Here is a 182,326-nt window from a genome sequence, read left to right on the forward strand (position 1 = left end):
TATCCATATATCCATCCCCATTGAAATTAAAATCTATACTATTCAATGGTGCATCAGAATAGTGCCGGTATCCTTAAAAAGATATAACTCAAAAAAGATTGGTGTTTTTTAGTGCGATAACGTTCCACGCATGTAGGCACCGTCGGGATGAATGAACGTGTTGATGATATAGTGTGCATTTGGAATGATTTTTATATGGTACTGAAAAACTTACACTACTATAGCATAGAAGATGCATGTGTCATATGGTCGACGCCGCCAAAGGAATAGCCTGATGAAGCTAATCAACACAGGTCCCTACATAGTTGTTCAATACTGTTTAATTAAGGGCTTGCATATGCTCGCAAGACCTGTCAATCATGCTTTTGCTTGGAGAGATTCTTGTATATAAAAAGGAAAAGCAACGAATGATCGTAGACAAATTAAGACCCGGTGATCACATCCAAATCATCGCCCCTGCACAGAGCTTAATGCCCAAATTAACGCAAGAGATGCGTATTCGGGGCGTGAAGAGGTTAGAGGAATTAGGTTTAACGGTAAGCTTTGGAGATCACGTCCATGAAATAGATGAGTTTGGATCAACAACCATAGACAATCGCTTAGCGGATCTACATCGAGCTTACGAAGATAAATCGGTGAAGGCAATTTTAGCGGTATCCGGAGGAACAACATCTAACCAGTTATTGCCCTATATAGATTATAAATTGTTAAAAGACAACCCTAAAATTCTTTGTGGTTTGTCAGATATCACGGCTCTAATAAACGCCGTCTATGCTAAAACCGATGTAGTGACCTACTACGGCCCTCATTTCAATATGTTGAGTGCGGGAGAAGATCTTGGTTTCTCTCTCGATTATTTTCGCGCATGTCTTTTTGACGATAAGCCGATAAGCCTTAGCCCTTCGCTATTTTACTATAATTCTATATGGGAACATGAACAGTTGGATAATCCCGGTTATTGGGTAATTAATGAAGGAGATGTGGAAGGGAAAATTCTGGGAGGGAATTTCTTAACTTTTAACTTTTTACAGGGCAGCGAGTATCTGCCTGATACAAGTGACAGTATCTTTTTTTTGGAAGACAACGGTCCGGAAGATTATAAAAACGTTCAAAACCAGTTGCAAGCGCTTCTCAATCAACCTAGCTTTAGTGGGGTAAAAGCGCTCGCTATTGGTCGGTTTAAACAGAACTCGATGATGACCAAAGAGATTCTTACGAAAATTATCAAGACAAAAAAGCAACTCGACGGTATTCCGGTTATTGCCAATATCGATTTTGGCCATACCCTTCCAATGATAACCATTCCAATTGGAGGGCGCGCTCGTGTCATAGCCGATCCAACGAATCCCGTGATTGAATTACTGATACATTAAGTTGTGATCGCCATTACACCGATTCAGGCGATTCGTATGCGAATACTAAAATTTAAAAGGCATCGCTATGGTAATTTTAGGACATAGAGAAAACCTTGCCGGGAAATGGGGTGACCGAATCGTATCAGGCTGGAATAGGATACGATACTGATTTCCGTATTATTCAATTAAACGATAAAAATGAAGATTCGAGGCATGGATCATGCGTATACTTCTGATATAAATAAAATTTGCCTATGAAAAAGTATTTGATTTTTGCGTTTGTGTATTTGACGATAAGCCATTTCGTCTTATCGTGCAGTGATGATGATGACACCAACCCGGTGATGATGGATAACCAAACTTTTGTTTCGACGGCTGCGAGCAGCAATCAGTTTGAAATTATGGCAGGAGCGCAGGCCGTTGAAAAAGGAAGTGCTGAAGCCGTGCGAAGTTACGGAGAGCATATGGTGAACGATCACGGGAAAGCGGGTGAAGAGTTAAAAGCAATAGCGGAGACGCAGGGCTTTACGGTGCCCATGGAACTTGCAGCGAAGGAAAAGGCGAACCTAGACCAGCTGACACCACTTACGGGAGAAGCTTTTGACAAAGCTTTTGCGCAGATCATGGTGAAATCGCACGAAGAGGCGGTTTTGTTATTTTCCGAGGCAGCGAGTCAGAGCGGTGTACCGAACAGTGCTTTGAGGACTTGGGCGAACGAAAAATTGCCAACCCTTGAAGCGCATTTGGAAGATGCGAAAGCTTTGAATACTCAAATTAATCCCTAATTTCTTTCTAATTCTTCAAGTCGGAGGAGCACCGCCAAGTGCTCCTTCTTCGCTTAAAAAAATTAAAGTACATGATGAAAAAGAGTAATGATGGTAAGTTTATACCGATGACATCGGTCAATAGCAATAGCGGACAAGAAGTCACCAAGGATGTTTTTTACTATACCAATCAAATTGTTAATATCGTCATGATTGGTGAGGTTGGAAAAGAAGGATGGGTTTTGGTGGATACCGGTATGCCGAAGTGTGCAGACGAAATGATAGCGGTGGCTCGATCTCGTTTTGACGAACATCCTCCGGCAGCTATCGTGTTGACCCATGGGCATTTTGATCATGTGGGAAATGTAGTCGACTTATTGACCCATTGGCCCGATGTGCCGGTTTTTGCGCATCCCTTGGAATTCCCTTACTTAACAGGGCTACAGGACTATCCAGAGCCGGATACTTCAGTGGAAGGGGGTATGTTGGCGAAATTGGCGGCCATTTATCCACATGAATCGATCGATATTAAGGAACGACTGTTCCCTTTACCGGAAGACGGCCAAGTACCTTTTTTATCGGATTGGCAATGGATACACGTACCGGGACACGCTCCGGGTCAAATAGCTTTGTTCCGAGAAGGAGATCGTCTTTTATTGTCTGCCGATGCCATTGTGACGGTAAGGCAAGATGCACTCTATAAGGTGTTGATGCAAAAAAAGGAGATTAATGGGCCACCGCGATATTTGACGACTAACTGGAAAGCAGCCTATGATTCAGCCGTAAAGCTACAACAGCTAAGGCCTGCTCTCTTAATTGCCGGACATGGTGAGGCAATGGAGGGAAAGGATTTAACCATGGGTTTGAGTCGTTTGATAACAGAATTTGATAAAATCGCCATATCAAAACATGGTAGATTTGTGGACTAAAACTAAGCGGGCAATGGCGCTGAAACCCATTCACAGGCTATTTGCTGATCTTCCAGTCGATATGTCCGGATTTCACCGTGTACCAAGGGGCTGAGTATATCGTAGATTTTGCGAACCCACTGCTGATCGGATACGATGGCCATTCGATTCCATTTGCTAAAGTGTTCAAAACTGACTTTAATATATTCTAAAAGGGCCTGAAGACTGTAATCTTCAAAACCCGTTTCTAGCAATACAATAAAATTGATTTGAGGATAAGCTTTCGCAACTTCGGCGATACGCTGCACTACAATTTCTTTGTATTCTTCGCCGTTAACTTTTCCTTGCGCCCGATAAGCCACCACATGTGGTGGAAAATTATCCATTAATGCTAACATTTCTTTTCCGTTGTTTTGCTGAAGTATATATATGTTGATCACCTGGTTTTGGCATAACAATCCGTTGCGACTCGCGAACGGTAATTAAACCGGAGATGCATAATCCGATACCCATCAGCAGATGAAAAGCATAGGTAGTTTCTGAAAATAAATATAACCACGGCGATAAGGCCAAGTAAGCACCACCAAAAATATCGGCATATAAATGTATATCCATTGGGATGGTTTTCCGTACACCTCCCTCATAATTCGTTAACAAGGACATACCCAAAATCATTACACCAAACAATATACACAACACAGTAGCCGGTCGCTCCTCGCTAAAATGGAAAAGAAAGGGGGCAACTATTAGCAGTAAGGCAGCGCCATAATCTAATACGGCGTGCAGTATTCGGGGGAAGATTCTTACTAGCATAATATTTCAATTTTTTGTTCACATGAGTGAATTTCGTAGATTCAAAAAGCAGGCTGCCTCCCATAAAAGGCAGCCTGCTAGTTTAACTTAAGACACCGCCCTGAGCCACGCCATGTTGACTGGCGGGCGCGGTACAGAGGCCGGCAATAATGGAGAATACACCGACGATGAGATGAGGCAAAAATACCTGATCACTGAAATTAAGCAGCCAAGGCGATAAGGCCAATAATATGCCCAAGATGACATCCATTACCAAATGCGTTGACATCGGAATAACCTTGGCAACTCCGCCTTCATGCCGGGTAAGTAAAGCCATACCCAATACTAAAACACCGGCAATAATAGCACTGTACTTTGCCCCCGGGATATGGGAAAAACCCAGTAAGGTGGGAGCAAGAATTAATAAGATTCCCACTATATAGTCTAACATAGCGTGAACGCGTCTACTGATAAATTTCATATATTATCTTTTTTGTTTATCATTTGTTCAGCTTGGGCATAACCTTCTCTAATGGGGGGAGCTAGCATAGGTTCCTCGCCCATGGGTGTGCCATGCTCGTAGGTAAAAACGCCTTTGCCGTCAATGGAGGTTCCATCGGTCCATCGAGCAATCGGTTTTTCGGGCATATTAATATTAGTAGAAATAAAGGAGTAGGCAACGGAGCTAACTTCTTCTTCCTGCGGAAAGCTATTCGGAATAGGATGCGCGCTTGGGCCACCTAATTCCTCGAGAACGGCTAGCCACTGATTTTGATGCATGGTATCACGCGCAATCAAAAAGGCTAGCATGTCTTTCATGCCTGGATCGGTAGTTGATTCCCATAAACGCGTGGCTAAGGTACGCCCGGTAGCTTCCGCCATCACATTTGCGTGCATGTCTGCTGCTAGGTTACCACTTGCTACCACCCAAGAGCCGTTAAACGGTACACCGTTGGCATCGGCAGCCATAGCCGCTAAACCGGCAGAAAGGTAGTGGCGAGGGTCCATCCCTCCCATGATCTGTTCAACCACCGGATTGGACGACACCACTTCGTCAATAATAGAACCTTTCGCTCCCTCCAAGTTTAAGGCAACGGCCGTACACAACATCTCGATGTGCGAAATTTCTTCCGTTCCCGTCTCCAAAAGCATGTTTCTGTATTTTGCCGGCCCCCGGTTGCCCCAAGCTTGGAAAAGATACTGTAGACATACTCTAATTTCTCCTTCGATACCGCCGATTGCCTGTTGTAACAAACGCGCGAATTGCGGGTTGGGCTTATCAACCCGAACCTTGTACTGTAATCTTCTGTCGTGAAAAAACATAGCTGATTCTCTTTTAGTTAAACTATTGGATTTAACTATGATAATATCATGCCGTATCGATAATGCCCCCGAAATGGACATTATGATTCCGCAATAGTGGGATCGGACGAGTGGATTATACTAGGATAATATCTGTTTATTAGGACGTAGAAAAAACCTTGCCAAAAAAATGCATGGGTATGAGGGTAACCGAGGCGTAGCTTCATACAACCAAATATGGATCTGTTAAAGGCCGAGGAGGGTTTAAGGTGTTTTCGGTAATGGAAGTGTAATAACGAATTCACTGCCTTTCCCGTATTCGCTAACAACGTTGATTCTACCATCGTGTCGTTCAATGATCTCCCGGGAAAGATAAAGCCCGATTCCTAACCCTGCTATACCCGAAGTATTATCGGCACGATAAAATCGGGTAAAGACTTGTTGTTGTTGAGAAGACGTCAATCCCATGCCTTCGTCTCGGATGCTGATGGTAGCAACGGTTTCTTTCTTTTCGCATTGAACAAAAACCTCATTGGCGTTCGGTGAATACTTAACGGCATTGCTTAAGAGGTTAATGATAACCTGTTCGATTCGTTGTTTATCGGCTTTAATGGTAATCGGGTATGCGGGGCGGTTCAACGAAATATCGTGGCTATTGACGGAAAAGCGAAAAGACTCTACGGTTTCTTGGACCAGCTCGCCGAGATCGAACAGTTCGGTATTAAACTGAAGCTTACCAGCTTCGATTTTGGAAATATCCAATAATTCGGACACCAATTTGTTTAGTTTGTCTAATTGTTTTACGCTTTTATCAACAAACAGAGACGCCATTTTACTGTCGGGTTTCTTTTCCAACAATTGCAGATAGCCGTAAACGCTTGTAAGTGGTGTTTTAAGCTCATGACTGGCTAATGCGATAAACTCATCTTTCTTTGCGCTTAAGGCCTTGACCTCTTCGAATAACCTGGAATTGTCGAGGGCGATGGCTGCTTGGGCTGTGATGTTACTGATCAAGCTTTCATGGTGTACATTGAACTTGCCGGGCTCCGGATGTCCTAAAAACAGTCCGCCCATTACGACCCCTTTGGCAGAAACAACGGGAGCCGCCAAATAACTCACGACGGGAAGATGACCATGCGGCATTCCGTAGTAAGGGTAATTTTGACCGTAACGGGAATCTTTTCTGATGTCGTCGGATCGTACAATCTCATTGCCGTTGAAGGTTGGGTGAAGCAGGGGTGTGTCGCGCGGCATTTCCAAATGCTTAAGTGCTTCGGCTGGATAACCCGATACGGTAAATCGGGTTTTTATTGTTCCATCTACCTCAACTAAATGGTAAAAAAATGCACCAAAGGCTGCGCCGGTCACTTCTTTACTCGCATCTGTCACTTGCTGTAAAGTGCTCTGTACATCCAATTTCGAAGAAATAGCCCGGCTGATAGAATTGAGGGTTTCCAAATCCCGCGTGTACTGATAGATAGCATTTTGTACCTTCACTTCTTCCGATATATCCCGGGCGATTTTGGATGCACCTATAATTTTGCCTTGCTTGTCCCTAATCGGGGACACGGTGAGCGATATAAGTATTTCCTTTCCGTATTTATTGAGTCGTACCGTTTGATAATGGTCAACTTTTTCTCCTTTACGGACCTGCCCTAAAATATAGTCTTCCTCACTTAAGCGCGGTTTGGGGATTAAAATGGTAATGGATTTCCCCATTACTTCTTCCGCTGTATAGCCGAAAAGTCGCTCGGCACCAATGTTCCAACTAGTAATAATACCCTGAAGGTCTTTACTGACAATAGCATCATCCGATGATTCGACAATGGATGAAAGGAAAGCTTGCCGCTCTTCCAAGGGGGTACGGTCACTGATGTCAACTAGTGTAGCGTGAGTGCCGGTAATTTCACCAGCGGCATTATAAAGCACCTTGGGAAACACCAAGAGTTTTCGGTTTGTCCCGTCAGGTCGTTCAATGATTACTTCGGATTGATCGGTGCGATTTAGACCCTTAGCCGTTAAAGCAGTCGGAAATTCTTCTTCAGCCAGTTTCTTCCCATCGGGGCTATAGACCTTGTAAGCACCACTCCAACGGTCTTTTTGCAGGTTGGGCGTTCGGCCCCAAAGGGTGGCTGCAGCAGTATTATAAAAAATAATGGTGCCTTCGGTATTACAGGCATAAATAGCCACCGCTGAGTCGTAAACCAAATTGTGCAACAAAAAGTCGGCATCATTCCCAAAAGGGTTGTACGCCGCATTTGTAAAGGAGTCTCCCATTATTTAACCTAATTTCTTTGAACTGGTTTGTAAATATAGACTATTTCTATAATAGCCCAAGAGCTGGATGCCGAAATCATTACAAATTAAATGCCGAAAATTTGTGAAGCGTAAGCACTGTTTTCTGAATTTGAATTAAAACAATTATGACTTTATGATTAGAATCAATCAGTCAATTATTACGTTATATAGAAAAATCCAACACCGAAGCTGCTTAAATTTGTTATAGTTCTAGCAAAAGCTGAACATACAAAGGTGGGTCCAAATTGAATGATCATAAAAAGTTATCCATGACTAAAGAAAACAGTAACCCCTTAGACGGACTGAGTGTTAACACCATCCGTTTCCTGGCGACCGATATGGTGCAACAGGCAAATTCGGGCCATCCCGGGCTTCCGCTGGGAGCCGCGCCCATGGCATATGTTTTATGGAATCGTTTTCTGCGGTTTAATCCGAAAGATCCTAAATGGCCGAATCGCGACCGCTTCATCCTTTCTGCCGGCCACGGCTCGGCATTATTGTACAGTTTATTGCATTTATACGGATATGATCTGCCGCTGACTGAACTGCAACACTTTCGGCAATTGGGATCAAAAACACCCGGCCATCCGGAATCGGTGTTGACTCCAGGAATTGAGGTGACTACCGGTCCGCTAGGGCAGGGGTTTGGAAATGGCGTGGGAATCGCTATTGCTGAGCGGTTTTTAGCGACGAAATACAATAAAGAGAGCTACGATTTAATAGATCATTATACCTATGCGATTGTTAGCGACGGCGATTTAATGGAAGGGGTCGCTTCAGAGGCGGCATCTTTAGCAGGACACCTCAAGTTGGGCAAGCTTATTTATTTATATGATGATAATGCGATTTCCCTCGATGGGCCGACCAGCTTGGCCTTTACAGAGGATGTGCCTGCACGCTTTAGGGCTTATGGCTGGCAAACCTTAACGGTAGAGGATGGCAATGATCTGGATGCCATTGAGCAGGCCATTTTAGCAGCGCAGGCTGAAACCGAAAAACCCTCTTTAATATCCGTTAAAACGATTATCGGTTATGGCAGTCCGCAACAGGGAACGAATAAGGTACATGGCAATCCACTGGGTATCGAAAATCTAAAGAAAACGAAGGAGTTTTTCGGATGGGACCCGGAGAAAAACTTTTTTATACCGGAAGAAGTGAGCGATTACCTTTTGGGCCGAGGACAAAAAGGAGCTGAATTGCAACAGGCATGGAACGAGCAATTTACATCTTATAAAGTAGTTTTTGAAGCAGAAGCGAAGGACCTTGAAATTAGCTTTGAAGGTGAATTGCCAGCGGGCTGGGATAATGGGATGCCTACTTTCAATGCCGCGGATGCGCTAGCAACCAGAGAGGCTTCGGGAAAGGTATTGGAAGTATTGCGCCAAAACATAAGCTGGTTGATTGGCGGCTCAGCGGATTTAGCAAGTTCGAACAATACGCCTGTTAAAGGAGATGAAAGTTTCCAGCCGGGACATTACGACTTACGCAACATTTGGTTTGGTGTCCGCGAACACGGTATGGGCGCAATATTAAATGGTATGGCCTCTTACGGGGGTACGCGTGTCTATGGCGGTACCTTTTTGACGTTTTCGGATTATATGCGAGGAGCCATTCGTTTGGCAGCCTTAACGAAAGCACCGGTCACCTATATATTTACGCATGATAGTGTTGCCTTAGGTGAGGATGGCCCTACGCATCAGTCGGTTGAACATGTTTCGGCTTTGCGGTTAATCCCCAACTTGACGGTCATACGGCCGGCAGACGCTTTTGAGACGATAGCAGCCTGGAAAGTTGCTATGAGTCGACTAAAGGGGCCGGTAGCACTCATCTTGTCGCGACAGAAGTTACCGGTTATCGATCAGCAGCGTTACGCTTCCGGCGATAATTTAAGCAAAGGCGGCTATGTCTTAAGTGACACCGATGGTACCCCTGATATTATTCTTATAGCCACGGGGTCGGAGGTGCAACTCGTTTTAGAAGCGCAAGAGCAACTGACGAAGGAAGGCATTGGCGCCAGGGTTGTCAGTATGCCTTCCTTTGAACTGTTTAATCAACAGGATCAGGCCTATCGTGAGCAGGTTCTGCCACCTCATGTGGCCAAACGGTTAGCCGTGGAAGCAGGTGTGACGCCACTATGGTATCAGTATGTTGGTGCAGACGGAGATGTAATAGGCATCGATACCTTCGGTGAATCGGGTGAAGGCAAAGCGGTGATGACACATTTTGGTTTTACTGCCAGGCATGTTTACGATCGAGCTCTTAAGTTGTTGAAACGTTAAGTAGTTGAGACGTTGAGTAGTTGAGTAGGGAATTAGTTTAGTAGTTAAAGTGATGAATTATAATTGATGAACGAATGAATGATGAGTGATCAGTTGTGAGTTGCCCGTTGTGAGTTGTGAGAAAGGTTCGAGCGACTGATAACCGAAAGCTGATAGCTGATTTCCGATGGCTTCTTGCCACCGAAGGCAGCATGCATACCTTTGGAAATAGACACAAATAAATAATTATTATAATGAAACCTGCATGAGCTACCGCTCAAAAAAGAGCGTGATTAACGCGGCTCATGCAAGCTGAATTGCCACTAAAAGTCTAATTTAATCAGATGAAACCATCATGATTTATTCAAACCACACAGGGGTATGAATGAATCTGATAGCTTCATCGCCACTAAAAGTCTAATTTAATCAGATGAAAAATCCATTAGCAAAGATCCCTGATTTCGGCCAAAGTATATGGTTGGATTATATCAAAAGATCGTTTATTCAATCCGGTGAATTGAAGAAATTGATAGACGAAGACAATTTAAGAGGAGTTACCTCAAATCCTGCAATTTTCGAAGAAGCGATTGCACGTAGTGAAGACTATAATGATACCATCAGTGAATTGGGAAAGACGGATATCTCGAATGAGGAAATTTTTCTCAAAATGGCTATTGAGGATGTTCAGCATGCCGCTGATGTTTTTAAGGGGGTTTACGAACAGACCAAAGGACTGGATGGCTACGTAAGTCTAGAGGTTTCACCCGGTTTGGCATTGGATACCGAAGGCTCTATTGCAGAGGCACGATCGTCCTGGAAAGCACTTGACCGTCCGAATGTGATGATTAAAATTCCCGGCACAAAGGAAGGCTTGCCGGCCATTAAACAGTTGATAAGCGAAGGCATTAATATCAACGTAACGCTACTTTTTGGTTTAGACCGATATCGCGAAGTAGCGGAAGCTTATATTGCAGGATTAGAAGAACGGGCAGAAAGAGGAGAACCCCTGGAAAAAGTAACCTCGGTAGCAAGTTTCTTTTTAAGTCGCATCGACACAATGGTAGATACGATGTTAGACGAGGTTGCTGAAAATGATCCGAGTAAAGCTACAGCGGCAAAGCAGATTAAAGGACAGGTCGCAATCGCAAGTGCTAAAGTGGCATATAGTATTTATAACGAACTTTTTATGTCTGATCGTTTTCTGGAATTGGAAGCCAAGGGTGCTAAACCACAGCGTTTGCTATGGGCCAGCACCAGTGTGAAAAACAAAGCCTATGATGATCTAATGTATGTTGAAGCACTTATCGGCCCACAAACGGTAGACACCTTGCCAAAAGAAACCTTGAATGCCTATCGCGATCATGGCAACCCCGCAGCACGCTTAAAAGATGACCTTGAGCACGCACGTTATACGCTGTACAAATTGGAAGATATTGTTGGCATTAAGCTTTCAGACGTTACGCAACACCTGGAAGAAGAAGGGATTCAGAAATTTATTAAACCTTTTGATAGCTTGATGGACGTGCTAGCACAGAAACGCAAGGAGGTGGTTTCCTAATGCCTGAACACAATAGCACCATTAAAGCACTCTTTCTGGATATAGGAGGAGTGTTTTTAACAAATGGCTGGGATACAGAAGCTCGTAAAGAAGCAGCAATCAAATTCGGACTTGATTTTGAGGAACTGAATGGAAGACATCGTATCATCTTTGACGCCTATGAGTCAGGTAAATCTACTTTGGACGAATATTTGACTTTGTTAATATTCTATAAACCACGCAATTTTACACGAGAGGATATTAAAGCATTTATGATGCAAAAGTCGCAACCTTATCCCGAGATGATCGAATTGATCCGTACCATAAAACGGAAGCATCATCTTCTCACCATCGCCGTGAATAATGAAGGCAGGGAATTGAACGACTACCGCATTCAGCAATTTGACCTAAAGAGTTTTATTGATGTTTTTGCCTCTTCTTGTTTTGTGCATATGCGAAAACCCGATATGGATATGTATCAACTTGCAATCGATCTGGCACAGGTAAAGCCTGAAGAAATCGTCTATTTAGACGATCGCCCGGTCTTTATTGAGGCGGCTTGCCAACTGGGTATACAGGGTGTTGAACATGTCGATGTAGCAACGACGAAATCAGCTTTGGCTCAGTACGGATTAATATAGTATTGTTAAGTGGTTGAGTAGGGCGATGGTTAAGTAGTTGTTAACGCACAACGCCCTACTCAATTCTTAATTGTTCGCTGTTGATTGTTAGCTATCAGTAATCAGCTGTCAGAAATCGGCTTTCGGCTATTCCGAGTTATAAGTTCTACGTTATAGGTTTTACGTAAGGGCATCTGCTAATGTGGTAACCATTATCACATTGGCTCATTCCCCAGCTGTCAGTAATCAGCTTTCAGTCGCACCAGCCCTTATCACATCATCACATTGGCCAATTGGCTCATCGGCTAACCGACCGCAGGAAGCTCATGAGTGCCGAAAAAGCAAGCACTTACGAATAATTGTCACACTGGCTAATTGGCTAATTGTCACATTGGCTAATCAAGCTATAAGCCATAGGCTTTAGGCATTAGCTTTTAGCTATCAGAAATCAGCTTTCAGCCACTAACCTGTTCATCATCACATTGGCTCATCGGCTAATTATTCACTATCTGTTTTTATTATTAAGGTGTTCATGAGCTCACTTTGTTCGGTTATCACATTGACCAATTAACGTCTCAACAACTTAACTATTTCCCTACTCAACAACCTACTATTCAACTATTTTTCTTTACTAAGGTTAATCGTGATCGAGTGTTCGTCCAAACCTTCAATGTGCTCATCGGTAAAAATGTCTTTTGATTTCTCCTGAATGGCAGTGAGTAAATCCTCTGCCGATCCTTCGTAGTCTACTAAGATCACAGAGCCGGATGGACTGAATTTCATCTTGGTACTTTCGACTCCCTTGCACGTCTCAACCTGCTCGTTTAGCTTTTTAAGATTCGTGAGGTTAATACCGGAAATATTAATGGTCGTAAAATCTTCTTCCGCACTTTCCTTTTTCTTAAAAAAGCCTAACACTTTATCACCGGTTCCTTTTGTTTTATCGGCTGTGTTAGATGCTTTTTCTACTTTGTTTAATGCTTGGTCTACTTTATCAAATAAACTTTGCGCTTTCACGCTGGCCACACACAAAAAAATCAGGGGGGCACAGCAAACAATTAACTTTTTCATAATCCAACTTGTTATTTAATACGTTTCAGTTTGTTCAGGTAAAGGGCTAATAAAATACTTTATGGACTCTTTCTGTAATACACATTAGCTTAACAAAATTGCTTGATTCCGTATGGTTCTACAATCCTCATAAATGAGTTATTTTTTCTACAGGTTTTCCGGTAGTTTTAGATCGTTTATTGCTCAAGAAAATGAACAAGATGAATAAGCGACTTTAGATCATGATTTTTCGACTTTCACTGCCGTTCCTTGTCAAAATATGCGTGATTCTCAGCTAAGTGATGAAAATCGTCATGATGAAACTTGAGGTTCTGAATTATAGGAAATAAACCGAATTAGATATTTTAGCCTTCTTTTAACTTAATTCGTTTAATAATTTTATGCGTATTTTAACAATTAACCGTAACTGCTTAATTTTATGTGTCTTGTTCATATTGATCTTCATTGGCGGATGTAAAAAGGATGATCCCGTCAACCCGACCCCGGAAGTTCCGTCACTTACAATGGCCCAACTTTATCAACACGCTATTTTGGATGCAATGGTAGCCGATAGTTCGGAAGTCATTGACACACTTTGGCAAATTTCGAAAGAGAACACGGCGCTGCAATGGAAAACAATCAATGGGAAAGACTATGTTTTATTAGCCAGCTTTATGCGCTATCCGAACAGCTACCCGGTAGGAGATTCCATTACGAACGTATGGGGCGAATCTTGGGTCTTTATTCCTCAACAAATGAAAGCGCGCATTGGCAAAGACTTACAGACTACCAGTGATACGACCATGCGTATCTGTCAGCTCTTAGGTCTGCCTCCAGCCAACGAAAGAAGCAACACACATATTGCGGAAATGTGGGTAAACCCCGAACGCCTGTATCGACCTGCCGGAGATCCGAGAGTTGCTACACGGACAGCGGGGGCAGTATTAAGTAATAACGTTTCAGAAACTTATAACACTTGGTTCAATAATTATATTCTTTTTGCTTATTATAGAACCCTCTCCGGTTCTGCTGATTTTCATTATCCTTGGACTCGCTTAGGTTATACGTATGATTGGGCTCCTGACAGCCCTGAAGTCGGTCTGAGTGAATACGTACTTCAGGCAAGCTCGGGGTCTTGGGTCGAACGTGTAGCTCCGGTCGGAAGCTATTTTTGATAGCCTTCGTAATACACCCGGAAATGTAAAAGAAGAGTTAACGGCTTTGCTCTTTGAATTAAAAAGAAAGCCTGTCTTCTTATACACGGAAAAAAATAATTATCTACGAATTAGTGTTTCTCGGTTAAAATCTGAACAAAATGAACAAAGGCCATGTGTGCACTTTTTTGTTCGTTTGTACCTGAATTGGTGGTGTTTTTTTAAGCCATAGTAATGGCCTAAACTCAAGTTATCAATTATATTATAAAGCAAGTACATTCATTTACCTGTGCTGTGAGAAATACCTTTTCGAGTATACTATTTTTTCTTTTTTTCTTTTCAGTTCCGGGGGCGATAGATGTTTTGGCCCGGCAAAAGCCGGCATTATCAACTAATAGAGATAGCACTAAGAATGTAAGTGATAGTACGGGAGTGCTTTATCCCATTAAGGACGAACCTTTCCTAAATTTATACCAACGAGATAATGGTATTCATCTTCGTAAGCCCGGGACTATCAAAAGGGAAATAGACTTTGATCCCATTGGTAGGCAATATATCATTCGAGATAATATTGGAAGCAGCATGTACCGTCCGCCACAGTACTTGAGTATTGACGAATATCAGCAATATGAAAACCAATCGTTGAAAGAACGTACTTGGCGAGAGCTGTCGGATGACTTTTCCAGACGTGCGCGGAAAGATGGATGGATTCCTAGTATTCAAGTGAATAGCCCTACTTTCGAGAAGATTTTTGGTGGAAATACGATTAATATTATACCTAGGGGAAGTGTGGATGCTACCATTATGGGACAATATAATAAAAACGATAATCCCATGTTCAATGAGCGCCAACGGAAGCAATTCGGATTTGATTTCGATCAGCGTATCCAGATGAACTTAACCGGTCAGATCGGTGATCGAATGCGCATCATTACCAATTATAATACGGAGGCGCAGTTCGACTTTGAAAATCAGATTAAGTTTGACTACGTGGGAAAAGATGACGCAATCATTCGTCGTATCGAAGTGGGTAATGTAAGTATGCCTTTAAATTCTACATTAATTTCAGGCACACAAGCTCTTTTCGGTGTAAAGACGCAATTGCAATTTGGTAAATTGGGGGTAACGAGTGTCTTTTCACAGCAACGATCGCAAAGCAAGGAGATCACTATTACCAATGGCGCGCAGCAAAATGAGTTTTCGTTGAAAGCTGACGAGTACGAACAGAACAAGCATTACTTCCTTGCGCAGTACTTTCGCGACAATTATAACAGAGCAATGTCCAACGCTCCTCTATTATTAACGAATGTTAATATTACGCAGATCGAAGTTTGGGTTACGAATAGGAGCAACTCGATCGAAAATAGCCGAGATGTATTGGCTTTTATGGACTTAGGAGAAAGTCGCCCCTGGAATCCGATGTTTAATCAGCCGGGAGGTTCTCAGTTACCGGCGGCGGGTGTGGTAGGCGACCCTGCCTTTCCTGAACAGTCGAACCGGCTCTTGCAGATTTTGCAACAGCAATACCCCGATGCCCGCTATAGCTCATCAAATGCTGTTGCCGCCCTTTTCCAAAGTAGTGGAGCTAACGACAACTATGCTCGCCTTTCCAATGCACGGAAATTAACGGAAAAGGAGTATACTGTGAATCGACGGTTGGGATATATTTCCTTAAATACACCATTAAATGCTGATCAGGTACTGGCGGTTGCTTATCGCTATACAGCCAACGGGAGGGAATACCAGGTAGGCGAATTTTCTACGGATATTCCTATTAGCCCATCTAATCCACAGGTGCTCTTTACCAAGTTGTTGAAAAATGAAGTATTGAAGCCTAATTTACCTGTTTGGGACCTAATGATGAAAAACATCTACTCGATCGGTGCTTATCGGGTAGGACGAAATAATTTTATTCTGAATGTCTTTAGACTGGAAGACGAAACGGGGGTTGAACGGCCGGTGATGTTTGAAGGGAAAAATACCACCAACAAATTATGGCTGCAGTTGACAGGCTTGGACCGACTTAATCCACAGAATGATCGACAGCCTGACGGGGTTTTTGACTTTTTGGAAGGCCTGACGATCGACCCGGAATATGGAAGGGTTGTATTCCCGGTAGTGGAACCTTTCGGAAAGGATTTGAAGAGCTTATTCGCCCCGGGAGAGGAGCAGTTGGCAGAGCGGTATGCGTTTCAAGAACTCTATGACTCAACCAAGGTGGTTGCACAGCAACTGTTTGCCAACAAAAATAGATACGCAATACGCGGCACCTATGAATCCGAAGCAGGATCGGAGTTCCAGCTAGGAGCGATTAACATCCCCCGAGGGTCGGTGCAGGTCTATGCAGGTGGGATTCCCTTGCAAGAAGGGGCAGACTTTACGGTGGATTACGAAATTGGAAGGGTACGCATCTTAAATGAGGCGCTACTAAGATCCGGGCAGGCCATTCGAATAAAGATGGAAAACAATGAACTCTTTGGCTTACAACAACGGACCTTATTTGGGTCCCGATTAGATTATATGGTGAACGACCAACTTCAACTGGGCGGTACCATTATGAATTTATCGGAACGACCGCTAACGCAAAAAGTCAATTTAGCGCAAGAACCAATCTCCAATACCATTTGGGGATTTGATGTGAACTATAACGCTCCTTCTCGATGGCTTACGCGTATGGTGGATAAAATTCCATTTATTAATACACGTGAGGAATCTACTATTTCCTTCTATGGCGAATTTGCTAATCTGATACCGGGACATTCGAAGGCAACCAATATCGCCGGATCCAGAAATGGCGCCAGCTATATTGATGATTTTGAAAACAGTCGGTCTATAATTGATTTAAAAGGCGCCTATAGCTGGCAAATTTCGGGTACGCCTCAATTGTTTCCCGAGTCACAGCTATCTAATGATTTACGCTATGGCTACAACAGGGCCCGACTAGCCTTCTATAATATTGATCCGGTTTTTTATCGGAATGATAATAGTCTTACACCTGCGAATATTAGGGGTAATTTAACGGAATTGTCGAACCATTACGTACGGGAGGTATTGGAACAGGAGGTGTTTCCGAATAAGCAAACGGTTACCGGACAGCCTTTGTTCATGTCTACACTTGACCTCAGTTTTTATCCTACAATAAGAGGTCCTTATAACTATACGCTTTCCGGTGTAAACAGTGATGGTACCTTAACCAATCCCAAATCCCGCTGGGGAGGTATGTTCCGACAAATTCAAACGCCTGATTTTGAAGCACAAAATATCGAATTTATCGAGCTTTGGATGATGGATCCGTTCATTTATAAACCACAGGATGAGGGTGGGGATCTTTATTTCAACTTGGGAAATATCTCGGAAGATATCTTAAAAGACGGACGTCGGGCCGTGGAAAACGCACTGCCTACGAATGGCAATTATGCAGAAATGGACCTAACCAATTGGGGAAGAGTTCCTAAACTGCAACCCATGGTGCAGGCCTTCGCGAATAATCCCGATCAACGCGCATTACAGGATGTCGGCTTAGATGCCTTGAACGATGCCGACGAACGAAATCATTTTTCGAACTTTCTGTCGCAAGCTAGTGCAACGTTAAACCCGCAACCTTTACAGGAGTTAAATAACGACCCCTCAAGCGATAACTTCAGCTATTTTAGAAGTGCCGAATTGGATGCGCAGAATGCCGGTATTCTAAAACGGTATGAGCGATTTAACGGGACGGAGGGTAATAGCAAAACTGCGGAGCAGGCCGGGGCAGGAGATGGAGTCAATACGTCGGCATCTACCTTATTACCCGATGGGGAGGATGTCAATCGGGATAATACCATGAACCAGATCGACGAGTATTATCAGTACCGTGTTTCTGTTCGTCCGCAGGATATGATGGTGGGTAAGAACTTTATTGTGGATATGATTGATGCACCCGTTACCTTGGCCAATGGTAAGAAGGAAAATGTGAAATGGTATCAACTACGCATTCCAATTACGCAATACGAATCCAAGGCAGGCGATCCCCAAGACTTTAAGTCTATTCGCTTTATACGGATGTTCATGACAAATTTCGCGGATACGTCTATCCTAAGAATGGCGAGATTACAATTGGTAAGGGGCGAATGGCGGCGATTCAATTCGGAACGATCGCCTACAAAAGTCATTGCAGATCCAACTTTAAATAATCCGGGTTTAGACAATTCTACCATTGAAGTAGCGGCGGTTAGTATTGAAGAAAACGGGAACAGGCAACCGATTCCGTACGTAGTTCCTCCGGGCATCGAACGACAGATCGATTATGGCAATTATAACACAAATGTACAATTGAATGAGCAGGCTTTGTCGGTCACCGTCAACCGGTTGCGAGATGGTTATGGACAAGCGGCCTATCGTACTTCCACCAATGACTTTCGAGCTTATAAACGCTTGCAGATGTTTGTTCACGCGGAAGGCGATGAGTTGCGAAGTGGAGATTTACATGGTTTTATAAGGGTGGGAACCGATGGCATCGAAAACTATTATGAGTACGAAATGCCACTCGAAGTAACGACGCCGGGAAGCCGGGATCCGGACGCCATTTGGCCGTCAAGTAATCGTATGAATGTCGAAATTAAGCTATTCCAGGAAGCAAAAGAAGCAAGAAATAAAGCTACCCTACCCGATGGTAGTCCTTGGCCGATCAATTTGCCCTATAGCTTTGTGGATGGCACAAATACCGTGACGATTAAAGGACAACCGGACATCAGTAAAATCAGATTCTATATGCTGGGTGTCAAAAATCCGTTGAAAGGACAAAATAATGCAAATGATGACGGGATGGAGAAATCAGGTGTTATTTGGTTCAATGAATTACGTTTGACCGATTATGAGGATAACGGGGGATGGGCCGCAACAGCTCGGTTAAATGCTAAATTGGCCGATTTCGCGGATGTGACGGTTTCTGGAAGTAAGAGTACCATTGGCTTTGGTGCAATCGACGCGCGAATCAATGAGCGAAATCGGACGGAAGATCGATTTTTTGACTTTACAAGTAGTGTGGAACTGGGTAAGTTCTTCCCCGAACGCACGGGCATCAGAATTCCTTTTTATTTTAATTATTCAAGTCAGGTGCGTACCCCACAATACAATCCCTTAATGCCGGACATTGAAATGAAATCGGCACTGGATGGACTGAATGATAATCAAAAAGATTCCCTTCTGCGCCTGACGCAGGATTATACGACGCGCAAAAGTATCAGCTTCATGAACGTGCGGAAGTTGCGTATGGATAACGAAAAACCGGTACGTTTGTGGGATATCGAGAACTTTAGCGTCTCCTATGCTTTCTCACAGTTTTACCATCGTGATTATTTGACAGAGAAATCCGTTCAAAACAATTATCGCGCTTCACTATCTTACGATTATGTGCAAAATAAAGATAAGTACATCGAACCGCTGAAGAAATTATTTAAGGGAAGATATACTCGTCTATTAAGTGATCTGAACTTTAATTTGATGCCTTCTTTTATTAATTTTCGGATTGATGTACAAAGACTTTACACCGAGAACACACTTCGTACCGGCAGTTCACCGGATAACTACCTGCCTGCCGGTAATATAGGTACCCTCTATAATAAGAATTTTACGATGACGCGGCTATATGGTATCAGCTGGAATCTTACCCGCTCACTAAAGCTGGATTTTAATGCTACTAACTATTCTATTATAGATGAACCGCAGGGACGTTTGGATGGCTTAAAGCGTGATACTTTATGGGAAAACTTCTGGAAGTTGGGGAGAACGACTGACTATAACCATATGATGAATTTAACCTATAATGTGCCGCTGGATAAAATTCCGGGACTTGATTGGATTAATGTAGCCGCTCGTTATGGAAGTCAGTTCGCTTGGCAGACCCAACCCTTATTGGCAATCAACGACCCGAACCTGAATATTGGAAATACGATTCAGAACTCGCGGACTTTGCAACTAAATCCGCGATTCAATCTTTTGGGGCTCTTTAATAAATTCCCCTTCTTTAGGGATGCGCGAAATGGACGAAGTCCGAACAAAGGAACTGAAATCCTGGCAAACTTTGTTTCCAGCATTAAGGATATTAACGCTGCTTACACGAGGGTTGATGGAACGTTCTTACCTGGATATCTGGGGAAAACAAATATGCTGGGTTTGGACTTCGATATGAATGCCCCGGGCTTCGGATTCATCTTTGGTGGACAAGGGGATATATTGGGAAAAGCGATTGCCAATGGATGGTTGAGTACCGATAGCCTGCAAACGCAACTTTATGCGAAGTCTTTACGCGAGGATTTGAGTATCCGCGCTACACTGGAGCCCTTTAAGGATCTACGGATCGACTTAACAGCTACGCGGATTGAAAATAGAAATTTTACCACGCAAGTGCTCTTTAACGAAGATACGCAAGGATTTGAGCGGGTAACACCGGTTACAGCAGGGGATTACAGTATATCGTATCTCTCTTTGAAAACGGCCTTTTCGAACAAAGATGAGCTTTTCAAAACTTTTGAAAGAAACAGAGGGACAATCTCACGAAGATTGGGACAATTAAATCCCAATTCGGAAGGAACGATCGGCGATTTTGCTGATGGATATGGAAATACGGCACAAGACGTAGTAGTTGGCGCTTTTCTGGCGGCTTATACAGGCAAAAGCCCGGAGAAGCAGAGCTTAGGTGTGTTCCCGCGTATACCGATACCTAACTGGCGTATTATGTATAATGGATTGGCGAAATATCCTTTCTTTAGCGAATATTTATCCTCGTTGGAACTGGTACATGGTTATCGAACACTCTATAATATTAATGGTTACACCACACTTATTCGATATGGTGAAACGAATGGCGCGTCTTCGGTGAGAGATGTCAATGGAAACTTTTTGCCACAATATCAATTCTCACAAATTACTTTACAAGAGCAATTTTTACCCTTGATTGGCTTCAACGCTCGTTTCAAGAATAACCTAACAGCCAATGCGGAATATAGGAAGGCTCGGACTTTAAGTCTTAGCCTGCAGAACAGTCAATTGGCACAGCTACTGGACGAAGGCTTCATTTTGGGGGCAGGCTATCGTGTTGCTAATTTTAGATTTCCCTTTGGTTGGTTTGCAGATAGAAAAGTTTCAAACGATTTGACCTTTAAACTGGATGTGGCTATCAATGATATGAAAACCTTGGTATACCGGTCCGATTCCGAGTTTTCTGAAATGGCCTCAGGAAATAAAAATATTACTTACCGACCGTCTATCGATTATATGTTCAATAATCGTTTTAATATCCGAATGTTCTTCGATAGCAATGCAGTGAAGCCTTATACTTCGCAAACCTATGCAACGGCCTATAGCAACTTCGGATTCAATTTGAGGATATTATTGCAGTAAGGAGTAGTTAATAGGGAAATAGTTGAGTAGGGAAATAGTTGAGTTGTTGAGACGTTAATTGGTCAATGTGATAACCGAACAAAGTGAGCTCATGAACACCTTAATAATAAAAACAGATAGTGAATAATTAGCCGATGAGCCAATGTGATGATGAGAGGCTAGCGCAACTGAAAGCTGAAAGCTGATTACTGAAAGCTCGTTGATTATTCGTAAGTGTTTGCTTTTTCGGCACTCATGAGCTTCCTACGGTCGGTTAGCCGATGTGATAATGAGCCAATTGGCCAATGTGATGATGTGATAAGGGCTGTGCGACTGAAAGCTGATTACTGACAACTGGTGAATGAGCCAATGTGATAATGGTTACCACATTAGCAGAAGCCCCTACTTAAAACCTATAACTTAGAACTTATAACCAAATAGCCGAAAGCTGATAGCTAAAAACTAATAGCTAAAAATCACTATTCCCTACTAACAAGTTCCCCATCCCGCTCAGGGGCTAAAGCATAGAGCCACGCAATGAAAATTGCATTTGAAAGCAATTTTATCTAAGTTTGGCAAAAAAACAACATGAATATACCGGTCTTCTTAACGAAGAAGGGTTACTAAAGCACTAAACAAAATAATAATGAATTTTCCAGCTGAATTAAAGTACACGAAAGACCACGAATGGATCCGTGTAGAGGGCGATGAAGCAACCATAGGAATTACTGAATTTGCTCAGCGTGAATTAGGCGATATCGTTTTTGTAGACATCAATACGGTGGGTGATGAGGTGGCTGTTAATGACGTATTTGGTACGGTGGAAGCAGTAAAAACCGTTTCTGATTTGTACATGCCGGTGACATCAACTGTGTTAAGTTTAAATGAAGCGTTGGATGGGTCGCCGGAATTGGTAAACAATGACCCTTATGGTGACGGTTGGATTATTAAAGTGAAAATCAGTAATAGTGCAGAGCTGGACGGATTACTTTCTGCTGAAGCATATCAAGCATTGGTAGGAGCTTAATACGCTGCTTTACCGAATTCGATTTTGTCATTAATATTACGTATTACGAGACAAGTGAAAGCGATAGATTGCTTCTTTTAATAGTAGTCTATCGCTTTAATTTTTTACTATTGGTTTATTTCTTGATCATTTTATAGAATGATACTTTTATTCTCCCCCTGCGCTAAGCTATGAAGCATTTTATATGGGCCATCTTGTGGGCCGTAGTTGTATTGTTACTTACTTGTTTGCCAATGGATAACACGACAGAAAAAGTACCGCACTTTGAAGGAATGGACAAATTGGTACATACTGGATTTTTCTTTGTTTTTTCGGTTTTGCTCTGTTTAGGTTACGCAAGAAAAAAGAAAACTCATCAGCCTCAATTCGGTATTTTTTTGAAAGCGCTCATTTTTTCGGCAATATTTGCTTTACTTACAGAATTTTTACAGTATCAGTTCTTTACCTATCGTAGCGGTGATTGGTGGGATGTTTTTGCCGACATGACTGGTACGGGTATGGGATTATTTTCGTACCTCGTGTTGCATAGAAGCTATAGGGCAGCAAAAATATAACGTGAAAAGTTAAAACAAGAAGTATCTGAGTTTTTTAACATAGAATGAAAATTTATATGAACAATAGGTATATCCTTTTCTTTTTAGTTGGCTTATGCCTCTTGCTTAGTTCTTGCGGACTTTTCAAAAAAGGATGTAATTGCCCGCCAATTAGTAAACACTATAGAACCGTGAACCGATAGCTATGAGTTTATGAAGCGCTGATTTAGTCGTGAATTTGTAAGAAGCTAATATCTTTTTTTGAATCATTCTAAATAAAGCTTACCTTTGGATTTGTTTGCGACAAGGCTCCTTGCCTTCTGTGGGTCGTCACTGTCGACGGATTGGAAAGGCACCTAGGGAAATGTCGCATTTCACGATGTCGGATGTTGAATCTGTATTCATAAACCTTTAGGTTTTGAATATAGCCTTGCCTACCGGCAGGTCGACCGTCGACTAGAGATAAAAAATATTTACGGATGAAACTGACAGCATTAAAAATCGGAAGTTCCGGTATTATTAAAGATTTTACTGACCTAAACCTTTCCATAAAGCTTATGGAAATGGGATGTTTACCGGGAGAACGGATTACTTTTGAACGGGTGGCTCCTTTGGGAGATCCCATTGCGGTGTCGATTGCCGGTTATCAGCTTAGTTTGCGAAAGGAAGAAGCGGCAACTATTATTGTTGAGGGATTGTAAAATATAGATAGATAAGTACAGATATTCATGAGAGTAGCGTTAGTAGGGAATCCGAATACGGGTAAATCAACTTTGTTCAATAGTCTGACCGGACTCAATCAAAAAGTTGGGAACTTTCCAGGTATTACCGTTGATAAAAAAACAGGAACCACTAAACTTCCAAACGGAAAGCATGTGGAAATCATCGATTTGCCGGGTTGTTATAGCCTTTATCCTAAAAGTCGGGATGAGGCAATTGTGCTGGAAGTATTGACGAATCCCAAAAATGCTTCTCATCCGGATCTGATCGTGGTGGTGGTGGACGCTACCAATCTTAAACGGAATCTGTTGTTGTTTACGCAAGTTGCGGATCTTAAAATTCCGATTATTTTGGCGCTGAATATGTCGGATGCCGCTCGGAAAGAAAAAATCCTGATCGATGTAGATAAAATGTCTCAAAAGTTGGGTGTTCAAGTGGTGCCTATCAGTGCCCGTAAAAATGAGAATATAGAATTATTAAAGCAGGCTATTGCAGACGCACCCGGCATTGCGCTGCAAAAGCAAAGTATTGAGGTTTGTGAAATTGCTCCGGCACTGATCTCGCAGATAAAGCAGGATATTCGTATAAAGGAAGATTATGTAGCGCTTTTACTTGCTCATCAACATGAGATACTCGATTATCTTACCGAAGAAGAGAGCAACCATATCGAATCGTTGGAACAGGCAAACGCATTCCAGCCTCAACATTCGCAAACCAAAGAAACGATTGCTCGATATGATTTTATTAGCACGGTTTTACAGGAATCGGTAAAGCAAATGCCTAAGAATATAGCGGAAACACCGACAGGTAAAATCGATCGCATTTTGACGCATCGGGTCTGGGGTTTTGTCTCTTTCCTGGCTATTCTTTTACTCATCTTTCAAGCGATATTTGCCTGGGCCGAGTATCCTATGGGTTTAATAGAAAGTTTTTTTGCCTGGCTGGATGAAATAGGAAGACAGTATATCCCCGAAGGAGTTTTAGCTGATCTCTTATTGGATGGCATCTTAGCAGGGCTGGGCGGGGTATTGGTGTTCATCCCCCAGATTGCCATTCTCTTTGGTTTTATTGCCATTTTGGAGGACACGGGTTATATGGCCAGAATCACCTTCTTGATGGATAAGATTATGCGAAAAGTTGGGTTGAACGGAAAGTCGGTCGTGCCAATGATCGGCGGTTTAGCCTGTGCCGTACCGTCTATTATGGCGACGAGAAATATTGAAAGCTGGAAAGATCGGATTATTACCATAATGGTAACGCCTCTCATTAGCTGTGCGGCACGTTTACCGGTATATACCTTACTAATTTCTTTGGTTGTGCCAAACGATAAGATTTGGGGTTTCTTTAATCTGCAAGGCTTGGCCCTGATGGGCATGTATTTAATAGGTACGATAGGAGCCATTGTAGTTGCCTGGGTTATGAAAAAAGTCATAAAAACCAAGGAGAAATCCTATTTTATCCTGGAATTGCCTGTGTATCGGGCACCGCGGTGGAAAAATGTCTTCTTAACTATGTACGAGAAAGTGAAGACTTTTGTTTTGCAGGTAGGGAAGGTAATTATTGCCATGTCCATTGTTTTGTGGGTGCTAGCAACTTACGGTCCTCCGGGACGAATGGAGGCTATCGAAGAAAAATATCAAACTGAAGATTACGTAAACAACTACTCGGAAGAGGAACGGCAATTTTTGGAATCAGCAGAGAAGCTGGAGAATTCGTACGTTGGTATCTTGGGAAAGACGATTGAACCGGCTATAAGACCCTTGGGTTTCGACTGGAAAATTGGTATAGCGCTGATTACTTCTTTTGCTGCACGTGAAGTTTTTGTGGGAACGATGGCTACCATTTATAGTGTAGAAGAACCTGAAGACGATACCTCAACAATTCGACAAAAGATGCTCAGCTCAAAGGATAGTATAACAGGGAAACCGATTTATACGGTAGCCTCGGCTTTTTCTCTTATGATATTTTATGCTTTTGCCATGCAATGTATCAGTACCATCGCGGTGGTACATCGGGAAACTAAAAGTTGGAAGTGGCCAATTATCCAGTTGACCTACATGACGGCTTTGGCTTATTTTTCCTCTCTATTGGTGTTCCAATTGTTAAAATAGACAAAAGTGTCTTCGTGTCAAGTCGAACTTATCCAGAGCGATAGTTAAAAATTGATTAAGAAAAACGTTCGTTTATTACAGGCATTATTCCAATGTAAATATTAGGTGTTCAGGAACTTGCCGTGAAAGCCTTGTTTATTCTGAATATCTTGCTATTTTTAGCGTCGTATTTAAAATGATTGAAAAAACAAGGTTAGCATTAGAAAAATATGTTCCGAAGCAGGCTGCCCCAATAATTGCCCGTTGGATTCATCAAGCACCCTGCCTTTTTAAGATCAGCAAAAGCCGGACATCTAAGTTTGGTGATTACAGATCGCCGTACAAAGACAAAGGACATCGTATCTCGGTCAACCATAACCTGAACCCCTATGCTTTTTTGGTAACAACAGTGCATGAATTCGCGCATCTGAAAACTTGGAATGAACACAGAACAAAGGCAAAACCTCATGGTATAGAATGGAAACAGAATTTTAAATTATTAATGAAACCTTTTTTTGAAATGGAGGTGTTCCCGGATGATGTGAGACAAGCGGTATTAAGTTACTTGGCAAATCCGGCTGCTTCCAGTTGCTCGGATCTAACGTTATATCGTATATTGAAACAATATGATCATCCTAAAAATGGGCATGTTAGGGTGGAAGAACTAGCATTGGGTAGTGCTTTTGCACTTCCCAATGGACGAATCTTTAAAAAAGGGGAAAAAAATCGAACCCGTTTTCGATGCGAAGAATTAGCGACCGGCAAAATTTATTTATTTAGTCCCGTAGCTGAAGTGTTCAAGCTGTAAGCTTTAGCTTAGTTAATAAGTGAACTTGTTACCCCAGCCAGTTATAAGTTTTAAGTTATAGGTTTTAAGTAAGAGCTTCTGCTACTATAAGGCCGTAAGCTATAGGCTCTAAGCTGTAGGCGTACCGAATTACCCTAGCCGGTTATAAGTTCTAAGTTATAGGTTTTAAGTAGGGGCTTCTGCTAATGTGGTAACCATTATCACATTGGCTCATTCGCCAGCTGTCAGTAATCAGCTTTCAGTCGCACCAGCCCTTATCACATCGTCACATTGGCTAACCGGCCGTAGGAAGCTCATGAGTGCCTAAAAAGCAAGCACTTACGAATAGTTGTCACATCTGCTAACCGACCGTAGGGAGCTCATGAGTGCCGAAAAAGCAAACACTTACGAATAATTGGCTAATTGTCACATTGGCTATTCACGATTTTCCTACTTAACAACTTAACTACTCCCTATTTAACTGCTCCCTAATAAAGCTCCTTCATTAACTTTTCAAATGCCTCTTTTAATTCTTCAAGTTCTTGTTCTACCTTGGCTAAGCGAGCTTCCAACATGCCTGTATCTTGGATGTTTATAGCAGACACTTCATTGAATTCACTGCTTTCAAAATCAGGCATGCCACCAAAAAGATGCATATAACGAACCTCTTTTTGTCCGGGTCTCTTGGGAACTTGAATAATCATGGCAGGCAGTTCCGCTTCTTTGCTCAGCTTATCTAGATACTCCTGAATTTCTGCCAATGATTCAAATTCGTAAAGCCGGCCGGAATTACTGTTGATCTCGCCAACGGTTAGCGGACCTCTTAAAAGCAGAAGACATAAAATAGCTACTTCGGCGGGTATAATCGGATATAGAACACTTAAGGTATGTCTGTATTTAATGGTGCGGCTGGTGCCTCCGGTAGCCGTAGCAACTAAACCTTTCTTCCGCAAAGAATCCAATGCCGCTATAACGGTGTCGTCGTCATATTGCACGACAGGCTTCCGCGATGATTTTTGATTGCAAGCCGCTGTCAAACTGTTTAATGTTAGCGGATAATATTCGGGTGTCGTTTTGCTTTTTTCCATTAAAGAACCCAATACCCGCTGTTCTTCATTAGTTAATATAGGTAAGGTAATCTGTTGTTCCATGGCTAAAGATAGGAAAATTACCTAACTTTGTGCAACACATACAGGTTATGGATTTAACGAAGAAATTAACGCTCCCCGGAAAATATTGTGAATCGTTGACGCATTATAAGCGTTGGCTTACACGAGAGGTACAAATCGGCGATGTTCCGATGGGAGGTACGCATCCAATCCGCATTCAAAGTATGACAACGGTGGATACGATGGATACCAAGGGCTCTGTTGAACAGACGTTACGAATGGTGGAGGCCGGTTGCGAGTATGTGCGGATCACGGCTCCCAGTATCAAGGAAGCGCAAAACTTAGCTGAGATAAAAAAAGAGCTACTCAAAAGAGGGTGCAAAGTCCCACTGGTCGCAGACATTCATTTTACGCCAAATGCGGCAGAAGTAGCAGCGCGTATTGTTGAAAAGGTACGGGTGAACCCCGGAAATTATGCTGATAAGAAGAAATTTGACCAGCTGACTTACACCGATGCAGCCTATCAGGCAGAGCTAGAGAGAATCTATACCAAGTTTGCTCCTTTGGTAAAAATCTGTAAGGAGTATGGTACCGCCATGCGAATCGGTACAAATCACGGTTCTTTATCGGATCGAATCATGAGTCATTATGGCGATACGCCCGAAGGTATGGTGGAGTCTGCACTCGAGTTTATCCGCATCTGTGAAGATCTTCATTATTACAACCTCGTCATTTCAATGAAATCAAGTAACCCGCAGGTGATGGTACAAGCGTATCGTTTGCTCGTGGAAAAGATGGTGGCCGAAGGGATGAACTATCCCTTACATTTAGGTGTCACAGAAGCGGGCGATGGAGAGGATGGGAGAATCAAATCGGCCGTAGGGATCGGTACCTTATTGGAAGATGGACTTGGAGACACGGTGAGGGTATCGTTAACAGAAGAGCCGGAATTGGAGGCACCGGTGGCTAGAGCATTAGTAAACCGTTACGTAAAACGTGCAGAACAAGTGTTGGAGATCAATTATTCACAAGAAATTGTAACTAATTCGAAACTTATCGTAGAAAACTTGGGCAGCCGACATGAAACGAAAGAGGTGAATGCCTTTATCGGCGGATCAATGGTCCCCCGTGTGGTGGCTGACTTATCTAACAAGCGATTGATAGACCCTATGGTATTAAAGGATATCGGATATATATACGACCCCCTGTTGGATAAATATCATATGGGTGATCAATCCGTTGATTTTGTTTTTTTTGGTGATAATTTGCCCTCCTTTACCATGCCGGGAAACTTAAAACAGGTTTACAACTTTGCCACCTGGTTGGGTTTAACGAATAAAGAGAATGCGCATCCATTATATACACTCCATGATTATATAAATGCTAGTGAACGTGATACCAATCTTAATTTGGTGCGCATTTTTCACGATGACTTAGAAAGCGAAGCGTTCGAAAATTTACCGATGGATCAAACCCTGGTTTTTGTTTTGGAGACAAGACAGCTGCATGGTATGGCCGATCAACGGGAATTTTTTGTAAAGCTAAGGAGTTGGGGACTGGAGATGCCGGTTATTGTGAAGCGATCTTATGATCCGGTAGAATTTAGCGGACCGGTAGGCGATATGATGAGTCCTGAAGAACCTATTTCTAAACTGCAATTATATGCTGCAACTGATTTAGGAGGGCTCTTGATAGATGGAATGGGCAATGGTATATGGATTGATGCAGCTTCCATTCCAACCGATAAGCTTGCATCCGCGTCGTTTGCTATCTTGCAGGCAACGCGTTCGAGAATTTCAAAAACTGAATATATTTCCTGTCCAAGTTGTGGTCGCACTTTATTCGATTTACAGGAAACCACGCAAATGATCAGGAGCCGAACGAATCATCTGAAAGGATTAAAGATAGCCATTATGGGCTGTATTGTAAATGGTCCGGGTGAAATGGCCGATGCAGACTACGGTTATGTGGGTGCAGGGCCCGATAGGGTGACACTCTATCGGGGAAAAGAGGTTGTGAAGAAAAACGTGCAGTCTGCAGATGCTTTGAATGAGCTGATAGAAATTATCCGAGCTGACGGCAATTGGGTTGAATTTGCTTAATTTTAATCGTCTATTATATACTCAGAACTATCGCTGCCCAAACTAATAAGCCAATGTGTTGTTATTACTAGATCTTACTAACAACCTTAAATTTTTTATCATGGCAAAAAAAGTGGCAGATCAGCTAGTTGAAACCCTTTGGGACGCAGGAGTTAAACGTATTTATGCAGTTACGGGCGACAGCCTAAATGAGGTAAATGATGCCGTACGAAGAAATGGCAAGATGCAATGGGTACATGTTCGCCACGAAGAAGCAGGAGCATATGCCGCAGCTGCGGAAGCTGAGTTGAATGGTGTCGCTTGTTGCGCGGGCAGCAGCGGTCCTGGACATGTACATCTCATCAATGGCCTATATGATGCCAATCGATCCGGGGCTCCTGTATTAGCGATTGCGTCAACTATGCATACCGACGAAATGGGTTCTGATTACTTTCAGGAAACAAATACAATTAAGCTATTCGACGATTGCAGTGTTTACAATCAGATAGCTACGACGCCGAAACAATTTCCGAGAATGCTTCAGGCAGCCTTACAACATGCCTATAGTAAAAAAGGTGTGGCGGTTATTGGTATGCCTGGTGATGTAGCCATGGAAGATGCTGCTGATATATTGACGGAAACTAGCTTGTTAAAACAAAGGCCCGTAGTACGTCCAAATGACGAAGAATTACAAAGTCTCGCGCAATTGTTGAATCAACATCAACGGATTACCCTTTTTTGTGGTATTGGTTGTAAAGAAGCCCATGACGAGGTAGTGGCTTTAGCAAAGAAATTAAACGCACCAGTTGGTTATTCGTTTCGAGGTAAGATGTATGTGCAATACGACAATCCGAATGAAGTCGGAATGACTGGACTTTTGGGGTTGCCGTCCGCCTACCATGCCATGCACGAATCAGATCTGCTTGTATTATTGGGAACTGATTTTCCGTATAAAGACTTTATGCCGGAAAGCTGCGGTATTATTCAAATTGATGAAAAGCCGGAACGGCTGGGACGTAGGGCTAAGCTCAAAATGGGACTAATGGGCGATATTAAACATACCTTGCAAGCACTGTTGCCACTGTTGGACCAAAATCAAGATGATAGTTTTTTACGAGCGCAATTGAAGCTTTATGAAAAAGTAAAAGAGACGCAGCAGACTTATGTGAACGACAGAGGGAAAAAGGATAATATATCACCCGAATATTTAGCTCATACGATTGATAAGTTAGCCACAGATGATGCAATATTCACGGTTGACACCGGCATGAGCTGTGTTTGGGGAGCACGATTTATACAAGCTACCGCTAACCGGGAATTACTTGGTTCATTTAATCACGGTTCGATGGCCAATGCTATGCCGCAGGCTATTGGTGCCGCCTTTGCCCGGCCTAATCAACAGGTGGTCGCATTTTGTGGTGACGGCGGACTATCAATGTTATTAGGTGATTTAGCTACGATTGTTCAGTATAATCTTCCAATAAAAGTAATTGTGTTCGACAATCGTTCACTGGGTATGGTAAAGTTGGAAATGGAAGTGGCTGGCTTGCCCGATTGGCAAACAGATATGTACAATCCGGATTTTGCAACGGTTGCCATGGCGATGGGTATGAAGGGAATATGCATCGATGAACCGGATAAGGTAGAGCAGGGCATTAAGGAGGCGTTGGCTTATCAAGGACCCGTATTGGTGCACGCAAAAACGAATCCGAACTCGTTGGCAATGCCGCCGAAGATAGAATTCTCTCAGATGAAGGGTTATGCCATTACAATGGGAAAAATGATACTCAATGGACGAATGGATGAAGTGCTTGATACCGTTAAGAGCAATTATAAGCATTTGAAGGAGCTTTATTAGGGAGCAGTTAATGGGGAATAGTTAAATAGGGAGTAGTTAAGTTGTTAAGTAGGAAAATCGTGAATAGCTAGTGTGATAACCGAACGAAGTCAGTTCATTAAAGCCTTGAAAGTAATTAGACAGTGAATAATAAGCCAATGTGATAATAGTTGCAGTAACACAGGCAGTAGCAGCGGTACGCCTACAGCTTAGAGCTTATAGCTTACGGCCTTATAGTAGCAGAAGCCCTACTTAAAACCTATAACTTAAAACTTATAACCAGCTAGGGTAATTCGGTACGCCTACAGCTTAGAGCTTAGAGCTTACCGCCTTATACCGGTATCTGCAACTCATAACCACGCTCAGCTCTACAGAATAAGTAGTTATTAGAATCATTCAAAATAAGTTTATTTTCCATTTAGTATTTTCATGCTTAATCATTAAGTTTGCATTTATTACAATTAGTGCAAATTTTGTCTTGAGTTTTTACATCATATATATTCTGGTTGCCATTCTGTTGTTTACTTTCTTAGCTGGGTTTACGCTTTTTGCCGTGTATGCCGAGCGCAAAGTAGCAGGCTTTGTGCAAGATCGACTGGGTCCTATGGAAACCGGTAAATTTGGCAGCTTGCAGACGATTGCCGATATTCTTAAACTTTTGCAAAAGGAGTTTATAACACCTGCTAGCGGCGATAAGGTGTTGTTTGCAGCTGCTCCGGTTATTGTATTCGTTGCGGTATACCTAGGTTTCGCAGCTATGCCTTGGGCGCCAAATGTGGCACCGGCAGCACTCAATTTGGGATTGTTTTATGTAATTGCGATCATATCGGTAGAGGCTATTGGGGTACTGATGGCGGGATGGGGTTCTAATAACAAGTTTTCTTTATTGGGATCGCTCCGCGCAGTTGCACAGATCGTTTCTTATGAAATACCGGCGGGTTTAGCCTTAATTGCTGCAGTAATGATAACGCAGACACTGGATATGCAGGAGATGACCATTAATCAAGGAATATTAACAAATGAACGTCTACTTTTCCTTGGTTTTTGGGATGTAAGTGAAATAGGTGGTTTTTTTGCGTGGAATATCTTTCAAGCACCTCATCTAATATTAGCTTACATCATTTATTTTGTCGCTTCGTTGGCTGAGTGTAATCGGGCCCCTTTCGATATTCCGGAAGCGGAATCGGAACTGGTATCGGGTTACCATACGGAATATGGAGGCTTACGCTTTGCCTTCTTCTTTCTGGCCGAATATTGTTTGATGTTTTTGGTATCCATGATTGGCGTAGTGCTTTTTTTGGGCGGATGGAACACACCACTGCCAAATATAGGAGCCTTGAAATTGGCAGCTTGGACAACGGGAATAGTATGGGGGATTGTTTGGGTGTTACTGAAAACCTTAACAATTGTTGGCATTCAGATTTTAATTAGATGGACGCTCCCCCGATTACGTGTGGATCAATTGATGAGTTTATCTTGGAAGGTATTAACACCGTTGGCCTTTTTATGTATGGCAATATCCGGTATCTGGCGAATTTTGGTTATGGTCGGTTAGTAGTTAAGTGGTTGAGTAGAGTTTTATTAGTATTGAATGATGCCTGCCTGCCGGTGGGCAGGAATTATAAATGATGAACGATGAATATGGTTGAATAGTTGATTAGTCAATTTGAGAATTAGCCGATTATTCGTAAGTGTTTGCTTTTTTCAGTACTCATGAGCTCCCTACGGTCGGTTAGTCAATGTGATGATGGGGATTGTGTAGCTTAAAGCTTATTGCATATAGCCTACAGCGTTATAAATTGCCAATTCGTGATAGGGGAAGAGCTTGTGCGACTGAAAGCCAATAGCTGAAAATGAGTGAATGATGAACGAACAGCTTAAAGCTTAGTGCTTATAGCTTACAGCTAAGAAGAAATATGTTAAAAAGAACTTTACATGCGTTTGGAACAGCACTTAAGGGGTTAAGTATTACTCTTAAGCATTTTTTTGCTGCGCGCAAGGCACGTAAAGAATTGGATATCAAACAGGAAAATTATTTTGAAAAACAAGAAGGGGTTACTACGATTCAATACCCTAAACAGGAAATACCGATACCGGAAGTTGCCCGATACCAATTAGATGTTGAGATTGATGATTGCATTGTCTGTGACCTTTGTGCCAAAGCTTGTCCGGTAGACTGCATCAGCATCGAAGCGATTAAGGCGACAGAGGCCATCGGAAAGACTTCTGACGGAAGTGTGAAGCGCTTATATGCGGCTAAATTCGATATCGATATGGCCAAGTGCATGTATTGTGGTTTGTGCACCGTCGTGTGTCCAACAGAATGTATCACCATGACTGATAATTACGATCGGAGCTTTTCAAATTTATCGGACCTGATTTATCAGTTTTCGGAGATGACGGACGAAGAAATCGAAGAAAAGCGGGCCGAATTGGCGCGTTTTCAAGCTGAAAAGGAGGCGGCAAAACGGAAGTCATGAATATAAATCTTCTTCTATTCTATGTGTTGGCGTTCACTGCCGTAGGATCTGCTATACTGATTGTTTCGATGAAGAATCTAGTACGAAGCCTGTTTCTTTTTTTTGTAACCCTGTTTGCCGTTGCGGGACTTTACGTGTTTGCGCTTGCTGATTTTGTGGCTGTTACACAGGTAATCGTGTATGTTGGCGGCGTACTGGTATTGATGCTCTTTGCTTTTATGCTATCAAATAAAGTGCTGTTAAATGATTTGCAGTCAGGGTTTAAGGGGGTATTTTCCATACCTTCCTGGCAGGCTGGAATGGTTTCTCTTGCGCTGTTTACAGTTCTGTTGACAGTAGTATGGCAAGTGGCGACTAACCAACCGCAATGGATAACGGATGCGAAGGAAAAGCAACTGCTAATACAACATCATGACAATACAATACATCATTTAGGAATCAATCTTATGACTCGCTTCATATTACCTTTTGAAGTAGTTTCGATATTTTTAATGATGGCATTAATGGGCGCTGCTCACCTGGCGAGGAAGGAGAAGCGACTACAGTGATAAGCCTAAGCCATTTCCTAATCGTCAGTGCCTTATTGTTTTCCACCGGAATGTATGCTGTTCTCGCAAAGAAGAATGCTATCTTGGTATTGGTTGGTATCGAATTGATGATCAATGCCGCGGTATTGAATTTAGTGGCATTTGGAAGGTATGATGGTACATTTTATGGGGGGCAAACTTTTGCTTTATTTGCCATTGTTTTGGCTGCTGCTGCCGTGGCTGTCGCGCTGGCAATTATATTGAATGTATATAAACACTATAAAAGCATTAACCCTGACGATATTAACGATTTAAAAGATTAATGGAGCAACTAAATCAGCTATCGATACCTGTTTTGGCGGCACTGATTGTGCTGTTAGCTCCGCTCTTTTCTTTTTTTGTTTCGGCTATTGCCGGCAAGCGGCTGCGAACCGGAGTGCCTGCTACCGTGGCTATCTCCGTCAGCTTGGTAGCCGCTGTTTTTGTATTTGTTAGGGTTTGGAATAGGGAACAAATCCATGAACAGCTTTCTTGGTTTCAAATTGGCAACAATACTTTTAGCGCAGGTATACTGTTAAATAACTTATCGGCCATCATGTTGTTGCTGGTTTGTGTTATTGCACTGCCGGTTCATATATATTCTATGAAGTATATGAAAGGTGACCCTGGTATTCATCGGTATTGGCTGTACTTAAGCCTCTTTTGCTTTGCCATGTTAGGACTGGTGATGGCGGATAGCTTGCTACTGATGTACATAGGATGGGAATTGGTTGGCTTTGCCTCATACTTGTTAATTGGTTTTTGGTTTACGAAACCGGCTGCCATTAAGGCTAATAAGAAGGCCTTTCTCATTAATAGGATTGGTGATTTAGGTTTTCTAGTAGGCATAGCGATTATTTATACCCAATTTCAAACACTGGATTTAGTCGCTCTTTTTGGAGATCGAGGAATGGTCAGGGAAGCTTTAAACAATGGGCTCCAATGGACATATGACGAACATACCATGCCAGCTATCTGGTTGACGGTCGCAGGAGGAGCGTTTTTTCTTGGAGCAATGGCTAAATCGGCCCAATTTCCATTTCATATTTGGTTGCCGGATGCCATGGAGGGCCCTACCTCCGTTTCTTCCCTAATCCATGCGGCTACCATGGTTGCTGCGGGTGTTTTCATGCTGGTGCGAATAGCTCCCCTTTTCGACGATCAAGTGCTTTTGCTGATTGGCTCGGTTGGTGCTTTTACTGCGCTAATGGCGGCCACAATTGCGTTGACCCAGCAGGACATAAAAAAAATCCTGGCTTTCTCAACCATTTCACAACTTGGTTTTATGATGGTGGCCATTGGTATTGGTCAATTTGGCGTCGCTATCTTTCATCTTGTGACACACGCTTTTTTTAAGTGCTTACTTTTCCTTTCTGCAGGAGCAGTCATACATGAGATGCAACATTTGAAGGCAAAACATAACCTTACGATAGACCCACAGGATATTCGGAATATGGGCGGATTAAAGAAATATATGCCGCAGACTTTTCGATTGACCTTGGTAGCTGCGCTTGCTTTGGCAGGTCTACCTTTGACGGCAGGTTATCTATCAAAAGACGCTATCCTGATATTTTCTTTTGAGTGGTCTGAGTGGCAAGTTGCTTGGTGGAAGCTGATACCAATATCGTTGTTAATTACCAGTGCGCTAACTGCTTTCTATATCGCTAGGTTGGTTTTCAAGGTCTTTTACGGTAAGCTGCGGCTTGAAGAAAATAATAAAAATGTATACCAGCCTCATGAAGCGCCTAAGGTTATGTTGTTTCCTATGTTGTTTCTGGGCTTGTGTTCGCTATTTCCACTGTTTTCATACAATCCGTTAATTTTTGAAGATACTTGGCTGATCAAAGGTTTTGAGTTGCCGGAAACGTTGGAAAGAGTCAATATATATCATACAGTAATTCCTGCAGCAGTTAACGGGCTGGCTATTGTAATGATTTTCATAGCTTGGAGATGGTATGCAAAAGGAAGATATCCAAAAGTAGGTCTTCAGGGGTCTTTGTACCGGTTTTCCTTTTCTCAATGGTATCTAAATCTAATCTATGAAAAAGGATTGGTGAAACCCCTGCTTGGTCTTTCAAAGATTTTATATGCGATAGATCGTGTCGTAATTGACGGCGTTGTAGGAGCGGCTACAGGCTTTATACGTTCGCTTGCCAATTTTGCACAATGGCTTGATCGCTACTTCGTGGACGCTATTGTTAATGGTTTGGGAAAAGGCGCTTTTTTAATGGGAGGAGTATTACGTGGCTCCAGAAAGGGGAAAATACAATACTATATATTTAGTATGTTTTTAGTTTTATTAATTGTGTTATTTGTTGGATTAAAAGTTTTTAATCCTTAACCTGAAAATATGAGCTTATTGTCTGTCTTAATCTTCTTGCCCCTATGTGCTGCTCTGTTTGTATTGCTGATACCTACGGCATATAAAACGATATATAAGTATATAGCGGTAAGCATAAGTGTAATACAGCTATTGCTTGCCGCTTATATGTACGCTTCCTTTGATGGGAAGTTACCTGGGGTTTCCGCTTTGGAGAGTTATCAGTTTGTGGAAAAACTTCCATGGATCAGGCTGGAGCTGGGTAGTTTAGGAAGCTTGGAGGTCGACTATTTCGTTGGCGTGGATGGCTTTTCCGTGCTGTTTTTGTTTCTTACCGCTCTGGTTATGCTGATAGCGGTAATCGCTTCATGGAAAATCGATAAGCAACTGAAGGGATTCTTCTCCCTCTTATTACTGCTAAATACCGCAGTTATGGGCGTTTTTGTTGCGCTCGACTTTTTCCTGTTTTACGTGTTTTACGAAGTCATGCTACTACCTCTGTATTTTCTTATCGGTATTTGGGGCGGGGTAAGGAGAGAATATGCGGCTATTAAGTTCTTTTTGTATACCTTATTTGGATCAGTTTTCATGTTGCTGGTCATGGTAGGCTTATATTTTTCGGTTACCGACCCCGTCACCGGCAATCATACCTTCAATTTGTTACACATGATGGATGGTAAGAACTACGTCGATGGCGCTCTATTCTCCTGGATCGGTAACTATCAGTTGTTCGGAATATCGGCTCGACTGCTCGGATTTATTATCCTCTTCATCGCTTTTGCAATTAAGGTTCCTATCGTGCCGCTGCATACGTGGTTGCCCGATGCGCACGTAGAGGCACCAACTCCAATATCTATTATACTGGCCGGCATATTGTTGAAGGTGGGAGGCTATGGCATCATCAGGATATGCTATAGTATATTTCCTGATATTGCGTTCAACGGTTCGTGGTGGATAGGTTTGATCGGTGTAGTCTCAATCATTTATGGGGCACTGAACGCGTTGGCGCAGCAAGACCTGAAAAGGTTGGTAGCCTATTCTTCCGTTTCTCATATGGGATTTGTACTCTTGGGACTTGCATCATTGACACCGGAAGGGATTAGTGGGGCAATGTTTCAAATGATCAGCCATGGATTTTTGTCCGCTATGTTATTTTTCCTCGTGGGGGTTTTGTATGATCGCGTGCACGATCGGATGATCTATAATTTTAGAGGTTTGGCCTCTATCATGCCAAAATACACGGCTTTCGTGGCGATCGCTTTTTTTGCATCATTAGGACTTCCCGGTTTTTCTGCTTTTATCGCTGAAGCTTTTACGATTATTGGCGCGTTTAACGCTGAGAGCGTTAATGGTCTTCTACCTAGGTGGATGGCTATTGGTGGAGCGGTAGGTATTCTATTAAGCGCCGCTTATTTTTTGTGGACTTTGCAACGTATGTTTTTTGGGCATACGCGTCTAAAGGGAGGAAGCCAATGGGAGGCTGCATTGACGGATGTTGGTCGGCGAGAAACGTGGGCACTGGTTCCAATGGTTCTATTAGCCTTGTTATTTGGCATTATGCCATCCCTTGTTTTTGACAAGATAAATGCTTCCGTACTTTCTTTAATCGAACTGGTCAGTCGCGTAAATCATTAGTGTTGTTTATGAGAGCGTATATTCCGCAAATCAGTAATTTGTTAAATGGCGTTTGGGAAGGGTTGCCTTTCCTTTTGCCCGAATTTATATTGACGATTACTTTTCTCATGACTATTTTCTCAGGCATTGCACAGAAGGAAAAATCCACGCTTACTTGGTGTTTTACTTTCATAGGTATAACCTTGGCTGGTATTACCGCAGTTATGCAGCGCTTTTCTCCTGCTGTTGAACCCGTTTTTTTCGGAATGATTCTACCGGATACGCATGGAGCAACACTCAAAGCACTTGTTAGTGTAGTTTGCTTACTGTTTTGTGTGTTCGTGTATTATAATCAGCCGCTGAGAAAGCACCCAAAGAAAATAGATGATTTACTGAGCGTACTGTTAGCGATTCATATTGGCTTAAATTTAATGGTTGTTGCGGTGAATTGGCTGATGGCTTATATAACAATAGAAATGGTATCCATAGGTTCCTATATTATGGTGGCTTATTTATCGAGGAATAATAAGCAGAGTGAGGCCGCCATGAAATATGTTTTGTTCGGCACGGTTTGCTCAGCGATTATGCTGTATGGACTTTCTTTTTTTTATGGATATACCGGAAGTCTCAATTTCGTTGACCCGAAACATTTAGCCAGCTTGACGAGCATGCCGCTCCCCGTGTTTATCGTTGCCGCACTTTTTGTATTAACGGGCATCGGGTTTAAACTATCCTTTGTTCCTTTTCACTTTTGGAGTCCGGATGTTTATCAGGGAGCAGCTACGCCGGTGACCGCTTTTTTGTCAACGGCTCCAAAAGTAGGTGCAATTATGCTTTTAGGACGCTTTGTTTTAGCTTGGTCTCAAAGCACAATAGCATTACCGATGCCGCTGTTTTACCTGTTGGCTGTCGTCGCTATAATTAGTATGCTTTTAGGGAATCTAGTGGCGATTAGACAAAGTAATATGAAGCGGATGATGGCTTATTCATCCATTGGACACACAGGTTTTCTGGTTATGATTATATTAACGGATGCTGAGCGTTCATTTCCGATTCTTTTTTTCTTTTTGGTTTCTTATGTGGTAATGAATATGGGCGTGTTTATGCTTGCCGATTATTTGGAAGAAAAGTTTGGTTTTACGGAAATTACGCAATACGAAGGACTTGGGAGATCAAATCCGTTAATTATGGGCGTGTTAACCTTATTTATGGTGTCACTCGTCGGCTTACCACCGACAGTAGGTTTCGTCGCTAAATTGCTTACCTTTTCGGCTGTACTTAATGCCTATGAAAGCAACGCAAATCCGGTTTGGCTATTTCTATTGATTACCGGGGCCATAACTACTGTTGTAGCCTTATTCTTTTATTTCAAAATTCCCCTACAAGCTTTTCTAAAAAATACAAACATGGAACCGAAGCAGTCCGGAACAATGAACGGCTTGCTTATTGTAGCCTTTCTTTTATGCTTGTTAACGCTTCTGTTTGGAATATTCCCCGCTTTTCTGCTTGATTTACTTTAAAACTAGCGTTTTTGATTAAATAAGTAGTTGGCAAGCATTCCGGTCCCTGCGTATGACTAGTTAATCGATTTTAAACCGCTCTCTTTTTTTATTGTTTTCTCCACTTTCTTTTTTGTTCTTTTTTGTTTGCTGTTTTTTACTCGAAAATCAATTCATTCTGTGTTGTTTTTGCTGTGGTTTTGTGTTTTTGTGTATGTTTTTCTTTTTATTTTGTGTTATTTCTAATTTATTTTGATTTTTTGTATTAAAAAAATACAAATATGTGTTTTGTTTTTGAAATATTGTATATATTTGGCCCAACTTATGTTAAAATATAATATGAATTCGAAAAAATCAACTGTTCCTTTTATTTTTCTTTTGCTTGTAGTGCTGTTAGCGCTAATTTTTCCATCAGTTCCTCTGTCTGGGGGTGGAGCTACTGCGGAATACGATGGTGCAGATGTGGCATGGATGCTAACGTCTACCGCTTTAGTATTGATCATGACTCCGGGATTGGCCTTTTTTTATGGGGGGATGGTGAAGAAAAAGAATGTAATTTCGACCATGCTGCAAAGTTTTATCTGTATGTGCATCGTGGCCGTTATTTGGGTCGTATTCGGTTTTAGTCTGGTATTTGGCGAATCATGGCACGGAATCGTCGGAAATCCCTGCACCTTTTTTATGTTTAAGGGCGTGTTGGACGGACCAAATTGGGTGGGAGCTCCTACTATTCCTTTGGCCGTCTTTGCTATGTATCAATTAAAATTCGCAATCATCACACCTGCGCTTATAACAGGAGCTTTCGCTGAACGTATTCGGTTTACTTCCTATATTTTATTTGTTTGTTTATTTTTCGTCTTTATATATGCTCCTTTAGCGCATGCCACCTGGCATCCCGAAGGTCTGCTGGCAAGCATGGGGGTGTTAGACTTTGCAGGGGGGACGGTGGTGCATATGTCGGCCGGTGTAACTGCATTCATGTCTGCCATTTTCTTGAAGAGGGGGAATAGCAATGGACATGATCCCGCCCGTGTTACTTATGTTTTAATTGGTATGGGGCTATTATGGTTCGGATGGTTTGGTTTTAATGCAGGTTCTGCTTTTGGAGCAAATCACCTGGCTGCTTCAGCCCTAGCCACAACCACTACAGCATCGGCTGCTGCGGCACTGGCTTGGATCTTTTTTGACGCGGCACGGGGGAAGAAGCCTTCCGCTTTGGGCGTTTCAATCGGCGTAGTAGTCGGTTTGGTTGCCATTACCCCAGCGGCGGGCTTTGTTACGGTTCCGCATTCGTTGATTATAGGGGTTGTGACGGCAATTATATGTAATTTACTGGTTGAATGGCGTACTACACGTTCGAATGTGGATGATACGTTGGATGTTTTTCCAAGTCATGGTGTTGGCGGAATGGTTGGTATGTTGCTAACAGGCGTTTTTGCTTCAAAGCACGTTAACCCAATAGTGGCCACCGATGGGTTGTTTTTTGGCGAAACCTCCTTGTTTTGGGCGCAACTTATAGGATTGATAGGGTCTGTAGCCTATACATTTATTGTAGCATTTGTTTTATTGCGTGTGACAAACGCGATCAGCAAGTTACGTGTTTCTCCTGAAGAGGAGGAAATGGGATTAGATATTAGTCAACATGGTGAGAAACTCTAATTAACCAAACCAATATCTTCAGACAGCAGTGTTTGAATCAGTGAGCCTCTTGATGGGAGAGGCTCCAATTTTTTTACATAGGGGTGTTTATTTTTAGGTCGCTTTCTTTTTGCAAAGTTGTTTAAATATGTAATTTTGCATGCTCAATTCCAACTATGAGTGACTCAATCAAACACGAGTGCGGCATCGCATTAATCCGCTTGCTAAAGCCTCTTTCTTATTATCAGGAGAAGTACGGTACCTCTCTGTACGGCATCAACAAACTTTATTTATTAATGGAGAAGCAGCATAACCGAGGCCAGGATGGAGCCGGTATTGCCACCATTAAGTTTGATATTAAGCCGGGTAATCGGTATATCAGCCGATATAGAGCAATGGGACCAAGTGCTGTTTCGGAAATTTTTGAATATGTTCAACGGAAGTTTGCGGCTATTCAACAAGCTGAACCCGAACTCTTTCAAGATTCCCATTGGTTAAAGGAGAACATGAGTTTTGTTGGCGAAGTCTTACTTGGACACTTGCGTTATGGAACCCATGGCAAAAATAGCATTGAAAATTGCCACCCCTTTTTGCGACAAAACAATTGGATGAGTCGTAATTTGGTAATAGCCGGTAATTTCAATATGACCAATGTCGACGAATTATTGGAACAATTGTTTGAATTGGGGCAACATCCAAAAGAACAGGCTGATACCGTGACGGTTTTGGAGAAGATAGGCCATTTTTTGGATACCGAGAACCAAGAGCTTTTCGATAAATTTAAAAAAGAAGGATATTCCAATGTTGAAATAAGTGCACTTATTGCAAAAAATCTTGACGTTGCCAATATTCTTCGGCGTTCTGCAAAAACGTGGGACGGTGGCTACACCATTAGTGGTATTTTCGGCCATGGAGATGCTTTCGTTATGCGTGATCCGGCAGGGATTAGACCGGCGTACTACTATTATGATGATGAAATAGCGGTGGTTACATCAGAACGCCCGGCTATTCAGACCGCTTTCAATATCAAATTTGAAAATATTCGCGAGATTAAACCGGGGCATGCGCTTATTATCAAAAAAGACGGAACAATTACCGAAGAAATGTTTCGGGAACCGGAAGAACAAAAGTCCTGTTCTTTTGAGCGTATCTATTTTTCAAGGGGTAGCGATGCCGAGATTTACCAGGAAAGGAAACAGTTGGGAAGGTTGTTATGTCCCAGTATCTTAGAAGCGATCAATCACGATATAAAAAATACTGTTTTCTCCTTTATTCCAAATACTGCTGAAGTAGCTTTTTATGGTGTGACGGATGGAATTAACGAGTATGTTCGTAAATTACAGAAAGATACCTTATTAAAACGGACCGATAAGATATCGGACACCGAGTTGGAGGATATGCTTAATATATCGCCTCGTTTTGAGAAACTGAGCATTAAAGATGCGAAGTTGCGAACTTTTATTACGCAGGATGCGGATAGGCAAGATATGGTGGCTCACGTATACGATACAACCTACGGTGTGGTGAAGAGCGGTGAGGATACCATTGTGGCCATTGATGATTCCATCGTACGTGGCACGACCTTAAAACAAAGTATCTTGAAAATTTTGGATCGCTTAAATCCGGTCAAGATTATCATTGTTTCATCTGCTCCGCAAATACGCTATCCTGATTGTTATGGTATTGATATGTCTAGAATGGGTGAATTTGTTGCTTTTGAGGCTGCCATTTCACTATTGCGAAAAAATGGCATGAATTACATCATTGATGACGTATATCAAAAGTGTGTGGAGTCATTGGATATGGATAAAACATTGGTCCCAAATCATGTCAAAGCTATTTATGAACCATTTACATATGAGGAAATATCAGCTGAGATTGCGCGTATCGTGACTCCGATTGATATCAGAGCAAAGGTAGAGGTGATTTACCAAAAGCTGGAAGATTTACATATCGCTTGTCCGAAGAATAAAGGCGACTGGTACTTTTCAGGGGATTACCCGACGCCTGGTGGGAACAAAGTAGTCAACCGCGCTTTTATGAATTGGGTGGAAGGTAAAAACGTACGTGCCTACTACTCGGCTTAGTACAGTTAAAAGCTAAATAGCAAAAGATGGAAAACAGGTGGGGTTTATCTCAGCCTGTTTTTTTAATAAAAAGTTTTCTTGAGCATATGAATGATGTAAGCTACCTGGATTTTTAGAATAAACGAATAGCTAATCCGTTGCTTATGGGCAGTCGACGAAAATGGTACCGTTAAAATAGGGGAGGTAAAAACCTTCCATACAGCTTCCCTACTAACTAAACTAACTACTTCCTTATTCCTTAGATAATCGTATGCGTAAACACCAACTCATACATCAATCGCAAAGCAAAAACGATAATGAGCGCACCGGCGAACTTATTGATTTTATTCAATGTGCATTCTTCGATTTTATGACTTAGCTTGTCGGCATAAAAAGCTTTCAACGAATCAATACCTAACTGAGTGAAAAGTACACAAGCAAAAAAAGGTACGATTCGCTTTAAATCAAAGGTATTACTGATAGAAACAACGCCACTTGTCACACTAATCCAATAAAGTAGCAGTGTTGGGTTGAAAATACACATGGCTAACCCCTTAATAAAGTACCCACTATGCTCTTTTTTAGATAGACACTTCGTGCGTTTGATGGTGACTTTTTTGCGAATATAATGAATGCCTACACCTAGTAATACAAAGCTGCCAATAATGCCAAGAGGTAAAAGAATCTCTTTTTCACGAGCAATGTAAGAAGATCCATATAGGGCAAGTGCTACGTACATGACATCGGCTACGAATACGCCAAATGCAAAAGAAAGACCACCATAGAAGCCTTTTTCTATACTTGTTTTCAGTAATGCGAAGAAAGCCGGGCCGGTCAGAAAAGATAAAATAATTCCTAAACCAACACCGGAAATGATTATTTCAATCATATTTTCATTACTTGGTTGAGCTGCAAGTATAAGAAAAAAATATTAAATGGAAGTTTCTGTTGAAAAAAGTCACAGGAATTTTGGGCTTTAATTCTATTTTTGTAACACTGTTAAGTAAAGTTATTTACGCTTGAGGCCCCTATTTTTTTATCATTAAGTGGCTCTGTAACAGTTTTGCAATGTAACAACCAGAAGAGATGACAAAACCTAGTTTTGATGAAATATTTATGAATTTGGCACTCGAGCTTGCCGAACGCTCTCATTGTGTAAAGGCGCATGTAGGGGCAGTATTGGCAAAGGATACCAGAATTATATCGATCGGATATAACGGACCTCCGTCCGGGACGCATAACTGCGATCAAGATTGGCCATTGGAAGGGTGTGCTCGCGATTCCAAAGGAAGTTGTTCATTGGCTTTACATGCCGAGGAGAATGCCATTTTATATGCGGTAAAAAATGGAGCGGGTTTACAAGGCGCAACCTTGTATACTACGCTATCACCTTGTTTACCCTGCGCTCGGTTAATTTACTCAGCAGGTATTGTCAAAGTGCTGTATAAATACTCTTATGCTGAATACAAAGGCTTAACATCGGATGAGGGTGTCGACTTTCTGAATAGATTTGGAGTAAATGCGGTTAAATTTTAGCTCTTCCTGCCAATCATGACTACAAAGTTGTGGTATCTGTAAATACAATCCACTTCATTAAAGCCGATCCGTTGCAACTCGTTTAATTGCCAGGATAGGGGAGCAAGCTTATCCATAGCAGTCCGTTTAAACGCATTTTGTATGGCTTCTTGACTCAGTCCTGATTCAATAACCGAACGACGCCATTGATCTTGGTAAAAATTGTCGATCGCCGGTGTACGACCTTTTACTTGGTCGGCATTAATAAACAAGCCGTCCGGCTTCAAAGCTTTAAAGATCCGTTGGTAAAGAATGGATTTTTCCTGATCCGTTAAATGATGGATTGAGAGCGAAGAAATAATGATATCATATTTTCCGGGAAGAGAACGTTCCCTGTAATCCATCTCCAGGTAAGAAAAGTGACTTAAACCGGTAAACCGTCTCTTCGCAACAGCAAGCATCTCAGGCGATATGTCGAGCAGCGTATACTTTAGCTTTGGATTAACTTGATAGACGAAGTAAGAAAATAAGCCGGTTCCCGCTCCGATATCCAACAGATTTTCTGCATGGTAATGGTTCTGTATCAGTGGAAGACTGATATGATAGAAGTCCTGAAAGCAGGGGATTAATTGTTCGCGCTCTTGGTCATATTTTTCTGATATCTCACCAAAGCGCCTTCGTATTTCATCCATAGAAATGCCTTAGATATAACGTGAAGCCTTTTATAGTACCCTTAAAAGTACGACGAAAGCAAATGACGACCTAAGAACGAAGATAACAAATATTCAAATTCGTAAAAAGACAAAGCAGTAACAATTGCTATGCATTAATGTGAATTTTGGCGAAACTGCGAAGGCCTCTATCTCTTTATACGGGCGTAGATGTTTCGCTGGCCTCGGTTATTTGCTCCGAAGCTATTACTGTGGCTTAAGATAAGGACTAAATATTTGTGAAAAAAGGGCTTTTTTGTCTATTTTGGCGCCAAGAGAAATGAAATTACATGGGATATAAAAGCTTAGCCGAATGTGTAAGAGATTTGGAACAAAATGGACACCTAGTGCGGATTAAAGAGGAAGTGGATCCGTATTTGGAAATGGCTGCGATTCATTTGCGCGTATATGAGCATCGTGGTCCCGCTCTTCTGTTTGAGCGAGTAAAAGGGAGCAAATTTCCTGCAGTGTCTAACCTATTTGGTACGCTCGAGCGGTCGCGCTTCATGTTTAGGGATACCCTTCATAAAATGAAATTGATGGTCGATCTTAAAATGGATCCCATGCGAGCGCTTAAAAACCCGTTAAAATATGCCGGCATTTCTTTAAATGCATTGTCGGCTCTACCCATGAAAGTTGGTAAGAATAGTCCGATAAACTATGGAAAGACGACGATCAGTGCATTACCGCAGGTTGTTAATTGGCCAATGGACGGGGGGGCTTTTGTTACCATGCCGCAGGTTTATACGGAAGATGTGACAAAGCCTGGGATTATGCAGGCCAATTTAGGCATGTACCGTATCCAACTTGGTGGAAATGATTATATAAAAGACAAGGAAGTAGGGCTTCATTACCAACTCCATAGGGGAATAGGTGTGCATCAGACAAAGGCCAACGAACTTGGAAAACCACTCAAGGTGAGCATCTTTGTTGGAGGGCCCCCTGCTCACCCTTTGGCAGCCGTAATGCCTTTACCGGAAGGGCTTTCAGAAATGATTTTTGCGGGTGCACTTGGTAACAGAAGGTTTCGCTATTTTTACGATAGTGAAGGATTTTGTATTTCCGCCGATGCCGATTTTGTTATTACAGGAACAGTGTATCCCAATGAAAATAAACCCGAAGGGCCTTTTGGTGATCATATTGGCTATTATAGCTTAGTACACCCGTTCCCACTGATGCACGTACATAACGTGTATTACCGCAAGCATGCTATTTGGTCTTTCACGGTAGTCGGTAGACCTCCACAAGAGGATACAAGCTTTGGCGAATTGATTCATGAAATTAGCGGCCCGGCTATTCCTAAGGAAATCAATGGTCTGCATGCTGTTCATGCCGTGGATGCGGCTGGCGTACACCCGCTGCTTTTTGCCATTGGTTCGGAACGATATACGCCTTATCTTAAAATCGATAGACCGCAGGAGATATTAACCATAGCCAATCAAGTATTGGGAAAAAATCAGTTAAGTTTAGCTAAATACTTGTTTATAGCGGCGAAAGAGGATAATCCTTCATTGAATATACATGATATTCCGGCTTTTCTTATGCATGTACTGTCACGAATGGATTTTGCAAGAGATCTTCACTTTCATACACGGACAACGATAGATACCCTCGATTATAGCGGCGAAGGACTTAATTCGGGATCAAAGGTAGTCTTTGCAGCTGCGGGGAATGTAAAGAGGATCTTGTGGCCGGAAATGCCTGCCGGCCTAGATTTTCCCAGGAACTTTGCACAAAAAAAAATAGTAGTCCCCGGTGTACTGGCTGTTCAGGCAGCTCCTTTCACTGCTTATCCGCAAGCGAAAGACGAACTGGAAGTGTTTGCAAAAGAGCTCACATCCATGGATTTAAGCGGCATTGCTTTAATTGTGCTTTGCGATGATCTGCAATTTACGGCTGAAAATATCAATAATTTCGTTTGGGTGTGCTTTACACGAAGCAATCCTTCGCATGATATTTATGGCGTCGATAGCTTTGTCGAGTATAAGCATTGGGGATGTAAGGGGCCACTGATTATTGACGCGCGTAACAAACCTCACCATGCACCACCTCTGGAAAAGGTGCCCGAAATCGAAAAACGGGTTGATCAACTAGCTAGTCGGGGAGGGTCTCTGTTCGGAATTATTTAGAAACGCTTCTCAATCAGCAAGAAATAGTGAAAAATAATATTCATTAATTTGGACTGATTATACATAATCACTATATTCGCATTGGTAAAATTAAAATGTTTGCAGAATATGCTTTGTGGTCTTGCAAGTTTAGAGGAGATTTTTAGAACAGAACATGGCGCTGTATTACAATGCAGCAATAAAAACTGCTACTGGTTGGAATTTGCAGGTGATTGTACACCTTTTAAAGTGGCCGATTTTATAAGTTTTAGAAAACAAGTGGATACCATAGCTGTCGATGAATTGTTATGTGCACCTACTTCAAGCTCTGATTTAACCATTTTGATGCCTTTTAGATCTCAACGTTGCTTTGTGTTGAATGTGACTGAAGTAGTGAGGTTAAAAGAACTGATGCAAGGGGCTAAATTTATGATGGAGTTACCCGGTGTCATTAAGGACTGTCTGAAAGTATCTTCCCTGCAAAGTTATTAGTTGTCAAGGTCTAGCGGTCGTAACCCCCTCATCCATTGAGCGCTTTATTGCATTCCCTCGTCTAGGAGACGGGCCGTCTTTGAATGTGTTAATGCGGTTTAGTAATTTAGACTGAATACGTATTGATTTTATTTTAAGCAACTTAAGTCTCGTTTCTGTTATCTTTGTATAAAGATTAACGGCATTTTATCGCCGCTAAGTATTAACGATTTTGAATATGAAAGATCTATTGAGATTAAAAACTTCATTAAATGAAGAAATAGAAAGAATATTAAATGAGCAGGTTAAAGTAGAAGCGCATTCCTCTGCTATTTATTTAGCTATGTCGTCTTGGTGTGATGATCAAGGCTTCGATTTCAGCGCCGGTTATTTTGCCAAACAGGCTGATGAAGAGCGCCACCATATGCTGAAACTGTTTAATTATATTAACGATCGTGGAGGAAAGGCCATTTCGCCGGAAATTGTTAACGTACCAAAGGATTTCGAATCTTTCAGAAGTGTTTTTGAATTGGCGTTGGAACAAGAAATGCATGTGACCGCTCAATTTAACAACATCGCTGAAAAATGCTTTAAACTGAAAGATTTTGTTACCTTTCAGTTTATTCAATGGTTCTTGGCGGAACAAATTGAAGAAGAATATGTAGCAAGAAGAATTTTAGAAATGTTTGATGTTATTGGAGAAGAGGGAACCGGCCGTTGGGAAATCGACAAACACATACCAAAAGTAAGTTATAACGCGGAATAAGCGCTGTTAATAATTTTTTAAAAGGAAAGCTTTAGTGATAAACTAAGGCTTTCCTTTTTTTATTGAATCATAAATACCATAATATAAATTACAGAGCCAATCGCTTTAAATATCCATCTTTAAATTTTATGACTAAGCAACAACTCTGTAAATTTTTTGACGGCTTATGTGCTAACGTGCGTCAGCTGGATCGGTATCATCGCCGATCAGACAGGCCCCAACCTATGGATAAAAAAAATATTTGCAGATGAAATAAGCATTAATTCAACTATATTAGAGTGTTTATAAGATTTAAAGTTATTTCTCGTTACTAATAAAGCATCGGTAGGATTAAAATATTATATGCACAGGGCATTGGTTTGCATAATTGTGATTTTTTCTTTTGTTACAATTGCAAAGGGACAGATACAGACAAGAGAGGTGCGCGGTGTAGTGCAAGATTCTACCGGCAGGCCGCTTGTGGGTGTGACTGTTCGGCTCTACGCAAAAAGTGATACAATGATGGCCAGCACAAACGAGCATGGACGTTTCATTTTTAACAAGGTAGCGGCCAATGATTTTAAACTAACCTTTAGCCTGATTGGCTTTCAATTATTCGAAAGGCATTATACTTCCAATGTATTACTGCCCATAACGGAGCTTGTAACCGTTAATTTGAAGGAGCAACCACATGAACTGCAGGAAATAGCCGTATATGGCGTTATTCCGGTTGTGATCAAGCAAGACACAATTCAATATAACGCAAAGGCTTATTCGGTTCGTAAGAACGCTCTATTAGAGGAAATGATCAAGCAGATGCCGGGTTTACAGGTAGACAGAAATGGGAATATTGACGCGCAGGGGCAGCGCGTTACCAGAGTGAAGGTAAATGGAAAGGATTTTTTTGATGGTGATGTGTTGACCGCGACACGCAACCTACCGGCGGAGATCGTAGAAAATGTGCAGATCATAGATGACTATGGCGATCAGGCTAACATAACCGGCATCAAAAATACAGAACCGGAAAAAGTGTTGAATGTCACCATTAAAGAAGATAAAAATTTTGGAACTTTCGGTCAGGTTACCGCCGGAGGCGGTGTGGATGCGAATGACAAGGCGCATAGCAGATATATCGGTAGTTTCTCGGCTAATAAGTTTAAAGGGAATAAGCAAGTATCTATTTTAGGATCCACTAATAATACGAATACCAGCTTATTTAGCTTTGGCGATATCAGTGGAGCCGGTAGCCGGGATGGCACTGATTTAAGTAGCATGATTGACGGAGGGGATGGTATCAATAGTGCAAGCTCCATAGGCATGAACTATCGGGACGAAGTGGCAAAAGGGGTATCTGTCTATGGTGGCTATACATTTACGAAGCGTAGAAATCAAACAATCGGAACAACTCGATTAACCAGTATTTATCAAAATCGGCAGATTAATTCCCTCGATGAAGTAAAATCACTTTCAGATAATATCAAGCATAAGCTTACATGGACAGTGGAAGCGAATATTGATACGGCAAATTACTTGAAAATCACGCCTACGGCCTCCTATATTACAAATGATTTATTAAGTGAGAGCCACAGCGCAATAACGGATAAAAGAGTGTTCACAGACAGGCTTTATAAAACTTCGGGCACGTATAGTGATCCGAACTTTGATATCGATTTATTTTATAATCATCGTTTTCCGACAAGAGGTAGAAACCTAAGTGTAATCGCGAAGTTTGAGTATTATAAGCGTACCAGGAGCGATGTGGCAAATGATTTTTCAACGAGTATTGATTCAGGTTATAATAATCCTCAGGTCGGATACCGGCAGTTTTTACAGCGAGTAGGCAACTTCAGCTATAATAGAAGTATGTTACTGGGCATGTCTTATATGGAGCCGGTAACCAAACGAAGTTATTTGGAGTTGAATTATCAATATGAATCTAACTCCATTGCAAATGCTAGAAATACCTTCGATATAGATTCTGTTACTGCTCGGGAGTCGTTGGTAGATTCTTTAAGTATTGATTACGATTACCTCTTCCAGACGCATCAATTCGGTATTAATTACCAGGGCAGTCTTGATCGACTGAAGTATACCGTTGGCTTTGCCTTGCAACCCACGAAGTTGGATGGGAAAACGCCTTCTAGAGACGTGGTAACGCATATAAATAATTTGAACTTTGTTCCCAGTGCCCGCTTGCAATATGCAATTAATAAGACCAGCAACCTCTCGTTAAATTATCGAGGGCAAAACAACCAGCCTGCATTTACACAAATTCAACCAATTAGGGATGTATCAAATCCACAGTATATTGTAGTTGGAAATGCTAATTTGAAACCGGAGTTTATGAATATGGTGAGTGTTCAGTACAGAAGCTTCAACATACAAAATGGGAGTTCGCTTTTTACCAATTTCTCCTTTACGCATATACAGGATAAGGTAGTGACAAATCGGATAAGTACACCTAATAGCACCATACAGGAAACAGCGTTTTTAAATGCAAATGGCTATTATGACTTAAGAGGCTTTTATCATTATAGTGCGCCGCTGGCAGGAAAGGTGCTGACGCTCAATTTGAATGGTTCAATGGATTACACCAATAATCTAACTTATATCAATAATGTGAGAAATGTTGGCCGAAACATGATATTTTCCCAAAATTTGCAGGTCAACTTTCAAATTGAAGATTTGTTGGAGGCTGATTTACGGAGCAGTTATACGATAAATAAGATAAGGTATAATATTCCATCTTTTATGGACGCGGGCGCTAATACATTTAGTCTTGGTTTTGGTGGGAAAGGCTATCTTCCTAAAAAATGGATTATCAGTGCCGATTTTTCGCAAAATTTTAACTCCGGGTATAGTAGTTCGATTAGCGCAAACCCAACGTTGCTCAATGTCTACATAGAGAAGTCTTTTCTACAAAATGATATGCTGGCGATCCGCTTACAGGGTTTTGACCTGTTTAATAAAAATACAGGTGTTAGGAGAGAAATTTTAGGTAATAGTATTATGGATATGCAAAATAATCGACTCGCACGGTACTTTTTAGTTTCGCTCAATATTCGCTTGCAGAAGTTTCCATCCGAAATTTAATAGCGAATGCTAAACGTTGTTTGACGTTAAGAATGCTTCGTCAGCCATCTGTTCCGGAAAGAGCATGCGGCTTCTAAGCAATTTATAGCTTTAACGTTTTAGCAATATTGAAAATTTTCTATATATTAGCTCCGTGAGCTTATTTTTCACTAACCAAAGTCAGCACTATATTGAATCAAGCAAAAACTAAAATCTAATGAAACGCATTATCCTTTTATTTTCTATGTACCTTGTTACTTCCACGCTTTGTGGGCAGGAAGTGAAAACTGTGTCGAATCCTGTCGATTATGTAAGTACGCTTGTGGGTACCCTGTCAAAACACAGCCTATCAACCGGCAATACTTATCCGGCGATAGCTCGCCCTTGGGGTATGAATTTTTGGTCGCCGCAAACCGGAAAAATGGGCGACGGTTGGATGTATACATACGATGCTGATAAAATCAGGGGATTCAAGCAAACCCACCAACCATCACCTTGGATGAATGATTATGGCCAGTTTGCGATTATGCCGGTTACCGGGGCAGCCCGTTTTAAAGAAGATGACCGTGCCAGCTGGTTTTCTCATAAAGCAGAAGTCGCAACTCCATACTACTATAGTGTTTATTTAGCTGATCATGATGTAACAACAGAGATCGTTCCGACGGAGAGAGCAGCGCGGTTTAGAATGAGCTTTCCGAAAACAGATAGTGCTTATGTCGTAATTGACGCTTTTGATAAAGGATCTTATATCAAAGTGATTCCGAATGAGAACAAAATTATTGGTTATTCTACTAAGAATAGTGGAGGAGTACCGGAAAATTTCAAGAATTATTTTGTGATGGAATTTGATCGGGACTTCGACGGTGTTGCTGTTTTTAACGGAGAAACACTTCGAAGTGGAATTTTAGAGTCTACCGGAGAACATGTTGGAGCGCTGATACACTTCAAAACTAGCAAAGCAGGTGAGCAGATCAACATCAAAGTCGCTTCCTCTTTTATAAGTCATGAGCAAGCGACATTAAATTTAAAGGAAATTGGGAATAAGAGTTTTGAAACCTTGAAACAGGAGGGTAAGGATGTTTGGAATGAGGCTTTAAGTAGGGTAGAAGTAGGAGGGGGCAGTATTGACCAGGTGCGTACTTTTTATTCAAATTTATATCGTACACTTTTATTCCCACGCATGTTTTTTGAATATGATGCGAATGGAAAGGTAGTGCATTATAGCCCTTATAATGGAAAAGTACTTCCGGGGTATATGTTCACAGACACAGGCTTTTGGGATACGTTTCGGTGTCTATTCCCATTCCTGAATCTCGTGTACCCCGAAATGAATACCAAAATGCAAGAAGGCTTGGTAAACGCGTATAAAGAAAGTGGGTGGCTTCCTGAATGGGCAAGTCCCGGCTTAAGAAATGTCATGGTTGGTAATAATTCGGCGTCTGTAGTGGCTGATGCTTATATTAAAGGTCTACGCGGCTACGATATTGAAACCTTATATGAAGCTTTGCTGCATGGGGCCAATCATGCCGGTCCGCTAACTGCGGTAGGTCGTGCAGGAGCTGATTTTTACAATAAACTGGGCTACGTGCCTTATGATGTAAACATCAATGAAAATGCAGCTCGGACTTTGGAATATGCCTATGATGATTTTGCCATATATCAGCTTGCTAAGAAATTGAATAAACCAAAAAAGGAAATTGAACTGTATAAAAAAAGAAGTTTAAATTATAAGAAGTTATTCGATCCTGAAACGGGTTTAATGCGGGGTAAAAATCAAGATGGAAATTTCCAAAAACCTTTTAATCCTTTCAAGTGGGGAGACGCTTTTACCGAAGGGAATAGTTGGCACTACACCTGGTCCGTATTTCATGATATACAAGGACTGATCGATTTAATGGGGGGTAAAGAAGCATTTGCTAATAAACTGGATTCCGTATTTACGTTGCCGCCTATTTACGATGATAGTTATTACGGGCAGGTAATTCATGAAATTCGAGAAATGCAGATTGCAAATATGGGTCAATATGCTCATGGGAATCAGCCAATTCAACACATGATTTATTTATACAACTATGCGAACGAGCCATGGAAAACACAGTATTGGGTTCGCGAAACCATGAATAGAATGTACTTGCCTACCCCTGATGGGTATTGCGGTGATGAAGATAATGGGCAGACCTCGGCTTGGTATGTGTTTTCAGCATTGGGCTTTTATCCGGTGGCGCCTGCAACCGACCAGTATGTTATCGGAGCGCCTTTATTTAAGCATGCTAAGATTAAATTGCCCACAGGGAAGGAAATTAGCTTGGATGCCCCTAATAATAGTTTAGACAACAGGTTTATTGATAAGCTTTTACTTAATGGCAAAGCCTATACTAAAAATTTCTTTTCGCATGAAGAACTGGTAAAAGGAGCAACCATTCAGTTTGAGATGGGCAGTCAACCGAACAAGACACGTGGTGTCGGAAACGAGGACGTGCCTTATTCGCTTTCGAGAGAACGAAAATAATTTAGAGATAAAGAGGTGTCAAAAAAGTGTTATTCGAACGTAGCACTTTTTTGACGCCATCTTATATTATTACCCTAACAAATTTCATTGAAAGAGTGGCAAGGCTTCTGCCACCACAAAGGTGCTTCCCCCGATAAAAATCAGATCTTCTTTTGACGCGATTTGTCCGGCAGTTTCTACAGCATGCTGTACACTATCATAGGCCTCCCCAACTAATCCATAATTAGCGGCTTGTGACTGCAAATCTATTGCCGGAAGAGCCCGTTGGAAAGCGGGGCTACAAAAGTAGAAATTGGCTTCCTTAGGAAGCAAGGTTAGCATGTGCTCAAGGTCCTTATCGCGCATTACTCCAATAACCATATGAAGTTTTTCAAAGGGTGTACGGGTAATATTTTTAATTACTTCTTTCCAGCCGTCCTCATTGTGTCCCGTATCGCATATCGTTAAGGGTTGTGCCGACAACCTCTGCCAGCGGCCCATCAAACCGGTAAGTTTTTGAACCCCTTCTAAACCATCGACTAGTTCGTTTTCGGAAACGGTGAAACCAATTTCCTTCAATATACGGATCGTGCTAAGAACACCAGGCAGATTTTTCTGTTGATAGCTTCCTCTTAAATCCAAACACAGCTCCAAGGTCTCAAACGGCTTTTCTTTTTCAGGTATTGCTTTTAGATATTGGAACTCGGTGTCCACTGCGATTTCATCTATTTTCCATTCATCACTGGCGAAGAAAATGGGTGCCACCAACTCTTGTGCTCGATTGATAAAAACGTGTTCTATAGCTTGTTGCCGCTCGCTGATAACAATGGGCGTATGACTTTTTATGATGCCGGCTTTTTCATAGGCAATTTCCGCTAGGCTATTCCCTAACATGTTCATATGATCATAACCGATGTTGGTAATCAAAGTAGCGATCGGGCTGATGATGTTTGTGGAATCTAACCGACCACCTAGGCCGGTTTCAATAACCGCAATATCAACATGCATATCAGCAAAATAACGAAAAGCCATGGCGACGGTAACCTCAAAAAAAGAAGGCTGTATCGTTTCGATCAACGATTGATTGTTTTTGACAAAATCGATTACGTAGGCCTGCGGTATCAATACCCCGTTAATTTTTATTCGCTCCCTGAAATCCAAAAGGTGAGGAGAGGTATATAAACCGGTTCTATATCCAGCTGTTTGTAAAACCGCTGCCAGCATATGTGAGCTGCTCCCTTTGCCATTAGTGCCTGCTATATGTACAGCTTTGAATGCTTTTTCCGGGTTTTCCAAGGCCGCACAAAGTGCGCGAATATTGGTTAGATCTTTCTTAAAAGCAGAAGAGCCGTCCCGTGTAAACATCGGAAGACGGCCGTATAGATAATCAATTACCTCAATATAGTTCATGATATGGAAAACGAGTGCTTACTTTACTTTAAAGTTGAACACTACAATACCCGATTGAAATTCAGGTCCTCCGTCGGTTGCATTTAACCGTGCATTTCTAACCGCCGCCTCACATTTTTCCCAAAGTGAAGCGTCTGACAAGGTGGTGCCCTTAGCACCTGCTCTCGCACGGGTTACTACGCCATTCCGATCTACTGTGATTTCTACCGCAATCCGACCGGAAAGCTGACCTTTATCTTCTATTTGCGGTCTTACTGCAAAAGATCTGTTGGGTAAGCCTACAAGGCCATTACCCGAGCCACCCTCACCGTAATTAGTGGCCATATTATTCCCTTGCAAACTACCTTGATTCCCAGGGGTCGATCCCGTACCATCGCCAACACCCACTCCTTTATTCTTCTTGCCGGTATAAAGGGCGTTGGGGTTAACGGTCGGTTTGCTTTCTTTCTTCTCCGGTGTAATGGTAGGTGTAGTAGAAGTCGGTTTTGCTTTCTCTTTAGTCACGACGGCGGGGGCATCCTCTACGTCTTGTGTAACCACTGTTTTATCATTGGTTTCTTGCGAGGCTACCGGTGTAGGTTCTTCATTTGGTACAACTTTATCAGGTTGTGTTTGATTAGCGTTGGGATCCATTGAAGGCTCATCCAAGCTCATATAATCATCGCCCATTCCTTCGTCGACGGTACCATAGTTCACAATTAACCCGCCGGTTCCAAACTCAACAGCTGGTTGGCTCAGCATCCAAAAAAAACTTAACAGCAGGAACGCAGCAAATACGCCTGCCGATATTGCGAAAGCTTTGGGGTAATTGTTGTCTTGTTTATGCTGATGATTCATCGCACACTCTCCGATTTAAATGCCTAACTCTTCTCTTTTGGTTCGGTGGCCAAAACAAGCTTTATTTTTAACTTATTGGCAATGTCCATCACCTGAATCACATCTTCAATTGCTACTGTTCTATCAACATATAAAAGCACGGTCAATTCCTGCCCTTCCTGTACATAACTTTGTAGGGTGGGCATCAATTGATCGAGCAATACTTGTTTTTTTTCTACAAAGTACTGCAAATCTTTATTAATTGACAAGCTTATGGTTCGTTTAGCTACCGACTGTTCTCCCGACTGTGACCTGGGCAACAAGAGTTTCACTACTTGAGGGTTGGCAACTGCCGAGGCCAATAAAAAGAATAGTAGCAAAAAGAACATGATATCGTTTAAGGCCGATGTGTGGACCTCTGCAGCTGGTCTATGGTGTCTTTTTCTTAAATTCATTGGAAATACATTTTTGAATTAATGGCCCTGAACATTACCGGTGCCTGAAAGTTTCAAATCTCAGTGGAAGTAATGCCAAAAACCAATTTAGCTGCCTGGTTCGTCCAATAGATCGATAAACTCAATGGCATCTGTTTCCATGCGAAGAATTAAACGGTCAACCATCATATTCAATATATGATACCCTACATAGGCAATAATACCGATAATGAGTCCGGATGCAGAAGTAATCATTTTTGTATATAAGCCTCCGGATACGGTGCCGATTTCAATTACTCCTTTTATGGAGACCTCATGGAAAATTGTAATCACCCCAATGATTGTACCAACAAAACCTAGCATTGGTGCAATACCTGCAATGATACCTAATATATTAATATTTTTCTCAAGTTTTGATACTTCCAGTTTACCGACGTTCTCAATCGCTCCTTCAATATCTTTAATGGGTCTACCGATACGGGTAAGCCCTTTTTGAAGCATGGCCCCTAAAGGTCCGTTACTATTCCTGCAAAGCGCCAATGCGGCCTCCAAACGGCCCGACATGATGTTCTGCTTGACCTGAATCATAAGATTCGAATCATAACGGGAAGCTTTTTTTATGGTCAAGTACCTTTCTATAAAAATTACCAAACCCAAGAAAGCGAGAATGGCGATAGGAATCATCACCCATCCTCCTTTAATAAGCAGGTCTAACAAACTTAAATCTTCAATCGGTGCAGTAGAAGGGCCCGGTGCGGTAAGCATCGAGTCCAATGTAGCGGGTGTGTCTGTAACTTGTAATAAAAACATGTTTTATAAATAATAATTTTGTTTTACACTGTTTGTTTAATATCGGTACCAAGATAAAATTTATTCCCGGCATTTATACACTAGGGATATATATATGCTTCTTTCGTTATCTCGTTCCTAACTTTTTCCAATTGCTCCTTTGCAGCCTCTTTAGTTGGATAGGACCCATAGCATATCTTTTTTCTATTATTGGGCATATTGCTTTCCAGGACAAATGCATTAATACCGATCGTTCTAAAATATTTTGCTTGTTCAATCGCTAATTTCATGGTTTTAAACGAGCCGATTACAATTGAAAACGGTTTTTCTTTTGATGCCTTTCGTACAAGCGGCTCTTTTTCCTCTTTAGATACACGCTGATTCAGCGAATCGGCTAAAGAGTCGGCCGGAAGGCCGGTTGTCGTTGTATCTGGTAGGTTAGTGGATGTGTCCTTTGCTGTGTTTGCTGAGCCATTCGTTGTATCTTTCAAGGCAACGTTAATTTCGTTTTGATGCGGCGGAATACCGGGCTCCTGACGCTTCCAGAATAAAAATGCAGCTAGCCCGATAGCGATAATGCCGGTTACTACCCAAAGCCAAACATTATTATTTGTTTCCCTTTGGTTCGCTACGGTCTCATAGCTAATTTCAGGCTGTTCCGGCTCAGTAGGAATCGCAGGTTCTTGTAGTATCGTATCGGGCTGTTCCTGTACAGCCGGTAATTCTTCCGGTAAAGACTCTTCTTTATAATCATCCACCGGCTGTAAGCCCCAAAACGATTGAAGTTCTTTTGAAACCAACGTATACGTTCCATCCATTTGCTTTAGATAACCTATTGGCTCTAACTTCGCTTCACCCTGTTCGTCAATATCAGTCAGCAAACGATTTACTGTTTTATCGACAACGTCAATTGCTTCCTCATTGGATAAGTGCATGGATTTAGCAACATAGTCAACTAGGTAATTATCGGTCGTTGCGTGAGGAATGAGCGAATAGCTGCTTGTAGGAGGCAAAAACTTTTCTAATTGCTCATCGTATCGAGCTGCAATGCGCGCTTTGGTGAAAACACCAATACCCGGTACCCCGACTTGTGGATGTATAAGTAAGAGTTGATGCAAGTATTGGCCTAAATTAAACATTCCTTCTTTCGTTTGAGTCGGCAAATTTAGAAAGCTTAACAATTAAAACGAAACGTTTACACCGCCTATTATATTAAAGCCTAAGCGTGGGTAGTATAAGAAGCGTTCGTAACCTTTGTTTAGTAAATTATTTCCCCTGACGTATACGCCAATCTGCTTTGTAGCGCGGTATTCCAATCCGGCACTAATATCAACAAACGATGGCATGGATACAGTAACAGGTGCATTTGGATCTGTACCGCTTACACCGGCATATTGCTGATAACTTTTAGCTTTCATCGCATCGTTGAAGAAAAGCTCGCCATCTATGTATACCTTTTTGCTGATATTGATCCGAGTATTAGCAGCGAGGCGCAATTTTGGAATATACCAAGCTTCAGCTTCATTTTCCAAATCATACTCGTTAAACAATAAATTACCGCCTAAGCTGACCGCTTCAGATACGCGGACGTTAATATCTCCTTCTAAACCAAAGACTTTATTCTTTTCTCCACGATCGTATATGATATCATATCTTGAAGGTGAATTAGGCTGAATAGCGTAAAAAGGCAGGTCGCTGATTTGTTTGTAAAAGACGCCAACTTTATAACCAAAGGTAGCGCCGGCATTGCCTTTTAATCCTCCAAAAACGTGCAGTTTTTCCAACATATTACGTACAACTAGGCTATTGCTTGTTGTGTCCAGGAAAGGGCTTTCCGTAAGAAAAGGGTTTTCATTAGCTAATGACCGGAATGAGGTTTTAACCACATCTCCCTTCACACCGGCATATATGCTCGCATATTCTGGCACTAAGGCGAAATCAAAGTCGACAGTTGGGAAAATATTGTTTCTATTCTCTTCCCCGCCAAATTCGCTCACTAAAGTAGCTCCCAAGGTCAATTTATAATTCTTTCCCTGAAAACGGATATAGGGATTCAAACGGGCGATATGATTTCCTAAGCTTAAGTCATTACTCTTGAGACTGGTAAAATCTCCCGAAACATTCGCCCCCACATTAAAAGCGTTAACTTTTTTGTTGATGTTGGCACTGAGGGCAAAGGAATTTTCTTTCGTTGAGAAAGCATTGCCGAACAGGTATCCATCTACTTTAAGCGAATAGCTTAACAACTCTTCGTTATCCTCATAATTACTATTCAATTCTCCTTTAAGGTAAAGGTCGTTATAATGCTGCTTCGTAGGGTCGGCGTTTAATTCCGGCTGAAGGGGAACAAAACCATAATATCGCGTTGCATAACGATTAAAGCCGATTTCTCCATTCAACGTTATTCTGTCTAAGATACTTCTTCCGAATAACCCGATTTTTTGCTCGCTAAAATTCTGCCCCTCGTAATCCGATCCTTTTTGACTGAGGTGTTTTGCAAAACCGCCTACTTGAAGTGCTTGATCTTCACCGTTACTAATGTAGACCTCCCCTAAGAGGGTGTTAAAGTTTCCGGCCCCTATTTTCGCGTAGTTATTGGTTAATATATCTGGTCGCATCGCAGGCAATTGTTGTATTTCTAAGCGATGTGTTCCCGTATTGATATCTAGTTTTCTGTCGAAAACGGAATAGTTAAGTTTAGATAGATATTTACGATTATTCGTGAGGTCGGGACTTTGTCTGATTTTTACCGCATCAGCCAAAATAGGTTTGTAGTCCCGAACAACTTCAATTTCCCCTAAATTTCCTTTGGCTTCCTCTTGCGGTACTTGCTCTTCTTCTTGCGCAAACGCAACGAAGGAACAAAAACCTAAGCCGATTAGTAATGTATATTTTAACATTGAAGAATTCAATATCATGGTATTTCGTTATTTAGATAGTATGAATGAACTTATTTATAAAGCTTGTTTCTCAACCGCGGATGAATCTAAAGTAGTACTGTCAGTTTCCGTACTGTCTACCGCAGTAGAATCGCTTTCTGTTTTTACACTATCTGTTACTTTCTTAGTATCTATTTTTTTTCCGGTTAATTTTTCTAAACGTTCTTTTGCTGTAGGAATGATATCATCTTTACCTTCGTAATTCTCGATAATACTCTGTAAAGTACTTTTCGCCTGGAATTCATCTTTTAGTTTTGTATAGCAGTCGGCTAATAAAATAAAGCTTTTCGCAACCCAGTAGTCATAAGACGGCATATTCTTAATTAAATCGAAAGCGGTTTCCTGAGCGGCTTTATATTCGCCAGCTTCATATTGTAACTTACCGATATTGTATTTTGCTTCTGCACCGACAATCGTTTGGCTGTTGGCTACCGCCTGATTTAATTCCTTTCGGGCAGTGCTTAAGTCGCCTTTTAACATATGCGCTTTTGCAGCATAAAGATCTGCTTTTGCCTTATCCTCAACAGAAGACTTTTCATATTCCTTCACATATCGCGCATACATAAGCGTATTGTCAAAGTCATGAATATTGAAATAGGCTACCATCAGGTTATTGATGGCAAAGTTATAGTGCGATTTATACTCAGCAGTAAGCTCTAATTTTTTCAGTGGTGCAATCGCCTCGTTATATTTCTTTTGATCAAGATATAAATTGGACACACTCAATAAGGTTCGTTCTGTGTAGGCACTTGTCCAATCGTTCAAAATAATGTTAAAGTCATGCAGAGCTTCTTGCGGATGCCCGGTTTTGTACAAACTTTCCGCGCGGATGAAACGTGCAAATTTTTCCTGTATCGGTTTCGGAAATTTATCGAAATAGGCATTCACTGCTTCAATAGCTGCTTGATAATCACCTCTGGAGAAGTAATTGTTTGCTACTTGAAAAGTAATATTGTCTTGTTCAGCCGTCGACAAATCACCAATGGCCGTTGTGCCGGCATAATCCAAGAATCCTTGCGCATCCCCTTTATCAATATAGATATTCTGTATCGACTTTAACGCCTGTTTTGCTTCTTCTGTTGTTGGATATTGTTCAACTACTCGTTGAAAGGTTCTGACCGCAGCGTCGTTGTTGTCACTATTGTACTGAACCAAACCAATGGTGACAAGTGCTCTCGGCACGTAGCTACTGCGTGGATATTTCTCAATCATATCCTGTAAACCTTGAATCGCTATTTCATTTTCTCCCTTAAGGAAAAAAGTATAGGGTATCTCAAAGTTTGCGTCGTCTGCATAGTTGGAATTGGGATATCGCGCCAATAAATCCGTCATAATACTGATCTTGCCATCGGCGTCGCCCTGTAGGCCCCTGATAATACCACTTTGAAACAAAGCATAATCCTGTGTTTTAGCTTTTGTACTCATGAGCTTATTGTACTGCTCCATCGCATTACCATAATCCTTCAACATAAAATATGAATCGCCTAAACGCGCAATGGCATCATTTCTTGTATTCAGCTCAATGGGCTCTCCACTATTTAGAAATTTAGCAAAATAGTTGGCAGAAGTACGATAATTATCGTTACGGAAGGCCGCATAAGCAAGTGCATAATTGGCGTAATTATAAACGTCTGTGTTTTTTGCTGCCGGATACTGCAGAAACTTGCTGAAATTTGTTGTGGCTTCACCGTATTTTCTGACTTCGTACATCGCTTCCGCTTTCCAATAGGTTGCTAAAGCTAGGAGTTCCGGATCGTATGGGTTCTGTTCAGAACGCATAAAGATCGAAATGGCATTTTCAAAAGCCCGCTCATTGTAATATTCCAAACCGCGGAAGTAAGTCACTTTTTGATAAGCGGCATTTGCCTCTTTGGTCCTTTTCGGAATGGATTCCAGGATATCCACTGCCGATCGATAATTCTTTGTACTCAATAAAACCTCTGCCAGCAACGTTTTCGCCTCGTCGAGGTTTTTAGAACGTGGGTAGGTTTTCAAGTACTCTTGGGTGGCGTCTAAGGCTACTTGGTGAAATTCCAGCTCATAAGACAACTTAGCGTAATTCAGCAGTCCCTGCTCTTTCATGGAAGGATCAAAATCAAGTTTCGATGCTCTGAAAAAAGCATTACGAGCACTCTCTTTGTTGCCTAATTTTAAAAAGGAATCCCCTAAAATGATCATTCCGCTTTGGAAATAAGCGTCCGGTTCCGTTAACTTTTCCAGTTCTTTAATAGCTTTCTCATAATTGCCATTCTTGTAGGCAATATATCCTATCTGATAATCATCTTGATTATTTTGGGTCTTCCCTTGATCTTGGGCTTGAAATTTGTCATAGTATTCTTTCGCCTTGGCTAAGTCGTTCTTGGCAAAGTAGGTGGCACCTACGATACGGAAGATCTCTGTTTCGTTCTCTTGTTTAGTTCTTTCTAAAATGGGCAGTATATAAGAAAGAACATCATCATAACGTTTGTCGAGGAAGTAGAGCGCCGCGATGTAGTATGGATAGCTGTTCTCGTATGCTTTTGATCCCTTTAAACGCTCAAATTCTTTTAATGCGATTTTATATTCCGCATCCAGGTAGGACAGATAAGCATAATAGTAGATGGAAGCCTCTTGATATTGGCCTCTTTCTTCCTTTAGGCGCTCAAATAAGGGTTTTGCTGCTTTATAATCTTCTGTCATAAAGAGCGAATAACCCAATTTGAAGCGATATTCGGTGTTTTCGGAACCGCTTAGATTTCCACCGTCTAATTTCTTGAACCATTCAATCGCTTTCGGATAATTCTTTTTTGCAAAATAGGATCGTCCTACCTGAAAGTAGGCCGCTTTCGTATTGGCACTTGTTGGATGATCTTTTATGAATTTTAGAAATAGGCCTTCGGCATCGTGATTGCCTAATTCAAGCGCACAAACCGCTTGATAAAAACGTGCATTTTCTTTCAGTAATGAAATTTGGTCACTTTCATCTTGTTGTATAGTCGTATTGGTACGAATGGTTTCAACTTTACCAAGCTGGTTATAAGCCGAAGCATATTTTCCCCTTTCGTACAGCTCCATACCTGTTTTATAAGCTTGGTTAAGAGATTGCCAAGCACTTTGTTGGGCGAGGGCACTGCTGGCGAAAAGACTAAGTGCTAGACTAATACGAGTGAATTTATTAAACATGTTGTTCAAATTCTTTTTATGCTAAATTAATGGGATGTTATGAAGTTTTGTACACTATTACTTAACAAATGTTAATAACCTCTTACTATAACGGCAATAATTGTGAAATAATGTGTACGATAAATATTTTTGATTGATGCTTCCTTAAACACGTTTTCCGGCAAGGAGGTACAATACAGCCATTCTCACTGCTACGCCATTTTGAACCTGATCCAGAATAATCGAATGTTGGCTGTCGGCCACATCACTTGTAATTTCTACACCACGATTAATCGGCCCGGGGTGCATGATGGTTATCTTTTTATCTAAGGATTCAAGTATCGTTTTATTCAAACCATACAGCATCGAATATTCTCTTAAAGAGGGGAAATAATTGATATCCTGACGCTCCAGCTGAATTCGTAACATATTGGCTACGTCGCACCAGTGAAGCGCCTTGAGCAGGTCATGCTCCACTTTAACGCCCAGCGAAGTAATATATTTAGGAATAAGCGTTGTAGGACCGCATACCAGTACTTCGGCCCCGAGCTTTTGTAAGCATAAAATATTGGAAAGGGCGACCCTTGAATGTAAGATATCGCCAATAATGGCTACTTTTTTTCCGGCAACATCGCCATATTGCTCTCTTATAGAAAACGCATCGAGCAAGGCTTGTGTTGGATGCTCGTGTGCTCCATCTCCTGCATTTATAATTTGGGCATCGACATGTTTACTTAAAAAAACGCCTGCACCGGGATAAGGGTGTCGCATAACAATCATATCTACCTTCATTGCCAAGATGTTATTTACCGTGTCAATGAGTGTTTCGCCTTTGCTGACTGAAGAAGAAGAAGCCGCAAAGTTGATGACATCTGCCGACAGACGTTTTTCGGCGAGCTCAAAGGACAGTCTGGTGCGTGTCGAGTTCTCAAAAAAGACATTGGCAATTGTAATATCACGTAATGAAGGTACCTTTTTGATTGGGCGGTTGATGACATCCTTAAAAGTGGCTGCTGTGTCCAATATCAGGTGGATATCTTCTGCGGACAAGTCTTTTATGCCTAATAAGTGTTTGGTGCTTAGCTGTTGTGCTGTTTCTGCCATTGTATATGCAATCAAAAATTTCTAATTGTTTTCTTCTGTTAGAAGGATGATTTGGTCTTGCGTGTCCGTTTCGTGCCAGTTAACAATGACCCGTTGCGAATTAATGGAATCCACTTGAATGCCAATATAGTCTGGCTGAATGGGCAGATGTCTTGAAAATCTGCGATCAACAAGTACCAGTAATTCCACCTTTTCAGGGCGGCCAAAAGCTTGTATGGCATCTAACGAAGATCGGATCGTCCGGCCTGTCCACAGTACATCGTCGATCAGGATGACTTTTTTGTTCTCGATCACAAAATTTATGTTTGTACTGTTAGGAACTAGCGGACCGTTTTCTTTGCGACGAAAATCATCCCGATAGAAAGTAATATCAAGCTCACCGAATAAAATGGAGTCGATCTGTAATATTCTTTGTAGTTCTTCCCGTATCCGTTTTGCCAAGTAAATGCCCCTCGGTTGGATACCGATGATCACTGAATTCTTGAAGTCATGATGATTTTCAATTAACTGTTGGCAAAGACGTTGAATGGTGATTTGAAACTTTAGACCACTTAATAATATAGATTGTTGCATTAGAAATCTGTTTGGTTGAGCGTATAAAACCTTGTTTTTTTCTTTTTCCCTGCTAATCCTCGTAATTGCCTCAAGCTAATGGAATTATTCTATTTTATTTGCAAAAATAGATAAAATTGGTCTCATATGCAATGACCGAAAGGCTGTTCGTCATTCAATGAACATAAAAACATAGTTGACGGTAAGGGAGAAATGAATGTGGATATGCGAATTGATTTATTGTGATGACCGATGCCGGAAAACAAAAGATATACTTAAATGGTTGTTCTTGTATTAGACAGGATATTATGAGAGCGTTATTTTATATTATTGCTATTATATTGTTGATTGGGTGGGCTTTGGGTACTTTTGTATATGCCGTGGGAAACTTGATTTACATACTATTGGTGCTTGCCATTGTCGCGCTTGTTTTAGGCTTGGCACGCAGGAATATTCGAAAAAGCCAATAGGTGCTGTTTTTTATGCAGGTGTCTGATCGTTTTTATTTCCTGATAAATCCGGTCTATATTTGAGCGTCGGATCTAACCAATACATTTGTATAATGCGCGAGTATCGATAGTTGAGAGGAGCCAAAAGCAAAATTCCCGGAATGATTATGCCAACATATAACCAGGGATTGTCGGATCCGCCGGATAAAATGAAAGTAGCTATTCCAAGCGTTACTATTTCTGCTACATTAAATACGTAGGTAACGTACATGGCTGTATAAAAGTAGCCTGGGTTGCGTTCAAAAGTTAAACCACAATGGCCGCATTCTTCATACATGGTATTGGAGAAAAAGCTCTTGAACATATTGCCCTGTCTACAACGTGGACATTTTCCTTTCAACATGGCAGGAAAGGCGGGAATAAACTTGCTTGAACGGCTATCTTGAGTCATGTAAATTGAACAATTTGATTTGCTGAATGTGTGATTTTAAATCGTAATTATCACCCTGACTGGTCGAGGCTATTCTCAAATGCGAGAAATATCCATGCGACCCTCCCGCAAACTTAGACAAATTTATTTTTATATGCATGAAAACGGTACGTATACAGGATAAATTTGCTTCTTACCTTCGCTGAGCTTGGTTCTCGTTGGCCACTAGTCTTTATAGAAGAAATAGATAGAATCAAAGTCCGACTTTAGTCTTAACCCCTTTTAAAAAAATGACATTTAGGGCGCGGGAAGCTCTACCGATCGTTATTAAAAGTATCTCCCTGGTTAACATCCCCTGTTTGATAACCTTTTTTAAACCAGTAAACTCTTTGCGCTGATGTCCCGTGTGTAAAAGCGTCGGGAACAATCTGACCCTGAGCCTGCATTTGAAGTTTATCATCTCCTATTGCATTGGCCGCTTGTAAGCCGGCCTCAATGTCACCTTCCTCGAGTAGCTGTTCTAACTTATTGGCATGATGTGCCCATACACCGGCTAAAAAATCCGCTTGTAGTTCTAGCTTAACGGATAATTTATTATACTCCTTCTCACTTAAACGGGTACGCATTTGTTGCACCTTATTCATTGTGCCATTCAAATGCTGTATATGATGGCCAACTTCATGGGCAATAACGTAGGCCATTGCAAATTCTCCCGGAGCACCGAACCGGTTTTTTAGTTCATCGTTGAAACTTAGGTCAATAAAGAGTTTTTGATCGGCAGGGCAGTAGAAAGGTCCCATGGCGGTCATGCCTGCGCCGCATTCAGTAGCAGTTTGGTCGCGGAACACGACTAAAGTAGGCGTTTGATAGGCAGCGCCTTCTTGCTCAAAAAGATGACTCCAGACATCTTCAGTGCTAGCTAAAACCGTCCTGACAAAGGATGTTAACTCTTTTTCTTCTTCACTGATTTCTACGGGTTGTTCCTGTTGCGGCGCAGCAGTTTGTAACTGTTGCAACACCTGTCCGGGATCACCTCCTAAAAAACTGACGATTAGCGCAATGACTATCGCCCCGATTCCGCCACCAACTGCTAAACCTCTTCCGGACATACCTCTTCGATCTTCGAAGTTGTCACTTTCTCTTCTGCCTTTCCAGCGCATAAATATATAAGATTAATGGTTATGCTTGGTAAACAAAAAAAGCCTCAAATGGTTGAGGCTCTTAATTGATTTTAGTCAATTAAGCAGTCTTTAGAACGAAAAATCGTCATCCTTTTTAGCGTCAGCTGTTATGCCATTTTCACTGAACTCATAACGTTTTTCAACTACTTCTTGATGGGCCTTAATATAGTCAACAGTTTCATTAAGTCCTTCGGCAAACTTTTCAAAGTCTTCTTTGTACAAGAAAATCTTATGTTTTACAAACACGCCGTCTTCCAGTCTTTTTTTACTTTCTGTAATGGTTACATAGTAATCATTCGATCTCGTGGCCTTCACGTCAAAAAAATAGGTGCGCTTTCCTGCTCTAACCTTTTTTGAAAAAACTTCTTCCCGTTCTTTGTTGTCAAAATCTCCCATTGTCAAATCTTTAAGTTTAAGTTCTCCGATTCGGTATAAATATAAATCAATATTTTCTAATAATGCAAATAGATTTTAACAATGGCTGAAAAAACTAGTTTATTAAAAGCTTCTTTTTTGAAAAAAAACGACCTGACAGCTCATTCTCGCTTTTTTTTCTCTTTTTTGGGGTCTAATAAAAAAATGAAAAAATATTATGCGTTTAAACGACTATTTATCCAATAAATAGTCAAAGCGATCGCCAAAGTCCTCATCATTTCGATGACTTTTAATCATGTCATCATCTAAATCTACACGGTAATTTCTAAATGGTATTTCCGCACCTAGACTTTTCAATAAAGTATAAAGCGAGTTTAGGTCAAATTCAGATCGCTGTAAACGTATCAAATATTGATTGTCAGTGATTTCAATTTTGAAGCTTTCCATGGTCATAAACGTGTTTTTACCAAAGTTTGGAATCACGTATGAGCTGTGGATTAATTTTATGTGAAATTTTAGTTAAAAGACGAGTCGTTAAGGAGGGAGCATGGGGAAGTGGTTGAGACGTTAAGTTGTTGAGTAGGAAAATAGTTAATTAGCCAATTAGCCGATAAGCCAATGTGATGTGGTTACCAGCAGCACTGGCAGTAGTAGATGCCCTACTTAAAACCTATAACTTAGAACTTATAACTTGGTAATAGCTGAAGCTTATTGCCTAGGGCTTACAGCTTGATAATTAGCCGATGAGCCAATTATTTGTAAGTGTTTGCTTTTTTCGGTACTCATGAGCATCCTACGGTCGGTTACCACTGAAAGCTGACAGCTGATATCCGAAAGCTAATCGCTTATAGCAAAAAAAATAAAGGTGCTCCCCAAAGAGCACCTTTATTTTTTTTAAGCCTGTTGAGCTTGATTCTTGCGAATAATATTCAAAGCACCACCGGCTTTGAACCACTCTATTTGCTGTGCATTGTACGTGTGATTCACCTGAATGCGATCCTCACTTCCGTCTGTATGATGCAATACAACAGTTAATTGTTTATCAGGTGTAAAATCAGTTAGACCGATAATATCAATCGTATCGTCCTCCTTGATTAAATCATAATCAGCAGGATTGTTGAAGGTTAATGCCAACATGCCCTGCTTTTTAAGATTTGTCTCATGAATACGGGCGAAGGATTTGACCAATATCACACGAACACCGAGATGACGAGGTTCCATGGCCGCGTGTTCTCTGGAAGAGCCTTCTCCATAGTTTTCGTCTCCTACAACGATTGTGTTTATTCCAGCCGCTTTGTAGGCACGTTGCGTCGCAGGAACTGGACCATATGACCCTGTTAACTGATTTTTAACATTATCAGCGGAGTCATTGAAATAGTTGATAGCCCCTATCAACATATTATTTGAAATATTGTCTAAGTGCCCACGGTATTTTAACCATGGTCCTGCCATTGAAATATGGTCCGTCGTACATTTACCTTTTGCTTTGATAAGCAGCTTTAAGCCGGTAAGGTCTGTACCTTCCCATGCTTTAAATGGTTCAAGCAGTTGTAAGCGATCTGATGTTGGACTTACGATTACCTGAACCTGGCTACCATCCTCGGCAGGGGCTTGATACCCGGCATCTTCAACAGCAAAACCTTTAACCGGTAGCTCAAGACCTTGTGGCTCGTCCAATTTAACTTGCTCACCTTTTTCGTTTGTCAGTGTGTCCGTTAAAGGATTGAACAATAGCGATCCTGATATGGCCAAAGCCGTCACAATTTCAGGGGAAGCTACAAAGGAATGCGTATTCGGATTCCCATCGGCGCGTTTCGCAAAGTTACGGTTGAAAGAAGTGATAATCGAGTTCCTTTCCTTCTTTTCGGCACCATGGCGAGCCCATTGACCAATACAAGGTCCGCAAGCGTTGGCCAAAACAACGCCGCCAATTTTATCGAAAGTTTCTAAGAAACCATCACGCTCAACGGTATAGCGAACTTGTTCCGAGCCTGGCGTAACCGTGTATTCTGATTTAGCAACTAAATTCTTCTCTACTGCTTGTTGTGCCAATGAAGCTGCGCGGCTGATGTCTTCGTAAGATGAGTTTGTACAAGAACCGATTAAGCCTACTTCCAATTTTTCGGGCCAACCGTTTTCTTTAACAGCAGTTGCAAATTTTGAAATAGGCCAAGCCAAATCAGGCGTGAAAGGACCGTTGATATGAGGCTCCAATTCGGAAAGGTTAATTTCAATTACCTGATCGAAATATTGTTCGGGATTTGCATACACCTCAGCGTCACCTGTAAGGTGTTCTTTAATGCCATTTGCTAAATCAGCTATATCGGCACGATCGGTACCACGTAAATAGGCCTCCGATTTTTCGTCATAACCAAAAATCGAGGTTGTAGCACCAATTTCTGCACCCATATTACAAATAGTGCCTTTACCCGTTGCCGATAAAGAACGCGCACCCTCTCCGAAATACTCCACAATGGCACCGGTTCCACCTTTTACAGTTAAAATGCCTGCAACTTTTAATATAACGTCTTTTGCTGCTGTCCAGCCACTTAATTTGCCGGTTAATTTTACACCGATCAGTTTAGGGAATTTTAGCTCCCAAGGGAGCCCGGCCATTACATCACAAGCATCAGCACCGCCGACGCCAATAGCAATCATACCTAAACCGCCCGCATTTGGTGTGTGTGAATCTGTTCCGATCATCATACCACCGGGAAACGCATAATTTTCTAATACGACCTGGTGAATGATACCTGCTCCCGGTTTCCAAAATCCGATACCATATTTATTTGACACCGAGGCTAAGAAATCATAAACCTCTTTGTTTTGATCGGTTGCTACTGCCAAATCAGTTTCTGCACCAACTTTGGCCTGGATTAAGTGATCACAATGTACAGTCGAAGGAACGGCTACTTGTGGCCGGCCAGCCTGCATAAATTGAAGTAAGGCCATCTGTGCTGTTGCATCCTGCATTGCTACACGATCCGGGGCAAAATCTACATAAGATTTTCCACGGCCATAAGCCTCATTTGCTTCACCATCCCAAAGATGGGCATATAAAATTTTCTCAGTTAAAGTAAGAGGTTTACCGACAACTTTGCGGGCTGCTGCTATACGGCTCTCGTAGCGTCCGTAAACCGCTTTGATCATTTCAATGTCAAATGCCATTTTATAAATGTTTTATTTGGATTTTACAATGCTTTAGGGGCTGTTGTGGAGCAACAAACCCAGCTAAATTGCTTTGCTGCACTCATTATCAGCTATTAAAGCGAGGCGAATTTACAAAAAAAAGAGATGAAATGCATATCTTTAGGACTTAAGGCCTTATTTGGAAATGTTCTAAACAGCGGTAAAGGTATAAGGTGTGAGGAGTAGGGTATAGGCTATAAACAATAAGCTGTAGCTATAGGTATGGGGTATCGGAAGTAAGGGGTAAAAGAGTGCTCCTGTCTTGATACCTGTGTCCTGATACTTATGTCTAAGCCAATGTGTGGGGTGGTTTTAAGTTCTAAGTAATAGGTTATAGGTATGGACTTAGGATAAACCAAAGAGGAGTAAGGGGTAAAAGAGTGCTCCTGTCTTGATACCTGTGTCCTGATACTTATGTCTAAGCGAAATACGTATGTCTAAGCCAAGGTGGGAGATAGTGACGAGAATAAAGCTGACCGCCGACTGCTGACCGCCTAATACCTAATACCTAATACCTAAAACCTAACAGCTAACACCTATTACCGCCCTACATTGAAAGAATTTTTAGGCTAATAAAAAAATATCCGTACCTTAGCAACCCCAAATTTTCTTTATGGAAACAACATTTGATTTTGAAAAGCCGATTGCTGATTTATTAATGCAAATTGAGAAGGTGAACCAAGTGGCTGAGAAGACAAAGGTGGATATGTCTGCCACGATCACCGAACTGCAAGGGAAATTAGAGGAAACCCGCAAGGAAATTTATAGCAATCTGAACGGCTGGCAAAAAGTGCAAATGGCACGTCATGCAGATCGACCGCAAACGCTTGATTATATTCAGATGATCTGTGAAGATTTTGTAGAATTACATGGTGACCGCAATGTGCGTGACGATAAGGCCATCGTTGGCGGCTTAGCGAAACTGGGCGGTCATTCCGTAATGATTATTGGTCATCAGAAAGGGAAAAACACCAAAGAACGTCAATTCCGTAACTTCGGTATGGCTAACCCGGAAGGATATCGGAAAGCTTTAAGGTTAATGCGCATGGCTGAAAAGTTTGGAAAACCAGTTATTACATTCGTTGATACCATGGGTGCCTATCCGGGTATTGAGGCCGAAGAGCGTGGGCAGGCTGAAGCGATTGCCAGAAACCTACTGGAAATGTCGGTTTTAAAGGTCCCTGTTATCTGTATTATTATAGGTGAAGGTGCTTCCGGTGGAGCGATCGGTATCGGTATAGGAGATAAAGTATATATGTTAGAGCACTCCTGGTATTCGGTTATATCGCCCGAGTCCTGCTCCTCCATATTGTGGCGAAGCTGGGATTATAAAGAAAAAGCTGCGGAGTGCTTAAAACTCACTGCGGAGAATATGTACAGCAATGGTCTTATTGACGGTATATTGCCTGAACCCTTAGGCGGTGCTCATCAAGACCCTGAGCAAATGGCAAACACAATAAAAGAACAGCTTATAAAAGATATCGTCGAACTAAATGATAGACAGATTGATACACTTGTGAATGACCGTATCGAGAAATTCTGTTCGATGGGAGTAATCGTAGAGTAATTTTGCCTTTTTACCAGCTAAACAACAGCCAGAGATTACCTTCGGTGAGCTTCCCGTTGGTCGGTTTCGCTTTAAAAGGAACATTTTTTTTAATGAACTTTTCTTGATAAAAGTTGAATAAACCGAAGAGTGGAACAATGAGCTCATGAACTCATCTGAAAACAAGCACGAGTGAATAAATCAAGGTAGTGTAGGCTACTTTGCAACTGATTGCAAAGCATCACTAGCGCGTATTGGAGGCGTTTCACTTCCTCAATCCGCTTAGATAGTGCAATATGAGCAGAAACTACACATGTTTTGCTGCTCGTTGCATGAGTATCCTCCAAGGCCGTTTTTCCCGTGCGCAAGGCTTATTAGGGCTAAAGAAATAATGCGTCCGGTTAAAAGCATCAACTGTTGGTTTCTGAAGATGTCGCCTAGGAAATTTGCGGTTTGCACGTTGATGCACTACCGTTGTAGCAAAGGTCCAAGCGACGAGTTTTTGCGTCACTTTTTGCGGAAACCACGAAGTAGCATGAGTACCTTTTAAAACAAACAATAACGAATAAAAGTGACTAAAAAAAACGTTCTTATAATATATACACCTTCATCCAAAGGTTAAAGGCGAATTCCTTAAGACTACAGCAAGCTTTTTGTTTTTTTGCCATAAAAAAGTAAACAAAATACCTAACTTTGGCCCATGCAAGAAAAAATTATTATTCTTGACTTTGGTTCGCAGTACACACAGTTGATCGCTCGCCGGGTCAGAGAGCTAAATGTATATTGTGAAATACATCCTTTCAACCATCTTCCAACATTTGACGAGTATGTAAAAGGTGTAATTTTGTCGGGCAGTCCTTCATCTGTTCGTCAGGATGATGCTCCACAAATCAACTTTAATCAATTTCACGGAAAAATTCCGCTATTAGGCGTTTGCTATGGAGCCCAGTATATCGCACAACATTCGGGAGGCGAAGTAACGCCTTCTGAAATCAGAGAATATGGGCGTGCAAACTTACTGTTCGTTAATCAAGAAAGTGCCCTGCTTAAAGGTATTCCTTTAGATTCTCAGGTATGGATGTCACACGGTGATACCATTAAATATGTGCCGGAGGGTTTCGAGATTATCGCGAGTACGGATAAAGTGCAGGTAGCGGCGTATCATATTAAGGATTCTAATACCTATGGTATTCAATTCCATCCCGAAGTGACCCATAGTTTAGACGGGAAAAAGTTGTTGGAGAATTTCGTGCTGAATATCTGTGGCTGCAGCCAGGACTGGACGCCGGATACTTTTATTGAAACAACAATTGCAGAGCTAAAAGATAAACTTCAAAATGACCATGTAATTTTAGCACTATCGGGAGGGGTAGACTCTTCCGTGGCAGCCGTGCTTTTACACCAGGCAATTGGAAAGAACCTGCACTGCATTTTTGTCGATAATGGTTTGCTTCGTAAAGACGAATTCGAACAAGTGCTCGATTCGTATAAACACATGGGATTAAACATCAAAGGTATCGATGCAAAAGCACTTTTCTATGATAAGTTGAAAGGGGTAACCGATCCCGAGAGAAAGCGAAAGATCATTGGCGGTGCCTTTATTGACGTGTTCGACAGTGCAGCGCACGAAGTGCAGCAAGAGCTGCCGGAAGGCGTGGAAGTGAAGTGGTTGGGGCAGGGAACTATTTATCCGGACGTCATTGAATCGGTATCCGTTAAAGGTCCTTCCGCCACCATTAAATCGCATCATAACGTAGGGGGCCTTCCCGATTTTATGAAACTGAAAGTGGTGGAGCCTTTAAATACCCTATTTAAGGATGAAGTGCGAAGGGTAGGAGCTGCCTTGGGAATCGATCCACTTATTTTAGGCCGCCATCCTTTTCCGGGACCTGGATTGGGCATACGAATCCTGGGCGAAATTACCGCCGAAAAAGTTAATATCTTACAGCAAGCCGATGCCATTTATATCAGAAACTTACGCGAGTCGGGCTGGTATAATAAAGTTTGGCAGGCTGGTGCTATCTTTTTGCCCGTGCAATCGGTAGGAGTAATGGGGGATGAGCGTACATATGAATACGTTATTGCGCTCAGAGCCGTTGGATCTTTGGATGGGATGACAGCAGACTGGATTCACCTTCCTTATGATCTTTTAGCAAAAATATCAAACGAAATTATTAATCACGTAAAAGGGATAAACCGAGTTGTTTATGATATTAGTTCAAAACCACCGGCTACCATTGAGTGGGAGTAAAATACTGGTTTTTGCACTGCTTTTGAGTGTGCTGGGAGCTTGTTCGCCTAAGGTCCTGAGACCGGGAGGCCGTAAGGAGACAAAAGAACCCACTAAGGAAACGCCGGACAAGAAAGTTAAAGATCGGGAGAAAGAGGCTGTGGAGAAGCGTGCACATTTCAATAATATTGCACTGTTACTACCTTTCCAGTTGGACAAAGTGATCGATTCTGTACCGAATAAACGGGATGTGGAGCGGTCTAGCTTAGCCTTGGATTTTTACCAGGGTTTCAAGTTAGGCTTGGATAACCTTACGTCAAGCGGCGATAATTTTAAACTTGATGTGTTGGACACGCGTGATAATGTTGCTGAGGTCAGAAAAATAGCGGTAGGGAAAAGCATAACAGAGGCCGCATTAGTTGTAGGCCCGGTCTTTCCAACTGAAATCAACGCTTTCAGTGATGTGGCGAATCTTAGCGGTAAATTGCAGATTTCACCCTTGGCGGCTCGTAGCCCCTCTCAATATCAGACAAACAAATTGGTAACGGTAACGCCTCCGATTGACATGCATGCGCAGACCTTGGCAAATTATATTGCCTCGGAATATGAAATCGGAGATCACGTAGTAATATTAAACAATATTGATGAGGATAGTGAAAAGCTCCTCGTTCCTCTTCGTGCAGCACTGGATAAAAAAGAGGTGAAATACAGCGAACTCAATGAATTAAGCGAGATAGAGGCTAGTTTAAATACCGTTGGAAAAAATATAGTTATAAATGCTTCGACTAACCAATTTTTTATTGCTCAGCTGTTGGCAAGTTTAAATAAGTTGAAAACGGAGAGTGCTTATGACATTTCACTTATCGGTCATCCCAACTGGAGTAAGCTGGATTTAAATCCGGAATATTTATCGGCACTTCGTACCTGTATAAGCTCTTCCTATTTTATTGATGAAAAAAAACCGGAAGTACAGCAGTTTAGAAAAGACTATTTTTCGCTCTTTAAAGTGATTCCTTCAGAATTTGCCTTTAAGGGATACGATACCGGCGTATTCTTCGGCCGCTTATTAGCTAAATATCCAACGGATTATGCCGAGAAGCTTGTCAAAGAGAAACATATGGGGGCCTCCATTGGCTTTGAATTCGTACATGATCCAGCGTTAGGTTACATCAATACCAGTGTACGTTTATTGCGCTTTAATGGCCAATTTTATAGACCCTTTTAGGAAAAATTAATGAATGAAAAACGTCTTTCACAGCAACTAAGAAGCTTTGAACGTCTTTTAGATACCTATGTAAAGGGTAAGGAGCCACTTTCCAGGTTTCTTACCCTTTTTTTTAAGGAAAACCGACAAATGGGATCGAATGATAGGCGTACGCTATCTCGATGGAGCTATAATTATTTTCGGTTAGGTGAGGGGCTACCGGCTTTGCCGGTATTGGAACGTCTAACTATTGCCGAATACCTGTGCTGCACGGAAAGCGATGTCGTGGCTCTGTTAGATCCTGCTTTGAGTCATACAATAACAGAGACGATTGATGGAAAATTACTTCTATTAGCCAATCGTTTTTCTTTTGATGTTCATGAGGTTTTTCCTTTGATAGCGCACGTCTCAGCAGATTTGGATACCGGTCTTTTCCTAAAGAGTCTGTTTCGACAGCCCAAGCTTTTTTTAAGGCTTCGTCCGGGAGCTGAAAGCATTGTCTTAAAGTGCTTAGAACGTAACCAAATCAATTATGAGCGAATCGGGCGGTCGTGCCTTGCGCTGGAAAATGGGACGAAGCTTGATCAGTATGAAGAACTTCGTGGGATGTATGAGGTGCAAGATCGATCGTCGCAGCAAACCGGCGACTATTTTGAGGCGAAAGCGGGTGAAAAATGGTGGGATGCATGTGCCGCTTCGGGAGGAAAATCGCTCTTGTTAATGCAAACTTACCCAGGGGTCAATTTATTAGTGAGCGATGTTCGATCCAGCATATTGAGAAATTTGGATGAACGTTTTGAGAAAGCAGCCATTAAGGATTATCGGAGAAAAATTATTGATCTTACCAAAGATCCGTCCATTATTCTTGGGAACGATACTTTCGATGGTATTATACTGGATGCGCCGTGCTCAGGGTCGGGAACTTGGGGTAGGACCCCGGAAATGATGCAACAGTTTAGCGAGGGGAAGTTGCGTTATTTTGTTGATTTGCAGCGGCGTATTTTGCAAAATGTTATACGACATTTGAAAGTGAATAAGCCCTTAATCTATATTACTTGTTCTGTATATGGAGCGGAAAATGAAGAACAAGTCGCTTTTGCAGAAAAATTAGGTTTGCGCCTTGAGCGGGCGACGCTCTTAAAAGGGTATGAAAACCGGGCGGATACCATGTTCGTTGCCCGGCTCATTAAAAATCCGTTGTAACTTACTAAACGTCTTCGGTTGCAATTTGCCGGGCCTTATTGGTTAGCTTACCAATTGTTAAACCCTGTACAAGGATGGAGAAAAGAACAACATAGTAAGTAATCGAAAGCAATAAATCTTTATTCAAATGGCTATCTATAGAGAGTGCCAACGCTACGGATACACCACCTCTTAGACCTCCCCATACAAGAATGGTAATCGTTGCCCTATTAAATTTAGTCTTCATCGGAATGATATTAACCGGCAGCCATATCGAAACAAAGCGAGCTAGCAAAACCATTGCGATGCTTATTATACCGATCAACCAATAGTCACCAATATTCGTTATAAGAATGAGTTCAAAGCCAATAATCAAGAATAATATGGCATTCATGATTTCATCGATTAATTCCCAGAACTTATCTAAATAATCTTTAGACACTTCGCTTAGCGCAAAGCTACGTCCGTAGTTTCCAACCACTAACCCGGAAGCTACCATAGCTAAGGGGCCGGACATATGTATCGCACTTGCCACCAGGTGGCCACCCATTACCACCGCAAGGGTAATCAGAACTTCCACTTTATAATTGTCGATTTTTCCTATTGTTTTAGAGGCGATATAACCTAGTAGTAATCCCAGTGCTACACCGCCAAGCGCTTCTTTCGCGAGCAACCAGGAGATGCTACCGAACGATAAATCTACATCTTCACCTTGCGCAAGCTGTAACATAATAATGAAAACTACAACAGCAATCCCATCATTGAAGAGGGATTCACCGGCAACTTTTGTCTCCAATGATTTGGGAACACCTGCTTGTTTTAAAATACCTAAAACGGCTATTGGATCAGTTGGTGAGATCAGTGCGCCAAAGAGTAAACATTGAATGAGCGGTATTCCCATGTGTAACCATTGCAAGATGTAAAATAGCATAAAGCCGACGGCAAAAGTAGAGATGATAACACTTACAGTAGAAAAGACCATTACCGGCGCCTTTTGCTCTTTCAAGTCACTTAACCGGATATGGATTGCCCCGGCAAATAATAAAAAATTTAACATCGCTCCCATGAGCACTTCTGTAAAATCAACGGAGGAGATAAAGGTGGAGAATTCCTGAAAGGTATGAGGGAAAATCTTGTCGGTCAGAATAAGACCCAATGATACCAAAAGGGCAATCACCATAACGCCAATAGTAGAAGGCAGTTTTAAAAACCGTTCGTTTATATAAGAGAAAACGGCTGAAAGGACGATAAGTACAGAGAATGAGTAGTATAATTCCATATAAAATTCGGTTTTCCCGTAAAATACGAATTTTTCCCCTGCTTAGCAAGTTGAAGTAGCTAGTAGTGAGTAGGGAATAGTTAGTAGTGAGCTAGTAGGGAGTAGGGGATAGTTAATAGTGAGGGTCGTGGCAGTCGGTTTGTAATAGTGGCAGTAGCAGTAACACTGGCGAAAGCCGATAGCCGAGCGCTGAAAACAAGTTGTAGAATCGCTACGGAGGCAGGCTTTTGACTTTTGACTTTTGACTTTTGGCTTTTTACTTTTGAATTTACAATCCTGTATTGCTTCTGAAAAGTTTGATAGCAATAGCCAGCAGGATTACTCCGAAAGCTTTTCTTAACACAGCTAATCCCGTACGCCCCAAAAGCTTTTCCAAGCGATATGTGTTTTTTAATACAATATAAATGATAGCTATGTTAATCAGTATGCCGACAATGATATTCTGTGTGGCGTATTCTGATTTAAGAGAGAGAATGGTGGTCATGGTTCCGGCTCCGGCGATCAGCGGGAAGGCTAAAGGCACGATGGAAGCCGTTTCAAAGCTGTCATCCTTAAAGAAAGTCATCCCTAAAACCATTTCCATAGCAATAAAGAAAATAACCAATGAGCCGGCAATTGCAAAAGAAGCAACATCAATTCCGATAAGCTTCAGCATACTTTCACCTATGAAGAGAAAAGCGATCATGAGTATCATGGCCACAATGCTTGCTTTTCCTGATTCAATTTTTCCTGCTTTTTGACGGAGATCAATAATAATCGGAATGGATCCTAATATATCGATGATCGCAAAAAGGATCATCGTAACAGACGCAATTTCCTTAATGTTGAAAAACATGTTTTTGGTTTTATAAATCAAACTTATATAAAACTTGGTTTATATCCAATGGCTATATTTTCCTGCCGTAATTGAATCGAATATTTAGCTGACCGGATTGTTAGAGAACGTTTAAGTTGCCCATTTGATGTACGGCGACGCAACACAAAAGCAGGCGTTGGCTATTTACGGTTTCCTTATTCACAATAAAAGGGCCGGCCGGCCCTTTTATTTATGGAGTGTTATCACGTTCAGCTGCCAGTCGTGCAAGGCTATGTGATTTACTATAACCGAAATAGATGATAATACCCAACGCCATCCAGATCGCTAAACGCTCCCAGCTTTCTATGGGAAGGCCAGCCATCATCGTAACACAAATAATAATACCCAAGATTGGAATGAGGGGTACAAGCGGCGTTTTAAAAGGCCGATCTAACTGCGGGTCTTTTTTTCTAAGTATAATTACACCAATGCAGACAAGCGTGAAAGCAAATAATGTCCCTATACTTACCATATGGCCTAAATCAGAAACAGGTACAAAACCGGCAAAAATACTGACGAAGACCATGAAAAGTAAATTAGATTTCCATGGTGTTTGGTTTTTAGAGAGATCAGAGAAGAACTTTGGCAATAAACCGTCTTTACTCATGCTATAAAATACGCGGCTCTGTCCCAGTAACATCACCAGAATAACGGAAGTATAGCCGGCCAGAATCGCTATCATTAACGCTAAATTCAAAAATGTATAACCGGTTTTAGCAAACGCTGTAGCTACAGGTTTTGCATCACCTTCAAAGGCGGTATAATGTTCCAATCCTGTCATCACATAAGAAAATGCCACATATAATAGTGTACAGACAAGTAATGAACCGATAATACCGATAGGCATTCCTTTTTGAGGATTTTTAGCTTCTTGTGCCGCAGTACTGACGGCATCGAATCCAATAAATGCGAAGAATACAACACCTGCACCTCTTAGCACACCGCTAATGCCAAAATGCCCAAAGTCGGGGCTACTAAAAAAGTCGAAGAAACCTATTTTGCCGGCTTTTAAAGCTTCCTCTCCGGCATTTGCAGGGATAAAAGGACTGTGGTTTGCCGGGTTGATAAACTTCCAGCCTAAGGCGATAAATATTAATACAACCGCTATTTTCACGATCACAAGAAGGTTGTTCACAAAAGAAGATTCCTGTGTTCCTCGCATCAATAAGAGCGATAAAAGACATACGATGACGATAGCCGGGATATTGATCATACCACCTTCCCACGGGCCATGTAAGAGAGAAGCAGGCAAGTGGATGCCGATTTCGGCTAAAAATTGAGAAAAATATTGCGACCAGCTTACCGATACGGTTGCTGCGGCCAAGGCATATTCCAGGACAAGGTCCCAACCGATAATCCAGGCAATAAACTCACCCATGGTGGCATAAGAATAGGTATAAGCGCTCCCGGCAACCGGGATCATAGATGCAAATTCAGCATAACATAAACCGGCAAAGCCGCACCCGATAGCTGCAATGATAAACGAAAGTATAACAGCCGGTCCGGCATTATCCGCAGCAGCAATGCCCGTCAGTGAAAAAAGTCCCGCACCGATGATAGCGCCAACTCCTAAAGCTACTAGATGATAACTTGATAAGGTTCGTTTTAAGGTGCCTTCTCCACTTTCTTGTGCTTCCTTAATCAGTGAGGGGATCGATTTTTTATAAAACATAAATGTGGTTTTTACTTTGTGGTTGTGTGAATTGTATTTATTGTTAAAATATGGTGTGATTTTGCTAAAATAATGTAATGTTTGGGTGATTTGATGTCTTTTTTACTTAAAATCATTATCTTTTATTAAAAGAAAGTCAAACCTACAACTTTTATTTGAGAAACAAAGAAGGCGCTAAGTTATTTTAGCGCCTTCGAAGGGTTATAGGTCGTATTTTTGTGTATTTGTTACATTCTGTCGGCTGGTTGCCGTCTGAAAGGCTTCTGTTTTTGGCTTTGCTTGTTTACTGCTAATCGTATGTTTGTTAACATTGATATGAGGAGCGATGATAAGTGACACAATTGACATCAATTTAATTAAAATATTCATTGACGGACCGGAAGTGTCTTTGAAAGGATCTCCCACTGTATCGCCCGTAACAGATGCTTTATGAGGTTCTGATTTTTTATAATAAATTTCGCCGTTAATATGAGCGCCTTTTTCGAAAGACTTTTTGGCATTGTCCCAGGCGCCACCTGCATTGGACTGAAACATTCCCATGAGGACACCTGAAACCGTGACGCCCGCTAACAAGCCTCCCAATACTTCCGGACCAAAACTGAAACCAACTACAATCGGCACAATAAGAGCAATGGCGCCGGGTAACATCATTTCCCGGATCGAGGCTTTGGTCGAAATTTCAACGCATCGGTTATACTCGGGTTTGGCCTTATATTCCATGATTCCAGGTATTTCCCTAAATTGCCTCCTAACCTCTTGTACCATATCCATGGCGGCCCTACCTACGGCTGAAATACATAAAGCGGAAAAGATAAAAGGAATCATACCGCCAACAAATAAGCCGGCAAGCACATCGGCTTTGTAAATATCTATCTGATCGATGCCGGCAATTCCAACGAAAGCTGCAAATAAAGCTAAAGAGGTTAGGGCGGCAGAGGCAATGGCGAAACCTTTACCGGTTGCTGCGGTGGTATTTCCGACGGCATCCAGGTTATCGGTCCTGCCGCGCACCTCCTCTGGGAGCTGGCTCATCTCAGCAATCCCCCCTGCATTGTCGGCGATGGGTCCGAAGGCATCGATAGCTAGTTGCATAGCTGTGGTCGCCATCATGCCCGCCGCTGCTATTGCAACCCCGTATAAGCCGGCAAAATGGTAAGATCCGTAAATACCTGAGGCTAAGACAAGAATAGGAAGAACAGTAGATTCCATCCCTACTGCTAAACCTGCAATAATATTGGTTGCATGACCGGTCGATGATTGTTGAACAATAGATCTTACCGGCCTTTTAGACATGGCTGTATAATATTCAGTGATAATACTCATGAGTGCCCCTACAATCAAACCAACAACGATGGCTAAATAAGTGTCGGTTTTGGTGAATTCAAATCCCCGGATAACCATTGTGTCCGGTAATAACCAGTTTACCGCGAAAAAAGATGCGATCGCTGTCAATACAATGGAGCTCCAGTTGCCCACATTTAGTGCCTTTTGTACATTTCCGTTTTCGTTGGAGATCTTTACCAAAGATGCACCGACGATAGAAAATAATAGGCCTAGGCCCGCAATGAGCATGGGTAGCAGAATTGGTGCAATGCCGCCGAAATTATCGTCGGAGACAATTTCTCTTCCTAAGACCATCGTAGCAAGGATGGTAGCCACAAAAAAACCAAATAAGTCGGCTCCCATGCCCGCCACATCGCCCACATTATCGCCTACATTATCGGCAATGGTTGCAGGGTTCCTTACGTCATCTTCCGGAATGCCCGCTTCTACTTTTCCGACAAGGTCTGCGCCCACATCAGCAGCTTTGGTATAGATGCCGCCTCCAACACGTGCAAATAGCGCAATGGATTCGGCCCCTAGAGAAAATCCTGCCAATACTTCCAATGCTCTCTCCATCTCTAGCCCATTGATGTCGCCATTTGTATTGATAACGTAAATGGTATAAAAGACAATAAATAGAGAACCAAGACCTAAGACGGCTAAACCGGCTACGCCGAGTCCCATAACCGTACCACCGGTAAAAGACACTTTCAAGGCTTTCGCCAAACTCGTGCGAGCCGCCTGGGTAGTCCGTACATTGGCTTTCGTTGCAATATTCATCCCGATGTAGCCGGCAAAGGCCGACGTAACCGCTCCAATCACAAATGAGACTGCGATAACCCAACTGGAATACGGACTTAAGGTGCCCGACCACGCTAATAATATACCTGCAATAACGACAAAATAAGACAATATCTTCCATTCGGCCTTTAAAAATGCCATGGCACCATTCGCAATATGACCAGCTAATTCCTGCATGGTTGAATCACCTGCATCCTGCCTGCTGACCCATCTTGATTTGCCGATCATGACCAAAATTCCTATAAGCCCTAACATCGGTATGATGTAAATTAAATTACTGTGTAGAAAATCCATAATTTCAATTGAGTTTATAATGTATCTAAAGGTTTTATCTAAATGGCTCCGTTACCCAACGTAAGGTAAAATAATTCGCTGAAACCGAGATGTAAATAATATTGACACAGATGGCAATCATTATTTACTCGAGCTCTCAGCAGCAAATACAAATAAAATAATTCGCTGAAAATAAACAGGGTTATCGAGATAATCAAATTTATTTTTTTAAAAAATCACAAAAATATTTTTCTACATTCGTTTTGAATAACCCGAAGCCACGATGAATCAAGCACAATCCGAAAATCATATGAAAAAAGAGTTAGGCCTATTAGATGCGACCATGTTGGTGGTTGGATCCATGATAGGCTCAGGCATATTTATTGTTAGCGCCGATATTGTACGTCAGGTTGGAAGTGCCGGATGGTTGATTATTATATGGCTGCTTACCGGTGCCATTACGCTTACGGCAGCCTTAAGCTATGGTGAACTTTCTGCCATGTTCCCCAAGGCCGGAGGACAATATGTTTATCTTCGGGAGGCCTATAATCGACTGATTGCTTTTCTGTACGGTTGGGCTTTGTTTGCCGTTGTTCAAACAGGGACTATTGCAGCGGTTGGTGTTGCGTTCGCTAAATTTACGGCTTACCTTTTTCCGGCAGTAAGTGATGAGCACATCTTATATCAGTATAATATATTTCAGTTAAATGCGGCCCAAATCACAGCAATTGCCGTGATTGTCTTGCTCACATGGCTTAATACAAGAGGCGTAAAAAATGGTAAGATTTTGCAAACAGTGCTTACCATCGTTAAGATACTCTCTTTAGGGGGATTGACTATCCTGGGATTGATAACTGCTTTTAAATCGGAAATATGGAATTTGAACTGGACAGATGCCTGGACGCCTAAAACATGGGATTTCAGTGGCGAGATGTTTGTCAATATCAGCGGAGCCGCACTTTTTGCAGCAATTGTATCAGCGATGGTGGGTTCTTTGTTTTCCAGTGATGCCTGGAACAATGTGACATTCATAGCAGGGGAAATAAGAAACCCTGAACGCAATATAGGGTTAAGCCTTTTTTTAGGCACATTGATCGTGACAGTTATTTATGTGTCTACCAATGTCATGTATTTAGCTACGGTTTCTTTACAGGATATCGCTTTTGCACCGGCTGATCGCGTCGCTGTTGTGGCTTCTCATGCCATTTTCGGCAATGTCGGTACCGTCGTAATCGCTGTTATGATTATGATTTCGACTTTTGGCTGCGACAACGGACTCATATTATCCGGAGCACGCGTTTACTATACCATGGCAAATGATGGTGTTTTTTTTAAACAAGCAGGAAAGCTGAACAGGTTCGAAGTACCTGGCTGGGGGCTATGGGCTCAATGCGTTTGGGCTTCGGCACTCTGCTTGACAGGTAAGTATGGCGACTTATTGAACTATGTGATTTTTGTCGTATTGATCTTCTATGCGTTAACGATCATCGGCGTATTTATTCTTCGTAAGAAACGACCTGATATACCCCGGACCTATAAAGCCTTTGGGTATCCGGTGCTTCCTGCTATTTACGTCATAGCTGCGTTCTCAATTTGTATCGGACTGCTAATTTACCAGCCTACCTTTACTTGGCCGGGACTGATTATTGTATTGATGGGCATTCCTGTATATTATTTAATTGGGAATAAAAACTAATCAAAAATGTTGAGAAGACTGCAAAGGCATTTTGGCTTTCACAGAAGAGAGTTGAACGGCATTTCCGGTTTACTTTTTTTAATCGTGGTTATATGGCTGATTCCGCTTCTGTACAGTATGTTTTATGAACCGGATAGTCCCCGTATCGAAGTCTTGGAAGCGGATTGGAAGGATGTGGAGATTGACCGCTCCGAAGAGCTTGGCGCACAAGCATCAAAGCAAGAGGCCGTCGCACATTATTTCAAATTCGATCCGAATGATCTACCAATAATCAAGTGGCAACAGCTGGGACTTAAAGAACGCCAAATTAAGAATATTAAGAATTTTGAGGCGAAGGGAGGCCGTTTTAGGAAAAAAGATGACCTACTTAAAATATATACAATTTCACAGGATGATTATAAACGTCTCGAACCCTATATAACTATCAAAAGCGTAGAGACAGCAACGCGATCTCAAAGTGATTTCCCTATTCGTCATCCTATAGAAAAAATACCTACATCCGGCAAGGCGCAGATCGTGCTTTCCGTATTGGATTTAAACAAGATAGACAGCCTTTCCTTGCTTCCCTTGCCTGGAATTGGACCGGTGTTCGCCTCGCGCATCATTCGTTACCGCGATTTATTAGGCGGTTTCTATTCAGTTTCGCAACTTCGGGAGGTATATGGAATGGATACGATAAGATACCAACAAATTGAACCCTATTTAAAAGTTGATAGTACCGATGTAAAACGCATCGCGATTAACAGCATAAGTCTTGACGAGTTACGGAAGCATCCTTATATCAAAGCGAAGTATGCACGGCTGATCGTCGCTTATAGAAATCAACACGGTAACTATAAAAACTTGGAAGATTTATCACGAATTCCTGTATTCGATGGGAAATATTTGCGTAAAATTGCACCCTATATAATATTTGATCAATGATTGACAATCTGCTGAAAGCTACTATTCGAGATATTGTAGATTTTCCCAAGCCCGGTATCGTATTCAAAGATATTACCCCAATACTAAAAAATGCCCATCTGTGTAATCTCGTGATTGAGGAGTTTGCAACACGCTTAAAAGAGGTACACTTCGATGTAGTCGCCGGCATTGAAAGTAGGGGCTTTTTGTTCGGTTTGATGTTGGCAAATCATCTAGGAATACCGTTCGTTCCGATAAGGAAGGAGGGGAAATTACCTGCTCAAACAACCAAGCAATCCTACGATCTGGAATACGGTTCAGCTACTATAGAGATGCATACCGATGCTTTTGAACCAGGCGCTCGCGTTTTGATTCATGACGATTTGCTGGCAACCGGGGGAACGGTAGTCGCTGCTAGTAAGCTGATTCAGCAACTTGGTGGAATAATAGCAGGATATAGTTTTGTAATAAGTTTAGATTTTTTAAACGGGAGACAACGTCTCTTGCCCTATAGCAATCAGCTTATCTCCCTTGTTAGTTATTAATTATTAGTTGAGTTGTTGAATAGTGAAGTCGTTGAATAGTAGTTACAGCTCGCTACTTAAAGACTTCCAAACTTATCTACTAGCAGCTTTCGAAGTTGGCTTTCGGCTTTCGGAAATCAGTTTTCGGTCGCACCGGCCCTTCCCACTATCACATCGGCTAACCGACCGTAGGAAGCTCATGAGTGCCGAAAAAGCAAACACTTACGAATAATTAACTACTTTCCTACTCAACTATTTCCCTATTTAACGACTTCCAAACTTAACTACTCAGCAACCCTACAACGCTTTTCCCGTTAATGTAATTTTAGAGGTAATCTTCATAGGAATCTTCATCCCCTGTGCGGAGATGTCACCACTGATTTGCTGATTTATTGTGCTCGAGTTGATAAGACCAGTGGAGCTGTCCACTTGAACCTTGCCATCCTGAGTCCCTGTAAGGTTGATTTGCATATTGCCCAAAGGGCTTTCAGAGTTGAGAGGGCTTAATTTAATCGTTGAATGTACCGAAATATCAGCTTGTTTTCCATTGATGGCGGTTAAGGTGTATTGGTTTTGCAGGTCCATCTCCATCATACCGGCCATTGGCATTTTGAAGTCTTTCTGCCAGCTTTCATTGGGTTGAATTTCTTTGTTTGGGTAGATATTTAATGAGACATTCATCATGTTCATGAAAGCCGAATCACTAAATTGCTGTTTCAACAACTGTTGCGTGCTTGCTTCTCCACCGATGGAATTCAAAACATCCTGCATGCCTTCGACTTTCGTCACTTCCCCTTCGGGACTTAAATACATAAAAAAGCTTTTGCCAACCATTTTTCCAACTGCTTTTAGCGGGCTTTCCGGATTGTCTGTACGCTTTGAGTCGAAATGAAAATTTCCTTGAGGTGTTTCCATGTTGATTGCCATCGTTTGATAAGTGCTCTTGATTTTCATACCCTGAGTATTGCTCTCAACCACTTCATAGATATAATCTACCTGCGTTTGTTGCTTGATGTCCATCTGATTTCCCATCACTTCCTGATTGACGAGTTGGTCAATGCTGGTGCTAAAAAGATAAGAAGCACCTTTTTTTAGGTTCATCTTTAATAGCACGGATTGTTTGCCTTGTTCTTCTGCCGTTTTATTATGGGCTTTTACAATGGTTAAGGCAGATAATAAGAGTAAGAATATGGAAATTTTCTTTATCATTTTGATTGCATTAAATGTGTTTAACGAATATAAGACACGTGTTTAGAAAGAATGTTACGAAAATCTCTCCTAAACGCTGATCAATTGTTAAGAGTGGATAGTAAAGTATTGCTGCACTACTAACCCTTACGTATCACACAAAACTTATAACTTACAACTTAATACGATTCTAAACGAATAGGCTTTGATTTTATACCAAATACTGTTTTGTTATTTTTAAATATTGATTTTATATTCTTTTTTAAGATATAATTTGGTTATTATTGTATATTACCATATTATAAATTATTATGCTTGAAAATAGAGAAACATCTTATTTCTCGTCGGACCATCAATCCATGATTCGGGAAATGGTACGTGACTTTGCACAAAAAAATATTCTTCCACATGTTATGGAATGGGACGAAGAGCAGATTTTTCCTCGCGAATTGTTTGGTCAAATGGGGGCTTTGGGACTAATGGGGGTATTGGTGCCTGAGCATTACGGCGGGGCTGGACTCGGTTATCACGAATATGTTGATGTAATAGTCGAAATTGCGCGTGTGTGTGGAGGGATCGGCCTTTCCCTGGCAGCGCATAATTCACTCTGCACCGGACACCTGCTTACTTTTGGAAATGAAGAGCAAAAGGCCCGCTGGTTGCCGAAGCTAGCTTCGGGGGAATGGATCGGTGCTTGGGGGCTCACTGAGGCGAATACAGGGTCTGATGCATTAAATATGCTTACAACTGCTGTTTTAGAGGGCGACCATTATGTTATCAATGGAACCAAAAATTGGATTACCCACGGAAAGAGCGGGGATATTGCGGTGGTGATGGCCCGTACGGGTAATAAAGGTGAGTCAGGTGGAATTTCTGCGTTCATGATCGAAAAGGGTACACCTGGCTTTACGCATGGAAAAAAAGAAAATAAGTTGGGGATGCGTGCATCCGAAACAACTGAACTTATTTTAGACAATGTTCGTGTACCAAAAAGCAATTTATTGGGCGTGGAGGGAGAAGGGTTTAAGCAAGCGATGAAGGTATTGGATGGCGGACGAATATCAATAGCGGCTCTAGCCTTGGGAATTGCCAAAGGGGCACTGGATGCAGCTATCACATATAGTCAGCAACGCCATCAATTCGGACAGCCAATAGCAAATTTCCAAGCGATATCGTTCAAAATAGCGGATATGGCTACTGAAGTAGAAGCGGCTGAACTCTTAATACAAAGAGCTGCAGAATGGAAGAACAAGGGAATCCCTGTAACGAAAGCTTCCGCTATGGCTAAATATTATGCCTCTGAAGTGGCTGTGAAGGTTGCTACAGAAGCCGTTCAGATTTTTGGTGGATATGGATACACCAAGGATTTTCCAGTGGAAAAGTTTTACCGGGACGCGAAACTTTGTACGATAGGAGAAGGTACTTCCGAAATACAAAAAATGGTCATTTCCAGAGAAGTGCTCCGAGCTGGAAAAAGCGATTAAAAATCATGATTGCTGTATTGGATAAAAAAATGGCGGTAACGAATAATTGCAAAACCATGACGGAAGTCACTTTGTATTATATATGTAAATAATTCTGTTCTTTTGTTATTTTTTTAAGAAAATGTAATCGGATGGTGTTATTTTTGCAAACCATAGATTGAAATGACTAAAAGTAACAAAAACACCATTCAAGAAAAGGATGCTGTATTGATAGGTGCGGGAATCATGAGCGCTACCTTGGGCATCATGTTAAACCAGATTCAGCCAGAAGCTAGTATAGAGGTTTTTGAACGTTTAGACGAAGTAGCAGCGGAAAGTTCAGATGCATGGAACAATGCAGGGACCGGACACTCTGCCCTGTGTGAATTAAACTATACGCCACAATTACCGGACGGTTCCGTCGAAATTAAAAAAGCCATTAATATTGCAGAACAATTTGAAGTCTCAAAAGAATTTTGGGCGCAATTGATAAGCAAGGGAGTTCTGAAGAATCCGGCTCAATTTATAAGAAGTGTGCCTCATATGAGTTTTGTTTGGGGAGATGCTAATGTCTCTTACCTTCGAAAGAGATATGAGACAATGAAGGATCATCATCTTTTTAGAGGAATGGAATATTCCGAGGATCAGCTTACCATCAAGGAATGGATTCCTTTGATTATGGAAGGTAGAAGCCCTGATCAACCGGTTGCAGCTACAAAAATGGATATTGGTACGGATGTCAATTTCGGAGCACTTACTCGTTGTCTATTTGAATATTTAAAGAAGCAGCCTAATTTTAAACTTCGTTTAGCTCATGAGGTGCGCGATTTAGAGCGTTTATCGGATGGTAGGTGGAAGATTGAAGTGAGGAATAGCACAACCAAGCGTAAACGCACGGTTATTGCAAAGTTTGTATTTATCGGTGCTGGTGGAGGTGCTTTGCCTTTACTCGAGAAATCAGATATTAAAGAAGGGAAAGGCTTCGGTGGCTTCCCGGTAAGCGGTCAATGGCTTCGATGCACCAACCCGGACGTCATCGCTCAACATGAAGCGAAAGTTTATGGAAAGGCAGCGGTTGGATCTCCACCGATGTCTGTTCCGCATCTTGATACACGTATCATCGATGGTAAGAAGGCCTTACTTTTCGGTCCTTACGCTGGCTTTTCCACAAAGTTCCTTAAAAATGGATCATGGTTGGATTTACCGGCTTCCATCAAGATTAATAATATTAGACCGATGTTGGCGGCAGGACTGGATAACCTGAAGCTGACTAAATATTTAATAGATCAGGTTAGACAATCACCGGACGATAGAATAGAGGCGCTGCGGGAATACGTGCCGACGGCTCGTAAAGAAGATTGGGAATTAGAAATAGCCGGACAGCGTGTACAGGTTATTAAAAAAGATCCGGTGCACGGCGGCGTGCTCGAATTCGGTACCGAGGTGGTAAGCAGTGCAGACGGTTCTATTTCTGCTCTACTTGGTGCTTCTCCCGGTGCATCAACTTCAGTTTCTATTAGGATCAAACTGTTGCAAAAATGCTTCCCCGAACAAGTCAAAACCTGGGAACATAAATTTAAAGAGATGATCCCATCTTACGGTAAATCGCTAGCTACTGATGCAAAATTGGCCGGTGAAACCCGGAGGAGAAGCAGTGAAATATTAGAGCTACAACAGCTAGTCGAAGAAAATATTTAGTATTATTTAATAAAAAGAAACGGGCCGAAAGATCTTTCGGCCCGTTTCTTTTTTATATTTGATTGTCCGTTAATGAACAATTAATGTTCATTAACGGACAACGTCTAAATGAAATAGTTGTTTGAGAGGGAGTAAGGTCGATTTCTGAATTTGGCAACGCTATTGCTGCATGGAGGATGATAAATGAACTGCTTGGCTGCCGCTCAAAAGGATATGGGTAAATAAGCGCAGTCGGCACAGGTAAGCAAACTTCATTACCTTTTAAAGACGGATTATTCGAATGAAAATCAATATTAGGACAATACGTGATTATTGTTTAATTTTAGATAATTATTAATACTAACCGGTTTGACAGCAAAAATACTAAAACAACAACACCTTAGAAAAGCTATTCTAAGGCAACTATATTATAATGGTGCCTTATCGCTGGCCGATTTATGTACGATGACATCTAAAAGTTTACCCGTTGTGTCATCGTCTGTATTAGCACTATTGGAAGAAAGATATATTGTTGAGTATGGATTAGCTCCTTCAACAGGAGGAAGGCGCCCAATTACCTATCTTTTGAACCGGGAAAAAAACAGCTTTATTTTAGCAGTAGCTGTTGATCAGCTTGAAACACGGATCTGTATATTTAATCTCGGAAATGAGCTTGTTCAACCCATAAAATCCTTTCGCTTAGAAATTTCGCAGAATCCGATCGCAATTGATAATCTTGTTGCCTGTATCAAGCAAGTTCTTACGGAAAGCAAGCTGCCGGCCGATCAGATTTTAGGTGTAGGAATTGCCATGCCCGGTGTATACAATATGAAGGAGGGGATTAATCATACGTTTTTCCCCGATCATCAGCATTTGCCAAAACATTTAAGCAGAAAGCTGGGACTCCCTGTTTATGTTGACAATGATTCACGTGCTATTGCGATGGCTGAATTAAACTTTGGCACGGCTAAAGGTTATAAAGATGTAATGGTAGTCAACATCGGCTGGGGTATCGGATTGGGCATGATTGTAGATGGCGCGCTTTTTAGTGGGCATAACGGTTACGCCGGGGAGTTTAGCCATATCCCTTTGGCAAATAGTAATAACCTATGTTCCTGCGGCAAACGCGGATGTTTGGAAGTGGATGCCTCCCTGTTGGTTTTAGTTGAAAAAGCGAAGAGAGAGATGATGATAGGCGCAAAGTCTAAATTGGAACAACTTTTTCAGGACGATCATAATCTTTCCGGCGAACATTTATTGAATGCAGCGAGATCGGGTGATCCCTTGGCGGTTTCTCTACTTGCTGAGGGCGGCTTTATGATTGGCAAAGGTCTGGCAACACTGATTCATATCATGAATCCGGAACGAATTGTGTTAAGTGGACGAGGGGCAGCGGCCGGTAAGATATGGTTGGCTCCGATTCATCAAGCAATTAACGAGTTCTGCATTCCCAGGTTATCGGAACAAACCACCATTGCCGTGTCTGACTTGTCTAAAGAAGTGCAGCTGCTGGGAGCAGCAGCCCTAGTTGTTGAGCAATGTGACTTTTAATACCAAAGCATATTCTCTTTCAAACCTATTTCAAAGTCAACTAAATCAGCTGAGATTCAGGGATTCGCATTTAATATTTTAAACTCGAAACCGACCAAATGACGAAGGTAATCGCCGCACTGGCCGAACTGAATCTGCGCATGTGAAAATCTGTGTATCTTTGGCAAGAAATTTGCTACAACAGGACAAAATACATCTGGTGGATGTAAAAAAATTAGTTTAAAAACAAAATTATTTATTATGAGAAATCGATTTTTATCTTTATTAACTGTTTTTTTATTTGTATTCTTAGCACAGGAATCCAAAGCGCAATACCGCAATGCCTTGGGTTTAGGTATTGATTTAGGGGATGGACGTACTTTGGTTGGACCGCAATTAAAGCATTTTTTTAACTCAAAAGATGCTGCTAATGTGCAAGTTTTATTTGCCGATAACCATGTGTTGCTTGGAGCGGATTATTCGTATAACCAAGCGATTAGCGGAGCGAGAGGGCTTAACTGGTATATCGGTGTAGGTCCGCAACTAAGCTTTATTGACCGTGGACCTTTTGGCAATAAAACGTATTTTGCAATCCGTCCAGCTTTAGGTTTGGAATATAAAGTGCCTTCCGCGCCTTTAGCTTTCCATTTTGATTGGAAACCTTGGTGGACCCTAACGGACGAGTCGGATTTTGAACCTTCCCGTTTCAGTATTGGGTTTAAGTATACTTTTAACTAAGCGAAAGAGAACATACTATAAAAAGTCCCCGTCATTTCCGGCGGGGATTTTTTTATAGTATTGCTAAAATTCATTGGCGTGAAATGATGTTTTAACCAAATTGCTTCACCTTGTTCATATGGCGTGCTTTAGCCTTCCAATGTGTTTACTGAAACACTGATATCTTAGAACAATATACTAGGGAAGATTATTGAGACAATGGCCGATAAGTGAAAAAGCGGATCAAAAGAGCATAAAAAATCCCGCCGGTTGCGGGATCATTTTAGTGGAGATTACCGGAGTCGAACCGGTGACCTCTTGCATGCCATGCAAGCGCTCTAGCCAGCTGAGCTAAACCCCCAAAAGAATTTGTGTCGGCAAAGATAGTAATTCACTTTATAACTGCAAATTATTTGTAAAACAAGAGAAAGTCTTCCCTCATGGTTTTTGTACATTGAAACAATTCAAAAATCCTGCTGTTACGTTATAAATCAAAACTTGTATCTTAATGAAAGCAATTACAATAACTGGCTTTTCAGTAATACTCTCTTTCTTTTTATTCGCAGCTTGCAATAACAATAAAACAACAGATCAGACTAATGAAACCGACGCTGCCGACATTGATAAATCAACCACCTCAGTGGCACCACTTGAGGACAATAGAGATTCCATTAATCTACAACTGATTAATGGGGAGGCGGCCCAAGAAGCCAAGATGGAAAAGGGAAAACATGTGGTATTTTCATTTAATGTAAAAACCCTTGGAAAGTTATCCGCTTCTGTTAAACCCAGCGAACCCAATGGAAATGTTCGTATTGCTCAGATCTTTCTTCCCAATAATGTAGCAGACGGGCCTTTTGGCCCAACCATGGAGTATAACATAAAAGAACCCGGAGTCTACCGTATCGTTGTTAGCGAAAATCAAATGGCAGGTGAACCCTATAATGGTCCTTTTACTTTTTTATTGAAAATAACGCCACGATAACTAATGCCGGTGTTGCGTCATATTGGTTAACTTTTCGACAATTGGTGTATTGTTACCCGATATGTCATATCGGCCGTCATTATAATCGATACGAGCAACCTCATTCTTTAGGTTGTCAAAGACAATGAACGATTGTTTGTCATAAGTGGTGGAATAGCCCGTCCATTCATGGTCTATTTCATGGGCCCATTTTGCAAATCTTTCTAACATAACAGTAATTTGATCAATAATTTTTACGTTTCGCCCCCTTTCACTATCTACTATTGTCTAAAACAAGAAGTAGCGCAAAAAGTTTAGCCTTCCATCGAATTGTTGTTGTAGGTGCAGGTGATTTTATCTATGTTTGAGCAAAAAGTTATAGTTTTTTTAATAGCTACTTATTGGCAAGCTAAACCTTTGTTTTATGACACTAGAGCCCATATTTGCACTTCTCCTGATTAGTTTCCTTAAAAAGAAGGTCAACTATCAAAAGGTAGATTACGATTTGGCTAAATATCTTCAGTTTGGCTTTTATGTGAGTATCGCATTGATCATCCTTGACGTTGTTTCAAGCACTTATTTGGTTACCTTGCTTGTACAGGTCTTCCTATTTGCTCTATTGTACCTTGTTTACCGGAGACAGGAATTACAGGCGGGAAGGCACATGATTTTTTCGATATTGCCTTATGCTATCCTTTCATTTATCAGCTCTTTTGTCCAGGAGTTTTTTCCATCATTTTACAAAAAAACGGATGATTTTTTCGAGAGTGCCGTGTTGTTTGGCGTTCTTTGGTACGGAGGCATGTGGCTCGTGAACAGAAATCAACGGAAAGCTTTAGAGAGGGAACGAGCTAGACGCGAAGCGGAAGAGGCGCAACATCGGATTATGGCGCAGCTGAAAGTCGATTTAGAACACGAAGTAGCACAACGCACGGCCGAGCTGGTTAAACAAAAAGAAGAGTTGCAAGTGACGCTCGACGAATTAAGAAATACCCAAGCCCAACTTATTCAATCGGAAAAAATGGCCTCTCTAGGAGAGCTCACGGCCGGTATTGCCCATGAGATACAGAATCCCCTGAATTTTGTGAACAATTTTTCGGAAGTGAGTATCGAGCTATTGGACGAATTGAAAGGAGGGCCTCTGAAGGCACTGGAAGGAGCTCGACAAGAGGAGGCAGAAGAAATTATAGCAGACCTAACGCAGAACTTAGACAAGATTAATTTTCATGGTAAAAGGGCTGACGGTATCGTCAAAAGTATGCTCCAACATTCTCGTAGCAGCAGTGGAAAAAAAGAAATGACCGATATTAATGCACTAGCGGATGAATATGTTAGATTGAGTTATCACGGCTTGAGAGCCAAGGATAAATCGTTCAATGCCACTATCGATACCCAATTTGACACCGCCTTGCCTTCCATTGAAGTGGTACCGCAGGATCTCGGCCGTGTGCTGCTTAATCTTTTCAATAATGCTTTTTATTCTGTCAACGAGAAGAGAAAACACATAGGTGGGAGTTTTATGCCAAGAGTAACCGTTATTACCGAACATATAGTTGATGATGCTCAAGAAGCATCGATTAAGATTACGGTGGCCGATAATGGCCTAGGCATACCAAGTGCCGTCTTAGAAAAAATATATCAGCCCTTCTTCACGACCAAGCCAACTGGTCAAGGCACCGGTTTGGGATTATCTATGAGCTATGATATTATTACAAAAATGCACGGAGGAGAGTTAAAAGTGGAAACAATAGAAGGAGAATACGCAAAATTTATTATTATCATACCCGACAAGCAATGAAAGTATTAGTTGTTGACGACGAGATCGATATACAGCCCTTATTCCGACAGCGATTTCGTAAGGAAATCAAAACGGGATCCATCATTTTTGAGTTCGCATTGTCTGGAGAAGAAGCTGTTCAGTATCTTCTTCACGATGGTTCCGAAGTTGTTCTTATCCTGTCCGACGTCAATATGCCAGGTATGAGTGGGTTGGACTTGTTATCGCATATCAGGCAGAAACACGGAGGGACACCACCTTTTGTGATGATGATTACGGCCTATGGAGACGAAGAAAACTATCGGCAATCGATGCAATTAGGTGCTGATGACTTTTTGACGAAACCACTTGATTTTAACTTGTTAAGGGAAAAATTAAAAAATTTAGAAGAGCATGGCTAAGATATTAGTTGTAGACGACGAGGCAGATCTCGAACTTTTGATCAGGCAAAAATTTAGAAAGAAAATCCGAGAGCAAATCTATTCATTTGTTTTTGCCAAGGATGGCTTGGAGGCGCTCCAATTGTTAAAAGAAGAAGAAGATATTGATATTATTTTGAGTGATATCAATATGCCTGGTATGGATGGATTGACCTTGCTTACTAAACTCCCGGAGGCCAATCCCGTAATCAAAGCCGTGATGGTTTCGGCCTATGGAGATATGGAAAATATCCGTACGGCAATGAATCGAGGTGCGTTTGATTTTGTCTGCAAACCGGTGAATTTTGATGATCTGGATGTAACAATAGAAAAAACACTGGGACATGTGGAACAGATCAAAAGCACATTAAAGGCCATTAAAGAGAATAATATCCTAAAGATGTATGTGGATGAGAATGTGCTCAATTTTATGACGCATCAGGAATTTGAAAAAAGCTTATTGATCAATGAGACCATTGAGGCAACAGTTGTGTTTATTGATATTTGTGGTTTTACGGCCATTACGGAAACTGTCGCCGCTGATGATGTCGTAAAACTGATTAACGACCTGTTCGATGTAATCGTGAAAGAAATTATCAGTTACAATGGACACATCGATAAATTTATGGGCGATGCGGTGATGGCTGTCTTTAAAGGGGAGTATCACTTGGACCGGGCAATTGATGCGGCGCTGGCAACGAAAGAAAAGATTGCAGCTATTGAGGCGATTCGATCCGGCGATCACACCTTTAAGCCCGACGTCTCTATAGGCATCAATACCGGCGAGGTAATTTCCGGTAATATTGGATCAGCTTCACTGAAACGCTTAGATTATACCGTTATAGGTGATGCCGTTAACTTAGCCCAACGCTTACAGTCCATAGCCAAAGCCGGTCAAATCGTTGTTGCTGAACATGTTTATGAACAGGCCAAGCAATCGTTCGGCTTTTCATCGCTTGGAACCGTAAACTTGAAAAACAAAGCGAATCCTGTCAATATTTATGAAGTGACTGCATAGTAAGGGATTAATGTTCCCTTGCTCTTCTCTTCAATATACCGCCCGCTGCTTCCTTAATGGTATTCGTATATACGAAGGCTTGCGGATCAACTTGATGTACCATATTCTTGAGCCTTCGTACTTCAAATCGAGTTACCACCGTAAAAACAATATCAACGGGGTGGCTCACATCAAAACTTTCTTTTAAGAAGCCGCGCTCACCTTTATAGACCGTAATGCCTTTTCCCATGTCTTTTACTAACCTTTCCTTAATCAGTTCGCTATGGGCTGATATAATATTAACCGCTGTATATTCTTCGAGCCCTTCAATTACGAAAGTAATAGCCCTTGATGCGGTATAATAAGTCAGAATGGAATAGAGTGCAGTCGGAAGTCCCAAATGAACCGCTGCAATCAAGAAAATAATAATGTTGATACCTAAAATAATCTCACTGATGGTAAAGCTGCTCCGTTTAAGGGTATAAAGGGCGAGCACCTCAATACCGTCCAAAGCGCAACCGCCTCGCATGGATAAACCGACGCCAATTCCCATAAAAACACCTCCAAAAATAGAAACCAGTAGTTTATCGGATGTGATAATCGGGTAAGGAACATATAGCAAACATATACCTAACAATATAACGCAGGCCAATGTTTTTAAAGCGAATTTCTTGCTTACCTGGAAGGCGCCCATTATAATGAGGGGTAGGTTGGCGAGTACGATGACATAAGCGATGTTAACATGGTAGATTTCGTGTATTAATAAAGATATTCCGGTGATACCACCATCAAAAAACTGATTAGGGACCAAAAAACCTTTTAAGGCAAAACCACAGAATAAAATACCCGTAACTACATAAATAATGTCACGGGCGATCGCCGTCGATTTTGAGTTCATATTGCTAAGATTCCGAATTTGTCTTTAATTTGGTTAAATTTTCTTCTTTTAATTTATTACGTAATGCTTTTGCGGTATTGCTAAAATATCGATGATTTGAGAGAAACTCCAATTGTAGCTGCATATACTCCTGATGAGAAGATACGGTGCCAAGCGCTAACATTTCACGATAGAGTTTTTCGCTTATCTCAAAAAAATCTGCTCGCCCCAAATAATCTAAATCTGCATCGCAGATAATTTCTTCCAGGTGATTTTTTGGTTGCTGTGGCACTTTCGTCGCCATGATTAAGTCGCTAATTTGGCTGATATCCTGCTCGCTATAGGAATAATGAGGGAGATACCTGCGCGCCATATGGCATGAGTGTAGTTCGTGATTTTTAGTAGATATTAAGAAACCCGTATCATGAAAAAGTGCCGCAGTCGATAACAGCTGTAATTCATTCTCGGTAATATGTTCCTGTGAGCCGATTTCTTTTACGGCATGCATAACATCTTGCGTATGGTCCACATTGTGATAGCTAAAAGAGGCAGTAAGCTCGTGCCTTAACTTATCTAAAATGAATGTAGTAACCCGTTCAAGTTGCATTTCTATTGTTATAGAAGGCTAAGATATTAAAATTTCTTAAATGGTGAGGAAATGCTCGTAAGATCGTGAAGCTCCTAGTTAGCGCCGGATTTGCTTTTTAAAGAGCTGATTGGGCTTGAAATGAGTGGCAGAAAGCTTCTTGCTATCCTATTAAAAAAACATAACAAAAAAGGAATAAAAAATTATAAAGACAATAGTTAAATATCCAATTTCATAGTTTTTTAATAGTTTTGTTATCGTAAAATGATCGTAAAATATACGATGAATTTACGATAACGAAACGATAACTTTACGATAAATCTGCACTTTTTATATATTTCTTTTTCTATTCAAACTTATTTTTTTCTACTTTTATTGTAAACGATAGGTATAAGTCCTATCAACAGAGAGAAAAGCGTTATTTAGCATTTAAATCTAAATTATGGGAACTTACAACAAAGGCATAAATGGACCTTTTAGTGGTAAAACAGGTAGCATTATTGGCAGTCGTTGGCGAGGTGTAAATTATATTAAAGGCTTTTCGCGGACTTACAAGAATAAAGGTAAACCAAGTGAAGAGCAAGTTTTGCATTATAAAAAATTCAAATTACTAAATGAGTTTTTTATTCCTATAAAAAAAGTGGTGGAGGTGGGTTTCGGAAATTACTTACGCAAAGCTACTGCGCGTAATATTGCTTTTCAGCAGAATTTTGATCATGCTTTTTCACTTGACGAAAATAACGAGCCGCATTTAAACTATAGTTTGATTCAATTCAGCAAGGGAACTTTATTTACCGCGGGGGCTGAAAAATTGGAGATAGTGAAGCCTGGGCAGATAAAAGTAACCTGGAATCCGAAAACCTATGGATTGGGTGGTTCCTTAGATGATCAGGTTCATATTTTATGTTATACAGCGAGTAGTGACCTATTTGATTCACCAGACACCACGCCTTTGCGCTATCAAGCGGAAGCTACGGTTAGATACGAGGCATTAGAAGGCGAGTGTATTCATGTATGGTTATTTCTTAGCGATAGCCAAAAAAAACGAGTATCTCCTACCAAATATCTTTCTATAACCAACAACCAATAACCAACAACCAACAACCAATAACTAATAACCAACAACCAATAACCAACAACCAATAACCAATAATATTAGCTTATGGAATTTTTCTTTGATGCAAATATACCGAAAAAGGAAAAAGAACCTTATGGAAAGCTTGCCAGCCAACAGCGCATGAGATTGGCAATGGCCTTTTTGAACCCTTTACGGCCTGTTATCAACGAGGGTTGGAGCCAATATGGCAATGGTAAAAAGAGTAAAGCCTTTGGGCAAGCATTAAAAAAAGTAATACAGGAGGCGGTTGCAGGCACCTATCCTGATCAAATGATTGTTCCTGAAAGGGTAATGATCAGCATGGGAGCTTTACCCCCGCCTGCCATAGCCGATGTGGTGCGATCGCCCGGTATATTGGAAGTCTTTTTTACGAACGAACCACATCCAATGGCAAGAGATAGCGATGAACTGGTATTAATTGTAATCAGTCCCGAGCTCGGCATAGGCGCCAAGAGTGATCAGGTTTGGTATCGTAAAGACGGACGTATCGAAGTAGAACTTCCACCACAATTTGAAGAAGGCTCTTTTCATGCTTATACCTACTGTCATAACCGAAAAAAAACCAGCTATTCAAAAAGTTATTATTTAGGTTATTTTGAGGCGCTTCTTGATCAAAAGAGGGGCGACGGAAATATTCATGCTCAGATAAAACATTAAGATTTATTCATGATTTATTAATAAAGGGACTTTAGTTTTGATGATTGGAAATATTCTGTTGGTAATTCAACGCTATGACGACCTCCTTTTCAACTGTGCTTGCCGAGAAAAAGCTTATAGATCAAATGAAAGCCGGTGATCCGGTAGCTTTCGGAAAAATTTATGATCATTACAGCCAGGCGATTTATGGTAAATTGCTGAAATTTGTGAAGATCAGTGCTGTTGCCGATGAAATGCTTCAGGACGTCTTCTTAAAAGTTTGGGAAAATCGCCATACATTGGATTCAAATTATTCGCTTAAGCCTTGGTTGTATAGGGTTACTGAAAACGAAATTTATAAGTTCTATCGAAAGGTGGCATTGGATGTCAAACTACAAACGCATATTCTACAGACCTTTGATGAACTTTACACCCATACTGAAGAGGACTATTACCTCAAAGAAAGCCGCAAACTATTACAGGATGCAATGACCGATATGCCACCACGTTGTCGCGAGGTTTTTGAGTTATGCCGTTTGCAAGGAAAAAGCTATGAAGAAGCGGCATTACAATTAGATATATCGATATCAACCGTTAGCAATCATCTTGTTCGCGCAACCGCTATCGTTCGAAAAACCCTATTTCAGTCCACCGACATGGCAATGATCGTTGTAACCGCCTATATGGTTTATCGCTAGGTGATAAATTTAAGAAGCTTCATCCCTAACTTTTTCCTCCATGAAAAATCGAAATAAGACGATTGCATTTCGTTAAATCAGGAAAAAATAAAAAAAATCAAAAGTGATTAGTGTGTTTTTCCTGCTCGCGCATATTGGTAATAAAAGAGCAAAAAGTGGATAAACAGCGACGCCCTATTACCTCCTTACTTAAAAAGTATATTGAAAATGCATGTACGCCGGAGGAACTACATGCTCTCTTCGCGTACTTTGGCACCGCTGACGAAGGAGAATTACGTTTACAGATCCGGGAATTGATCGATCAGGAGGATGTGACTATGAAGAGAGAGCAAGACCACCTTCAAACGATCAAATACCGATTGATGGAACAGATTACCGCGAAAACACCTAAAAACAGAAGTTACTATTCTTTCCGTTACATAAAGTATGCTGCTGCTATATTTCTGTTCGCACTTATAGCAAGAGCGCTGGTTGGACACTTTTCAAAAGCCCCTGAAAAAAAGGAAACGTTGTTAACCGAAAATAAGCACCGGTCAAAGATTTTTCAACAACAGAATTTTTCAAAGGATGTGCGTGAGCTTAGACTCGTGGACGGATCGAAAGTAACGCTATACCCGCAAAGCGTTTTTCTGTATAACGAAGATTTTGGCAAAGACAATCGGAACATTGAGCTGGTGAAGGGGCATGCCCGCTTTGAGGTGGAGCCAAACCCAGGAATTCCGTTTATTGTGAAAAGTAAAAGTTTAATCACGAAGGTGCTGGGGACCGTATTTGATGTTAACCTAGCGCGCAAAAACGCTGCTGATGTTAAACTTCTCAAAGGTAAGGTAGTCGTTTATAGTGGCAAAGATTTCAAGAAAGAGACGTATTTAATACCTGGGAAAAAACTCAGTTTAAACTTGGAAACAGGTTTAGTGGAGGTTACTGCAATTAAACGGACACAATCACTTAAGAAAATACCATCTTTAAAAACCGAAGAATCGGCTGTTTCTCTTTCATTTCGAAATACCTCGATTTCAGAAACATTCAGAACCTTAGAAAAATACTATAAGGTATCAATTGATTATAAGGATCGGGATGTCAAGAATCTGTATTTTACCGGTAACCTCGACGAAGATATGCCACTGTTAACTACACTTTCTATTATCTGTAATATGAATAATCTATTATTTGATCAACGTGGGGATACTATCCTGATTCATAGAAAACAATAAATAATCAAAATATAAACAGCGATGAACTGCAAAAATTGCGGTATGGCTTCTTATTGTGTAAAAAATTAAAATAAGATAAACAGACAATTTATGAAGAAACAAACTTTTGAGTGTTGCTTTTGGCTACTGTTGCTGCTCGTGTTGGCAAAACCGGGATTTGCGCAGCAACAAGCAAGTATTAAAGGGGTAGTTGTTGATACTGCCGGTAGACAGTTGGAAGGGGTAACGGTAACTGTTCAATTGAGGGAAAATCAGCCTGTAAAAACCACAATTACAGACAAACAGGGGCTATTTCAAGTTAACGGCTTACAAAATAGTGCTACCTATAGACTTAATTTTCGGCTGGTGGGGTATAGGCCATATAGCGAAGAGGTGCTTACCAATCAGGGGTCTATCAGCTCCATATATATCAAATTAAAGCCTCAGGAGACCATGTTGGATGAAGTGGTGCTAATTGGGTATGGTACAAGCAAGAGAAAGGACCTTACCGGTTCGGTAAGTACCATCTCAACGGAAAAGTTAGCAGATTTACCTGCAACCAGAATTGATCAGATGTTGCAGGGGCGCGCAGCAGGCGTATATATTAAATCAACAAACGGCGCCCCAGGAAGTCCTACCACCATCCGTGTCAGAGGCTCCAGATCCATAAGTGCGACCAACGAACCCATTTATGTCATTGATGGTATTGTTGATCCAAGTGGAACAAACCTGAACTCAATTAACCCCGCCGATATCGAAAGCATTGATATCCTTAAAGATGCTTCTACAACAGCTATTTACGGCTCCCGAGCCGCCAATGGGGTAGTACTGGTTACGACTAAAAAAGGGAAGGTGGGTAGAAATGATTTTCGTTTTTCTACGAATCAGGGGGTATCGCAACTAGCAAAGCGGCCGGAAATGATGAATGCGAGAGAGTTTGCTGAGTTTATAAACGAAGCCCGTATATTCGGGAAGCAGCCGGCGCTATATCCGAATGTAGATTCAGTCATCAATATAGTCGGCGAAGAAGGTACAAATTGGATAGATGCGGTAACTCGTGACGCTCCGTTTTCAAGTTATGACTTATCAGCGTCGGGAGGAGCAGGAGGGGATCATGGTTATACTTATTATTTGTCCGGTAATGTATTAAACCAGCAGGGTATTATTGAGAATACCGATTTTAAGCGTTATCAGGGGCGTCTTAACTTTACGAAGAACCTCTCGTCCAAGGTTAATCTTGGCGTTAATCTTAATATCAGCCGCGAAAACAAGAAGCTTAGTAGCATGAATTTAGGATCGAATACGGGCTGGTCATCCTCTTATGTTTTTTTAGCACCTACTATACCTATCTATAAAGCGGACGGAAGCTATGAGACATTCAATCCTATCTGGTATACAGGAGGACATATTGATAATCCGGTAGCGATTGTGAATAAGATCACCAATAAGCAGCTCGCTAACAACGTTATTGGAAACTTTTACCTTCAGTACGAACCGATTCCGGGGTTAAAGCTAAGGTCTTCCTTGGGTATCAATTTTATCAATCAGCGTGCGGATTACTACAGTCCTTCGGATATGCCAAGCAAGATTTATAACAAGGTTATGTACGGCTCGGCCTCTTCTGATATCTACAATACCAGTAGCTTAATTAATGAAAACACAGCGAATTATACGAAAAGCTTCGGAGAGCATCACTTCGATTTTCTTCTTGGAACGAGCTACCAGACCAGGGATATCGACCGCTTATATGCTTCGGGTTCGCGACTTACGAATGATATTACGCAATACAATAACCTAGGGATTACAGAACAGGAGAATCGGGGCATCGCTTCCAACCTGGATGAAAATACGATTGCCTCTTTCTTGGGACGCATTAATTACGATTACAAAAATCGTTACTATTTTACCTTTACAGGTCGTAGAGACGGCGCCTCCAATTTTGCCGCAGGAAAGAAGTGGGGCTTTTTCCCATCAGGTGCTGTCAAATGGAGAATCTCTAATGAATCCTTCTTTGAGCATGCTAAGATCCGTAGCGCGATATCCGATCTTTCCCTCCGGGTCAGCTACGGTTTATCGGGAAATCAGGGTATTGCCAACTACCAGTCTTTGGCTTCATTATCGGCAAACAGTAATGCGTATATTTTCGGAGGTACGCAGGCGTTGGGTTATACGCAGGGAAACATTGGCAATGACGGGTTGACATGGGAGACCACCTCTCAATTGGACGCTGGACTTGATGTTGAATTCCTTAATGGAAGAGCGAGCTTTACGGCCGACTATTATCGGATGGTGAGCAAAGATTTGTTACTGACCGTTCAGATTCCATCACAAACCGGGTACGGATCACGTATTGTTAATCTCGGAAAATCATTAAATGAGGGTTTTGATTTTTCACTAAGTGGCGATGTGATCCGAAATCGTAATTTCACATGGAACGCACTCATCAACCTCTCAACAAACCGACAGGAAGTAACCGATATCGGTCCGCTCAGCAGAGTTTCTTTAGATGCCGGCATCGGTTACGGCGTACTTACGAGTTATTTAGAAAAAGGTGTACCCATCGGTGCTAATTATGGTGTTGAATATGCAGGAACCTGGAAAAGTCAGGAAGAAATAGATGCCGAATTGAGCAAGCCTGCCGGCGAGAGAACCCTGGTCTCAACGGCCAATCTTTATAGACCTGGAGGACCACGATATGTTGATTACAACCAGGATGGGGCACTAAACGCGATGGACTACCATTACCTTGCGCCGGCAAATCCTAAATTGTTTGGTGGATTTGGAAGTACATTTACTTACAAACGGGCTATGCTTGATTTCTTTTTTCAGTTTAGTCAAGGCCATAAAATGTTCAATGCCATGGAATTTTTCGCAGGGATGGGTTCTTCTTTAACGAACCAGTACAAGTATATGGTTGACCGTTGGTCGCCAAATAATCCAACTTCGGATATTCCGGCAGTGGAATCACGTGATAACATACCGGGCGACCGATTATTGCATGATGCTTCTATCCTTCGGCTTAAATCAGCTCAGCTCAGTTATAACCTAAAGGGTTTGTTGTTGAAACGGCTTGTTAAAGATATGAAGGTGTTTGTCAGTGGCACGAACCTGTTTCTGCTGACAAAGTATAATGGATTTGATCCCGAAGTAAATAGTGGCGGTAGTAGTTCAACAATCATTGCTACTGACAATGGGAACTATCCGAATAGTAGAACAATAACCCTCGGACTAAATATGACCTTTTAATCCAAATTGACAATGAAAACAAGAATAATAACAATGAAAATATATCTGTTTATGTTCCTGCTAACTGGGAGCATGCTGATTGGAGGATGCGAAAAAGCCTTGGACGAAGATGCGAAGACCTTCATTGCTCCGGATAAGTTTTTTACCAACGGCGAGCAATGTACACAAGCCGTCAACGGCGTCTATGGATCTTTAAACACGATTTATGGATCGCCGGAATTTTGGCGGATTGTAGATCTGGGTACCGATCTTTCTTATACGGAAGATGCAAACAATCTCGTCCCGCATGAATATACCTTCACTTCCGGAAATACAGGTACCGGTGGCGTTTGGAGCGCAGCCTATACGGCTATTAAGAACGCAAATATGGTAGTCAACCGCGTATCACAAGCTCCTATTGACGAACAATTAAAAGGACGGCTTGTTGGGGAAGCAAAATTTCTACGGGCCCTTTATTACTTCATACTATCTAATTTTTGGGGAGATGTTCCGCTATGGACGGACGAGCTGAATGTAGATGCGGTAAGTCAGCTTGCACGAACACCACTAGTTGAAGTTCGAGCTCAGATTATAAAAGACTTGAGCGAGGCTGCTGAGACACTTCCATTAAGTTATGGCACGAGTGATGTAGGTAGGGCAACTAAAGGAGCGGCCTTGACCCTTTTGGCTAAAGTATATCTTTATAACAAAGAGTGGACAAATGCGCAGCAAACCGCACTACAGGTTGTTCAAAGCGGCCAATATTCGCTGTTGCCAAATTATGCCGATGTTTTTGATGTGCATAATCGTTTTAAAAACAATGCGGAGTCCATTTTCGAAGTTCAATTTCTTCGTGATGCTGCCACTGCCACCAATATCAAAACACACCAGCAGGTATCCTATTATATGCCTGCGAGAGATCCGGGCAAAAGCACGTATGCAGGTGTAGACTTCGGGAACTATATTATCGATGGATGGAGCGTTTGCAGGCCAACGCTTAAATTAGCGAAGATGTTCGAATCGAACGATCAACGTAAGGATGTTGTGCTCGGCTATGGTTATAATGGGCAGACCTTTACCAAATGGCCGAGACCGGACCACCCCTGGTTCGGGCCTAAATTTTGGGATCTGGATGCCAATGCGCAAGCAAGTGGTAAGAACCTTTATATATTACGTTACGTAGATGTCTTATTGATTCTGGCAGAGGCTTATAATGAAGATGGAAATATAGCAGAAAGTACAAAATGGCTTAATGAAGTAAGGAAACGCGCTAAATTGAATGAGCTCGCAAACCCGTCACAGGAAAACCTACGTGAGGAGATCATGAAAGAACGTGCCATTGAATTTGCCGGTGAATTTCAACGAAGATGGGATTTAGTTAGATGGAATAAGCTGGTGGAGGCCGTTAAATCGGTTGCTGACGACAATCCGATCGGAGCGGCAAATATCAAACCGTTTCACAACTATTATCCGATTTCTGCGGAGGAGATTATAAAAAATCCAAATCTAACGCAAAATCCGGGTTACTAGGTTTTTACGATGAGTAAGTTTATTAATCTACATAATTCAATGAAAAGATTATTAATTTTTTGCATGGTTTTTATTTTTGCCTGCTGCAAAGAAGATAAACAAGCTTTTTTACAGAAAAGCACCACCATGTCAGCTCAAGCTAAAGGAGTGACGGAAGCGGTTACTGACGACTGGATATGGGCCGGTAATCAGGCTACTAATAAAATTGAAATCTATGATCCGGGGGTCGAAGACTGGAATAGCTCCACTGCGCTGAAATGGTCGTGGAAACCGGAGGCAGCTAAAGGCTATTCTCAATATGCGCTAGACAATTGGGGGCTGCCGACAGATTTCAAAGTCCGCACTGTTAACGTATGGGGAGGAAACCATTTAGTTGCTTCCTGTTCAAATGGTTTAGTTACGATTGCTTCTTATCCTGGGGGGATAAAGAAATGGGCATATAATCTCGGATTTAATCCGCATGGTGTAGAATTGTTACCAAATGGAAACATCGCCGTTGCTGCTACAGATAAAGATTCGGTATTGCTTTTCGCCTCTTCAGTTGGAACGGACAATTTGGCCCATGCAGCCATTCGGCTTAATAAAGCGCATGCCGTTTTATATGATCCGGTGGAGCATATTCTTTGGGCAACCGGTAATGATTTTGTGATGGCCATGCAGGTAGGCGGAACAGATGCCGCTCCTACCTTGACGGAAATCCCTGAAAGACGGGGGCGTTTGAACACAACCAGCAGTGCTAATCCCTATGGGCATGATCTATCCCGAGACCTAAATGATCCTAATATATTATGGGTGAGCACCAATGGGGGCGTTTATCGCTTTGATAAAACAACAAAAGCGTTTACGGACGCTCCTAATCTGCTTAACAAGACTTTTGTGAAAGGCATCAGCCGACAGCAGTCCGGTCTATTTGTACTTACACGTCCAGATTCGGAGAAGACAACCGAGCTACCCGATCCTGTTACCAGTCCAACTTGGTGTACACGCTATGTGGATATTTATTCCAGCGATGGCTACTTTCAATATTATCGGACAAAGAACGGTGCAAAGTTTTACAAGGCGAAAATTTTTCGTACGCCCTATTGAAAAGGAACGTAAAGAATCACCGGAAAATAAAAAAGGTGTTTATCAGGATCAAATGAATAGTCTATCTCAGATGGATATAAGCAACAAACCCCTCGTAAAGAGGGGTTTGTTTTGTGCTCCCACCTGGGCTCGAACCAGGGACCAAAAGATTATGAGTCTTCTACTCTAACCAACTGAGCTATAGGAGCGGCAACCATTGCTGATTTGCGAGTGCAATTTTACATATTTGTAGGCACATTTTAAAATTAATTATGCAAAATATTGAAAATATTATCTTCGATTACGGCAATGTAATCTTCATGATCGACTTCGCTAAGGCGCATAAAGCCTTTACCGATTTGGGTGTCAAGGGAGTAGAAAAAGTGTTTGCGCATACCGAACAAAATGCTTTATTTGATGATTTTGATATGGGAAGAGTTTCTGCCGCGCAATTTAGAGATGGGATACGTGAAGTTACGGGAAAAGCTGACTTAACAGACCAACAAATTGATAATGCATGGAACTCCTTGTTAATCGGTGTACCTAAAGGCAGACACGAATTATTATGGCAACTAAAAGATCGATACAACACCTTTTTACTTAGTAATAACAATGAAATCCACTATCAATCCATTATGGAGTACCTGAAAAAAGAACATGCCTTGGAAGATAACAGCAGCTTTTTTATCAAAGATTATTACTCTCATTTATTAGGCATGAGAAAGCCAAATTCGAATATTTTTGAATTTGTTTTGCAGACACACCAGCTCGAGCCGGAAAAGACATTATTTATTGATGATAGCCCCCAGCATCTTGTTACAGCCAAAAAGCTGGGAATACAGACGGAATTATTGACCGCTCCTGATACCTTAGAACTCTTGGTTCAACGGCGAAAGCTTCTTTGAAAAATAGCCGATGGTCTCATCGGCTATTTTTTTCTGCGATTTTTTTCTTTTATGATAAGGCTCAGTTCGCGGCCTGTTTGTCCGGCAACAGAGGTATTCTCTTGCGCTCTTCTAAAGAGGTAGGGCATTACCGCTTTTACCGGCCCGTAAGGCATATACTTTGCCACATTGTATCCGGCAGCGGATAAATTAAAGCTAAGATTGTCACTCATGCCCAATAATTGGGCAAAATAGACTCGGCGATCACCTCTCGCTATTCCTCTTTTATCTAATTCCGTTGCTAGGAGGTAACTGCTGGCCTCGTTATGCGTGCCAGCCATAAAACCTATTCGATCAAGGTTGTCCAAACAAAAATGGATAGCCTCATTATAATCACGATCAGCGGCTTCTTTATTTGGTTGTATGGGGGATGGATAGCCCCTTTCTTCAGCTCGCTTTCGTTCAATTTCCATATAGGCGCCACGCACTAACTTAGCCCCAACATAAAAATTATCAGTTTGAGCTAAGTAGACATCTGCCTTTAAAGCAGCCAAAATATCGTGGCGGTAAAGCTGATAGGTGTTGTATACGATTGCTTTTTCCGTATTGTATTTTCGCATCATGTCTCTAGCCAAGTCATCAATGGTATCCTGTATCCATGAATGTTCGGCATCGACTAACACGGCAACGCCTGCTTGATGTGCAAATGCACATATTTTTTCCACCCGGTTTTTTACACGTGCAAATTCAGCCGCTTCTGTTTCCGTCAATGGTTCGCCTGCATTTACCTTCGCCAGCAAATCAAAGCGGCCCAGGCCCGTTACTTTAAAAACGGAAAACGGAATGTTTGTATCCTTTTTGGCGCGCTCGATCGTGCGAATGGTCTCAGCCAACACGTGATCAAAAGCTTGTTCACTTTCTTCACCCTCTACCGAATAGTCGAGGATGGTTCCAACGTGTTGAGAAGCCAATTGTTGAATGGTTTTTTCGCAGCCTTCAATTGTTTCTCCGCCACAGAAATGTTCAAATATCGTTTTCTTGATGAGACTTGTAATAGGTAGGCCGATATTAAGCGCAAAGTTCGTTACCGGAGGACCTACTTTAGTCAAAAAATTACTGGAAATAATTTTAAACAGCCAATAAGCTCTGTTTAATTCGGCATTGCTTTTACTGCGAAAAGCGATTTCAGTGTTGTCGAAAGTAAGATCACTCGCGGCAACAGATTGTGGTTCTTTTGATGGCGAAATCATGGAGCAAACTTAGAGAAAAAATCGATGGCTTAATAGCAGAAAATGTTATTTTCGTTTGCTTTCATCTAAGAATTTTATGTAGGTTTGGTTTATGATAAATTTTACGCTTGATAGTGAATATATCCATCTTATTCAATTGCTAAAGGCTGTCAATGTAGTGGAGAACGGTGGAGAAGCACAAGCTGTTGTAAGTGAGGGGCTCGTGAGCTGTAATGGCGTCACGGAGTTCAGGAAGCGCTATAAAGTTAGAAAGGGTGATGTCATTGAGTTTTTACAATATAAAATAGTGGTTGACTAGTTATCTGCCGTCAGAAATCGGATATCGGCTGATTTCTGAGAGCTGAAAGCTGAGAGCTAATAAGCATGATCAAAGAAATAAAAAGTAATACTTATTCCGTATATTTTGAGAGACAGTTCAACGCTTTGCGCGAATTTTTAAATAAAAACACTTATTCCAAAATTTTTATCTTAACCGATCGTAATACCAGCGAGCACTGCTTGCCCGTGTTTACATCATCGATGCCGGAATTAACGGCATACGATTTAATAGAAATTGATCCTGGAGAAGAGAATAAAAATATTGATTTCTGTATCGGTATCTGGAAAATGCTCTTGGATTTTGGTGCTGACAGAAAGAGCTTACTCATTAATCTGGGGGGAGGGGTTATAACGGATATCGGTGGTTTCGCTGCGTCGACCTTTAAACGAGGAATTGATTTTATTCAAATACCTACAACCTTATTATCGCAAGTCGATGCCTCGGTAGGGGGGAAGACCGGAATTGATATGGATGGGGTAAAAAATATTATCGGCACGTTCACACAGCCAAAAGCGGTACTTATTAATAGCGACTTCTTAGCTACTTTAGACGAACGGCAAATGGTTTCTGGCTTTGCTGAAATGATAAAACATGGGTTGATCTATGACCAGAGTTATTTTGGAGAGTTACAAAGAGTTGATTTAAAAGAATTGAATGAGGATTATATTTACCGCTCCGTTGCCATAAAAAATGATGTTGTTACAAAGGATCCAACGGAAAAAGGACTTCGAAAGATTTTAAACTTTGGGCATACAATTGGACATGCGGTTGAAAGTTATTCTTTAGCAAACGACTCCTTTCCTTTGCTTCATGGGGAAGCAATTGCCGTAGGCATGATCTGTGAAGCTTATTTGTCTCATCGTCATAACGGGTTGTCTCTGGAATCGTTGAACGAGATCCGAAGCTATATCATGCATCTGTTCCCAAGCTATTCATTTGGCGAAGCCATATATGAGTTTTTATATACTTATATGCTGAATGATAAAAAGAACACCGGTGATAAAATTGGTTTTGCGCTTCTAAATAAAATAGGAAGTTGCGATTTTGACCTATATATTCAAAAAGAACAAATTTTTGAAAGCTTGGATTATTATCGTTCATTATTGAATTAAAAAGTCAAAACCCCGAAGGGCTCATTGATACCTTAAGAAACAAACAAGATATCAATAATTAAAAAGTCAAAAGCTTGGCTCCCGAGAGGACTCGTGAGACCCCTCGGGATGCTCTGTCTTCAAGGGATGTTTTTATTAACTGATTAATAACTTTATAAAACTTATGAAACTAAAACGTTATGCATCTATCTTCGCCCTCATTTGGGTTGCGGGTATTTGCTTTTCCTTTTGTAAATCGGAAAAGAATATCGACCATTCGCAAGTGAAACCGCTGGTACTCGTGTTTTCAAAAACCGCGGGATTTAGGCATGACTCCATTGAAAAGGGGGCGAAAACCATCGAAGAACTTGGCGAAGATAATGGCTTTGCTACAGAACATACAGAAGATGCTTCCGTTTTTACAGAAGATAATTTGAAAAAATATAAGGCAGTTGTTTTTTTAAGTACAACAGGCGATATCTTAAATGGTGCACAACAAACGGCATTTGAGCATTATATACAGCAAGGTGGAGGATTTGTGGGGATCCATGCAGCAGCCGATACCGAATATGATTGGCCGTGGTATAACAAATTGGTGGGAGCATGGTTTCTGAGTCACCCAAAGCAACAGGACGCAACCCTATTGGTGTTGGATAAAAATCATCCAGCTACTGAACATTTAGCAGATACTTGGCGCAGATGGGATGAATGGTACAATTATAAAGATATAAATCCAGATACAAAAGTATTAATGAAACTGGATGAAACCAGCTATGAAGGTGGTAAAAATGGAGATAATCATCCTATTGCCTGGTATCATAACTATGATGGTGGAAGAGCTTTCTATACAGGCTTGGGACACACGAAAGAAAGTTATGATGAGGTGGATTTTCGGAAACATCTCTTGGGGGGCATTGTTTATGCAATGGGTATTAGTAAGTAGTTGAGTAGGGAAATCGTTGAGTGGGGAAATCGTTGAGTAGTTGAATAGGGAAATAGTTAAGTAATTAAATAGTCGTTAAACTACTCAACCACTTAACTACTCAACTATTCTACAACTCAACCTTATATCAAATACTCAAACAAAGTCTGGTCGGTATTAACTTCTTTGAAATCAAAACGATGTTGACGCATGCGGCTCAACAAAGCATCATAATCTTCTGCTTTATGAAGTTCGATACCTACAAGTGCAGGTCCTCTTTCGCGCTCTGTTTTCTTGATGAATTCAAAACGGGTGATGTCATCATGAGGTCCCAATACTTCGTTTACAAACAGCTTCAATGCACCGGGACGTTGCGGAAAACGAACGATGAAGTAATGTTTGAGGCCTTCGTATAAAAGGGATAACTCTTTTATTTCTGCCATCCGATCGATATCATTGTTGCCTCCGCTAATGATACAGACCACTGTTTTGCCTTTTATATCTTCTTTACAGAAATCCAAAGCTGCTACTGAAAGCGCTCCTGCAGGCTCTACAACAATGGCGTCTTCATTGTAAAGTTTCAAAATGTTCGTACATACTTTTCCTTCTGGAACCAATATTACTTTTTCTAGGATCTCCTTACAGAGCGGAAATGTCAACTCACCAATCCGTTTAACAGCAGCGCCATCTACAAAGCGATTGATTTCACTGAGTGTTACGGGTTGCTCCGCTTTTAATGCTTCCGTCATGGAAGGGGCACCGGCTGGCTCCACACCTAAGATTTTGATGGCAGGATTTTCGCTTTTTAAATAATTTCCAACTCCCGCGGCAAGGCCTCCTCCTCCAATCGGTATAACTACAATATCGATATCAGGCTGATCTTCCAAAATTTCGACCCCCACGGTGCCTTGTCCTTCGATAACGCGATAGTCATCGAACGGAGGAATAAAGGTCATGTTATTGGCGGCAGTGTAGGCGAGGGCCTCTTTTAAACAATCGTCAAACGTATCACCTACGAGCACAATTTCGATCTGTCCATTCCCAAACATGGTCGTTTGCGTTACCTTCTGTTTTGGAGTGATTTCCGGCATAAAAACCACCCCTTTCACGCCTAACTTATTACAAGAGTAGGCAAAGCCCTGCGCATGGTTACCCGCACTGGCGCATACGACGCCCCGTTTAAGTTGGTCATCACTTAGCGAACTTACCATATTATAAGCCCCGCGAAGTTTATAGGATCTTACCAGTTGTAAATCCTCCCGTTTTAAATAAACGTGACAAGCATATTTTTCCGAAAGCCTGGGGTGGTATACCAGCGGGGTGCGATTTATTACGCCGCTTAAACGGGTGGTTGCCGTTTTATAGTTTAATGTTAAATCCATTTCATCGGTATTACTAAAAAAGATACCAGAGCAGTCAAAATAATGACAAATCTGGTATCTTTTTGAGGCAAGCGCTTAAATATTCGCTGCCAACCAGTCGCCAACTTCACTGGTTTTATAAGCTTTATTATTCTTTCCTGCCAAGTCTTCTGTTACAATCCCCTCGGCTAGCGATTTATTGACTACTGCTCGAATGGCTGCTGCTTCTTCTTTTAAATTAAAGGCGTCTTCGAACATCATGGCAGCTGATAATACAGTAGCAAGTGGATTAGCAATATCTTTTCCTGCAGCTTGCGGGTAAGAACCATGAATCGGTTCAAAAAGGGAGGTATGAATACCGATAGACGAAGAAGGCATTAAGCCCATAGATCCCGAGATAACGGAAGCTTCATCCGTTAAAATATCGCCAAATAAGTTCTCTGTTATAATGACATCATACGAACTGGGCCATTGTACGAGGCGCATGGCAACGGCGTCAACGAATTCATAACTTACTTCTACTTCCGGAAAGTCCTTTTCCATATCCTGTACCGTTTCTCTCCATAAGCGAGAGCTTTCCAATACGTTGGCTTTATCTACACAGCATAGTTTTTTTCTCCTGCCCATCGCCATTTCGAAGCCCAACTTGGCAAGACGTTGAATTTCTTCACGAGTATAAGTACAGGTGTCAAACGCAGTATCGCCATTATCTTTGCGTCCTCTTTCACCAAAGTAAATACCGCCGGTCAATTCGCGTAAAATCACTAAATCAGTACCCTCAATGCGCTCTCTCTTTAACGGAGAATTATCGATTAAGGAAGGAAAGGTAAACGTAGGGCGAACATTAGCAAATAGGCCTAGTTTTTTGCGCATTTTAAGCAAGCCTTGTTCGGGACGTACCGTAGCTTTTGGATCATTGTCAAAGCGGGGGTGGCCAATCGCACCGAATAACACCGCATCCGCTGCCATACAAACCGCATGGGTTTCATCCGGGTAAGGTTCGCCGACCGCATCAATTGCCGCAGCACCTGTTAAGGCTGCTGTCCAGTTGATTTGGTGACTAAATTTCTTTGCTACTGCATTGACTACTTTTACGGCCTGGTCGATAACTTCCGGGCCAATTCCATCTCCTGCTAGAAGAGCGATATTTAAGTTCATAGTGTTAATTAAAAAGTAAAAATTCAAAAGTAAAAATTAAAAACCCTGAAGGGCTCATTGATGCTTTAAGAAACAAACAAGATATCAATAATTAAAGAACCTGCCTCCCGTAGGGATGGTCAAAACTCCGATGGCTCTTGTCTTACTACTTATCTGCTTGCCGTCAGGCAGGCGTCTTATGTCTTGATACTTATATCTAAGCACACCCTAAATAATATTCAACATTTTTTGTGTCGCCTTGATGGCACAGACGGTTTGATCCGAGTCGAGGCCTCGAGTTACAAAGGTTCGACTGCCGGTTTCCCAGGTGATAATGGTCTCACATAGCGCATCTGAGCTACTGCCTGGTGCGATACGAACGGTATAGTCTACTAGCTTTGGTAAACGCAGGTTCTTTTTTGCGTATACTTTAGCCAAGGCCTTCATAAATGCGTCGAATTGTCCATCACCCTGCGCATGCTCTTCCATTGTTTTACCATCAATGCAGACAGCGATAGTAGCCGATGGACGTAATCCTTTTGCATGCGTCAAAACATATGATTCCACCTTCACTTTTTCTTCATATAGATTGCTGTCTAGTACATCAGAAATAATATAGGGTAAATCTTCTTTAGTGACGGTTTCTTTTCTATCACCTAACTCAATAACTCGTTGTGTGACTTTTTTCAGGTCTTCCTGATTAAGCTTTAATCCGAGTTCTTGCAAGTTTTTTTCGATGTTAGCTTTACCGGAAGTTTTGCCGAGCGCATATTTGCGTTTTCTGCCAAAACGTTCGGGCAGTAGGTCGTTAAAATAAAGATTATTTTTATTATCACCATCGGCGTGGATACCTGCAGTCTGCGTAAATACGTTTTCGCCGACGATTGGCTTATTTGCAGGAATTCTGATGCCTGAAAAGGTTTCAACTAGTTTGCTGACTTTATAAATCGCAGATTCTTTAACGGAAACCGTTACATCCGGAAGAAAATCGTTCATTACTGCTACGACACTGGCCATAGGTGCATTACCGGCTCTTTCACCCATGCCATTTACTGTTAAGTGTAAGCCATTCACCCCCGCTTTCACTGCTTCCAGTACATTGGCCGTCCCTAAGTCGTAATCATTGTGCGCATGGAAGTCGATATGTTGGTCCGGATACTTATGCCGTAGCTCTGCGATATACTGAAAGGTCTCACTCGGTGTCAATACGCCAAGCGTGTCAGGCAATAGTATCCTTTTTATAGGCTGTTTGGAGAGAAAATTTAAATATTGATATACATATTCAGGTGAATTTTTCATCCCATTGCTCCAGTCTTCCAAGTACACATTAGTGTCAATGCCCTTTTTACTTGCTAATGCGATAATATCAGCGATTTCGGCAAAATGTTGTTCAGGTGTCTTTTTGAGCTGATGAGTGAGATGATTTAAAGACCCTTTGGTAAGTAAGTTTTGCACCTTTGCACCTGCCTTCAACATCCAATCAATAGAAATACCATTGTCTACAAAAGTCAATATTTCAATAGCTTGGAGATATCCGTTTTCCTTAGCCCAACTAGTTATTGTTTTTACCGCTTCGAACTCTCCTTCAGAAACACGCGCCGATGCAATTTCAACTCGGTCTACCAGCAATTCTTCCAATAATAATTGTGTAATTGTTAATTTCTCTGAAATAGAAAAAGACACACCCGAGGTTTGTTCACCATCACGCAAAGTGGTGTCCATTATTTCTATTTTTCTTTTCATTCGTAAGGTAAGTAAAAATTAAAAATTAAAAAGCCTGCAATTCAGTCGCACGAACCCAGCTCACAACCAATATCGTTAAGTTGTTAAATAGTTAAGTAGTGGTGTCAAATGAGCCTGCTCACAATTCACAACTGATCCCTCTAAAAAGGCAGTGTCGAAGCAAAGTCCTGAATCTCTCCTTTTATATTCTGGAGGTAATCAATATCATCAAAACCATTTGATAAGTTGTCCTTTTTATAGGGACTAATATCAAATTTCTCCTTTTCGCCAGTTGGCAAAAGGGTAATGGTTTGTTCCGGAAGATTCACTTCCAATTCAGTTTTCGGATCGGCAAAAACAGCACTGAAGATCTTTTCTAGAAATTCAGGACTTACCTGTACGGGTAGCACGCCGATGTTAAGACAGTTGTTCTTGAAGATATCCGCAAAGAAGCTAGATACCACACAGCGGAAACCATAGTCGTAAACAGCCCAGGCAGCATGTTCGCGCGAAGAACCGGAACCAAAGTTTTTTCCGCCCACCAAAATCTTACCACCGTAAATAGGATTGTTTAAAACGAAATCACTTTTGGGAGTATTATCCGAATTATATCGCCAATCACGAAATAAATTGTCGCCAAAGCCTTCTCGCTTAGTTGCTTTAAGAAAACGTGCAGGAATAATTTGATCGGTATCCACATTCTCGATAGGAAGTGGAACCGCTGTACTTGTCAATATATTAAATTTATCGTAAGCCATAGAGATTAAATTAAAGTTCTTGGATCGGTAACAACACCGGTAACAGCAGCAGCTGCTGCTACAAGCGGACTTGCGAGCATGGTACGTGCACCCGGACCTTGGCGCCCTTCAAAGTTTCTATTCGAAGTACTTACCGCATATTTACCGGCCGGCACCTTGTCATCATTCATTGCTAAACACGCCGAACAGCCAGGTTGGCGCAACGTGAATCCAGCTTCTGTCAGGATATCCAATAGTCCTTCTTTTTTAATCTGTTCTTCCACGATATGCGAACCAGGCACAAGCCATACGGTAACATCCTCTGCCTTTTTCTTTCCTTTAACTAAAGAGGTAAAAGCCCTGAAATCTTCGATACGTCCATTTGTACAACTACCGACGAAAACATAATCTACTTTTTTACCAATCATGGATTCTCCTTCATGGAAGCCCATATAACCTAAGGACTTTTCATAAGTGGCCACACCGCCCTCTACTTCAGACGCATCCGGAATATGATTGGAAATACCGATTCCCATACCGGGGTTTGTTCCATACGTGATCATCGGTTCGATGCTGCCGCCGTCGAAGGTAAACTCTTTATCGAATACCGCATCACTGTCTGTTTTCAAGGTTTTCCAATAGGCCATGGCCTTATCCCATGCTTCACCTTTTGGCGTAAACTCCCGATCTTTAATGTAAGTGAACGTAGTTTCATCCGGGGCAATCATGCCGCCTCTTGCGCCCATTTCAATACTTAAATTACATACGGTCATACGGCCTTCCATGCTCATCTTTTCGAAAACTTCACCCGCATATTCAACGAAATACCCGGTAGCACCCGAGGTAGTTAATTTGGATATGATAAATAAGGCAACATCTTTAGGCGTAACACCTTTACTAAGAGAACCCGTTACGTTAATGCGCATCTTTTTGGGTTTCGGCTGCATGATACACTGTGAGGCCAATACCATTTCTACTTCTGAGGTACCGATGCCGAATGCAATGGCTCCGAAGGCTCCGTGTGTAGACGTATGCGAATCACCACATACAATGGTCGCACCAGGTTGTGTAATTCCGTTTTCCGGTCCGATCACATGTACAATACCATTTTTTTGGTGGCCAAGCCCCCAGTGTCTAATACCGTAAGCATTGGCATTTTCTTCCAATGCCTTTAACTGATTGGCTGAAAGCGGATCAGCCACAGGAAGGTGTTGGTTAATAGTTGGCGTGTTATGGTCGGCGGTAGCAAATGTACGCTCCGGATATAATACGCTAATACCACGGGTTTTAAGCCCTAAGAAGGCCACCGGACTGGTAACCTCATGGATTAAATGACGGTCGATAAATAACACGTCAGGACCGCCCTCAATCTTTCGTACTACATGCGAGTCCCACACTTTATCAAATAACGTCTTGCTCATTTTTATTTAGTTAGATTTTAATTTTTCTTGCTATTTAGTACTGCTCAGTTTATCGCTTTCTCGTCTCTGTTTCGTCTCACTCCGATGATAATGGAAAAAGCTAATTTACACAAACTTATTTAATGCATCCAGATAAGCATTAGCCGATGCTCTTACGATATCGGTACTGAATCCATATCCCATATAGGATTGATTATCATGGATAACACGCATATCTACTTTACTTACATCGTCACTTCCTCCATGAATAGAGTGTATATTAAATTCCTTGATTTCATTATGGCTTCCAATAATGCTTTCGATGGCTTTAATGGTAGCACTCACCGGGCCGTTACCAGATGCCGTTGCTTCCCGTTCGGTACCTTTGTAGTTCAGTTTAATGATCGCTTGCGGATCGCTTTGATCACCGGTTATAACTTGCAGAGAACTGATAGTAACGCCGTTTTTAAAATTGGTTTCTGCCTCATCACCCATTAAGCGCAACAAATCATCATCCTTAATCTCCTTCTTTTCGTCGGCAAGTGCGAGAAAACGCTGATAGGTCTGATCCAAATCGATGCGATCAATAGTATACCCGAGGCGTTCTAAATGGTGTTTAAGTGCATGCCGTCCGCTACGAGCAGTAAGGATAATCTCTGACTGATCTATACCAACATCCTCCGGATTGATAATTTCGTAATTTTCGCGGTGCTTAAGTACTCCGTCTTGGTGAATGCCGGAGCTGTGTGCAAAGGCGTTACGTCCTACAATAGCTTTGTTAGCTTGCACAGGCATACGCATCATGCGGCTTACCATCGTGCTAAGCGGATATAATTGTTTGGTGTTAATGTTGGTCTGGAACCCGAGTGTTTGATAGTGTGTTTTGAGTGCCATGACCACTTCCTCTAAAGAGGTGTTACCTGCACGCTCACCGATGCCGTTTATTGTGCATTCGACTTGCCGAGCACCATTTTGAATTCCCGAAAGACTATTAGCGGTAGCAAGGCCCAAGTCGTTATGACAATGGACGGAGATAATCGCCTGATCGATATTCTTAACATTTTCTTTTAGGAAACGAATTTTAGCACCGTATTGCTCAGGTAAGCAATAGCCGTTGGTATCAGGAATATTGACAACCGTTGCACCGGCAGCGATCACTGCCTCGATCATTTGAGCTAAATATACATTGTCCGCTCTTCCGGCGTCTTCCGCATAAAACTCAACATCCTCTACAAATTGTTTGGCATATTTCACCGCTTCCGCAGCGCGCTCAAGAATCGCTTCACGGGTACTGTTGAATTTATATTTAATATGCATGTCAGATGACCCGATACCGGTGTGGATACGGGGCCGTTTCGCATATTTTAAAGCCTCTGCTGCGCAATCAATATCGCCTTTATTTGCGCGGGTTAAAGCGCAGATGATCGGTTTGCGTACAACCTTTGATAATTCAACTACACTTTGGAAATCACCCGGACTGGAAATCGGAAAACCTGCTTCAATAATATCCACTCCCAAAGCCTGAAGTGCTTCACCGATAATGATTTTTTCGGGCGTGGTCAATTGTGAACCAGGGACTTGTTCTCCGTCACGAAGCGTGGTGTCGAATATGTATAAGTGATTAGGATTATGTAACATACTGGGTCTTTTTTATTTCTACTATATATTTAGGATAGCTGTATATGGTTGACAATAACGGTCTGTTCCATCTTTCTAAGCATATGCGGCTATCTTTTGTATTGTTTTTATTTCACCTTTCTCTAGCACAATTTTGTTTTCCAGACAGCTCGGTAGTTGTGTCTCGTAATGACCAACGTAAATCAATGTTTTTCCAAAGCTACAAAGTTCGTTCACAACTGCATTGAAATGTTCGGTCTGCGCGTAATCCAGGCCTTGGCAGGGCTCATCTAATATCAATAGCGACGGATTTTTGATGACGGTTCTAGCCAATAAAACAAGTCGCTGTTTACCTAAAGGCAAGGTTGTTAACAGGCGGTCCTTACAGGTTGTTAACTCAAAGAAGTCTAATAGCTGGGTAACCCGCTGTTGTTGTTCATAGTTTAGCTGTCGAAATAAACCAATACTATCGTACAGACCAGAGGCGATCGCTTGCCACACTTTCGCAGTTTTATCAAAGTACCAATGTAATTCAGGCGAAACAATACCTAAGTGAGCTTTAATATCCCAAATACTTTCTCCACTTCCTCGCTTGTTGCCAAAAAGATGGATCTCATTTGCATACGCTTGTGGATGATCGCCATTTATAAGACTGAGCAAGGTCGATTTACCTGAGCCGTTATGCCCTTGCAGAAGCCACTTTTCGCCTTTACGTACTGTCCAACTGATATTCTTTAATACTTCTTTTTCGCCGTATCGAACATGGATGTTTTCCATATGGACGAAAATATCGGCCGATTCCCTCGGCTCTTCTTGAAGGAAATGCGGTAAAGGCTTTTGTTCGCGAGCCACATCTTTGGATAAATTTTGAATAGAAGATAGGTGTTTTAACTTTCCATTTTCAATTTCCGCAAATCGGTTGATGCAGTTTGGTATGTTTTCATCGTTTGTGATAAGAATCAACTGTACACCTGCTTCAGCCAACTCTTCCAAAAAGTGATTTAGCTTTTTGCGCGACGCTTTATCTAATCCGGTATACGGTTCATCAATAATTAACAGTTGCGGTTTAAGCCAGAGTGCTTTTATCAATTGTAATTTTTTATGCTCTCCACTGGACAGTTCGATGAGCTGCGTATTTTTGAAATCGATAAAATCGAAAAGATCTAAGTATTTCTCAACTTCTTCAAACGCTAGGCTTTCCTCTTTGGCATAATGCATTAATTCAGCATATACCGTCAAGGTATCATTGCGCTGTTGTTTATTATAACGCTGCTGATAGTAGAAATTGCGATCGCCTTCCAGGTTGGTAAACTGATACCAGTTAGATACATACAGTACTCGGGCGGGAAGGGCGGAAGATTTATTGAAAAAGAATTGCATATCGCCACTTGTTTTTTCAAGTCCAGCGAGCGCTTTTCCCAATGAACTTTTTCCCGAACCACTTTTTCCACCAATAAGCCAATGCTCTCCCTGGAGGATTTGCCAATTGAGCTGATCCAATATAACATCATGTGCATATTGAAGACTTAAATGGGTAATATGGACGAAGGGATTAATCATAGCCGAATGGGCTGGAATGCCTTTTTAATATGGTGTCGTTGTTTTAATACAAACTTATACAAATTGTTTTTTTATACTATCAAGCCTTTTTTGCAAAAAGTGCCAACCAGGCCTGTTTATGTACATTAGAAATTGTCCGGGCCGGTTAACTCCAAAACCGGCCCGGATGTTTTTTACACTGTTTTAATAGCCTTCATGGCAGTCATTGCTTTCCGTAATACTGCACCTACTTTTTCTACCGGATGGTTGCGGATAGCCTCATTAACAGCAATTAGTTCTTGGTTATCAACCGCTCCATCTTTGCCATCATTATAGTTTTTGCCGATGATGTCTGTATCAACGGTTTTCATAAAATCAGCCAACAATGGTTTACAAGCATGATCAAATAAATAACAACCATATTCAGCAGTATCGGAAATGACGCGGTTCATTTCGAATAGCTTTTTGCGGGCAATGGTGTTGGCAATAAGCGGTGTTTCATGCAATGATTCGTAATAAGCAGATTCCGGTTTAATACCCGCTTCCACCATGGTTTCGAACGCTAATTCAACGCCTGCTCTAATATAAGAAACCATAAATACGGCATGGTCAAAATACTCTTGTTCTCCAATTTTTACATCCCCTGCAGGCGTCTTTTCGAAGGCTGTTTCACCTGTAGCGGCGCGCCAAGCCAATAAGTTTTTGTCGCCGTTCGCCCAGTCTTCCATCATGGTGCGGCTGAATTCGCCACTCATGATATCATCTTGGTGTTTTTGAAACAATGGACGCATAATGTTCTTAAGTTCTTCAGAAACCTCAAATGCTTTGATTTTAGCTACATTGCTTAACCTATCCATCATAGCCGTGATACCACCCTGTTTTAATGCTTCTGTGATTACTTCGACACCGTACTGCACTAGTTTTGAGGCGTAACCGGGTTCAATCCCTTTTTCTACCATCTTGTCGAACGATAAGATCGAACCGGTTTGTAAAAGCCCGCATAAGATGGTCTGCTCACCCATCAAATCTGATTTAACTTCCGCTACGAATGACGAACGCAACACGCCGGCTTTATGACCACCGGTACCTACACAGTATGCTTTAGCTTCAGCTAAGCCCTTACCTTGAGGATCGTTCTCCGGATGCACGGCAATGAGCGTAGGCACACCAAAACCACGTAAGTACTCAGCTCTAACTTCTGAGCCTGGACATTTCGGAGCGACCATGATTACCGTAATATCTTTGCGGATCTGCTTTCCTTCTTCAACAATATTGAAGCCGTGTGAATAGGATAGGGTAGCACCTTCCTTCATTAAAGGCATAATAGCATCAATAACGGAAGAGTGTTGTTTATCGGGCGTTAGGTTACTGACGAGATCAGCTGTAGGGATAAGTTCCTCATAAGTACCCACCGTAAAGTTATTATCGGTTGCGTTTTTCCATGAATCTCTCTTTTGTTCGATTGCTTCCTTACGAAGCGCATATGAAACATCAAGTCCACTATCTCTTAAATTAAGCCCTTGATTTAGGCCTTGAGCACCGCAGCCCACAATAACGATTTTTTTACCTTTTAATGCGCTCACGCCATCCGTAAATTCACGGATGTCCATAAATTCGGCAACGCCTAATTGGTTCAATTTCTCTCTGAGTGGTAGGGTGTTAAAATAATTTGCCATTGTTTTATCTAATGTTTGACGATTACTGTTTTGATTTTATAACGTTTTTAGCTGTTAGGCATTAGCCGATAGCTTTTGTTTTTCTCCTATTATCGCTCTTTTTATAGCTGTAGCAAAGCCTAGATGTAATGCATCATGGTTTTGAAAGTAATTGATCGCGTCTTCTATACCTTTTAGTTCGAGACCGAAATGTAGTTTAGTGGGATTAAAATTATGGAAAATGCTTGCTTCTAAATCCCCCAGCAACTCATCGATAAGTGTGTAAGCCTGTTCCTTCAAGTAGTCAATTTCATCCTGATCAATAAATTTTTCAGGTTTTGAACCTTTTTGATACTTAAGCATATACTGTTCATCTAGCTTTATGGGTAAGCCGGATAGTGTATAGCAAAGTTTTTGCTGACTCACTACAATGTGCCCGAAGTTCCAAGCAATATTGTTATTAAATCCCGAAGGGATGGTATTAAGTTCCCCGATGGTCATATTGTCCATCAACTCAATAAAATTCCTTCTTACCTGGAGGGCTATGTCGATACTGCTTATTGCCATAACTACATCGTAAAGACTTTATCCTGCTTATCAAGGTATTCGTTCTCAACAATTTCTTCTGCTGGTTCTGCCAGTTCAAATTGCTTTAATTTCTTGTGGAATCCTTCGCTATCTTTAATGATGGCAATGCGCGCGCTCCGAACAAATTCAATTAAATTGTATTCGGCTAAGGCTTCGGTTAACTTATCGATTTCCTCGCGATGTCCCGCAGTTTCAAATACGGTGTAGTCGTTTCGGATCACTACAGCATGTGCACCATATTCACGTAATAAGCGTTCAATAGGCGCTTTTTCAGTTACCACACTGGTGGGAACCTTATATAAGGCCTGCTCTTGCCATATGACCTCGTCATTGGTATTATAATAGGCTTTGAGCACTTCAACCTGTTTTTCAATTTGTCTACATAATTTTCGCACTACTTCCTCCGATTCGGTGATTACTATCGTAAAGCGATGGATGCCATGTACTTCTGAAGGTGAAGTGTTTAAGCTCTCAATGTTTATTTTACGACGAGAAAATATGATAGCAATTCTGCTGATCATACCAATGCTATTCTCTGTGTAAACCGTGATGGTATATTCTTGTTTTTCCATTTTTTTAATTCAAAAGGTAAAATTCAAAAGTTAAAAACTATGCAGCTTTGTTTTTTAAGATAATGGTTGCAAGGATCTTTGCTATCTCTTCAACTTCCAACATCAACGAATCTGCTTTATTTTTATCTATGTTTAATGTTTCTCTAATTAGTTTGAGCCAATAGATTGTTTCATTGGCTGACTTTAATGCGATAATGTGAAACTTTAAAAAGTCGTTTTTCGATGAGCCCGATTTACCCTCGGCTATGTTAGCTCCGACTGATGTAGCACTACGAACCAACTGGTCAAAGATTGAAGAAAAAGTCCTGTCAAAATTTGTGTCTTTTACAAACAAAATAATCGGTTTCGAAAAGAGAAATGTCCTTTCCTTTATATCATATATTTTGTTGACTCCAAAAGACATTTTTTCACTTTTACCACCCCCTAAGGGGACCTTTTTATTTTTGAATTTTTACTTTTTATTTTTGACTTACTTCAACCTTATTTCACTTACACTACTTCCTTGCGGTACCATAGGGAATACGTTATTCTCTTTCCCTACCATTACTTCCAATAGATAAGAGCCGTCATGGTTCAACATTTCTTGTAATGCCTCCCTTAAGTTAGCTCGTTGATCTATGCGTTTTCCGGGAATGTAATATCCTTTAGCCACTGCTACGTAATCGGGGCTTGTTATGTTTACAAATGAATAACGTTTGTCATGGAACAACTGCTGCCATTGGCGAACCATACCCAGGAACTGGTTATTCAGAATCAAAATTTTAACCTTCGCACCAAATTGCATGATGGTACCCAGTTCCTGAATAGTCATCTGAATACCGCCGTCACCGATGATTGCTACCACATTGCGCTCGGGAGCTCCATACCAAGCACCTATAGCTGCGGGCAGTCCAAATCCCATTGTGCCTAAACCTCCGGAAGTAACATTGCTTTTCGACTGTTTAAAACGGGCATAACGGCAAGCCACCATTTGATGCTGACCCACGTCGGTTACGATAACCGCATCATCATTGGCTAATTCATTGAGCACATTGATTACTTCTCCCATCGTCATTTCACCTTCACCCGGATTCAATTCAGCATGAATGACCTCTTTTACTTCTTCCTGCTCAAGCTCACGGAATTTCTGTACCCATTCACTGTGCTGGTTGGCTTGAACTAATGCTGTAAGTAAAGGCAAGGTCTCTTTACAATCGCCCCAAACGGGTACCGTTGTTTTGACATTTTTGTCTATTTCCGCCGGATCGATATCCAGATGAATCACTTTAGCTTGTTTCGCATATTTATCAAGTCGCCCCGTAACCCGGTCGTCAAAACGCATACCGATGGCTATGAGGACATCACATTCGTTTGTTAAGACATTGGGTGCGTAATTGCCGTGCATACCCAACATACCGACATTTAAGGGGTGATCAGTTGGCAGTGCGCTCAGTCCCATAATTGTCCATGCAGCAGGAATGCCTGTTTTTTCGATAAACGCCTTAAATTCATTTTCGGCTTTCCCTAAAATGACGCCTTGACCAAAAAGCACAAAAGGCTTTTTTGCTTGATTAATCAGCTCTGCGGCCGCTGCAATATATTCTTTTCGAACGATTGGAGCCGGGCGATAGCTTCTTATATGGTTGCAAGAGGTATAGCCTTCATAGTCGAACAATTGCAGTTGTGCGTTCTTTGTTATATCAATTAATACAGGGCCTGGCCGGCCTGTTCTTGCTATATAAAACGCCTTTGCTAAAGCCGCTGGAATTTCGCACGCATCCGTTACTTGGTAATTCCATTTTGTAACGGGTGTTGTAATATTAATAACATCGGTTTCCTGAAAAGCATCGGTGCCCAAAAGATGTGCGAATACTTGACCTGTAACACATACAATAGGGTTGCTATCAATCATGGCATCCGCCAGGCCGGTAACTAGGTTTGTTGCGCCCGGACCACTGGTAGCAAAGACAACACCGGTTTTTCCCGAAGTACGGGCATAGCCTTGCGCCGCATGTATACCACCTTGTTCATGGCGCACCAATATATGTTTCAATCGGTCATTATAGTCATACAATGCGTCATAAATAGGCATAATCGCACCCCCTGGGTAACCGAATATGGTGTCCACTCCTTCAGCAATAAATGCCTCCAATACGGCTTGAGAGCCTGAAATTTTTGTTGTTTTTGCCTTTTCCTCCTGTGCTTGCTGAGGCGTGTCTTTTGTTATTTCGAGCGTATTCATGTCCTTTTTGTTGTTTGTTACTCGTTATTAGTTATTAGTCATCAGCTTTCAGTCATCGGTTGTCAGCCGTCTATATACGTGTGCAGACTTCCCGATTTATTCATCGGTAACACAACCTTCTGCCGCACTTGAAACGGTTCTTGCATATTTATATAAAACCCCTTTGCTTACTTTTAAGCTAGGTTGTTTCCAATTTCGTCTTCTTTCCGCTATAATCTCATCGGCTACCTTTAGGGTGATGGTATTATTGACGGCATCGATTTCAATGATGTCATTATCTTCCACCAATCCGATCAGTCCGCCATCATAGGCTTCAGGTGTAATATGACCAACTACGAAACCATGCGTACCACCGCTAAAACGACCGTCGGTAATCAAGGCAACGCTTTTCCCTAAACCGGCACCAATGATGGCAGAGGTAGGCTTTAACATTTCAGGCATTCCGGGAGCTCCTTTAGGGCCTTCATTTTTGATAACCACTACATCGCCTGCTTTTACGGTACCATTGGCCAAACCGGCTATTAGATTTTTTTCACCGTCAAACACTCTTGCCGGTCCTTCAAAGCGCTCACCCTCTTTGCCGGAGATTTTGGCTACACTTCCCTTTTCTGCCAAGTTGCCATACAAAATCTGTAAATGGCCGGTAGGTTTGATCGGATTATCGATAGTTTGTACAATCGCCTGTTCCTTTAAATTGATCGGTTCCACATTTTCCAGGTTTTCAGCTAAGGTTTTACCGGTAACCGTTAAGCAGTCGCCATGGAGCAGGCCTTCGTTTAAAAGGTATTTCATAACAGCCGGGATACCGCCATGTTGATGAAGATCTTGCATAAGATATTTGCCGCTTGGTTTAAAATCTGCCAATACCGGTGTTGTATCGCTCATGCGTTGAAAATCATCTTGTGTAATTTCAACACCTACGCTTTTTCCCATTGCGATAAAATGCAATACAGCATTGGTGCTTCCCCCAAGGATAATAATGATGCGCAAGGCATTTTCAAAAGCCTTGCGGGTCATGATGTCGGATGGTTTAATATCTCGCTCCAATAAGATGCGGATGTATTTCCCCGCTTCCAGGCACTCTTTTCTTTTTTCTTCACTTACAGCAGGATTAGAAGAGGAGTAGGGGAGGCTCATTCCCAAAGCCTCAATGGCAGAGGCCATCGTATTTGCGGTATACATTCCCCCACAGGCGCCCGCACCGGGACAGGTATGTTTGATGACTCCTATAAAATCTTCCTCACTAATGGTTCCTGCTATCTTCTTTCCCAGTGCTTCGAAAGCCGATACGATGTTTAAATCCTCTCCCTTATAATGTCCAGGGGCAATCGTTCCGCCGTATACCATGATCGATGGACGGTTAAGTCTTCCCATGGCCATAATAGATCCCGGCATATTTTTATCGCAGCCTGGGATAGTAATGAGGCCATCGTAATATTGTCCTCCGCAGATCGCTTCGATACTATCGGCAATAATATCGCGGCTTACCAGCGAATAGCGCATCCCATCAGTTCCGTTGCTCATACCATCACTTACACCGATTGTATTAAATACTAAACCTACCAAGTCGTGATCCCACACGCCCTTTTTGACCACTTGTGCCAAATCGTTCAAATGCATGTTACAAGTGTTACCGTCGTAGCCCATACTTGCAATGCCGACTTGTGCTTTATTCATGTCTTCGTCCGTAAGGCCAATGCCATAGAGCATGGCTTGGGCAGCAGGTTGTGTTTTGTCCTGTGTAAACACTTTGCTGTACTTGTTTAGTTCAGTTTTTTGTTCAGTTAGCATGTCGCACTTAATATATTATTTTTCTTTATTTGATCTGCAAAATAGTATAGACCAACGGGCCTTGTTTTACTATAGGTTTTATTACTATATATTGTTTTCCCAAAATAGTAGCTTATAATTACAAAGGCAATAGCTAGTGGAGATTTATTAAATTTGATATTTTGTTTTATGAATATTGTTTCGTTCCAAATTTTATTCTGTCAATTATAGCTGCCTAACTATATAAATGGTCAATAAATAGACTAAAACCTAATTTGGTATACGGTACATATTTATGTATGCATAATAATTTCTCACCATTTTCTTCCTAAAATTGCTAAATGGGGAAAAAAACTTGTAAAAAAGAAAGCCCGGTAATCATTGACTACCGGGCTTTCTTTTTTGCTTTTTTTCTAGTTTTCTTCAGTTACAACACCTTCAGCAAGCACGGTAATTTTATTGTCGAGTACTTCAACCACCCCGCCTTTAATAATAATGACTTCGATATCCTTATTGTTGCGGATAATGACTTTCCCATCCTCTAACGTAGATATAATGGGGGCGTGATCTTTCAAAATTTCGAAAGAGCCTGCACTTCCCGGTACGGTTACAGAATGGGCCTGTCCGCTGAATATTGATTGGTCTGGTGTAATAATGTTAAGTTCCATATATACTAGATCATGCGTACTGAACCGGATGTTCAACACGCGATACTATCATTTTATGCGTTTGCTTCTTCTAACAGTCTCTTACCTTTTGCAATGGCATCTTCAATGCTGCCTACCAAGTTAAATGCAGCTTCCGGATATTCATCAACCTCACCATCCATAATCATATTGAAACCTTTTATAGTATCTTTAATATCCACTAACACGCCTTTTAAACCTGTAAATTGTTCAGCAACGTGAAAAGGCTGTGACAAGAAACGCTGCACGCGACGAGCACGGGCTACTACCAACTTGTCTTCCTCTGATAACTCGTCCATACCCAAGATGGCGATGATATCTTGCAATTCTTTATAGCGTTGCAAAGTTTCCTTAACGCGTTGAGCAGTGTTATAGTGTTCATCTCCTAAGATGGTAGGATTCAAGATACGAGAAGTTGAATCCAGTGGGTCTACTGCAGGATAGATCCCTAACTCGGCTATTTTACGCGACAAAACAGTGGTAGCATCCAAGTGGGCAAAGGTAGTTGCCGGAGCTGGATCCGTCAAGTCATCCGCCGGTACATATACCGCTTGTACAGAGGTAATCGAACCACGTTTTGTTGAAGTAATACGTTCTTGCATTAAACCCATTTCGGTTGCCAATGTTGGTTGGTAACCCACGGCAGAAGGCATCCGTCCTAATAGTGCCGATACTTCTGACCCTGCTTGTGTAAAACGGAAGATGTTATCAATAAAGAACAGAATGTCTTTTCCCGCTCCTTCACCGTCACCATCACGGAAATATTCGGCAATGGTAAGTCCTGAAAGCGCAACCCGCGCACGTGCACCGGGAGGCTCGTTCATCTGGCCAAAAACGAAAGTAGCCTTTGATTCTTTTAAAGCGTCGGTATCGACCTGCTCTAGATTCCAGTCGCCCTTTTCCATGCTATGAAGGAACTCGTCGCCATACTTGATAATTCCCGATTCGATCATCTCACGTAATAAGTCGTTTCCTTCACGGGTACGCTCACCTACGCCGGCAAATACCGATAATCCGGAATAAGCTTTCGCAATGTTATTGATTAACTCTTGGATAAGTACCGTTTTACCTACACCTGCACCTCCAAACAAACCGATTTTACCGCCTTTAGCATAAGGCTCTAATAAATCGATTACTTTGATACCGGTATAAAGCACCTCGGTTTCGGTAGAAAGATCCTCGAATTTTGGCGGTAAATTGTGAATAGGACGTCCGTTTGATTTATCGAGTTCTTTAATACCGTCAATGGCATCTCCAACTACGTTAAATACACGGCCCTTAATGTCATCGCCTATTGGCATCTTTATAGGAGCTCCTGTATCTTTTACAGGCATACCCCGTACAAGGCCGTCGGTAGAATCCATGGCGATCGTACGTACGCGTTCTTCTCCTAAATGTTGCTGAACCTCTAAAACAATACGTTGTCCGTTTGCTTTTTCGATTTCCAATGCGTCGAAAATTTTCGGTAATTTAGCACCGCCTGCAAAGCTGACGTCTACTACTGGTCCGATTATTTGCGCTATTTTTCCGGTGTTGGACATATAAGAAACTATGTTTTTTTAAATAATGTACAGATTTATTGCCATTTAAGGGCTTTATTTCGGACTGCAAAAATACGCTTTCTAGTGGAATATCAAATACTTAAATGAAAAGATTTTTTGTTCTTAAAAATGACTCTTTTGATCATGTGCCTTTTCATAAGCACCGGATGCGTTTTTTGAGGGGCTGGCAATCTAATCCACTGTTTATAAATAAGTTCTTTATGTTGCATTTGCCATACGAATCGTTTGCGTCCGAGAAGAATATTTTTGATGGGTCTAAACAATTAGCCCCAATTTCGGTCTTAAGTTTAAAAGTAGTTTTAAAATAGGCGGTTTATGCGTTTATCGCAATTTTACCGGAGCATTTAAATATATATATGCATGAAGAGATTATTGGTTACTGGAAGCAATGGTTTATTGGGGCAGAAGATAACGGATATTTTACTACAAGGTCAGTTTCCGGGGTTTGAATATATAGCAAGTTCGCGAGGATCGGACAGATTTGGGACGAGCTCCCGTTATCGGTATCTTGATTTAGATATTACGCATCATGAACAAGTGGCAAAAGCTATTGAAACTTATCGTCCGGATATTATCATCAACACAGCGGCAATGCCCAATGTGGATGCCTGCGAAAGAGAGCCCGAAAAGAGCTATGAAGTTAACGTAGTTGCCGTGGCTCATCTAATAGCAGTCTGCGAACGTAAAAACATTCATTTGATTCACCTATCAACTGATTTTGTGTTTGATGGTGAAGAAGGCCCTTATGAAGAGGAGGATATACCTAACCCAGTGAATACTTACGGCAAGCATAAGCTTGCGGCGGAGGAGTTGATACAAAAAGCAACATGCCCTTGGGCTATTGTTCGTACAATTTTGGTATATGGCGTTCTTCGGGATATGAGCCGAAGTAATATCGTGTTATGGGCGAAAGATGCATTGGAAAATGGGCAGTCGATCCGTGTGGTAAATGACCAATGGCGGATGCCCACTTTAGCGGAAGACTTAGCAAAGGCCTGTCTGACCATTGCTGAACGAAAAGCTACCGGTATATATCATATCTCGGGAAAAGACATGTTCAGCATCTGCGAGATTGTTGAGGCGGTTGCTGCGTACTATCGTTTGGATGCTTCCTTTATATGCAAAGAAAAGTCAGAAGCGCTTAAGCAAGATGCCCGACGTCCGAAAAGAACAGGTTTTATATTAGATAAAGCGTATGAAAGACTGGATTATGTGCCTCATAGTTTTGGAGAAGGATTGAAGTTGATCGATGAACAGCTAGCAAAATTGCAGTCGTCTTAAGATGTTAATGTACTGTTAAATATTAAAAGAACGATTATTTTATTCAACTTTTCTTGATAAAAGTTGAGTAAACCGAAGAGCGGAGCGCTGAGCTCATGAACTCATCTGAAAACAAACAAAAGTGAATAAATCAAGGCTATGTGGGCTACCTTGCACCTGATGGCAAAGCATTCATGGCGCGTATTGGAGCCGTTTCACTTCCTCAATCCGCTTGCATATTACCATATGAACAGAAGTGCAAATGCTTTGCTGCTCGTTGCCTCGGTATCCCACAAGGCCGTTCTTCCCACGCACAGTGCTAAATTGAGGGCTGAAGAAATGATACGTCCGGTTAAGAGCATCAATCGTTGGCCTTGGAAAATGTCGCCTAGGAAATTTGCGGTTTGCACGTTGATGCACTATCGTTTAAAGCAAAGTTCCAAGCGACGAGTCTTTGGTTACTTTCTGCGGAAGAAAGTGACAAAAATAATCGTTCTTTTAACATAAACACCTTCATCTACATATTAAAGACGATTTCCTTGCGGATATAATAATACACTATGAGATAGTCACAATTTATTTTTAGGTTTGCAGCCAAATTACGAAAAGTCAACAGTACCTCTTATCAAATGGCAATTAAAAGGACACCGAAAAAGAATCAATTTCGGAATAAAAGTTCGTATAAACATAAAAATAGTAAAACCTTTCCTGTTAAAGATCGACTGCTAACGCTTCTTCAACAAAGAAAATTCGGGGTTTTCTTAGCATATGTGACCTTGTACTTTATTATTATTACAGGTGGCTGGGTGCTGATTTTTCGTTTTGTCAACCCACCTTTCACCTTGCTCATGTTACAACGAGGCGTTGAACGCAAATTTGATGGAAAGGACTGGAAGTTGGAAAAGCGTTGGGTAAGCTATGACGAATTGTCTGACAATTTAAAACGAGCAGCAATTGCCGGAGAAGATGCTAATTTTATGCAACATGTCGGTTTTGATATCAAAGCGATACGAGAGGCTTATAAAAAGAACCAGGCAGGAAAGGCAATGCGAGGGGGGAGTACCATTAGCCAGCAAACCGCAAAAAATGTTTTCTTATGGCCCGGTCGTTCTTGGCTCCGAAAAGGTTTTGAAAGTTATTTCACGATGCTAATTGAATTATTGTGGGGTAAGAAGCGAATCTTGGAAGTTTATCTCAATGTGATTGAAACCGGCGACGGGCTTTATGGTGCACATGCAGCCACTCACGCGTATTTTAGCAAAGCGCCCACATCACTTACAAAAAAACAAGCCGCCTTGATCATCGCTGTACTGCCAAATCCCCGACGTTGGTCGCCAGCCAGACCCACTTCTTACATTAATAGAAAAGCGAATGCGATTGTTCGCTATATGGGACACAGCAGCATTCCCGATTAAGCAAATACACGGGCATGCCAACTATCTTTAAACGGAACTTCCCACTTGGTTTTCAAATCCTCCCCGTTATCCACTAAGTTGTTAAAAACCATGGTATCTTCGTTAATTTGTCCAGTCGCAAACAGCTGCTCGAAAGTTGCACGGGGTACTACCTGAATCTCGTCTCCCTTGCGATAAGCGATTTGCATCCGATCAAATAAGGAGATGTTTAACTCGCTTTCCAGCTCTTTCAGTAGATGAACTGATTTATCAATTGAGCAGCCGCTTGGCAGCACCTGCGATAAGTCGACACTTATAATGATAAATAAATGATATCGGATTTCGACCCTTGCTGTCAGTTTTTCTTTGTGTGCTTTCCATTGATCGGTAAAAGCTTCCAATTTATTGAGTATACGTGCTTCTTCCCCTTCTGAGAAAGATTTAGCCGCTTGATATATCCAAATTCGTTCCATGGTTACAAATTCAAAAGTAAAAAGTAAAAATTCAAAAGTGAAAAGCCTGCCGACCCTACGGATAGTACTTCACTACTCCCTATTAACTACTCACTAATTAACTACTTAACGATTCAGGTACTTCGCTGTTCACTAATTCAAAAGTAAAAATTCAAAAGCAAACCTGCCTACGGTAGGCAGGAAGTAAAAAGGCAATTCATCACTCATCGCTCATCATTCATAATTCATCACTACTCAACTACTCCCCAAAAACCTCAAAACGTTCCCAAAATCCATCTCTGGGTAAAGAGGCAAAAATCTTCACCTCTTCCTTTTTCACGGGATGTTCAAAAACAAGCTTTCGGGCATGCAAGCAGATGCTCTTCTTTAAACTTCCACGAGGGTATCCATACTTATTGTCACCCACGATTGGGCAATTTAGTGAAGCTAGTTGAACGCGGATTTGATGAGGGCGGCCTGTAACCGGATTCACCTCAACTAAGTAATAACCATTCAGCTCACCAATCAACTTATAATGCAGTTCCGCCCGGAGGCTTCCCTTTACTTCATGATCATAAGCCTTCGTTACATTTTTACCTGAATTTTTTACAAGCCAGTGAACCAAAGTTCCGGCAGTTTGAGCAGGCCTGTTACGAACTACTGCCCAATAAGTTTTATGCATCTCCCTGCTTTTGAACATCTTATTGATTCGGTCGAGTGCCTTACTCGTTTTTGCAAATAAAATGACCCCGCTTACCGGGCGATCCAGGCGATGCACTACACCGAGAAATGCGCCGTTTGGCTTATTGTATTTTTTGGCAAGATATTGTTTTACCTTTTCATCCAGCGGTTCATCTCCTGTGTCATCCACTTGTACGATATCACCCGCACGCTTATTAACAGCGATCAGGTGATTATCCTCGTAAAGTATATCGCTATCCGTGATGGGTCGATTTGCATTACTCATATAACATGCAAAGTTAGGAAAACGTTTTAAGTTATACGTTGTATGTTATAAGCGTTTATATACTAGTGGGGATATTACTTGTTTTTTCCTTTGTTTTCAGCACCGGGTTTAGCGATGGATTCGCGCATATCCGTATCGGCTTGTATATTTTGCATTTTATAATAGTCCATTACCCCTAAATTTCCGCTCCGAAAGGCCTCTGCCATGGCAAGCGGAATCTGTGATTCAGCCTCGATTACTTTCGCACGTGCCTCTTGTGCTTTTGCACGCATTTCCTGCTCGGAAGCTACTGCCATTGCTCTTCTTTCTTCGGCTCTGGCATTAGCAACTTTTAAATCAGCCTCCGCCTGATCCGTTTGCAATTTTGCACCAACGTTTTCTCCAATATCAATATCGGCAATGTCAATGGAAAGGATTTCGAAAGCAGTACCACTGTCTAGGCCCTTTTCCAGCACTGTTTTAGAGATTCTATCAGGGTTCTCCAAAACTTCTTTGTGATTATTAGCGGAACCGATTGTGGTAACAATACCTTCGCCCACTCTTGCTAAGATTGTTTCTTCGCCTGCACCTCCAACCAATTGGTTAATATTTGCACGCACCGTTACACGAGCTTTGGCGACCAGTTGTATCCCATCCTTTGCAACTGCTGCGACAGGAGGTGTATTGATTACACGTGGATTTACCGACAACTGAACGGCGTCAAATACATCCCTACCGGCTAGATCAATAGCTGTTGCTAATTTAAAATCAAGAGGAATATTAGCTTTATCAGCAGATATTAGTGCTTTTATCACATTATTTACATTTCCACCAGCCAAATAATGGGTCTCAATATCATTAGAAGTAATGTTTAACCCTGCTTTGGTTGAGGTAATCATGGCATTAACCACTAAAGAAGGTGATACCTTGCGTAGCCGCATAAGTACTAGATTCAGTAGATTGATACGTACTCCCGAAAGTTGTGCCGTAAACCATAAGTTCACCGGTAATATATAAAGGAGCAAAAACAGCGCTATGATAGCTCCTACAATCATGAGTATGGGAGATAAAGACGGATCCATAAGTTTAATAGTTTTGAGGTTAAGCCCTAAAGATAAGGTTTTACACCCTGACTGAGAAATTAATAGCACAATTTTAGTTGTTTGGCTTTCTAAATGCGTCTATTTTAATGGTATTGAAATTGCTTCCGTGGCCTTCGGATAGTAGTATTCAATCGAATGTTAAGATTAAAAGAACGATTATTTTTGTCACTTTCTTCCGCAGAAAGTAACCAAAGACTCGTCGCTTGGAACTTTGCTTTAAACGATAGTGCATCAACGTGCAAACCGCAAATTTCCTAGGCGACATTTTCCAAGGCCAACGATCGATGCATTTAACCGGACGTATCATTTCTTCAGCCCTCAATTTAGCACTGTGCGTGGGCAGAATGGCCTTGGAGGATACCGAGGCAACGAGCAGCAAAGCATTTGCACTTCTGTTCATATGGCAATATGCAAGCGGATTGAGGAAGTGAAACGGCTCCAATACGCGCCATGAATGCTTTGCCATCAGGTGCAAGGTAGCCTACATAGCCTTGATTTATTCACGCTTGTTTATTTTTAAAGGTGTTCATGAACTCATCACTACGTTCTTCGGTTTGCTCAACTTTTATCAAGAAAAGTTGAATAAAATAATCGTTCTTTTCTTTATTGCAATTATCTAGAGTTTTCGGAAGAAAAAGCGTTACTTGATAATTTCATATAGAAAAAAGCTAAGAATGTTGAAGAACAAAACGTCAAAAAGCTTCACTTTTGTAACTTGTCCTTACCTTTATGACTTAGTCACTTCGGTGGTGACGAGATGGGTACTAACTAATTACAATGATGCAAAACCTTCCGATTATAGATTTGGTAATCATCGCCTTTTATTTGTTAGCTATGGTATTGGTTGGCGTTTGGTTTTCGAGAAAGAACAAAAATGCTGAACAGTTCACAAAAGCGGCCGGGCTAATTCCCGGTTGGGCGATCGGTTTATCTATATATGCAACTTTTTTAAGTAGTAATACCTTTTTGGGCGTGCCTGGAAAAGCCTTCGGTAGTAATTGGAACTCCTTTGTGTTTAGTCTGTCAATGCCATTGGCTGCTTGGATTGCTGTTAAGTACTTTGTTCCGTTCTATCGCAGCTCGGGAGAAGTATCCGCCTATACGCATTTGGAGCATCGTTTTGGGCCTTGGGCAAGAACTTATGCCGTGGTTTGTTTTCTGCTAACACAACTTGCTCGGATGGGCTCCGTATTTTTTGGCATTGCGCTCAGTTTGCAAGCACTTACGGGCTACTCAATGGAAGCTATTATGTTAGTTACGGGTATTTGTATTATCATCTATACGGTTATGGGTGGGATAGAAGCTGTTATATGGACAGAAGTGGTACAGGGCGTAATTAAAACACTTGGAGCCGTATTGATTATTTATTTGATTGTTTCCAATATGCCAGGGGGAATCCCCAAGATTGTGGAGATTGGCCAAACCAATAGCAAGTTTAGTTTAGGTAGCTTCGCTCCCGATTTTACAAATTCGACATTTTGGGTGGTACTGCTGTATGGTTTTTTTATAAACCTAAATAACTTTGGGATGGACCAAAATTATGTACAGCGTTATCATACGGCATCGTCGCCTCGTGAAGCCAGTAAATCCGTTTGGTTGTGTGTTTGGATCTATCTTCCGGCATCTCTGTTGTTTTTTATTATTGGAGCATGCTTGTTTGCTTATTATGAGATTAATCCAGCGCTAATTGAACCGATAAAATTGCAAGTTGCTGCAGAACGTTTGGGTGCAGCGGCGTCATCCCACGACCTGTCAGCATTGGCTGCCACTTTAACACCGGCAGATTATGGGGATAAAGTAATGCCCCATTTTATGGTAACTAAAATTCCGACGGGGCTGATAAGCCTCATAGTTTCGGCTATTTTATCAGCGGCCATGAGCACGATCAGTTCGGGAATGAATGCTTCGGCGACTGTTTTTTCGGTAGATATTTATCAACGGTATATAAGGAAAGATCAAGATGATAAACAAACCTTACGCTTATTGCACGTGGCTACGGTTGTTTTTGGTCTGCTAGGAATGGGGACTGGAATTATGATGATCGGTGTAAAAAGCATTTTAGACATCTGGTGGCAACTATCGGGAATATTTGCAGGAGGTATGTTGGGCCTCTTTTTATTGGGAATTCTAAATAAGCATGCCGGAAACAGTGACGCGATTTTGGCAACCATTGTAGGCATACTGGTAATTATCTGGACGAGTCTCTCGTATTTAATTCCGGCAGATTATCCTTATCTCAAAAGCACCTTGCACGCTAATATGATCATTGTTGTTGGCACATTGACGATCTATTTGGTAGGGACGTTCGCTGCTTATCTTCGTGGAAAGGAGGGAGTCGTTAATTAGCCAATTAGTTAATTAGCCAATTAGTTAATTAGCCAATTTGATAATGAGAGGCTAGTGCGACCGAAAGCTGATAGCTGATCTCAGAAGGCTTGATAATTAGCCAATGGTTAAAAAGTTGAGTAGGAAAGTAGTTAAGTAGTGATGAATTATAAATGATGAACGATGAATAGCTTATAGCCTACGGCTTAAGGCTTATTGCCTATAGGTTACAGCTTATTGCCTCATACGCTAATATCCTATAATTTACAGCAAACATATTATAAGAAACATCTTTAAAGCGGGAATAACTTTGCTATTGTTCTAACCATTTATTTGCATCTTGTTATGAATGCTGAAGAACTCATATTAAGGTCGCAAATCGGATAGCCAAAAAAGAACTAATCTATAGAAATGAAACAGAAAGAAAAGGGATTTATCCCCGTTATGCTTACGCCTTATCTCGAGAATGGGGAGATAGATTTTGACGGGCTTCGCCAGCTAACGGAATTTTATATATCGGCTGGCGCGTCGGGTCTTTTCGCGAACTGCCAGTCGAGTGAAATGTTTGAACTTTCCGCAGAAGAAAGCTTACGGGTTATTCGGGCGGTGGTAGAACAGGTAGATGAACGCATTCCGGTCGTGGCAGCCAGTTCTGTTAAAGGGAATATTGCTGTCCAAGCAGATTTTGTTCGCCAGGTATATTCGTTAGGCGTAGATGCCGTCATTCTGATAACAGGTTTAATTGCTGCTGAAGACGAAAGCGACGCTGTGTTCGAGGAACGTATATTTGAACTGTTTGAATTAACCGAGAACATTCCATTAGGCTTTTACGAATGCCCTGAACCCTATAAACGTGTCCTTCATCCTGATCAATTGGGGCGCTTCGTTGCTTCCGGAAGGATTATCTATCACAAAGATACTTGTTTGGATATTAAACAAATTCAATCTAAACTGGCTCAGGTTAAAAATCCTGACTTCGGCTTATATGACGCTTACATGGTACATGCTGTTGAATCGCTAAAAGCAGGTGCTGCCGGTTTGTCCTGTATACAGGGTAATTATTTCCCCGAGCTGATTGTTTGGCTATGTCAGCATTGCAATGATCCTGGTTTTTCAGAACAAATGGCGTCGGTGCAGCAGTTTCTAACCGACAATATGGATGTTATGCATCATGTATATCCTATTGTTGCAAAATATTTTTTACAAAAAAGGGGATTGAATATATCCTTGTATAGTCGGAGAAAAGCTGGAAACTTCGATGCGCAAGTTAAATTGGCAATCGATAAACTATACAAAGATTATACGATATTAGCTAAGCAGCTCGATATCCCTACCGATATTGCTTTGAGCTGAACATAGCGTGATCAAAACGAAAATAATGCGAATGATGATACTGAAACGAAGAGATAGATATACACTGTTATTGCTTTTATTCTGCGTCGGTTTGGGCTTTTCGTCTTTTGGACAAGCCAAACCTTTCGTGTTGACAACGGAAGCTTTAAAACGAGACGTGGCATATTTTAATAGCATTGATAGTGAAGCAGTCGTCAACTTCGTGTCCAATAGCCAATCGTTTGAATGGTTGGCGAAAAATATTCCCCTATTTGAATGTCCTGACTCAGCCATTCAACAAATATATAATTATCGGTGGTGGAGTTTTAGAAAGCACTTAAAGGAAACACCCCATGGCTTCATTTTTACGGAATTTATTGAACCGGTTAAACACGAGGGAAAATATGGTGCGATCAGTTGTGCATTGGGGCATCATATCTATGAGGGAAGGTGGCTAAGAAATCAAGAATATATCAGACAATATATCGATTTCTGGTTGATCAAAGAACCAACATTTAAACCTTCAAAATTTCATTCCTTTAGTAGCTGGTTGAGTGATGCTGTGTATAATTTATACCTGGTGCAACAAAATAAAGAGCAATTGGTGAAATGGCTACCGTTATTGGATAAAGACTATGAACGTTGGGAACGTGAGCGTCAATTGCCCAGCGGACTATTCTGGCAGTATGATGTAAAAGACGGGATGGAAGAATCCGTAAGTGGGGGAAGAAGAGTACAAAATAGGCGACCAAGCATCAATAGCTATATGTTTGGCAATGCGCAAGCCTTATCGAAAATGGGTAAACTGTTCCAAATAGATAGTTTAGTTGATAAATATAATCGCAAAGCAAGTATACTTGAAAAGTTGGTGGTTGACAGCCTTTGGGGCTCCGAAGGTGATTTTTTCCGTACACGTTATCCGGATGGTCAACTTGCCGCACGCGAGGCCATTGGATTTATTCCCTGGTACTTTAACTTGCCCCCCGATCAAGTCGAGTTTGCGAAAGCTTGGCTACAACTTACCGATACTGCAGGTTTCCAGGCGCCTTGGGGTTTAACCACCGCCGAGCGAAGAGAGCCTACTTTTCGTACACGTGGTACCGGACATAGTTGCGAGTGGGACGGCGCCATCTGGCCTTTTGCCACTACCCAGACGCTGAAAGGACTGGCAAATTTGCTCACGAATTATAGAAATCGAGATGGCATAGATCGTAAGCTATTCTATGAAAAGCTGCATCAATATGCGCGCTCGCATCAAAAAAATGGGAAACCATATATTGGCGAGTATCAGGATGAGAAAACCGGATACTGGTTAAAAGGAGATAATCCGCGGAGCACTTTTTATAACCACTCCGGATTTTGTGATTTAGTGATTAATGATCTTATAGGCTTAAAGCCGGGAAGTACGAATCGCCTAAGCATTAAACCACTTGTACCGGATACATGGGATTGGTTCTGTTTGGATAACCTCGTCTATCATGGTCGAACATTAACCGTTTTATGGGATAAAACCGGCAAAAAATATGGCAAAGGCAAAGGACTTATCTTGTTCGTAGATGGCAAACGTGTTGCCTCCGGCAAAAGCCTGGGCGAACTGACCGCTAAAATCAATTAAAAAATGCGCAGCTTATATCTTTTACTTTTTTGTACATTATTTTCTTTCGTTGCACAAGCACAATTGGCGTTGAATGTGTTGGATTTCGGCGCGAAAAACGATAGCTCGGCATTAGCCACTACGGCGATTAAAGAAGCGATTGCAAAAGCCTCACAAGCCGGTGGTGGCACCATTTATTTTCCTCCGGGAACCTATCTTACCGGTCCTATCCACTTAAAAAGCAATATTACCCTTTTCATTGAAGCAGGTGCAGAACTTTGCTTCAGTGATAATTTCGACCATTACCTACCCATGGTGCCAAGCCGGTGGGAGGGAACCATGGTTACCAATTTTTCTCCTTTCATTTACGCGTATGAAGCAGAGAATATCCGCATTACCGGAAGAGGAACGCTTAATGGGAATGGAAAGAAATGGTGGGCTTACTCTGAAGTTCATGTAAAGAACTCGCCCGAATCAAAATGGCAGAAAGAATTTCATAAGTTGAATAAGAATGTACTGCATCCGGATTTACCAGGGTGGGTGGAACGTGGTTTTTTGAGGCCTCCCTTTATCCAACCCATGTATTGTAAAAACGTGCGCATAGATGGTATTACCATCAAAAACTCGCCATTTTGGACGGTCAATCCCGAGTTTTGTGATAACGTAACGATCGATGGAGTTACCATTAATAATCCCCCATCGCCTAACACCGACGGTATTAACCCGGAGTCGTGCAGCAATGTCCATATATCCAACTGCCACATTAGCGTTGGCGATGATTGCATTACGATTAAGTCAGGAAAAGACCGTTCAGGAAGAAAAGAAGCTCGTCCCGCTGAAAATTATACCATCACCAACTGTACCATGCTATCAGGTCACGGAGGTGTTGTCATAGGCAGCGAGATGTCGGGTGACGTAAAAAAGATCGTCATTTCGAATTGTATTTTCGATGGTACGGATCGTGGTATCCGCATAAAAACAGCGCGCGGAAGAGGAGGTGTTGTTGAGGATATCCAAGTAAGTAATATCGTCATGAAAAACATCAAACAGCAAGCCATTGTGCTGGATATGCAGTATGCCAAAACGGATAGGGAGCCGGTCTCCGAACGAACCCCTAGGTTTAGCAATATCCACTTGAGTAACATTACTGCGCAAGGTGAGCAGGCGGGCTATTTAAATGGACTGGAAGAGATGCCTATTGAAAATGTATCGTTCAGCAATATGGTGATGGAAACAAAAACAGGTTTCGATATCCGGGCGTCGAAAGGCATTGTGTTCTCCAATGTATCCGTTAATCCCTCCTCCGGACCGGCAATTGCTGCTACCAATGTTAGCGGTTTACAGATCAATGGGTTGCGGACCGCTGCCGGTTTTAGCGGGAGCGCAACATTGAAATTCAATAATGTAAAACGTGCTTTTATTGCCAATTGTTTGATCATGGAACCCATTAAGACATTTCTCGAAGCGAGCGGTAATGAGACGGAGGCTTTACTCTTGAAGGCGAATGACCTACGTCTTGTTCAAAACCCTTTATATATAAGCGATGCTCCTGAAAACGCCGTCACCCTAGAAAAATGAGCTGGATAAAACTATATCGATTCTTTTGCGTCTTTTGCTTTATTGTGTTCATAAGGGGAAATCTGTATGGACAGGATTTAACACTATGGTATCAGCATCCCGCTAATACCTGGACGGAAGCACTTCCCGTTGGCAACGGAAAATTGGGTGCCATGGTATTTGGGGGGGTACAAGCGGATCGTATTCAATTTAATGAATCCTCGTTATGGACGGGTGGTCCCAGAAACTATAATCAACCCGGCGCAAAGAATTATCTCGGTGAGATTAGAAAGCTATTATCTGAAGGAAAGCAGCAAGCTGCGGAAGAGCTGGCTGGGCGTCATTTCATGGGAACTAAGTCTATTTCCGATCCACCCGAACCTTGGCTAACGGCCGTAAGAGCAATTGAGCAACAGCCTAAAAATCCTTCACAAGAACATTTTGAAGATAAGACATGGAGAGAAATGCGTGTCCCGTCGCGAGACGGCTGGGAAAAGGAAGGTTTTCAGGGACTTGATGGCGCCGTTTGGCTCCGGACTACTTTTAACGTTCCGAAAGAATGGATCGGGCGGGAATTAGTTGTCGACTTGGGGAAAATACGGGATCAGGATTTTACCTATATTAACGGTAAATTGATCGGCACTACTCATGATGCAAATCAAGGAAGGCTATATACCATTCCCAAAGATTTAGTAAAAGCACAAAATCAAATTGCCATCCAGGTGATCAATTACGATGACAAAGGTGGTTTGGTAGGCTATAAAGATCCCAGTCGGAAATTAAGCGTATTTCTAAAGGAAAATACGGCAGATGAATCAGTTTATTTAACGGATACGTGGAAATACTGGATACAAAACGATGAAGCACCTCGGGTAGGAAAATACCAGGAGTCATATCAGCCATTCGGTGATTTGCTGCTGGATTTTGGGTCTCAGGCACCGTTTAGCAATTACAAACGCACACTTGACGTAGAACAAGCGATTTGCAAAACAAGTTACGTACAGAATGGTGTGTCTTTCGAACGAACCTATTTCTCCAGTGCACCCGATGCGTGTTTAGCAATTCACTTAACAGCTGATCGACCTCGGCAAATTAGTTTTGATGCATCCTTAGCGTCTCCCCATAAGACTTATAACGTGGAAAAAGTTGACGATTCCACCATTCGGATTTCGGTTCAGGTTAAACAAGGAGTTCTAAGAGGCGTAGGATTCTTGCATGTAAGGCATGAAGGAGGAGAACTCCATGTCGGAGACGGAAAAATTAAAATATTGGGTGCTAATCAAGCAACCTTATTCCTAACGGCGGCCACAAATTATAAAAGCTATAACGACGTGTCGGGTGATGCTGAGGAGATTGCCAAATCGCAACTAAACAAGGTTAAAAATAAGTCGTACGATGTGATACGACTGGCACATATACAAGACTATCAACAATATTTTACCAAATTTTCATTAAAGTTTGAAGCGGACGAAGCTTCAAACTCGCTCCCTACTGATCAACGGATTGCACAGTTTGTAAAATCGCGTGACCCGAATTTATTGGCCTTATTTGTCCAATATGGAAGGTACTTGTTGATATCCAGTTCGAGATCCGGTGGATTGGCGCCTAATTTGCAAGGCATATGGAACGATTTACTGACACCACCTTGGGGAAGTAAATACACCACCAATATCAATGCGGAAATGAATTATTGGTTAGCGGAGAATACCAATCTTTCTGAGCTGCAAGAGCCCCTTTTTCAAATGATTAAGGAGCTTAGCGTTGTAGGGCAGGAGACGGCAAAAACGTATTATGATGCACCGGGTTGGGTGCTACATCATAATACAGACCTATGGCGAGGAACCGCTCCAATTAATAATCCTAATCACGGAATATGGGTAACTGGCGGAGCATGGCTCTGTCAACATTTATGGGAGCATTTTCTTTATACCCAAGATGAAAGTTTTCTACGTGAGCAAGCTTATCCCATTATGAAAGCTTCGGCTTTGTTTTTTGATCATTTTTTGGTTAGCGATCCAAAAACCGGATGGCTGATTAGTACGCCATCAAATTCTCCGGAACAAGGAGGCTTGGTGGCGGGGCCAACCATGGATCATCAGCTAATCAGGCAATTGTTTAGAAATGTCGCTTCCGCTGCTGTGATTCTTGATATAGATAAGGAATTTGTACAAAGGTTATCGGAAAAAAGCCAAAAAATCGCTCCCAATCAAATAGGAAAACATGGACAGTTGCAAGAGTGGTTGGAAGACATAGATGATCCTGATAATAAGCACCGGCATGTTTCGCATCTTTGGGCGGTGTATCCGGGTAGCGAAATTAACTGGCAAGACAGTCCTAAATTAATGAATGCCGCTAAAAAATCATTGATTTTTAGAGGTGATGGCGGGACAGGGTGGAGTTTGGCATGGAAGATCAACCTTTGGGCCCGTTTTAAAGATGCGGAGCACGCTTATAAAATGGTCAGCCGATTGCTGAGTCCGGAGGAAGCAGGAGGGGGTGTTTATCCTAATCTTTTCGACGCACATCCTCCCTTTCAAATCGATGGCAATTTTGGAGGTGCAGCCGGTGTGGCGGAAATGCTTTTGCAGAGCCACCTCGGCAGCATTGATATTCTTCCAGCATTACCAAAAGCGCTGTACGCAGGTGCTGTTAAAGGAATTCGTGCAAGGGGCGGTTTCGAATTGAGCTATCAATGGCAAAATGGACTATTGACCCATTTGGAAGTGTTCTCGCACGCAGGCGGGAAGTGCTCCCTTCGATATCGAGACAAAGAAATCCAATTTCAAACTGAAAAAGGACAAACATATTATTTGGATAGCAGTCTAAAACTCAATAGAAACTCCAAATGAAGATTTAATTGTTGGTGCAATGTTGGTGAAGACCGTCACAGGCTTAGCGATCTAAGCCTGCCGACGTGTCTCTTTGCAAAGAACCAATGTAGAGTTCGCCAAATCATGAAACGATTTTAACAATGCAAAAGATTAGACTGGGACTTTTCTGGATAGGTATATGCTTTAACTTATATGCGCTTGCGCAAGAGCCGCGTAAGCAGTATGACTTAACGGATAATTGGGTGAGTACCATGCATGAAACCGATTCGTTGGCCTTTAGCGGCTTTGAAAAAGACGGATATAACTCGGTAGATTGGCTTTCTGTGCAGGTGCCACATAATTGGGATACTTATGCCGGTTATCGCCGACTACTTCATGGCAATACACATGGTTATGCTTGGTATAGAAAAAAGTTTCGAGTTGAAAACGAAGGTAAGGATAAGCGTTATTTTCTTTATTTTGAGGGCGTGGGAGCTTACGCAACGGTATGGTTAAATGGTAAGAAAATAGGATATCACGCAGGTGGCCGCACTACCTTTACATTAGACATCACAGACGCAGTGCGATTTGACAAAGATAATATTCTTGCTGTAAGAGCAGACCATCCGGCTGCTATACGGGATTTGCCATGGGTATGTGGTGGCTGCTCGGAAGAACGTGGCTTCTCCGAGGGCTCGCAACCCTTGGGAATCTTTAGACCGGTGCATTTATATGTAACAGATCCCGTTCGCATTGAACCTTTTGGTGTGCATATATGGAATGATACCACCGTTACTTCCAAATACGCGAAGCTGTTTTTAAACACGAGCTTTAAAAATTATGGTGTGGAAGCAAAAAACGCAGTGATTATGCAACAGATAAAAGATCAGGGAGGAAATGTAATTGCAGAAGAGCGTCAACAAAGAACAATTGCCGGTGAGAGCACCGAAGAAATCCGGCAACAACTTGAGCTGAAGAACTTCGTCCGTCTATGGTCGCCCCAAGATCCTTATCTCTATACGATTACCTCACAAATAAGTATCGATGGTAAAGTTGTGGATCAGGTGGAAACACCTTATGGCATTCGCTGGATAAGCTGGCCAATAGATCGAAAAGGAAGTGATAAACGTTTTTTTATTAATGGTAAGCCTTTTTTTATTAATGGAATCGCTGAGTATGAACACATGTTGGGGGGAAGTCATGCTTTCAGCAATGAACAAATAGATGCCCGTGTTAATCAAATCCTAGCGGGGGGCTTCAATGCTTTTCGGGACGCGCACCAACCACATAATCTGCGTTATCAGGAACACTGGGATCGTTTGGGGATACTGAGTTGGACCCAAATGGCGGCACATATTTGGTTTAACAACGATTCATTTAAGGCGAATTTTAAAAAGTTACTCACCGACTGGGTTATCGAGCGGAGAAATAGTCCGTCTGTAATTTTGTGGGGCCTGGAAAACGAAAGTACATTACCGGAAGCCTTTGCTCGGGAATGTACCGAACTGATCCGGAATTTAGACCCTACTACCTCTTCGCAAAGAAAGGTAACTACCTGTAACGGTGGAAGTGGAACGGATTGGGATGTGCCCCAAAATTGGACCGGAACTTATGGTGGTGATCCCGAGGTGTACGACCAAGATTTAAAAAGGCAAATTTTAGTAGGGGAATATGGTGCCTGGCGTACCATCGACTTTCATGCCGAAAAACCGTTTACGAAAACGAGCGCCAATACAGAAGACCGAATGCGTGAGTTAATGGAAACCAAAGTAAGACTTGCCGATAAGGTGAAGGACAGTGTTGCGGGTCATTTCTTTTGGCTATTCAATTCCCACGATAATCCCGGTAGAGTGCAGGGAGGCGAAGGAATCCGAGAGCTAGATCGTATTGGCCCCGTAAACTACAAAGGGCTCTTCACGCCCTGGGATGAACCTACAGATGCTTATTATATGTATCGGGCAAACTTTGTAGATCCGCGAAAGTCGCCGATGGTCTATATTGTTTCGCATACCTGGCCCAATCGTTGGGAAAGTCCCGGAGAAAAAAATGACATCACTGTTTATTCGAATTGTGACGAAGTTGAACTTTTTAATGATGTGAACGGATCGTCACTAGGAAGAAAGAAAAGGGAGGGAATGGGCAAGCCATTTGTGTGGAATAAGGTGCCGATTATGTTTAATGTATTGCATGCAAAGGCTTATGTAAAAGATAAAGTAGTTGCGGAAGATCTCATTGTTTTACAGGGCTTACCGCAAGCGCCCGCCTTTAATCGCTTGTATACAGATGATGAAAAAGTAAAAGACACGAACGGGTACAAATATATTTACCGAGTAAACTGCGGGGGACCAAGGTATGTAGACCAACAAGGACATGTTTGGGAAGCTGACCGCCCATTAACGGCTGATGACAGTTGGGGATCTTCTTCCTGGACCAACGGTTTTGATAATTTGCCTGCAACTTTTGCAAGTCAGCGGCGTACTTTTGACCCCATAAAGGGGACCGGCAATTGGTCGCTTCTGCAAACCTTTCGATACGGGAAAGACAAATTGGGTTTTCAATTTCCCGTGCCGGACGGGGATTACCTAGTGGAACTGTATTTTATCGAACCTTGGTTTGGCACCGGAGGAGGGATGGATTGCAAAGGATGGCGTTTATTCGATATCGCCATCAATGGTGCTATTGTGGATAGCCATGTTGATATATGGAACGAAGTAGGGCATGACCAGGTATTGAAGAGAACGTATGCTGCAAAAGCAAAGAACGGACGCATTGTCATTAACTTTCCAAGGGTAGCAGCTGGTCAGGCGTTGGTTTCAGCTATCGCCATCGCTGCGAAGGAAAAAATAAAAGCAGCTGCACCTTCACCACTTCTTATTCAGCAAGCAAGATTTGATCCTGATTCCGTAGATTTGTCGCCATCAACTTGGCTTGACATCGGAGACGAAGTCTTTTCCGGAAAAACCGACTATTTTACGGTAATTCCGCCAGCGCTATTTGGCGCTACCTGGCTGCGCTTTCCTGCCAATCTGACGGGCCAACAAAAGTCGCTTTCCTTTAATGTATCGAAGGATGCTGACGTATATGTTCTGCTGCCAAAAGATAACCGTAACGTTTACAATAGCTTAGCGGATTATGAAGATACACAAATGAAAATAGCAAGCGGAGGACCTACCCCGTCAATCTGGAAAATCTACCGAAAACGTTTTAAGGAGAATAGCTTTGTGCATCTTTCGTTTGGAAAAAATAATCTGCCATTAGCGCCCGTAATGGTTGTACCGGTAAGTAAGCTCCAATCAGCACATGATCTGAAAACGTCAATAACCTATAAGCCTAGCACCGCAACGCGTTCCCGTGGAACAACAGCTATCCGTTATTTGGAAAAGGAGGCGATCAAACTCCCTGCGAACGGACCCGCTCAGATTGATTGGACGATCAAGACGGGCGTAGCCGATACCTATAGTATCACCTTGAGGTATGCCAACAACCTAAAGCAGCCCATAAAGGGGAAATTGACGCTACGAACGTTAGATGGGAGCCTATTGCACGAAGAAAATACGCTTTTTACCCCTTCACGTGCTGGGAAGTGGAGTTATTCATACAGCAATACCGCTACCATGATCAATGCAGGGCAGTATGTTGTAACGCTGACACTGCCTCAATCGAACGGTTTAGTTATTTCAAATCTTGACATTCAATAACGAGTACATTTTGATGCTTTTATTAAGTCCTTTTTTCCGCAATCGATTCCGGTGATTTTGGATCTCAAGCTATGCTAACATCCTATAATAAGTAGATAATAATCGCTAAAAAATTACACAGGTAAGCGTTGATATTTGCATTACTAACCATAAGGAAATAGTACAAATTATAGATCTGTTCCACAAAATTAACAGTAAAAGGGAGAGTGAATAATTTTTTCCTTGTATAAAAAATGTCATAATAACACTACTGTTTTTTGGACTTTAACCAAATATATTACCATGAATGATTCTAAAAAATGTCTCAGAATATGCTCGGTTATCATGCTGTTCTTGGTGATCCTATTGCCAAAGCTGTATGCTTTTGAACAAGACGACTATACCCAAGTTATTACCAAAAGAGCACAGAAGATTGTTGACAAACTGAATTTAAAGGACGCGAAACGTTTGGCGGTTCGGACGATTATTGTACGGCAATATCGCGATTTAAATACGATTCATACTGAATTGGAACAGAAAGAGCAATCCTATAAGGCAAGTTTAGCGAAAGAAGATGCTAAACTGCAATCAGAGAAAGCTTACGAGATTGCCCAAGCAAAACTAGCCAAACTTCACGGAAAGTACCTGAAGCGTTTGGGGAAGGAGCTCAATGAAGAACAGATTGAGCAGGTAAAAAATGAGATGACCTATAATGTGTTACCGATTACCTATAAAGGCTATCTTGATATGCTTCCCAGTTTAACGGAAACGCAAAAAGCACAGATTCTCAGCTATCTTACCGAAGCAAGGGAAAAGGCAATGGATGCAGGTTCATCAGAAGCCAAGCATGCTTGGTTTGGTAAATACAAGGGGAAAATCAATAACTATTTATCAAAGGAAGGCGTGGAGACCAAGATTGCCAGACAAGTATGGGAGAAAAAACTAAAAGAAAAACAACAGAGCCAACGAAATTAGGTTTAAACTGATTTCGCCTTAAACTAACCGAAAATACATAACCAAACCTTATGAACGTACTATTAAAAAAAACAGTTATTGCCGCGAGCAAATTTGTTTTGTGGGCGCTGGTAGGTTGTAGCATCTTAACTATATCAAAATCGTGGGGTGCATCAACAGCAAAGACGTCTAAGGTCGCAAATAGCGCGACGGCAGCACGGATCAACATTCAGGGAACCGTAAAAAATGAAAAGGGAGAGCCTCTTCCCGGTGTAAGCATCAAGTTAAAGGGGAGCAAAACTACTAGCACGACTGACCAGAACGGTGTTTTTCGAATGAACTTACCCACAGGGAATGAAGTTTTGATTTTCAGTTATGTGGGATACAAATCGAAGGAAGTGGCGTTGGGTGGCCAGCGCTCAATCGAAGTCATTCTACAGGAAGATAATAGCGCATTAGATGAAGTAGTTGTAGTAGGGTACGGTTCGCAGCGAGCTAAAGATGTGACCGGGGCGATCGTTTCAGTGGACGTTAAGAAACTTGCTGATATACCCGTTGCCTCAGTTTCTGAATCACTAAGAGGGCAGGTTCCTGGATTGAATGTTACGGGAGGTAGTACCCGACCGGGAGCCATGGCTACCTTAAGTGTCCGGCAACAATTTAATTGGGGCAAAGATGGCGGAAATGACTATCCATTGATCATCATTGACGATGTGATTCAGGTGGATCCGCAAAATGGCAAGCCTTCTATGGAAAGGTTCAATATGCTCGATGTTTCAGAAATTGAAAGTATAACGGTATTAAAAGACGCCAGCGCTGCCATCTATGGCTCCCGTGCATCCCAAGGGGCCATTGTTGTAAAGACAAAAAGAGGCCAAGTGGGCGCGCCGCGGATTTCCTATAGCGCTAAGTTTCAAACAAACGATGCCGTAAGCCATGAGAAAGTAATGAACGCTCGGCAATATGGGGAATTTGCCAATAAGTTTGGCAGGGCGCTCGGTTGGAACGACAATTATTTCTATTCAGCGGCAGAACTGTCGCAAATGGAATCACTGAATTACGATTGGTTAGCGAACGACTGGCGGGCTGCCCATACCATGCAGCACTCATTGGACGTTAGCGGAGGTTCTGAAAAAGCAACCTATTATACAGGTGCTTCTTACTATACACAGGGTGCCAATCTGGGATCGCAGGACTTTAATAGGTGGACTTTCAGGGCGGGTACCGAAGTGAAGGTAGCAAGTGACCTGCGCTTGAGCGCTACGATAGCTGCGGCTAATACCAATTTGGAGCGCTCCTTTACAAAGATCAATTTTAGCGACGGATATGCTGTCGGTGGTGAACAGAATGATTATAGCGTATTACTGCATATGCCTAAATACATTCCGTGGATGTATAATATAAACGGCGTCGACCAGTATGTCTCTCCTGCGTTAGGGCCCAATAAGTTGGGAAATGTATCGGGCAATAATTCCCTAAGTAATTGGAACTATTATGATATGTTGAATAATGGTTCCAAGACCACCAATAAGGATTTTAATTATAATGCCAATTTCTCTTTGCAATACGATGTGCCTTTCCTAAAAGGACTCTCGTTCAAATTTAATTATGGAATTATTCAATCGTCAGGCAATACAGAGCAGGTTCAGATGCCGCTATTGTTAGCACGGGCTCGTAACATTAATACGGCAGATAACCATTTATACTCTAGCACCACTCAATGGGATGATCCGGTACTTAATCGGGCCAATTCCCGCGTTACTTATGACAACACAACTTCCAAGAATGAACAGCTGAACTTCTTTGCCAATTATAACCAAAAATTTGGCGACCATGATATTGGTGCCATGTTCAGCGTTGAAAAAACAACCGCCGGATGGGAAGACCGGTACCAGATTTACGATAACCCAACGAGAGGAGTATATAACGGGACTTCTATATCTGCCGGAACCTTAAACACGTCTAACAGCATCACCTATCGTACAGAAAGTGGAACACTTTCTTATTTGGGACGTGTTAATTATAGCTATAAGAGCCGATATCTTTTACAATTTGTATTTCGTACCGATGCTTCCACAAAGTTTGCACCCGAGAATTACTGGGGCTTCTTCCCTGGCGTTTCTGCAGGTTGGGTTGTATCGGATGAGAATTGGTTCACAGAACATGTTGCCTGGATGAATTATTTGAAGGTGCGCGCTTCTGTCGGGATTACCGGAAATAACAATGTAAATCCATGGAAATGGACTCGCTTATATACAGCAGCGACCGATAAAGGAATGGCCTTTGGAAGTAACGGTGGGATGTATACGATCGGTATAACACCGGATGCTGACCCTAATCGGGACCTTCGTTGGGACCGCACCGTGCAGCGCAATCTTGGTTTAGACATGTCTTTCCTGAAGTCACAACTTAGCATGTCTCTTGATGGTTATTACAATACGACTACCGACATGTTAACGGATATGTCCGGAGCTATCGGAGTACCTATCTCTGTGGGAGGGGCCTTTGCTGAACAGAACTACGCAGGTGTAAAGGCTTGGGGAACCGAAGTATCGGTTACCTGGAAGAGCCATGTCAATGAGGTGAACTACTCCGTAGGTATGAACTTCGGTTTAGGTAATTACAAGACCACGCGATACTTCGATCAACCATTTGATTATCCCTCTGAAATGACTACGCGGCGCGCCGTGGGTAATACCGGATATGGCAATCCTGTTTGGGGATATAAAACATGGAAGCACACATCCGGAGGCGACGGTATGTTACGTACCGATGCAGACATTGATGCCTATTGGAACTATTTGACGGAAAATGCGAATAATTCGGGTATTGAAGGGGCTGAACCTAATTTTATGGGTATTACCGATAAATCGCAGATGAGAAAGGGAATGCTGGTGTATGAGGATGTTCGAGGTGCATTGGATGAAAGTACACAGACCTACGGCGGTCCAAATGGCGTCATAGAAAAAGATTCCGGACAAGATTGGGAAATTCTGAAAAAGTCAAACATGACTTATGGCATCACCACCAATTTGACTGCGGGATGGAAAGGTATTTCGTTTCAAGCCCAAATTTCAACCTCCTGGGGAGGAGCCAACTACTTGGATTATGTCAAGCAGGGTACCAGCAGCACAAACGCGTTGTGGTCGCAGTCCATTTATCTGACCGATATGTACGATCCGGAAACGAATCCGAATGGTAAATATCCCAATATTGCCTATTACGATGATTTCGGTGGAACAAATTCCGACTTCTTCTTGCTTCCTACATTTAGAATGTTTGTCCGTAATTTGAGCATCGGCTATACCCTGCCAAAGAAGTGGCTAACAAAGGCAAAGGTAGATAATGTACGGATTTTTCTTTCGGGAAACAATCTTTGGGATTTATATAACCCCTACCCGAACAAATACCGTAATATGTATGATTCACCGGGCTTGGGTTATCCAACATTACGAACTTGGTCTTTGGGTATAAATTTAGGCTTATAACACACCATTATTTGATCATCATGAACAAGAAGATATTGATTTTTGCAATGACCGTACTTACAATAGTCGGATGCAAGAAAGATTTTTTGGAGGAAATGAAAAGTTACGATAAATACGACGACAGTATTTTTGAGAACGAACTCCAAACAGGTTGGTATATCGACCGGATGTATAACTATTATTTTGTGAGTTACCGAAACCCGCTACAGCAGGTAGTTGGATTGTATAAAGACGATCGGTCAAGAATGACAGAAGAAATAGGAGGCACGGTGGGCGACTATATCAATCCGACTAAGACTTTACAATTAGCCTCACAAGCCGACGGCTATTATGGTAACTCGGTAACGGCCAGTGTACAGAATAATCCCTACACTCGCATACGATTTGCAAACTTCCTGATCGGCAGAATCGACCAGTCGGGGCAAGGACTGTCAGACTCCTTTAAAAGATCCGCCAAAGGACAGATGTATTTCTTAAGGGCCCTACAGTACTTCGATCTTGTTAGGGTTTATGGAGGTGTACCTTTGGTAACTACTGTCCAAGAAAATAGTGCTACTGATGAAACCATTCGAGAGCCAAGAGCTACCTCGTCGGCATGTTTTGAGCAAATCGTGAAGGACTTGGATTCGGCGGCCGCACTGTTGCCGATGCGATGGGACGGCGAAGCAAACAACTATGGGCGACTTACCGCAGCAGGTGCACTGGCTATGAAAAGTCGTGTTCTATTGACGGCTGCCAGCCCATTGTTTAATAAAGATTGGGATAACCCAGCTAATGAACGTTGGCAAAAGGCCTTGGAAGCCAGCCTGGATGCAGAAACAAAATTGACCGGCGCAGGCTATGGATTATTTGGTTCAAATGCAAAGGATTGGGCGGAAATGACCTTTAGAAATGACAATTCGTTTAATCCGGAGGCATTGATGGTTTTTTTACTATCAAATACTTCCACCGGTTCCGCGGGCTATAATAACGGATGGGAAAATCAGGTTCGTCCAGCTTCTTATCGAGGAGGTGGAGGTCTGGCTGCGCCCAAAGAGATGCTCGATCTTTTTCCAATGGCCGATGGTTCGCGTCCTAATGCCGACAATTATGTAGACACCTTCTTCTTTGTAAACAGAGACCCTCGGTTCTATCGAACATTCGCTTTCTCCGGATCAAAATGGGGAATTAAGGGTAACGAAAATAAATCGACCTGGTTCTATAGATGGAAAGACAATGAAACATCTACCAAGGTGACCTATTATGCGAATGACCAAACCAATAGCCCTGCACTAGTTCGCAAAATGTCCGATCCTGCGGCAGATAGCACCGGCTTTGCTTTTTCCGGTACGGATATCTTTGAGTATCGTTATGCGGAGCTGTTGCTTAATATAGCAGAATGTTATGCTGCTCGAGGAGAGATTGGAAACGCGGTGAACTACCTGACCAAAATTCGTCAACGGGTTGGTATTCCCTCGGCGAATAATTACGGAATAGGCATGCCGACCTCTAAATACGCTGCTTTGGAGGCATGTTTATACGAACGAAGGGTAGAACTGGCTTATGAAGGAAAGCGCTTTTGGGATATACAACGTTGGATGCTTTATGATAATATCCAGGAAAGTGGCAATTCGGTACAGAAGCTAGGCTTGAGCCCGATAAATGGTACGAAACGTACAGGCTATTACTGGCAATCAAAAACCTTTGGTAGGGATCCGCTGACCAATGCCGATAGAAACATCCTGATTGATCCTGATGCTGCGAACTTTAATGAAGAAATCGCCAAGCTAAAGGCAATTTATCAAAACTACTTTGTGATGACACCATTAGACCAAGAATGGGATCGCGTAAACAATGCACCCGTTACCATCCTATTCCGTCCCAACTATTACCTATCCGGGCTTTCGGCAACGGTGTTGAGTAACAACTCTTGGCTGGCGCAGACAAAAGGCTGGTTGGATTATTCCGGGGCTAGTGGTACTTATGACTATCAGCAATAAACTGTAATTGAATGTTATGTTTAACCTTTTATTAAATAAATATGAAAAAGCAACAAATGGTGAGAGGGTTGGTAATATTTAGCTTTATTTTACTCGCTAGTTTTAAGAGTAGTTACGCGCAGAACGTAGAGATTCCTATTATTTTGCCCTACACAGGTAATTTCAACAATTGGATTATTACATTCACAAGTGGCAGTGACACTTATACTTTCGAAACAAATGATGACACCTTTGATTCGGGCGTTATAGGGATGCTCCCAAAGGGAACCTATACCGTTAATTTTGACTGTCCATACTTTGGTAGTGAGAATTTTGATATTCGTGTTTATAATGGTGGCGAAATAGTGCGGCAGGGAATAACCTCTTCTAGGGATCTTACCCTATACAATGTTGTTATTGGTGATGAACCGCTTATTCAAATAGATGCCGGTTATTAAAATGCATCAAAACGACTGATAATAAGTTTCTTCTTTTTTGTAATACATTAGTTTAATTTTTGGTGATACGCGGCACAATCTTAATGATTGTGTCGCTTTTTTGTTTTTAGATGATAGACGGCGAAATGAGCATAGGATATTGACTAGATCTATTAGCAGAAAAGTAGCGTTATCTGCCGATTTTTAAAGCCTTGATTGCAATAACAACTAAATAATTGAAAAATGTCCTTCTGTATGTAATAAATTCGTGAAAGATAATATTGTATAATATCGCGTCAATATACTATAGAATATTTCGTGTCATCTTGACGATATTTGATACTGTATATTTAACCAAGGTTCCTTACTTTCGGGTAGGGTAAACAAAAGCTAACCTTTAAGTAAATGCTATAAACTAATGAAGAAGTTTTTTTTAGTGCTACCCTTTTTTATTGGGATCGTTGCAACAACATATGCCCAATACCCAAAAATACCACAAGATGTCAAGCGGAAGAGTGACTCGATGATGAAGGCCGCAGCATGGCAATCTGAAATTGCTTGGCAAAAAGCCCTGCCTATTATTGAAGAAGAAGCAAAAAACGGGAAACCCTATGTGCCTTGGGCATCGAAGGCCATTGATTTGCCACAGGCCGATATTCCGGCATTTCCCGGTGCTGAGGGCGGCGGAGCCTATTCTTTTGGTGGTCGCGGTGGAAAAGTAATTGTAGTTACGAGCTTAGCAGACAGTGGCCCCGGTACATTGCGGGAGGCTTGCGAACAAGGTGGGGCACGCATCGTCGTATTTAATGTTGCAGGAATTATTCGTTTAAAAACACCTTTGATTATTCGCGCTCCGTATATCACCATCGCAGGTCAATCTGCGCCAGGAGACGGGGTTTGTGTCGCCGGGGAGTCTGTTTGGATTAATACGCATGATGTAATTATCCGTTTTATGCGTTTCCGCAGAGGCGAAACATGGGTTGGACGAAGAGACGATGCCATTGGCGGCAATCCGATTGGCAATATTATGGTTGACCATGTTTCAGCGAGTTGGGGATTGGATGAAAACATGTCGATGTATCGCCACATGTATAATGATAGTACCGGGAAAGCGATGGAGGAAAAGCTTGGAACCGTAAATATTACCATTCAAAACTCAATTTTCTCAGAAGCTTTAGACACCTGGAACCATGCTTTTGGTAGTACCCTAGGTGGCGAAAATTGTACGTTTATGCGGAATTTATGGGCAGATAATGCAGGTAGAAATCCTTCCATTGGCTGGAATGGTGTTTTCAATTTTGCTAATAATGTAGTATTCAACTGGGTGCATCGTTCAACGGATGGGGGCGATTATAAGGCCATGTATAACATTATCAATAATTATTACAAGCCCGGTCCACTCACACCGAAGGACTCGCCGGTGGGCTATCGCATCATTAAACCGGAATCGGGTAGAAGCAAATTGCCTTACGTAGTATTCGGTAGATTGCATGTAGCCGGAAATATTGTTGAAGGGAATGAACGTGTTACCAAAGATAATTGGGATGGCGGCGTACAAATTGAAGGAAAAGATGGAAATGAAATGAGTTTGGAAACTGCCAAGACCTATTTTGCCAAAATGAAGTACGACAAACCGCTTCCTATGGCTAAAATCAGCATTCTGCCTACTAAGGAAGCTTATAATTATGTGCTTGACAATGTCGGTGCGACACTTCCAAAAAGAGATCCGGTGGATACACGCGTTATAGAGCAGGTTAGAACAGGAAAGATAAACTATTTAAAAGATGTAAAATTGCCTGAAACGCAATTTGAACATCGTCGATTGCCAATTGACTCCTATAAACAAGGTATTATTACCGATATTAGTCAGGTAGGGGGCTATCCTGAGTACAAAGGGACGCCTTATAAGGATAGTGATAAGGATGGGATGCCGGACGAGTGGGAAAAAAAGAATGGTTTAAATCCCAATGATCCAAGTGACGCATCGAAATATACGGATAATGGTTATACGAATATTGAGAATTATTTGAATAGCCTGGTAGATGTAAAGACGGTGAAGCCGGTTTTAGCAAAGAATTAAGATTATCGCTGGTTGCGATTGGTTTAATATGGTTTATTGTGGTTTTAGTAGTTGGTTAGTGTGGTCCCTTACCTTTGCGCTCTGCTTAGGTAAGGGTAACACGCTTTATGCCCAAGACGTACTCGATTCGCCGTTGAAATGGGAAAGCAATCAATTAGTATATACGGCAGATAGTTTGGGCAATCGTATTCCTGATTTTTCCTACAGTGGATATAAAGGAGGGGAGGAAGCGATCCCTTTGGTGGAAGCAAAGGCCTTGGTTAAACATCAAACGTCCGATGCAACGGCTACTATCCAGTCGGCCATAAACTACGTTGCTCAATTGCCGCTTGATCAAAATGGATTTCGAGGTGCTATATTGCTTGAAAAAGGTACTTATCAAATTGATGGCAGTTTGGTGATTCCCGCTTCGGGCATCGTCTTACGTGGCAGTGGCGCAACGGAGAATGGAACCGTATTGATTGGCACCGGTATAAGTCGGGAAACCTTGATCCGAATTGTCGGAGTAATGGATAGTACGCAAAGCCATACACAGAAAATTAAAACGAAATATGTACCCGTGAATGCCATGGCATTCGAGGTGACAAATAGTAAGTCTCTTAAACCGGGCGATGGAATCACCATTCATAGGCGCTCGTCAGCGGCTTGGATTAAAACCCTAGGGACTGATCATTTTGGAGGTGGTATTACATCCCTGGGATGGAAACCCGGGCAGCGGGATATCTATTGGGACCGGAAGATTACAAAAGTTGAAGGAAACAAAATTTACATTGATGCGCCTATTACGACGGCGCTGGATCATCGCTATGATACAGCAGCAGTTAGTGTCTATCAATGGAAGGGACGAATTGGGCAAATCGGTATTGAAAATATAAGTTTGGAGTCGAGCTTTGAAGCTTCCAATCCTAAAGATGAAGATCACCGATGGACGGCCATAACAATGGAAAACGTAGAGGATGCTTGGGTTCGGCAAGTCAATTTTAAACATTTTGCAGGCTCAGCAGTTTATGTAGCAGAAACAGGTAAACGGATAACCGTAGAGGATTGTAAATCGACAGACCCTATATCAGAGATCGGCGGGCAGCGTAGAAATACTTTTTTTACCAATGGGCAACAAACCCTATTTCAACGCCTCTATGCTGAACATGGTTATCACGATTATGCAGTAGGCTTCATGGCGGCAGGGCCTAACGCCTTTGTGCAATGCCAAGCAGTACACCCTTTCAGTTTTAGCGGAGCGGTTGATAGTTGGTCATCTGGGAACTTGTTCGATTGTATGAATATTGACGGTCAAGCCCTGCGTTTTTCCAATTTGGAACAGGACGGGAATGGGGCCGGCTGGGCGGCCGCGAATAGCGTGTTTTGGCAATGTTCGGCTGCTCGCGTAGAATGTTATCAACCTCCGACGGCTCAAAATTGGGCTTTTGGAACTTGGGCACAATTTGTCGGGAATGCTTATTGGGAACAATCTAATGAGCATATTAAACCCTACAGTTTGTATTATGCGCAGTTAAGTCAACGGTTGGATGATCGTGCTGTCGGACGAGCAATTTTAATGCCCGAAGAAACGGAGGCATCCAGCAGTCCCTCGGTAGAAGTTGCCGAGGAGTTAACCCAATTAGCTGGCAAGCCCAAACTGACATTGAGTCAATTTATTGATCAAGCTAGTGAACGCACCCCTATATCTTTAAAGTCCAAAGAAGCCAAGCTGATTATTGCGGTTTCACCGAAAGCCGAAAATTCAATTACTTCATCGCCGTCGACTATACATATAGAAAATGGTTGGCTTGTAGGTAAAAAAGGTGTACTAACCGGAAAGCGGCAGGATGTGCAATGGTGGAACGGCAGTGCACGGCGCTACGGGCTGGAAAAAGCCCGCCCACATATCACCCGTTTTGTTCCCGGACAGGTAGGAAATGGCCTGACGGATAATTTAAAGGGCGTTGTCGACACCTTGAAGAATCAGCAGGTTGTTGCGTTTGAACATAATTATGGGCTTTGGTACGATCGGAGAAGAGATGATCATGAACGTATACGTCGTATGGACGGCGATGTATGGCCTCCGTTTTACGAATTACCCTTTGCCAGAAGCGGTGAAGGACTCGCTTGGGATGGTTTAAGTAAGTATGATTTAACTAAATATAATAAGTGGTACTGGTCGAGATTAAAAACTTTCGCCAACCTCGCAGAAGCACAGGACATCTTGCTCGTTCATCAAAACTATTTCCAGCATAATATTATTGAAGCGGGCGCCCATTATGCTGATTTTCCATGGCGTACAGCAAATAATATTAACCAAACAGGTTTTCCTGAACCTCCACCCTATGCCGGCGACAAGCGGATTTTTATGGATGCCCAATTTTATGATGTTAGTAATCAACATCGGGCGGCTATCCACCGTGCCTATATCAGGCAGTGTCTAAATAATTTCAAGGAAAATAAAGGCGTACTGCAGTTAACGGGCGCAGAGTATACCGGACCGTTGCATTTCGTTCAATTTTGGCTGGATGTCATTGAGGAGTGGGAAATAGAAAACAAGCAGCAGGCGCTAATCGGGCTGAGCACTACGAAAGATGTACAGGATGCGATATTGGCCGATGCAAAGCGTAATAAAATCGTCAAGGTGATTGACATCCGATATTGGTACAAACAGGCCGATGGTAGCACTTATGAGCCCAAAGGGGGGCAGCATTTGGCACCACGACAGCAGGCGAGGTTGTTCAAACCGAAGAAAACATCCTTCGAGCAAGTTTATCAGGCTGTTTCCACTTATCGGGAACAGTACCCTGATAAGGCAGTGATCTATTCGGCAAACGGCGCAGAAAGTAATGGCTGGGCGGTATTCATGGGAGGAGGTTCATTGGCAAGCATTCCAAACTCACTACCCAGCGGCTTTTTATCCGCTGCTTCACAGATGAAGCCACAAGCAAGTGAAAAAGCAGGGATGTATATGCTGCAAGGAGAATTTGGAGAGCGAATTATTTACGCTGACGGCTTAAACGAACTGGAAGTCGATCTGTCCAACAGTAAGGGGCGATACATCGTGCTTTACCTCGATCCGGTAACTGGAAAGGTTAAGGGAAAGCAACACTTACAAAGTGGTAAAAAACAACGAATTCAACTAAGAAATACTAACCAAAGCATTGTGTGGATACACCGTGCTTAACAACCGACATATTATGATAAAATTTAGCAACTATGCTTTCATATTGGCCTTTTTCTGCTTTATGAGTTGTACTAACAAACAGAAGAAAGAAGATTCTCTTCCACGTTTGAAAGTGTCTGAAAATGGGCGTTACATTGTGACGGAGGATGGTAAGCCCTTCTTTTGGCTAGGAGATACCGGCTGGTTATTATTTAGTAAGCTTACCAAAGAGGAAATCGACCGATACTTAGAAGATCGGCAAGAGAAGGGCTTTAATGTGATTCAAGTGATGCTATTGCATACATTGAAAGCTAAAAATACGTATGGCGATTCCGCCCTCATAATGGGGAATGTAGCAAATCCAGCGATTGGAGATACAACCGGGCAAGATAGCACCCAGCTAGCCTATTGGCAATTAGTGGATTACACGGTTAAAAAAGCGGCCGAAAAAAGCATATACCTGGCTTTAGTGCCGGTTTGGGGCACCAATGTAAAAGAGGGCGGGGTAAGTAGCGAGCAGGCTAAAACCTATGCTACTTTCTTGGCCGAGCGCTATGCATCGGCACCTAATATCATTTGGTTAAACGGGGGCGATTTGAAAGGAAGTGATTCAATTGACGTTTGGAAAACGATTGGAAATACCTTAAATCAACTCGATTCTAATCACCTTATTACCTTTCATCCTCGAGGGCGCACTACTTCATCTGAATGGTTTCATCAAGAATCATGGCTTGACTTCAATATGTTCCAGTCGGGCCATCGGCGCTACGACCAAGACACCTCTGCAAATGAAACCAATCATTATGGTGAGGATAACTGGCGTTTCGTAAAAGGTGATTATCAACTAACACCTACAAAACCAACAATAGATGGCGAACCATCTTATGAGGGGATTCCGCAGGGTCTGCACGATCCGAAAGAACCGAGATGGACAGATAAAGATATACGTCGTTATGCTTACTGGTCGGTATTCTCCGGTGCTTTCGGCTTTACCTATGGTAATAACTCGGTGATGCAGTTTCTAAACGAAAGCGATAACGATTCAACTGCAGCTTACGGTGCCACAGAATTATGGAGAGATGCTATAAAGAATCCAGGAGCCGGACAAATGCGTTATTTAAAGGAACTGATGTTATCAAAATCCTTTTTAGATCGCGTGCCCGACCAATCATTATTGGCAGAAAATGGAGAACGCTACGATTACAAAGTCGCAACCCGAGGTAAAGATTATGCGTTGATCTATACCTATAATGGAGGAACTATTAAGGTTAATCCTGTAAAATTATCAACGGGCAAATTGAAAGCATCTTGGTTCGATCCGCGTACAGGTGTCTATACCGCAATTGGCGAGGTACAAAATACAGATGGACAAAGCTTTGAAGCACCAGGCGGAAAGAAGGAGGGGAATGATTGGGTATTGGTTTTAGAGGCGATTTAGCTTTGCCAGTTGTAAGTTATAAGTTGTAGGTTTTGAGTAGCCGAAGGTTAAAAGTTTAAAGCATGAGACTGTTTAAATACGTAATACTGACTATATTGATAGGACTGTTTTCCGCTTGCTCCAAAGATATATATATGTTTAGTTCTTTTCATGAGCCGGCGGATGCGGGATTACGGTTGTTGTATAGTGAAGATGCTTACCACTGGAAAGATTTGAACCATGTATTTCTTAAACCTACGGTGGGTACCCAAAAGGTAATGCGTGATCCCTCCATAGTTCGAGGCCCGGATGGCCTGTTTCATTTGGTCTGGACCTGTAGCTGGAAAGGCGACAAAGGTTTCGGTTATGCAGCATCGAAAGATTTGATCCATTGGTCGGAACAACGCTTTATACCGGTTATGGAACATGAGCCGGAAACGGTAAATGTATGGGCACCTGAATTGTTTTATGATGATGAGGAAAAGCGGTACATCATTATATGGGCTTCCACTATTCCTTATCGTTTCGAGAAGGGCGTGGAAGAAGAGAAAAACAATCACCGAATGTACTATACCACTACAAAGGATTTTAAAAACTTTACGAAGGCACAACTCTTTCTTGACCCTGGGTTTAGTGTCATTGATGCCGTGATTGTCAAAAGAAAACCGAAAGATTATGTGCTGGTGCTTAAAGATAATACAAGGCCAAATCGTAATTTAAAGGTGGCTTTCGCTGAAAAAGCTTTAGGACCTTATCACGATGTTTCCCAACCCTTTTCAGGTGAAAAAACAGAAGGACCGAGTGTGGTTAAAGCAGGAGAAGATTATCTGATTTATTTCGATTCATATGGTGATAAAAAATATAAAGCCGTAAGTACAAAGGATTTTAAGCAATTTAAAGCGATCGACGACGAGGTCAGTATTCCTGAAGGGCATAAACATGGTACCATTTTCAAAGCAAGCAAAGGCGTTTTGAAGGGATTGAAAAAGGAAGTGGAATAAGAAGGGATGATATGACTGCTTTCGTTGTACCTCCCCGCAGTGACGATACTATGTACGTCCTTGCAAACCGAAGCGATTGGTTATGACGTGGGAGTGAAGCAATCTTAACTATATCGTTTTCAGGTGTAACGATTGCCATAAAAGAAAATTACTATCGGAAAGTTTACCTAAGAAGGTTTTGCTAGGCAGTCACTGGTCGTCAGCGATAAATCCGGCCTAGAAATATCCGGATAGAAGAGGCTAAGGAATGGCAGAAGTTTTCATAGGAGATTTCAAGCCGGGAGTTTATTCACAAGTGTTTGTTTCAAAAGGTGTTCATGAGCTCCCTTTGGTCGGTTTTGGTACCTTTTTGCGGAAACCTCGAGCCTGTAGGCGAGAAGCTTGAATGCCTTAAAAACTGACAAATGATGAAAAAAAGGTACACGTCATTGGTAATAATGATTGCTTATAAAAGAATCTATAAAATGATATTCAAACTAAAAACAACAATATTAGTATTTAGCCTCTCCTATCTACTTCAAGTAGGAAAGGCAGCCGCTCAGGACACAGTAAAATACATCGGCACCACCTTATCCAATGTAGATTACCATCACGGTCAGTTAAGTCCGGCCGTTGGCGTACACAATATTCAGGTATTTAGAGCTAATAGAGAGCACCCTGAATTGGCAGGAGGACATAACTGGACCTACAATCATCAACCCATGCTTGCTTATTGGAACAATCAATTCTTTTTGGAGTTTTTGAGCGATCCCATTGGTGAGCATATTCCACCAAGTGAAAGTTTATTACAGACATCGAAGGATGGTTATCAATGGTCAGATCCCGTGGTAGTCTTCCCGCCTTATAAAATACCCGATGGTTGGAAGAAGAAAGGAAATGATAAGGTTGCCAAAGACCTCTACGCCATCATGCATCAGCGCATGGGTTTTTATGTGTCAAAGAGCGATCGCTTATTCGTGTTAGGCTATTACGGCGTGGCCATGGATGCAAAGGATGATCCGAATGACGGAAATGGCATCGGGCGGGTGATTCGTGAGATATACCGAGACGGTCGTTTCGGTCCAATTCATTTTATCCGTAATAATGCTTCCTGGGATAAAAAGTTATCAGCCTTTCCGTTTTTTACCGAAAGTAAGGACAAAGGATTTGTGAAAGCCTGTGAAGAGCTGTTGGCACAGCCCCTGATGATGCAGCAATGGGTAGAGGAAGCAGATCGGGACGACCCCTTAATTCCATTGAAACGCGCTATTAAAGCATTCAATTACTACCACCTTCCGAATGGGCAGGTGGTGGGCTTATGGAAGCATGCATTGACTTCGATTAGCACCGATGGAGGTAAAACCTGGGCGTATGATCCGCTGCGCGCACCGGGATTTGTGAACAGCAATGCCAAAATATGGGGCCAGCGCACAGAAGATGGGCGCTATGCTACGGTGTACAACCCTTCTGAATTTAGGTGGCCACTCGCGGTTTCCACTAGTGATGATGGTCTTCACTATAAGGACTTATTATTAGTAAATGGTGAGATTTCATCTATGCGCTATGGCGGAAACTATAAATCTTATGGTCCGCAGTATGTGCGTGGAATTGTGGAAGGTAATGGTAATCCCCCGGGGCAGGCCATGTGGGTGTCTTACAGTATGAATAAGGAAGATATGTGGGTAGCCCGTGTCCCTGTTCCGATTACTTCCGAAGTCACGCAACCGATCAAAGAAGTCTTTAGTCGGATGACGGATGGTAAAGAATTAAACGATTGGAACCTTTACAGTCCGCTTTGGGCACCTGTTCAGATCGAGAAGACCACTAATGGAAACAAGGTTTTGGCTTTACGGGATAAAGACCCCTACGATTATGCAAAGGCAGAACGAGTAGTACCTGAAAGCAAAAAGTTGTCGGTAAAATTTACCTTGGTTCCACAGCAGGTTGACCATGGACTCCTCCATATAGAATGCTTGGATGCAAAAGGACAGGCCGCTGTACGTTTGATATTGGACAAGGATAGCCTCTTAAAAATCAAAGCAGGTTATCGAGATTCCAAGTTAAGTACTTATCAGGCAGGTGACGCTTTACAAATTGAATTAAAACTCGATGTAAGCAGTCGCTCGTATACGGTTGCTGTCAATGGTGAGCAGAAAGGAACAAAAATATTTTTCGCGCCGGTAGCTAGTATTAGTCGTGTGGCCTTTCGAACAGGCGAAGTGAGGCGTTTTCCCGATGCAGATACACCAACAGACCAAGACTTTGACCTGAAAAATCCGGGAGATCCGGTGAAAGAGGCGGTTTATTATATTCAAGACTTCAGTGCTGAACCCTTAAGTAAATGAGATGAAGAGGCCTATTGTATACATTTGCTTTCTATTTGGCTTACTTTGCCTTTTTTTTACTTCCCAGGCCCAAGAAGCAAAACGCCTTTACCTATCGGGCACAGGGAAAGACAATCGAGTAAATTGGGAATTCTATTGCACAGGCGGAGCTCATGCAGGGAAATGGACTTCTATTCCCGTTCCGTCCAATTGGGAGTTGGAAGGTTTTGGGAACTATAATTATGGCTTTGATAAAACCGAGCAGGTTGGGAAAGAGGAAGGTTTATATAAATATCGCTTTCCGGTTCCTAAAAAATGGAAGACGCAACATATTAACATCGTGTTTGAAGGCGTGATGACGGATGCCGAAGTGAAGGTTAACGGCCAGCTGGCCGGTCCCATTCACCAAGGCGCTTACTACGCTTTTAAGTACGATATTTCGAAACTTTTGCATTACGGAAAAGAGAATGTGCTCGAGGTGAAAGTATCTAAACACTCCGCCAATGAGTCGGTAAACGCAGCAGAGCGGAAAGGCGACTTCTGGATTTTTGGTGGTATCTTCCGCCCCGTATGGCTAGAAGTGTTGCCCCAACCGCATATAGCACGCGTTTCGATCAATGCCTTAGCAAATGGTGCCTTCGAATCCCTTGTAAAAGTTAATGGACAAGCTGACCGGATACAAGCACAAATTTATACACTGGAAGGTAAGGCCGTTGGCAATGTCATGCAGCAATCACTGGCTGGTGATCAGGCGCAGATCAGACTGAAAGGCCATATCGAAAAGCCTTTGTTATGGTCGGCCGAATTCCCTCATCGTTATGAAGTCGTGTTCGACTTATATGATAAAAACAAATTGATCCATCGGGTTAAGCAGCGATTTGGCTTTAGAACGGTGGAAGTAAAGCAGCGAGATGGTATCTACGTCAACGGGGTAAAGATGAAATTTAAAGGAGTTAACAGACACTCCTTTTGGCCCAGCTCAGGAAGGACAACCAGTAAAGCCTTAAGTATCGAAGACGTTGAGCTGATGAAAGCTATGAATATGAATGCCGTCAGGATGTCACATTATCCGCCAGATGATCATTTCCTGGAAGTCTGTGATTCGCTCGGACTTTATGTAATGGATGAATTGGCGGGATGGCACGGGCATTATGACACCTCAACAGGTACCAAGTTGCTAAAGGAGATGATGATTCATGATGAAAATCATCCATCCATCGTGCTATGGGCCAATGGAAACGAGGGCGGCCATAACTTTGATTTAGATAGCATTTTTCTACAAGAGGACAGGCAGCAACGCCCTGTTGTACACCCTTGGCAATTATTCGGCGGGATCGAGACGCAACACTACCGAGAATATAATTATGGCATTGGGAATTACGATCATGGGAAGGATATTGTGATGCCTACCGAGTTTCTCCATGGCATGTACGATGGCGGTCACGGTGCCGGATTAGAAGACTATTGGAAACATATGTGGTCAGAACCGCTTTCAGCGGGCGGGTTTTTATGGGACTTCGCCGATCAAGGCGTGGTACGAAAGGATAAAAAGGATTCCATCGATACCGATGGCAATCGTGGTGCCGACGGTATCGTGGGACCCTATCGGGAAAAGGAGGGGAGCTTCTACGCCATTAAAGAAATATGGAGTCCTGTATTTATCGAGCGCAGGGAAATTACACCCGCCTTCGATGGTGTCTTGTCCATTGAAAATCGCTATGCCTTTACCAATCTCAACCAATGTTCCTTTACATGGAAGTTGAAGACTTGGTCGGGCGATGGGGTGGCTACTGATTCTGTTAGTGGAACCATAACATCGCCGGATATTAAACCATTTGAAAAAGGAACCTTACATATAACACTTCCCCAAAACTGGCGAAATTATCAGGTCTTGTATCTTACAGTCCGCGATCCTTATAAAAAAGAACTGTTTACCTGGTCGTTTCCCGTGCAAATTCCAAAGGAAGTGGCCAGCCAATTAATTAAAGAAGAGGGAACGAATAAAATAACCCATGAAGAGCGGGATAGCTTACTTCTCGTGCATATAGGAGCGCTGCGCTTGACCTTGAATAAGCAAAATGGCCAATTGTTACAGGTGACAAATGGAAAAGGAACGATCCCTTTCCATGACGGTCCCGTTCTGCAGCAAGGCATAAATAACTTTGGCAATTTTCAATTACATCAGGACGGAGCCAAACTCGTTTTTGCTTCTACGTTCGACAAAAAAACAAATTACAATACATTGGAGTGGACTTTCTTCCCTTCGGGATTGGTGAAACTTTTTGTACGTTATTTTCCGGGGGATTATTTCACCGATTATGTTGGCCTGAATTTTTCACTTCCCGAGAAGGAGATGTTGCGTGTTACTTATATGGGTAGAGGACCCTATCGCGTGTGGAAAAATAGGATGAAGGGGCAAAGTTTGGGCGTATGGGACAAAGCATATAATACGAGTGAAACGGGCGAGGCACCGTGGTTGTATCCTGAATTTAAAGGTTATCACGCGAATCTATACTGGGCGCGTATCAAGACTAAAAACCATTCCTTTAAAGTAATAACTCCCGATGAAGATATCTTTCTGCGACTGTACACACCTGCGTTTAAGGAAGACCCGTGGAAAAATTATGATCTCGTCTTCCCTTCGGGTGATATCTCCTTTATGCAAGGAATTTCAGGAATTGGGACGAAAACCCAAAAACGGGAAAATACAGGCCCCATGGGTATGAAAAACATATTTTACGACTATGAAAAGGATCCTACACGTGCAAAAGAGTTGACCTTGTATTTTGATTTTAACGAGCAAGAATAACATGCAAAGTAAGCGTTTATTGGTTTTTCTTTTCTGTACTTTATGGTTTTTTCCGGCAGTTTTTGCCGAGATGACCGATGTGCGGTTAAGCGATCTACGCTGTGAATCGCTAACTAATCCATTGGGGATTGATCAAGAGGTTCCGCGACTGAGTTGGCAGCTAATCGGCAGTAAACGGGGTCTGATGCAAACAGCTTATCAGATACAGGTGGCGTCTTCTTTGGATTTATTGAAACAAGGATACGCCGATCGATGGGATTCAGGTAAGGTATTAAGTGATAGTAGTATACAAGTACCCTATAACGGAGAAAAACTGAATAGTCGCGATCAATGTTATTGGCGGGTGAAAATTTGGACAGATGATGGAGAGACTCGGTGGAGTGAACCTGCTTATTGGACTGTCGGTCTTTTGCGATACAATGATTGGAAAGGTAGATGGATTGGTCTCGATCGATCCTTTGATTGGGACCGTGAAGATCAATTCTCCAGGTTATCGGCGCGCTATTTCCGCAAGGAATTTCAAACGGATAAAAAGGTCAAACGGGCAATGGTTTATATCATAGGATTAGGCCTGTATGAACTTTATATAAATGGTGAAAAGATAGGAAAACAAGTACTAGCCCCAGCTCCTACTGACTATACGAAGGAAGTAAAATACAATACTTTTGATGTAACTCAATACCTTAATCAGCGCGGTAAGCATGCGCTTGGCGTTATATTAGGCAATGGTCGTTTTTACACCATGCGGCAAGCCTATAAACCATATAAAATAAAAACGTTCGGCTATCCAAAGATGCGTTTGAATCTTGATATATGGTATGAGGACGGCACGAAGGAAACAATCAGCACGGACGACACCTGGAAAGTGACTGCGGACGGCCCCATACGAACCAACAATGAATACGATGGTGAAGAATATGATGCACGGAAAGAGTTGCCTGGTTGGCATCAGGTAGGGTATGACGATCAAACTTGGCTCAAAGCGTCTTTTGTACAGGAACCAGGCGGTATGCCTCGTGCACAACTCAATGAACCTATGCAAGTAATGGATACCTTGCGACCGAAAACGATTCGTCTACTTAATAAAAATACTTATATCGTCGATATGGGGCAGAACATGACCGGTTGGCTGAAAATCCGGGTAAAGGGCGCTTCCGGAACGGCTGTAAAAATGCGTTTCGCCGAATCCCTTCAAGCAGATGGGAGCTTGTTTGTTGCTAATTTAAGAGACGCGAAAGTAACGGATGTATACACCTTACGTGGCGAAGGAACGGAATATTGGGAACCACGCTTTGTTTATCATGGCTTTCGATACGTAGAAATAAGCGGCTATCCGGGGGAACCTACCTTAGACGATTTGCAAGGCTTAGTTGTTTATGATGCCTTGGCAACTACCGGCAGCTTTACAAGCGACCGGCCAATCTTGAATGCGATTTACCAAAATGCATGGTGGGGGATTGCGGGAAATTACAAAGGCATGCCGGTTGACTGTCCTCAACGGAATGAACGACAGCCCTGGCTTGGTGATCGTACAACAGGTTGTTATGGAGAGAGTTTTTTGTTTGATAACGCGAAGTTATATGCCAAATGGCTGGACGATATTCAGGGTGCTCAACTGCCGGACGGAAGCATCCCGGATGTAGCACCTGCTTTTTGGCGCTATTACAGTGATAATGTAACTTGGCCGGGAACCTATTTGACCGTTGCCAATATGCTGTACCAACAATATGGGGATGTATATGCTATCAGGAAGCATTATCCATCCATGAAACGATGGATACAGTATATGTGGGAAAATTATGAAGAAAATGGATTGATCACAAAGGATAAGTATGGTGATTGGTGCGTGCCACCGGAATCTAAAGAACTGATCCATTCCAAAGATCCATTACGTCAAACGGAGGGCATGTTATTGGCCTCGGCAAGCTATTATCAGCTGTTGCGACTGATGCAAGGCTTTGCGGATATTGTAAACAATGAGGTCGATAAGCAATTCTTTGAGGCCAAAGCAGCGGATATAAAGGAAGCTTTTAACCAAAAGTATTTGAACAAGAGTTTAGGACAGTATAGTAATAATACGGTGACGGCAAATTTACTTCCTCTTTATTTCGATATGGTTCCAAATGAATACCGAAAGCAGGTTTTTGAAAATATCGTTACCAAAATTACGAAGGAGAACAAGGGACATATCAGCACGGGTGTCATTGGTACGCAGTACTTAATGAGAGGACTTAGCAATCAGGGGCGTGCTGACCTAGCCTTTCAGTTGGCAACAAACACCAGCTACCCCAGCTGGGGATATATGGTGGAAAAAGGTGCAACGACGATTTGGGAACTATGGAATGGTGATACCGCAAATCCTTCCATGAATTCCCAAAACCACGTGATGCTATTGGGTGATTTACTGATCTGGTATTATGAACATTTAATTGGCATAAAAGCAAATAAACCAGGTTTCAAGCAAATTGTTATGAAGCCCGATTTCAGTCTCCCGCTCATGCAGGTAGAAGGAGCCCATCGTTCAGCATATGGACAGATCCGGAGCAGCTGGAAAAAAGGAAAAGATAAACTGCAATGGACTATTGAAGTACCGGGCAATACAACCGCGCTGGTTTATTTTCCAACATCAGATCAAGAAAAAATCCGTGAACATGGAGAAGGAATAGAAGGTCTGGAAGGCCTTCGATTTGTGAAAAAAGAAAATGGCCATAGTGTATTTGAGGTGGGAGCCGGAACGTATCAGTTCAGTGTTGACTTAGTTGAGTGATGAGTGATGAGTGATGAGTGCTGAATGATGAGTGATGAATGATGAGTTGCGAGTTACCCGTTGTGAGTTGTGAGAAAGGTTTGTGTGACTGAAAGCTGATTGCTGATAACCGAAATCCGATAGCTAATAAAAATAAATTGTAGAGATGAACCAATTAAAAAACATCAAGATCTTAAGTTTCCTGTTTGCTTTGTTGCTATTCGCCTTTGCGAGTTATGGCCAAGATGATGCTGCGCGTTTAGCAAAGTCGGATGCCGAGCAGCTTAAGAAAGCGCAGGAATGGGTTGGAAGTTTGGCACTGGACAACAAAACGAAAGAAGAACGTTTAGTACAAGTGGTAGTCAGGCACCTAAAGGCCGTACGGGATTGGCACAATGGTCACCCGTTTACGGAGGTACCGGCGGGTATCAATCCCGCGACGGGAAATAAGTTAAGTGAACTCGATCGGCAAATCATTGCGGATAGTGCCATGCCGACAGAAGTTCATCAACAGTTAATGGACGGTTTGCGAAAAGATTTGACTGAAGAGCAGGTAGCGACTATTCTGGATAAATACACGATCGGCAAAGTTGCTTTTACAACGAAAGGTTATGAAGCGATTGTTCCCGATTTAACAGCGAAAGAACGGGAGGTGATCAAGCAAAACCTCGAGCAAGCACGGGAGCAGGCGGTGGATTACAAAAGTATGAAGCAGATATCTGCTGTTTTCGAGATTTACAAAACCAAAATTGAACAGTATTTCAATGCAAATGGCCGGAACTGGCGTCAACTATTTAAAGCCTATGTCGACGCGGCAAAGGCGAAAAAAGCAAAGGAGAAAAATAATGGTTAAAATGATGAAGATTAGTTTATTAACCTTGCTTATGCTCGGTGTATTTATAGGCGCGCATGCCCAAGAAAAGCAGCCGTGGAAACAAGGCATCCTGAAAGAAGAGTTTTTGTATGAGAAAGCGGCTTTTCCATCGTGCCATTCAGCAACTATGGCAGAAACGCCTAGCGGTTTGGTAGCAGCTTTTTTTGGTGGGACCAAGGAGCGTCATCCCGATGTGGAGATTTATGTTTGCCGCTTTGAAAACGGCACTTGGACGGCTCCGGTTTCGGCTGCAGACGGCGTACAGGCAGAAGGTAAGCGCCTACCTACCTGGAACCCCGTGCTCTATCAAATTCCGGGCGGCGATTTACTTTTGTTTTATAAAATCGGTCCTAAACCCTCAGCGTGGTGGGGGATGCTAAAGCGCTCGAAAGATGGTGGAAAAACCTGGTCGGCTGCCGAAAAGCTACCAAATGGCCATATCGGTCCGGTGAAAAATAAACCCGTCTTACTCGATAACGGACAACTTTTTTGCCCCAGCAGCACCGAAGGTAACGGCTGGAAAATCCATTTCGAAGTAACGCCGGATTTTGTGAAGACTTGGCGTAAAATTGGCCCTTTGGCCGCGAAGGATAGTATTGACGCGATCCAACCAAGCATCCTCGTACATGGTAATCGCACTTTACAGTTGCTTGCGCGTAGTCGCAATAGGGCTTTAGTGCAATCATGGTCGACCGACAACGGCGAAACCTGGTCGCCACTCGAAAAAACAAGCTTGCCGAATAATAACTCAGGAACCGATGCGGTAACGATGGCCGATGGTCGCCATGTATTGGTTTATAACCATGTACTTCCTCCGGGAAATCTGGCAAAAGGCCCCAGGACACCTTTAAACGTATCGGTATCAAAAGACGGAAAGAGCTGGTCGGCCGCCCTGATACTAGAAGATTCTCCCATTAGCCAGTATTCCTATCCTGCCGTGATCCAAACGAAAGATGGTTTGCTGCACTTTATTTATACTTGGAGGCGACAAAAAATAAAACATGTTGTCGTTGATCCAAACGAACTCAAGCTGTTGCCTATTCAAAATGGAGAATGGCCGAAAGTAAAGGGGTATACAGCTCCTAAACTAGAAGAATACAAGAAAGAGGAAGATTAACAATGACAGGTCGAATTTCGTTTATACTACTCATATCGCTGATAATAAGTCAGCTATGTTTTATGCGATCAACTCGCGCGCAGGACAGCGATCGTCAATACCGGATGCCACTTAAAGACGTACTGCAACAAATTGAGGCTCGCTTCGGTGTCAAGATCAAATACAACGAAAATCAGGTAAAAGATCGAAACTTAACCTATGCCTTATGGCGGTTTAGACCAACGGTAGATGAGACCCTATCTCAGGTCTTAGCGCCTCTGGACCTAAAAGTGAATAAGGAAAAAGAAGGTGTTTATAAGTTAAAAGAGTACGAATACTACCGTTGGCCTGTGCAAGAAGGTTGGGAGAAACTGGATACGCTGGCCGCTCGATATCGCAACAAAGCAAGTTGGGAATTAAGGAAAGACAGCCTTAGAAAAGAATTATGGAGCGCATTAAAATTAAGTCCATTACCCGCTAAGCCTGTCTCGAAACCGATAGTTACACCTGTACGGAAAATGGATGGTTATACGGTTCAGAATATTGCCCTTGAAATATTACCAGGAGTCTATGTGAACGGATCCTTATATCGGCCAATGAAAGCAAAGGGAAAAATACCCGTCGTTTTAAGTCCGGACGGACACTGGCAAGGCCATCGATTCCGTAAAGATGCACAAATCCGTTTTGCCATGACAGCTAGAATGGGAGCGATGGCCTTCAGTTACGATTTGTTCGGCTGGGGCGAATCCGGTTTACAATTTAAATACGAGGATCATCGAAAGAGCTTGTCGCAAACCGTACAGACACTGGGAGCCGTACGTATTCTCGATTATTTGTTAAGCTTGCCCAATGCAGATACTTCGCGGGTAGCTATCTGCGGAGGCTCCGGCGGTGGCAGTCAAACCGTGTTGATGGCAGCCCTTGATCCCCGTATTAAATTAAGCATTCCTGTCGTTTCACTGTCCTCCTACTTCTATGGAGGATGTCCTTGTGAAAGCGGCATGCCAATCCATTTGTGTGGTGGCGGAACGAATAATGTGGAGCTTGCAGCTATGGCCGCACCTAATCCACAGCTTGTTATATCCGATGGTGGGGATTGGACGGCCCATATGCCTGAGCATGATTTGCCTTATTTGCAAAAACTATACAGTTATTACGGGAAGCGAGAACTGATGGAGAATATCCATCTACCGCAAGATGGACATGATTTCGGTTTTTCCAAGCGGAAACCGGTATATGATTTTATGATCAAACATTTCGGTTTGAACGAAAAAGCCGTGAAAGATAAACAGGGAAATTACGACGAAAGTAAATGTACGATCGAAGATGAAAAGGCACTTTATGTGTTTGGGAAGAATGGGGAAAAACTTCCTGGAAATGCCTTGAAAGGTTATGAAAATTTAGAGAAGTTGTTTCAATGAAATTAATTTGTGTTACTTTCTTCCGCAGAAAGTAACCAAAGACTCATCGCTTGGAACTTTGCTACAATGGTAGTGCCTCAACCTGCAAACCGCAAATTTCCTAGGCGATATTTTAGTAGAACGGAGGGTTTTTGCAGATATCTAATAAAATAAGTGACTAACAAATAACCCGTGTTGTGAAAAAGATTAATACTTCTGGTTAAAAGCAGATGCCTTGGTATACGAAAATGTCGCCTCCAAAATTTACATTGTGCAATGGGAAGCACTAACGATCCTGTAAATTTTGCAGCGACGAGTTTTTTTGAATACTTTTTTTGCGGAAAAAAAAGTATTTGGCGGTGTCGCTGCCATTAAGCGACAAACAAAATGCTCTTAACCCTAATATTTCAACTTTGTTATCAGTAAAATCCAGATTTATGAAATCAAGAATAAGTCGAAGAAAATTTTTACACCAAGCCACTGCGGTGACCTTGGGAACAGCTTTATTACCTAATACAATCTATGCATCCTCTAAAAGCCCTTATAAAATAGGCGTAATAGATTTGATGATGCTGAAAAGGCAAAAAATCAGCGCACTTGATTTAACGCATGAATTGGGGGCAGATGGCGTGGAGGTTGATATGGGTGGCTTAGGTAATCGGGATACGTTTGATAATAAGCTAGCCGATCCGGCAACGCGGAAGGCTTACTTGGATAAACTAAAAGCGCTGAACATTGAAATATGTTCCTTGGCTATGACTGGTTTTTATGCACAATCCCTTGCTAAACGTCCTACTTATCAACAAATGGTACAAGACTGCATCGATACCATGAAAGCGATGCGTGTGAAGATCGCTTTCCTTCCTTTGGGTATACAATGTGACTTGATCCAATATCCCGAACTGCGACCGGTCTTGGTGGAGCGTTTGAAAGTTATCGGAAAAATGGCGGCTAAAGCAAAGGTAACGATTGGCATCGAGACGGCGCTGGATGCTGCGGGAGAAAAGAAGTTTTTGGATGATATCGGTTCGACCCATATCCGAAGCTATTTCAATTTTTCGAACGCCTTAAAAAATGGACGTGATCTGCATCAAGAATTACGAGTCTTGGGAAAAGATTATATCTGTCAAATACATTGCACGGATGAAGATGGTGTATGGCTCGAAAACAATAAACGCTTGAATATGATAGAAGTGAAAAAAACATTAGAGGAGATGGGCTGGAAGGGATGGCTAGTAATAGAGCGATCCAGAGATGCCAATAACCCGCGTGATGTAAGAGGTAATTTCGGCGCGAATACACGTTATATGAAGAAGATTTTTCAAGCATCATGAGCGCGGTTCAGTCTTTTGTTAGCTGTCTATTGCTCTTGGCCTGCTTGCTTCAGGCATGTAACAACCGAAAAGAAAAAAAAGAACAACAGCTGCATACCATTCCGACCGCTCAGGAGGTGGGAGCGGCTTGTATGCCGGATACAATTGCACCGATAAAAGCACCGTTTCCCATGAAAAATCTGAAGCGGCCTGTTTTTTCAGATCAAACCAAAAACATAGCGGACTTAGGAGCTAAAGCAGGTGCCCAAGTAACGGCTATTATTCAACAGGGTATCGATGAATTATCTGCTACGGGAGGGGGAACACTACGCATACCGAAAGGCATGTGGAAAACGGGACGAATTGCTTTGAAGAGCCATGTCAATTTGCACCTTGAGGAGGGTGCTGAGCTATATTTTAGTGGAGAGATTAAAGACTATTTACCCGTTGTCTTCACGCGTAATGAAGGTGTGGAAGTGATGTCTTTAGGCGCCTGTATTTACGCAAATAATCAAGAGAACATTGCTATTACGGGTAAGGGACGGCTCATAGGGCCTGCAGAAGGATCCGTTCGGAAACAAATTATGACCCACGATGTAATTGAAAATGTTGTTCCACATGATAAACCGGTAGCCGAACGTATATACGACGGGAAGGACGGAAGTTTTATTTTTCCTCCCATGTTTATCGCTCCTATTAACTGCAGGGATGTACTTATTGAAGGAGTCCGACTTGAGCGCACTGCCTTTTGGAATATTGTACCGCAATATTGCGATCGGGTCATTATAAGAGGGGTAACCATTCACTCGATTGGCATCCCAAGAGGTGATGGTATCGATGTTGAATCGTCGAAGAATGTACTAATCGAATACTGCACGTTGCAGACCGGTGACGACTGCTTGGCGATGAAAGCAGGGAGAGGCTGGGACGGATTGCGCGTTAATCGGCCTACCGAAAATGTGGTGGTACGCTATTGTCTGGCAGAAAAGGGGCATGGCGGCATTACCATTGGAAGTGAAACCGCCGGTATGATCCGTAAATTATATGTACACGATTGTGTTTTTAACAACGAAGGAAATGGAATACGCTTTAAAACAAGAAGACCGAGAGGAGGTGGTGGAGAGCAGTTGTTCTATGATCGCATTCGCTTACGTGTTGGAGAAACAGCGCTACGGTGGGATATGTTAGGAAGTGCCGTCCATGTAGGAGCGGCTGCAGATCGTTCTCAGAAAGTTGAGCTTAATGAACTAACGCCCCATTTTCGGGATATTCAGATCAGTAATCTAATCGTTGAAGACGCTTCACACTTTGTTCGAATAGATGGTATCCCGGAAGCTCCGTTGGAAAAAGTAGAAATTCGTCAGGTGAGAGCCAAGACCGAAAAGCTTTTTGATATAAAGGATGCCAGGCACATAGCTATTGAAAACGCAAAGTTGGTTAGTCAAGACTCAATGGTCCATCTGGTAAATACACAAGATATTACCTTTAGCAAGGTTGACTTCGATATTCCTGCCAAGAAAGTTTATCAGCATATTGCAGCAGATGGTGGTGATTCGGTTATTTTGAAAGATATAAGCTATCTGAATAATGATAGCTAGGATAATTATCTAGTACAAAAGAAGTATCAGTGTATAACCCAGCTAGTATTAAACTAGTGTGAAATTAGTACTAGATCAGTGTCAAATCAGTACCAAGCAAGTGTCAAACCAGTACGAAGCCAGTACCATTTAGTGTGATTTCAGTAGCTTTGTTGTAGCTATTAGCGTCTAAAACCTCGTCTATCAGTTGAGAATAATGATTAATCGCAACCAATAAAAAAGATCATTTAAAGATAATATCCTACAATACAAGGAAAAATTCTTATAAACGGATATATTCCAGTCCATTTATCTTTGCATGTGGCGGTCTATCATGTCGCCTGGCCTTGTTGCACGCATTCAGAAAATGCTCATTTACCATTAGTAAACTGCGCTTTTCTTCATTACGCGCGCCTTGCCAGACAGCATGCTAGTCTAGCCACTGAATTCATAGACAAATACTAACCATAAACCTGCGCCTTGTATACATGTGCGAACGAGGTTTATAAACTGAAAAATGGGTAGGATTATCATTATATTATGTGTGTTGTTTCATAGTTGGGGAAATAACTTTGCCGCTGATTTGAAGACGGCAGGCCTACGCGTGGAGTCTAAAAGCAATCCGAGGGGCATCGTAAGTTTGCAACCTTTATTGAGTTGGAAACTTGAAAGCCAGTTACGAAATACAAAACAAGTAGCTTATCAGGTACTGGTGTCGGATCAGCAAGGCAGCTGGGCGGATGATAAGCACATTGTTTGGAATTCAGGAAAAGTGGAGAGGGGTACAAGTATTCAGGTTCCATACCAAGGGAAGCCGTTGTCGGCCACTCAATGCTATTATTGGAAAGTTAAAGTGTGGGATAATCACGGCAATGAGTCAACATGGTCGGAGCCTGCTTATTGGCAAATGGGACTTTTCACCAAAGAAGACTGGAAGGGTGGCCAATGGATTGCTTATGAGGAGTTGCCGGAAGAACGACGGGATCCCCTGCCAAAGGCCGATAAAAAAGATACGTATCAGGATAATAATGTGCTTCCCTTATTCAGGAAGTCATTTCAGGTTCAAAAGACAATCGAAAAAGCAACCTTATTTATTAGCGGTCTGGGACATTTTGAAGTGCATATAAATGGTGATAAAGTAGGCGACCATTTTTTAGATGCCGGGTGGGTTAAATATGATAAAGAAGCCCTGTATGAAACATTTGATGTCACCGAAACTTTAAAGAAAGGTGAAAATGCGATCGGTGTTCTTTTGGGAAATGGCTTTTATTACATTCCTCCCGTAAAAGGTAGATACCGAAAACAAAAGGTAGCCTTTGGCTATCCAAAGATGATTTGCCGTTTGCAATTGCGTTATACAGACGGGAGCCAAGAGGATATTGTCAGTAACCGTACTTGGAAGACCGATAAGGGTCCCATTACCTTTTCCAGTATCTATGGTGGGGAAGACTACGATGCACGTTTAGAGCAGAAAGGCTGGGATGATAGAGGCTTTGACGATACCGCATGGAAGCAAGCCATCGTAGTGGAAGGTCCTCCTCAAATCAACCCCCAAATGACAGAGCCCTTAAAGGTAATGGAACGATTCGATCCGAAGACCATTACAAAAACAAGTGGCGGAAACTGGGTCTATGATTTAGGTCAGAATGCTTCCGGTATTGTGCAGATTAAATTGAAAGGAAATCGTGGGGATACCGTTCGCATGTATCCAGGCGAACTATTGAAAGAAGGAGCCGTTACCCAAAAAGCAAGCGGTGGTCCCTATTACTTTACCTATATCTTAAAAGGTGAAAATGAAGAACGTTGGCAAGCCCGTTTTTCGTATTACGGCTTTCGCTACGTAGAAGTGCGCGGTGCAACGCCAAAAGATCAGTCCGAAGGTGAAGAACTGCCGCAAATTACAGGCTTACAGGGGTTACACGTTCGCAGTGCCGCTCAGCAAGTTGGTTCTTTTCAGTCGTCCAACAATTTATTCAATCGGACACATCAGCTGATTGATTGGGCAATCAAAAGTAATATGATGAGTGTCTTTACCGATTGTCCGCATCGCGAAAAACTCGGCTGGCTGGAACAAACCCATCTCATGGGTGCTTCCGTACACTACAACTACGACATAGAAAGACTGCTTCAAAAGATTATAGAAGATATGCGGAAGTCGCAGTTGCCGAATGGTCTGATACCTGAAATTGCCCCGGAATATGTCGAATTCAACTGGGGCGGCGACATGTTCCGCGATTCACCGGAATGGGGAAGTGCAAGCATCATTCTTCCCTGGTACTTATACAAGTGGTATGGGAACAAAAAAGTGTTGAAGACGGCCTATCCAATGATGAAGCGTTATATAGGCTACTTGCAAACGAAAGCAACTAACCATATCCTTAAACAAGGCTTGGGCGATTGGTATGACCTTGGACCAAAACCACCCGGCGTTTCTCAACTGACGCCCATGGGCGTTACAGGAACCGCTATTTATTATTACGATTTAAGGTTATTGGCGAAAATTGCCGAGCAGCTCGGAGAAACGAAGGCTCAAGAGGCATATACATCTCTGGCGGAAGAGGTTAAAAAAGCGTTTAATGATACCTTTTTCCATGTCAATACCAAACAATATGCTAGCGGGAGTCAGACCGCAAATGCGATGGCACTTTATATGGAGCTGGTCGACACTTCCGATAGAAAAGCTGTTTTGGATAATTTGATTCAAGACATCCGGAATCGGAATAACGCATTAACAGCTGGAGATATTGGTTATCGCTATGTACTCCGGGTTTTGGAGCAAGCGGGTAGATCGGACGTTATTTATGATATGAACAGCCGTACCGATGTGCCAGGCTATGGCTATCAACTGGCTAAAGGTGCAACCGCATTAACCGAGTCATGGCAAGCGTTACCCACCGTTTCCAATAATCATTTCATGCTAGGTCATTTAATGGAATGGCTTTACAGTGGCTTAGCGGGGATTAGACAACAAGAGGGAAGCATCGCTTTCAATCAAATCGAAATCCGACCGGAGGTAGTAGGGGATGTCCGCAGTGCAGAAGGAGCCTACGACTCTCCCTACGGTCTGATTCGTTCAGCATGGAAAAAGGAGAAAGGTCAGTTTGAATTGGCAGTAAAGATTCCGCCGAATACGCGAGCCGCGATTTACTTACCCGTTCAGGACGGAGCATCTATTTATGAGAGTGGAAAAATGATGAATGACACGGACTGGAAAATAATCGGCAAAGAGCAAGGGCGCATGATCGTTCAGATTGGATCGGGGGATTATCGGTTTAAAGTGGTAATGAATGATGAACGATCGTTAGTTTGTACTCTAAAGAATAAAGAGAAGAAATGGGAATAAAACGTGCGATATATCTTTGGATAAAAAAGCTCCATCTGCTGCCCTAACTTTAGATGAATGACAGGCAGAACC

General features: G+C 42.0%; 135 protein-coding genes and 2 tRNA genes (1 of these 137 only partly in view). 83 read left to right on the forward strand and 54 right to left on the reverse strand.

From position 1 onward, the window contains the following. Positions 1-7, reverse strand: partial view of an alpha-1,4-glucan--maltose-1-phosphate maltosyltransferase gene (locus E0E36_RS13170; RefSeq protein ID WP_242627207.1) — the start only. It extends 1,937 nt beyond the left edge of the window; only the first 7 of its 1,944 coding nucleotides appear in the window; its start codon is at positions 5-7; its stop codon lies beyond the left edge, outside the window. A gap of 352 nt (positions 8-359) precedes the next feature. On the opposite strand from E0E36_RS13170, the gene E0E36_RS13175 reads away from it, so the two are divergent. From E0E36_RS13175 to E0E36_RS13185, 3 genes are all read left to right on the forward strand, one after another. Beyond that, positions 360-1,373 (forward strand): S66 peptidase family protein, encoded by a 1,014-nt coding sequence (locus E0E36_RS13175; protein ID WP_130856350.1) that lies wholly within the window; start codon positions 360-362, stop codon positions 1,371-1,373. 236 nt (positions 1,374-1,609) lie between these two features. Further along, a complete protein-coding gene (locus E0E36_RS13180; protein ID WP_130856351.1) occupies positions 1,610-2,140 on the forward strand; it encodes a DUF4142 domain-containing protein in 531 nt (176 codons plus the stop codon). A 71-nt stretch (positions 2,141-2,211) separates the two neighbouring features. Beyond that, positions 2,212-3,048 (forward strand): MBL fold metallo-hydrolase, encoded by an 837-nt coding sequence (locus E0E36_RS13185; RefSeq protein ID WP_130856352.1) that lies wholly within the window; start codon positions 2,212-2,214, stop codon positions 3,046-3,048. Between the two features lie 2 nt (positions 3,049-3,050). Here E0E36_RS13185 and E0E36_RS13190 read toward each other — a convergent pair whose 3' ends face one another. From E0E36_RS13190 to E0E36_RS13210, 5 genes are all read right to left on the reverse strand, one after another. Further along, complete coding sequence (locus E0E36_RS13190) at positions 3,051-3,425, reverse strand: SpoIIAA family protein (RefSeq protein ID WP_130856353.1); 375 nt, start codon at positions 3,423-3,425, stop codon at positions 3,051-3,053. Next, a complete protein-coding gene (locus E0E36_RS13195; RefSeq protein ID WP_130856354.1) occupies positions 3,406-3,840 on the reverse strand; it encodes an SPW repeat domain-containing protein in 435 nt (144 codons plus the stop codon). The genes E0E36_RS13190 and E0E36_RS13195 overlap by 20 nt, the downstream gene beginning before the upstream one ends. 82 nt (positions 3,841-3,922) lie before the next feature. Next, positions 3,923-4,300 (reverse strand): SPW repeat domain-containing protein, encoded by a 378-nt coding sequence (locus tag E0E36_RS13200; RefSeq protein WP_130856355.1) that lies wholly within the window; start codon positions 4,298-4,300, stop codon positions 3,923-3,925. Continuing rightward, the gene (locus tag E0E36_RS13205; RefSeq protein WP_013665466.1) at positions 4,297-5,142 is read right to left on the reverse strand and encodes a manganese catalase family protein; all 846 of its coding nucleotides are present in this window, start codon (positions 5,140-5,142) and stop codon (positions 4,297-4,299) included. The genes E0E36_RS13200 and E0E36_RS13205 overlap by 4 nt, the downstream gene beginning before the upstream one ends. A 243-nt stretch (positions 5,143-5,385) precedes the next feature. Next, positions 5,386-7,398 (reverse strand): sensor histidine kinase, encoded by a 2,013-nt coding sequence (locus tag E0E36_RS13210; protein WP_130856356.1) that lies wholly within the window; start codon positions 7,396-7,398, stop codon positions 5,386-5,388. Positions 7,399-7,688: 290 nt separating this feature from the next. Between E0E36_RS13210 and tkt the strand changes: the two genes are divergently transcribed. The 3 genes from tkt (at position 7,689) to E0E36_RS13225 (ending at position 11,855) form a co-directional block, all read left to right on the forward strand. Continuing rightward, positions 7,689-9,698, forward strand: a complete 2,010-nt coding sequence (gene tkt, locus E0E36_RS13215; protein ID WP_130856357.1) for a transketolase — start codon at positions 7,689-7,691, stop codon at positions 9,696-9,698. A 409-nt stretch (positions 9,699-10,107) separates the two neighbouring features. Continuing rightward, complete coding sequence (gene tal, locus E0E36_RS13220; protein WP_130856358.1) at positions 10,108-11,235, forward strand: transaldolase; 1,128 nt, start codon at positions 10,108-10,110, stop codon at positions 11,233-11,235. Next, the gene (locus tag E0E36_RS13225) at positions 11,235-11,855 is read left to right on the forward strand and encodes an HAD-IA family hydrolase (protein ID WP_130856359.1); all 621 of its coding nucleotides are present in this window, start codon (positions 11,235-11,237) and stop codon (positions 11,853-11,855) included. The genes tal and E0E36_RS13225 overlap by 1 nt, the downstream gene beginning before the upstream one ends. A 597-nt stretch (positions 11,856-12,452) precedes the next feature. On the opposite strand, the gene E0E36_RS13230 is transcribed toward E0E36_RS13225, so the two are convergent. After that, entirely contained in the window at positions 12,453-12,905 is a 453-nt protein-coding gene (locus E0E36_RS13230; RefSeq protein ID WP_130856360.1) for a hypothetical protein, read from the reverse strand. A gap of 380 nt (positions 12,906-13,285) precedes the next feature. Between E0E36_RS13230 and E0E36_RS13235 the strand changes: the two genes are divergently transcribed. The 7 genes from E0E36_RS13235 (at position 13,286) to E0E36_RS13265 (ending at position 26,575) form a co-directional block, all read left to right on the forward strand. After that, complete coding sequence (locus E0E36_RS13235) at positions 13,286-14,059, forward strand: hypothetical protein (protein ID WP_130856361.1); 774 nt, start codon at positions 13,286-13,288, stop codon at positions 14,057-14,059. A gap of 273 nt (positions 14,060-14,332) precedes the next feature. Next, positions 14,333-21,418 carry a T9SS outer membrane translocon Sov/SprA gene (sov, locus tag E0E36_RS13240; protein ID WP_130856362.1) on the forward strand — a complete coding sequence of 2,362 codons (7,086 nt, stop codon included), beginning with the start codon at positions 14,333-14,335 and terminating at the stop codon, positions 21,416-21,418. A gap of 625 nt (positions 21,419-22,043) precedes the next feature. After that, positions 22,044-22,424 carry a glycine cleavage system protein GcvH gene (gene gcvH, locus E0E36_RS13245; RefSeq protein ID WP_130856363.1) on the forward strand — a complete coding sequence of 127 codons (381 nt, stop codon included), beginning with the start codon at positions 22,044-22,046 and terminating at the stop codon, positions 22,422-22,424. 170 nt (positions 22,425-22,594) lie between these two features. Continuing rightward, a complete protein-coding gene (locus E0E36_RS13250) occupies positions 22,595-22,978 on the forward strand; it encodes a VanZ family protein (RefSeq protein ID WP_013665475.1) in 384 nt (127 codons plus the stop codon). A 458-nt stretch (positions 22,979-23,436) separates the two neighbouring features. Further along, complete coding sequence (locus E0E36_RS13255) at positions 23,437-23,658, forward strand: FeoA family protein (RefSeq protein ID WP_130856364.1); 222 nt, start codon at positions 23,437-23,439, stop codon at positions 23,656-23,658. Between the two features lie 27 nt (positions 23,659-23,685). Beyond that, on the forward strand, positions 23,686-25,788 hold the full coding sequence (gene feoB / locus E0E36_RS13260; protein ID WP_130856365.1) for a ferrous iron transport protein B: 2,103 nt from the start codon (positions 23,686-23,688) through the stop codon (positions 25,786-25,788). Positions 25,789-25,963: 175 nt separating this feature from the next. Beyond that, positions 25,964-26,575: a SprT family zinc-dependent metalloprotease gene (locus tag E0E36_RS13265; protein WP_130856366.1), complete on the forward strand. Its 612-nt coding sequence runs from the start codon at positions 25,964-25,966 to the stop codon at positions 26,573-26,575. 467 nt (positions 26,576-27,042) lie between these two features. On the opposite strand, the gene E0E36_RS13270 is transcribed toward E0E36_RS13265, so the two are convergent. After that, on the reverse strand, positions 27,043-27,705 hold the full coding sequence (locus E0E36_RS13270) for a YceH family protein (protein ID WP_130856367.1): 663 nt from the start codon (positions 27,703-27,705) through the stop codon (positions 27,043-27,045). A gap of 47 nt (positions 27,706-27,752) precedes the next feature. Here E0E36_RS13270 and ispG point away from each other — a divergent pair, with 47 nt between their 5' ends. From ispG to E0E36_RS13325, 11 genes are all read left to right on the forward strand, one after another. Further along, entirely contained in the window at positions 27,753-29,765 is a 2,013-nt protein-coding gene (gene ispG, locus E0E36_RS13275; protein WP_207303758.1) for a (E)-4-hydroxy-3-methylbut-2-enyl-diphosphate synthase, read from the forward strand. Positions 29,766-29,865: 100 nt separating this feature from the next. Then, entirely contained in the window at positions 29,866-31,602 is a 1,737-nt protein-coding gene (locus tag E0E36_RS13280) for a thiamine pyrophosphate-dependent enzyme (RefSeq protein WP_130856368.1), read from the forward strand. 439 nt (positions 31,603-32,041) lie between these two features. After that, positions 32,042-33,136, forward strand: coding sequence for an NADH-quinone oxidoreductase subunit NuoH (gene nuoH, locus E0E36_RS13285; RefSeq protein ID WP_130856369.1), 1,095 nt, complete (start codon positions 32,042-32,044; stop codon positions 33,134-33,136). A gap of 361 nt (positions 33,137-33,497) precedes the next feature. Continuing rightward, complete coding sequence (locus E0E36_RS13290) at positions 33,498-34,061, forward strand: 4Fe-4S binding protein (protein WP_013665484.1); 564 nt, start codon at positions 33,498-33,500, stop codon at positions 34,059-34,061. Then, positions 34,058-34,609 (forward strand): NADH-quinone oxidoreductase subunit J family protein, encoded by a 552-nt coding sequence (locus E0E36_RS13295; RefSeq protein WP_013665485.1) that lies wholly within the window; start codon positions 34,058-34,060, stop codon positions 34,607-34,609. Before E0E36_RS13290 ends, E0E36_RS13295 begins: the two co-directional genes overlap by 4 nt. Then, positions 34,606-34,911: an NADH-quinone oxidoreductase subunit NuoK gene (gene nuoK, locus E0E36_RS13300; RefSeq protein ID WP_013665486.1), complete on the forward strand. Its 306-nt coding sequence runs from the start codon at positions 34,606-34,608 to the stop codon at positions 34,909-34,911. The genes E0E36_RS13295 and nuoK overlap by 4 nt, the downstream gene beginning before the upstream one ends. Next, entirely contained in the window at positions 34,911-36,968 is a 2,058-nt protein-coding gene (gene nuoL, locus E0E36_RS13305) for an NADH-quinone oxidoreductase subunit L (RefSeq protein ID WP_130856370.1), read from the forward strand. Before nuoK ends, nuoL begins: the two co-directional genes overlap by 1 nt. 9 nt (positions 36,969-36,977) lie before the next feature. Beyond that, entirely contained in the window at positions 36,978-38,582 is a 1,605-nt protein-coding gene (locus E0E36_RS13310; protein ID WP_130856371.1) for a complex I subunit 4 family protein, read from the forward strand. 8 nt (positions 38,583-38,590) lie between these two features. Next, a complete protein-coding gene (locus E0E36_RS13315; protein WP_130856372.1) occupies positions 38,591-40,081 on the forward strand; it encodes an NADH-quinone oxidoreductase subunit N in 1,491 nt (496 codons plus the stop codon). A 318-nt stretch (positions 40,082-40,399) separates the two neighbouring features. After that, entirely contained in the window at positions 40,400-41,719 is a 1,320-nt protein-coding gene (locus E0E36_RS13320) for an ammonium transporter (RefSeq protein ID WP_013665490.1), read from the forward strand. 155 nt (positions 41,720-41,874) lie between these two features. Then, complete coding sequence (locus tag E0E36_RS13325; RefSeq protein ID WP_130856373.1) at positions 41,875-43,785, forward strand: amidophosphoribosyltransferase; 1,911 nt, start codon at positions 41,875-41,877, stop codon at positions 43,783-43,785. A 238-nt stretch (positions 43,786-44,023) separates the two neighbouring features. Here the strand turns inward: E0E36_RS13325 and E0E36_RS13330 are convergent, their stop codons facing one another. Further along, positions 44,024-44,653 carry a LysE family translocator gene (locus E0E36_RS13330; RefSeq protein WP_013665492.1) on the reverse strand — a complete coding sequence of 210 codons (630 nt, stop codon included), beginning with the start codon at positions 44,651-44,653 and terminating at the stop codon, positions 44,024-44,026. Positions 44,654-44,850: 197 nt separating this feature from the next. Here E0E36_RS13330 and E0E36_RS13335 point away from each other — a divergent pair, with 197 nt between their 5' ends. Continuing rightward, a complete protein-coding gene (locus E0E36_RS13335) occupies positions 44,851-45,300 on the forward strand; it encodes a deoxycytidylate deaminase (protein WP_130856374.1) in 450 nt (149 codons plus the stop codon). On the opposite strand, the gene E0E36_RS13340 is transcribed toward E0E36_RS13335, so the two are convergent. Continuing rightward, positions 45,297-45,971: a class I SAM-dependent methyltransferase gene (locus tag E0E36_RS13340; protein WP_013665494.1), complete on the reverse strand. Its 675-nt coding sequence runs from the start codon at positions 45,969-45,971 to the stop codon at positions 45,297-45,299. The two genes, E0E36_RS13335 and E0E36_RS13340, sit on opposite strands and share 4 nt — an antisense overlap. Positions 45,972-46,279: 308 nt before the next feature. On the opposite strand from E0E36_RS13340, the gene E0E36_RS13345 reads away from it, so the two are divergent. The 5 genes from E0E36_RS13345 (at position 46,280) to E0E36_RS13365 (ending at position 54,894) form a co-directional block, all read left to right on the forward strand. Beyond that, on the forward strand, positions 46,280-48,118 hold the full coding sequence (locus E0E36_RS13345; RefSeq protein ID WP_130856375.1) for a UbiD family decarboxylase: 1,839 nt from the start codon (positions 46,280-46,282) through the stop codon (positions 48,116-48,118). Positions 48,119-48,226: 108 nt separating this feature from the next. Continuing rightward, positions 48,227-48,589, forward strand: coding sequence for a DUF6686 family protein (locus E0E36_RS13350; RefSeq protein WP_013665496.1), 363 nt, complete (start codon positions 48,227-48,229; stop codon positions 48,587-48,589). A gap of 217 nt (positions 48,590-48,806) precedes the next feature. Beyond that, positions 48,807-49,334 (forward strand): ferritin, encoded by a 528-nt coding sequence (locus tag E0E36_RS13355; RefSeq protein ID WP_130856376.1) that lies wholly within the window; start codon positions 48,807-48,809, stop codon positions 49,332-49,334. Between the two features lie 369 nt (positions 49,335-49,703). Then, entirely contained in the window at positions 49,704-52,406 is a 2,703-nt protein-coding gene (locus tag E0E36_RS13360) for a TonB-dependent receptor (protein WP_165446986.1), read from the forward strand. A 196-nt stretch (positions 52,407-52,602) separates the two neighbouring features. Beyond that, entirely contained in the window at positions 52,603-54,894 is a 2,292-nt protein-coding gene (locus E0E36_RS13365; RefSeq protein WP_130856378.1) for a GH92 family glycosyl hydrolase, read from the forward strand. Between the two features lie 84 nt (positions 54,895-54,978). Here E0E36_RS13365 and E0E36_RS13370 read toward each other — a convergent pair whose 3' ends face one another. The 9 genes from E0E36_RS13370 to pyrR form a co-directional block, all read right to left on the reverse strand. Next, positions 54,979-56,283 carry a bifunctional folylpolyglutamate synthase/dihydrofolate synthase gene (locus E0E36_RS13370; protein WP_013665500.1) on the reverse strand — a complete coding sequence of 435 codons (1,305 nt, stop codon included), beginning with the start codon at positions 56,281-56,283 and terminating at the stop codon, positions 54,979-54,981. 18 nt (positions 56,284-56,301) lie between these two features. Next, the gene (locus tag E0E36_RS13375) at positions 56,302-57,120 is read right to left on the reverse strand and encodes an energy transducer TonB (RefSeq protein WP_130856379.1); all 819 of its coding nucleotides are present in this window, start codon (positions 57,118-57,120) and stop codon (positions 56,302-56,304) included. 23 nt (positions 57,121-57,143) lie between these two features. Further along, complete coding sequence (locus E0E36_RS13380) at positions 57,144-57,554, reverse strand: ExbD/TolR family protein (protein ID WP_013665502.1); 411 nt, start codon at positions 57,552-57,554, stop codon at positions 57,144-57,146. Between the two features lie 87 nt (positions 57,555-57,641). Beyond that, the gene (locus E0E36_RS13385) at positions 57,642-58,343 is read right to left on the reverse strand and encodes a MotA/TolQ/ExbB proton channel family protein (RefSeq protein ID WP_013665503.1); all 702 of its coding nucleotides are present in this window, start codon (positions 58,341-58,343) and stop codon (positions 57,642-57,644) included. 80 nt (positions 58,344-58,423) lie between these two features. After that, positions 58,424-59,461, reverse strand: coding sequence for an HU domain-containing protein (locus tag E0E36_RS13390; RefSeq protein WP_130856380.1), 1,038 nt, complete (start codon positions 59,459-59,461; stop codon positions 58,424-58,426). Between the two features lie 42 nt (positions 59,462-59,503). Next, on the reverse strand, positions 59,504-61,222 hold the full coding sequence (locus E0E36_RS13395) for a TonB-dependent receptor (RefSeq protein WP_242627209.1): 1,719 nt from the start codon (positions 61,220-61,222) through the stop codon (positions 59,504-59,506). 54 nt (positions 61,223-61,276) lie between these two features. Beyond that, entirely contained in the window at positions 61,277-64,423 is a 3,147-nt protein-coding gene (locus E0E36_RS13400; protein ID WP_130856382.1) for a tetratricopeptide repeat protein, read from the reverse strand. Between the two features lie 144 nt (positions 64,424-64,567). Beyond that, positions 64,568-65,506, reverse strand: a complete 939-nt coding sequence (locus E0E36_RS13405; RefSeq protein ID WP_013665507.1) for an aspartate carbamoyltransferase catalytic subunit — start codon at positions 65,504-65,506, stop codon at positions 64,568-64,570. 21 nt (positions 65,507-65,527) lie between these two features. After that, positions 65,528-66,079, reverse strand: a complete 552-nt coding sequence (gene pyrR / locus E0E36_RS13410; RefSeq protein WP_130856383.1) for a bifunctional pyr operon transcriptional regulator/uracil phosphoribosyltransferase PyrR — start codon at positions 66,077-66,079, stop codon at positions 65,528-65,530. A 287-nt stretch (positions 66,080-66,366) separates the two neighbouring features. Between pyrR and E0E36_RS13415 the strand changes: the two genes are divergently transcribed. Beyond that, complete coding sequence (locus E0E36_RS13415; protein ID WP_130856384.1) at positions 66,367-66,528, forward strand: lmo0937 family membrane protein; 162 nt, start codon at positions 66,367-66,369, stop codon at positions 66,526-66,528. Positions 66,529-66,538: 10 nt separating this feature from the next. Here E0E36_RS13415 and E0E36_RS13420 read toward each other — a convergent pair whose 3' ends face one another. From E0E36_RS13420 to E0E36_RS13440, 5 genes are all read right to left on the reverse strand, one after another. Further along, complete coding sequence (locus E0E36_RS13420; RefSeq protein WP_130856385.1) at positions 66,539-66,958, reverse strand: DUF983 domain-containing protein; 420 nt, start codon at positions 66,956-66,958, stop codon at positions 66,539-66,541. A gap of 293 nt (positions 66,959-67,251) precedes the next feature. Beyond that, on the reverse strand, positions 67,252-68,097 hold the full coding sequence (gene ypfJ / locus E0E36_RS13425) for a KPN_02809 family neutral zinc metallopeptidase (protein WP_013665510.1): 846 nt from the start codon (positions 68,095-68,097) through the stop codon (positions 67,252-67,254). Between the two features lie 90 nt (positions 68,098-68,187). After that, entirely contained in the window at positions 68,188-68,514 is a 327-nt protein-coding gene (locus E0E36_RS13430) for a DUF3276 family protein (RefSeq protein WP_013665511.1), read from the reverse strand. Positions 68,515-68,724: 210 nt separating this feature from the next. Continuing rightward, positions 68,725-68,940: a hypothetical protein gene (locus E0E36_RS13435; RefSeq protein WP_013665512.1), complete on the reverse strand. Its 216-nt coding sequence runs from the start codon at positions 68,938-68,940 to the stop codon at positions 68,725-68,727. 447 nt (positions 68,941-69,387) lie between these two features. Continuing rightward, a complete protein-coding gene (locus E0E36_RS13440) occupies positions 69,388-71,661 on the reverse strand; it encodes an aconitate hydratase (protein WP_013665513.1) in 2,274 nt (757 codons plus the stop codon). A 634-nt stretch (positions 71,662-72,295) separates the two neighbouring features. Here E0E36_RS13440 and E0E36_RS13445 point away from each other — a divergent pair. The 4 genes from E0E36_RS13445 (at position 72,296) to E0E36_RS13460 (ending at position 77,865) form a co-directional block, all read left to right on the forward strand. Next, the gene (locus E0E36_RS13445) at positions 72,296-73,249 is read left to right on the forward strand and encodes an acetyl-CoA carboxylase carboxyltransferase subunit alpha (RefSeq protein WP_130856386.1); all 954 of its coding nucleotides are present in this window, start codon (positions 72,296-72,298) and stop codon (positions 73,247-73,249) included. A 679-nt stretch (positions 73,250-73,928) separates the two neighbouring features. After that, positions 73,929-75,479 carry a glutamine-hydrolyzing GMP synthase gene (guaA, locus tag E0E36_RS13450; protein WP_013665516.1) on the forward strand — a complete coding sequence of 517 codons (1,551 nt, stop codon included), beginning with the start codon at positions 73,929-73,931 and terminating at the stop codon, positions 75,477-75,479. Next, positions 75,436-76,683 carry an ABC transporter substrate-binding protein gene (locus tag E0E36_RS13455; protein WP_013665517.1) on the forward strand — a complete coding sequence of 416 codons (1,248 nt, stop codon included), beginning with the start codon at positions 75,436-75,438 and terminating at the stop codon, positions 76,681-76,683. The genes guaA and E0E36_RS13455 overlap by 44 nt, the downstream gene beginning before the upstream one ends. A gap of 9 nt (positions 76,684-76,692) precedes the next feature. Continuing rightward, the gene (locus E0E36_RS13460; protein WP_130856387.1) at positions 76,693-77,865 is read left to right on the forward strand and encodes an RsmB/NOP family class I SAM-dependent RNA methyltransferase; all 1,173 of its coding nucleotides are present in this window, start codon (positions 76,693-76,695) and stop codon (positions 77,863-77,865) included. Positions 77,866-77,869: 4 nt separating this feature from the next. Here the strand turns inward: E0E36_RS13460 and E0E36_RS13465 are convergent, their stop codons facing one another. From E0E36_RS13465 to E0E36_RS13480, 4 genes are all read right to left on the reverse strand, one after another. Then, a complete protein-coding gene (locus E0E36_RS13465; RefSeq protein WP_130856388.1) occupies positions 77,870-79,123 on the reverse strand; it encodes a cation:proton antiporter in 1,254 nt (417 codons plus the stop codon). Positions 79,124-79,391: 268 nt separating this feature from the next. Continuing rightward, positions 79,392-79,958 (reverse strand): MarC family protein, encoded by a 567-nt coding sequence (locus E0E36_RS13470; protein WP_130856389.1) that lies wholly within the window; start codon positions 79,956-79,958, stop codon positions 79,392-79,394. Positions 79,959-80,169: 211 nt separating this feature from the next. Continuing rightward, positions 80,170-81,651: an amino acid permease gene (locus E0E36_RS13475; protein ID WP_013665521.1), complete on the reverse strand. Its 1,482-nt coding sequence runs from the start codon at positions 81,649-81,651 to the stop codon at positions 80,170-80,172. A 201-nt stretch (positions 81,652-81,852) separates the two neighbouring features. Continuing rightward, the gene (locus tag E0E36_RS13480; RefSeq protein WP_130856390.1) at positions 81,853-84,069 is read right to left on the reverse strand and encodes a sodium-translocating pyrophosphatase; all 2,217 of its coding nucleotides are present in this window, start codon (positions 84,067-84,069) and stop codon (positions 81,853-81,855) included. A 289-nt stretch (positions 84,070-84,358) separates the two neighbouring features. Between E0E36_RS13480 and E0E36_RS13485 the strand changes: the two genes are divergently transcribed. Genes E0E36_RS13485 through E0E36_RS13495 form a run of 3 tightly spaced genes read left to right on the forward strand, consistent with a single transcriptional unit; the run spans position 84,359 to position 87,192 of the window. Further along, positions 84,359-85,744 carry an APC family permease gene (locus E0E36_RS13485; RefSeq protein ID WP_198140335.1) on the forward strand — a complete coding sequence of 462 codons (1,386 nt, stop codon included), beginning with the start codon at positions 84,359-84,361 and terminating at the stop codon, positions 85,742-85,744. Positions 85,745-85,750: 6 nt separating this feature from the next. Further along, positions 85,751-86,668 carry a ComEA family DNA-binding protein gene (locus E0E36_RS13490; RefSeq protein WP_130856391.1) on the forward strand — a complete coding sequence of 306 codons (918 nt, stop codon included), beginning with the start codon at positions 85,751-85,753 and terminating at the stop codon, positions 86,666-86,668. Beyond that, entirely contained in the window at positions 86,665-87,192 is a 528-nt protein-coding gene (locus E0E36_RS13495) for an adenine phosphoribosyltransferase (protein ID WP_013665526.1), read from the forward strand. Before E0E36_RS13490 ends, E0E36_RS13495 begins: the two co-directional genes overlap by 4 nt. 276 nt (positions 87,193-87,468) lie before the next feature. Here E0E36_RS13495 and E0E36_RS13500 read toward each other — a convergent pair whose 3' ends face one another. Further along, positions 87,469-88,380 carry a DUF6263 family protein gene (locus E0E36_RS13500; RefSeq protein ID WP_130856392.1) on the reverse strand — a complete coding sequence of 304 codons (912 nt, stop codon included), beginning with the start codon at positions 88,378-88,380 and terminating at the stop codon, positions 87,469-87,471. Positions 88,381-88,670: 290 nt separating this feature from the next. Here E0E36_RS13500 and E0E36_RS13505 point away from each other — a divergent pair, with 290 nt between their 5' ends. The 4 genes from E0E36_RS13505 to E0E36_RS13520 all read left to right on the forward strand — a co-directional run bounded on the left by E0E36_RS13505 (position 88,671) and on the right by E0E36_RS13520 (position 93,767). After that, positions 88,671-89,843, forward strand: a complete 1,173-nt coding sequence (locus E0E36_RS13505; RefSeq protein WP_130856393.1) for an acyl-CoA dehydrogenase — start codon at positions 88,671-88,673, stop codon at positions 89,841-89,843. Between the two features lie 162 nt (positions 89,844-90,005). Continuing rightward, entirely contained in the window at positions 90,006-91,520 is a 1,515-nt protein-coding gene (locus tag E0E36_RS13510; protein WP_130856394.1) for a malate:quinone oxidoreductase, read from the forward strand. Positions 91,521-91,868: 348 nt separating this feature from the next. Next, entirely contained in the window at positions 91,869-93,050 is a 1,182-nt protein-coding gene (locus E0E36_RS13515) for an ROK family protein (RefSeq protein ID WP_130856395.1), read from the forward strand. Positions 93,051-93,290: 240 nt separating this feature from the next. Next, positions 93,291-93,767 (forward strand): hypothetical protein, encoded by a 477-nt coding sequence (locus E0E36_RS13520; RefSeq protein ID WP_013665531.1) that lies wholly within the window; start codon positions 93,291-93,293, stop codon positions 93,765-93,767. Positions 93,768-94,033: 266 nt separating this feature from the next. On the opposite strand, the gene E0E36_RS13525 is transcribed toward E0E36_RS13520, so the two are convergent. Next, a tRNA-Ala gene (locus E0E36_RS13525) sits at positions 94,034-94,107 on the reverse strand. Positions 94,108-94,254: 147 nt separating this feature from the next. Here E0E36_RS13525 and E0E36_RS13530 point away from each other — a divergent pair. Next, entirely contained in the window at positions 94,255-94,731 is a 477-nt protein-coding gene (locus tag E0E36_RS13530; protein WP_130856396.1) for a hypothetical protein, read from the forward strand. Here the strand turns inward: E0E36_RS13530 and E0E36_RS13535 are convergent, their stop codons facing one another. Further along, positions 94,732-94,941, reverse strand: coding sequence for a hypothetical protein (locus E0E36_RS13535; RefSeq protein ID WP_013665533.1), 210 nt, complete (start codon positions 94,939-94,941; stop codon positions 94,732-94,734). Positions 94,942-95,134: 193 nt separating this feature from the next. Here E0E36_RS13535 and E0E36_RS13540 point away from each other — a divergent pair, with 193 nt between their 5' ends. From E0E36_RS13540 to E0E36_RS13550, 3 genes are read left to right on the forward strand one after another with little or no spacing between them, the layout of a single operon-like run. After that, positions 95,135-96,508, forward strand: coding sequence for a sensor histidine kinase (locus E0E36_RS13540; protein WP_130856397.1), 1,374 nt, complete (start codon positions 95,135-95,137; stop codon positions 96,506-96,508). Continuing rightward, positions 96,505-96,888, forward strand: a complete 384-nt coding sequence (locus tag E0E36_RS13545) for a response regulator (RefSeq protein WP_013665535.1) — start codon at positions 96,505-96,507, stop codon at positions 96,886-96,888. Before E0E36_RS13540 ends, E0E36_RS13545 begins: the two co-directional genes overlap by 4 nt. Beyond that, positions 96,881-97,924, forward strand: a complete 1,044-nt coding sequence (locus E0E36_RS13550) for an adenylate/guanylate cyclase domain-containing protein (RefSeq protein ID WP_130856398.1) — start codon at positions 96,881-96,883, stop codon at positions 97,922-97,924. Before E0E36_RS13545 ends, E0E36_RS13550 begins: the two co-directional genes overlap by 8 nt. A gap of 7 nt (positions 97,925-97,931) precedes the next feature. Here E0E36_RS13550 and E0E36_RS13555 read toward each other — a convergent pair whose 3' ends face one another. Together E0E36_RS13555 and E0E36_RS13560 are read right to left on the reverse strand one after the other, a co-directional pair. Then, entirely contained in the window at positions 97,932-98,801 is an 870-nt protein-coding gene (locus E0E36_RS13555; RefSeq protein WP_013665537.1) for a YitT family protein, read from the reverse strand. Between the two features lie 4 nt (positions 98,802-98,805). After that, positions 98,806-99,387, reverse strand: coding sequence for an HD domain-containing protein (locus E0E36_RS13560; RefSeq protein WP_130856399.1), 582 nt, complete (start codon positions 99,385-99,387; stop codon positions 98,806-98,808). 421 nt (positions 99,388-99,808) lie between these two features. Between E0E36_RS13560 and E0E36_RS13565 the strand changes: the two genes are divergently transcribed. The 7 genes from E0E36_RS13565 (at position 99,809) to E0E36_RS13595 (ending at position 108,851) form a co-directional block, all read left to right on the forward strand. Then, a complete protein-coding gene (locus tag E0E36_RS13565; RefSeq protein WP_013665539.1) occupies positions 99,809-100,456 on the forward strand; it encodes a DUF6266 family protein in 648 nt (215 codons plus the stop codon). Positions 100,457-100,528: 72 nt separating this feature from the next. Next, positions 100,529-101,140: a DUF6266 family protein gene (locus E0E36_RS13570; protein WP_130856400.1), complete on the forward strand. Its 612-nt coding sequence runs from the start codon at positions 100,529-100,531 to the stop codon at positions 101,138-101,140. Positions 101,141-101,214: 74 nt separating this feature from the next. Beyond that, complete coding sequence (locus E0E36_RS13575; protein WP_130856401.1) at positions 101,215-101,817, forward strand: RNA polymerase sigma factor; 603 nt, start codon at positions 101,215-101,217, stop codon at positions 101,815-101,817. A gap of 155 nt (positions 101,818-101,972) precedes the next feature. After that, positions 101,973-103,031, forward strand: a complete 1,059-nt coding sequence (locus E0E36_RS13580; RefSeq protein ID WP_130856402.1) for a FecR family protein — start codon at positions 101,973-101,975, stop codon at positions 103,029-103,031. Positions 103,032-103,121: 90 nt separating this feature from the next. Next, positions 103,122-106,256: a SusC/RagA family TonB-linked outer membrane protein gene (locus E0E36_RS13585; RefSeq protein ID WP_130856403.1), complete on the forward strand. Its 3,135-nt coding sequence runs from the start codon at positions 103,122-103,124 to the stop codon at positions 106,254-106,256. A 33-nt stretch (positions 106,257-106,289) separates the two neighbouring features. After that, positions 106,290-107,765: a RagB/SusD family nutrient uptake outer membrane protein gene (locus E0E36_RS13590; RefSeq protein ID WP_165446987.1), complete on the forward strand. Its 1,476-nt coding sequence runs from the start codon at positions 106,290-106,292 to the stop codon at positions 107,763-107,765. A 39-nt stretch (positions 107,766-107,804) separates the two neighbouring features. After that, positions 107,805-108,851, forward strand: a complete 1,047-nt coding sequence (locus E0E36_RS13595) for a DUF6528 family protein (RefSeq protein WP_130856405.1) — start codon at positions 107,805-107,807, stop codon at positions 108,849-108,851. A 114-nt stretch (positions 108,852-108,965) separates the two neighbouring features. On the opposite strand, the gene E0E36_RS13600 is transcribed toward E0E36_RS13595, so the two are convergent. Then, positions 108,966-109,039: transfer RNA gene (locus E0E36_RS13600), tRNA-Ile, on the reverse strand. Between the two features lie 63 nt (positions 109,040-109,102). Here E0E36_RS13600 and E0E36_RS13605 point away from each other — a divergent pair. Further along, entirely contained in the window at positions 109,103-109,735 is a 633-nt protein-coding gene (locus E0E36_RS13605; RefSeq protein ID WP_013665549.1) for an HAD family hydrolase, read from the forward strand. A gap of 23 nt (positions 109,736-109,758) precedes the next feature. Here E0E36_RS13605 and E0E36_RS13610 read toward each other — a convergent pair whose 3' ends face one another. Further along, on the reverse strand, positions 109,759-110,964 hold the full coding sequence (locus tag E0E36_RS13610; protein ID WP_130856406.1) for a proline dehydrogenase family protein: 1,206 nt from the start codon (positions 110,962-110,964) through the stop codon (positions 109,759-109,761). Between the two features lie 91 nt (positions 110,965-111,055). Here E0E36_RS13610 and E0E36_RS13615 point away from each other — a divergent pair, with 91 nt between their 5' ends. The 3 genes from E0E36_RS13615 (at position 111,056) to E0E36_RS13625 (ending at position 113,317) form a co-directional block, all read left to right on the forward strand. Next, the gene (locus E0E36_RS13615; protein ID WP_013665551.1) at positions 111,056-111,262 is read left to right on the forward strand and encodes an RNA-binding S4 domain-containing protein; all 207 of its coding nucleotides are present in this window, start codon (positions 111,056-111,058) and stop codon (positions 111,260-111,262) included. Between the two features lie 65 nt (positions 111,263-111,327). Then, positions 111,328-112,395 carry a 3-dehydroquinate synthase gene (gene aroB / locus E0E36_RS13620; protein ID WP_130856407.1) on the forward strand — a complete coding sequence of 356 codons (1,068 nt, stop codon included), beginning with the start codon at positions 111,328-111,330 and terminating at the stop codon, positions 112,393-112,395. Positions 112,396-112,558: 163 nt separating this feature from the next. Further along, the gene (locus tag E0E36_RS13625) at positions 112,559-113,317 is read left to right on the forward strand and encodes a ThuA domain-containing protein (RefSeq protein ID WP_130856408.1); all 759 of its coding nucleotides are present in this window, start codon (positions 112,559-112,561) and stop codon (positions 113,315-113,317) included. Between the two features lie 122 nt (positions 113,318-113,439). Here the strand turns inward: E0E36_RS13625 and ilvA are convergent, their stop codons facing one another. From ilvA to atpD, 15 genes are all read right to left on the reverse strand, one after another. Continuing rightward, the gene (ilvA, locus tag E0E36_RS13630) at positions 113,440-114,678 is read right to left on the reverse strand and encodes a threonine ammonia-lyase IlvA (protein ID WP_013665554.1); all 1,239 of its coding nucleotides are present in this window, start codon (positions 114,676-114,678) and stop codon (positions 113,440-113,442) included. Positions 114,679-114,753: 75 nt separating this feature from the next. After that, entirely contained in the window at positions 114,754-115,815 is a 1,062-nt protein-coding gene (gene leuB, locus E0E36_RS13635; protein ID WP_130856409.1) for a 3-isopropylmalate dehydrogenase, read from the reverse strand. A 207-nt stretch (positions 115,816-116,022) separates the two neighbouring features. Continuing rightward, positions 116,023-117,537: an alpha-isopropylmalate synthase regulatory domain-containing protein gene (locus E0E36_RS13640; protein WP_130856410.1), complete on the reverse strand. Its 1,515-nt coding sequence runs from the start codon at positions 117,535-117,537 to the stop codon at positions 116,023-116,025. Between the two features lie 140 nt (positions 117,538-117,677). Further along, complete coding sequence (leuD, locus tag E0E36_RS13645; protein ID WP_013665557.1) at positions 117,678-118,274, reverse strand: 3-isopropylmalate dehydratase small subunit; 597 nt, start codon at positions 118,272-118,274, stop codon at positions 117,678-117,680. 5 nt (positions 118,275-118,279) lie between these two features. After that, positions 118,280-119,674 carry a 3-isopropylmalate dehydratase large subunit gene (gene leuC, locus E0E36_RS13650; RefSeq protein ID WP_130856411.1) on the reverse strand — a complete coding sequence of 465 codons (1,395 nt, stop codon included), beginning with the start codon at positions 119,672-119,674 and terminating at the stop codon, positions 118,280-118,282. 105 nt (positions 119,675-119,779) lie between these two features. Then, a complete protein-coding gene (locus tag E0E36_RS13655; RefSeq protein ID WP_130856412.1) occupies positions 119,780-121,291 on the reverse strand; it encodes a 2-isopropylmalate synthase in 1,512 nt (503 codons plus the stop codon). 75 nt (positions 121,292-121,366) lie between these two features. Beyond that, the gene (locus E0E36_RS13660; RefSeq protein WP_130856413.1) at positions 121,367-122,830 is read right to left on the reverse strand and encodes an ATP-binding cassette domain-containing protein; all 1,464 of its coding nucleotides are present in this window, start codon (positions 122,828-122,830) and stop codon (positions 121,367-121,369) included. Between the two features lie 173 nt (positions 122,831-123,003). After that, positions 123,004-124,485 (reverse strand): ketol-acid reductoisomerase, encoded by a 1,482-nt coding sequence (gene ilvC, locus E0E36_RS13665; RefSeq protein ID WP_013665561.1) that lies wholly within the window; start codon positions 124,483-124,485, stop codon positions 123,004-123,006. A gap of 54 nt (positions 124,486-124,539) precedes the next feature. Continuing rightward, on the reverse strand, positions 124,540-125,031 hold the full coding sequence (locus E0E36_RS13670; RefSeq protein ID WP_130856414.1) for a DinB family protein: 492 nt from the start codon (positions 125,029-125,031) through the stop codon (positions 124,540-124,542). A 2-nt stretch (positions 125,032-125,033) separates the two neighbouring features. Further along, the gene (gene ilvN / locus E0E36_RS13675; protein WP_013665563.1) at positions 125,034-125,624 is read right to left on the reverse strand and encodes an acetolactate synthase small subunit; all 591 of its coding nucleotides are present in this window, start codon (positions 125,622-125,624) and stop codon (positions 125,034-125,036) included. Between the two features lie 37 nt (positions 125,625-125,661). After that, positions 125,662-126,027, reverse strand: a complete 366-nt coding sequence (locus E0E36_RS13680; RefSeq protein ID WP_130856415.1) for a four helix bundle protein — start codon at positions 126,025-126,027, stop codon at positions 125,662-125,664. Between the two features lie 66 nt (positions 126,028-126,093). Beyond that, positions 126,094-127,845, reverse strand: a complete 1,752-nt coding sequence (ilvB, locus tag E0E36_RS13685; RefSeq protein ID WP_130856416.1) for a biosynthetic-type acetolactate synthase large subunit — start codon at positions 127,843-127,845, stop codon at positions 126,094-126,096. A 96-nt stretch (positions 127,846-127,941) separates the two neighbouring features. After that, on the reverse strand, positions 127,942-129,636 hold the full coding sequence (gene ilvD, locus E0E36_RS13690; RefSeq protein WP_013665566.1) for a dihydroxy-acid dehydratase: 1,695 nt from the start codon (positions 129,634-129,636) through the stop codon (positions 127,942-127,944). A gap of 392 nt (positions 129,637-130,028) precedes the next feature. Beyond that, complete coding sequence (gene atpC / locus E0E36_RS13695) at positions 130,029-130,283, reverse strand: ATP synthase F1 subunit epsilon (RefSeq protein WP_041387300.1); 255 nt, start codon at positions 130,281-130,283, stop codon at positions 130,029-130,031. Between the two features lie 53 nt (positions 130,284-130,336). Next, on the reverse strand, positions 130,337-131,842 hold the full coding sequence (atpD, locus tag E0E36_RS13700; RefSeq protein WP_013665568.1) for a F0F1 ATP synthase subunit beta: 1,506 nt from the start codon (positions 131,840-131,842) through the stop codon (positions 130,337-130,339). A 381-nt stretch (positions 131,843-132,223) separates the two neighbouring features. Here atpD and E0E36_RS13705 point away from each other — a divergent pair, with 381 nt between their 5' ends. The 3 genes from E0E36_RS13705 (at position 132,224) to mtgA (ending at position 134,538) form a co-directional block, all read left to right on the forward strand. Beyond that, complete coding sequence (locus tag E0E36_RS13705) at positions 132,224-133,144, forward strand: SDR family oxidoreductase (RefSeq protein WP_130856417.1); 921 nt, start codon at positions 132,224-132,226, stop codon at positions 133,142-133,144. Positions 133,145-133,303: 159 nt separating this feature from the next. Then, on the forward strand, positions 133,304-133,630 hold the full coding sequence (locus tag E0E36_RS13710) for a hypothetical protein (RefSeq protein WP_165446988.1): 327 nt from the start codon (positions 133,304-133,306) through the stop codon (positions 133,628-133,630). Between the two features lie 122 nt (positions 133,631-133,752). After that, on the forward strand, positions 133,753-134,538 hold the full coding sequence (gene mtgA / locus E0E36_RS13715) for a monofunctional biosynthetic peptidoglycan transglycosylase (protein ID WP_013665571.1): 786 nt from the start codon (positions 133,753-133,755) through the stop codon (positions 134,536-134,538). Here the strand turns inward: mtgA and E0E36_RS13720 are convergent. The 4 genes from E0E36_RS13720 to E0E36_RS13735 all read right to left on the reverse strand — a co-directional run bounded on the left by E0E36_RS13720 (position 134,535) and on the right by E0E36_RS13735 (position 137,484). Next, positions 134,535-134,990, reverse strand: a complete 456-nt coding sequence (locus tag E0E36_RS13720; protein ID WP_130856419.1) for an ABC transporter ATPase — start codon at positions 134,988-134,990, stop codon at positions 134,535-134,537. The genes mtgA and E0E36_RS13720 overlap by 4 nt on opposite strands. A 238-nt stretch (positions 134,991-135,228) precedes the next feature. Beyond that, complete coding sequence (locus E0E36_RS13725; RefSeq protein WP_130856420.1) at positions 135,229-135,936, reverse strand: RluA family pseudouridine synthase; 708 nt, start codon at positions 135,934-135,936, stop codon at positions 135,229-135,231. Positions 135,937-136,010: 74 nt separating this feature from the next. Further along, positions 136,011-136,997 carry a flotillin-like protein FloA gene (gene floA, locus E0E36_RS13730; RefSeq protein WP_013665574.1) on the reverse strand — a complete coding sequence of 329 codons (987 nt, stop codon included), beginning with the start codon at positions 136,995-136,997 and terminating at the stop codon, positions 136,011-136,013. Positions 136,998-137,145: 148 nt separating this feature from the next. After that, positions 137,146-137,484, reverse strand: coding sequence for a hypothetical protein (locus E0E36_RS13735; RefSeq protein WP_130856421.1), 339 nt, complete (start codon positions 137,482-137,484; stop codon positions 137,146-137,148). A 311-nt stretch (positions 137,485-137,795) separates the two neighbouring features. On the opposite strand from E0E36_RS13735, the gene E0E36_RS13740 reads away from it, so the two are divergent. From E0E36_RS13740 to E0E36_RS13850, 23 genes are all read left to right on the forward strand, one after another. Continuing rightward, positions 137,796-139,364 carry a sodium:solute symporter family protein gene (locus tag E0E36_RS13740; RefSeq protein ID WP_242627210.1) on the forward strand — a complete coding sequence of 523 codons (1,569 nt, stop codon included), beginning with the start codon at positions 137,796-137,798 and terminating at the stop codon, positions 139,362-139,364. A gap of 390 nt (positions 139,365-139,754) precedes the next feature. Beyond that, positions 139,755-140,696, forward strand: a complete 942-nt coding sequence (locus tag E0E36_RS13745) for a dihydrodipicolinate synthase family protein (RefSeq protein WP_130856422.1) — start codon at positions 139,755-139,757, stop codon at positions 140,694-140,696. Between the two features lie 31 nt (positions 140,697-140,727). Beyond that, positions 140,728-142,290, forward strand: a complete 1,563-nt coding sequence (locus E0E36_RS13750; protein ID WP_130856423.1) for an MGH1-like glycoside hydrolase domain-containing protein — start codon at positions 140,728-140,730, stop codon at positions 142,288-142,290. 3 nt (positions 142,291-142,293) lie between these two features. After that, positions 142,294-143,847, forward strand: a complete 1,554-nt coding sequence (locus E0E36_RS13755; protein WP_130856424.1) for a glycoside hydrolase family 28 protein — start codon at positions 142,294-142,296, stop codon at positions 143,845-143,847. Next, the gene (locus E0E36_RS13760) at positions 143,844-146,675 is read left to right on the forward strand and encodes a glycoside hydrolase family 95 protein (protein ID WP_130856425.1); all 2,832 of its coding nucleotides are present in this window, start codon (positions 143,844-143,846) and stop codon (positions 146,673-146,675) included. Before E0E36_RS13755 ends, E0E36_RS13760 begins: the two co-directional genes overlap by 4 nt. A 122-nt stretch (positions 146,676-146,797) precedes the next feature. Continuing rightward, positions 146,798-150,334, forward strand: a complete 3,537-nt coding sequence (locus E0E36_RS13765; RefSeq protein WP_130856426.1) for a malectin domain-containing carbohydrate-binding protein — start codon at positions 146,798-146,800, stop codon at positions 150,332-150,334. 282 nt (positions 150,335-150,616) lie between these two features. Beyond that, the gene (locus tag E0E36_RS13770; protein WP_130856427.1) at positions 150,617-151,288 is read left to right on the forward strand and encodes a DUF3826 domain-containing protein; all 672 of its coding nucleotides are present in this window, start codon (positions 150,617-150,619) and stop codon (positions 151,286-151,288) included. A gap of 50 nt (positions 151,289-151,338) precedes the next feature. Next, positions 151,339-154,755 (forward strand): SusC/RagA family TonB-linked outer membrane protein, encoded by a 3,417-nt coding sequence (locus tag E0E36_RS13775; RefSeq protein WP_130856428.1) that lies wholly within the window; start codon positions 151,339-151,341, stop codon positions 154,753-154,755. Between the two features lie 20 nt (positions 154,756-154,775). Further along, positions 154,776-156,734, forward strand: a complete 1,959-nt coding sequence (locus E0E36_RS13780) for a RagB/SusD family nutrient uptake outer membrane protein (protein WP_130856429.1) — start codon at positions 154,776-154,778, stop codon at positions 156,732-156,734. A gap of 41 nt (positions 156,735-156,775) precedes the next feature. Beyond that, the gene (locus E0E36_RS13785) at positions 156,776-157,171 is read left to right on the forward strand and encodes a hypothetical protein (RefSeq protein ID WP_130856430.1); all 396 of its coding nucleotides are present in this window, start codon (positions 156,776-156,778) and stop codon (positions 157,169-157,171) included. 397 nt (positions 157,172-157,568) lie between these two features. Then, the gene (locus tag E0E36_RS13790; RefSeq protein WP_013665585.1) at positions 157,569-159,230 is read left to right on the forward strand and encodes a polysaccharide lyase; all 1,662 of its coding nucleotides are present in this window, start codon (positions 157,569-157,571) and stop codon (positions 159,228-159,230) included. Positions 159,231-159,288: 58 nt separating this feature from the next. Continuing rightward, positions 159,289-162,396, forward strand: a complete 3,108-nt coding sequence (locus tag E0E36_RS13795) for a DUF6298 domain-containing protein (protein ID WP_242627211.1) — start codon at positions 159,289-159,291, stop codon at positions 162,394-162,396. 13 nt (positions 162,397-162,409) lie between these two features. Further along, on the forward strand, positions 162,410-163,813 hold the full coding sequence (locus E0E36_RS13800) for a glycoside hydrolase family 140 protein (RefSeq protein WP_242627212.1): 1,404 nt from the start codon (positions 162,410-162,412) through the stop codon (positions 163,811-163,813). A gap of 62 nt (positions 163,814-163,875) precedes the next feature. Next, entirely contained in the window at positions 163,876-164,793 is a 918-nt protein-coding gene (locus E0E36_RS13805; protein ID WP_130856432.1) for a glycoside hydrolase family 43 protein, read from the forward strand. A 404-nt stretch (positions 164,794-165,197) separates the two neighbouring features. Then, on the forward strand, positions 165,198-167,117 hold the full coding sequence (locus E0E36_RS13810; protein WP_242627213.1) for an exo-alpha-sialidase: 1,920 nt from the start codon (positions 165,198-165,200) through the stop codon (positions 167,115-167,117). Between the two features lies 1 nt (position 167,118). Continuing rightward, positions 167,119-169,905 (forward strand): glycoside hydrolase family 2 TIM barrel-domain containing protein, encoded by a 2,787-nt coding sequence (locus tag E0E36_RS13815; RefSeq protein ID WP_130856433.1) that lies wholly within the window; start codon positions 167,119-167,121, stop codon positions 169,903-169,905. A 1-nt stretch (position 169,906) separates the two neighbouring features. Next, a complete protein-coding gene (locus E0E36_RS13820; RefSeq protein ID WP_130856434.1) occupies positions 169,907-172,672 on the forward strand; it encodes an alpha-L-rhamnosidase in 2,766 nt (921 codons plus the stop codon). Positions 172,673-172,817: 145 nt separating this feature from the next. After that, positions 172,818-173,504: a DUF3826 domain-containing protein gene (locus E0E36_RS13825; protein WP_130856435.1), complete on the forward strand. Its 687-nt coding sequence runs from the start codon at positions 172,818-172,820 to the stop codon at positions 173,502-173,504. Position 173,505: 1 nt separating this feature from the next. Next, positions 173,506-174,642 carry a sialidase family protein gene (locus tag E0E36_RS13830; RefSeq protein ID WP_242627214.1) on the forward strand — a complete coding sequence of 379 codons (1,137 nt, stop codon included), beginning with the start codon at positions 173,506-173,508 and terminating at the stop codon, positions 174,640-174,642. 62 nt (positions 174,643-174,704) lie between these two features. After that, positions 174,705-176,042 (forward strand): DUF4974 domain-containing protein, encoded by a 1,338-nt coding sequence (locus tag E0E36_RS13835; protein WP_130856436.1) that lies wholly within the window; start codon positions 174,705-174,707, stop codon positions 176,040-176,042. 416 nt (positions 176,043-176,458) lie between these two features. Continuing rightward, positions 176,459-177,355: a sugar phosphate isomerase/epimerase family protein gene (locus E0E36_RS13840; RefSeq protein WP_130856437.1), complete on the forward strand. Its 897-nt coding sequence runs from the start codon at positions 176,459-176,461 to the stop codon at positions 177,353-177,355. Continuing rightward, the gene (locus tag E0E36_RS13845; protein WP_130856438.1) at positions 177,352-178,932 is read left to right on the forward strand and encodes a glycoside hydrolase family 28 protein; all 1,581 of its coding nucleotides are present in this window, start codon (positions 177,352-177,354) and stop codon (positions 178,930-178,932) included. The genes E0E36_RS13840 and E0E36_RS13845 overlap by 4 nt, the downstream gene beginning before the upstream one ends. Positions 178,933-179,428: 496 nt before the next feature. Next, positions 179,429-182,254 (forward strand): family 78 glycoside hydrolase catalytic domain, encoded by a 2,826-nt coding sequence (locus E0E36_RS13850; RefSeq protein WP_130856439.1) that lies wholly within the window; start codon positions 179,429-179,431, stop codon positions 182,252-182,254. Positions 182,255-182,326: the final 72 nt, after the last annotated feature.

It is taken from the genome of Olivibacter jilunii, assembly GCF_900607235.1.
GTDB classification, from domain to species: domain Bacteria; phylum Bacteroidota; class Bacteroidia; order Sphingobacteriales; family Sphingobacteriaceae; genus Olivibacter; species Olivibacter oleidegradans.

What these genes read in the sequence shown, in the direction of transcription:
- E0E36_RS13175 (WP_130856350.1), top strand. Translation starts at nt 360, where the DNA reads ATGCTTTTGCTTGGAGAGATTCTTGTATATAAAAAGGAAAAGCAACGA.
- E0E36_RS13180 (WP_130856351.1), top strand. Translation starts at nt 1,610, where the DNA reads ATGAAAAAGTATTTGATTTTTGCGTTTGTGTATTTGACGATAAGCCAT.
- E0E36_RS13185 (WP_130856352.1), top strand. Translation starts at nt 2,212, where the DNA reads ATGATGAAAAAGAGTAATGATGGTAAGTTTATACCGATGACATCGGTC.
- E0E36_RS13190 (WP_130856353.1), bottom strand. Translation starts at nt 3,425, where the DNA reads ATGTTAGCATTAATGGATAATTTTCCACCACATGTGGTGGCTTATCGG.
- E0E36_RS13195 (WP_130856354.1), bottom strand. Translation starts at nt 3,840, where the DNA reads ATGCTAGTAAGAATCTTCCCCCGAATACTGCACGCCGTATTAGATTAT.
- E0E36_RS13200 (WP_130856355.1), bottom strand. Translation starts at nt 4,300, where the DNA reads ATGAAATTTATCAGTAGACGCGTTCACGCTATGTTAGACTATATAGTG.
- E0E36_RS13205 (WP_013665466.1), bottom strand. Translation starts at nt 5,142, where the DNA reads ATGTTTTTTCACGACAGAAGATTACAGTACAAGGTTCGGGTTGATAAG.
- E0E36_RS13210 (WP_130856356.1), bottom strand. Translation starts at nt 7,398, where the DNA reads ATGGGAGACTCCTTTACAAATGCGGCGTACAACCCTTTTGGGAATGAT.
- tkt (WP_130856357.1), top strand. Translation starts at nt 7,689, where the DNA reads ATGACTAAAGAAAACAGTAACCCCTTAGACGGACTGAGTGTTAACACC.
- tal (WP_130856358.1), top strand. Translation starts at nt 10,108, where the DNA reads ATGAAAAATCCATTAGCAAAGATCCCTGATTTCGGCCAAAGTATATGG.
- E0E36_RS13225 (WP_130856359.1), top strand. Translation starts at nt 11,235, where the DNA reads ATGCCTGAACACAATAGCACCATTAAAGCACTCTTTCTGGATATAGGA.
- E0E36_RS13230 (WP_130856360.1), bottom strand. Translation starts at nt 12,905, where the DNA reads ATGAAAAAGTTAATTGTTTGCTGTGCCCCCCTGATTTTTTTGTGTGTG.
- E0E36_RS13235 (WP_130856361.1), top strand. Translation starts at nt 13,286, where the DNA reads ATGCGTATTTTAACAATTAACCGTAACTGCTTAATTTTATGTGTCTTG.
- gcvH (WP_130856363.1), top strand. Translation starts at nt 22,044, where the DNA reads ATGAATTTTCCAGCTGAATTAAAGTACACGAAAGACCACGAATGGATC.
- E0E36_RS13250 (WP_013665475.1), top strand. Translation starts at nt 22,595, where the DNA reads ATGAAGCATTTTATATGGGCCATCTTGTGGGCCGTAGTTGTATTGTTA.
- E0E36_RS13255 (WP_130856364.1), top strand. Translation starts at nt 23,437, where the DNA reads ATGAAACTGACAGCATTAAAAATCGGAAGTTCCGGTATTATTAAAGAT.
- feoB (WP_130856365.1), top strand. Translation starts at nt 23,686, where the DNA reads ATGAGAGTAGCGTTAGTAGGGAATCCGAATACGGGTAAATCAACTTTG.
- E0E36_RS13265 (WP_130856366.1), top strand. Translation starts at nt 25,964, where the DNA reads ATGATTGAAAAAACAAGGTTAGCATTAGAAAAATATGTTCCGAAGCAG.
- E0E36_RS13270 (WP_130856367.1), bottom strand. Translation starts at nt 27,705, where the DNA reads ATGGAACAACAGATTACCTTACCTATATTAACTAATGAAGAACAGCGG.
- ispG (WP_207303758.1), top strand. Translation starts at nt 27,753, where the DNA reads ATGGATTTAACGAAGAAATTAACGCTCCCCGGAAAATATTGTGAATCG.
- E0E36_RS13280 (WP_130856368.1), top strand. Translation starts at nt 29,866, where the DNA reads ATGGCAAAAAAAGTGGCAGATCAGCTAGTTGAAACCCTTTGGGACGCA.
- E0E36_RS13290 (WP_013665484.1), top strand. Translation starts at nt 33,498, where the DNA reads ATGTTAAAAAGAACTTTACATGCGTTTGGAACAGCACTTAAGGGGTTA.
- E0E36_RS13295 (WP_013665485.1), top strand. Translation starts at nt 34,058, where the DNA reads ATGAATATAAATCTTCTTCTATTCTATGTGTTGGCGTTCACTGCCGTA.
- nuoL (WP_130856370.1), top strand. Translation starts at nt 34,911, where the DNA reads ATGGAGCAACTAAATCAGCTATCGATACCTGTTTTGGCGGCACTGATT.
- E0E36_RS13310 (WP_130856371.1), top strand. Translation starts at nt 36,978, where the DNA reads ATGAGCTTATTGTCTGTCTTAATCTTCTTGCCCCTATGTGCTGCTCTG.
- E0E36_RS13315 (WP_130856372.1), top strand. Translation starts at nt 38,591, where the DNA reads ATGAGAGCGTATATTCCGCAAATCAGTAATTTGTTAAATGGCGTTTGG.
- E0E36_RS13320 (WP_013665490.1), top strand. Translation starts at nt 40,400, where the DNA reads ATGAATTCGAAAAAATCAACTGTTCCTTTTATTTTTCTTTTGCTTGTA.
- E0E36_RS13325 (WP_130856373.1), top strand. Translation starts at nt 41,875, where the DNA reads ATGAGTGACTCAATCAAACACGAGTGCGGCATCGCATTAATCCGCTTG.
- E0E36_RS13330 (WP_013665492.1), bottom strand. Translation starts at nt 44,653, where the DNA reads ATGATTGAAATAATCATTTCCGGTGTTGGTTTAGGAATTATTTTATCT.
- E0E36_RS13335 (WP_130856374.1), top strand. Translation starts at nt 44,851, where the DNA reads ATGACAAAACCTAGTTTTGATGAAATATTTATGAATTTGGCACTCGAG.
- E0E36_RS13340 (WP_013665494.1), bottom strand. Translation starts at nt 45,971, where the DNA reads ATGGATGAAATACGAAGGCGCTTTGGTGAGATATCAGAAAAATATGAC.
- E0E36_RS13345 (WP_130856375.1), top strand. Translation starts at nt 46,280, where the DNA reads ATGGGATATAAAAGCTTAGCCGAATGTGTAAGAGATTTGGAACAAAAT.
- E0E36_RS13350 (WP_013665496.1), top strand. Translation starts at nt 48,227, where the DNA reads ATGCTTTGTGGTCTTGCAAGTTTAGAGGAGATTTTTAGAACAGAACAT.
- E0E36_RS13355 (WP_130856376.1), top strand. Translation starts at nt 48,807, where the DNA reads ATGAAAGATCTATTGAGATTAAAAACTTCATTAAATGAAGAAATAGAA.
- E0E36_RS13365 (WP_130856378.1), top strand. Translation starts at nt 52,603, where the DNA reads ATGAAACGCATTATCCTTTTATTTTCTATGTACCTTGTTACTTCCACG.
- E0E36_RS13370 (WP_013665500.1), bottom strand. Translation starts at nt 56,283, where the DNA reads ATGAACTATATTGAGGTAATTGATTATCTATACGGCCGTCTTCCGATG.
- E0E36_RS13375 (WP_130856379.1), bottom strand. Translation starts at nt 57,120, where the DNA reads ATGAATCATCAGCATAAACAAGACAACAATTACCCCAAAGCTTTCGCA.
- E0E36_RS13380 (WP_013665502.1), bottom strand. Translation starts at nt 57,554, where the DNA reads ATGAATTTAAGAAAAAGACACCATAGACCAGCTGCAGAGGTCCACACA.
- E0E36_RS13385 (WP_013665503.1), bottom strand. Translation starts at nt 58,343, where the DNA reads ATGTTTTTATTACAAGTTACAGACACACCCGCTACATTGGACTCGATG.
- E0E36_RS13390 (WP_130856380.1), bottom strand. Translation starts at nt 59,461, where the DNA reads ATGTTTAATTTAGGCCAATACTTGCATCAACTCTTACTTATACATCCA.
- E0E36_RS13395 (WP_242627209.1), bottom strand. Translation starts at nt 61,222, where the DNA reads ATGTTAAAATATACATTACTAATCGGCTTAGGTTTTTGTTCCTTCGTT.
- E0E36_RS13400 (WP_130856382.1), bottom strand. Translation starts at nt 64,423, where the DNA reads ATGTTTAATAAATTCACTCGTATTAGTCTAGCACTTAGTCTTTTCGCC.
- E0E36_RS13405 (WP_013665507.1), bottom strand. Translation starts at nt 65,506, where the DNA reads ATGGCAGAAACAGCACAACAGCTAAGCACCAAACACTTATTAGGCATA.
- pyrR (WP_130856383.1), bottom strand. Translation starts at nt 66,079, where the DNA reads ATGCAACAATCTATATTATTAAGTGGTCTAAAGTTTCAAATCACCATT.
- E0E36_RS13415 (WP_130856384.1), top strand. Translation starts at nt 66,367, where the DNA reads ATGAGAGCGTTATTTTATATTATTGCTATTATATTGTTGATTGGGTGG.
- E0E36_RS13420 (WP_130856385.1), bottom strand. Translation starts at nt 66,958, where the DNA reads ATGACTCAAGATAGCCGTTCAAGCAAGTTTATTCCCGCCTTTCCTGCC.
- ypfJ (WP_013665510.1), bottom strand. Translation starts at nt 68,097, where the DNA reads ATGCGCTGGAAAGGCAGAAGAGAAAGTGACAACTTCGAAGATCGAAGA.
- E0E36_RS13430 (WP_013665511.1), bottom strand. Translation starts at nt 68,514, where the DNA reads ATGGGAGATTTTGACAACAAAGAACGGGAAGAAGTTTTTTCAAAAAAG.
- E0E36_RS13435 (WP_013665512.1), bottom strand. Translation starts at nt 68,940, where the DNA reads ATGGAAAGCTTCAAAATTGAAATCACTGACAATCAATATTTGATACGT.
- E0E36_RS13440 (WP_013665513.1), bottom strand. Translation starts at nt 71,661, where the DNA reads ATGGCATTTGACATTGAAATGATCAAAGCGGTTTACGGACGCTACGAG.
- E0E36_RS13445 (WP_130856386.1), top strand. Translation starts at nt 72,296, where the DNA reads ATGGAAACAACATTTGATTTTGAAAAGCCGATTGCTGATTTATTAATG.
- guaA (WP_013665516.1), top strand. Translation starts at nt 73,929, where the DNA reads ATGCAAGAAAAAATTATTATTCTTGACTTTGGTTCGCAGTACACACAG.
- E0E36_RS13455 (WP_013665517.1), top strand. Translation starts at nt 75,436, where the DNA reads ATGATATTAGTTCAAAACCACCGGCTACCATTGAGTGGGAGTAAAATA.
- E0E36_RS13460 (WP_130856387.1), top strand. Translation starts at nt 76,693, where the DNA reads ATGAATGAAAAACGTCTTTCACAGCAACTAAGAAGCTTTGAACGTCTT.
- E0E36_RS13465 (WP_130856388.1), bottom strand. Translation starts at nt 79,123, where the DNA reads ATGGAATTATACTACTCATTCTCTGTACTTATCGTCCTTTCAGCCGTT.
- E0E36_RS13470 (WP_130856389.1), bottom strand. Translation starts at nt 79,958, where the DNA reads ATGTTTTTCAACATTAAGGAAATTGCGTCTGTTACGATGATCCTTTTT.
- E0E36_RS13475 (WP_013665521.1), bottom strand. Translation starts at nt 81,651, where the DNA reads ATGTTTTATAAAAAATCGATCCCCTCACTGATTAAGGAAGCACAAGAA.
- E0E36_RS13480 (WP_130856390.1), bottom strand. Translation starts at nt 84,069, where the DNA reads ATGGATTTTCTACACAGTAATTTAATTTACATCATACCGATGTTAGGG.
- E0E36_RS13485 (WP_198140335.1), top strand. Translation starts at nt 84,359, where the DNA reads ATGAAAAAAGAGTTAGGCCTATTAGATGCGACCATGTTGGTGGTTGGA.
- E0E36_RS13490 (WP_130856391.1), top strand. Translation starts at nt 85,751, where the DNA reads ATGTTGAGAAGACTGCAAAGGCATTTTGGCTTTCACAGAAGAGAGTTG.
- E0E36_RS13495 (WP_013665526.1), top strand. Translation starts at nt 86,665, where the DNA reads ATGATTGACAATCTGCTGAAAGCTACTATTCGAGATATTGTAGATTTT.
- E0E36_RS13500 (WP_130856392.1), bottom strand. Translation starts at nt 88,380, where the DNA reads ATGATAAAGAAAATTTCCATATTCTTACTCTTATTATCTGCCTTAACC.
- E0E36_RS13505 (WP_130856393.1), top strand. Translation starts at nt 88,671, where the DNA reads ATGCTTGAAAATAGAGAAACATCTTATTTCTCGTCGGACCATCAATCC.
- E0E36_RS13510 (WP_130856394.1), top strand. Translation starts at nt 90,006, where the DNA reads ATGACTAAAAGTAACAAAAACACCATTCAAGAAAAGGATGCTGTATTG.
- E0E36_RS13520 (WP_013665531.1), top strand. Translation starts at nt 93,291, where the DNA reads ATGAGAAATCGATTTTTATCTTTATTAACTGTTTTTTTATTTGTATTC.
- E0E36_RS13530 (WP_130856396.1), top strand. Translation starts at nt 94,255, where the DNA reads ATGAAAGCAATTACAATAACTGGCTTTTCAGTAATACTCTCTTTCTTT.
- E0E36_RS13535 (WP_013665533.1), bottom strand. Translation starts at nt 94,941, where the DNA reads ATGTTAGAAAGATTTGCAAAATGGGCCCATGAAATAGACCATGAATGG.
- E0E36_RS13540 (WP_130856397.1), top strand. Translation starts at nt 95,135, where the DNA reads ATGACACTAGAGCCCATATTTGCACTTCTCCTGATTAGTTTCCTTAAA.
- E0E36_RS13545 (WP_013665535.1), top strand. Translation starts at nt 96,505, where the DNA reads ATGAAAGTATTAGTTGTTGACGACGAGATCGATATACAGCCCTTATTC.
- E0E36_RS13550 (WP_130856398.1), top strand. Translation starts at nt 96,881, where the DNA reads ATGGCTAAGATATTAGTTGTAGACGACGAGGCAGATCTCGAACTTTTG.
- E0E36_RS13555 (WP_013665537.1), bottom strand. Translation starts at nt 98,801, where the DNA reads ATGAACTCAAAATCGACGGCGATCGCCCGTGACATTATTTATGTAGTT.
- E0E36_RS13560 (WP_130856399.1), bottom strand. Translation starts at nt 99,387, where the DNA reads ATGCAACTTGAACGGGTTACTACATTCATTTTAGATAAGTTAAGGCAC.
- E0E36_RS13565 (WP_013665539.1), top strand. Translation starts at nt 99,809, where the DNA reads ATGGGAACTTACAACAAAGGCATAAATGGACCTTTTAGTGGTAAAACA.
- E0E36_RS13570 (WP_130856400.1), top strand. Translation starts at nt 100,529, where the DNA reads ATGGAATTTTTCTTTGATGCAAATATACCGAAAAAGGAAAAAGAACCT.
- E0E36_RS13575 (WP_130856401.1), top strand. Translation starts at nt 101,215, where the DNA reads ATGACGACCTCCTTTTCAACTGTGCTTGCCGAGAAAAAGCTTATAGAT.
- E0E36_RS13585 (WP_130856403.1), top strand. Translation starts at nt 103,122, where the DNA reads ATGAAGAAACAAACTTTTGAGTGTTGCTTTTGGCTACTGTTGCTGCTC.
- E0E36_RS13590 (WP_165446987.1), top strand. Translation starts at nt 106,290, where the DNA reads ATGAAAATATATCTGTTTATGTTCCTGCTAACTGGGAGCATGCTGATT.
- E0E36_RS13595 (WP_130856405.1), top strand. Translation starts at nt 107,805, where the DNA reads ATGAAAAGATTATTAATTTTTTGCATGGTTTTTATTTTTGCCTGCTGC.
- E0E36_RS13605 (WP_013665549.1), top strand. Translation starts at nt 109,103, where the DNA reads ATGCAAAATATTGAAAATATTATCTTCGATTACGGCAATGTAATCTTC.
- E0E36_RS13610 (WP_130856406.1), bottom strand. Translation starts at nt 110,964, where the DNA reads ATGATTTCGCCATCAAAAGAACCACAATCTGTTGCCGCGAGTGATCTT.
- E0E36_RS13615 (WP_013665551.1), top strand. Translation starts at nt 111,056, where the DNA reads ATGATAAATTTTACGCTTGATAGTGAATATATCCATCTTATTCAATTG.
- aroB (WP_130856407.1), top strand. Translation starts at nt 111,328, where the DNA reads ATGATCAAAGAAATAAAAAGTAATACTTATTCCGTATATTTTGAGAGA.
- E0E36_RS13625 (WP_130856408.1), top strand. Translation starts at nt 112,559, where the DNA reads ATGAAACTAAAACGTTATGCATCTATCTTCGCCCTCATTTGGGTTGCG.
- ilvA (WP_013665554.1), bottom strand. Translation starts at nt 114,678, where the DNA reads ATGGATTTAACATTAAACTATAAAACGGCAACCACCCGTTTAAGCGGC.
- leuB (WP_130856409.1), bottom strand. Translation starts at nt 115,815, where the DNA reads ATGAACTTAAATATCGCTCTTCTAGCAGGAGATGGAATTGGCCCGGAA.
- E0E36_RS13640 (WP_130856410.1), bottom strand. Translation starts at nt 117,537, where the DNA reads ATGAAAAGAAAAATAGAAATAATGGACACCACTTTGCGTGATGGTGAA.
- leuD (WP_013665557.1), bottom strand. Translation starts at nt 118,274, where the DNA reads ATGGCTTACGATAAATTTAATATATTGACAAGTACAGCGGTTCCACTT.
- leuC (WP_130856411.1), bottom strand. Translation starts at nt 119,674, where the DNA reads ATGAGCAAGACGTTATTTGATAAAGTGTGGGACTCGCATGTAGTACGA.
- E0E36_RS13655 (WP_130856412.1), bottom strand. Translation starts at nt 121,291, where the DNA reads ATGTTACATAATCCTAATCACTTATACATATTCGACACCACGCTTCGT.
- E0E36_RS13660 (WP_130856413.1), bottom strand. Translation starts at nt 122,830, where the DNA reads ATGATTAATCCCTTCGTCCATATTACCCATTTAAGTCTTCAATATGCA.
- ilvC (WP_013665561.1), bottom strand. Translation starts at nt 124,485, where the DNA reads ATGGCAAATTATTTTAACACCCTACCACTCAGAGAGAAATTGAACCAA.
- E0E36_RS13670 (WP_130856414.1), bottom strand. Translation starts at nt 125,031, where the DNA reads ATGGCAATAAGCAGTATCGACATAGCCCTCCAGGTAAGAAGGAATTTT.
- ilvN (WP_013665563.1), bottom strand. Translation starts at nt 125,624, where the DNA reads ATGGAAAAACAAGAATATACCATCACGGTTTACACAGAGAATAGCATT.
- E0E36_RS13680 (WP_130856415.1), bottom strand. Translation starts at nt 126,027, where the DNA reads ATGTCTTTTGGAGTCAACAAAATATATGATATAAAGGAAAGGACATTT.
- ilvB (WP_130856416.1), bottom strand. Translation starts at nt 127,845, where the DNA reads ATGAATACGCTCGAAATAACAAAAGACACGCCTCAGCAAGCACAGGAG.
- ilvD (WP_013665566.1), bottom strand. Translation starts at nt 129,636, where the DNA reads ATGCTAACTGAACAAAAAACTGAACTAAACAAGTACAGCAAAGTGTTT.
- atpC (WP_041387300.1), bottom strand. Translation starts at nt 130,283, where the DNA reads ATGGAACTTAACATTATTACACCAGACCAATCAATATTCAGCGGACAG.
- atpD (WP_013665568.1), bottom strand. Translation starts at nt 131,842, where the DNA reads ATGTCCAACACCGGAAAAATAGCGCAAATAATCGGACCAGTAGTAGAC.
- E0E36_RS13705 (WP_130856417.1), top strand. Translation starts at nt 132,224, where the DNA reads ATGAAGAGATTATTGGTTACTGGAAGCAATGGTTTATTGGGGCAGAAG.
- E0E36_RS13710 (WP_165446988.1), top strand. Translation starts at nt 133,304, where the DNA reads ATGGCAAAGCATTCATGGCGCGTATTGGAGCCGTTTCACTTCCTCAAT.
- mtgA (WP_013665571.1), top strand. Translation starts at nt 133,753, where the DNA reads ATGGCAATTAAAAGGACACCGAAAAAGAATCAATTTCGGAATAAAAGT.
- E0E36_RS13720 (WP_130856419.1), bottom strand. Translation starts at nt 134,990, where the DNA reads ATGGAACGAATTTGGATATATCAAGCGGCTAAATCTTTCTCAGAAGGG.
- E0E36_RS13725 (WP_130856420.1), bottom strand. Translation starts at nt 135,936, where the DNA reads ATGAGTAATGCAAATCGACCCATCACGGATAGCGATATACTTTACGAG.
- floA (WP_013665574.1), bottom strand. Translation starts at nt 136,997, where the DNA reads ATGGATCCGTCTTTATCTCCCATACTCATGATTGTAGGAGCTATCATA.
- E0E36_RS13735 (WP_130856421.1), bottom strand. Translation starts at nt 137,484, where the DNA reads ATGGCAAAGCATTCATGGCGCGTATTGGAGCCGTTTCACTTCCTCAAT.
- E0E36_RS13740 (WP_242627210.1), top strand. Translation starts at nt 137,796, where the DNA reads ATGATGCAAAACCTTCCGATTATAGATTTGGTAATCATCGCCTTTTAT.
- E0E36_RS13745 (WP_130856422.1), top strand. Translation starts at nt 139,755, where the DNA reads ATGAAACAGAAAGAAAAGGGATTTATCCCCGTTATGCTTACGCCTTAT.
- E0E36_RS13750 (WP_130856423.1), top strand. Translation starts at nt 140,728, where the DNA reads ATGATGATACTGAAACGAAGAGATAGATATACACTGTTATTGCTTTTA.
- E0E36_RS13755 (WP_130856424.1), top strand. Translation starts at nt 142,294, where the DNA reads ATGCGCAGCTTATATCTTTTACTTTTTTGTACATTATTTTCTTTCGTT.
- E0E36_RS13760 (WP_130856425.1), top strand. Translation starts at nt 143,844, where the DNA reads ATGAGCTGGATAAAACTATATCGATTCTTTTGCGTCTTTTGCTTTATT.
- E0E36_RS13765 (WP_130856426.1), top strand. Translation starts at nt 146,798, where the DNA reads ATGCAAAAGATTAGACTGGGACTTTTCTGGATAGGTATATGCTTTAAC.
- E0E36_RS13770 (WP_130856427.1), top strand. Translation starts at nt 150,617, where the DNA reads ATGAATGATTCTAAAAAATGTCTCAGAATATGCTCGGTTATCATGCTG.
- E0E36_RS13775 (WP_130856428.1), top strand. Translation starts at nt 151,339, where the DNA reads ATGAACGTACTATTAAAAAAAACAGTTATTGCCGCGAGCAAATTTGTT.
- E0E36_RS13780 (WP_130856429.1), top strand. Translation starts at nt 154,776, where the DNA reads ATGAACAAGAAGATATTGATTTTTGCAATGACCGTACTTACAATAGTC.
- E0E36_RS13785 (WP_130856430.1), top strand. Translation starts at nt 156,776, where the DNA reads ATGAAAAAGCAACAAATGGTGAGAGGGTTGGTAATATTTAGCTTTATT.
- E0E36_RS13790 (WP_013665585.1), top strand. Translation starts at nt 157,569, where the DNA reads ATGAAGAAGTTTTTTTTAGTGCTACCCTTTTTTATTGGGATCGTTGCA.
- E0E36_RS13800 (WP_242627212.1), top strand. Translation starts at nt 162,410, where the DNA reads ATGATAAAATTTAGCAACTATGCTTTCATATTGGCCTTTTTCTGCTTT.
- E0E36_RS13805 (WP_130856432.1), top strand. Translation starts at nt 163,876, where the DNA reads ATGAGACTGTTTAAATACGTAATACTGACTATATTGATAGGACTGTTT.
- E0E36_RS13810 (WP_242627213.1), top strand. Translation starts at nt 165,198, where the DNA reads ATGATGAAAAAAAGGTACACGTCATTGGTAATAATGATTGCTTATAAA.
- E0E36_RS13815 (WP_130856433.1), top strand. Translation starts at nt 167,119, where the DNA reads ATGAAGAGGCCTATTGTATACATTTGCTTTCTATTTGGCTTACTTTGC.
- E0E36_RS13820 (WP_130856434.1), top strand. Translation starts at nt 169,907, where the DNA reads ATGCAAAGTAAGCGTTTATTGGTTTTTCTTTTCTGTACTTTATGGTTT.
- E0E36_RS13825 (WP_130856435.1), top strand. Translation starts at nt 172,818, where the DNA reads ATGAACCAATTAAAAAACATCAAGATCTTAAGTTTCCTGTTTGCTTTG.
- E0E36_RS13830 (WP_242627214.1), top strand. Translation starts at nt 173,506, where the DNA reads ATGATGAAGATTAGTTTATTAACCTTGCTTATGCTCGGTGTATTTATA.
- E0E36_RS13835 (WP_130856436.1), top strand. Translation starts at nt 174,705, where the DNA reads ATGCGATCAACTCGCGCGCAGGACAGCGATCGTCAATACCGGATGCCA.
- E0E36_RS13840 (WP_130856437.1), top strand. Translation starts at nt 176,459, where the DNA reads ATGAAATCAAGAATAAGTCGAAGAAAATTTTTACACCAAGCCACTGCG.
- E0E36_RS13845 (WP_130856438.1), top strand. Translation starts at nt 177,352, where the DNA reads ATGAGCGCGGTTCAGTCTTTTGTTAGCTGTCTATTGCTCTTGGCCTGC.
- E0E36_RS13850 (WP_130856439.1), top strand. Translation starts at nt 179,429, where the DNA reads ATGGGTAGGATTATCATTATATTATGTGTGTTGTTTCATAGTTGGGGA.